Here is a 194,803-nt window from a genome sequence, read left to right as displayed (position 1 = left end):
TCCTGCGTCAGTACTTTCCCAAGGGAACGGACCTGTCGGTCCACTCCCAAGCCCATCTCGACTTCGTCGCCCGACAACTCAACGGGCGACCCCGCATGACCCTCGGCTGGGCGTCGCCCACCGAGAAGATGAACGAACTGCTGATCAACCACGGTGGCGCACCCATCACCTGAAACCAAGGCCCCGCGCAAAACAAGTTCGCCCCATCGAGCTCGTCGCATTGTCGCGGATCAGATGCAATGCCGAAGGCGAGCCGTTCACCGGAGCCGAAGGCGGAGGCCCGAATCCCTTGCCCCGCACTCCCAACCACGGCCTACGCCAAGATCAACCTGATCGAAAGCCCCCAAATACACAGCTTACCGCGCACCACCGACACAATGGCAGCATCGAGCGGCGCCCTGTGGACAAGCAAACCCGTTGTGGACAACCAAACCACACACGACAACCCAGGCAAGATCAACAACCTCAAGCGGCCCCCGATGCGCAGCCTGCGAGAGGGCGCGAGCAAACGGGAGCAGCAGATCGGCAGCTGTGGACAAGTGAAGCCATTGTGGACAATCAGGCGCCGCAGAACCAGGCACTCGCAAGATCATCCGCCACAGGAGCCCCCGATATACAGCCTACCGAGAGAGTCCGACAAAGCCGGAGCAGCAACCAGGGCCTGTGGATAACGGAAGGCGTTGTGGACAAGTGCAGCTACGTCCTCACCCTGAATTGAGCCGCGCAGCCTGCCGCACCAAATAGTCTCGTTCTGCCAAGTTCGAAGCCTTCGCGGCGGCCTCCGCGTACAACCGCGCTGCCAACTCCGCATCACCATCCCGCTCATGCAGATACGCAGCCACCGCTAAGTACCGCGGCACGGATTCCAGTCCTACCAACGCGGCCAGTCCAGCTCGGGCTCCGTCCGCCTCCCCCACCGCTACCGCGCGGTTGAGGCGAACCACTGGACTGTTCGTCAACCGCACGAGTTCGTCGTACCACTCCACGATCTGTACCCAGTCGGTCTCCTCGGCGGCGAGTGCGTCGGCGTGTAGGGCGGCGATCGCTGCCTGGGCTTGGAATTCGCCGAGTTGGTCGCGGGCGAGGGCTGCTTGCAGGATCGCGACTCCCTCGGCGATCAGGTGGGTGTCCCAGAGCTCGCGGTCTTGGGCGGCGAGGGGCACCAGGCTGCCGTCGGGGGTGGTTCGGCTGGGGCGGCGGGCGTGGTGGAGGAGCATCAGGGCTAGTAGCCCGGCTACTTCGGGGTGGTCGATCGCGGCGGCCAGTTGTCGGACCAGGCGGATGGCTTCGGCGGCTAGGTCTATGTCGCCGGAGTAGCCCTCGTTGAAGACGAGGTAGAGGACGCGGAGGACGGTGGCGACGTCGCCGGGTTGGTCGAAGCGGACGGTGGAGACGGTGCGTTTGGCGCGGCTGATGCGTTGCGCCATGGTCGCTTCGGGGACCAGGTAGGCCTGGGCGATCTGGCGGGTGGTCAGGCCGCCGACGGCGCGCAGGGTCAGGGCCACGGCGGAGGAGGGGGTCAGCGAGGGGTGGGCGCACAGGAAGTAGAGCTGCAGGGTGTCGTCCACGGCGGGGGTCGACTCCGGCGCGGGTTCGACGAGGTCCTCGCGGCGGCGGCGGGCGGTGTTGGCGCGGGTGGCGTCGAGGAAGCGGTTCCAGGCCACCGTGATGAGCCAGCCCTTGGGGTCGCGCGGCGGGTCGGCCGCCCAGGCGCGGACGGCCTCCAGCAGGGCGTCCTGCACGGCGTCCTCGGCCGCCGCGAAGTCGGCTCCGCGGCGGACGAGGACACCGATGACGCCCGGTGTGAGGCCGCGCAGCAGCGCCTCGTTCATTCCGTGATGGTGGGCGGGTGCGCCAGGAACGGGCGCAGCTCGAGCCACTCGTGGATCGGCTCGCCACCGGCACCCGGCGCGGCCGACAGCTCACCGGCGAGCTCGACGGCGCGCTCGTAGCTGTCGACGTCGATCACCATCCAGCCCGCGATGAGGTCCTTGGTCTCGGCGAACGGGCCGTCGGTGACCGGCGGGCGGCCCTCGCCGTCGTAGCGGACGAAGGTGCCCTCGGGGGCGAGCGCCTGGCCGTCGACGAACTCGCCGGTCTTCTCGAGCCGGTCGGCGAAGTCGCTCATGTACTGCACGTGCGCGGTGATCTCCTCCTGCGTCCACTGGTCCATGGGCACGTCGTTGGCCGGAGCAGGCGCGCCGCGGTAGTGCTTGAGCAGTAGGTACTTGGCCATCGTGGTTCTCCTCGGCGCTGGTGCGACCCGTTCTGGTCGCGATCACCCCGGGGACGGAGCAGGCCGGGGGTTCTCGACATCGCCACCGAAAAAACTTCCAGAGATGTGAACGGCCGTGGGAAGCCCAGCTCCCCACGGCCGCTCCACCGCTTCAGTACGTGATCGCCAGCGCCGGGTCGGCCAGCAGCGCACCGATCGCCGCCAGGAACTCCGAACCCTGCTGACCGTCGATCAACCGGTGGTCGAAGCTCAGCGCGAGCTGGCACACCTTGCGGATCTTGATCTCCCCGTCGACCACCCACGGCGTGTCCCGGATGGCGCCGAAGGCCAGGATCGCCGACTCGCCGGGGTTGATGATCGGGGTGCCGGTGTCGACGCCGAAGACGCCGACGTTGGTGATCGTGATGGTGCCGTTGACCATGTCCGCGGGCTGGGTCTTGCCCTCGCGGGCGGTGCTGGTCAGCGCCTCCAGGGCCACCGCCAGCTCGCGCAGCGACAGGGTGTCGGCGTCGCGGATCTTGGGCACGATCAGGCCGCGCGGTGTCGCCGCCGCGATGCCCAGGTGCACGTAGTCCTTGAAGACGATCTCCTGCGCCGCCTCGTCCCAGGCGCTGTTGACCTCCGGGGTCCGCTTGATCGCGGTCACCAGGGCCTTGGCGCAGAACACCAGCGGGGTGATCTTGACGCCGCGGAACTCCGGGTGGTCCTTGAGCCTGGCCCGCAGCTCCATCATCGGCGTGACGTCGACGGTCAGGAACTCCGTGACGTGCGGCGCGGTGAAGGCGCTGCTGACCATGGCCTGCGCGGTGACCTTGCGGACGCCCTTGATCGGCACCCGCCGCTCACCGCGCGCGGGGGCCACCCCGTTGCTCGTCGAGGTGGGCTGCGGCGGCGCCACCGCAGCCTGCGCGGCCCGTTCGACGTCGGCGCGGGTGATCACGCCGCTGTCGCCGGAACCGGCGAGGCTGCGCAGGTCGATGCCGAGGTCCTTGGCCAGCTTGCGCACCGGCGGCTTGGCCAGCGGCACGTAGCCGCCGGGCAGGTCCACCAGCGCGGCCGGGGTGTCGGGCACCTTCGGCAGGCTGGGCAGGGCGGGCGGCGGGCTGTCCGGCAGCGGACCCTGGTGGTGCTCGAACGCGGCGGCGACCGTGCTCTGCGCCGCCGCGGCCGCGGGTTCCACCGGGACGGCGGGACCCCGGCGGGCCCGCCGCTTGGCGGTGACCGCCTTGGCGCCGTAGCCGACCAGCGGCTTCATCTCCTCCTCGCCGTCGGCCGCGGCCGGGGCGGGAGCGGCGGCGACCGGGGCTGGCGCGGCAGCGCCACCCGGGTCGACGTCGATGGTCAGGATCGGCGTGCCCACCTCGACGGTCTGGCCGGGCTGCACGTGCAGCTCGGTGACCACACCCGCCCACGGGCAGGGCAGCTCGACGGCGGCCTTCGCGGTCTCGATCTCGACGATGATCTGGTTGACCACCACCGCGTCCCCCGGCTGCACGTGCCAGCTCAGGATCTCGGCCTCGGTCAGGCCCTCGGCGGTGTCGGGCAGCGGGAAGCTCTTGAACTCAGGCACAGGTCACCACGCCAGCGATCGGTCGACGGCGTCGAGCACCCGGTCGAGGTCGGGCAGGAACTCTTCCTCCAGCTTGGCCGGGGGGTACGGGGTGTCGAACCCGGTCACCCGCAGCACCGGCGCCTCCAGCGAGTAGAAGCACTCCTGCTGCACCCGCGCGGCGATCTCCGAGGTCAGCGACGCCTCCGAGGGCGCTTCGCTGACCACGACCAGCCGACCGGTGCGGCGCACCGACTCGAACACCGGCCCCAGGTCCAGCGGGGACAGCGAGCGCAGGTCGATGACCTCCAGCGAGCGCCCCTCCTCCTCGGCCGCGGTCGCCGCGTCCAGCGCGACCTTCACCGACGGGCCGTAGGCGACCACGGTCGCCGTGCTGCCCGCGCGCACCACGCGGGAGGCGAACAGCGGGTCGGGCGTGGCGGTGGTGTCGACCTCGGTCTTCATGAACCCGGAGTGGTAGAACCGCTTGGGCTCGAAGAACAGCACCGGGTCGTCGCACTGGATCGCCTGCTGGATCATCCAGTAGGCGTCGACGGCGTTGGAGCAGGACACGACCTTGAGGCCCGCGGTGTGCGCGAAGTACGACTCGGGGGACTCGGAGTGGTGCTCGACGGCGCCGATGCCACCGCCGAAGGGCACCCGGATCACCAGCGGGACCTTGACCCGGCCCAGCGTGCGCGCGTGCAGCTTCGCCACCTGGGACACGATCTGGTCGAAGCCGGGGAAGATGAACCCGTCGAACTGGATCTCGCAGACCGGGCGGAACCCGCGCACCGCGAGGCCGACGGCCGCGCCGATGATGCCGGACTCCGACAGCGGCGTGTCGAGCACGCGGTGCTCGCCGAAGTCCTTCTGCAGGCCGTCGGTGATCCGGAAGACGCCGCCGAGCTTGCCGACGTCCTCACCCATCACGATGACCTTGGGGTCGGCCTCCATCGCGGCCCGCAGACCCTGGTTGAGCGCCTTGCCCAGGGTCAGCGACTGGGTGGCCGTGGTGGCCCCCGGCTTCTTGTTCAACACGGGTGCGGCCATCAGTGCTCACCTCCGGCGAAGTTGGCCTGGTAGGCCAGGAACTCGTCGCGCTGGGCGTCGACGAACGGGCTGGCCTCGGCGTAGACGTGGTCGAACATCTGGTTCACCGGCGGGTGCGGCATGTTGAAGCAGAACTCGCGCAGGTCCGCGGCCAGCTCGTCGGCGTCGGCCTGGACCGAGTCGAAGAAGTCCTGGTCGGCGTGCTCGTGCCGGACCAGGTGCACCCGGACCCGCTCGATCGGGTCCTTGAGCTTCCAGGCCTCCAACTCGTCGGAGTGCCGGTAGCGGGTGGGGTCGTCGGTCGTGGTGTGCGCGTCCATCCGGTACGTGAACGCCTCGATGAGCACCGGGCCGTTGCCGTGCCTGCACTCGTCGAGCGCCCACCGCGACACCGCGAGGGTGGCGAGCACGTCGTTGCCGTCGACCCGGATGCCGGGGAAGCCGTAGCCGCGGGCGCGGTGGTAGAGCGGCAGCCGCGACTGGCGCTCGGTCGGCTCGGAGATCGCCCACTGGTTGTTCTGGCAGAAGAACACCAGCGGCGCGTCGTACACCGCCGCCCACACGAAGCCCTCGTGCACGTCGCCCTGGCTGGTCGCGCCGTCACCGAAGAACACCATGGTCGCTTCGCTGTCGCCGTCGCCGACCTTGCCCTCGAACCGCTGCCCCATGGCGTAACCGGCGGCGTTGAGCACCTGGTTGCCGATCACGATGGTGTAGGGGTGGAAGCGCTTGGCGTTGGAGTCCCAGCTGCCGTGGTCGGTGCCGCGGAAGATCCCCAGGATCTCCTTGGGGCTGATCCCCCGGCACCAGGCGACGCCGTGCTCGCGGTAGCTGGGGAACACCATGTCGGTGTCGCGCAGCGCGCGGCCGGACCCGATCTGCGCGGCCTCCTGGCCGAGCAGCGGGACCCAGATGCCCAGTTGGCCCTGCCGCTGCAGGGCGTTGGCCTCGCGGTCGGCGCGGCGCACCAGGACCATGTCCCGGTAGAGCGAGCGCAGGTCCTCGGCGGTGACGTCGGCGACGTACCGGTCGAACTCGGGGTTCTCCAGCCGTTCGCCCTCGGGCGTCAGCAGTTGGACCAACTCGGGCCCACCCTCACTGGTCGCACGCAAACCCGCGATCACCTGCTCTGCTGTCGGGGCGGCGGCCGTGGCCGCGGGCCCCTCCCGGGGTTCCGGGTGCGTCCACTGTTCTGGGGACGACATGCGCGTTCTCCTCGATGTCTGTGCCGCGCAGTCGCTCGTGGCGACGGCATGCGGACGCGCCGCCGATTCCACCGCCAATTGGTTGGGGCGTTGGCCACCGTCGGCGCTGACGGCGTTGCTCTCACATCCTGACACGGGAGAGTGTGCAGCAGTGAGCCCACGGGCGCCTTGAATTGTCCACAGGGTGCTGTTGAGCTGCGAAAACGCTTGGACAACCGACGGTAGGGGGTCCCAGTTGCCGGGGTCCGGAGCAGCTCAAGTGGACGCCGTCGGCGCGGGCGCGACCCGCACGTGACCTGCCGGTGAGCTGCGTCACAGAAGGGTGGGCGGCGCGCGGCGCGGTGCGGGAACGGATCCGGCCGCGCGCCGACACCGACCCTGCCCGCCTCGACCTGATGAACCCCTGAGGAGGGACGCGCTGATGGGGTAGGCGGTCGGGGCTGGTGGCAGTATCGGCGATGTGGACAAGACAGCCGTGCAGCAGACAGTCCGGGAGTTGTGGGAGGCAGAGATCCTGCCCAGCCTGTCGGACTTCATCGCCATACCCGCCCTCTCGCCGAACTTCGACGCGAACTGGGCCGCCAACGGGCACCTCGACGGTGCCATCGAGCACCTGCGCGCGTGGATCAGCGCGCGCGACATCCAGGGTGCGCGCGTCGACGTGGTGAAACTGCCTGACCGCACCCCTGTGTTGCTGCTCGACGTGCCCGCCACCGGTGACGACGACAAGGGCACCGTGCTCCTCTATGGGCACCTCGACAAGCAGCCGCCGGTTGGCGGGTGGGGCGAGGGGCTTGGCCCGTGGACGCCGGTTCTGCGCGACGGCAAGCTGTTCGGACGTGGCGCGGCTGATGACGGCTACGCGGGTTACGCGGCCACAGCGGCGATCGAGGCTGTCCGCGCCTCTAAGGGATCCCACGCTCGGTGCGTGGTGCTGCTAGAGACCGGTGAAGAGTCCGGTAGCCCTGACTTGCCCGCGTACCTTGAGCACCTTTCCGACCAGCTTGGCCGAGTGTCGCTGGTCGTGTGCCTTGACTCAGGCGGCAACGACTACGAGCGCTTGTGGCTGACCACGTCGCTACGCGGCCTCGCGTCGGTAGACCTGACGGTGCGGGTGCTGGACGCCGGTCAGCACTCCGGTCTCGCCAGCGGCGTCGTGCCGAGCTCGTTCCGGGTGATCCGCAGGCTGCTCGACCGGGTCGAGGACGCCGAGTCCGGCGAGATCCTGATCAAGGAGATGCACGTCGACATCCCGGACGACCGGGCGGGTGAAGCGGCGCAGGCGGTGGCCGCCGCGCCGGGCACCGTCCGTGCGCTCTTCCCCCTGCACGGTGACACCCGGCCGGTGGACGACGACGAGGTCGAGCTGGTCCTGAACAACGGCTGGCGGCCGACCCTGTCGGTCATCGGTGCCAGCGGCTTCCCCGAGCCGGTCGACGCGGGCAACGTGCTGCGGCCGTTCACCACGCTGACGCTGAGCTTCCGGCTGCCCCCGACCGCGGACTCGCTCGTGGCCCTCGAGGCCGTCCGCGACGCCCTGACCTCGGACGTCCCCTACGGCGCCACGGTCGAGCTGACCAGGACCGAGGCGGCGGACGGCTGGAACGCGCCGCGGTTGGCGCCGTGGCTGCGCGATGCCCTCGACGCCCTGTCCGGCGAGATCTTCGGCAACCCCTGGGGCACGGTCTCCCTCGGCGGTTCGATCCCGTTCATGGGCCTGCTCGCCCACCTCTACCCGGACGCCCAGTTCGTGATCACCGGGGCCCTCGGCGCGGACAGCAACGCCCACGTGCCCGACGAGTGGCTTCACGTGAAACAAGCCGAGCGCGTTACCGAGGCCGTCGCGCACCTGCTCGACGCGCACGCCCGGGCCTAACGCCGGGACAGCTGGTCCGCCTGCCGGGTCGTCTCCGGCAGGCGGTACCTCGGCGCCAGCTTGAGCACGAGGTCGGTGGCCGTGTCGATGTCGATCCGATGGCCGACGGACACGAACACCGGCTTGACGTTGGGCTGAGTGCGCAAGGCACGCCCAACTGTCTCCCCGGCATCAGTTAGGGCTGACCAGTCGCCTCTATGTGGTCCTGGCGCCGTGAACTCGCCTAACGCGTTCTTGCCGACGCCTAGGGATGGAATGCCGGTTAGAACCCCCGCGTGGCAGGCCAAGCCGAACCTTCGTGGGTGCGCTAGACCTTGGCCGTCGCAGACGAGGACTTCTGGGGGCGTGGCTAGCTGCTCGATGGCTCTTAGAAGCAGCGGAAGCTCTCGGAAGGCGAAGAGGCCGGGGATGTAGGGGAAGGTCTCCGGGCCGGTGCAGGTCGCTGAGTCGATGAGCTCGTCGGTGCCCAGGTCGATCGTGCAGGCGGCTGCTACCAGGGCGTTCTCGGTGTAGTGGACATCCAAGCCGGTCGCTGTCTTGGGCTCGAACCCCTCTGGCGCCACGGTTTCGACCGCGTACCGCAACCGCTCCTGCTCGGCGATCGCTTCCGCTTCCGACCACTGCTCTCGCACTACCGCACGCTCCTGTTCATCCGCTCCGCCGTCTTACGCTCCTGCCAACGTCACCCGCAGGATCGCAGCCAGCAGCTCGGAGGGATTCGAGGTCTCGTGTGCAGACCAGGCTGGGAGCAGCGGGAACTGCCCACCGGGCCTAGCAAGACCGAGGACTGCTGAGTTCAGCGCCGACCACAACAGCTCGGTCGTCGCACTGGTAGGTCATCCGTCGCGGTCTCGGCGTTCGTCAGCGAACCCCGGGAACAGCGGTGTGTAAGCCTGACTGAGCTTCCGGAGCCACCTCCGGACGAGGCGGGTGAGCTCCCCCGCAACCCCAGCCGTGACGGCGACCCCTGCGGCCGCCACGATCCACCAGTGGTGCACGCTCGTGGCCAGGGCGGCAGCGCAACTGAGCCCAGCACAAGCCCCGGCTAGTGCCGCGATGGCCAGCCAAGCCCGGTAGGTGAAGCTGCGCGTCCCCGCCGAGTACGGCGTCGGCCAGTCGTCGTGGATGGTGTCCGACAGGTAGGGCCTGATCTCAGGAGCCAGCGAGACGAAGTAGTTGCGCAAGCGAGCCTGGGCCTGCTCCGCACGAGTCTGGACCAAGCGCGTCTTCGCGTCGCGCACCAGAATTGCACAGCTGAACGCTGCGGCCGCGGCCGACAGGAACGAGGTTCCCCAGTAGAAGGCCAGCGGTTTGGCAGTCCACAAGCCCGCGAAGAGAACGCCCTCGGCTGAGGCCAAGACCGCGAGACCGCCTATGAGGAGGGTGAGCGACTGGTCCATGCGGGCGACTGTGACCTGGACCAGCAGTGCGCGCCGGTTGTACTCAGCCAAGGCCACCTGCAGACCGGGGTCCGGCTGGCTGGCTGCGGTGTGCTCCTCCGGCACCGGAGCGTCTCGATCCGCTAGGGCTCGACGAAGAGTCGTCAGCAGCCATCGCTTGCCCATGGTGTGGAGATCGTCTCGTGGTGTGCGAGCGTTGCCGCCCGGCTGTGGCTGGCCGAGCAAATAAAACCAACGGCTCACCGTGCTGGGTATGGATTTCACCCAGGACTGCCTACACGGCCAACCGCGAATACATCGCTGGGCCGATCTCCACTAAGTCCGGTGCTGCTCGTTGCGGACTCGGTTGTCAGGCCGAAAGTCAGCGGCCTGAGCTCTCGTACTACCTGCGCCCCTGACCTGGCGTTTCCCCGCTCCGTCACCTTGCTCGCGCTAACTTCACCTACCCGGGCGATCTTGACTTCCCTCTGTTGGGCGACAAGTTATCCACAGGCAAGATCATCATCGCCCTGCTCGCCGACCCCCTCCGGTAGACTGGGCCTGGGGACGCCCCCCGGGACAGGGTGGGGGCTGGGGTCGTTCGGGGCGGGCGGCTGGCGGTGGGGGTTTTGGCAGGTGGGGGTGGGTTTAGGAGTGGGTCAGCCAGGTGGTGAAGAGTAGGTCGGCGTGGTGTTCGCGGTAGTTGGTGAGTTCGGTGATGGGGGCGTTCTTGGCCCAAGTGCCCGGGTCGATCTGGACGAAACCGTCGGCGGCGGCTTTGGACTTGTCCGGGCCCAGGTAGTACAGGCCCGCGGAGCCCTGGGCGGAGATGCCGACGACCAGGCATTCGTGGCCTAGGTGGTCGGCTCGGGTGGAGACCTCGTCGAGGCGCTCTAGGGCGGCGGCGGGGATGGTGCTGTGCCAGCCGGACGGGGTGTGGGTGAAGCGGGGGTCGGCCGGGTCGGTGGTCGACAGGAGGGTGACCTGGCCCTGGTCGGCGAGGGTCGCGGGGTATTCGCGGCCGTCGAGGGTGGCGATGATTCCGGTGCGGGGGCGCTGGTAGGTCATCGCGAGTCCTTGGGGAAAGAGGTCCAGGTTGACGCTGTCCACAGGGCTACGGGGTGGGGTCCGGTCGCGGTGTGGGCCGTGATGCGGCTGCCAGCGGGGATCAAGCCGGGCTGCCGCCACCACTCAGGTAGGGCCAACGGGCCGCCGCCGGTGATGCCTGTGCCGGTGAAGGGCCAAGGGGCGAACTCGGTGCGGACGGTGTTGGGGTCGACTCCCGCGGCTAGAGCGGCCGCGGTCATCTCGTAGGCGGGTTCGCGGGGGCCGGTAGGGGCCCCGAAGGGCACGACGTACCGGTCGGGGTGTTCGGCGATGAACTCCATGGTGTGCAGCACCGGCATGTCCGGGTGGAACGGGCTGCCCGCGTAGTCCAACCGGAAGGCCTGGTGGAAGTCGCGCGGGGTCCGCAGGTTCGCGCAGTCCTGCAGCCGGGCGACAGTGCCACCGACGAGCCGGTAGTCGAACGGGGGGTGCGCGCCCGCCGCGCCCGGTGACACCTCGTGGCGCAGGTAGCGGTCCACGGCCCACGGGGGCAGGACCTTGACCAGCGGCGTGTCCGGCGCCAGCGCGATGATGGCGTGGACCCGCGCGGTCAAGGCCCGCTCGTGGTCGCTCAAACTCCCGGTCACCCGAACGTCCGCTCCCGCCACCGGGCGAACCCCAGGTCCCGCTGCTCCTCGTGCACGTCGCCGAGCTCGGCGGCGGGCACGTCCCTGCGGTACTCGTACCGGTCGACCTCGGTGAAGCCGTGCTCCGCGGCCCAGCCGCCGTTCGAGTCGGCGTAGGTGACCGCGGCGACGCCGTCCACAACGGACTCGATGGCCACCCGGTGGCCCTGCCACTTGCCGTACGACCTGGCCGAGTACACCCGGTCGCAGTCGGCCGAGGTCAGGTCGGCGACCCAGCCGCCGTAGCGGTCGTGCCAGGAGAACAGGGTCGCGTCCGGGTTGTCGACCTGCTTGGTCTTGAGCACGACCCGGTCGTTGTTCGGCGAGAAGGTGCACGGGTGCGTCACCCCGCGCACCACCGCGAACTCCCCGGAGCGTGGTCCGGTGTACGTCATCAGGGCTTCACCCACCCGAGCACACTGTCATACACAGCCACGACGGTCTTGTTGCCCGCCGCGTCGAACTGGTTGATGGTCGCGCCGTCGGGGATCGGCATCCGGCTGCTCATCTGGAACTCCGGCACACCCATCGTCGGGTGCGCAGTGACCCCGGCTCCGGTGTAAGGCCACTGGTTGATCGACGGGCTGTACCGGTCCGGGTTGACGCCCGCGTTCTCCACCGCGTGGATCATGTCGTCGCGCGCGGCGAGCACCCTCGGGTCGGTCGCGCCAAGGCCACCGGGCACCGACGGGTCCATCGAGGGCGCACCGACTGGCGTCCTATAGAGCGACGCGTCGGACGCGGGGAACTCGATGGTGTGGATGGTGGGCTGGGAGACGTCGTAAGGCGTGCCGACGTAGTCGAGCCGGTTGCCGTTGATCAGGTCGGCGGGCGTGTTGAGCACACCGGCGTCCTGGTGGCGTGCGACGAAGCCCCCCACCTCGGTGTACTTGCCGTTGATGTAGTTGGCGACATCGGCGTCCGGGATCACCTTCTGCATCAGCGTGCCGTTGGTGACCTCGACCTCCTTCATCGCGCGCGCCATCAGGTCCCGCTCGTGCGGCGTCAGCTGCCCGGACCCCGGTACGTCGCCCGCCTTCGGGTCGGCGCCGAGCTTGTCCATCGCCTTCTTGAAGTCGGCCCACTCGGCGTCGGTGAACTTGCCGCGCACGGTGTCAGTCCAGTGCGGCCCAGACGATCCCGGCGTCGTCGGCTTCACCGGCGGGGTCCCACCGCCGCCACCACCGGTAGTGGGGGTGGCCGAGGAGCCACTGGGAACCGTGGACCCGCTAGGCACCGTCGAGCCGCTGGGCACGGTAGAGCTACCGGGAACGGTGGAGCTGCTGGGAACCGTGGATCCGCTGGGCACTGTCGACGAGGACGGCGTGACCGTAGGCGTAACCGACGACGGCGTGGTCGAGGGTGACGATGTCCCGCTGGGTGCCGTAGTAGTAGACGGCGTAGGAGGCGCGCTGCTGGTGCTCGTGGTCGGAGTGGACGATCCACTCGGGGCCGTCGAGGTCGACGGCGCGTTAGGCGTCGCTTGTGTCGGCAGATCCGGTTGCCCGGTCGTCGACGGAGGGTCTACCGGAGCAGGGGTGCTGCGGACCATGTCGGGCGCGTTGGGCGTGTCGGCACCGCGCGGGGTGGTGCGCAGGCCGCGCAGACCCGACTTGATCGCCTCCCAGATCTCGCCCAGCTTCGCCAGGATCGGCCGCAGCTTCTCGACCGACCGGATCAGCTTGGTGATCACGTCGGTGATCCGCCCGACCCACTTGGCGATCAGCGCGCCGACCGACGCGACGATGTGCGGCGTGGCCAGACCCAACGTCAAACCGGCCTCGGCCAGCCACTGCGGCAAGCGCAGCAGCAGCGTGGAGATGCACTCGGCGACCAGGTCGCGCACGATCCCGCGGACCACGCCGACCAGGGCACCGACCACCTCGACGACGGTGCCGATCGTCCCGGCGCCGCTCGCTGCGGCCGTGATGTGCTGGCCTTGCGCCGCCGTGTTCGACCTATAGGTGTCCGCCGCCGGACCGGTCCAGGCGGAGGTGCCGTTCTTGACCTCGGTGCCGAAATCGGTGGCGACCGCGCCGACCGCCTGGGACACGTTCTTCCAGGTCTGGGCGTACGCGGAGATCTGGTCGGCGTCGCCAGCGAGCCAGTTCAGCGCGTCGCGCAACGGCTTGACGTGCTCGATGACCCACGAGATCGCGTACTGGCCGAGGGTGCCGATCGGGTCGAGCGCGAGCGACAGCACCTCCAGGCCGCCGCCGAGCGCGCCGAGGCCGCCCTCGACCCAGGACCCGTTCTGCACGCCGTTGTAGATGTCGGCGGCGGACTCGACCAGCCCGATGCCGGTGTAGCTCTTGGTGGAGTCCTCGCGCGCGGCGACTAAGGGGTTGGTCACCGGGCACCGCCGGAGAAGGGCTGGGTGTTGGCGCGCTCGGTGTTGCCGTAGGACCCGGCGGTCTCGCGGACCCCGCCCGCGGTGGCGTCCATGGTGGTGCTCGCCTCGCGGATCGAGTCGACGGCGGGCTGGCTGACGGCCTGCACGATCGGCACGAAGAACTGGCAGATCACGCCATACGCGTCGCTGCCGAGGTGCACCTGGTTGGCGGCGTCGAGCGCCTGCTCCAACCGGTCGTTGAGGGCGTCGAGGCGACCGGCGTGCGCGCCGAGCTCATCGATGAGTACGCCGTATCCGTCGGGCACCGTGGGACTCCTTCTCAGCGCAGGATGGAGGATCCGCCCCAGTCGTCATCCGGGTCGTCGTCATCACGGCTTGGGCGGTTCGTGCGGGTCGGTGGTGGTCGGAGGGCCTCCTCACCGTCGTCGACCCGCCCCAGGCGCATCTCGTCGACGGTGCTCGCGGTTGGACGTTCCGCGTCGGGCTCCGGTTCCGGGAACCTCTCCCTATAGGACCCGACCACCGCGGCGACCGTCTGCGGGTCGTCCCCGACGGTGCGCTCCATGACTTCGGCGACCTCGCCGGTGATCCGGGATTGGGCCTTACGCATGGTGGTCAGGACCAACGCCGAGATCTCGGCGCCGGGCAACTCACCCGCCCGGTCGCTGATCACCAGGTCGGTCACCGCGCCGGTAGCGTCAACGGTCACCACCACCAGGTCGTCGCGCGAGGACTCGGTGACCGCCACTCTGGCGACCTCCGCCTGCATCGCCTGGTAGCGCTCCGCCCTGGCTGCGACGTCGGCCGACCAGCGGCGCAGCTCTTGTTCGGTCTGGAATCCGTCTCCGCCGAATGCCGGCTGGCTCACGCGTGCTCCCGCTTGCTCGGTCCTGCTGCGCGGCCAGTGTCCACGAAGGTGCCCCGCTTGTCAGTCTTTCGCCACCACTCACCAGGCCGGGTAGCGCTCCCGCCAGCCCGGCTCCGCCAGCGAGTTGGTCGGGCTGAACTCGATCAGCGCGTCGCGGCCCAGCTCCTCGATGACCTCGCGCAGCTCCAGCCCGGCGAGCCACTCGTCGGGCAGCTGCTCGACCCCGTGCACGGCGCCGAGCAGGTTGCCGCAGATGGCGCCGGTCGAGTCGCTGTCGCCGGAGTGGTTGACCGCCAGCAGCAGCCCCTCGGGCAGGGTGTTGGACACCAGCGCCGCGCACACCCCGATGGCCAGCGCCTCCTCGCCGACCCAGCCGCCGCCGAGCTTGGCCAGCGTCTCCGGGGTCGGTCGACCCCGACCGGCCAGGTCGACCGCGTCGTCGAGGGCGGCCACGGTCTCGGCGGACTCCTCCCAGGTCACCAGCTCGGCCCGGACCTCGGTTAGCGCGGTCGGCAGGTCGGTGCCGTCGAGCAGGCGGTGCACCATGAAGGCGAGCGCGCCCGCGGTGAGGTAGCCGCTGGGGTGGCCGTGGGTAAGAGCCCCGGACTGGGCCGCGACGACGAAGGCGTCGAGCGGGTCTTCCGACCACAGCGCGCACGGCGCTGCACGCATGACGGCGCCGCAGCCCTTCGAGTCGTTGATGCGGTGGGACAGAGTGCCCCTGTCAGCTCCCGCAGCGAAGCCCTTGAGCGCTGTAAGGACCGTCGCCCCGGGCGCGCGGCGGTGGTAGAGCCCACGCTCGCGGATGAGCCAACCGTCGGGCTCGGCCTCCATCGCGTAAGAGCCGCCCGCTTGGTGCCAAGGGGTGCCCTGCGTGTGGTACCAGCGCTGGTAGGCGTGCTGGATGACCGAGGCGGGCTGCTGCTCGAAGAACATGAGACGTCGACCGAGGTGACCGCGGATCATCGCCTCTAGCGTGAAGAGGGTCATCTGCGTGTCGTCGGTGATCCGACCACGGCCGCCGTACGCCTCTTCATAGCCGGTCGCGCCAGCCTCGCCGAAGCGGCCGCGGATCTCGTCTATGGAGAGGAACTCGATCGGCGCTCCTAACGCGTCGCCGACCGCGCCAGCCAGCAGGGAGCCGAGCCACCGGTCGGCGGGAATCACGCGCTCGTAGGGCAGATCACCGTCCACGTACGGGAAGAGTAGTGGCAACCGGTGACGAACACCCCTGGCGCCCACAGTTCGTGATCTGTTGCGATGAGGACTCGACGGGAGATCTCACACTGCTGCCCAGGCCCCGGCCGGACGGCCTGATCGCCGTGCATCTTGCGGTTCGAAACACCGGTAGCGGGAAAAACTGCGTCCGGCGTCTCGTCTACGCAACAAATAGGATGCGTACATGTGACAAACCGACGAGTAGTGCACAGTTTCGGCACCGAGTGGCAGTATGCGTCCCACCTCGCACCTGAGATGAATGAGGAGTGACACCGTGGCGCGTCGATCCAAGCTGAAGGTGCTCGCCCTGCTGCCCGCGCTGGTACTCGCGGTCGCGGCCTGCGGCAGCTCCGACGGCGGCTCCACCGGTTCCAGCGGCGGCAACACCGCGGCCAACGGGGTCAAGCTCGTCGAGGCAGGCAAGATCAAGACCTGCACGAACCTGCCGTACCCGCCGTTCCAGTTCAAGCAGGGCGACAAGACGGTCGGCTTCGACGTCGACATGGTCGACCTCGCGGCCAAGAAGCTCGGCGTCACCCAGGAGATCGTCGACATCCAGTTCGACGTCATCAAGAGCGGTGCCGCGCTGAACTCGGGCAAGTGCGACGTCGCCGCCGCCGGTATGACGATCACCGACGAGCGCAAGCAGAACCTCGACTTCACCAACCCGTACTTCGACGAGGTCATCGCGCTGATGGTGCCCAAGGGCTCCGGGATCACCAGCCTCGACCAGCTCAAGGACAAGAAGCTCGGCGTGCAGCGCGGCACCACCAGCCTCGACTACGCCACCGAGAAGGGCTTCACGCCGGTCGAGTTCGAGGACTCCGGCAAGCAGCTGCAGGCCTACCAGGCGGGTCAGGTCGACGCGGTGCTGCAGGACCTGCCCGTGGTCAACGAGTGGCTCAAGAAGCAGGGCCTCGGCGACAAGTACGAGGTCGGCGCGGAGATCGAGACCGGCGCGCAGTACGGCATCGCGGTGAAGAAGGGCGGCAACCCCGAGCTGCTCAAGACCCTCAACGACGCGCTCGACGCCGCCATCAAGGACGGCACCTGGGCCAAGTCGTACGAGCAGTGGATGGGCTCCAAGCCCAAGTCGACCCCATCGGGCAAGTGAGCCACGGCCAAGAGGTGGGCCCGGTGACCCGGGCCCGCCTCAGCCCGCGCAAGCGCCAGCAGGTCAGCCGCGGCGTGCAGTACGCGATCTTCGCCGCCGCGGTGCTCTTCATCGCCCTCTCCGCCGACTGGAAAGCGGTGGTGGAGAACTTCGCCGACCTCGACGTGGCGAAGGAGGCGTTCCCGGAGCTCATCACCATCGCGCTCAAGAACACCGTCATCTACACGCTGTCGGCCTACGTGGTCGGGTTCATCCTCGGCCTCGTCGTCGCGCTGGCCCGGCTGTCGTCGATCGCGGTGTACCGGGGCTTCGCGCTGGCCTACATCGAGGTCTTCCGCGGGCTGCCCGCCCTGGTCGTCTTCCTCATCTTCGGGTTCGGCCTGCCGGTGGCCTTCCCCGGTCTGAAGTTCCCGTTCGACCAGTACGGCACGGTCGCCGTCGCGCTCGGCCTGGTCGCCTCGGCCTACATGGCGGAGACCTTCCGGGCGGGCATCCAGGCGGTGCCGCGCGGGCAGATGGAGGCGGCCCGCTCGCTGGGCATGTCGCACACCAGGGCGATGGTGTCGATCGTCATCCCGCAGGCGCTGCGGATCGTGATCCCGCCGCTGACCAACGAGCTGATCCTGCTGTTCAAGGACTCCTCGCTGGTGTTCGTGCTCGGCGTGACCTCGCTGACCACCGAGCTGTCGAAGTTCGGCGGCGACCTGGCGACCGAGTACGCCGACTCCACCCCGCTGATCCTGGCCGGTGCCGCCTACCTGGTGATCACCCTGCCGCTGGGCTACGTGGTGCGGCGGCTGGAAGCCCAGCAACAGAAGGCCAGGTGAGCCCCCGATGAGCGCTGTCCAGATCGACGGCCTGCACAAGTCGTTCGGCACCCTAGAGGTGCTCAAGGGCATCGACGCGACCGTTGAGTCCGGTGAGGTTGTCTGCGTCATCGGGCCGTCCGGCTCCGGTAAGTCCACCTTGCTGCGTTGCGTCAACCTGCTCGAACAGCCCAACAGCGGCAAGATCGTGGTCAACGGCGTTGAGATCACCGACCGCGATTGCGACATCGACGCTGCCCGCCGCCGGGTGGGCATGGTGTTCCAGCAGTTCAACCTGTTCCAGCACCTAACCGTGCTGGACAACCTCACTATCGCCCAGCGCAAGGTGCTTAAGCGGGACAAGGCCGAGGCGCAGCGGGTAGCCATAGAGAACCTGGAGAAGGTGGGCGTGGCCGACAAGGCCAAGTCCTACCCCGCCCAGCTCTCCGGCGGTCAGCAGCAGCGGGTGGCCATCGCCCGGGCGCTGTCCATGGGGCCCGAGGTCATGCTGTTCGACGAGCCCACCTCCGCGCTCGACCCCGAACTGGTCGGGGAGGTGCTCGGGGTGATGCGCAGGCTCGCCGACGAGGGCATGACGATGCTGGTGGTCACGCACGAGATGCAGTTCGCCCGCGAGGTCGCCGACAAGGTCCTGTTCATGGACGGTGGCGTCGTGGTCGAGCAGGGCCCGCCGTCGCAGGTGATCGCGGCGCCGCAGCAGGAGCGGACCAAGACCTTCCTCGCCCGGGTGTTGGATCCGATCAGCCGCTCGGAGTAATCCCGCGGGAACTAAGCGTCACCGGCGAGCGTTCAACCCTTGGGGAGGGGGTTGCCGTGGCTGGACGCGAGTCCGACGAGGTCGGGGGTGTGCTGGACCCGCACTCCCCCGACCCACCCGCGTGGGCCGTCATGCAGGCCGTAGAGGTCGTGCGCCGGGTCGACCCGGAGAACGGCGGGGTCCTGCGGCGGCGCAGACCCACGACGGTTCCCGTGGTCAGCGTCAGCGACCGCTACCTGGTCGGGCCGCTCGACCTGCGCGCGGTGGAGTTCCCTTACCTGCTCGAGTTCGTCCGCTGCCGGTTCGAGCAACCGCCGGACATGCGCCAAGCCCGGTTGGCCGGGGTCGAGTTCCGCGACTGCTGGCTGCCCGGCTTACAGGGCCGCAACCTGCGCAGCGACAACGACCTGCAGTTCGTCGACGGCACCATCATCGCGGGCACCCTCGACCTGACCGACGGTGAGATCCACGGGACTCTTGTCCTATCCGGCGCCACCCTCGCCCCGACGAAGGGGCCCGCCTTACACGGCGACCGGCTGCACTTAGCGGGTGCGTTGCTGGCACCGAACCTGGTCGCGCGCGGGGAGGTCCGCATCCCCGGCCTGCGCAGCGGCGGCAACCTCAACTTCTCCGGCGCCCACTTGGACAACCCGCGCGGTATCGCCATGAACGGCAACGGCCTGCAGGTCGGCGGCAACCTGCACCTGACGGTCGACCCGCGCACCGGCACCCCGTTCCGCTGCGACGGCCAACTCTTCCTCCCCAGCGTCCGCGTTGACAGCGACTTCTCCCTGCGCGGCGCCAAGCTCACCCCGCGCACCGAGCACTCCCGCCCGGTCCCGCCGGACGACCCGTTCTTCGACCCCAACGCCACCCTCGTCGCCGACCGGTCGCGGGTGGACGGCAACGTGAACCTCGACCGGGACTTCAGCAGCACCGGCACCGTGCGCATCGTCAACGCCCACATCGGCGGGTCCCTGCGGCTCTCGCACGCGCGGGTCGACCTGTCCGGCGGGCAGGAGACCTTCGTCGAGCAGGTCGGGTCCGGACCGCGACAACCGGGGCCGTACCCGGACCGGGCGCTGCACCTGGACGGCACCGAGGTCCGCGGCGGGATCGACGCCAGGGACGCGCGGGTGGCCGGGCAGATCCGGCTGGTGGACGTGAAGGTCCAGGGCAGCGTGCTGTTCGACCGCGCGGTGCTGAGCAACCGGTACGGCGACGCGGTCGAGGGCCGCCGGTTCTCCGTCGGCGGCAACCTCGACGGGCGCTCGCTGCTGGTGTTCGGCTCGGTGCTGCTGCCGGGGGCGAAGGTCGGCGCCAACCTCGACCTGCGCGGCAGCAGGCTGATCGCGCCGGGCAGCTACGCGCGCGACTCCTCGCCGAAGCCCTCGCTGGACCTGCGGGTGTCGCACATCGGCCGCGACCTGATCTGCGCCGACGGCGAGGTGCCGTTCTCCGCGCACGGCGAGATCCGGATGCGGCGCGCGGAGATCCTGCGGGAGACCAACTTCCACGGCTCGGAGCTGGGCAACGGCCGCAACCTGGTCGCCCTCAACGCCTTCGGCATCCAGACCCAGGAACTGCGCCTGGACGTCGCCGCGCCGCCCAAGGGCCGGATCGACCTGCGGCACGCCCGCTGCGCCTTCCTCGCCGACAACGAGAAGTTCTGGCGCGCCCAAGGCCGGATCGAACTCGAGGACTTCCGCTACGACGCCCTGGCCACCCCGGTCGAACTCGACGACGACGAGGAAGTCGAACGCCGCCTCCGCTGGCTGCGCGAGGGCATGCGCGACGTGTACCGCCCGGGTCCCTACGAGCAGTTCGCGCACATGCTGCGCGCGGCGGGCAACGAGGAGCACGCGGCCACCGCTCTAGTGGAGAAGCAACGCCGCCGCTACAACGCCCTCGCCGACGGTGCCCGGTTGGCGGCGCCGGGGATCCGGCTGTGGAGCTGGCTGCAGCGGTGGATGGTCGGGTACGGCTACCGGCCGACGCGGGCGCTGGCGTGGTTGTTCGGGTTCCTAGTCTTGGGGACGCTGTGGTTCTCGGTGATCCCCGAGCCGCCCGAGGCGAACACCGACGACCACCTCAGGTGGAACCCGGTTCTGTACACATTGGACCTCCTGGTGCCCATCGTGGACTTCGGGCACAAGAACAAGTGGACGGTGGACGGGCCGTCCCAGTGGATCTCGGCGGTGTTCATCGCCCTCGGCTGGATCCTCGCCACCACCGTCGCCGCCGGTGTCACCCGAATGCTGCGGAGATCGTCATGAGCTACGACATTTTGCACACTTCAGCGCGTGCCCCGCTGTTCCACCGGTTGTTCGCGGAGGCCTTCGGGTCGCAGTGGGTGCCGGGGGTTGAAGCGACCAGCTCGTGCACGTGGTGGCTGCTCGGCAACCTGGTCAGCTCACTGCGCCTACCGCCGAACGCCACCCTGCTCGACCTGGGCTGCGGCCGCGGCGGTCCCGGCCTGTGGCTTGCCCGTGCCTTGAACTGCCGCCTCACCGGCGTCGATTTCAGTGCTGTCGCCATCGCCGACGCCACCGCCCGCGCCTCTGATTTCGGTGTCGACGCCACCTTCCAGGAGGTCTCCTTCGCCGACCTCCAGCTGCCACCGGAGTCCGCGGACGCCGCGATCAGCATCGACGCGATCTACTTCGCCCCCGACCACGCCGCCGCCTTCGCCGAGGTCCACCGGGTCCTGCGCCCGGGCGCCCCGTTCCTGTTCACCGCCAGGGACACCACCGCCGACTGGCCCACCGTGCTGGCCGACGCCGGTCTGACCCTGGAGTCGACCACCCTCAACCCGGGCAACGGCGAACGCTGGCTCCGCCTCTACGACCTCTGGGAGGCCAACGAAGCCGCCCTCCGCGCCGACTTGGGCGACGAAGCCACCGACGGCCTGCTGGAAGAGTCCGCAGACCGCGCCCGCTTCGACGGCAGCACCTACAACCTCTACCTCACCCGCCGCTAACCCCCGGCGGCCACCGGTGCCCCGCCTCGTGCAACATCGCCAACGCCTTCAGGTCATTGGTCACCAACACCTGCGCCAACCGCCCCGCCGCTGTTACGACATCCGGCCACCCCGCAGCCTCAAGGTAAACCTCATCAGGCGCGAACCGCCCCACCGCGTCCTGCACGGCCATGTACGCGACCCCCAGCCGGCCGCATCAGGTCAACCTCTTCCTCGGTGCGCAGGCTGGCCCCCAGGCCCCCCTCCGGCGCACTCGCGTCGCAGAAGTCGTCGAAGAGCACGTGGACCACCTCATCGAGGTTCTCGAACTCGTCCTGCCGAAGCCAAACATCCCGCTGCCACGGCGGGTTGGCCAGCGAGACGACCGCGGGCACGAGGTGCAAGCGAGCAGTGGGGCTGCTGATCCCGTGATCGATCACGCGCGCCAACCTAGCCACAAGGTCTAGTTGCTCCCAGCCGATTTGTTCGGCCGACAACCGGACCTCGGCTGCGAAGCTGGTTGTCTGTCAGCGAAGTCGGACGCCGATCGGACGACTTGCCCAGGGCAACAGTCCGATCTCACATGTTCCGGTATACCTCGCGTCGATGTGCCACTCGTACGACGGTTACCAGAACCCTGGAGTCCACGACTTGGTAGACCACCCGGTGATCGCCGATCCTGATGCGCATCACGCCTGCTGGTTGACCTGCGAGCGCCCGGCAGCCCGGCGGCCGAGGATCTGTTCCCAGGGCAGTGACCGCCACTGCGATCTTGCGCCCGGTCTGCTTGTCGAGCTTGCGGAGCTCCCGTAGCGCGGAAGCGGTCCATTCGATCTCGTAAGACACGGGTCAGTCGTCACCGAACTCAGCTAGCACGTCGTGGTGGGGAACTCGTGGTTCAGCCGAAGCCAGTGCCTCCCGCGCTGCGGTGAGATCCGCTTCGTCCTCGGCCGCTTCGAGACGCCGGAGGTCATCGATGGAAACGACCGCCGCAACCGGTCGGCCGTGCCTGGTCAGCACCGCGCGCTCATGGGCGTGCTCGACCCTGGAGACGACCTCGCCGAGGTGGTCTCTGGCCATGCTGATCGGCATCTCACTCATACCCCAAATTGTACAAAATGGGGAGGAATTTGCCAAGCTGCTCCGGAGACCAGCCCGCTCACATGGTGGGCCGCGGAACACAGCGGCCATCGCACGCTGTTGGATCCCACCGTGAGCACAGCACAACCCCGTCGTCTGTCCCGTGCGCCCGAGTTGATCGGTCGCGGCTGGCTGAACACCGGTGGCAAGGACCTGCACCTCGGTGACTTCCGCGGCAAGGTCCTCCTCCTCGACTTCTGGACCTTCTGCTGCATCAACTGCCTGCACGTCCTGGACGAGCTCCGCCCCGTGGAGGACGAGTTCAAGGACGTCCTGGTCACCGTTGGCGTCCACTCGCCGAAGTTCGTGCACGAGGCCGATGAGCAGGCCCTCAAGGCCGCCGTCGAGCGGTATGAGGTGCACCACCCGGTGCTCGACGACCCGGAGCTCACCACGTGGCAGGCGTACGCGGTCAAGGCGTGGCCGACGTTGGTGCTGGTGGATCCTGAGGGTTATGTCGTGCACGTCGCTGCTGGGGAGGGGCATGCGGAGGCGTTGAGGCGGGTCATCGCTGAGGTCGTTAAGGAGCATGAGGCTAAGGGGACTCTGCACCGGGGCGATGGGCCTTACGTACCGCCGCCGCCTGCTGCGACTGAGTTGCGGTTCCCCGCGAAGGCCACTGCGACCGGCAACGGGACTGTCTTGGTCGCTGACACCGCGCATCACCGGATCGTCGAACTCAAAGATGACGTGGTGGTTGCCTCTTACGGCACCGGCAGCCGAGGGCGGCAAGACGGGCTAGAGGCCACCTTCTCCGAGCCCTCCGCCGTCGCCGTTCTGCCCGATCACGTGGACGTCGGCTACCACCTGGTGGTCGCCGACACGGTCAACCACCTGCTGCGCGGCATCAACACCGACACCGGCGAGGTCACCACCATCGCGGGCACCGGCCTGCAGTGGCGCAACGGCCCCACCGACGGCCCCGGCACCGAGATCGACCTGACCAGCCCGTGGGACCTCGTCTGGTGGGAACCCGCCGGTGGCCTGGTCATCGCCATGGCGGGCAACCACACCCTCGGCCTGTTCGACCCCCGCACCGGCCACGTCAGCCGCTTCGCGGGCACCACCGTCGAGGGCCTGCACGACGGCCCCGCCGACCAGGCCTTCTTCGCCCAGACCTCCGGCCTCGCCGTCGACGGCGACCGGCTGTGGCTGGTCGACTCCGAGACGTCGGCGCTGCGCTGGATCGACGCCGAGCGGACCGTGCACACCGCGATCGGCAAGGGCCTGTTCGACTTCGGCCACCGCGACGGCCCGGCGGAGCAGGCGCTCCTGCAACACCCGCTCGGCGTGACCGTGCTGGCCGACCACTCGGTCGCCATCGCCGACACCTACAACGGCGCCGTCCGCCGCTACGACCCGGCGACCGGCGAGGTCAGCACCCTCGCCACCGGCCTGGCCGAGCCATCCGGCGCCGTCCTGCTCGACGGCGACCTGGTCGTCGTCGAGTCCGCCGCGCACAAGCTCTCCCGCCCGGTCGCCAAGGCCCACCTGGTCGACGGCGCCGCGCACCAGGTCCGCAGGCCGTCCACCGACATCGCCGCGGGCGTGCTCGAACTCGTCGTCGTCTTCACCCCGCCGCCGGGGCAGAAGCTCGACGAGCGCTACGGCCCGTCGACCCGGCTGGAGATCACCTCCTCGCCACCGGAACTGCTGGCCGAAGGCGCCGGGGTGAGCACGGACCTGACCAGGAAGGTGACCGTCGCGGCCGGTGTGACCGAGGGGGTGCTGCACGTCGTCGCGCAGGCCGCCAGTTGCGACGACGACGGCACCGAGCACGCCGCGTGCCACCTGACCAGGCAGGACTGGGGGGTGCCGATCCGGGTCACCGACACCGGCGCCCCTCGGCTCGCACTGGTCATGGGTGGGCTCGACGAGCAGCACTGACCACGCCGGAAGCCCACCCCGAGCAGGCGGTTACCATTCCTCGGTGCCGGAACTGAAGCTCGAGATCCAGATGCTGCACGACCGGGTCCTCGTGCGGCTGACCCCCGAGGAGGGGGAACGGCGCAGCACCGGCGGCATCGTCATCCCGGCAACCGCGCAGGTCGCCAAGCGGCTCGCCTGGGGGGACGTGCTCGGGGTGGGGACGAGCGCACGCACGGTGAAGGTGGGCGACCGGGTGTTGTTCAACCCCGAGGACCAGTTCGAGGTCGAGGTCCACGGGCAGGCGTACATGGTGATGCGCGAGCGGGACGTGCACGCCATCGCCAGCGAGCGCACCGAACACGGGACCGGGTTGTACCTCTGAGGGGAAAGGTGGACCGTGCCGGAGGACCAGGACTGGCCGGGCGGGGCTAGATGGCCGGAGTCGCACACCGAGCAGACCGATCTGCTTCCCCGGGTGCCCGCGCTGGCGGAGCCCCCGCTGGTGGGCTCGCCGTTGGACGGACCCACCGAGAAGCTCAACGTGCCCCAGGAGGAACCGCCGCCGTCGTCGGGTAAGGCCGGTTGGCGCAAGCCCGCGATCATCGCCGGTGCTGTCTTCGGCGCGCTGGCCGTGCTCTACGGCCTGGACCTGGCGATCAGCAGCGGCGACGTGCCGCGCGGGACGACCGTGGCGGGCGTCGACGTCGGCGGGATGTCGCAGGTCGAGGCCGAGCGGGCGCTGCGGGAGAAGATCGAACCGCGGCTGACCCAGCCGGTGCCGGTCAAGATCGGCGTGGTCGACGAGAAGCTCGACCCGACCAAGTCCGGGCTGACGCTGAACTGGGGCGCCACCCTGGAGCAGGCGGGCGACCAGCCGCTCAACCCGTTCACCCGGCTGTCGTCGCTGTTCGGCGGCACCCGCGAGGTCGGTGTGGTCACCGCGACCAACGAGGCCGCGCTCAACGGCGAGCTCGACCGGCTCAAGGCCGCGGGCACCCGCCCGCCGGTCGAGGGCGGCATCCGCTTCGACGGCGCCACCCCGGTCGGGGTCGAGCCGGTCCCCGGTCAGGAGCTGGACGGGGCGAAGGCGCGCACGGTCATCGTCAGCAACTGGGTCGGCGGCGAGGGCTTGGACCTGCCGGTCACCAGCACCCCGGTGAAGACCACGTCCGAGGGCGTGCGGGCCGCGCTCGACCTGGCGAAGGTCGCCGTGTCCGGGCCGGTGGTGGTCAAGGGCGACGGCAAGGACGCCAAGATCGAGCCCGCCGTCATCGCGACCGCGCTGGTGTTCGAACCGGTCGACGGCGGCGGGCTGAACCCGAAGCTGGACCTGGTCAAGGTCACCGACGCGGTCAAGCCGCAGCTCGCCTCCACCGAGAAGGAGGGCAAGGACGCGCAGGTCGTCTTCGAGGGCGGCGCGCCTGCGGTCACCCCCTCGGTCGACGGCACCGGCGTCAAGTACGACACCGCGTTCGCCACCCTGCTCGACGTGCTGAAGAAGCCGGACGGCCGGGAGATCAAGGTCGAGTACACCAAGACCCCGGCGAAGGTGACCACCGAGCAGGCCAACCAGCTCGGCATCAAGGAGGTCATCGGCGAGTTCACCACCAAGGGCTTCGCCACCGACTCCGGCGTGAACATCCGCACCGTCGCCGCGAAGGTCAACGGCGCCATCGTCAAGCCGGGCGAGACCTTCAGCCTCAACGGCTACACCGGCCCGCGCACCGCGGTCCAGGGGTACGTCGAGGCGGGCGTGATCAAGGACGGCGCCCCCGGCCGCGAGGTCGGCGGTGGCATCTCCCAGTTCGCGACCACGCTGTACAACGCGTCGTACTTCTCGGGCCTCAAGGACGCGGGGCACAAGGAGCACAGCTACTACATCAGCCGCTACCCGGCCGCCCGCGAGGCCACGGTCTTCCAGAACCACGACGGCAGCAGCGTCATCGACCTCAAGTTCACCAACGACGCGCAGACCGGCATCGCCATCCAGACCATCTGGACGCCGTCGTCGATCACGGTGAAGATCTGGGGCACCAAGCGCTACACGGTCGAGTCGGTCACCGGCGGCCGCTCCGCGGAGACCCCGCCGCAGGAGAAGCCCGGCCCGACCACCGGCAAGTGCTCACCGAGCAACGGCGCCCCCGGCTTCACCACCTCCGACACCCGCATCCTGCGCGACGCGGGCACCGGCGCCGAAGTCCGCCGCGACACCCGCACGGTCCGGTACAACCCCCAACCCAAGATCGTCTGCGCCCCGGCCCCGGTGGTCCCACCACCCGCAGGCTGAGCCGGTGCGGGCCCGGTGACCCTGGTGGTCACCGGGCCCTTTCACGTTTGACCCACACGATCAGGTGACACGTCCTCCCAAGACCTAGGAGGGCACATGAGCACCGCAGTGCACACCGCGCACCACAACGACGCGGTCAAGGGCTTAGGCCGAGCAGGCATGGCCTGCTACGGCGTGGTCTACGTGATCGTCGCGTACCTCGCCCTCCAGGTCGCCTTCGGCGGAGGCGGACAAGAGGCGGATCAGACGGGGGCACTGCAAGAGATCGCGAGCACATCCTTCGGCGCGGTCGTCTTGTGGGTACTGGCCGTCGGCCTGCTCGCGTTCGGCGTGTGGCAACTACTGATGGCCGCGTTCAGCTACAAGTGGCACGAGGAAGGCCGCAAGCGCACCTTCAAGCGCATAGGCGCAGCGGTCCGCGGTTTCGTCGGCATCTCCCTCGGCATCGCTGCCATCCGCACCGCCACCGGCAGCGGAACCCAGAGCGGTGACCAGAAGCAGAAGCAGATGACAGCGGAACTGATGGCCCTGCCCGCAGGCCGGGTGATCGTCGGTCTGCTGGCCCTCGTCGTGATCGGCGCAGGCATCGCCAGCATCGTCTCCGGCTTCCGCAAGTCCTTCATGAAGGACCTCGAAACCAGCCAACTCCCCAAATCCCACTGGGTCGAACGCCTCGGCCAGGTCGGCTACATCGCCAAAGGCCTAGGCATAGCAATCGTCGGCGTCCTCCTGGGATTCGCCGCCCTCGACGCCAACGCCTCCGAAGCAGGCGGCCTCGACTCAGCCCTGCGCACCCTCGCCGACCAGCCCTTCGGCACCGTGCTCCTGGTGGTGGTCGCCGCGGGCTTCGCCTCCTTCGGCATCTACGCCATCGCCGCCGCCAAGGCCCACCGCACATAGCGGAATGCTTGTCCAACGTAGAGTTATGTTCTTCGCTGGTTGTTCCGCGACCTATCCCACCATACGGAAGCGACGACGAACAAAGATACTGGATCGAAGGCTGAGTAGTCATCATCGATCCAGTCTTGTACTCGCTTGCGGAGTGTCGAGCCGCCCCAACTGGTAGCCACCTTGAGTATTTGGCCTAGCGAATCGATATCGGCAGCCACCTCGACTATGTCTTCCTCCATGCCATCAAGGAACTCGATAATGGCGGCTACTTCGTTGGTATAAGACATTGTTGAATCGTTAAGAATGGCCACGATAGCCTTCGCTAAATCTGTATCCCCGGCGGCGCTCTGAAGTGTCAAGAAGGCGGAAATGGTGCGAATCTTGGCGAACTCCTCATCCAGATCGGGCGCGCCATCTTCGGGATGCTCTCGGATGTAGCGGTCCACTGCACTCTGCCACGCGGTCTCATCCTTCGGTGTGAGAAAAGCTTCGCGCGAACCGGGAATTAGGTCTTCTACTTCGAATGCGTAGTTCAACGCTGGATGAACCCCCAAGGTTGTCAGGAGTCTCAAGGTCCGAAGTCGTTCCTCGTTGTAGTCGATCCCTTTGTGAATCGGGTCCTCAGGCGCCGGAGGGTGTCCGAACCGCTCTTCGAACAGTCGAACTTGATGCTTCAACTGGGCGGCGATGAGCGGGCCCATGGTCACCGCTTTGTGGTCCGAAAATTCGACGGATCGATATCCGAGTTCGTGCGCGATTTGCGTTATATCGGAGGCGGGTCGCACATCTCGTTGTTGCAACTCGGTGGTGGTTGGTTCAAGGAACGCCGGGATGGCAAAGAGTCGCGCCAAAGTTTCCACGGTTCCGATCTCCGCGGTGGCGCAACTCAGGATGGTGTCCACGATTGGCGCCAGGGGGGACGAGTCCGCTACCCCTCTAGCCCACGCTTCGGCGCTAGCGGCCAAGTCCGTCACCTGGATCTCATTGCTTCCTGCTACGCCCGCGTACAGTGCTAGCAGCAATGAGAGGGAATCTTCCAGAATTGGGAGCTTGGCGCGCTCGAAGAGCAGAAGCGCATCGCGAAGGGTGCTCGCGTAGCTCTGCGGGAACTCCCTGTCGCCTGCGAGATCGGCGATGTACTCCTCGGCCAATTGGGCAGTCTCGGCTGTTGGCTGGGGCAGGAATGGACTCTTCGAGTAATCGCGGGCCAGTCGCATGTTCGCCAGCAGCGAGTTCGGTCGCAGAGCGGCCGGGATCTTTCGCTTGTCGATTCCTGCGTCTTCCAGATAAGCGATTAGGCGAAACATCAGGTCGCCGTCATCTAAAGCGAGTCCGCTCGCTCGGCTGAGTTCAACCGCGACCGATACGAACTTCTCTATGTCGCGCCAATGGGGCGTCCTGCGCATTTCTTGAAGCCACGCCGAACGGATGTGAAGAAACTCGTGGCCACTTCGAAAGTTTTTCCGTGTGATGCCCAGGATGATGAGATCGAGTGCGTTTGTTTCGTGCATCCAGTCTGGTGTTGTCTCCATAACCTGCTGGTAGCCTAGTTCAAGGTAGCCGAGGGCATAGAGTTCTGCGATGCTGTGGCTGGATGCATCCAACCTGCGGGCGAGCCTAGCCAGTGCGGCATCCGCAGCCTCCTGCTCAGTGGGAATGCTTGTTGCCTTGACCCTCCTCGGCTTCTGCGTGGCACGGTTGCGTCTGGCCTGCTTGTTCCTGCGTGCCTTGCTCACCGATGAGTGCCTCCGGTCGCGGTTGCCTGGTCTTCAACGGTAGAACGCCGGATATGGTTGGCGCCAGGTATCTTGAGGTGACTCGATGGAGTGCATCATGGCGCCTGTTGGTCAACCGGACGTCCCGCCTGAGGGGGTGCGGAACGAGATCAAGGGGGATGTTCATGGCAGTTGGGTAGTTCAGATCGGTCAGGCGTCGTTCTTCGCCGGAGAGCGGCTGCGAGGCGTGGACCCTGGTTCTTGGCCGCTGGCGAGTTCGTGGGAGCCGCTCACGTCCGGGGTGCACCGAGCGCGTGAGTTGTCCAGCAGAGACCACGTTCCGCCCTATGTCGAACGGGACGTGGACCTCGACCTGCGTGCGAAGATCGCGGACGCTGGCGAGCGCGGCGGTTGGGTGCTGCTGCTCGGGCACTCTGCGGCAGGGAAGACCCGAGCGGCGTTCGAGGCTATTCGTGCTGCCCTGCCCGAGCACCGCGTCGCCACCCCCACCACCGGCGAGGACTTGCGGCCGATCTTGGCCGCCGTCGTGAGCTCAGATGTTCGGTGCGTGCTGTGGCTCGATGACCTGGACGAGTCCTTCCTCAACCCCGGGGGTCTGGATCCGAATCTGCTCACCGAGTTCGTGCGCGTGCGTGTCGCTGTGGTCGCGACCATGCGCATCCAACGTCTGAAGGTGTTCACCCCCATCGGTCGCGAGACAGGCAGTTCCTCGGCGGCACAGGCTGTTCGAGTCGGCGCGCGCGTGCTCGAAATGGCCGAGGCCGTCGAGATCCGCCGGACCTGGAGCGCCAACGAGCTTCAGCGTGCCGCCGAGTTTCGCGATGAACGAATCGTGGAAGCTGTTGCACACCACGGTCCCTACGGGGTTGCTGAATACCTCGCCGCAGGACCCGCGATATGGTCGGAATGGCGGCGAGCGATTGATGTTGAAGGTCAACCCCGTGGTGCCGCTCTGGTGGCAGCTGCCGTCGACTTGGCGAGATGCGGACTACCAGGACCGTACTCGTACGACCTCATCACCGAACTCCACGAGCACTACCTCGAGGCTCAGGGTGGCCACATCCTTCGCCCTGAGCCACTGCCGGATGCCTGGACCTGGGCAAGTGGCCGCCGCTACGGCGTGACCAGTCCGTTGATCCCAGCTTCCGCCACCCATTGGAAGGTCTTCGACTACCTGGTGGACGGCACCGAACGGCTCTCGCCGACTCCGGTGGTACCGGACCTGGTGTGGACTCGGGCCGTCGAGCACGCCACCGACGACCAGTTGATGAACATCGCCATCAATGCCGCGCAAGCTGGTACGCCGGTTTCCCTCCAGGTCGCGGAGGCCGTGTGGCGACCGATGGTCTCTGACGATCCGGATGGCGGGCTGGCGGCGTACAACCTCGGTGTGCTCTACAACGAAACCGGGCGTCTTGATGAAGCCAGGGAGTTGTACGTCCGAGCTGCTCATGCCGGAGTGCCCCCGGCCGCGCACAACCTCAGCGCGCTGTGCGCTGACGCCGGGGAAGCGAGCGAGGCACGAAAGTGGCTGCGAGAAGCAGCTCGGATGAACCACCCGCCCGCGTTCTTCACCCTGGGTTTCGAGCTCGAAGAGCAGGGTAAGATCGATGAAGCGGAGACCTGGTACCGACGCGGGGCCGAGCTGGGGGAACACCGGGCTGCGACGAACCTGGGCAAGATCTTGTCCAATGCCGGTCGGGTTGACGAGGCGTTGCCCTGGTTCGTCATCGCAAATGAAGCTGGCGATCGCTATGCCGCATTCAACATTGGGATCTTCCATGAAGAGGCCGGACGCCTTGATCGTGCAGAACACTGGTACCACGTGGCCTTGGAACGGGGTACTGCCGAGGCGGCTGTGTGCCTTGGTGATGTCAGGCTCAAGCTGGAAGACGCTGTAGGCGCTGAGAAGTGGTTCAAGCACGCGGCTGAGGCAGGGGTTGCGCGGGCATTCGGGAAGCTGGGCAGACTCCTGACTGCATCAGGCCGTCTCGCTGAAGCTGAAGATTGGTTCCGGTTGGGCGCCGATGGTGGTGACGTCGTGTCCATCAGGGGAATGGGTTTCGTCCTGCATGAGTCAGGGCGCCTCGAAGAGGCAGTGGCTTGGATGGAGCGAGGTGCTGCTCTCGACGACCGCAGTTCTACCGAGGTGCTCGGTCAGTTGTTGTACGACCTGGATCGAATAGATGAGGCCATCCCACATCTGGAGAAGGCGGCAAACGAGGGGGCGGGTAACTCCGCGTTCAACCTCGGGGTCATCCATGCTCGGGCGGGTGACCTCACAGAGGCTGCTCGCTGGTACCGCAGGGCGGCAGATGGTGGTGATTCGGAAGCTGCGATGAACCTTGCCGATGTGCTGTTCAGGGATGGCAAAGTAGCTTCAGCGGTCTGGTGGGTCCGCCGATCCCGCCAACTGGGTCCCGCAGCGCGCCGGTCGATCGATGGCTGAGGGCCCGCCAATGGCGGGCCCTCAGCCATCGATCAGAACGCCGCTTCGTCCACGTCCATCAGGTCCAAGTCGGCAGCCTCGACGATCTTGCGGGAAGCGGACAGCTCTGGCAGTACGTTCTTCGCGAAGAACGATGCCACCGCCACCTTGCCCTCGTAGAACGACTTGTCGCGCCCGGTGACCCCAGCGTCCAGCCGGGCTAGGGCGATCTCAGCCTGTCGCTGCAGGAGCCAACCCACCAGCAGGTCTCCCGTCGCCATTAGAAGCCGTACGGAGTGCTGGCCGACGCGGTAGATGCTTCGGGGTTCCTCCTGCGATGCCGTCAGGTGGCCGACCATGGCGCCGAGGATGCCTTGGACGTCTTCGAGGGCCTGCTTCAGGAGTTCGCGTTCCCGCTTGAGGCGGCCGTTGTCGGACTCGAGGAACTTGCTGATCTCCCCCGCCACGAACGCGAGCGCCTGGCCCTTGTCGCGGATGATCTTGCGGAAGAAGAAGTCCAGGGACTGGATCGCGGTGGTGCCCTCGTACAGCGAGTCGATCTTCGAGTCGCGGATGTACTGCTCGAGCGGGTAGTCCTGCAGGAAGCCGGACCCGCCCAGGGTCTGCAGGGACTGCACCAGCTGCTCGGTCGCCCGCTCCGAACCGACGCCCTTGACGATGGGGAGGAGGAGGTCGTTGACCCGCTCGGCGAGCTTCTGGTCGCCCTCGCCGGTCCACGCCTGGTCCTGGAACGTCGCGTTGTACAGGTACAGCGAGCGCAGGCCCTCGGCGTAGGCCTTCTGCAGCATGAGGCTGCGGCGGACGTCGGGGTGGTGGGTGATGGTGACCCTGGGGGCCGTCTTGTCCAGCATGTTCGGCAGGTCGGCGCCCTGGACGCGCTCCTTGGCGTACTCCAGCGCGTTCAGGTAGCCGGTGGACAGCGTCGCGATGGCCTTGGTGCCGACCATCATCCTGGCGTACTCGATGACCTGGAACATCTGCGCGATGCCGTCGTGCACCTCGCCCAGCAGCCAGCCCTTGGCCGGGGTGCCGTGCTGACCGAAGGTGACCTCGCAGGTCGTCGAGACCTTGAGGCCCATCTTGTGCTCGACGTTGGTCACGTACGCGCCGTTGCGCTCGCCGAGGTCGCCGGTCTCGGTGTCGAAGTGGAACTTGGGGACCAGGAACAGGCTCAGGCCCTTGGTGCCGGGGCCGTGGCCCTCCGGCCGGGCGAGCACCAGGTGCACGATGTTCTCGGTCAGGTCCTGGTCGCCCGAGGTGATGAACCGCTTCACCCCGTCGATGTGCCACGAACCGTCGTCCTGCTGGACCGCCTTGGTCCGGCCCGCGCCGACGTCGGAGCCCGCGTCCGGTTCGGTGAGGACCATGGTGGCCCCCCAGCCGCGGTCGATCATGAGCTTGGCCCAGCGCTTCTGCTCCTCGGTGCCGTTGTTGTGCACGACCATGGCGAAGTTGGGGCCCGCCAGGTAGATGAACAGCGACGGGTTCGCGCCGAGGATCAGCTCGGAGGCCGCCCACTGCACCGTCGGCGGGAGGCCGAAGCCGCCCAGCTCGTTGGTCAGGCCAAGGCGCCACCACTCGCCGTCCCAGAGTTGCTGGTAGGACTTCTTGAACGCCTCGGGCAGGGTCGCGCTGAAGGTCTTCGGGTCGTACACCGGCGGGTTGCGGTCGGAGTCGGCGAAGGACTCGGCGAGCGGGCCGACGGCGAGCTTGTTCAACTCGCTGAGCACGCCGCGCGCGGTCTCCTCGTCCGACTCCGCGAGGACCCCCTTGCCCAGCCGGTCCTGGACGGTGAACACCTCGAAGAGGTTGAACTCGAGGTCGCGGACGTTGCTCTTGTAGTGGCCCATCTCGTCGCTCCGTGTGTCACGCTCGTGAGCAGCGGCTACTCATCGGTAACATGAGTCTATTACTGGTCGGTAGGCGCGGCAAGGCAGGGGGTGCGTGTCACCCGGTTGGTGCCGGAGATCACGTGCCGGTGCGCGGCCTGCGGACCGGAGCGATGAGCACACCCGACTTGAACGCCACGGCCACCGCGTGCGTGCGGTCCCGGGCGCCGAGCTTGCGCAGGATGCTCTTGACGTGGGTGCGCACGGTCTCCACCGACACGAACAGCACCTTCGCGATCGCCTGGTTCTCCAGCCCGTCGGCGATCAGCTGCAGCACCTGGAACTCCCGGCGCGAGAGCGGCTGCTGCCCGTCGGACACCCTGGCCAGCCGGGCGTTCGGCGCGGCGACCGTGCGGGCGAGGCCGGGGTCGAGGTAGCGGCGGGTCTCGTGCACGGTCCGGATCGCCTCGACGACCTGCGGCGGTTCGGCGGAGCGCTGGATGACGCCGTGCACGCCCGCGGTGATGGCGGTGGCGACGTACTGGGTGGTCCGGTGCGCCTCGCGGATCAGCAGCAGCACGGCCAGTTCGGGTTGTGCGGCGCACAGCGTGGTGGACAGGTGGCCGCGCGGGTCGAGGCCGGAGTCGATGAGCACGACGCTGGGGCGGAACTGCTCGGCGAACCGGAGGGCGCCCTGCGGGGTGTCGGTCGCGCCGAGCCAGCGCAACCCGGGTGTGCGGAGGACCAGGGCGGAGAGCCCTTCGCGGAACAACGGCACGCCATCGACGAGCGCGACCGTCGGCCCGACCTCCCCGGGTCTGCCCATGAAGGCGGTCCGGTAGGTGCTGCGCGGCATGCGGGGCTCCTCCAGCTGTTCACCCGTCCGTGTAGGTGCGACGCCACCATCCGTCGCTCGTGACGTGCGGTTTCGACATTTCCGGCCATTTCCGCGACAAGCTCACCCATACGGGTGAGATCGTCGGTGTGATCTGTGTTACATACATCGTCGGATTGTTGCGCGGTGTGTCGCTGTACCGGGGGCGGGATCACCCGAGAGGTCACGAACCGGCCTGAGATCGGTGAATGGGTAGGAACCAGGGGTCACTCCGGATAGGGTCATCTGAGTACTCCGGAGTGACCAGTCGGATGCCGAGCGTGGGCGGCCTGACCCAAACAGGGGGCTACGTGGAAGCGGGCGCGGTGCGCAATGCGGACGAGTGGTTCCGGCTGATGGTCGAGACGGGCTTGGCCCCGGGCCTGCGAGCGCTCGGCCTGTCCGGCACCGGCAGGCACTTCCGCGTCATGGACAGCGCCCACGTCGGCCAGGTCTCCATCCTGCAGTCGACCAAGTCCAGTACCTATTCCACGCGGTTCACCCTGTCGCTGAGCGTCACCGCCACCGACGAGTGGGCGTCCCAACTGCGCATCCGCCCGTACACCCGCGCCGCGGGCCACACCGGTGGCGGCTGGCAGGAGCGCATCGGCAACCTCATGCTGGTCGGCGCCGGGGTGCCGATCGGTGACCTCTGGTGGAAGATCGAGGCGGGCAAGCCGTTCGCGAACCTGTCGGCGGAGGTGCTGACCGCCGTGCGCGAGTTCGGCCTCCCGGCCATCCGCGACCAGATCCGCGCTCGCGTGCACTGATGTGGCAGAGGAGAACCCGGACTACCTCCGGTCCCAGCTGATCACCTACCTCGGCAACAAGCGCGGCCTCTTAGCCCCGATCGACCGAGCCGTCCGGGTGGTCCGAGACCTCTTAGGTCGCCGGTTACGCATCCTCGACGCCTTCGCTGGCTCCGGCGTCGTGTCTCGTGCTCTCAAGCAGCACGCCACGTGCCTGGTGGTCAACGACATCGAGGACTACGCGCGCGTTGCCAGTCAGTGCTACCTGACCAATGCGCACGAGGTAGACCTACCGGCGTTGGCCGAGGCAGTCGCCGATCTGAACCGGCAGGCTGACCTGGCACCGACCGAGGGCTTCATCCGCAAGCTCTACGCCCCCGCCAACGACGACCACATCCAGCCCGGCGAGCGCGTCTTCTACACAACGAACAACGCCTCGCGGCTTGACACCTACGCCAGCCTGATCCGTGAAGCACCGGTCGGCTTACGTCCCCTCTTACTGGGCCCACTCCTGTCGGCGGCCTCTATCCACACCAACACCGCTGGCCTCTTCAAGGGCTTCTACAAGGACCGAACCACCGGCGTCGGCCACTTCGGCGGTAGCGGCAAGGACGCCCTGTCCCGCATCAAAGGCGAGATCAGGCTCAACGTCCCCATCCTCAGCGACTTCACCTGCGCCGTGACCGTCCTCCAGCAAGACGCCAACACCCTCCCGGACGTCCTGGACGATCTGGACCTGGCCTACTTGGACCCGCCGTACAACCAGCACCCCTACGGTTCCAACTACTTCATGCTCAACCTGCTGGTCAACTACACCGAGCCGGACGAGATCAGCCCGATCTCCGGCATCCCCACCAACTGGCGGCGCTCCGCGTACAACATCCGCAAGCGCGCCCCCGCCCTCTTAGCCGACCTGATCGAGCGCATCCCCGCCCGCTTCATCCTGGTCTCGGCCAACAACGAGGGTTTCATCTCCCCACCCGCCATGCACTGCCTGCTCCGTGCCGCAGGCACCGTCACCGAGTTCACCACCCAGTACAACACCTTCCGCGGCAGCCGAAACCTAAGATCCCGAACCCTCCACGTAACCGAACACCTATACCTAGTAGACAAATCCCACCAACTAACCCTCCCCCCACCCTAAACCCGCCCCCATTTGACACATTTCCAAATCAACCACACCGCACAACAAACCCATCGGCCGCACTTCGTGATATCACCTGCATACCTTGTGATGCGACGACCAAAGGTCGAGCGAGCCCATGCTGGCCCCAGCCCGCTCCGGGTGTTCTGCTCTTCCGTCCGCTACGCAAGCTCCGCCGGACTCCGCGCTCCACACCTTCCGCGCCCACCGCACCGTGGGCGACAGCCCTATTGGTTACATACCTTGATGCGATGACCGAAGGTCGAGCGAACCCCGCTGGTTCCGGCGCCGACCGCACCGTGGGGGTCTGGGGGCTCGGCCCCCAGATGTAATGGCGAAACCACAAGGTCCAAGCATTCCTTGGACATGGGTAGCCCTGGTTGAGCGGATGACGGGAATCGAACCCGCGTATTCAGCTTGGGAAGCTGATGTTCTACCATTGAACTACATCCGCAGTGATCCGAAGATCACGCACAGCCTACACGGCCCGGGCGGGCGCGTCACCGCCAGGGGGCGTGGTTAGGGTGTGGGGGTGTTGCTGAGCGATCGTGACCTGCGGGAAGAGTTGGCGGCCGGGCGGCTGGGGGTTGAGCCGTTCGAGCCGCTCATGGTGCAGCCGTCGAGCATTGATGTGCGGTTGGACCGGTACTTCCGGGTGTTCAACAACACGCGGTACACCCACATCGATCCGCGGCAGCAGCAGGACGACCTGACGTCCTTGGTCGAGGCTGAGGACGAGGAGCCGTTCGTGCTGCACCCCGGGGAGTTCGTGTTGGGGTCGACGTTCGAGGCGGTGACGTTGCCGGATGACCTCGCGGGGCGGTTGGAGGGGAAGTCGTCTTTGGGGCGGCTCGGGCTCCTCACGCACTCGACGGCGGGGTTCATTGATCCGGGGTTCACGGGGCACATCACGTTGGAGTTGTCGAACGTGGCGAACCTGCCGATCACGTTGTGGCCGGGGATGAAGATCGGGCAACTCTGCCTGTTCCGCTTGTCTTCAGCGGCTGAGTTCCCCTACGGCTCCAAGGAAGCCGGGTCGCGCTACCAGGGGCAGCGGGGTCCGACGCCGTCTAGGGCCTACCTGAACTTTCACCGGGTCGACACTAAGCGCTGAACTGGCGTCACTACGGCGGCGATCAGCGGTAGGGCTGCCGTCAGCGCTAAGGCCAAGGGCCAGTCGACAGCGGTAACAACCGCGGCGAACACCGGGGCGATCGCGAAGGCCATCAGGTTCTGGCCGGTGTTCTGGATGCCGAGTGCGCGGCCCGCCCAGAACGGGCCCGCCAGTTCGGCCGTCGCGGTGAAGGCCAAGCCGTTGTCGGTGACCGAGATGATCATCACCGCCACCAGGCCCACCACGGCGACCCAGGTCGAGCCGCCGAACGCCCACACCGCCAGCGCGGCGGCCACGGCCAGGGCGATGATCCGCATCGGCCGCATCCGGCTGCCCACCCGGTCCGACCACACCCCGGCGCCGATCCGGCCCGCCGCGCCGAAGAGTTGCACCACGGCCAAGACGGCCCCGGCTGTGACCGGGCTCCACCCGTGCTCGGCCACCAGGTAGGTCAAGGCGAACGTGCTGGAGATGAACTGCGGTGCCACCAGCAACGCGCTAGCGGTGTGCACCCGCCACAACGTGATAGTCCGGTAGGGCGAACGGGTCTCCTCGACACGACGAGCTGTCGCGCGCGGCGGGTCCATCAGCCACAAGGCAACGACAACTGCCAACACCAGGCACAACGCCGCGGGTATGACTAACGCCCAGCGATAGCCCCAAGCTTGAGCCGCGGGCGGTAGCACCAACGCGGCGAACCCGACGCCGATGGGCGTGCAGGTCTGCCGGATCCCCATGGCCAGCCCGCGTTCCGAGGCCTCGAACCAGCCGAGCACCGCCCGCCCGCTCGCCGAGCTGATCGACGCGGAGAAGATCCCGGTGACCACGAGCCACGCGCCGAGACCGACCACACCGGACGCCGCGGCCGCGCCGAGACCGGCCAACCCGGTGCCCGCCATGCCGATCGCCATCACGATCCGCTCGCCGAACCGGTCCGCCGCCGCGCCCCACGCGATCAGGGCAACCAGCACGCCGAGCACCGGCACCACCACGAGCGTGCCGCCCTCGGTCAGCGACAGCCCCAGCGCCGCCCGCAGTTGCGGCAGCAGGAACGGCAGCCCGTAGGCCAGGCTGGTCACCGCCGCCTGGGCGGCGACAGCGATCGCGAGGATCCACCAGCGTCTCATGTAGTTAACGTAGCTAAGCGTTCCTGGATAGCGGAACGGTTATCCCGAACTGCGGGATCGACTACTCGGCGTCCGGCTCCTTGCCGCGGCGCACCGCCGACAGCAGCAACTGCGCCACGTCCACGACCTCGACGTGCTCGCCCGCCAGGCCGTCCGCCTGTCGAGCGGTCACCCCGTCGGTCAACATCACGCGGCAGAACGGGCAGCCGGTCGCGATCTTCGACGGTGCGGTGCCAAGGGCCTCGTCAACGCGGTCGACGTTGATGCGCTTACCGATCCGCTCTTCCATCCACATCCGCGCACCACCGGCGCCGCAGCACATGGACCTATCGGCGTGCCGGGGCATCTCACGCAACCGGGCCCCGGCAGCGCCAACGAGTTCACGCGGCGCTTCGTAGACCTTGTTGTGCCGACCCAGGTAGCAGGGGTCGTGATAGGTGACGTCTTCGGCTACCGGCGCCACCGGCACCAAGCGGCGCTCACGCACCAGCTTGTTCAGCAGTTGCGTGTGGTGCAAGACCTCGTACTTGCCGCCCAGTTGCGGGTACTCGTTGGCGATCGTGTTGAAGCAGTGCGCGCAGGTCACCACGATCTTGCGCTTCCCGGCCTCGCGACCCTCGAACACCGCGTTGATGACCTCGACGTTCTGCTGCGCCAGCATCTGGAACAGGAACTCGTTGCCCGCCCGCCGCGCCGGGTCGCCGGTGCAGGTCTCCTCGGGACCGAGCACCGCGTACTTCACCTCGGCGGTGTGCAGCAGCTCCGCGACCGCCCGGGTGGTCTTCTTCGCCCGGTCCTCGAACGCGCCCGCGCATCCGACCCAGAACAGGTACTCGGTGTCGTCGGTGAGCTCCCCGTCGAACACCGGCACCTCGAAGTCCAGGTCCTCGGTCCAGGCCAGCCGGTCCTTGGCGTTCTGGCCCCACGGGTTGCCCTTGTTCTCCAGGTTCTTGAACATGCCGCCCAGCTCGGACGGGAAGTTCGACTCGATCAGCACCTGGTAGCGGCGCATGTCGACGATGTGGTCGACGTGCTCGATGTCCACCGGGCACTGCTCGACGCACGCGCCGCAGGTGGTGCACGACCACAGGACCTCGGTGTCGATGACCGCGCCATCGTCGCCGACCAGCGCCCGCTGCGACTCGGCGATGGCCAGCACGTCGATGCCCGCGTACGGGTTGTCCCCGGTCAGGCCGACCTCGTCGCCCGCCATGTCCCGGCTGCCGCCCGCCAGCAGGTACGGCGCCTTGGCGTAGGCGTGGTCGCGCAGCTGGGTGATCAGCAGCTTCGGCGACAGCGGCTTACCGGTGTTCCACGCCGGGCACTGCGACTGGCAGCGGCCGCACTCGGTGCACGTGGTGAAGTCCAGCCAGCCCTTCCAGGTGAAGTCCTCGACCTTGCCCGCGCCGAAGACGTCCTTCTCCGGGTCGGCCTCCTCGAAGTCCAGCGGCTTGCCACCGGACATCATCGGCCGCAGCGGGCCGAGCGCGACGCCGCCGTCGTCCTCGCGCTTGAAGTAGATGTTGAAGAACGCGCTGAACCGGTGCCAGGCCACGCCCATGGTCATGTACTTGGCGACCACGTACACCCACACCATGGCGCCCATCAGCTTGATGAACGCCAGCGCCGACACCAGGTCCGGGCTCGCGGGCAGCAGGTCGCCGAGCGGGTTGCTGACGAACGCCGCCCAGGTCGGCAGCTCGTGCGCGCCGAGCGCGGCCTTGCCCGCCCGGACACCGAGGATGCCGATGCCCTCGAAGATGACCACGGCCTCGACGAAGTACGCCTGCCAGAAGTTCGACCCCTGGAACCGCGAGAGCCGGTCGGCGCGGCGCGGGTGGTTGAGCTGCCGGATGAGCACCAGCGCCACCCCGCCGACGACCGTGGCGACGCCGAGCAGCTCCATCAGCAGGTGCCACAGGTTCCAGTGGTCCAGGACCGGCCAGCCCCAGGTCGGGACGAACACCTCGCCGTAGGCCTCGAACAGCGCGGCCGACCCGATCAGGAAGCCCCACATCACCAGCCAGTGCCACGGCCCGACGTGCCGGAACTTGTTCATCCGGGTGTGCGCGGCGAACTCCTTGACCAGCGTCCGCAACCGCGGCACGAACGGCCCGTTGCGGGTCGCGTCCGGCTGGCCGAGCCGGATGGTGGCGACCATCCGCGCCACGGTCCGGACGAACCCGGCCCACGCGACGACGCTCACCGCTACCGCGACCAACCCCAGTGCCAGCTGCACGGCGCCCATGTGGTGGTGCCCTCCCGTCGGTTCGGGGTCGGTGGACCCCGGTGGACCCTACGCGTTCTTACTGGCCGGTAACCAACTTTGAGAAGCCTAAGTCGGTCAAGTGTGGCGCACACCTCGGCACCTTCCTGGACACTTGTTCAGGTAGTTTGCCGGTGTGCACCCGCCCATCCTCCCCGCGATCACCCGCTCCGGCGCGACGTGAGGAGCTACCGCCGGGTCGACGGCCGCAAGACCAGGGGCGACCGGCGCAAGCAGGAGATCGTCGAGGCGACCCTGCGCGTCATCGAGCGCGAGGGCGTCGCGGGGGTGTCGCACCGGTCGGTCGCGCGGGAGGCCGGGGTGCCGCCCGCGTCGATCACCTACCACTTCCCCGCCCTGGACGACCTGCTGGTGGCGACCCTGGTGACCGCGGCGGCGGAGATGGCCGCGCGCACCGGCGACGTGATCGAGTCCAGCCGGATCAAGGGCAGCGGACCGGCTGGCGCGGTCGCGGAGATGCTGGCCGACGCGCTGGGGCCGAGCCGGGGCCGGACCGCGGCGCTGCACGAGCTCTACCTGCTGGCCGCCCGCCGCCCCGCGCTCCGCCCGGCCGCGCGGCTGTGGATAGACGTGCTGACCAGCCTCGGCAGGCAGCCGGACGAGGTCGGCTTCCGCGCCTTCCTCGCCGCCATCGACGGGATGCTCACCCAGGGCCTGATCGACGACGAGCCGCCGACCGCGGCCGAGTTGCTGCCCGTCGTGGAACACCTGCTCGCCCCGTTGCGGTAGCGCCGCCCGGCGGTGATCCGGGACCGGACCGGGGACCGTCCTAGGACCAAAGGCTTACGCGATCCAAGACCCGGGTCCGATGTCCGCGCACACCGGGGACCCTAGTCTCGGGTGAGGGTAATCGGGGGTCGTTGACCTGGGGAAAGGTCCGGTTGACCCACCTGGGGGTAGGGACAACTTCAGGGCCGGGTCGGGGGCGTCCCCGATTCCCGCAAGCGGTCTGCGGTCCTAGCGTCGCTGGTAGCAAGTTCTCCAGGGTTCACGGGGGTTTCGATGGTGAGCGTCACAGGTAGAGCCGCACGGCGGAGAGTGCAGTTGGGGGTGACCGTCGCGGGGGTGGCGGTCGTGCTCTCCGCGTTGGCCGCGTGCTCGATCGCGACCAAGCGGTACTCCGACGACGCCGCCATCGGGGAGACGATCCGGGCGGTCCGGATCGAGACCGACGCCGGGTCGGTGCGGGTGCGGGCCGGTAAAGCCGCCAGCGTGCACCGCACCGTCTCGCACGTCGGTGACAAGCCGGGGGCGACCCACCGGGTCGAGGGGGATGTGTTGATCCTGCGGGAGTGCGACGTGCGCAACTGCTGGGTCGACTACGAGGTGGTGGTACCGGAGGGGGTCACCGTCTCGGGCGACCTGGATTCGGGGTCCGTCGACGTCGAGGGGGCGTCGACGGTCAACCTGCGGGTCAGCTCGGGGGAGGTGAAGGTGCGCAGGGTGTCGGGCGCCGTGAACGTCAAGGCCAGCTCGGGTTCGGTCGACCTCGTCGACGTCAAGGGGAGGGTCGCCGTCGAGGCCGATTCGGGGGACGTGTCGGCCCGCGACGTCGGTGACGCCACCCTGCGCGCCGACTCCGGCTCGGTCGACGCCCAAGGGGTCAACGGGGCGGCGGACCTGGCCGCGCAGTCGGGGAACATCACCGTCCGGTTGGCCAAGGCAGCCGCGGTGAAAGCCGTGGCCAACAGCGGCTCGGTGGACGTCACCGTGCCTAAGGGGGAATACCGGGTGACCGCACATACCGACAGCGGTGAGGTGGACAACGGCATCGGCGACTACCGCGATTCCGGCAACCACCTCGAACTGAGCGCCGACAGCGGCGACGTCACGGTGAGGTTCGGCTGATGGCGGAGTACGTGATGGCCGACGACACGGTGATCCACGAGCGGGCCGACGCGGCGCGCAACCGGCGGCGGATCCTCATCGCCGCGCGGGCGCTGTTCGGCCAGCGCGGGGTCGACAAGGTCACGATGGACCAGATCGCCGCGGCCGCCGGGGTGGGCAAGGGGACCCTCTTCCGGCGCTTCGGCGACAAGTCGGGGCTGGCGGCCGCGTTGCTCGACGACGGGGAGCGCGAGCTGCGCGGGCGGGTGGCCGAGGGGGCTGCGCCGCTGGGTCCGGGGGCGGATCCCGCGGCGCGGCTGGTCGCCTTCTTCGACGCCTATCTGACCTTCCTCACCGACCACCTCGACTTAGTGCACCTAGCGGAGACAGCGCGACCGGGCACTCGGTACCGGATCGCCGCCTATAGGTACTGGCATGCCCACGTCACCAACCTGCTCACCGCAGCGGGGGCGGTGGGCGACCGGGAATCACTCGCCCACGTGCTGCTGGCCGGGGTGGCCGCCGACCTGCAGCGGGCGGTGCGCGCTGAGGTGACCCCGGAGGGGATGCGGGCCTCGGTGCTCCATGTGGTCGACGCGGCGGTGAACACCCAGCTCAGCGTCCCGGCCGCAGCAGAACCCGAGGTCGAGGTTGCGCCGAAGGTAGAGCTACCGCAGCCAGCCCCGGTGCGCGAGCTTCCGGTCGACCTCTCGGTCGGCCAACGAATCGACCTTTGGCGAGCCCAGTAGCGCCTATCGCGTGAGTTCCAGGTCCCAGGCCGCGGTCGGAGTACCGACCGCGGCCTGCTCTCGCGACCCGGATCACCCGGTCCGGTGGCCGCGCTCACACCGGGAACAAGGACCCAAGGTGCTTCGTTGTCGATGCAGGAAGGTTGAGCGGGCAGGACTCAAGTTCCAAACTTCAGTCAGGTAGGCTCAACTTCGCACGACCCAGGCGGGTCGAACACCCACAGGCACAGCACTAAGCAGGAGGAAAACATGGCGCGAGCGGTCGGCATCGACCTGGGGACGACCAACTCCGTCGTCGCCGTCCTCGAGGGCGGTGAACCGACGGTTATCGCCAACTCGGAGGGCTCGCGGACCACCCCGTCCATCGTGGCGTTCGCCAAGAACGGCGAGGTCCTGGTCGGGCAGCCCGCCAAGAACCAGGCCGTCACGAACGTGGACCGGACGGTCCGTTCGGCCAAGCGGCACATCGGCACCGGGTGGAAGACCGAGGCCATCGACGACAAGGCCTACACCTCGCAGGAGATCAGCGCCCGGGTGCTGATGAAGCTCAAGCGCGACGCGGAGGCCTACCTCGGCGAGACGATCACCGACGCGGTCATCACCGTCCCGGCGTACTTCGAGGACGCCCAGCGCCAGGCCACCAAGGAGGCCGGGCAGATCGCGGGCCTCAACGTGCTGCGGATCGTCAACGAGCCGACCGCGGCCGCGCTGGCCTACGGCCTGGACAAGGGCGCCAAGGAGCAGACCATCCTGGTCTTCGACCTCGGCGGCGGCACGTTCGACGTGTCCCTGCTGGAGATCGGCGACGGCGTCGTGGAGGTCCGCGCGACCTCCGGCGACAACCACCTCGGTGGCGACGACTGGGACCAGCGCATCGTCGACTGGCTGGTGGAGAAGTTCCGCGCGTCCTCGGGCATCGACCTGACCAAGGACAAGATGGCCCTGCAGCGCATCCGCGAGGCGGCGGAGAAGGCGAAGATCGAGCTGTCCAGCTCGAACAGCGCCAACATCAACCTGCCCTACATCACCGTGGACAGCGACAAGAACCCGCTGTTCCTGGACGAGACGCTCACCCGCGCCGAGTTCCAGCGGATCACCGCCGACCTGCTCGACCGCACCCGCGCCCCGTTCAACAACGTGGTGAAGGACGCCGGTGTGTCGGTCGGCGAGATCGACCACGTGGTGCTCGTCGGCGGCTCCACCCGGATGCCCGCCGTCGCCGAGCTGGTCAAGGAGCTCACCGGCGGCCGCGAGCCGAACAAGGGCGTGAACCCCGACGAGGTCGTCGCGGTCGGCGCCGCGCTGCAGGCGGGCGTGCTCAAGGGCGAGGTCAAGGACGTCCTGCTGCTCGACGTCACGCCGCTGTCGCTGGGCATCGAGACCAAGGGCGGGGTGTTCACCAAGCTCATCGAGCGCAACACCACCATCCCGACCAAGCGCTCGGAGATCTTCTCCACCGCCGACGACAACCAGACCACCGTGGGCATCCAGGTGTTCCAGGGCGAGCGCGACTTCGCCGCGGACAACAAGAAGCTGGGCACCTTCGACCTGACCGGCCTGCCGCCAGCCCCGCGCGGCGTCCCGCAGGTCGAGGTCACCTTCGACATCGACGCGAACGGCATCGTGCACGTCAACGCGAAGGACCTGGGCACCGGCAAGGAGCAGTCGATGACGATCACCGGCGGCTCCGCGCTGCCCAAGGACGACATCGACCGGATGGTCCGCGACGCCGAGGCGCACGCCGAGGACGACAAGAAGCGCCGCGACGAGGCCGAGGTGCGCAACCAGGCCGAGTCGCTGGTGTACCAGACGGAGAAGTTCGTCAAGGACAACGACGAGAAGATCCCGACCGAGGCCAAGGAGAAGGTCGGCGCCGCGCTCGCCGAGGCGAACGAGGCGCTCAAGGGCACCGACATCGCCGCGATCAAGTCGGCGATGGAGAAGCTGGCCGCCGAGTCGCAGACCATGGGTTCGGCGCTCTACGCCAACACCGGCGCGCAGGCCGACGGCGCCGAGGGTGCCCCGGGTGCCGGTCAGGGCCAGCAGGCCAAGGCCGACGGCGCCGACGACGTGGTGGACGCCGAGATCGTCGACGAGGACAAGAAGTGACCTGGACCGCGAGCACTGGTGAGGTGACCGAGTGAGCGAGCAGCACACCGGCGACCCCGCCGAGGAGCCCCAGGTCGTGGTGCGGGACCGGCGGCGGATCGACCCGGAGACCGGGCAGGTCCGCGCCGAGGGTGAGGTGCCCGCGGGCACCCACGCCCCGTCCACCCCGGAGGCTGGCCCGGACGCGGTCGTCGAGGGGATCGTCGAGCCGGAGGTCGACCCGACCGCCGCGCTGAAGGTGCAGCTCGACGAGCGCACCGCCGACCTGCAGCGGCTGCAGGCCGAGTACGCCAACTACCGCAAGCGGGTCGACCGCGACCGCGAGCAGGTGCTCACCTCGGCGAAGGCCGCGGTGGTCACCGACCTGCTCCCGGTCCTCGACGACGTCGAGCGGGCCGCCGCGCACGGCGACCTGACCGGCGCGTTCAAGGCGGTCGCGGAGAAGCTGACCAACTCGCTGCAGAAGACCGGGCTGGAACCGTTCGGCCACGAGGGCGAGCCGTTCGACCCGTCGGTGCACGAGGCCGTGCAGCACAACACCTCCCCCGAGGTGTCCGGTCCGACCGTGACCGGGGTGCTGCGCCGCGGCTACCGGTTCGGCGACCGGGTCGTGCGAGCCGCGCTGGTCGCGGTCACCGACGCGGAACCCGCTCCGGCCGCCGCGGAAGAGAACTGAGGGAGGAGGGGACGTCCGTGAGCGCCAGGGACTGGATCGACAAGGACTTCTATCGCGAGTTGGGCGTCTCCTCCGACGCCTCGGACGCGGAGGTCAAGAAGGCCTACCGCAAGCTCGCCCGCGAGCTGCACCCCGACGCCAACCCCGGCAACGCCGACGCCGAGGCCAGGTTCAAGGCGGTGTCCGAGGCGTACGGGGTGGTCGGCGACCCGGAGAAGCGCAAGCAGTACGACGAGGCCCGCTCGATGTTCGGCCGGGCGGGCTTCGGCGGCGGGACCGGGTTCGACTTCGGTGACGCGTTCGGCCAGCAGGGCGGCGGTTTCAGCGGCAGCGGCGGCGGGCTCGGCGACCTGTTCGGCAACCTGTTCAACCGGGCCAGGGGCGGCGGTGGCGGTACCACCGCCCGCCCCCGGCGCGGTGCCGACGTGGAGACCGACGTGCGCCTCGACTTCGTCGAGGCGGTGCAGGGCGCCACCGTCCCGCTCCGGCTGTCCAGTCCGTCCACGTGCGACACCTGCCACGGCTCGGGCGCCCGCCCGGGCACCAGCCCGAAGACCTGCCAGAACTGCGGCGGGGTCGGTCTGGTCAGCCGCAGCCAGGGCGCGTTCGCCTTCAGCGAGCCCTGCCGCGACTGCCGCGGCACCGGCCGCATCGTCGACGACCCCTGCCCGGACTGCGGCGGCGAGGGCGTCAACACCAAGACCCGCAAGCTGACCGTCCGCATCCCAGCCGGGGTCGAGGACGACCAGCGGATCCGCCTGGCTGGCCAAGGGGAACCCGGCCGCAACGGCGCATCGGCTGGCGACCTGTACGTCCGCGTGCACGTCACCCCGCACCCGGTCTTCGGCCGCAGCGGCAACGACCTGACCCTCAAGGTCCCGGTCACCTACCCGGAGCTGGCGCTGGGCACCACCCTCACAGTGCCCACTTTGGACGGTTCGGTGTCGCTGCAGGTGGCCCCCGGCACCACCTCCGGCCGCGTCCTGCGCGTGCGCGGCAAGGGCGTCCAGCGCCGCGACGGCCAAACCGGCCACCTGCTGGTCACCCTCCAGGTGGCCGTCCCCACCGAGCTCACCGACGAGGCGAAAGCAGCCCTGGAGGCCTACACCAAGGCCACCGCCGACTTCGACCCCAGGCCGGAACTCACCGCCCTGGTGCAGAAGGCGAGGCAGTCGTGAACCCGTTCCCGCCCGGCACCGACGAGGACACCCCCGTCTTCGTGATCTCCGTGGCCGCGCAGCTGTCCGGTCTGCACGCCCAGACCCTGCGCAGCTACGACCGCCAGGGCCTCGTCTCCCCCGGCCGGACCTCCGGCGGCGGGCGGCGGTATTCGGTGCGCGACATCGCTCTGCTGCGGGAGGTGCAGCGGCTCTCGCAGGAGGCGGGGGTGAACCTGGCGGGGATCAAGCGGATCATCGAACTGGAGCACGAGGTCGACGCGCTGCGGTCGCGGGTGGCCGAGCTGACCGAGGAGTTAGCAGCCGCTTACGCGGCGGCAGAACAGGCAGCCGCGGCGGTGCACCAGTCGTATCGGCGTGATCTGGTGCCGGTGCGGCAGCAGACCGCGTTGGTGGTGTGGCGCCCACAGAAGCGGTGAGCGGGTGGTGTTCAAGGCCGGTCCCTGTTGGGGCCGGCCTTTTTTCGTTGCGCTGCTGGGTTTGCTGCTGCTGGGGTTGCTCGGGTGTGGTGGGACCGGGGTGTCCACAATGGTCTTGGTTGTCCACAGGTTGGTGGTTGCTGCTGGTGGGTTGTGGGAGTGTCTCGGTAGGCTGGGTGTTGGGGGCGGCTCGATCTGTTGATCTTGCGAGTGGGTGCTGTTGTTGTTTGTCCACAACCGCTTCTGCAGTCCACAGGCTCCGTTCGCTGCTGCCGGTTTGTCGGACGCAGTCGGTAGGCTGTATACCGGGGGCTCTTGTGGCGGATGATCTTGCGGGGGCGGTTGTGCGTGATTTGTTTGTCCACAACGGTTCTGGCTGTCCACAGGGCGTCGTTCGCTGCTGCCGTTGTGTCGGTGCGCGTCGGTAGGCTGTGTATTTGGGGGCTTTTGATCAGGTTGATCTTGGCGTGGGCCGTGGTTGGGGGTGCGGGGGAAGGGGTTCGGTGCGTTCGGGTCGGCTCGCCTGCGGCATCGCGACCCGGATCGGACGCCTCGTTGCCTAGCGGCAACATCGGGCCCGATCCGCGACAATGCGAAGAGCTCGATGGGGCGAACTTGTTTTGCGCGGGGCCCCTGCAACACCCGTGGCAGGACCGCAAAGCAGGGGCCGAAAAGCATGGCCCTGCCGCGAGGCGACGCTACGGGTGTTGTCCCCCCACGCAAAACAAGTCCGCCCCATCGAGCATTTGGCACCAGCGACTCCGACTGTCCAGGCGCTGGGAAGGTGGGCTGGGGCGGACCTGACGGCAGCCGAGTTGGCACCGCTGGGTCCGAGTGTCCAGTGGCTGGCGCTGTGGGTTGGGGCGGGCCTGGCGGGGGCTGGGTTGGCACCGCTGGGTCCGAGTGTCCAGTGGCTGGCGCTGTGGGTTGGGGCGGGCCTGGCGGAAGGCCAGTTGGCACCGCTGGGTCTGGGGTCCAGGGGTTGGCCAGGTGGGTTGGGACCGGGTCGAAAAGGGGGCGGGCTTAGTCCAGGGTGAAGGGGTCGTAGGTGATGTGGTCCAGCGGGGTTCCGGCGACGAGCATGCGGGAGACCGTGGAGCGGATCATGGCGGGGGAACCGGCGACGAGGACTTCTCGGTCGGCCCAGGGGCCGTTGCGGGTGACGATGTCGGCGAGGGTGCCGTGTTCGTAGCCGGGGCCCTGTTCGGTTTCGACCACCGGGGTGACGGTGAGCCAGGGGTTCGAGGCGGCGATGTTCTGCAGGTGCGGCAGGTCGTAGAGGTCGTCGCGTTTGCGGCCGCCGTTGAAGAGGTGGACCTTGGGGTTCTGGCCCCACTGCGCCATGTGCTCGATGATCGCGCGCATCGGGGCGACGCCCGTGCCGCCTGCGATCATGAGGATGTCGCGGTCCTTCTTGCGGTTGACGCCGATGCGGCCCATGGGGGGGCCGATGCGCCAGGTGTCGCCGATGTTGGTGTGGGCGACGATGGCCCGGCTGACCCAGCCGTTGTCCACGCTGCGGACGTGGAACTCGATTATGCCGTCGGTGCGGGGGGCGTTGGCCGGGGTCAGGTAGCGCCACAGGCGGGGGCGCTGCGGCACCTCGACGCTGACGTACTGGCCGGGGAGGTAGGGCACGGGGTGGTCGGGTTGGACGCGGACCACCGCGAGGTCCCAGCCGAGGCGTTCGTGGTCGACGACGCGGGCGGGCCAGGAGGCCGGGCCCTCGTCGGCGGCGGCCGCGTCGAGCATGGTCCTGGCCATGATGGTGTAGGCCTCGGCCCAGGCGCGTTCGACCTCGTCGGTCCAGGCCGGACCCGCGTAGCGCTTGACGGCGGCGATCAGCGCCGTGCCGACGGCCTCGTAGTGCGAGCTGATCACGCCGAACTTGCGGTGGTCGCGGCCGAGTTGGTGCAGGAACGGCGCGAGGTCGTCGGGGCGGTCGACCATCTGCACGAAGTGCACCAGCGCGCGCAGCAACCGGGAGCGCTGCACCTGCATGTTGGCCGGGAACATCTCCCTGGCGCTCGGCTCGATGCTGAACAGCATCCCGTAGAAGTACTGCGCGACCTGGTCGGCCTGCGGTTCCACGGCGGCGAAGCTGTCGCGCACCAGCCGGACCATGGTGGACACGGCGGTGGGTGACTCGGTTCGGTGTTGCGAGGCCGGGATGGGGCTCACCACTGCGTTGGCTGTCATGATCGGGGTGTCGACTCCACCTCTCGTGCTCTCACCGTGCACTCGACGGTACTCACGCATTCATCCCCCGACGGTGTCGACAGTAGACCTGATTTGGCTGGTTGACGGCGTTTCTCACACCTTTGTGTCATTCTCGCTGACTCCGCGTACAGGGCTCTCCTCCCAATGGGGTACATCGTCCGCGTGGGCTACGCAACGCGGCGCCGGCGTGCCACCGTGAACGCCCGTGACGACCGACTCCCACCCCACCGACCTGCTCCGGCTCGGGTTCGCCGAGCCGCCGCCCGCGACCCCGCCCGCCCCGGGGCCGCGCGAGCCGCAGCCGCCCAGGCAGCCCGTGCTGGACCGGCTCACCGCCCCGATGGTCGAGCTGATCACCCGGATGGACCGCGTCTTCCTCGCCACCGCCGACGCGGACGGTGAGTGCGACTTCTCGCTGTGCGCCGGGCCGCCCGGGTTCGTGCACGTGCTCGACGACCGCAGGCTGGCGTGCGCCCAGGTCGAGCCGATGCCCGGGTTGGCCAACCTCGCGGTGAACCCCCGGATCAGCGTGCTGCTGGTCGACGGTCGCCGGGGCGTCCACGTCAACGGGCACGCCGCGGTGGTCGGCGACGCCTGGCTGCGCTCGACCCACCCGTGCCTGCCGCCCCGGTTCACCGGCTGCGGCTGGGTCGTCGTCCTGGTCGATGAGACCTACCTGCACGCCAGGGTGCCCGCTTGATGAGACCCTTGTGCCAGGTGCCCCGGTTGCCGGGGATGTCCGGTTAGCGTTCCGCTGGCTGGTTCGACGAAGGGACGCGGGTGGCGGAGGGACGGACTGGCGCTGACGGCAGGGAAACCGCGGCGCAGGACCTGGAACGGGAGCTTTCGAAGCTGTTCGGCCGGGCGCGCAGCCTCTCACTGACCATCGCGGCCCGGGTACACCCCGGCCTGGATAGCGCCTCATACGCGTTGCTCGTCCACCTGAGCGGGATAGCCCCGGTTAGAGCCGCGGACGTGGTGGAGCTAACTGGGCTCGATAAGTCCACCGTGAGCAGGCAGATCGCCCGCCTTGAGGAGCTTGCTCTGATCGAGCGGGTCGCTGATCCTTCCGACGGCCGGGCTCGGTTGGTACAGCTGACTGAGACCGGGGCCGCTCGACTGGCCGAGGTGCGCGCGGATCGCCGTAGGCAGCTGCGGGCGACCCTCACCGATTGGTCGACCGGGGACATCGAAGAGTTCTCGCGTCTGCTGGGCAGGCTCAACAGCGACTTGTGACGGGCGTCTCGTAGCCCGTTGTTAACCCGACTTGACCGACCGCGCGCGGTGACCGGATACGCCCTGGTCACCACCCGCGCGGCGCAACCACGCAAGGGTGACCCCCGCTGTGGGCCGATCTGTCCACCGCCTGTGGATAACCACCTGGGGATTGTGGATAAGTGGATTACTGATGTGGATAGCTCCGCTGCGACATGTGGGTGACGGCTCGACCGGGTACAGCACTGCGCGTTCGGGTAGTCGTACGTCCCGCGTTCACCCCGGGGACGAGTTCTCCGTCACGATGTACTTGAGCGGAACTGACTCAACTTTCCTGACGTTGTGCGTGGTGACAGCGACGGCCGGTCCGTGGTGCAGTGGCTCCGTGGAGTGGTGACGGACTTTGGCCGCAGTGATGACGTGACGCAGTGACGACCCGAGGTGGGAGATGGACGCGTTCAACCCGACGACGAAGACCCAGCAGGCGATCTCGACGGCCGCGCAGGCGGCATCGGCGGCGGGCAACCCCGACATCCGGCCGGTGCACCTGCTCGCCGCCCTGCTCGAGCAGACCGACGGCCTGACGGCTCCGCTGCTGACCGCCGTCGGAGTCGACCCGAACCTGGTCCGCAAGGAGATGGAGCCGCTCACCAGGGGGCTCCCGTCGGCGACCGGTGCCACCGTGTCCTCCCCCGGCCTGTCCCAGCAGGCCCTGCGCGCGATCACGCACGCGCAGAAGCTGGCCACCGAGATGGGCGACGAGTACGTCTCCACCGAGCACCTGCTGGTCGGCCTGGCCGCCGAGGGCGGTGACGTCTCCCAGCTGCTCAGCCGCCACGGTGCCACCCCGGACGCGCTGCGCGAGGCCTTCGCCAAGGTCCGCGGCTCGGCCAGGGTGTCCAGCCCGGACCCGGAGGGCACCTACCAGGCGCTGGAGAAGTACGGCGTCGACCTGACCGCGCGGGCCCGCAAGGGTGAGCTCGACCCGGTGATCGGCCGCGACACCGAGATCCGCCGCGTGGTGCAGGTGCTGTCGCGGCGCACCAAGAACAACCCGGTGCTCATCGGTGAGCCCGGCGTCGGCAAGACCGCCATCGTCGAGGGGCTTGCGCAGCGGATCGTCGCCGGTGACGTGCCGGAGTCGCTGCGCGGCAAGCGGGTCGTCTCGCTCGACCTCGGCTCGATGGTGGCGGGCGCGAAGTTCCGCGGTGAGTTCGAGGAGCGGCTCAAGGCGGTGCTCAAGGAGATCACCGACTCCGCGGGCCAGGTCGTCACCTTCATCGACGAGCTGCACACCATCGTCGGGGCGGGTGCCACCGGCGAGGGCGCGATGGACGCGGGCAACATGATCAAGCCGATGCTGGCCCGCGGCGAGTTGCGGATGGTCGGCGCCACCACGCTCGACGAGTACCGCCAGCACATCGAGAAGGACGCCGCGCTGGAGCGGCGCTTCCAGCAGGTGCTGGTCGGCGAGCCGTCGGTCGAGGACACCATCGGCATCCTGCGCGGCCTCAAGGAGCGCTACGAGGTGCACCACGGCGTGCGGATCACCGACACCGCCCTGGTCGCCGCGGCCACCCTGTCCGACCGCTACATCACCGCCCGGTTCCTGCCGGACAAGGCGATCGACCTGGTCGACGAGGCCGCGTCCCGGCTGCGGATGGAGATCGACTCGCGCCCGGTGGAGATCGACGGGGTCGAGCGGTCGGTGCGCAGGCTGGAGATCGAGGAGATGGCGCTGGCCAAGGAGGACGACCTCGCCTCCAAGGAGCGGCTCTCCGCGCTGCGCGCCGAGCTGGCGGAGAAGCGCGAGGTGCTGTCCGCGCTGACCGCCCGTTGGCAGAACGAGAAGGGCTCTATCGACCGGGTCCGCCAGCTTAAGGAGCAACTGGAGGCGCTGCGCGGCGAGTCCGACCGGGCCGAGCGCGACGGTGACCTCGGTAAGGCTGCCGAGCTGCGGTATGGGCGGATCCCAGCGCTGGAGAAGGAGTTGGAGGCGGCGACCGCTGCCAATGCCGCGGCAGACCAAGCGGTGATGCTTAAAGAGGAAGTCGGTCCGGACGACGTCGCCGAGGTTGTGTCGGCGTGGACGGGTATCCCTGCCGGGCGGCTGCTTGAAGGTGAGACGCAGAAGCTGCTGCGGATGGAGGACGAGCTCGGGTCGCGCGTCATCGGCCAAGCCAAAGCCGTGCGGGTCGTGTCCGACGCGGTGCGACGGGCGCGGGCCGGAGTGTCCGATCCAGACAGGCCTACCGGGTCGTTCTTGTTCCTAGGGCCGACCGGTGTGGGTAAGACCGAGCTGGCGAAGGCGTTGGCGGAGTACCTGTTCGACGACGAGCGGGCCATGGTCCGCATCGACATGAGCGAGTACTCGGAGAAGCACTCGGTGGCCCGCCTCGTCGGTGCCCCGCCGGGGTACGTCGGGTACGACCAGGGCGGCCAGCTGACGGAGTCGGTCCGCAGGCGGCCGTACACGGTCGTGCTGCTCGACGAGGTCGAGAAGGCGCACCCGGACGTGTTCGACGTGCTGCTGCAGGTGCTCGACGACGGCAGGCTCACCGACGGGCAGGGCCGCACGGTCGACTTCCGCAACACGATCCTGGTGCTGACCTCGAACCTGGGCTCGCAGTCGATCACCGACCCGAACCTCGACGACCGCGGCCGCCACGACGCGGTCATGGCCGTGGTCCAGCGGCACTTCAAGCCCGAGTTCCTCAACCGCCTCGACGACGTGGTCGTGTTCCACGCGCTGGCCACCGAGGAACTGACCGCCATCGTCGACATCCAGGTCGGCAAGCTCGCCCGCAGGCTCAACCAGCGCAGGCTGACCCTCGAGGTCTCGCACGCGGCGCGCGACTGGCTGGCCCTCAACGGCTTCGACGCCGTGTACGGCGCCCGCCCCCTGCGCCGCCTGGTCTCCTCGGCCATCGGCGACCAACTGGCCAGGGCCCTGCTCTCCGGCGAGGTCCGCGACGGCGACACCGTCTCCGTCGACGTCAACGACGACAACTCCGGCCTCACCGTCACCAGCGGCACCTGAGATCAACACACGGAACAGCCGTCCCCTCGCGAGGGGACGGCTGTTCCGTTTTCAGAACATCGCGGCGAGTTCGTGCGCCCGCTGCACCGCGAACACGACGCCGGGTCCGAGTGAGCCGCCAGTCCACACCAGACCGATCAGCCGGATCGCGTCCTTGCGGTGGTTGGCGCTGGTCGAGCGCACGACGACACCGACCAGCCGGTAGCTGACCAGGCCCGCGAAAATGTAGCTGGTGAGGAATATGAGCAGCACTTGGTACCTCTTTCTCTCGCGCCTGCCGATGTATTAACCCAACCTCGGCGACCACATTCTTTTCAAGGTTGGGTTCGGCTAGCGGAGGGCAACCCGTGGCATATTCCCGGCTAATCCCGAGACTTGTGTCCGACATGTGTGGGCAAGGTGGAGAACTTGCCCCTGACGTGCCGAAAGTGTCATGGATTTGTCGTGTGGCAGGTACTCGGCAAGTCTGCTAGGGCATGGCAAGTTCGCGGCAACCCGGCTGGCGGACCGGTATCCGGATGGCAAGTTCGCGGCAAGTTCGGCGCTCTACGTACGCCGTATCAAACGCGTCCTTCGCGGATTCGGAAGATCCGCTACAGTGCTCGTGGGCATTCAGCTGGACGTTCTTCGCTTGCGTTGTTTCGAGAAGGGGAACCCGATGGTCTTGCCTGCTGTCGAGTCCTGTCTGCGGCGCAAGCGCGGGGTGCGCCGCGACGACCTGGTCGAGGTCATCGACGTTGATCTCGCGCGGCGCATGCACGTCGACCTCGGTGCTGGGCACCACGTCGTGCTGGCCACCGTCGCGTGGCAGTTGGACCGGCTGATCAGGCGCACCTTCAGCCAGTTGCGCGACCAGGTGCTGCTGTCGGCCGCGTACAACATCGAGCGCGATCCGACGCTGACCCCGCTGACGCACACCAACCGCATCGTGGTGGTCGGCCAGCGGCACCGGTTGGCGGTCAGCACGCTCAACACCAAGCTGTCCGAGCTCACCAGCAAGCGGATGCGCCTCGCGCTCGACCACCCCTTCCCCGTCCCGGATCGCGGGATGCTGCGCGAGCAGGCCGCGCTGGAGGCCGAGTACGCCCGCGACGAGCGGCCGCAGGCACCCCCGGCGCTCGTGGTCGTCCACAGCGCCGACCTGTCCCGGTTGCTCGCCGGTGGTGGCAGGCGGGAGTTCGCGGCGCTCGCCCTGCGCGGGGAGTTGCACTTCGAGGCGACCCGGGGCGACGTCCTGATCACCGTCCCCACCGACCTCGGCGAGTACCTGTGCGCCTTCACCAACGCCGCGAAGTTGCGCGCCTACCGCGAGGCGGTCGGGTCGCCGATCGGCAACCGCGACCTGTCCGCGCCCGGGCACCGGTTGGTCGAGCTGCTGGTCGAGCAGAACATCGGGCTGGCCCTGGACCCGCCGACCGACCCCGGGGCGCGGATCGGGGAAGGCGAGTCCTGGACCGCGGCCGAGCTGGCCGACAGCAGGGAGGTGCGTGGTGCCTGAGGAGTTCGAGGTCGACCTGGACGAGGTCGACCGGCTGGCCGGTTCGACGGCGGCGCTGGCCGACGAGGTGCGCGGCGACGTCGCGTGGAAGTACGGGGTGGACGGTGAGCAGTGGCCCGCGGGCGACCCCATCGGCGCGGCGGTCGTCGTCTACCTCCGCAGCCTCCGCGCGGCCAAGGACCGGCTGTGCGGCGGGTTGGACGACATCTCGGTGACCCTTTCGGACACCGCGGCCGCCTACCGCGCGGCTGACGAACGCGTGTGGCGGGCGGTGCGCGACGTTGACCACTGAGGACGCGGCGCGGGCACCGGGTAACCCGAACTGGGTGCGCAACCTGGTGGAAACCCTGATCGCCCAGCGCGAGCCGCTGGCCGAGGGGGCAGAGCAGGTCGCCAAACTGGTGGCCAACTTCTGGTCCGGTGACACCGCCGAGCGCTTCGGCGGTCGGGTCGGCGACGACGCGGCGGCGTGGCGGGCCGTGCTGGAGATCCACGACGGGGTGGTCAGCCGGGCGGACGGGCACAACTCGTTCGTCCACCAACTGCCGCACCTGTGGAACCCGGCCGACCAGGTGGAACGCCGCAGGTACGGCAACCTGTGGCGCGGTGCCGCGGTCGACGTGCGGGAGGTGTTGCTGCGGGCCGCGGCGGCGCTGGACGCGATCGCGCCGCGGCAGGAGCTCGAGCAGCGCGTGACCCCGGTCGTCGGGGTCGTGGCGTCCTCGATCGAGCTGGTGCCCGAGTGGCCGACCCACGACCCCGACCCGCCGTACCAGCACGGCGCGGCGCGCCCGAGCGTCAACAGCGTCGTGTTCGAGTACCGGCGCAGGCTGGTCGAGCAGGAGCGGCTGTTCGAACAACTGCTGGTCGGGCCCAGGTTGGCCCGGGTGCACTGGCAGCGGTAGCGCGACACCCCCGGGGAAGTTGGCCCGTGATCTTGAAGACGGCGCTGTGGCGACTACGCTGCCCTACGTGGGCGTTCCCGCGTGGGTCTGGTTCTTTGTCGCGGTCGTCGCGGGTGTCGCGGGCGGCCTGTTCCTGCTGCGCGACCGGGCGGTGCTGACCTCCCGGAACCGGGAGCGGCGGCGCTGGGCGGCACTGCGCGGGTGGCAGTTCGCCGAGGTCGACCCGGTGCTGCCCAACCAGTGGTCCGGCGGCGCGATCGCCTACTACGGCGACGGCGTGGCCAGGGACGTCGTGGCGGGGAACACGTTCACCTCGGACGGGCGGCGCAAGGTCTACGTCTTCGACCTGGAGGCCGGTGGCCGCGTCAACGTGGTCATCACCGCTGTGCAGTGCCGCCGGACGCACCCGGTCGTGCTGGAGCTGTGGGTGCCGAGCACGCCGTTCCAGCGCGAGCACATGCCCGAGCTGCTCGGCCCGGTCGGCCAGCGCTACGCCTTCGTCTCCGACATCGCCGCGGCCCGGGCGCTGATCACCCCCGACCTGGTGGACGCGACCGAGGACATCGGTCAGGACATCGCGGTCGCCTGGATCGAGGCGGGCTGGGTGCTCGCCGCGGCCGCGCCCGGGTCGAGCCCGTCGCGGTTGGAGCGGCTGCTGCGCGGCATCGGCGAGATCGCCGACGTCGTCGACCCGTTCGACATCCCGGCCGCGCCCGCCCCGGTCGAGGACCGGCCGGTGGACGCGCCCGAGCCCAGCGGCAAGGCGACCGACCAGTAACGGTTCCGACTCCGGTTACCACTCGGTAGGTTGGCCCCATGCCAACCGCGCTCATCACCGGAGCCACCGCCGGGATCGGGGCAGCCTTCGCTAAGAGGCTGGCCGCCGACGGGTACGACCTGGTGCTGGTGGCCAGGACGACCGAACGGCTCAAGCAGGTGGCCGCCGAGCTCGCCGCGGCGCACGGCGTCGTCGTGCAGACCCTCACCGCGGACCTGTCGACCACCCGGGCGCGCAAGCGGGTCGAGGCCAGGCTCGCCGACGCGCAGCGCCCGGTCGACCTGCTGGTCAACAACGCCGGGTTCGGCACCAGGGGCGCCTTCGCCGAGGCCGACCCCGACTGGCTGCAGAACCAGCTCGACGTCAACGTCACCACCGTCATGCGGCTCACCAGGGCCGCGCTGCCCGGGATGCTCGAGCGCAAGCACGGCGGCGTGATCAACGTGTCCAGCATCGCCGGGTTCTTCCCGACCACCGGCCCCTCCTACGGCGCCACCAAGGCCTATGTCACGGCCCTGTCCGAGGGCTTGGCGGCCAACCTGGCGGGCACCGGCGTGCGGGTCGTCGCGCTGTGCCCCGGTTTCACCCGGACCGAGTTCCACGAGCGCGCGGGCGACGACGTCACGACGACCCTGCCGGACTTCTTATGGCTCGCCGCCGACCGGGTCGTCGCCGACGCGCTGGCGGACCTGCGGCGCAACCAGGACCGGTCGGTTCCGGGCATCCAGTACAAAACGCTGCTGGGTGTGACGAAACTCCTGCCCAGGAGCCTGTTGCGGTTCCTGAGCAAGCGCGCCGCCGCGGGCCGCGACCGGGGTTAGGCTCCGCGCCATGACGAATCCGCAGCCCGGGTGGTACCCCGAGAGCCCAGGGTCCCCCACCGTGCGCTGGTGGGACGGGACCCAGTGGACCAACCACACCCAGCAGGCACCGCAGCGCAGTGACTCCAGCGACTGGGAGATCCCGCTCGGCCAGGGCCCCGCCGACCCCAACAAGATCCGCGAGCAGCAGCGCCGCGCGGGCGTCGGCCAGGTCGGCCAAGGCGGCGGGACGCTGTTCAGCGAGCCGGTGCTGGTGGTCAACCAGAAGGTCAAGCTCATCGAGATGAGCAACGAGTACTCGGTGTTCGACCAGGGCGGCCGCCAGCTCGGCCAGGTCGTGCAGGTCGGCCAGAGCGCGCTGAAGAAGGCGGTCCGCTTCCTGGGCAGCTACGACCAGTTCTTCACGCACAAGCTGGAGGTCCGCGACCTCTCCGGGCAGACCGTGCTGCGGTTGACCCGCCCGGCCAAGTTCGTGAAGTCCCGGATGATCGTCGAGCGCGGCGACGGCGCCCCGGTCGGCGAGATCGTCCAGCAGAACGTCTTCGGCAAGATCCGCTTCGGCTTCGTCGTCAACGGCCAGGAGATCGGCGGCATCCAGGCGGAGAACTGGCGGGCCTGGAACTTCGCCATCCTGGACCACACCGGCGGCGAGGTGGCCCGCATCACCAAGACCTTCGAGGGCATCGCCAAGACCCTGTTCACCAGCGCGGACAACTACGTGCTGCAGATCCACCGGCAGCTGCAGGACCCGCTGCTGAGCATGGTGGTCGCCTCCGCGCTCACCGTCGACACCGCGCTCAAGCAGGACAGCCGCGGGTTCGGCTGATCCGGCCAGGTAGCGCGGTGACCGGCGGGGCAGGCATGAGAGGCTTGCTTCCCGTGCGAACTGCTCCGTCTGTCGACTCCGCTGCCAAGGGCGAACTCGCCCGCCTGGTGACCGAACTAGCCGTGGTGCACGGCAAGGTCACGCTCTCGTCCGGCAAGGAGGCCGACTACTACGTCGACCTCCGCCGGGCGACCCTGCACCACGCCGCCGCACCGCTCATCGGGCGCCTGCTGCGGCAACTGACCGGCGACTGGGACTACGTCGCCGCCGGGGGCCTCACCCTCGGTGCCGACCCGGTCGCGGTGTCGATGATGCACGCGGCCGCCGCCGCGGGTGAGGTGCTCGACGCGTTCGTGGTCCGCAAGGACGCCAAGGCGCACGGCATGCAGCGGCGGATCGAGGGCATCGAGGTCACCGGCCAGCGGGTGCTCGCGGTCGAGGACACCTCCACCACCGGCGGCAGCGTGCTCACCGCGGTCGAGGCCCTGGTCGAGGCGGGCGCCGTGGTGGTCGGCGTGGCGACCGTGGTCGACCGCGACACCGGTGCCCGCGAGGCGATCGAGGCCAAGGGGCTGCCGTACCGCTCGTTGCTCGGCCTTGCCGACCTCGGCCTGGTCGACGGTGACTGACCAGGGTTAATTCCGGTTGACCTCCGCCAACTCCGGGTACCGTGGGAGTTGCTCGCCGAGTTCTCGGTGGTTGGGGAGGTGGCCCGGTGTTCGGTCTGCTCGCCGCCGCGACGGTCGTCGTGCACTTCGCGGCCCTGCTCTACATCGGCTTCGGTGGCTTCCTCGCCTGGAAGTGGCCCAAGTCGATCTTCTTGCACGTGTTCTTCGCGATCTGGGGTCTGCTCGTCAACCTCACCCCGGTCCCGTGCCCGCTGACGGCGTTGGAGAACTACTTCCGCGCCGAACAGGGCCTGGGTCCGCTTCCGGGTGGCTTCAACGAGTACTACGTCTTCGGCACCCTGGTGCCCGACGGGCACGTGGACCTCGTCGCCGTGGTTGCCCTGTTCGTGCTGGTCTTCTCGTATGTGGGTGCGTATCTGCTGTGGCGGAATCGGAAGAGCGTGATGGTGCCGGTGAAGTAGGCCCCACCGAGTGGGTGTTCGGCGAGCCGGTCGGGGTCGGCCCGTGGCCGGGTGACTGGCCGCTCGGCGAGCAGTACGACCCCGACCTGCTCGCCGGGGGCGACCGCCGCAACGTCGTGGACGCCTACCGGTACTGGCGCCGCGACGCCGTGGTCGCCGACCTCGACCGGCGCAGGCACGGCTTCCACGTGGCGATCGAGAACTTCCAGCACGACCACAACATCGGGACCGTGGTCCGCACCGCCAACGCCTTCGCCGCCCGCGCCGTGCACATCGTCGGCCGCAAGCGCTGGAACCGCCGTGGTGCCATGGTCACCGACCGCTACCAGCACGTCCACCACCACCCGGATGTCGCGTCCCTTGTGGACTATGCGGGTGAGCGGGGGCTGGCGCTGGTGGGTGTCGACAACACACCTGGGTCCGTTTCGGTGGAGACGGCGGGGTTGCCGCGGGACTGCGTCTTGCTGTTCGGGCAGGAGGGGCCGGGGTTGACGGAGGAGGCTCGGGCGGCTGCGGGTCTGTTGGTGTCCATTGCTCAGTTTGGGTCGACTCGGTCGATCAATGCGGGGGTAGCGGCGGGGATCGTGATGCATGCGTGGGTTCGGGAGCATGCGGACCTTGGTCAGGCCTGGTAGCTGGCGCGGACCGCGGCCCGCCTTTGTTGTGCCACTGGCGAAGTCGTGGCTCCGGGGGTCGGCCTCGTCGCCTGGCGGCGAGCTCGGCGACCCGAGATCGGTCGGCCTCGTTGCCTAGCGGCAACCTCGGCCACCGGGATCGGACGCCTCGTTGCCTAGCGGCAACATCGGGCCCGATCCGCGACAATGCGGAAAAGCTCGATGGGGTGGACCTGTTTTGTGCGGGGCCCCTACGACACCCGACGCAGAACCGCAAAGCAGGGGCCCAAAAGCAGGCCCTGCCGCGCGGAAACGCTACGGGTGCCGTCCCCCCACACAAAACAGGTCCACCCCATCGAGCACTTGGCACCAGCGAGTCCGACTGTCCATGTGCTGGGTAGGTGGGCTGGGGCGGACCTGACGGCAGTCGGGTTGGCACCGCAGGGTCCGACTGTCCAGGTGCTGGGTTGGCAGGGCTGACGAGGGCGGGCTGGGTTGGCACCGGCTGTTCCGAGTGTCCAGGGGCTGGCTAGGTGGGTTGGGCTGGTCCTGTCGGGGGTTGGGGGCACCGGCGGCTTCCCCGTGTCCAGGGGCTGGCGCTGTGGGGTGGGCCGGACTTGGCGGAGGTTGGGGTGGCACTGTGAGTTTCTGCAGGCAGGTGGCTGGCTAGGTACCTGGGGCGTGTGGCGATCAGGCTTGTTTCTGACGCACCATGGGGTATGGCGGGGCAGTGGGCGGCGAGGGCGGCGATTGCCGAGGAGGCCGTGCGTGGGCGGTTTGTTCGGCGGGTGTTTGCCTTGCCTGGGACTCGGTTGGGTCTGCCGAGGGTGGGTGGGCGGGTGCATCTGCGGTGGAACTACTGGTGGCAGGCCCATTTGCTCGACTGTCTCGTTGACGCGCGGTTGCGGGAGGCTTCTGAGGAGCGGGAGAGGGTTATAGCCGCGTTGGTGCGGGGCATCCGGGTTCGGAACTTTGGGGTGTGGACCAACTCCTACTACGACGACATGGCGTGGCTTGGGTTGGCGTTGCAGCGGGCGGGAGGTGCCGAGGGGGCACTTAGCGCTATCGAGGCTCGGTTGCGTAGCGGTTGGACAGAGGATCTGGGTGGGGGGATCTGGTGGCGGCGTGGGGATACGTTCAAGAACGTCCCGGCGAACGGTCCTGCCGCGATCTTTCTTGCTCGGCGGGGTGATCACGAGTGGGCGCGGGCGGCGCTTGACTGGATGGACCGGACCCTGGTCGACCCCGATACCGGGTTGTTGTGGGATGGCGTCTACCTCGGTGGTGAGGTGGTCAAGACGATCTACACGTATTGCCAGGGGGTGTTCATCGGGGCGGCGACTGAGCTGTCCACATCGGACTTGGTTGCGCGCACGGTCAGGGCTGTGAAGCGGTACGTCGCCACCGCGCATGTCCTGCCTGGGCAAGGTAGCGGCGACGGTGGTTTGTTTGCGGGGATTCTTGCTCGCTACTTGGCCCAGTCCGCGCTTCGTCTTCCCGATGCCGAGGGGGACACGGCTCGGCGGTTGGTTTTCGCGTCTGCGGAAGCGGTTTGGCGGCATCGGGTCATCACGCAGGATGGGCCGTTGTTCGGCGTGGAGTGGGGGTCCGCCAGTGACCCGGGCGTGGACCTGTCCGTCCAGTTGTCGGCCTGGATGACCCTGGAGGCGGCGGCGTTGCTCGCCCGGGTGGACGGATCTGCTCCCGATCGGGTGTGACTCGACACGATCGTGGGTATGTCGGGGCCACTCGAAGCCACTGAGCGAAGGAGTTGATCACGATGTCCGACGAGCTCGGCCTGACCGGTGACCTGGACACCGCGGTGCCCGAGGAGCGGCGCGACCGCGCGGCGCGGGTGGTCGCCGCGATCGCCACCGACGCGGCCGAATGCGCGCTGCTGCTGGACATGCTCGGTCTCAGCCCGGGGGTCGGCCGCAAACGTGAGGTCCGCCGCGCGGCGTGATGTGTAGCCCGCGGTGTTGTCGGGTAGGTCTTAAGCGAACCCCGACAACACACGAGGAGGCTGATCGGCTTTGAGCACGATCGTCGAAACAGTTGACGTCGCCGTCCCCGTGTCTACTGCGTACAACCAGTGGACCCAATTCGAATCGTTCCCCGCTTTCATGGAGGGCGTGGAGCAGATTCGCCAGGTCGACGACCGGCGCACCCACTGGGTGACCAAGATCGGTGGTGTGACCAGGGAGTTCGACGCCACGATCACCGAGCAGATCCCGGATGAGCGGGTCGCCTGGAAATCCACCGACGGGCCGGAGCACGCGGGTGTCATCACCTTCCACCGGCTCAACGAGCGGGAGACCCGGGTCACCGCGCAAATGGACATCGATCCCGAGGGATTCGTCGAGAACGTGGCGGACAAACTCGGCGTGATCGACCGGCGGGTGAAATCGGATATGCGCCGGTTCAAGGACTTCATCGAGGACCAGGGCCGGGAGACCGGTGCGTGGCGCGGCGAGGTGGACGCACCGGGGCAGGTGCCGCCGAAGCCGGGGCCGGGCCCCGCGGGCAGGATCTAGGTAGGGACGGCGTCTAGGCGGGCAGGGCGTCTAGACGGCAGGAGCGCGAGCCCCCGGGTGCACCAGCACCCGGGGGCTTCACTCTGCGCCGGGTGCCTCGTGCTCGGCCGCGGGTGCCCCCGCCGCGGTCGGCGCGTCGACAACTGTCTCTTGTGGACAGCCGCAGGACGCGCGGTGGTTGAGCGTCGGGGCGAGCAGGATCGTCTCCGGGTCCCGGGTCGGGTCCGCCAGCCGGGCCAGCAGCAGCCGGACCGCCGTGCGGCCGATCTCGTCGACCGGGTGCGTCATCGTGGTGATGGCTGGCGTGACCAACTCCGCCCAGTCCACCTCGTCGTGGCCGGTGATGGCCAGGTCCGTGCCGATCACCAGGCCGTGCGCGCGGGCCTCCCGGTAGGCGCCCGCGGTCATCGCGCCGTTGCCGGTGATGACCGCGGTGGGCCGCTCGGGGACGGTGAGCAGCCTGCGCATGGCCAGTACGCCGTCCTCGTGGGTGGCGCCGCCGCCCGCCACCAGGTTCGAGTCCCAGCGCAGGCCCGCCCGGCCGAGGCCGAGGCGGTAGCCCAGCGTGCGCTCCTCGCTGGCGCTCATCCACTCGACGCCGCTGATGAAGCCGATCCTGCGGTGCCCGGCCGTGGCCAGGTGCTGCACCAGCGCCGAGGTCGACTGGATGTTCTCCGGGCCGACCTGGTCCAGTTTGATCTTGTGCGAGACCCGGTCCACCAGCACGGCGGGCACCCCGGTGCGGGCCAACTGCTCCAAAGTGGAGGTATCGCCGGGGGCGGGGGTGAGCAGCATGCCGTCCACCCGGCGGGCCTGCAGCTTGCGCACCGCGGTCCGCTCGCCGTCCTCCGCGTCGAGGGTGTCGCCGAGCAGCACCGTGTACCCGGCCGCTGCCGCCTCCGCCTCGATGGCGTGCAGCAGCTGCGGCAGGTGCGGGTTGGCCAGCAGCGACATCGCCACGCCGATGGACATGGTGCCGCCGGTGACCAGCGAACGCGCGATGGCGTTGCCGGTGTACCCGGTCGACTCGATCGCCGCGGCGACCCGTTCCCTGGTCGCGGCGGCCACCGGTCTCGTCTCGTTGACGACGTGGGACACGGTGCTGATCGAGACTCCCGCCAGCTTGGCGACGTCCTCCATAGTGGCCACTGCGTACCCGCTCCAGCTCGACTGGCAAACGCTTGCGGGAACACTACATACCGGGAGGTGGCGCCCATGCGGTGGGATGCGCTTTTGGCCAGGTCAGCCGCTCTCGCGGTGCCGGGGCAGCGCCGGATCCTGGGTATCGCGGGCGCGCCGGGCGCCGGGAAGTCGACCCTGGCGCGGCGGCTGGTCGACGCGCTCGGGGACCGGGCGGCGCTGGTCGGCATGGACGGTTTCCACCTGGCCCAGGGCGAACTGGAGCGCCTAGGACGGGCCGAGCGCAAAGGTGCCCCGGACACCTTCGACGCGGACGGCTACGTCCACCTCCTGCGCCGCCTGCACGCCAATACCGATCCGGTCGTCTACGCCCCCGAATTTCACAGGGCCATCGAGGAACCGATCGCCAACGCCGTACCGGTGCGGTGTGATGTTCCCCTCGTGATCACCGAGGGGAACTACCTGCTGCTCTGGCCCGCGGTGCGGCCGCTGCTGGCCGAGGCCTGGTACCTCGACCCCGGCGAGGACATCCGCCGGGACCGGCTGCGAGCTCGCCATATGGCCTTCGGCCGCACCCCGGCCGAGGCGGCGGCGCGCACCGGCGGGCCGGACGAGCGCAACGCCCAACTCGTGGCGACCACCGCGCCAACGGCGGACCTCGTCCTCGGGAAGGTCGACTAACCCGTGCCCGGCGTGTCACCCGGCTGGGGCACTATGGCGGACGGCCCGCCCCCGAACGGGTCAAGGAAGGACGGATCGTCGATGCCCGGCGTCCAGCACATCGCCCTGACCGTCACCGACGTGGACCGCAGTGTGCCCTGGTACGAGCGCGTCCTGGGGTTCACCACCGAGAGCAGGACCGACCACGCGGACGGCCCGAGCACGGTCCGCCTGCGCGGCCTCGGCGTCACCCTCACCCTGGTGCAGTACCCCGACGGCAGCCACGCCCCGTTCGACGAGTGCCGCCCCGGCCTGGACCACCTGGTCTTCTCGGTCGCCGACCGGACCTGGCCGGACCGGCTGGCCGAGTACGGGGTCGCGCACACCGACACCCCCGACGGCGTCGCCCTGCGCGACCCGGACGGGATCCGCCTGGTCCTCGCCGTCACCCCGGTGACCGCGTGACCCCGTGACAGCTAGAGCTGCCCCGTCACTCCGTGACCGCTCGACTTACCCTCGTCACTCCGTGACTGCTCGATCTACCCTCGTCACTCCGTGACGGACACGGTGTCGACCGGCCTGCGCATCTCCTGCCGGTAGCGCCAGATCCCCCAGCTCGTCCCACCGATGAAGAACACGATGCTGCCGATCACGGCGGCCGTCTGCAGCCAGGGCACCTCGTCGAGCAGCCCCGAGGCGTAGTACCCGAGCAGCACCAGCGTCGGCACCCAGGCGAGGCCGCCGACCGTGGTGGCCAGCGCGAAGCGGCGCGGGTCCATCTTGGCCGCGCCCGCCACGAGCGGGGCGAGGGTGCGGATCCACGGCAGCCAGCGGGCGATCACGATGGCGAAGAAGCCGCGCCGGTTGAGGAAGTCGCGGGCGCGGTCGAGGTTGTGCTGGGAGAGCACCTTGCCGCCGACCCTGGTCACGATGGCGTGGCCGGTCTTGGCGCCGATGTAGTAGCCGAGCTGGTTGCCCGCGACGGCGACGACCGTGGCGACCAGCGACAGCCACCACGCCTGGTGCTCGTGGCCGTTCTGCGCGAGCACGACGCCCGCGGCGAACAGCAGCGCGTCGCCCGGCAGGAACAGGCCGACGATGAAGGCGCACTCGACGAAGACGAACCCGAGCACGATCGCCCACACCAGCAGCGGGCCTGCCGATTCGAGCACGCCAAGTGCGGTGTCCACCGCCGTAGCCTACGTGCGCTCCCGCCTGCGGCGCAGGCGATCCACGGCGTATTCACCGAGCCTTGGCCACCCGGAAACGCCTGCGCGACCACCCGATCGTGTGGGAACCCGGTGCTCGGTCGCGACGTTGGCCGGGGTGTGGACGAGATCATCTCCGGCACGGGGGTCGGGGTGCTGGTCGGCGACGAGCGGTGGCTCTTCCGCGACCTCGACCTGGCCGTGCCCGCGGGCAGCTGCCTCGCCCTGACCGGCGACAACGGCTCCGGCAAGTCGACCCTGCTGCGCTGCCTGTACGGCTTGCAGGACCCGACGGAGGGCGCCGTCGCGGTCGCGGGTCGCCCGCCGGACGAGAGCGACGCGGACTTCCGCCGCGAGGTGTCGGTCCTGCTCGACGATTCCGCGCTGTTCGACGAGTTCACCCCGACCCAGCACTTCGACCTGCTCGGGGTGGTCGAGCCGGAGCACGGGTTGCCCGACGTGCCCGCCCGCGGGCTCTCGGCTGGGCAGCGCAGGCGCCTGCTGCTGCTCGGCGCGTTCACGAAGCCGCACCGGGTCCTGCTGCTCGACGAGCCGGAGCGCGCGGTCGACGCCACCGGTCGGACCTGGCTGGCCGGGATGATCACCGAGGCCAAGGCCGCGGGCGCCGCGGTCGTGGTGGCCAGCCACTTCCCGCCGCTCGTGACCGCGGTTGCGGACCAGGTCATCCACCTGTGAAGCGGTGGCTCACCTGGCTGAGCGACTCCAGCTTGACCGTGCTCGTGGTCCTGGGTCTGCTGAGCCTGCCGTTCTACAAAGCGGAGGACCTGCGGCAGAAGTTCGTCGGCGCGCACGCGGTGGAGCCGGGCGCGACCATGGCGCTGTTGCTGCTCACCCTGGCCGCAGCGGTTCTCTCGGTGCTCCGCCGCGATCACGTCCGGGCCAACCCGGCGCAGCTCACCTGGGACGATCACGGCGACCGCGACCGGAAGATTCGCGGTGGGTTGTGGGTCGCGTTGCTGGTGCGGTTCGTGGCGGTTGGCTACGTCGCAGTGTCTGCCGGGCTGATTCTTGGCTGGCCGGACCTTCCGCTCGCGGCAGCGCTAACAGCGTCTTCAGCGCTGTTCGCCTTCCGGTGGGCCAACCGTCCCTACGCCTGGTTTGAGCTCGCAGCGCCGCTAGCCCTTGCCTTGAGCGGAGTTCTGTTCGTTGGCCCGGTAGTCCTGTGGGTACTTGCGGCCGCTCTTGCCGTCGCTTCGTTCCCCAGGCGAAGGCGGGTCAAGCGGATCGAACTCGTTCGCGGCTGGAACGCCCGCATCCTCCGGTCCGTGTCTGCTGCTTTCGGCGACGTCCTCGCCCTCTTGCCGCCCGGGCGTCCGGTCCGCCTGCGTCTCACCGACCCGTTCCGCTTCGCGCTCGCTGGGGTCTTAGCCCGACGCTCCGCACTGCCGTTGGCGGTGCTGCTCGCGTTGGCGGTACCGGTGCTGCGCCACGTCTTTCCGGTCGTTAGCCCTGCCTGGTGGGCCGGACTGGGGGCCTACCTCGCCGTGCTCCCGTTCGCCGGTGGGCTTGCCGAGGTGATCCGGACCGCGGGGCTGCGCCGGTGGGTCTCTCCTACCACTAAGACGCTCAAGTTCGCCGCGCTCGTTGTGTTGACGGTGGCCGCCGCACTGTGGACGGCGGCCACCGCCCTACTCGGTCTGCCGTTCGTGCCCTTGGCCGTCCCGCTGGCGGCGTGGGCAGTCGTGCGGACGGTGACCCGGCCTGACGTCGACTACACGGCTGGCGCCTCAGTCGACGTCGGCGGGCTCTACAGCCCCGTCGGGCTGGTCGTCCAGCTCCTGCGCGGGCCCGACCTGCTCCTGCTCGGTGTGCTGGTGCTGAGCTACTTCCACTCGTCGTAGCCCAGGACCACGTCGCGGACACCCGCCTCGCCGCGGCGCAGGTTCACCACGTGCGCGGACGGCGAGTACCCGCTGGCGATCACCGTGTACTCGCCCTCGGCGAGCGCGTCGATCTCATACCTGCCCTCGTGGTCGGTGTTGGTCACCAGGACCACCTCGCCCACCGCGTCGAGCACGGTGATCCGCGCGTCCGCCACGATCGCGCCGTCCGCCGTGCGGGCGACACCCTCCAGCGCCGCCGCGCCGACGAGCTCGACGTCCTGGCGCAGCGGACCGGACTCGGGCACGGCGAGTTGCACGGCCACCGGCTGGTACTCCTCCGCCGCGACCACCAGGGTCAGCTCACCGCCGCGCACGCCGACGAACCGGTAGCCGCCGTCGGAGGAGGTCGTCTGGCTGTGCACCACCTCGCCGAACTGGTCGGTCAGAGTCACCTGGGCCAGGCCGAGCGCGGCGTGCCCGTCGGCCGACAACACGAACCCGTGCACCACGGTCGCCCCCGCCAAGATCACATCTACAGTGGACTGTCCGGATCGGACCTGCACGGTGGTCGCCTTCGGTTGGTGCTCCGGCGCGGAGGCCAGCAGCACGTACGGGCCGGGGCTGGGCGCGTCCAGCAGGTACTCGCCGGTGCCGTCGGACCCGACCCGGCTGACCTGCTTGCCGCCGGAGTCCAGCAGCGTCAACGCCGCCCCCGGCACGACCGCCCCGTCCGAGCGGCGGACCTGGCCGCGCAACCCGGTCAGCTCCCCGCGCAGCGCGGTCGGCTCGACCGGGTGATACCCGTTGTGCCCGTTGGACTCCGCCTTGCCGCCGGGTTCCTCCTCCGGCTCCGGCTCGGTCTGCGCCGGACCCGCCAGGCTCTCCTTGGCCTCGTCGGGCAGCAGCGCTTCGCCGCCCTCCATGATCGCCGCGGGGGACGCTCCGCTGCGCAGCGGGATCTCCTTGATGAACAGCGACACCAGGAACGCCAGCACCATCACGCCCGCGCCGACCAGGAACACCAGTTGGATCGACTCGACGAAGCCCTCTTGGAACGGTCGGGCCAGTCGCGGGTCGATCTGCTGCAGGAACGACGAGTCCTGCAGCACGCCGCCCCCGCCCCCGCCGCGCAGCGCGTCGAACACCGGCGCGTTGACCGGGTTCGACCGGACGTCGGGGTCGCTCAGCGCGGCCTGGAACTGCGGGCTGCTCGCCGCTGCGCGGAAAGCCGAGGCGATGTTGTCGGCGACCGTGCTGAACAGCAGCGACAGGAACACCGCGACACCCAGCGTGCCACCGAGTTGGCGGAAGAACGTGATCGCCGCGGTCGCCACGCCCATGTCGCGCATCTCGACCGCGTTCTGCGCGGCCACCGTGAGCGTCTGCATGCAGAAACCGAGGCCGAGGCCGAACACGACCATGTAGACGATCGGCTGCCACATCTCGGTGTCCACGTCGACGGTGTGGAACAGCAGCAGCCCGGCGACCAGCAGCAGGGACCCGATGATCGGGAATGCCTTGTAGCGCCCGGTCTTCGAGGTCAGCTGCCCGGAGACCACCGAGGCGAACATGATGCCCAGCATCAGCGGCACCATCATCAGACCGGCCTCGGTCGGGGTGAATCCGCGCACGATCTGCAGGTACTGCGGCACCATCGTGATCCCGCCGAACATGCCGATGCCGAGGATGGTGCCCGCGATGATCGTCATGGCGAAGGTGGAGGTGCGGAACAGCCGCAGCGGGATCAGCGCCTCGTCCTTCATCGCCCGTTCCACCAGCAGGAACGCGATCAGGCCGACGAACCCGATGCCGTAGCAGATCAGCGACCGCTGCGAGTCCCAGCCCCACTCCCGACCCTGCTCGGCGACGATCAGCAGCGGCACCACGGTGACCGACAGGAAGACCGCGCCGAAGTAGTCGATGCGGTGGTCGTGGCGTTCGTGCGGGACGTTGAGCACCTTCATCACCACGAACAGCGCGATGATGCCGATCGGGACGTTCACCAGGAACACCCAGCGCCAACCGGTGATGCCCAGGATCTCGCCCTGCCCGGCGAAGAACCCGCCGATGACCGGCCCGAGCACGCTCGAGGTGCCGAACACCGCGAGGAAGAAGCCCTGGTACTTGGCCCGCTCCCGCGGCGGCACGATGTCGGCGATGATCGTCAGCGCCAGCGACATCAGACCGCCCGCGCCCAAGCCCTGGAACGCCCGGTACGCGGCCAGTTCGTACATCGTGGTCGCCAGCGTGCAGGCGAGCGAGCCGATGATGAACAGCGAGATCGCGGTGAGGAAGAACGGCTTGCGGCCGTAGATGTCCGACAGCTTGCCGTAGAGCGGGGTGGAGACGGTCGAGGTGATCAGGTAGGCGGTCGTCGCCCACGCCTGCAGGCTCAGCCCGTTGAGGTCGTCGGCGATCGTCCTGATCGAGGTGCCGACGATCGTCTGGTCGAGCGCGGCGAGGAACATGCCGAGCATCAGCCCCGACATGATCACCAGGATCTGCCGGTGGGTCAGACCCGCCCCCGGTGGTGCTGCCTGCTTCGCGGACGCCTGGTCGGCCGTCACTGCGGTCATGCTCATTCCCCTAGCTGGTCTACATGGGTGTGGGCCGGGCTAATTGGTTGCGTAAGCCAAGCATGTTCCTGGTCGGTGCCGGTGTGCAACTCAGGCGGCCAGCGGGCGGACCAGGGCCTCGCGCAGGAAGTCGCCCGCGTACCGCAACGCCAACCGGCCCTCCGGGACGATCGGGTAGAACGCCGGGAACACGTGCACCTGACCGGGCCACACCTGCAGCTCGCAGTGCGCGCCCGCCGAGGCCATCGCGGCGGCCAACCGCCGCGAGTCGGCTAAGAGGCACTCGGTGTCCCCCACCTGCACCAACGTCGCGGGCCAGCGCCGCTTCGAGCCCCGGAACACGTCCAGCGTCGGGTGGTCGACGCCCAGATCCCCCGCGTAGAGCGCGGCGACCTCGCGGGCCCGGTCCGGCGGGATGTACGGGTCGCGGCACACCGCGTCGCGCTCGTCGAGCCCGGCGCAGGTCAGGTCCAGGAACGGCGAGAACAGCAGGGCGGCACCGGGCATGGCCGTGCGCTCCCTGGTCAGCGCCGCCAGCAGGCCCGCGACCAGGTGACCGCCAGCCGAGTCGCCCGCGATGACGATCCGGTCGGCGGGGTAGCCCTGGTCGAGCAGCCAGTGGAAGGCGGCGAGCGCGTCGTCCGCCGCGGCCGGGTACGGGTGCTCCGGGGCGCGCCGGTAGTCCAGCAGCAGCACCGGCAGGCCGCTGGTCTGCGACAACGCCGCCGCGATGTGCCGGTGGGTGCGCAGCGAGCCGAACACGAACCCGCCGCCGTGCAGGTACAGCACGGCCCCGGCGCGTTCGTCGGCGGCGCGCGCGGTCAACCACAGGCCGGTGACGTCGCCGTAGCCGTGCGGCTCGGACACCGCCCGGACCCGGGTGCCGCGCGGCAGCGGGGTCAGGCCGACGGTGTCGAAGGCCTCGCGGACCACGCGCAGCTGACCGCCGCGCAGCCGCAGCCGGTCGGCCACCGGGCGGGCGCAGGTGCGCAGGTACCGCGCGAGGGCCTTGGCCTGGACGCTCGGCCCCGGGAGTTCGATCTCCCGCACGACGCACCCCCTCCCGATGTCCGCAGTGACACCCGACACATCAACTGTAGGTCAGGGGTATGACGATCGCCTACGGTGACATCCGTGCACGCCTCGGTGACATCCACGGAGTTGCTCGCCCGGCTCAGGTCCTCGGTCGACCCGGACGGGGTGATCACCGACCCCGAGGTCCTGCCGAGCTACGAGCGGGACATGATGCCGCTGGCCCCTTACGGCACCCCGCTCGCGGTAGTGCTGCCGAGGACGACTGAGCAGGTTCAGGCCGTGGTGCGGGCGTGCGCCGAGCACGGGGTGCCGATCGTCGCGCGGGGTGCGGGCAGCGGACTGTCCGGCGCGGCCAACGCCATCGAGGGCTGCGTGGTGCTGGCGACGACCCGGATGAACGCGATCCTGGAGGTCGACCCGGACAACCGGCTCGCCGTCGTCGAACCCGGCGTCATCAACCTCGACCTGCGCGGCGCGGTGGAGAAGCACGGCCTGTTCTACCCACCGGACCCCTCCAGCTACGACTGGTGCACCATCGGCGGCAACGTGGCCACCAACGCGGGTGGCCTGTGCTGCGTGAAGTACGGCGTGACCACGGACTCCGTGCTCGGCCTGCGGGTCGTGCTGGCCGACGGCGAGGTCCTCGACACCGGCCGCCGCACGGTCAAGGGCGTCGCGGGCTACGACCTGACCAAGCTGTTCGTCGGCAGCGAGGGCACCCTCGGCGTCATCACCCGGGCGACCCTGGCGCTGCGCCCGCTCCCGCAGGCCCCCGGCACCCTGGCCGCCGCGTTCGACACGACCGGGGCGGCTGGGGCGGCGGTCAGCCGGGTGGTGCGCGAGGGGATCGTGCCGTCGCTGATGGAGATCATGGACGCGACCGCCATCGCCGCCGTCGAGGCGCACCTCAAGACCGAGGTCGGCGCCGGGCGCGGCAGCGCGGCACTGCTGATCTGCCAGTCCGACTCCGGTGGCGACGCCGCGATCCGGGAGTTGGCCGCCATCGAGCGGATCTGCCTCGACGCGGGCGCCACCCTCGCGCACACCACGTTCGACCTCGCCGAGGGCGCGCTGCTGCTGACCGCCCGCCGCGCGGTGCTCACCGCCCTGGAGACCTATGGCGCGTGGCTCACCGACGACGTGTGCGTGCCGCGCACCAAGATCACCGACCTGATCGCGGGCTGCGAGCGGATCAGCGCCGAGTTCGGCCTGCGCGTCGCCGTCGTCGGGCACGCGGGCGACGGCAACATGCACCCCACGATCGTCTACGACCCGGGTTCGGCCGACGAGTTCGCCCGCGCCCAGCGCGCGTTCAACGACATCCTCGACCTCGGGCTGCGGCTCGGCGGCACGATCACCGGCGAGCACGGCGTCGGCAAGATCAAGCGCGAGTGGCTGGCCCGCGAGATCGGCCCGGTCGGCCTGCGCGCGCACCGCGCCATCAAGGCCGCGCTCGACCCGGCGAACCTGTTCAACCCGGGGTCCATGTTCGAGCTCGGCTGACCCCGCCGGACGGAATCCCGCGCACGGGTGCGCCTCACTACAGTGATCAAGACCCCGTGCCGGGGGTCACGCGATCAGGACCGACCACGGCCCGTACGGAAAGAAGTGACGGTTCAAGACGATGGACCAACTGCAATACGCCACCGCGACCGAGGTGTGCAGGCGACTCTCCGGCAGGCTCACCGACGACGTCGTCAGCGTCGTCCAGTCGCAGATCTTCGCGGGTGAGGAGGAGATGGCGCTCGCCTCGCTGCTGCTGAACCTGCAGTACGAGGGGGTCGGCATCACCGCTGAGGAGGCGGAGCTCATCCGCGCGCTGCTCGACGACCCGCACGACCCAGAACTCGCCGAGGTCGCCGTGGTGGACGCCGCTCCGACACCGGCCTACCGGTTCAGCCCCACCGGACCCGCCGACGCCCCGGACCCCGCTGGCGCCGACCGGGTCATCGCGACCGAGGCGGCCACCGCAGGCGGGCGCCGGGTGCGCCGGGCGTGGCGCGAGCCGCTGCCGGACGCCACGAACCCGGCGACCTGGGTGTACTTGGTCCAGGTCGTGCCGGGGGCGGACGAGTTGCGGACCTACAGCGCGATCAGTTCGCGGCTGTGGGTGACCCGCCAGGAGAAGTGGCCGATCGAGGTGGTGGTGGAGGGCAGGATGCTGCCCGCATACCAAGCCGCCGCGGTCACTGCCGCCCACCAGATCTGGGCGGCCGCCTAAGCCTGCCTACAGGCCCGCTGCGTTCTTCTTCTCGCGGCGGGCCTTGAGCACCTCGTAGATGATCGGCAGCACCGAGATCAGCACGATCAGCAGGATCATCGCTTCGAGGTTCTTGTGGATGAAGTCGATCTGGCCGAGGAAGTAGCCCAGCACCGTCACGCCGGTCGCCCACAGCACGCCGCCGATGGCCGAGTAGGTGAAGAACTTGCGCTGGTCCATCCGGCCGACCCCGGCGACGGCGGTGATGAAGGTGCGCACGATCGGCACGAACCGGGCGAGCACGATGGCCCGCGGGCCGTACTTCTCGAAGAAGCCGTGCGTCTTGGTGACGTGCTCGTGCTTGAACAGCTTGGAGTTCGGCTTGTTGAACAGCGCCGGACCCGCCTTGTAGCCGATGAAGTACCCGACGACGTTGCCGATGAACGCGCAGACCGTGAGCAGCAGGCAGATCACCCACAGCGGCGTGGAGATGTAGCCCTTGGCCACGAACAGCCCGGCGGTGAACAGCAGCGAGTCGCCCGGCAGGAAGAAGCCGAGCAGCAGGCCGCACTCCGCGAAGATGATCAGGCAGAGCACCGGCAGCAGGTAGGGCCCCAGGCTGCTGAGGATGACCTCGGGGTCCAGCCAGTCTGGGAGCAGGGCCTGGTTCACGGGAAGGTCGGCGCGCACCCGGTCAAGGTACAGGGCTGCTCTGTGCGGGGCCTGTGCCGGGTTTGCCTGCTCACGCAGGGTGTTAGCGGAGCAGGGTCAGGAATCCGACGAGTGAACCCGCGGCCAGTCCGAGCAGCAGCGCGAGCGCCAGCACCCACCACACCCGGGGCGGCAGGTCGTGCTCCGCCCGGGCGGTGGTGCCCAGGTCGACCGGTTCGACCGGCTCGGCGACCGGGGTGCGCGCGGCCTGCGCGCGCAAGGCGTCGGTGAGCAGGCGCTCAGGGTCGGCCGCGGTCATGCCGCGACGTTAACCCACCCAGGAGCCCCGGCGCATGACCGAGTTGACGTGCAGGCCCGCGTCCAGCAGCACCAGGTCGGCGTTGAGGCCCTTGGCGAGCTTGCCGGTCGCGTCGGCCAGCCCCAGCAGTGCGGCGGGGCGGGTCGAGGTGGCGGCGACGGCCTCCGGGACCGACAGGCCGCAGCCCTGCACGAGGTTGCGGAACGCGACGTCCATGGTGAGTGTGCTCCCCGCGAGTGAGGTCCCGCCCGCCAGTGTCGGCACGCCGTCCTTGACCACGACCTCCAGGCCACCGATGTCGTAAGACCCGTCGCCGACCCCCGCCGCCGCGATGGCGTCGGTGACCAGCACGGTCCTGCCGAGACCGGCGTGCTTGGCGGCCAGCCGGACGATGGTCGGGCTCAGGTGCACCAGGTCGCAGATCAGCTCGACGGTCACCCGTTCGTCGTCGAGCAACGCCCCGATCGGGCCGGGTTCGCGGTGGTGCAGCGGCCGCATGCCGTTGAACAGGTGGGTGGCCACCGTCGCTCCCGCGTCCACCGCGGGCATGACCTGGGCCTCGGTGGCGTCGGTGTGCCCGATCGCGGCGAGCGAACCGCCGTCGATCAGCTGGCGCACCGCGTTGACGGAGTTCTCCAGCTCGGGGGCGATGGTCACCATCCGGACCGCGCCCTTGCCCGCGTCCAGCAGCCGCTCGACGGCGTCGGCGGCCGGGGCGCGCAGGATGTTCGGGTCGTGCGCCCCGCAGCGGGCCGCGGACAGGAACGGGCCCTCCAGGTGCACACCCGCGAGCAGGCCGTCCTCGACGAGTTCGCGCAGCGCGGCGATCTGGTTGACCAGCTCCTCGACCGGGCGGGAGACCAGGCTGGCCAGCAGCGTCGTGGTGCCGTGCTTGGCGTGCGTGTCGACCGCGACCCTGGCCCTGGCCGGGTCGGTGCTCATGAACGGCTCGCCGCCGCCGCCGTGGCAGTGGATGTCGACGAACCCGGGCACCACCCAGGCGCCGCCCGCATCGACCGTCTCGTCGGCGCGCGGACGCTCACCGCTGCCGAGGGCGGAGATGTAGCCGTCTTCGACCAGCAGCCAGCCGTCGTCCACCACGCCTTCCGCGGTGACGAGCCTGCCTCCTGCGATGAGCCGTCCTGCCATTTGATGGTCCTCCGAGCGTCCGTGCACGCGACAGTGCACAGTGGCAGTGTATTGGTCTATACCGCAATGGTCTAAACCAACTTCGCCCAGTAGGAGTACGCCTACGGCGTGTTCATGATCTTCTGCAGCGCCTCCAACGCCCGGCTGGCGGTGGACTTGACCGTGCCCTTCGAGATACCGGCGGCCTCGGCGATCTCCGCCTCGGTCAGGTTCCCGTAGTAGCGCAGCACCAGCACCTCGCGCTGGCGCGGCGGCAACTGCGAAAGCGCCCGAACGACGCTCTGGTGCTCCGCGGTCAGCATGGCAAGGCTCTCGGCCGACCGCGCGTTGACCGCGTGCGGCGGTGTGTACTCCCGCGCGGTCTTGCGCCGCCGCAGCACGCTTCGCGAACCGTTGACCACGGCGGTCCGCAGGTACCCGACGGCGGCGGCCGAATCGCGCAGGCCACCCCAGTTGCGGTGCAGCCCGGTGAACGCCTCTTGCACCACGTCCTCGGCCGTCGCGGGCTCGTCTACCAGCAACAACGCCAGCCGGATCAACCGCATCCGGTGCGTTCGGTAGAGGTCCTCGAGGGTGAGCGGCGCGTCCGGCTTCGGCGGTGGCGCGCTGTTGGTGTCGATCGCCCGCAGCCGAGTCAGCGTCTGTTCGACCGTCTGCTCGGCGTTGCCTTGCCCCGCCGCCCGCGGGGCACCTGCCTGGATGTCTTCCCCTGCCACGGGCTGACCTTACCGGGCCGAGACCCGCGGGCATACCGTCCGACCTGCGCTTGCGATGATGGGGCCATGACTTGGTTCACCGTGGACACCCGCTACGTCGACGACCTCGACCGGCTCAACGCCGTCCGGCCTGCCCACCGCGACTACCTGCGGCCCATGGTCGAAGCGGGCAACGTCCTCGCGGCGGGCCCGTGGGCCGATGGCACCGGCGGTTTCGTGATCCTGCGCGCCGCCGACCGCGCCGAGTTGGACGAGTTGCTCGCGGTCGACCCTTACACGCTGGAAAACGTCGCAGCCTCCCGCGTCATCCGCGAGTGGAACGTCGTGATGGGTACCCCTGCCGCGCTCGACTAGTAGGCCCCGCCCAGCTTGCGGTGGTCCCACGAGGTCGTGTGGGTGGGCGTGAACTTCAAGCCCACCCGCTTGGCTGCTTGGCCGCGGATGAACTGAGTGGCCGCTACGGCTACCTCGGCGCTCTGGGTGTACCGCTCGGTGATGGCGCTACCGATCCGGACAATCTCGTCGACGTCGGTCACGATTTCCACGTCGCACTCGCTTAGCGCGCCGCGAAGCTCCTCATAGGACTCACCAGCCTCGACAAGCACACTCGCTTGCGGCAGTCGACGCAGGTTGGCGACCTTCTGCGAACTCTCGTAGGTCCACGAGACGAGCCCGTCGCCCTCGGGGACGAACCACATCGGCACCAGGTGCGGGCGGTTGTTGCGCCCCATCGTCGCCACGTTCGCGGTCCGCTGGTCGACCAGGAACTCGCGCACCTCGGCCGGGGTCATCTTGATCTGCTCGCGCTTGGACACGGCGCTACCTTGCCCGCACCGCCGCCGCCCCGCCAGCACCCACCGGTCGCGAGGACACCTCGGCCCCGCGCTCGGCGATGTCGGCCAGCGCCGCCCGGTCGGCCTTGGCGACCAGGTTGCCGCGCAGCCGCCCGCCGATCTCGATGATCGGCGGCAGGAACGCCCGGACGAGCTTGAGCAGCCCGACCCAGCCCGGCACGTGCACGGTCCGGTCGCGGCGCAGCACCCCGGCCTCCAGCGCGTCGAGGGCCACCGCCACCGGGTAGGTCTTGCCGATCGGGCCGGGCATGGCGGCGCGCAGCGGTCCGAAGACCGGGTGCTCGTCGGCGCCGGTGACCAGGTCGGTCGCGATCCAGGTCGGGTGGGCCACGCCGACCTTGACGCCGAGGTGGCGGACCTCGGCGCGCAGGCTGTTGGTGAACGCCTCCACGCCGGCCTTCGCGGCGGCGTAGGCGGCCATCGCCGGGGCGTGCGCGATCGCGGCCATCGAGGACACCACCAGCACGTAGCCCTTGCGCTCGATGACGTGCGGCAGGGTGACCCGGACGGTGCGCCAGACCCCCAGCAGGTCGACCTCGATCGTGCGCTCGAAGGCGGTCGGGTCGATCGAGCGGACGAAGCCCGCCGCCGCGATGCCCGCGTTGGCGATGACGATGTCGATCCCGCCGAAGCGCTCGACGGCGCCGTCGGTCGCGGCCTGCAGCGCGGCCCAGTCGGTGACGTCGGCCTCGAACACCGCGGCGTCCGGTCCGCAGTCGGCGGCGACCTCGGCCAACTCCGCAGGCTCCAGCCCGACCAGGGCGACCTTGGCGCCCCTGGCCGCGAACCGGCGGGCGAGGCCCGCACCGAAACCGCGGGCAGCGCCGGTGATCAGGATGACCTTCCCGGCGACGTCGTGCTCGCGGGCCAGCAGGTTCGTCACGCCCATGAGGTGCCTCCAAGCAACGGTGGTTACCGGACGGTACCCCAACTTACCGCGAGTAAGCTACCGCGAGTAACACATATTTCGGTCCACCCGGTAACCCCCGACCGGGGTCCGTCGATGTGATGGGCGCCAGCCACGCTCCGTGGTTGACCCATGACGTAGATCGGAGACCGGGTGTCCGTGGAGTTGGTTGTGACCGCGCTGCTGGCCGGAGCCGCTGCGAGCACGACGACGACCACAACCGCGGCGGCGGACGCCTACGCCGCGCTGACCGCCCAGACCCGGCGGGTGCTGCGCCGCCGGGCCGAGGACGAGGTGGTCGACGCCGAGGTCGCCGAGGACGTGCACGTGCCGGAACAACGCGCCGACCTCACCGCCACCCTCGCGGCGGCGGGCGCGGGCGATGACCCGGAAGTCCTCGCCCACGCCCGCCACCTGCTCGCCGTGCTGGGGTACCGATCGGCGCTGGAGCCCGCCGACTAGCCCGCTAGTCCGCTGCGCTCGTCAGCTTCGCCACCTCGTCGTCGGACAGCTTGAGGTCGACCGACGGGAGAAGGTCGGCCAACTGCTCCGGGGTGCGCGCGCTCGCGATAGGCGCAACGACGTTCGGCTGCGCGGTCAGCCAAGCCAGCGCGACCGCCGCCGCAGTGGTCGCGTGCGTTGCCGCAACCTCGTCCAAGACAGACAGAACGCGGCGGCCTCGATCATCGAGGTAAGCGGATGCCGCACCCGCACGCGGGCTGTCGACGGTAGAGCTACCGTCGCGGTACTTGCCGGTGAGGAACCCGCGCGCTAGCGACCAGTACGGCAGCACGCTCAAGTTCTCCTTGGCGGCCAAGGCGGCGTACTCGTTCTCGTAGCCCGCGCGCTCGATCAGGCTGTAGTGCGGCTGGATCGCCACGTAGCGCGCCAGTCCCTCGCGGTCGGAGATCGCCAGCGACTCCTCGATCCGCTTAGCGGAGAGGTTCGATGCGGCGATGTGCCGGACCTTGCCCTCGCGCACAAGTGCGTCGAAGGCGGTGAGGGTCTCCTCGATAGGCGTGTTCTCGTCGTCGTAGTGCGCGTAGTACAGGTCGATCCGGTCGGTGCCCAGTCGCTTGAGGGAGCCTTCCGCGGCGGCCTTGACGTTCGCCGCGGAAAGCCCCTTGAACCCCTCGAGCGCCGACAACTTCGTCGCCACCACGAACTCGTCGCGCTTGCCCCGCGCGGCAAGCCACTCGCCGATGATCGTCTCCGACTCGCCGCCGGAGTTGCCCGGCGCCCACTGCGAGTACATGTCCGCGGTGTCGACGAAGTTGCCGCCCGCCGCGGCGAACGCGTCCAAAACAGCGAATGAGGCTGCCTTGTCCGCGGTCCACCCGAACACGTTCGTGCCCAGGTTGAGCGGGTAGACCTCTAGTTCTGTCGTGCCGATTCGCGTCATGCGGCGAACCTACCGCGATCGGGTTCGCCAGTCAGCGAACTAAGCGGTGACCTCGACGCCCTTCCAGAAGGCGACCCGGCCCTTGATCTGCGCCGCCTCCGGCTTCGGCTCGGCGTAGAACCAGACCGCGTCCGGGTTGTCCGCGCCGTTGACGTGCAGCGTGTAGTAGTTCGCGATGCCCTTCCAGCCGCATTCGGTCGTCGTCTCCGACGGGCGGAGGAAGTGCTGGTGCACCGACTCGTAGGGGAAGTAGTGGTTGTCTTCGACGACAACCGTGTCGTCACTCTCGGCGATGACCTCGCCGTTCCAGGTAGCCGTAGCCATGGCACCAGTCTGCCCAACACCGGGGGCGGGCGCTGCTCGTAGGATGCGCCAGAACGGCGCAGGCCACCCCGAGGAGGAGCACGATGCCCATCGCCACACCCGAGGTCTACGCGGAGATGCTGGACCGGGCCAAGGCGAACGAGTTCGCTTACCCCGCCATCAACGTGACCTCGTCGGAGACCTTGAACGCCGCGCTGCGCGGGTTCGCCGAGGCCGAGAGCGACGGGATCATCCAGGTCTCGACCGGCGGCGCGGAGTTCGCCTCCGGCACCAAGGTCAAGGACATGGTCACCGGCGCGGTCTCGCTCGCCGAGTTCGCCCACGTCGTCGCCGCCAAGTACCCGGTGAACGTCGCGCTGCACACCGACCACTGCCCCAAGGACAAGCTCGACGGGTTCGTCCGCCCGCTCATCGCGATCAGCCAGGAGCGCGTCAACGCCGGTGGCAACCCGCTGTTCCAGTCGCACATGTGGGACGGGTCCGCGGTGCCGCTGGAGGAGAACCTGCAGATCGCCGCCGAGCTGCTGGAGAAGGCGGCCGCCGCGCGGATCGTGCTGGAGATCGAGGTCGGCGTGGTGGGCGGCGAGGAGGACGGTGTCGCCAACGAGATCAACGACAAGCTCTACACCTCCGCCGAGGACTACCTCAAGACCGTCGACGCGCTCGGTGTCGGCGAGAAGGGGCGCTACCTGCTGGCGGCCACCTTCGGCAACGTGCACGGGGTCTACAAGCCGGGCAACGTCAAGCTGCGCCCGGAGATCCTCAAGCAGGGCCAGGACGTCGTCGCGCAGAAGCTCGGCCTCGGCGCCGACGCCAAGCCGTTCGACCTGGTCTTCCACGGCGGCTCCGGCTCTCTGCTGGAGGAGATCCACGAGGCGCTGACCTACGGCGTCATCAAGATGAACATCGACACCGACACGCAGTACGCGTTCACCCGCCCGATCGCCGCGCACATGTTCGCCAACTACGACGGCGTGCTCAAGGTCGACGGCGAGGTGGGCAACAAGAAGGTTTACGACCCGCGCAGCTACCTCAAGGCGGCTGAGCAGGCGATGGCCGCGCGCATCACGCAGGCGTGCGAGCACCTGAAGTCCGCGGGCCGGATGATCGCCGGCTAGTCCGGTTCTGACACAGCGAAGGCCCTCTCCTCGTCCTGGGAGAGGGCCTTCTTGCTGTCCTTAAGCGTTGAGTCTCTGCGCGATAGGACGACCTGCCGCCCACAGCGCTGCCACGCCCACGAGCGCGATAGGTGCCGACCACCAAGCGGTCGGGGGTGCGTCCAGCAGTTGCTCTTGCACGAAGAGGGCGCCGTAGCCGAGCGCGGTCACGGCGAGCGCGCCTACGGCGGCTTCGGCGAGATGCGGCAGGTTTGACCGGCGTACAAGGTCAACGGCAAGGCCAACGAAGACCAGGTAGAACGGCACCGTCGACGGCGGGAAGTCACCTGCGACGAGCAGTGGCCAGATCGCCGCGCGATAGAGGACGTAGATGCCTGCGACCGCAGTGGCTGTCCAAGCCTTACCGATCGTCTTCGCGGCCACAGCGAGAACCAGCGCCGCCACACCGATCCCCCACAACGGGTAGACCCAAGAAGGGATCGGTAGCGCGAAATGCTCGATCGCCGTGTAGTCCACCGGCCGACCGATCTGCTGCGCGGCGAACTCCAGCAACTCCCGCTCGGCGTAGCAACTGTTCGCGTCCAGCACGCCGTTGGGCATGCAGGACGTCATCTCCAGCGTCCCGTACTCCTGCTGGCCGTTCGGGAACAGCGTGTTCTCCAGGAAGAACACCCACAGCGACCCCAGCACCAGCGTCCACCCCGGGCCCCGCGGCCCGGCCGCGACCCAGCCGTCGATGAGGCCCGCGATCATCAAGGCGGTCCCCAGGTACAGCAGCGCGTGCGACGGGCTCCACGCGGTCAGGTCCAGCCCGTTCACCCGGTGGTTGATCACGTCGAGCGGCGCGGCGATGAGGAACACCGCGAGGCCGGACTGCACCACCCGCTGCGACCTGCGGGTCGCCGCCATGCCGGTGAAGGTGTGGATCGCGACCAGCACGACCGCGATCCCGGTCCCCAGCGTGTTGATCAGGTGCGGCGGCGCCAAGTCGTCGCGCAGGAACTTGAAGTGCCAGGACTCGTCCCAAGAGGACCCGAGCAGCTTGAACAACAGCGCCAGCAGCCAGGTGCGGTACGCGAAGTGCCACACCCACTCCGGCGTCTCCCGCCCGGCGGCACCCCTGGTCCAGTGCAGCCGGAAGAACGCCTTGAACTGCGCGACCGGTCCGCCGATCTCCACACCCTGTCTCACCGGGCCATGATGACCCCGTACACCCGCAGGCAGGAACCCCGGGTGTCCGATTCGGCGTCAGGTAGTCACCCGATCACGCACCGTCCGGTACGGCAGGATGGCGGGATGCACGGAAACCTCCTCGGCCCCGAGCCGACCCTGCTGCCCGACCGCGCCGAAGCACAGGCCGCGCTGGACGGCGGCGACCCGGTCGAGGTCGCCACCCGCTGGCCGGACTTCAGCGAGGCCTGGGCGGCCCTGGCCGAGCGCTCGCTCGCCGCCGACGAGCCCATCGCCGCCTACGCCTACGCCCGCACCGGCTACCACCGCGGCCTGGACCAACTGCGCCGATCCGGCTGGAAGGGCTTCGGCCCGGTCCCGTGGTCGCACCGCCCCAACCAGGGCTTCCTGCGCGCCCTGGCCGCCCTCGCCAAGGCCGCCAAGGCCATCGACGACACCGAGGAGTACGAGCGCTGCTCCACCTTCCTCGCCGACTCCGACCCAGCCGCCCCCGCTCAACTGGGCCTGGTCTAGACCCGGACAGGGCCGGGGGCGGTCACTGCCCCCGGCCCTACTCCGCTTGTTCAGCAGCGGTCGAGCATGCTCAGCAGTGCGGACTTCTCCGAAGAGTTGACGCTGAGGCTGTAGGTGTACTTCACGCGGGTCCACATCTTCGCGTAAGTGCACCAGTAGCCGGTGGCGGGCGGCTTCCATGCCTCCGGGCTCTTGTCGCCCTTGGACTGGTTGACGTTGTCGGTCACTGCGATCAACTGCGGGTGGCTCAGATCATTGGCAAACTGCTGCCTCTTAGTGGTCGTCCACCCAGAAGCCCCAGACCGCCACGCAGCGGCCAACGGCACAACGTGGTCAATATCCACATCAGACGCCGCAGACCAGGTAGCACCGTCGTAAGGGCTGTACCAACTACCCGACGTCGCCTGGCACGAAGAGTTGGTGCCTACGCCACTGCCATCACGCTTAAGCACAGTCTCTCGCGTGTCACAGGTACCCGAGATAATCACCCAATGCGGAAACTTGTCCCGCGAATACCCCGTCATCGACCCATCCGCCCGCACCGTCAACCCAGCGAGCTCGGAACGAGCCGTGGCCTCGCTGGGAATCCCCGGCGGTGTAGCGCCCGCGGGCATGGCCAGCGCGAACACAGCTATCAGCGCGGCGAGGACTGCCCCCGCGCGAGTCTTGGTCAACATCGTTTCCTCCGGTCGGCAGGGAATGAGGACCGCCCCTCACCGTGGTCCGGGCAGATGGCGCTTGCCACTCCTGTGGGTGACGGGGTGACAACGGACTGTGGAAGAGGGGGTGTTGCGGGCACTTGCCGTTGAACAGGGGGTGCTTGACCTCCTTCTGTGGTCGGTTATCCACAAGGGGGTGGGTTGTGCACAGGCGTCCCTTGTGGCAGCGGGATTGTCTTTGCGCGGCGGTAGGCTGTAAATCGGGGGCTTTTGATTTAGTTGATCATTCGTGGGGGCGGTTGTTGGGGTTGGTTGTCCACAACGTGTTCTGCTGTCCGCAGGTGCTATTTGCAGGTTCCGGTCTGGTGGGCCTCCTCGGTAGGCTGTGCATTCGGGGGCTCAAGGTGCGGATGATCTTGCGGGAGCGTTCGGCGGTGGGTGGTTGTCCACAACGGCTCTGGTTGCCCACAGGCCGCGGTCGCTGCTGCTGTTTTGTCGGGCTTGCTCGGTAGGCTGTGCATTGGGGGCTCTTGCGGCGGATGATCTTGCGGATTCCGTTGTGGGTGCTGGGTTTGTCCACAACGGGCTCATTTGTCCACAGGCTGCTGCTCGGTGCTCCCGGTTTGTCGGTGCTGCGCGGTAAGCTGTGTATTTGGGGGCTTTCGATCAGGTTGATCTTGACGTAGGCCGTTGCTGGGAGTGCGGGGCAAGGGATTCGGGCCTCCGCCTTCGGCTCCGGGAAACGCCTCGTCGCCTGGCGGCAACATCGGGCCCGATCCGCGACAATGCGACGAGCTCGATGGGGCGAACTTGTTTTGCGTGGGGCCCCTACGACACCCGTGGCAGGACCGCAAAGCAGGGGCCGAAAAGACTGGCCCTGTCCGCTACCGACGCTACGGGTGCCGTCCCCCCACGCAAAACAAGTCCGCCCCATCGAGCAGTTGGCACCAGCGACTCCGACTGTCCAGGCGCTGGGTAAGTGGGCTGGGGCGGACCTGACGGCAGTCAAGTTGGCACCGCCGGGTCCGAGTGTCCAGGCGCTGCGTAAGTGGGCTGGGGCGGACCTGACCGGGGTGGGGTGGCACCGGCGGGTCCGAGTGTCCAGTGGCTAGCACTGTGGGATGGGGCGAACCTGACGGCAACCGGGATGGCACCGGCGACTCCGAGGAGCGTGGGGCTGGCCAGGTGGGTTAGGGCGGACCTGACGGAGGCTGGGCTGGCGCCTTTGGCGTTGCTGCCAGGGCGGAAGGCGGGCCTGGTGTGAGGGCGGCGCCGCTGATTCCGGGGACTGCTGGCTGGCGAGGGTGAAGGGGCCAGCATCCCGGCACCCCGACGGGTCTCGGATCACTGGAGTTGGGGCGCGGCGGCCAGGCTGAGGCGAGGGTTCCGGGGAGTTCGGGCGAGGCGGCCATGTAGTCAGTAGCTCGCGAAGGCACGCCGAGGGACAGGCTGGGTGCTCAGAGAGTCAAGGGCGGTGCACGGTGGGTCACACGAGGCCTCGGGCGATGCGGAGGTCTTCGGTGTGGCGGTACCAGGTCCATTTGGCCACGTCCTTCGGCACTCCGTCGCGGGTCAGCAGGGTGCGGACGCAGCCGATTTGGAAGGCTCGGCTGGTCAGGGTGGTCACCTTCTTGCCGAAGAGGCCGGTGGTGACCCGGACGACCAGGCCGGGGCCGCCGTCGGGGTCGGGGGTCACGTCGATGCGCTTGGCGCGGCCGCGTAGGGCGACGGTGTCGTCGCAGTAGGCGACGCCTTGGGGTTGGTCGATTGTGGCTTGTCCTACCAGGACGCCACCGGAGTCGTCGCGGATCAGGGGGAAGGGGTCGATCTCGCCCGCCAGGGCGGTGTTCACCTGGGCGGCCTGATCGCGTGGCAGGCCCCAGAGGGCGGGGATCGCGGAGGCGCGCGGGTCGGTGGGGACGAACCCGATCGGGGTGGTGGCGAGGCGGTCCAGGCGCATTACTCGGAGCACCACGGCGGCCAGGTCGGCGTCGGTGCCCACGACCACCACGCGGGCGCCGTCAGTGGCTTTGAGCAGCGCGTCCAGGTCCGCACGGCCGGGTGTCGCGGGCACCGGCCGCCAGGTGGTGCCGTCACGCTCGGTGAGCGCGGGCGGGCGGCCGGTGTCGGCCGCGTTTCCGCAGGCCAGCACGAGTGCGCTCACTTCTGTCTCCTGGTCTAGTCTCAGTCACCGGCATTCCCCCGAGGCAGCACGGGTACGGGTGTCCACAGGGTTTCTCCACACTGCCAACACCTGGAGTTTCACATGCCGGCAATCGTGCTGATCGGCGCCCAGTGGGGCGACGAGGGCAAGGGCAAGGCGACCGACCTGCTCGGCGACCGCGTTCAGTGGATCGTGCGGTACCAGGGCGGGAACAACGCGGGCCACACCGTGGTGCTGCCCGACGGCCAGAAGTTCGCGCTGCACCTGATCCCCTCGGGCATCCTCAGCCCCGCCGTCACCAACGTCATCGGCAACGGCGTCGTCGTCGACCCCGGTGTGCTGCTCACCGAGCTCTCCGGCCTCGAGGAGCGCGGCGTGGACACCTCCCGCCTGCTGATCTCCGCCGACGCGCACCTGATCATGCCCTACCACGTGGCCATCGATAAGGTCACCGAGCGCTACCTGGGCAAGGCCAAGATCGGCACCACCGGTCGCGGCATCGGCCCGGCCTACCAGGACAAGGTCGCCCGCGTCGGGGTGCGCGTGCAGGACCTGCTGGACGAGAAGATCCTGCGGCAGAAGGTCGAGGCGGCGCTGGACGTCAAGAACCAGATGCTCGTCAAGATCTACAACCGCAAGGCGCTCGACGCCAACCAGGTGGTCGACGAGGTGCTGACCACGGCGGAGCGGTTCGGCCACCGCATCGCCGACACCCGGCTGCTGCTCAACCAGGCCCTCGAGCGCGGCGAGACGGTGCTGCTGGAGGGCTCGCAGGGCACCCTGCTCGACGTCGACCACGGCACCTACCCGTTCGTCACCTCGTCCAACCCGACCTCGGGCGGGGCGTGCGCTGGCTCTGGCATCGGCCCCACCCGGATCACCAGCGTGATCGGCATCCTCAAGGCCTACACCACCCGGGTCGGCTCCGGCCCGTTCCCGACCGAGCTCACCGACGACATGGGCGAGCGGCTGCGCAAGGTCGGCGGCGAGATCGGGGTCACCACCAAGCGCCTGCGCCGCACCGGCTGGTTCGACGCGGTGATCGCCAGGTACGCGGCCAGGGTCAACGGCATCACCGACTACTTCCTCACCAAGCTCGACGTGCTCTCCGGCCTGGACACCGTCCCGGTCTGCGTCGGCTACGAGGTCGACGGCCGCCGGGTCGACGACATGCCGATGACCCAGACCGACGTGCACCACGCCGTCCCGGTCTACGAGGAGCTGCCCGGCTGGTGGGAGGACATCACCCACTGCCGCACCTTCGACGAGCTGCCCGCCAACGCGCGCGCCTACGTCGAGCGCCTGGAGGAGCTTTCCGGCGCCCGCGTCTCCGCCGTCGGTGTCGGCCCCGGCCGCGACCAGACCATCGTCCGGCACGAGCTCGCCTGATCCGCACCGCACCGACCCCCGGATCAACGACGCTCCGGGGGTCTCGCACTAAGTCAGCACCACCTCCTCGACCGCTCCGGGACCGCCGCCCGCGACCCTGTTCCAGGATGTCCGCCGCGCTGCCCGGCAACCAGTCACACCCGCCGCCTGTGGACCGCTCCGCCCGTTGTGGACAACCGCGGGGTGTGGACAAGTGCGCATTTAATTTCAGCCTGAAAGTAATAGTGGCGCCACCGCCACCCCGCCCGCCTGGCAGAACCGGCGGCTTTCCGCACCATTCTGGTGCGCCTTTCCATGATTCGGGACGCGCTGTCCGGACGTTGACTTGACCCCCGGCCTGCTCCAAGACTCATGAGCTATGAACGGCGGCGAATCCCTGGTGCACCGCCTGCACGTCGACCTGCGGCGGCAGGCCAGCGCGATCTGTTCGGCCTGACGAGTTCGCCACCGAGCACTCCAGCGCGCCGCCCCGTGCGCGTCCCCACTCCCACCGGGAGACACCCGTGTCTGTCTCGACCCTGGGCGCCCCCGCGCGTGCGGATTCGGCCCAGCAACCCCCACCCGAACGGAAACCCCGCCGGAAACTGCCCGACCTGCGGCGCTGGATCAGCCCGCTGGCGATCGTGGCGCTGTGGCAGATCGCCTGCGAGACCGGGCTCCTGCCGCCGGACAAGTTGAGCTCGCCGTGGACCGTGCTCCAGGCCGGGATCGAGCTCGCGGGCACCGGTGAGCTCGGTGACGCGTTCGTCGTCTCCACCACCCGCGTCGGCATCGGCTTCGCCATCGGCGCGGCGATCGGCGTGCTCCTCGGGATCGTGGCCGGGCTGTCGCGGTGGGGCAACTACCTGGTGGACCCGCCGGTGCAGATGCTGCGGACGCTGCCGTTCCTCGGCCTGATCCCGCTGTTCATCCTCTGGTTCGGCATCGGCGAGGAACCAAAGATCGCCTTGGTCGCGCTCGGTGTCGCCTTCCCGCTCTACCTCAACGTCTACGCGGGCATCCGCAACGTCGACAGTCACCTGATCGAGGCGACGACCGCGCTCGGTTACACCCGCTCCGAGCGCCTCTTCCACGTCGTGCTGCCTTCCGCGCTGCCCAACACGCTGGTCGGCCTGCGTCAATCGCTCGGCGTCGCCTGGCTGTCGCTGATCGTCGGCGAGCAGGTCAACGCCAGCAGCGGGCTCGGTTACCTGATCAACAACGCCCGGGAGTTCCTGCGCACCGACGTCATCGTCGTCGGTCTGGTCGTCTACGCCGCGCTCGGCCTGGCGACCGACGCGATCGTGCGCCTGGTGGAGAGGAGGGCGCTGCGATGGCGAGCGGCCTGACCGTCGAGGTGCGCGGCCTGACCAAGAAGTTCGGCGACCGCACCGTGTTGCACGAACTGGACCTCGACATCGCGCCCGGCGAGTTCGTGGCGCTGCTGGGCCGCAGCGGTTCTGGCAAGTCGACGCTGCTGAAGGTGTTGGCCGGGCTGGACACCGACGTCAACGGTTCGGCCACTGTGGACGGAAAGGTGTCCGTCGCGTTCCAGCAGCCCCGGTTGCTGCCCTGGCGGCGCGTGTGGCGCAACGTGGTGCTGGGCCTGCACCCGGTCGTCGGTCGGGATGTCGCGATCAAGGCGCTGACCGAGGTCCGGCTGGCCGACCACGCCGACGCCTGGCCGCGCACCCTGTCCGGCGGCGAGGCGCAGCGCGTGTCACTGGCCCGCGCGCTGGTCCGCGAACCGAACCTGCTGCTGCTCGACGAGCCGTTCGGCGCGCTGGACGCGCTGACCCGGCTCGCCATGCACCGCTTGGTGGAAGCCCTGTGGCAGCAGCACGAACCGGCCGTCCTGCTGGTGACCCACGACGTCGACGAGGCGCTGCTGCTCGCCGACCGCGTGCTGGTCCTCGACGAGGGCCGCATCGCCAGCGAGTACGTCCTCGGCCACCCGCGGCCGAGGGAGCTTTCCGACCACATCGATGTCCGCGCGAAGGTGCTGGCTGACCTGGGAGTGACCGAACGTGCGAGTGCGTAACCTGATCCCCTTAGCCGTGGCGGCGTTGGCCCTCACGGCGTGCGGTGGGACCGACACCCCGGCCGCGTCGGCGCCCGTGCCCGAGTCCGTCAGCGCCGCCGACCTCGCCAAGGTGACCTTGAAGGTCGGCGACCAGAAGGGCGGGCAGAAGTCCTACCTCGAGGCAGCGGGCTTGCTCAAGGACCTGCCGTACAAGATCGAGTGGTCCACGTTCACCAGCGGACCGCCCCTGCTGGAGGCCGCGTCCGCGGGTGCGATCGACATCGGCTCGGTCGGCAACACGCCGCCGCTGTTCGCCGCGGCCGCCAACGCCAAGATCGCTGTTGTCTCGGCGCAGAAGGGCGATGTCAGCAGCGACACCCTGCTCGTGCCGGAGAGCTCGCCTTTGCGCAGCATCGAAGAACTGCGCGGTAAGACAATCGGCGTTGCTAAGGGCAGTTCTGCGCACGGCGTGGTGCTTAGCATCCTGAACCGCGCCAAGCTCGCGCCTACGGATGTCACCCTCAGCTTCCTGCAGCCTGCGGACGCCTACGCGGCGTTCACCCAGAACAAGCTCGACGCGTGGGCGGTCTGGGACCCTTACACAACGCAGGCGTTGCGTGAGGCCAAGGCGCGCGTGCTTATCGACGGCACTGGCACGATCGGTGGCGGCAAGCCGGACACCGAAGCGGGACCAGACGCACTCACCAACGGCTACGGGTTCCTCGTCGCAGGCAGGGCTTCCCTCACGGACGCGGGCAAGAACGCGGCGCTGCGGGACTACGTCATCCGCTATGCCAAGGCGCTCAACTACGCCAAGACGCACGCCGACGAGCGCGCCACCGCTTGGGCCAAGGACACCGGTCTTAAGCCCGAGATCGCCCTAGAGGCTTCCCGTCGCGGTCTGGACCGGCCGATCAGGATCGACGACAAGGTCATCGCCGACGAGCAGCAGCTCGCCGATGCCTTTATCGAAGCCAAGATCTTGCCGACCAAGTTCAAGTTCGCCGACTTCGTCGACAACCGGTTCGCGGCCGACGTCGCTGCGGTCGCTGAGTCTGGAGCCCAGAAATGAGCATCACCCTCCATTGGTTCCTCCCCACCTCCGGCGACGGCCGCAACGTGGTGGAGCGGTTCCACGCGAACCGCGCCGAGAACTCCGCGCGTCGTGCCCCCGATATCGACTACCTAGCGCAGGTCGCGCGCGCCGCGGAGCAGTTGGGCTTCACTGGCGTGCTTACCCCTACCGGCACCTTCTGCGAGGACGCCTGGCTGGTTACCGCTGCCCTCATCCGGGAGACCAAGACCCTGAAGTTCCTGGTCGCGTTCCGGCCCGGGGTGATCTCGCCGACGCTGGCAGCGCAGATGGCTTCCACCTACCAACGCGTCTCGCGGGGCAGGCTGCTGCTCAACGTCGTCACCGGCGGCGACGCGGTCGAGCAAGAGCGCTTCGGCGACTTCCACGACCACGACAGCCGCTACGTCCGCACCGACGAGTTCCTCAGCATCGTGCGCGGCGCTTGGTCCGGTGAGCCGTACTCCTTCGACGGCGAGCACCTCAAGGTCGTCGGCGCCACCACCCTGGCCCCGCCGGACCCGGTGCCGGACGTCTACTTCGGCGGGTCGTCCGACGCCGCGCTCCCCGTGGCCGCCCGGCACGCCGACGTGTACCTGACCTGGGGCGAACCGCCGTCCCAGGTCGCCGACAAGATCGCCAGGGTCCGGGCGCTCGCCGAAGCGGAAGGCCGCGCACCCCGGTTCGGCATCCGGCTGCACACGATCTCCCGCGACACCTCCGAGGCCGCGTGGGCCGAGGCGCAGCGGCTGCTCGACGCGCTCGACCCGGCGCAGGTCGCCGAGGCCCAGGCCCAGTTGGGGCGCAGCCAGTCGGTCGGGCAGCAGCGGATGCTGGAGCTGCACAAGGGCGCGCTGGACAAGGGCGTGCGCGGTCTAGAGGTGTACCCGAACCTGTGGGCGGGAGTTGGCCTTGTCCGCGGCGGGGCAGGGACAGCGCTCGTCGGTAGCCACGCCGAGGTCGCCGACCTGATCGAGGAGTACCACAGCATCGGCATCACCGAGTTCGTCCTCTCCGGGTACCCGCATCTGGAGGAGGCGTACTGGTTCGGCGAGGGCGTGCGTCCTGAGCTGGCGCGGCGCGGCCTGCTGGCAGGGCAGGAGCCCGCACCGCCGTCGACACTCAGGATCGCGGCTTCCTAGTGAGTAGGGCCAGCCGTCCGCGGCTGGCCCTACTCACGGTCTAGAGCGGCCTCTTCGAAGTCCAGCTCGCGCTGCACCCGACGCAAGATCTCATCGTCGATCTCACCTCGGTCCCGAGCTGCAACGAACACCTCACGCTCCGCTGCCAACATCCCTCGCCGCAACCGGCGGAACGCGGCTGCCGGGTTCTCTTGCTCCTGCCTGCCCAGCCGTTCCCAGACAGCATTACCTCGGTGTTCAGCGAGGGCGCGCAACTTCCGTGCCATGTGCTCGGGCACGTCGTCGTCGACCAGCTCATCAAGCCGGTCCACTGCCGCTCGAGCCGCCGAGCTCTGCACCTGCGCTTCCGCCAAGACCCGGTCTTGACCGTCCTCGGCGCGCACCTTCAACCACCGGATCACCACCGGCAACGTCGTCCCCTGCACCAGCAACGTCCCGACCGTGACCACGAAGGTCAACAGGAGCACCACGTCACGGCCCGGCATGTCCAACGGGATCGCCGCCGCCGCGGCCAGCGACACCACCCCGCGCATCCCGGCCCACGAGATGACCGTCAACGACCGCCAGCCGGGCTGCGGTTCGCGCCGCCGGATGTGCGGGAACAGCCACCGCGGCACGTGCGCGGCGGGGAACACCCAGACGAACCGGACCACGATCACCGCCACCAGCACCGCTGCCGACGCCAGCAGCAGCGCCGCGTCCAAGTGCACCGCCGAGACGATCGAGCGCACCTGGAGGCCGATCAGGGCGAAAACCAGGGACTCCAGCAGCACGTCGACCGACTTCCAGACGGCCGTCTCCTGCAACCTGGTCGCGTAGCCCGCCGCTGTGGCGTTGTGGCCCAGATAGAGGCCCGCGGCGACCACGGCGAGCACACCGGACGTGTGCAGCTCCTCTGCGAGCAGGTAGGCCCCGAAGGGCACCAACATGCCTAGCGCGCTCTCCAGGACACCGTCGCCAAGGCGGAGCCGGATCTTGTGGATGACCACGCCCAAGACCAAGCCGACCAAGACGCCACCGATGGACGTGACCAGCAAGGTGACGATGCCATCGGTCCACGAGAAGGCTGCCACCCCAGTAGCAGCGGCCACCGCGACCTTGAACGCCGTTAGAGCTGTCGCGTCGTTGCCCAGGCTTTCACCGGTCAACAGGGTCATAGACCGTCGCGGTAGGCCTAGCTTGCGGCCAATGGAGACAGCGGCAACTGCGTCCGGTGGGGCTACCACAGCTCCTAGAACCAGAGCTGATGCCAATGGCAGGTCGGGCAGGACCATGTGAGCCACGACACCGACTACGGCCGTCGACACCAGGACCAAGCCCACCGCCAGCAGCCCGATCGGCCGGATATTGGCCTTGATGTCCAGGTAGGAGCTGTCCAAAGCGGCCGAGTACAACAGCGGCGCCAACACCAGAACCAGCACCAGCTCGGGGTTCAGCTGGAAATCGGGTACCCCTGGGACGAACGACACAGCGAGGCCGACGGCGACCAGCAACAACGGCGCTGGCCAGTCAACTCGCCGCGCCACCGCGGCGACCGCCAGCGACCCGGCGAACAGCAGCAGAAGTTCCACACCCGCCTCCTCGTCCTCGTGCGCAAGGATCGCCCATGCGAGTAGCCGCATGAAAGGAGCGGGTCATGACCTGCCAACACATCGACACCCTGCCCGCGGGGGTCACCGCCGAGGCCGACGTCTGCCAGGACTGCGTCGCCGAGGGCAACCGGCACTGGGTCCACCTGCGGCTCTGCCTCAGCTGCGGCCACGTCGGCTGCTGCGACTCCAGCCCGCTCAAGCACGCCACCGCCCACTACAAGGCGGCCGACCACCCGGTCATCCAGTCACACGAACCGGGTGAGGACTGGCGCTGGTGCTACGTGGACAACCGGATCGTGTGAGAGACGGCGGGCCGCCACCCCCTGCCGGTGGCGGCCCGCCGAGATAAGGAGGGTCAGCGCCGCGGGAACGCCTCCGCGCGCGAGGCCACCGCGACGTCGGTGTTGTCGGTGAACACGCCGTCGACCCCGGCCGCCCAGAACGCCGAGAGCTCACCGAACAGGTCGCCGTACTCAGACGGGACCGCAGAGGAACGGAGGTTCGCGGGGAGGAACACGTTTTCCGCGCGGAAGGTGTAAGGATGCACCTTCAGTCCTGCCTTGTGCGCGTTAGCGACAAGAGCCGTCGGCTGCGCCAAGTTGCCCGCCGCATCCCGGGGGATGACCTGGTCCTTAGCCGGACCAATCCCGTAGGCGTATCGCGCGACGTCACGCAAACCAGCCGGGGTCAGCAGGTCCGCGTAGGTCCGCTTGTCGCCACTAGCCACGAAGTCGTAAGGAGCGCCAGAAGCCGAGGTCAGCTGGATCAGGGGCACCCGCAGCTTGCGGCTGAACTCGACGAGGTTGCCCACCTCGAAAGACTGCACGAAGACCTTCGCGCCACGCCGGTTGAGCCCGTTGCGCTCGAGGGCCTCGACGACCTTCGGGTTCAGGTCCAGCCCGAGCTTGCGGAAGTAGGTGGGGTGCTTGGTCTCGGGGTAGATCCCGATGTCACGCCCCAACTCCCGCGACAAGCGCTTGCTCAGGTCGATGACCTCCTGGAAGGTCGGCACCTGGTAGCGGCCGTTGTAGATCGTGTTCCGCTGCCGCACATCCGGGATCCGCTCGACGGCCCGCAGCGTCCGCAGCTCGGCCAGCGTGAAGTCCTCGGTCCACCACCCGGTCACCGACACGCCATCGAGCACCTTCGTCGCCTTACGCGCCGCGAACTCCGGCCGCTTCGCGACGTCGGTAGTCCCGCCGATCTCGGGCTCGTGCCGCGCGACAAGAACCCCGTCCTTGGTCGAGACGAGGTCGGGCTCGATGTAGTCGGCCCCCATCCGCGCCGCGAGCTCGTAGCTGGCGAGCGTGTGCTCCGGCCGGTAACCCGATGCACCCCGGTGACCGAGAACCAGCGGAACCGCCCGGTTGCCGTGCCGGTCGTCGTCGGGGGTGGCGCTAGCGGTGCTCATGGTCGCAACCCCTAGCAGGGTCAAAGCGGCCACGGCAACGCCGATGGTCCGGGTAGCAGGCATTCTTCCTCCTCGTAGCCCGCGAGCTGACCGGCCAACCCTCGCCGCGCACCACGACGTCCCGGCCACGCCCCAGCGAAACCTCCCCCACGCGCAGATGAACCCCCGGCGCTCCCGTTCCCCCGCAACCGCCGGGCCGCACCTCGACGAACTCCCTGCGCCCCGGCTCGGTCATCCACAACCCCGCTGGCCATCCACAGTCCACTCGCCACCGTCGCCCCACCGACCATCCCCTGGAAGGATCGATTCGGGGGCCTGCTCGGTTGGCCGGGGCGGCGGAGGCGCCCGGTGAGCGGGCCTCTACCCTGGCTGACCGTGCGAGTCCTGGTGATTGGGTCTGGTGCCCGCGAACATGCCCTGGTCCTGGCGTTGTCGAAGGACCCGGAGGTGGTCGCGCTGGCGTGCGCCCCGGGCAACGCCGGTACCGCGTCCCTCGCCGAGACCTACGGCGTCGACGCGGTCAGCGCCGAGTCCGTGGTCGCGCTCGCGTCCGACTGGAAGGCCGACCTCGTGGTCATCGGGCCGGAAGGTCCGCTGGTCGTGGGGGTCGCCGACGCGGTCAGGGCCGCCGGTGTCGCCTGCTTCGGCCCTGGCGCGGACGCCGCCCGCATCGAGGGCTCCAAGGCGTTCGCCAAGGACATCATGACCACCGCCGGGGTGCCGACCGCGCACAGCGAGATCGTCGACAACCCCGCCCGGCTCGACTCCGCCCTCGCCCGCTTCGGCCCCACCTGGGTGGTCAAGGACGACGGCCTCGCCGCGGGCAAGGGCGTCGTGGTCACCACCGACCTGCCCGCCGCCCGCGCCCACGCCATGACCCTGCTCGACGGCGGCCACCCGGTCCTGCTCGAATCGTTCCTCGACGGCCCCGAGGTGTCCCTGTTCTGCGTGGTCGACGCCGCAGGCACCGTCGTCCCGCTGCTGCCCGCGCAGGACTTCAAGCGCGTCGGCAACGGCGACGCGGGCCCCAACACCGGCGGCATGGGCGCCTACGCCCCGCTCCCGTGGGCCCCGGACGGCCTCGTCGCCGACGTCGTCACCCGCATCATCGAGCCGGTCGTCCAGGAGATGGCCCGCCGAGGTAGCCCCTTCTCCGGCCTCCTCTACGCGGGCCTGGCACTGACCTCCAACGGTCCCGAGGTCATCGAGTTCAACTGCCGCTTCGGCGACCCAGAGACCCAGGCCGTCCTGGCCCTCTTGCGCAGCCCACTCTCGCGACTGCTCCTCGCCGCCGCCCAAGGCAACCTCGCCGAGCACCCCCCGCTCGAGTGGGCAGATGGCTCTGCCGTCACCGTCGTCATCGCCGCCGACGGCTACCCCGACCGCCCCCGCACCGGCGACACCATCACCGGCGCCGAAGCCGACGGCATCCTCCACGCGGGCACCCGCCGCCGCGACGACGGCGCCCTCATCTCCGCGGGCGGCCGAGTGCTCGCCGTGGTGGGCACCGGCGAAACCCTCACCGCCGCCCGCGACGAGGCCTACCGCAAGGTCACCGCCGTTCACCTGCCCGGATCCCACCACCGCACCGACATCGCCCTCCGCGCCCTCAACGGCGAGATCGGCGTCCCGGTCACCAACTAGGCCGTTCTCGCGAACTCACGGTGACGACCCCACCCACGTTGGTAGCCTCGATCGGGAGACAACGACCACCGCAGGCCCCCGGGGGTACCCGCCATGACCGACGCCACCCAGTCAGGCGCGATAGCGGCGGTCCTCGCGACCGCCCACATGGCCGCTGAGTCCCTCCACCGGACGACCGCCACCTCAGCAGGCCAGTTCCTCATCAACCACGACAACGTCCTCGCCGCCGCCAAGGTCATCCAAACCCAGATCGACACCCTGCAGCCGCAAATCGACACGGCCATCGCTGACCTGGAGATCGCGGCCCCGGGGAACGACGAGGTCAGCATCCGTGTCGCACACGAGTGGAATGACCGCTTGGTTCACCAAAGCGGCTCCTACAGTGTGCGGGTAGCCGAATACATCACGGGATTGCGGAACCTGGTGAACCAGTTGAAGGACAGCGCGCGGGCGTACGGATACAACGAGGACGAGATCAGCGCGGCCTTGGGGGCAGCGGGTGCGTAAGCGGGTCCTCGCGTTGGTCGCGACGTTCGTGGTCGCGGGTTGCACGGCGACGGAAACCGGCACACCCACCACAACCGTGGACGGGGGGGAAACCACCGCGCCGAACTCCAGCGAGTCGCCCACCAAGACCAGCGTGTCGGTTCCACCACGCCCTAAGACCCTCAAACTGGACTCGATCGATCCCTGTGCTTTGTTGACCGCGGACCAGCGAGCTGGGTTGAAGATTGATTCGTTCCGCCCGCAGACCAACAGCACTGAGCAGTACCGCGGCGCCAAGGAGTGTGCCTTCGAGATCTCGGCGAAGGCGCCTTATTACCGCTACTACGCGACGCTGGTCACGACTGAGGGTGTCGAGGTCTGGTTGTCCGGCGACCGGAATGTCGACGCGAAGCTGATCTCAATCGGGGACTTCGCCGCCGTTCGCTACGACCTCGCTGGTCAGGGCGCGAACGCCGCTCCGTGCACCGTCGCGGTTGACGTCGCGCAAGACCAGCAGTTGCTGATCAGGACGTCCACCAGTGGCAAGGATTTCACCCAGGACGAGGTGTGCCGGATGAGCGAGAAGGCGGCTGATCTGGCGTTGACCACGTTGAAGACGTTGGCGTGAGGGGCTGAGATGGCGGAGAACGGGCTGGCTGACCTGCGGTTCGAGGGGTACGGCTACGACGCGCTCGCGGATCAGGTCGACCGGCTGCGGCAGGGGCCCGGGTCGGAGAGCCTGTTCAAGGCCGTCCGCGCGCTCATGCAGATCGCCGACGGGTTGGCCGACACCGATCGGGCGTTGCGGGCGGAGTTGGCGAAGATCGGCGTGGAGTGGCAGGGCGCGGCGGCTGATGGTGGGGTTGAGGCGACCAAGCAGTCGTCGGTGTACGCCGAGGAGGCGGTGCCGACCGTCGCGCAATCGGCCGGTGGTGTGAGCAAGCAGGGCGACGCGTTCTCCACGACCCGCAACAGTGCGCCCGACGGCCAGCAGTTGCGTGGTGCGAACCAGATGAACATGTGGGACAAGGGGATGGGCCTGGTCGGCCACACCACCCCGCACGCCGCCGAGGTGCAGCGGACCCAGGCCGCGCGCCAGCAGGCCGTCGCCGCGATGAACGACTACGCCCACGGCAGCCAGAACGCGCTCGGCAACTTCCAGAACCTCCCGGTCCCGCCGTCGGTCGGCGTCGGCACCCAGATGCCCGGCAGCAAGGGCACCACCGCGGTCCAGAGCTTCGAAACCGGCCAGGGCACTTTCAACCCCTCCGGCGGCCCAGGTGCCAACCGGACGCAGGTAGGCGCACCTCTCCCCGGTAGCTACACCGGGAGCAATCCCGGACTGGTCCCCACAGGTGGCCCCGCTCCCACGGTTGGTTCGACCCCCGGCAACCCCCCGCAGTTGGGACTAGGCCGTGTCGCAGGCGTCGGCCCTGTCACGCCAGGCTTGGGCGGGCTACCGGCCACACCTAACGCCCTCAGCGGCTTCCGCCCCGGTTTCCCCGGCCAGTTGATGGGCGAGATCGCCACAGCCGCTGGCATCGCCGGTGCAGGTGGCGCCGGTGCCGCAGCTGGCGCGACCCTGGAGAAAGACAGGGTCGTACGCGGAGGCGGCGCTGCTCCTGGGAAGAACACCCCGGGCTCTCAGCGCCCTGTTGGCCCTGTCGCCGGTGTACCGGAGGAAGAGGCACGAGCCGCTCGCAACGCTGAGAAGGTCGGCGGGGGTAAGGGCGGCAAAGCGGCGTCCTCGTTGATGCAGCCTGCCGCAGGTGCGGGCGCCAACGGGGAGGACGACGCTGAGCACGTGCGGAAGTACGGCATCGACTCCGAAGACCTGTTCGGCGACGATCGTCTAGTGATCGCTCCCGTGCTCGGCGAAGACGCCTGACTTGTCCACCAGCATCGTCCTGTCCGCCCTCGAGTTCGACGTGCTCTGGGAGTCCGAGCGGCTTCCGCTGCGGCACGTCGCCATCGACGTCCCCAGCCCCGGTATGACCCACACCGAGCGCGCTGAGCTCGTGCACGCCGCCTTGGCCGACTTGGAGCGGCGTGGCCTGGTCGAGCGTGGCCGCGCGACACCGGAGGTGGCCGACCGGCTCAGCCTGCTCGCGCACGCCCAGGTCAGCGTCGACGCCTGGGTGTGGACCGATCGGGAGATCAAGGCCCTCGCGGTGGTGTCCGGCGATCAGGCGGGCCTAGCGGTGGTTGATAGCGACCAGGTCTGGCTCATCCCCGCGCGTAAGACCGGCTTGGCTGAGGCGGCTGTGTCAGTCGCCGGTGACGCCCCCGCAGGCCCCGGCCGTTCAGTCAGCCTCCCGCAGGCAGTCCTAGCTGACGCAGATAGGCGTGCCGGTGGCGAACCGCAGAACCTGGTGACCCCCCTGCAACGCGCCGGGTTGCCGCTCTACGAAGCCCAGTCGGTAGCGCTCATGTTCTCCGGCATCGGTGTATGTGGGCAGTTCGGTGTTGAGCGTGTCGTCCGCGATCAGCGTCGACAGCGGATCGACAGGGTCATCGCCTTCCACGACACAGCCCAGGGCCGGTACGTGCACGTGGCCAAGACTAACAACGACGGCCAGGTGTGGAGCACGATCGCCCCGGCGGACAACGCCCGGCTCGCCGCCGCGGTGTGGGACCTCCTCGACGAAGCGTGATCGACTGGAACCGGTCCCCCGCCGCGCCCGTCTGAGTCGGGCACCGAACTGGCAAGGGGGAGCTGTGGCAGGGGCTGACTACAACCTGCAGGCCATCGAGCAGTGCCGAGCGGCCATCGCGGGACAAACCGGACCGATCGTCGCGACCGGCGATGTCCTCCCACGTGCGGTGGGTAGCGCGGTCTTCGGCAATCTTCCCAGCTCAGAACCATTAGCCGCTGCTGTTCGGGCCCTTGCGGGCGCCTCAAGCGACGACCTCGACCGGGCAGGTGCGCTGCTGGCGGCGATCGACCGCGCCTTGGACGCGATAGGTACCTCAGTGGCCAACAACGAGCAGGCCGCCACGCGGTCGTTGACCGCGTAAGGGGCGTGCGATGACCGCGAGGGACGCCGCCGCCGGTCTCGGAGGCACCGCTGCCGAACTGGCTGAGAGCGCGAACAAGATCTACTTGGCACAGTCAGGTGCCATCAACGACTTAGCTGCCAAGTTCACTCAAGCCGCCGCCGATAGCTCTGACTCTGTCGGCAAAGTCAACAGCTCGGTGACCCAGTTGGACAGTGCGTGGCAAGGTAGCTCTGCCGACGCATTCGTCGCATACATGGCCAACTTCACCAAAGCGGGCCAATCGCTCAACGAGACTCTTACCGCTGCTGCGTCCGACTTACGCGCAGCCGCGACCGGCGTCCAAGCTGCCCGAGACGCGTTAGAGGGAGTCTTCGGCGAGCTCTATGACAACGCCACCGCGTGGATCAACTCCAACCCGGACGCGACAGAGCAAGAGAAGCGCGGTCATGTGGACAGCCTCGCTAGCGGCTACCGAGGTCGCGTGACCACCCAGATCGACAACGCCGAGCAGGCTCTCTCTACCGCTGCCTCCGCGTTGAAGGGGCGCACGCCAACCCCCAGGTTCTCCAGCATCCCCGAACCAGACGCTCAAGCGTTCGCCCCAGCCGCTAGTAAGCAAGTCGAGTGGGCTACTACAAAGGCTTCTCCAGACAGCTCTAGCCACGGTGGCTCTACCGGGAGCGGTGGCGCTACCGGTGGAGGAGGCATGGGCTCCAGCGGCGGCCCGCCCAGCAGCCCGCCACCCGGCAACGTCCAAGAGTGGATCCGGCAGGCCATAGAGCTGCTGCGTGCCCAGGGCGTCAACGTCACCGAGGCCGATGCCCAGCTCATCTGGGAGATCATCCAGCACGAGTCCGGCGGCAACCCGAACGCGATCAACAACTGGGACTCCAACGCCGCCAAGGGCACCCCGTCCAAGGGGCTGATGCAGACCATCGACCCGACCTTCAACTCGTACGCCCTGCCCGGCCACACGAACATCTGGAACCCGGTCGACAACATCTGCGCGGGCGTGAACTACGCGGTCTCCCGCTACGGCTCGCTGTCCAACGTCCCCGGCATCAAGGCCACCCACAACGGCAACGGCTACGTCGGCTACTGACCGTCACAGCTCGTCGCGATTGGCGCCCGTCACTACGCTGGACCCCATGCACGCCCTGCTCAAGGTCGCCGCCCGGGCCGCCGTCCCACCGTTCCACGTGATGGATGTGGTGTCCGCGGCCAACGCCCGCCAACGCACCCACGGCGACATGCTGTCCCTCGCCGCAGGTCAGCCCTCTAGCGGCGCCCCGCAGGCCGTGAAGATCGCTGCCGCAGAGGCTCTTGGGTCGCAACCCCTGGGCTACACCGAGCAGCTGGGCATCCCCGAACTGCGCGAGGCCATCGCAGGCCACTACGCGACCCGGTACAACCTGGACATCTCGTCCCAAGACGTAGTCATCACCACCGGCTCCTCCGGCGGCTTCCTCTTGGCCTTCCTGTCCGCCTTCGACACAGGCGACCGCGTAGCTCTAGCGCGCCCCGGCTACCCGGCGTACCGAAACATCCTCTCCGCCCTGGGCTGCGACGTCATCGAGCTCCCTTGCGACGAGAGCACCCGCTTCCAACCGACCGTCGACATGCTCGACGAGATCGGCCCCATCGACGGTCTTATCGTCGCTAGCCCCGCAAACCCCACCGGCACCGTCTTGCCCCCGGCAGAGCTAGCAGCCATCGCAGGCTGGTGCGCAGAACGCGGCGTCCAGCTAATCAGCGACGAGATCTACCACGGCATCTCTTACGGCGCCGAGACCGCGTCCGCCTGGCAGTTCTCGCGTGAAGCAGTGGTCATCAACTCGTTCTCCAAGTACTTCGCCATGACAGGCTGGCGCCTCGGCTGGATGCTCGTCCCCCAACGCCTCCACCGAGCGGTCGACTGCCTCACCGGCAACTTCACCATCTGCCCCCCAGCCATGTCCCAACACGCAGCGGTAGCCGCATTCGACCCAGAGGTCTACGCGGAGCTAGATGCCCACGTAGCCCACTACGCCGCCAACCGCACCCTCCTCCTAGACGCCCTAACCTCCACCGGCATAACCCAAGTAGCCCCCGCCGACGGCGCCTTCTACGCCTACGCCGACGTATCGCACCTGACCCATGACTCAATGAGCTTCTGCCAACGCCTCTTGGCCGAAATCGGCGTAGCCCTAGTCCCCGGCATCGACTTCGACCCAGAACACGGAAGCCACTCCATCCGCTTCTCCTTCGCCGGTGCCACCCACGACATCAAAGAAGCCCTGAACCGCCTCGCCACCTGGCTCTAGCCCTCACCTCCGCACGGACCCCTCTCAGACCTGTCGGTGCCATCCCGCCCCCCGTCAGGTCCGCCTCAGCCCACCTTCCCAGCGCCTGGACACTCAGACCCTGCGGTGCCATCTCAGCTTCCGTCAGGTCCGCCCCAGCCCACCTTCCCAGCGCCTGGACAGTCGGAAGATGCGGTGCCATCCCAGCCCGCTCTCGTCAGCCCTGCCAACCCAGCCCGGCGGCCGTCGGAGTCGCTGGTGCCAAATGCTCGATGGGGTGGACCTGTTTTGTGTGGGGGGACGGCACCCGTAGCGTTTCCGCGCGGCAGGGCCTGCTTTTGGGCCCCTGCTTTGCGGTTCTGCGTCGGGTGTCGTAGGGGCCCCGCGCAAAACAGGTCCACCGCATCGAGCACAGCTCGAAAATCGCGGATCGGGCCCGAGGTTGCCGCCAGGCAACGAGGCGTCCGAACCGGGTCGCCGAGGTCGCCGCCAGGCGACGAGGCCGTCCACCGGAGCCGAAGGCGGAGGCCCGAATCCCTTGCCCCGCATCAGAACCCCGGCCTATGCAAGATCATCTACCACAAGACCCCCCGATATACAGCCTACCGAGCGGGCCCGACAAAACGGGACCAGCAAGCGAGGCCTGTGGACCGGCAACGGCGTTGTGGATAACCAACCCTCAGTGGCATCCCAAAAGCCTGCTACGCCAAGATCAAATCGCCTTAAGTGCCCCCAATTCACAGCCTACCGAAGCACCCCAACAACCTGCACCCACCGACCGGGTCGCCTGTGGACAACTCTCAGCGCTAAAGCCGATCCCGCGCCAAGTCTCCAGCGCCAACGCCCGCTGCCAACGTACCGCCCGACGAGCGCAACATCCGGCGACCCAAATGGACAGCCCACGCCGGGTGACCAACAATCCACCCAGGGCGACGCCCATCCGAACCCCGGTCCGTTGGGAACGTCCACCCCCCACCCCGCGTTGACCAGTCACAACCCCCGGAAGGCGGCGGACATGCTCATCAAGATCATTGGCGCGATCATCGTCATCTGGCTGGCATTCACCGTGATCGGCTTCGTGTTCAAGGCCATCGGTGCCCTCCTCATCGTCGCCGCGGTGGCCACGGTCGGGGTGGCGGCTTACGGGGCGATCAAGGGGAAGTCTCACCGCCAGATTCGCTAGCCAGAACTAGCCCGTTCGGGTGAGGATGTCGGGGTGTCTGAGAACCCCGACGAGGGGCGGTTGGCTGGGTGGGAGGCGCGTACCGAGTGGCCGTTGACCGGCCTCGCGGTCGCCTTCCTGGTGGCCTATGCCTGGCAGGTGCTGGGTACCGCCGACTCGCCCGCGGTGCGGTGGTGGCTGGAGGTGTGGCTCTGGGTGGTCTGGGGCGTGTTCGCCGTGGACTACCTGATCCGGCTCGGGCTGGCCAGGCGGAAGTGGCGGTTCGTCTGGCGGCACCTGTTCGACCTGGTGGTCGTGGCCCTGCCGATGGTGCGGCAGTTGCGGGCGTTGCGGCTGGTCACGGTGTTCAAGGTGATCAACCGCCGGGTGGGCGCGAGTCTGCGCGGGCAGGTCGGGATCTACGTCGGCGGCACCACGTTGATGGTCGCGTTCGGTGCCGCGCTCGCCGTGTTGGATGCGGAGCGTAGTGATCCAAACGCGACCATCACCCCCTTCGGGGACGCCTTGTGGTGGACGCTCACCACCATCTCCACCGTCGGCTACGGCGACCGGTACCCCGTGACGACCGAGGGCCGCCTGGTCGCCGGGGCGCTCATGGTCGGCGGGATCGCCCTGCTCGGTGTGGTGACCGGTGTGATCGCGTCCTGGTTCGTGGAGAAGATCGCGGGCGCCGAGGCGTCCATCGAGGCGAGCACCAAGGCCGAGGTCCAGGCGCTGCGCGAGGAGATCGCCCAGCTCAGGGCCGACCTCAGGCCGCGGGCGCAGGACTCCGAGCCGCGCTGATCCGGCGCAGGGCCTCGGTGATGTCGGCCTCCGGCGCGTCCCGGTGGGTCACGAACCGCACGCCGCCGGGCACCGCCGTCGCGAGCACGCCGACCCGGTCCAGCCCGTCCAGCGCCGCCGCCGTGTCCGGCACCGCGGCGATGACGATGTTCGTCTCCGGCTTGCCGACCTCCCAGCCCAGCTCCGCTAGGCCTTCGGCCAACCGGGCCGCGTTCGCGTGGTCGAGGGCCAAGTCGTCGATGCGCTCTAGGGCTACCAGCCCCGCCGCCGCCAAGATGCCGCCCTGGCGGACCCCACCCCCGAGCATCTTGCGGACCCGCCGCGCCTCGGTCACGAACGACCGCGAGCCCGCCACCAGCGACCCCACCGGCGCGCCCAAGCCTTTACTAAGACACACCTGCACCGTGTCCACCCCGACCGTCAACGCCGCAGGCGGCACGCCTAGCGCTACCGACGCATTCCACAACCGCGCCCCGTCGAGGTGCACAAGCAGCCCGGCCTCGCGAGCCGCCGACACCAGGCGTGCGTGTTCGTCAGGCGGGGTTACCGAGCCGCCAGCGAAGTTGTGTGTGTTCTCCAGGCAGAGCAATCGGGTCGTCAACGCGTAGTACGGCGAAGACTGCGATGCGTAAGCGCGCACGTCCTCCGGGTTGATCCGCCCCGGCCCCGCGGTCCACTCGAGCGGTTGCGGCATGCCCCCGGCCAACCACGCCGAACTGCCCAGCTCCGCCTCCAGCACGTGCGCCGCGCGCGGTGCCAGGAACCGGTCGCCGCGGCGCAGGTGGACCACCATCGCGATGACGTTGCCCATGGTCCCGCTGGGCACCCACAGCGCCGCCGCCATCCCCAGCCGAGCGGCGGTCTCCTCTTCCAGTCTGCGCATGGTGGGGTCGTGGTCGAGCACGTCGTCACCGACCTGCGCGGAGGACATGGCCACCCGCATGGTCTCGTCCGGCTGGGTCACGGTGTCCGAGCGGAGGTCGATTCGGCGCGTGTAAGTCACGATCCGATCACACCACAGCGTCGTCCGTTCGGCTGATAGCGGGGGTGGCGTATGTCTCTGCGGTATCGCGTGCAACCGTTAACCGGGGCACGTCCGTCCCCTACCCGAAGACAAGACGAGCGGAGAGCGTCCGCGTGGACCAGCGCGAGGAGCAGGAGTTCGCGGAGTACTTCACAGCACGGCGCGACGCCGTGCGAAGAACCGCGTACTTGCTCTGCGGTGACTGGCACCGGGCGGACGACCTCACCCAGACGGCGTTCGTCGCGTTGCACCGCAGGTGGCACAAGATCCGGGACCGCGGGGCCCTGGACGCCTACGTCCGCCGGTCGGTGCTCCGCGCGATGATCGACGAGACCAGGCGGCCGTGGCGGCGGGAGCGCCACGTCGACGCGGTCCCCGAGGTGGCCACCACCGACGCCGAGGTCGGCGAGTCGGTGGCGACCCGCTCAGCACTGGTGGACGGGCTGGCCAAGGTGCCACCGCGGCAGCGGGCCGTGCTCGTCCTGCGGTTCCTCGAAGGGCTCGACGTCGCCGGGACGGCCCAGGCGCTGAAGTGTTCGGAGGGGACCGTGAAGAGCCAGACCGCGCGGGGCCTCGCGACCCTGCGCGAGGTGCTCGGCGACGCCGTGGACGACCTGCGGTCGACTTCGTGACGGGGAGGTGGGTGTAGGTGGACGAGCGCAAGATCTCCGAGCTGTTCAACGCCGCTGTCGGCGACGTGCCGCCGCCGTCGTTCGAGCGCGGTGACGTCCTGACCCAGTCGGCGAGGTTGACCCGAAAGAGGAACAGCCTGATCGCCGGTTCGGCGCTAGGCTTCGCGGTGCTGGTGGGCGGTATCGCCACCGGTGTCGCCTTGTGGTCTGGACCAACGGGCGAATCCGGTAACGATTCGGCCGCGCTGGCGCCCGCGTCGGTCGCCGCCGGTAACACGAATCGGGTTCCGGGCGAGGTATCGGGTGACGGCCCGAAGCTGCTCGAATCGAGCTCTCCACTGTCGCCGCCCAAGCAGGGGGGCGCGACGGACGGAGAAGCCAGCACTCGTGCTGGCGGCACCCCTGGTGGGTGCGGTGCGGCGGACCGGGAGCTCGCTGCCGCCCTCGCGGGCGAGCTCCCGTCCGCCGTTTCTCGTGGCGAGATCACCTACTCCCCGCTCAGCTGCCCGCAGGGCGCGCGTTCGGCCGCCTTCGAGGTGACCGACGGACCGCGCCGCGGCCTCGTGTCGATCATGGTGACCCCCGGTGGTGTCGCGCAGATGTTGGCGCCGCCCTGGGCCGACCGCCCCGGTTCCGAGGGCGTCGTGGTCAAGGCCGCCTCCGGCGCGACGCTGGTGCTCAGCATCGAGGCCGTGCCCGGCTCGGCCGCCCCGCCGATCGTCGGGGACGACCTGCGCGGCGTCGGCGACAAGCTGGCCTCCAAGTACTGACCGCGACGCGGCGGCAGAATCCCCCCATGACCACCGCCAGCACCCCCAAGGGTGAGCGCCGCAGGCACGCGCTCGTCCAGGCCGCCGTGGAGTTGCTGATCGAGGGCGGCTTCGACGCGGTCCGCCACCGCGCCGTCGCCGAGCGGGCAGGCCTGCCGCTGGCGTCCACGACGTACTACTTCGAGTCGCTCGACGAGTTGATCGCCGCCGCCATCGAGCACCACGGCCGCACCGAACTGGCTAGGGGGCGCGCCGAGCTGGAGGCGCTGACCGAGCCGCCGCGCGGGGGCGACCACCTCGTCGAGCTGATGCTCAACCAGCTCCTCGGTCCGGTCGACAGCAACGACGCCGAGGCCGTGCTGCTGCGCTACGAACGCCTCGTCGCCACCGGTCGCAGGCCCTACCTGCGGCCGCTGATGCTGGACCTCGGCGGCGACCTGCGCGCGTTGCTGCTCGACACCTGCGTCCGCGCCGGGGCCGAGGTCGACGCCGCCCGGCTCGAGCAGTTGATCGCACTGGTCGACGGCGCGGTCGTCAACGCGCTCATCGAGGTCAACCCGGACCCGCGGGCGGCGGCGAGGCGGATGCTGCGCGAGGCCCTCGCGTAAGCTGGGCAGACGTGACCGAAGCGCAGCAGAAGCCCAGCATCCCCAACGTCCTCGCCGGACGCTACGCCTCCCCCGAGCTGGCCGCGCTGTGGTCGCCGGAGGCGAAAGTCCGCTTGGAGCGCGAGCTGTGGCTCGCCGTGCTGGCCGCGCAGGCCCAGCTGGGCGTCGAGGTGCCCGCCGGGGTCGTCGAGGACTACCGGCGCGTGCTCGACACCGTCGACCTCGGCAGCATCGCGGCCCGCGAGCGGGTCACCCGCCACGACGTGAAGGCGCGGATCGAGGAGTTCAACGCGCTGGCCGGGCACGAGCACGTGCACAAGGGCATGACCTCGCGCGACCTCACCGAGAACGTCGAGCAGCTGCAGGTCCGCCGGTCGCTGGAGCTGGTCCGGGTGCGGGTCGTCGCGGTGCTGGCCCGGCTGGCCCGGCTCGCCGCCGAGCACGGCGACCTGGTGGTCACCGGCCGCTCGCACAACGTCGCCGCCCAGGCGACCACGCTCGGCAAGCGCTTCGCCACCGCCGCGGACGAGCTGCTGGTCGCGTTCACCCGCCTCGACGAGCTCATCGCGCGGTACCCGTTGCGCGGCATCAAGGGCCCGGTCGGCACCGCGCAGGACATGCTCGACCTGCTCGGCGGTGATCAGGACAAGCTCGCGCGGCTGGAGCGCAGCGTCGCCGGGCACCTCGGCTTCGACGAGTACCTCACCAGCGTCGGGCAGGTCTACCCGCGCTCGCTGGACTTCGACGTGGTCACCGCCCTCGTGCAGGTCGCCGCGGGTCCGTCGAGCCTGGCCAAGACGATCCGGCTGATGGCGGGCCACGAGCTGGTGACCGAGGGGTTCAAGGCGGGCCAGGTCGGCTCGTCCGCCATGCCGCACAAGATGAACACGCGCTCCTGCGAGCGGGTCAACGGTCTCGCGGTCATCCTGCGCGGGTACGCGTCGATGACCGGCGAGCTCGCGGGCGACCAGTGGAACGAGGGCGACGTGTCCTGCTCGGTGGTGCGCCGGGTCGCGCTGCCGGACGCCTTCTTCGCCATCGACGGTCTACTTGAGACGTTCCTCACCGTGCTCGACGAGTTCGGCGCCTACCCCGCGGTGATCGCCCGCGAGCTGGACCGGTACCTGCCGTTCCTGGCCACCACCAAGGTGCTCATGGCCTCGGTGCAGGCCGGGGTCGGCCGCGAGACCGCGCACGAGGCGATCAAGGAGCACGCGGTCGCGGTCGCGCTCGCCATGCGCGAGCGCGGCGCCGCGGACAACGACCTGCTCGACCGGCTCGCCGCCGACGCGCGGATCCCGCTGGACCGGGCCGCCCTCGACGCGCTGCTGGCCGACCGGCTGCCGTTCACCGGGGTGGCTGGCGCGCAGGTCGCCGAGGTCGCCAAGCGGGTCGAGGCCGTGCTGGGCCGCTTCCCCGCGGCGGCGGGGTACCTGCCCGGCGCCATCCTGTAGCGGGCATCACCTGATAGCGGTCCCGGTATGTGAGAGATTCGCCCACTTTTGGCGGACCACCGGGACACCTGAATACCGTCGGTGACGAACGCGGGCGGGGATCGGACCTCCCCGCCCGCGTGATCCTGTTGTGCGACAAGCACATGAACGACGGAAGACGGATGAGAACCTCATTGCTGCGCGTAGTCGCGCTCGCCGTTGCCGGTATCGCCGCCACGACCGCGCTGACCGCGTGCGGCTCGTCCTCGGACGCCGCCGCCGGTGGCTCCGGTGGCCCCCAGACGCTGCGGGTCGGCACCCTCGGTGACGCCCCGCCCAACGTCTACCAGGAGAACGGCATCTACACCGGCTTCGACAACGAGCTGTTCAAGGCCGTCGCCGACAAGGCCGGGTACAAGGTCGAGTTCGTCGGCACCGACTTCTCCGCGCTGCTCGGCCAGGTCGCCAACAAGACCTACGACGCGGGTTCGTCGGCCATCGCGCAGACCGAGGAGCGGCGCAAGACCGTCGACTTCACCGATCCGTACAACTACGAATACATCTCCATCCTGAGCAAGGACAAGGGCATCACCGACGCCAAGCTGCTCGACGGCAAGCGCGTCGCGGTGATCCAGGCCACCGTCGGCGACAAGTACTTGGGCGCCAACGTCCCCGGCGCGCAGATCGTCCGCTTCCCCAGCTACGACACGGCGATCGCGGGTCTGCGCAACGGCAACGCCGACGCCTGGGTGGTCGACCTGACCATCGCGGAGAAGTACGCCAAGGAAGACCCGTCGCTCGCGGTCACCGCGACCATCGAGGCCAACGACCTGCCGCACGGGTTCGCCGTGCGCAAGGGCAACGACGAACTGCGCGGCAAGCTCAACGACGGCCTGCGCGCGGTCATCGCCGACGGCACCTGGCAGAAGCTGCACGACAAGTTCATCCCGAGCGTGCCGGTGCCGGACAAGTTCAAGCCGAAGTCCTGATGTCCGACCTGCTCGACACGTTCCTCAACTGGGACTACATCGCCGAGGTCCTGCCCGACCTGCTCACGACCGGTCTGGTCAACACGCTGGTCCTGGCGGGGTTCTCGGCGGTGCTCGGGACCGTCCTGGGGCTGGGGTTGGCGCTGCTCGGCCTGTCGCACCGGCGGTGGCTGCGCTGGCCAGCCCGGGTGTACACCGACATCTTCCGCGGCCTGCCCGCGATCGTGACGATCCTGCTGGTCGGGCAGGGTCTCGCGGTCGTGGCCAGGCCGCTGTTCGGCACGAACCCGTACCCGCTGGGCATCCTGGCGCTGAGCCTGATCGCGTCGGCCTACATCGGCGAGATCTTCCGCGCGGGCATCCAGAGTGTCGACAAGGGACAGTCGGAGGCGGCACGGGCGCTGGGCATGACGCACACCGCCACGATGGCGCGCGTCGTTGTGCCGCAGGGGATCCGGCGGGTGCTGCCCGCGCTGGTGAACCAGTTCATCTCGCTGGTCAAGGACTCCAGCCTGGTGTACTTCCTGGGGCTGCTCGCCTCGCAGCGGGAGCTGTTCCGCATCGGGCAGGACCTCGCGGCCAACACGGGCAACCTGTCCCCGCTGGTCGCGGCCGGTCTGGTGTACCTGGCGATCACGGTGCCGCTGACGCACCTGGTGAACTTCGTCGACCGCCGCCTGCGTGACGGTCGGCCGGTACGGGGAGGTGACACCCTTGACGAGCTCGAGCCTGCGCGTGGCTGACCTGCACGTGTCGTTCGGCACCCTGGAGGTGCTGCGCGGGGTGGACCTGCTGGTGCCGAGGGGATCCACGACCTGCGTGATCGGGCCGTCCGGCTCGGGCAAGTCGACCATGCTGCGCGCGATCAACCAGCTGGAGCGCCCCGCGCGCGGCGACGTCCTGCTCGACGACGTGAGCGTGATCGGCGCGAACCCGGACCAGCTGCGCCGTCGGATCGGCATGGTGTTCCAGCACTTCAACCTGTTCGCGCACCGCAGCGTGCTCGACAACCTGGTGCTACCGCTGCGCTCGGTCCTGCGTCTGTCCAAAGAGGAAGCACGCGAGCGGGCGCTGCGGTACCTGGGCGACGTGGGGCTCGCGGAGAAGGCGCCGTACCGGCCGTCGGCGCTGTCCGGCGGGCAGCGGCAACGGGTCGCGATCGCCCGGGCGCTGGCGATGGAGCCCGAGGTGATGCTGTTCGACGAGGCCACCAGCGCGCTGGACCCCGAGTTGGTCAAGGGGGTGCTGGGGCTGATGACGGAGCTGTCGGCCAGCGGGATGACCATGGTCGTGGTGACGCACGAGATGGGGTTCGCCCGGTCGGTCGCCGACCAGGTCGCGTTCATGGACCACGGCCGGGTCGTGGAGGTCGGCGGGCCCGCCGAGGTGTTCGGCGCGCCGACGAGTCCCAGGCTGCGGAGGTTTCTGGACCAGGTGCTCTGATTCGGTAGCGTTGACGGCGTGGCGACTGTGTCTGAGCTGGTGTACTACCCGGTCAAGGGACTGCGCGGGGTGCCGGTGACCTCGGCCGAGGTCACCGAGACCGGCCTGCGCGACGACCGGGCGTTCATGCTGGTCGACGCCGCGGACGGCACGTTCGTCAGCCAGCGCAAGCTCCCCGCCATGGCCGCGGTCGGCGCCGAACTGGTCGACGGCGGCCTGCGGCTGTCCGCGCAGGGGACCGACCTGCTGGTCGAGATCGCGCCGGAGGGCCCGCTGCGCGAGGTCAGCCTGTTCAACAAGTGGTACGGCCCAGCCGTCGACCAGGGCGACCAGGCCGCCAAGTGGTGCAGCGAGGTCCTCAACCGCGACGTCCGCCTGGTCCGCACCCCCACCACCCACGACCGCGACGGCTGGGGCCTGCACCCCGGCAAGGTCGGCTTCGGCGACGCCCACGCCGTCCTCCTGACCTCGGACGCGTCCCTCGCGGACCTCAACACCCGCATCGAGGCCGCGGGCGCCACCCCGGTCCCCATGGACCGCTTCCGCCCCAACATCGTCGTCACCGGCTGGCCGGACCCGCACACCGAGGACCGCGTCACCCGCCTGCGCATCGGCTCGGTCGACCTGGGCTTCTCCACCAGAGCCATCCGCTGCGCCGTCCCCACCGTCGACCAGGTGACAGGCGAGAAGAAGGGCCCCGAACCCACCCGCACCCTGGCCACCTACCGCCGAGACCCAGACCGCCCCGGCGTCAGCTTCGGCGCCAAGTTCGCCGTGCTCACCCCCGGCACCCTTGCCCTCCGCGACGAGGTCCAAGTGGTGGAGGGGTAGACTGTCCACACACCAAGTCCGGGTGGCGGAATGGCAGACGCGCTAGCTTGAGGTGCTAGTGCCCTTAACGGGCGTGGGGGTTCAAGTCCCCCCTCGGACACGCTTACTACCCCTACCTGCGGACCGGATGCTGACGTCGAGCATCCGGTCTTCCGCGTTGTAGAGCAGTTCCAGGTCAAGGGCGGTGTACAGCTCTTGCAGCTTGGCGGGGCTGGCGTCGTTGACTTGGCGGCCGATAGTGTCGAGGTAGTCGATCATGGCGTGCACCTCGGTGGCGCTGGTTGTCCGCGCGCTGGGTAGGGCGTCGAGTTCGGTGCGGGCAGCGTCTCGTTCCGCCTCTGCGCGGTTGAGTGCGTCGACCAGGGCGGTTGGGTTGGCGCCTGCCTCGATCGCTGCTTGGAGCCTGCGTAGGCGCGTCTCGGCGTCTTTGATGCGCTGCCGCAGGGGTTCGGTGCGAGTGTTGGTCGTGGCGTCGGGTTGGGCGCCGGCCAAGGCAGCCACAGTCGCGTCTCGGTTCTTGGGGGTGAGTAGCCCGCCGATCCAGTCGTTGAGGTGCGGAAGAACCGCGTTCTCGGGGAGATAGATGTTCTTGGGATGGGTGGCGAGGATCGGTGAGCCTGGGACTATCGAACGCGCGGCGCAGCGGTAGTAGATGCGGTTCTCCCGTGGAGTTCCTTCCATGCGGCGCTGGCAGTGGCCACAACGGACTCGGCCACGCAGCGCATAAACCCGCTTGGTCGCCTTCGGTCCACGTTCCAGCTTCGCGCGTGACTCCAGCCCGCCGGCGCCCTTGGATCGGCGAAGTAGCTGAACCTCGGTGAAGGTCTCGACCGACACGATTGCCGGTTGGGCCTGCGTGCGGGACCGCACGATCCGGTCCACCGATGCGCGGCGGAACTTGGTGACGTGTCCAGCCGCGACGTCGTCCGGGTCGGCTAGGACTTCCTGCTTCACCCATCGGCCGAACACGGCGTAGCCGGTGTAGCGGGGGTTCTCCAGGATCGCTCGGACGGCGCTGGCCTGCCAGCCGTCGGCGAGCCGGTGCCGGTTCTGTTCCGGCCGGGCCGCGGACGGACAAGGAACGCCGTCGCGACCTGGCCCAGTCCTCCCTGGCCAAACTCGACGCAGGCCAGACCGTCGCTCTATCCAACGCCGCTCAAGGCTGACCTGAGCCCATGCGGGACAGCTCACGGCACCCTGTCCCACGCGAGAAACCGCAGGTCAGCCATCCAGTCGGGCTGTCCCGCCGCCGCAGTCGACCTGTCCCACCCAGGACAACCCCCAGCCACCTCGTACCCGGCGCAACTCCCTACCCAAGGGCCGACCCATGTCACCACGCGGACGCTCCCCAGCCAACTCCCTCATCGTCCGCCACGGCCCGATCTACAACCACTTCGCCCACCGCTGGTGCCTCAAAGCCCAACTCCCCGACGGCACCCCCGCCACCACGATCTTCGACCTAGCCCCCGACCTCCGAACCGCCCTCATCCACCCCGCAGCCATCCCCACCTACAGCATCGCCCTCACCACCCGCGACACCCACCGCATCGCCGACCTCTGCCGCAAGCCCGGCCAGACCGCCACCTTCACCAACCCCGGAGTCACCCTCACCGCCGCCCACGCCCCAGATGGCATCACCATGACCAGCACCGCCCGCCACCAACAACTCACCCTCACCTACCGCCACTCCACCGCCGCAGCCCTAGCCACCCTCAGCCGAACTCCGCGACATGCTCCCCACACACCACAAGGCGGCCTCCTGATGCCCGACAACTGGCAAGCAGTCGGGCATGCCATCACCCAACGCCGAGAAGACCTCCTCCTCAAACAGTGCGACCTAGCCAACCGCTCCGGCGTCTCCCAAGCCATCATCCGAGAACTCGAATACAACACCGTCGAACGACGTCGTAGCCACCGAACCCTCGAAGCCCTCTCCACCGCCCTCGAATGGCCCGCCGGTCACCTCACCGCCATCCGCGCAACCTCCCCCACCTCCACATCACCCACCCCGCCACCCCAGCCCTCTGCCGATCCCAACGCCCCATTCCGCCCCACTGGAACCCAGCAGGCATGACCCGCACCCTCATCGGCGAAGCCATCACCAACCTCGCCAACGCCCTAGACACCCACCTCACCACTTACTCACTCCCCACCCCCACCCGCGTCGAACTCTCCGTCCAAGCCAAACCCAGCGACCACATCACCCTCACCATCGAATCCGACAACTTCAGCGTCACCGCAGCCACGATGCTCCACTGGGCCAACAGGCCCTCAACCACGAGCAGACGACCCTCTGGCTACACAGGCAAGCCGTAGGCGTCTTGCTGTGATCCAGGGCCACGAGGTCGCCCGACCTCTTGGCTGATGCCACCACACCTCGCCCCAGCCCCCCGCTTTGAACTTCATAAGAGCTACCTTGACCAGGGGCGATCACTCCAGGTTATTGGACAACGTGCCTTCTTGAAGTGCCGCACACTTGAAGATGGATGAACCCCTGACCATAGCCCAGCTGGACAGGTCATTCACAGCCTTCAGCATCTGAAAATCTTTGCAGCCCAAAGAGGCGCGTATGGTACCGGCGATTAGGGTGTGCGCCAAGGCTCCTTTTCCCTGATGTCGCACAATGTCGGAGATGGCCGAGATTAAGTCGTGGCTGTTTGTTCTCTTGAAGATGGAGTATCGCTCCTTATCAGATAGCACTTCGTGTAGCAACGTCGCCACTCTACTCTTAGCGTGTTTCCCGCCTGATCGCCTCTCTGCTAGACCTGCAACAAAATCAACCAAGACACCCTTATTGTAACTGTTCAAAGCTCCCGTGAAGTCCAGCTTTCGTGCAGATATGCTGAGTTGTCCAGAAATTGCTAGGTAGCGAAGCGCAGTTACTGGCTCTATGAGTGTCAGTGCAATCTCGTAGATCGACCTCCGATGGGCACTTTCAATGCTTCTTGCGACTCCCGGTTTTGCGTGACTGACCACCGCGCGAGTGGCCAGATAAGGATTCTTCTCCAATACATCTGCAAGCATGTCGTAGTTCTCAGACGAAGCCAAAGCGCCAATCGGTACAGAGTCGACGTAATCTTCGAACGAGTCCGTATCCAAATCAATGACAAAAGCGGCCCAGTCGATTCCATCTTGCATACATCGAGCAGCCGCCGACAGCACCGCCGTCTTACTGCCAGCGGCAATAATATATACCTCAGTGTCGATCAAATGGATATCTAGTAGTTGCAAGTCCTCTTGCCCTTCAACTACGATGGCAGACCTATCGTCTACCTGCCTCTCTAGGATGAGGGTGTTAACTACCTCGGGCCCCGTAAGGTTCATTCCTCGCTGAACCCTTCTTGCTGAAGGTCGACGTCAGAATCGAACCCCAGGGCCGTAGCCCTATGGCGCCAATTGCCAATAATCTGAGGCGAATGAGTGGCGACCAACATTCGAGAACCGGATATCTGCGCCACTTTCATGATGTCATCGAGAAAGCGTCGTTGCCATCCGATATGGAGGGAGATCTCTGGTTCGTCTATCATGACAAGAGCACCCGGCGGGGTGCGAAATAGTAGATCGTAGAACATAATCAACTCGTGCTGCTCACCTGAGGACAGGTCCTCCGGTCGAATTTGGCCTTTAGAGTTCTCAACGTCAATCCGTAGACCTTCGTCGGCGTTTACACTAATCTTCTTCCTCTTGAATCGTTGGTTGATAATCTCCTCTAGCAAGTCCACTTTCCCCAGAATGTCATCGAATGTCCTGAGTTTGGATTCAGTGTCGTCCAGATACGTGCGTAGTACGCGACGTTGCCAATCTTCTAGCTTCTGATCCTGAAGGGGAAGTTCGGGCTCAGACCCGATGAGCGACAACTCCGCCAGTCGCTCGCGCTTCTGATTCTGGGTGGCGTACCTGAACCTAATGCTTGCTTCGTTTTCGTCAGGGATGTTTTCAAGCAAGCGACGCGGAAATGTGCGGTCAAGGTTCTGTGTAGTACGCGAATTGTGCGCGAGGGCAGATTCGAGGCGATTCTGCAGGTCTTCTGCATACCGGGAAACCGCATCATCCTGAGGCGTTCTCCTGTTTCGCACACGAACCATGCGTCCACTACGGCTTTGGAATACAGCCTGAGGAGCCGTGTAGTTCCGAAGTCTTTGCGTTTCAATAAGGTACGAATGTACGGAACCCTGAAATAGCTTGAAACTCTCCGGTGCGTCCTCGGTAGGAAGCTCAGTATCGTACCTCGCTCTCAACTCATCACTTTCAACTATCTCTCCGTCGCTATCATCAATCCATCGATTCCCGCCCAAATAGCGCCATTCGGAACCTCCAACCGTAAAGTGTCCACTTTTAGGGAATGGGGCTTCCAAGTCAGGGGTCCAGTCAATGGGGAACAATGTTCCGGGATGGTGGAGTCTAAAACTCAAGCCCTCTCGACGAGGGAGCTTCTTCGTCGCCACCTTCTCCACTGAGATCTTAGACTGATCGTCGTACTCGATTTCAGCATAGCCAAATGGAAGCGACATCAAGTCCCGCAGGTCAAGCTGACCCAAAGCGCGAACAACCTGAAAGAGCTTGGTCTTACCCACACCATTGGGTCCGTATATAATGTGAAACTCGTCGTCACGGGGAAAATTGACGCTGTGATTAAGCTCGCCGTATAGACCCAGAAGGTTGAACTTCACCGGTACTGGCACCTAGGTTATTCCTTTCTGTTAACTTGCACCAACTCGTGACATCGTACTACCGCACGCAAACTCAGGAAGGCCCTAAGCGGTCCCAGATATGGAGTTACGGTCCTGCATAATTCCGAAGGAACTCTAGAGAACGATTTGCCATGCTCATTTCCTTTGTCCCTAAAGATGCTATTGATAGGCCGGATTCCCTACGGTAGCTACAGCCTTAGAGACGGTGGCTGACATGCCTCGGACCGCTTGAAGGTTCAAGACCCAGGATCGAAAGTAGGGGTTATACGGCTATCGCCCCTCGGACACGCACTATTCACACGGACCGGATGCTCACGTTGAGCGTCCGGTCTTCTGTGTTGTGGGGGGATCCAGGTCAAGGGTGGTGTACAGCTCCTGTGGCTTGGAGGGTTGGCGTCCTTGGTCTGGCGGGCTGTGGCGTCGATCTCGGTGGGGGCGACCTTGTGGCTGGTTGGGAGGTCGGTCAACTCTGTGCGGGTGGGGGCGCGTTTGGCTTCTGCTTGGGGGAGCGTGTCGACCAGGGCTGTCGGGGGGAGTCCACTGATCCAGTCGGTGAGGTGTGGGGGTACGGCGCTTTCGGGGAGATGGGTCTTCGGGTGGGTGGCCAGATCGGACGCGCGGTGGTTGGTTTCTACAGTGTCCAGTTGGCGGTTTCAGAGATCTGAAACTTCTGATGCTGGCCGGGTGTGGCGCCTCGTCGTCTGATTTCGGGTGGGGTTGACCACCGGAAGTCTGGGGAGTTGGTGGTCTTGGTTTCGCGTAGCGCGGTCAGTTGTGCGTCTGTTGGTTCGAGCTCGTATATGTCAGCCACCAGCAACTCGAGTGACTGGGCGTGATCGCTGTAGCGGAGGGGGCGCACTTCTTGACGTACGAAGTTGTGGTGGATGTAGGGGAATTCGCTGCTCGGTAGGATCTTTGTCGCAAGAAGTTCCTCGTAGAACTCGCGCCACGGCGATGTTTCTCGGTCCTTCCCGCTTTCGAACCATCGAACGAAAGCGTACAAGTGGCGGCCGGGCACGCGCAGGCGGATATCTCTTGTGCTCGCCTTGTCGATTGGGATTAGGTCGTCACTTTGTACGCCCCACTCTCGAAACCGGCCGCTCGCGGAGGCGTTTGCCTTGTACACCCCGCCTACCGGCTGGAACTGGTCGATTCGACGGCCGTGAACCAGGAGGAGTTTGCCCTCGTCCTCGATGCGGAAGAGGTACGAGAACGATACGCGAATCGTTGCGTTTCTGTAACGGATAGACGCGTAGAGGAGGCGCAGGTTTGTCAGGTTGTTCCACACTGTGTCCACGAAGGGAACGGCGAACCCGGTGGCGATCCCGCCTATCAGGCCAACCAGGATCGCATCTTTGACGAAGAAGACCGCGATGAGTGCGGCCAGTATGAGAACCAGGTAGAAAACCAGTCTCTGCATGGAAACTCCTCCGCAGATCATCCGCACACGCCAGTCGACTTCGCTGCACGAAGATCATAGTCGCCGACCGGCGACGGGAAGTTGGCACTGGCGCTCGTCTGCGTGGCCGATGGTGACCAAGCGCTGGCCGCTGACATGCTGCCCGCGCGGTCAGCACCGGGCGTGCAGCATGCCCAGTCGGGAGATGAACACTGGCCTGACGCCTCGGTCACGCACTAGTCATACGGTCCGGCTGCTGACGTTGGGCACACGGGGCGGCCGCTTGCCAGTGGAGGGCTGGGGTGGGGTGGTCGCGTCCGGTGTCGATGATCGAGTAGTCGGGTCTGACCCGCTCAAGGTGGATCGCGGTCACCTGCTCGCCCATAGGCCTTCCGCGAGCGATGCGTTAAGAGAGATAAACCGAGGTTCTTATCCTAAGAGGGGTTTTGTGCTCCGTAGCGCCGCCCAACATAGTTGGCCCTATGTGTTGGAGGAGAACCCAAAGCCTCCTAAGATGTTCGCTTAAGAGGGGTGGAGTCCAGTTCGGCAATTTCGGCGCGGATATTGTCTGAAGAGCAAAATGAGCCGATTTTAGGACTAATATCTCCGTGACGGGCGAGGCGCGGAGGAGTAGGTGGCGGAGGACTGGGCGGCGGTCGCGAAGGTCATCACGACGCGGCTGGCGGAGCTTGGGTGGCGGCAGCGGGAGTTGGCGGAGCGGTCGCAGGTGTCGCAGGCGATCATCCGCGAGCTGCAGTACCACTCGGTGGTGCGCCGCCGGAGTGCGCGCACGCTTGAAGCGCTGTCGGTCGCGCTGGACCTGCACCCCGACCACCTGAGTGCGGTGTTGCACGGGCGGGCGCCGCTGCGGTTGGGCGAGGTCGTTGACCCCGATGACCCCTTCCGGTCGCGGCTCGACGTAGTCGAGATGCGGCTCAACGAGATCCTGACCCGGTTGGACGAGATGCACCGGCACCTGTTCGACCTGGCCCGGCGGCGCAACAAGCACTGAGCCGCCCCCGGGTCAACCCCGGTGACGCGCCTGCAACCACCTAGCTGAATTCCGCGCGCCCTGATTCGCTGGCAACCACCTCGACCGCTTCCGACCCCGGTCAGAACTGGATGCCACCGTGGAACTCGCCGCCGAAGAGCCCGAACGCCGCTGTTATCAGCTCTCCCGCTGGACCCGCGCATGAGCCGGGTTGACCCCAGAAGGCTCCTGGAGGACCGGGCGGTCAACCGAGTCACCTCGTTGTTCCAGGAGAGCGGCCACATCGTCCAGAAGATCGATGGCCACAACGACTTCGGTGAAGACCTGTACGTCAGCTTCAACGAGGCGTGCCGCCCCACCGGGTACACCATCGCGGTGCAGGTGAAGGGCGGAGTGTCCTATAGGAGTGCGCGCGGGTACCGGGTGAAGGTCAGGCAGCACAGCGAGTCGTGGCGCACGGCCAATGCCCCGGTCGTCTGCGTGGTTTACGACCCGGGCACCGACCTCCTCTACTGGGCGAACGCGTCCGCGCAGCTCAGGAGCGGGCATCGGCTCAGGTCGATCGAGGTCCGACGGGCGGATGTGCTGGACAGGGGCTCGGTGGACGCCTTCGTCCGGTACATGCGCCGGTACATCGGAGGGCGTGCGGTAGAGCCAGCGGGTCAGCCATGATTCGTCAATCGCTACTCGTTGGCGAGGTCGGGAAGTAGGCGTTCCAGAACGGCTTCTTCGTGGATCGCGACGTTGTGCGTTCGCATAGCTGTTGCCAGGCCAGGACTCCACGGTGTCTCGGGTACTTCCCCAGTGAACGTGATGGCCGGGGCGACTGCCTGGACGGCTTCGAGGTAGTCCGATTCGTTGAACCGCCACGGTTGCACGCCCCGGGCGTAGAGGCGACTTGCGATGCGCAGTCCCGGTGGGTCGAAGTCTCCGTGGTAGGCAACGCCGGTCTCTTCCAGAAGTTTGTCGATGGCGAGGCGCGCAACCGTTGCCGGGTTCCCGGAGGTGCACAGCAGGGTGCCGAGAGCGCCTGCGCGGGCCGCGGCTTGGACGATCTGCGGGTTCTCGCACACGTGGACCCGGTCACCCGAGCTGACCCAGTTGACATCGCGTGCAACGGCCCATTCCTGCAGGGTTATGTGCGTTACCAGCCCCAAGTCCGCGCGTGCGCGCATCATCACGGCCCACGGCGAGTCGCCGGGCGGCCGGAGCGCCCACGCCAGCAGCGTGCCGGACACCGTATCCGGCGACACGCCGACAGAACTCCACAGCTCACGCCGTCGCGCCGCCGTGGACGGGACCGATTCGCCGCTTGCCTCCGCGATCGCCCGCAGCACTAAGGCGCTGGTCAGCTGCCCGTCATCAAGTGCGTGTGCGTCCGCGCAGCACCTGCTGGCCAGCTCGGCGAGCTCGAAGGCCGGATCAGCGGGAACCGCCCGCCGCACAGCACCGGGAAGCGGCGCACCCAGCGGGACGACCTGCGACAGAGCGCGCAGCACGGCCATCGCCTGCCGGATCACCACCGGTGCCAACTCACCTGCGCGGGTGAGCAAACCCGCGCGCCGAACACCCTCCTGCCACTGCGCAACCCATGGAGCCGCTGCGAGTCCGGATTCGATCAGCGAGGATTCCCAGTTCTCCCATAGCCCTTGGCGTGAAGCCATTCGCGCCGCGTTGGCGGCTTTGGTGTCGGCGATGGCGCCCCCGGTGAGTTCGGCGACCACCGGGACAAGCCCACGCGCGGCCGCGGAATTGCGCAGCGCCTTGTCGAGGTCCGCGAGGTTCAGGCGGACGGTTCCCGCCGACAGGGTCCGACGCAGCAGGCCGGACAGGCGCTCGGCCGCCTGGTAGGTCAGCTCAACCTGGAGCACACCCGTCGCCGAGAGCCCGTTTCGCTCAAGTCGCCTGCGCAGCGCCGACCACACCGGGGCCAACTCCACTGCCAACAAGTAGGCACGCATGTCCTCCGGGATGCCCGACACCGGCGATCACCCCGTCGACTTCAGGTAATGCCGGGTGTGTCCGTCCCAATGCACACGGGTCGCGATGGCCGCCGTGCCCTCCGAGCGGCGGATCTCGTAGACATCGACGCTGGGCACTTGGCCGTAGGTGCCCCACAGCGCGTGTCCGGTCATGCAGAAGTCCAGGTCCAACCGCACCAGCAGCCCCATCAACTCGCCGATGGTCCGCTCGTCGACCTTGGCGAAGGCGTCGTCGAGCAGGATGAGCCGCAACGCCAAGTCGGTGTCGGGCAGTCCAGACAGGTACGCATCGGCGGCGGCGAATAGCGCGACGTAAGACACGAACCGGGTTTCGCCCTGGGACAGCTTCGCCTTCCTGCTGATCTTGCGCTCCTGGCCGGGTGCCGGGCCCAGGATGGTCACCTCCACGCGGTGCCACTGCCGGTAATCCGCCGCGGTGCTCAGGTGGGCGCGGTAGCCGCCATCGGCATCTCGGGCGAACTGCTCATCCACCCGCTCTTTGAGCAGCACGATCAGCTCCGCGGTCTCCTCCGGCGAGCGCACGGCGGAGCTGGCCTGCACCAGCTCGCGGATGCGGGCGATACGGCTGTCGGCGTCCTCGGTCAGCACCCAGCGCAACCGCACCCCGATGCCGTGGCTGGTGCGGATGTCGGCCAGGCTGGTGTTCATCGCCTTCACCAGTTGGTCGGCCTGGATGAGCCGTCGGCGCAGCTCCTCACCGACGCCGCCGACCACGAAGTCGGTGAAGACCTGGTGCTCGCGGTCGGTGAGGGCGCTCCCCGCCCGGTCAGCCCGTTCCCGCAGGTTCTCCGCCGCGACCACGACGGGTTGCCTGCCTGTCGCGTCGGTCAGCTCGACCTGCCAGATCCCCGCCACCAAGTCGTAGTTCAGGTCAAAGGTGTTGGTGAGTTCGCTGGCGGCCGTTTGCAGAGCCCGCACCAAGGCGCTCTCGTCGACCTTGGCACCGCTGCGGTCCACCGCTTCTTGGACCTGCCGGGCGAAAGCGATCGCTTCGGTTGCCGTCGCCGATTCGGACGCGGTTGGGGGAATGCGCTTGGCCGCGGCCTGAAATACGCCCGGGACCGCGACCTTGCGCTCAAGCTGGTTGAGCGCGTCCCGCATGGTCGCGGCACCGCGGGACAGGTCCTGCGCGGCCTGTTCGGTGAGTCCTGCCGCCGCTGTTGTCTGGTCACTCAGTCGTCGTTCTTCGAGGTTCAACGCGTTGACCTCGATGCGGACCTTGCCGAGTTCCCTCTTGGCGTCCTGCAAGCGTCGTTGCACGTCGGCGATGTCAGCGCCCACGGCTTCCTGCACCGCGGTGTACCCGGCGTGTTCGCGGTGCCACTCACCCCACGCCTCGTCCGCAATCCGCTCGGCCGCACCCCGCTTGCCCGCCGCGTCGTCGACCTCCCTTGCCAGGCCGTCGTGTGTCCCTATGGCTGCCTGCAATCGGTTGACCTGCCGGACCAGGTCGCGGCATGACCGAATGGCCTCACGGGCCGCCTCGCCGATCTCGGTCAAGCCTTGGCGATCTTGCGGGAGGCCGATCCGAACGCACTGCTCAGCATGGGCGCGCTGGTCGCTGGTCAGCTCAGTGCGCAGCGTGGTCGCCGCTTGCCGCAACCGGCCCGCGGCCCTGCTCGAATCGGCCGCCTCCCGGTCTGCGTTGCCCGCCCGCAACCTGGCCTGGAGCAGGTCGTTCGAGGAGGGAGACGTGCGCACAAGCTGGTTGAGTTCGTTCTCCCGGCGCCCCCACTGCTCCAGTTCGAGTCCGCGGCCGGCATCCCTCGCGTCGAGAGCGGCTAGTAGTTCGACGATCTGAGCGAGCCGTTCCGCCCTGGCCGCGGCCCGGGCAGCCGCCCCGATGTGCCTCGCCCGGTCGACCTGGTGCCTACCGCTCAGCGGACCAGCTCCCCAGCGACCGTCGCCGTCCACCCAGGTTCCCGCTCCGCGCCCGAGGCCGATCCGGGACAGCACCCCGGTGACCAGCGGTTCTGGCAGGGTGCTCGCCTCGTCCCAGCGCAGTGCGGCGCGAATCGATCCCTCGACCGCCGGGGCGGAATCGGTGAGCAGGACCTGGCCCGTCTCGGCGCGCACCGAACCGTCCGGGGTGATCCAGGCGGACAGCAGTCCTGCGGCCATCAACGCCGCTTCGAGGCCTGCCCGTTGCTGCTCCGGCACCGCGTCCGCGAAGTCGACAACCCGCCACAAGGGCAAGGCCCCGGCGGGACCGCCGCCGATCCAGGGTGCCGCGGGCGGTTCTGGGTCGCGCGCGGCGAGCAGGTCGCGGCGCTCGGCGACCACTTGAGCCCGGGTCCGGTCGTCTTCCTGTTGCCGGTGCCGCAGTTCGGCCCGACCAGCGGCGATGGCCTCCCGAGCCGGACTCGCCGCCTCCACGGCTGCGGCGTCCAGCAGCTTGAGGTCGTCGTTGTGCTCATGTGCTCCGGCCAGGGAGTCCGCATCCAACAGCAGCGGACCCACCGGGGTTCGCGACCAGTCGACCTCACCAAGGGCGCTGGTGGAGTGGTCATCAACTGTCCACTTGCGCCACAACGCGGCCAACTCGCGCGCCTGGTCGTCCCGCGATTCCGCTGCTTCCTGTGCGAGTTCCGCCGCGGCTTCCGCTTTGTCAGCGGCGTCCTGTGCCTTGTCTTCGGCGACGCGCGTCGCCCTTTCCTTCTGCTCCAGCTTCTCCGCTGTCGCCAGCCTGCTCCGCGCCTGGGATTCGCGTCGCTCAGCCGCATCGCCCAAGTCGCGGGTGGTTGTGACGACGTCGTCGAGGGAACTGGGTGAAACCTGCAGGATGCTGTGCGCAGGACGCTTCACGAGCTCCGGTGAACTATCGAGATCGAGACGTACCTCTTCCGCTCGAGAGGCCCCGGGTGCAGTCATTGCCGTCACCGCAGTGGGAAGCGCACCCGTCGGCAGGTGCGCCGCCGCCAGGGCATCACGGGCCTGTTCAAGGACGGGCTTGACCGAGTTCCCCTCGTGCACCGCGGTTTCGGCCTGGTTGTCAGCTCGGCGGACGGCTGCGGCTTCTTCGTTGCGACGGTCCTGGGCCGCACCCAACGCCAGGCCGGATGCCCGCCTGAGCGTGTCCACCGTGTTGGCCAAGTTGTGCAGGTCGATGCTGGTCCGGTAGAGGTCGGAGCTTTCGATGCCCCTGATCGTCTCCGCCAGGACCTCCTGCTCCTCCCGTTTCACGGTGATGGTGGAGACAGCAAGGGCATGCTCGCCAGCTAGACGTGCGTGCCATTCCTTTGCCGCAAGGCTCTTCTGTTCCAGATCGACCGTCTGGGCCGCTGCTTTGGCGGCGTGCTCGGCGGAATCGCTGAGGGTCCGCGCGGTGTACCGCCGGTAGATGTCGAGCAGCCCGTTGACCTGCTCCACCGCTTCGAGCAGGCGCCGCTGCTCATCGCGGGAGTCCTTCAACGAGTCGAGCCGTTCGCCCGCCTCGCGCAGAGTCACTTCCGACAGCGGTGGCAAGGCGTCGGAAAGGATCTTCGGCAGGTTGCCCTCATCGATGCGGTTGCCCATGTCCGGCGCGCGCAACGTGTGCAAGAGCTGGAGGAGACCGGCGTACCGCTCGCGCGCGGTCTGGCCGGTGAGACCGAAGACGAGAGCGCCGACGCGTTCGCGGTGCACCTCGGCCCGGTCGGTGATCAAGTCCGGACCGAGCAGCTCGCCGAGCTTCTCCCGCGAGAGCGGCTGCCTGCGGTCGTCCATCAGCCGCAGTTCCTCGCCCACCCGCAGCGGGGTGGTGAAGTACCAGGGCTTCGCCTCGCCGGTGCTCGCGGAGAACCGGATGAGGGCGCCGATGGTCCGGAATTGCCGCTCGGTCCCGTCGTCGGTCTCGACCTCGCGGGTGACCTCGAGCCAGAGGTAGCCCAACCGGTTGGTTTGCCCCTCAGCCCCGTTGCGCATCAGGTCTTCCAGCCGGACCTTGCCGGACCCGGTCGCGTCCATCTTGCGGCGGTCGGCGTCGAGCAGGAAGGGCAGCAGCATCTCCAATGCCCTGCTCTTACCAGAACCGTTGGTGCCACGCAGGATCATCCGGCCGCCGGAGAACACGAACTCGGCGTCGTAGTAGAACCAGACGTTCAGGATGCCCGCTCGGGTGATCCGCCAGCGCTGGCTATGGCGCTTTTGCGTGCCCAAGGCGAGCTCGCCGCTGTCGCCGATCATGACTCCCCCTCGTGATCGGACTGGCCGGTCGAGAACAGTGCGGGTGGTGCGTCGTCGAGCCTGCGTTGAGCCCGGGTCTTCGCGGGCGCGCGGTGTGGTTCTGGCCGGTACCTCGCGGCGGCGGGGTGCAGCACGAAACCGCCCGGCACGACGACCGCCAGGGACACCGCCTGCAAGAGGTCGAGGACGTCCGTGCGCAGGCGGTCCTGATCCGCCACCGCGCCCTTGGCGAACGCGCTGCCGTACTGCTCCACGACCAGGTCGAGAGCTGACTGCGCGGTGTCCCAGGAGACGAAAGCGCCCGGCACGACACGCTCATCGATCGTCGCCGTTGTCGTCGCGGTGGGGCGTAGTTCGTCCGTCAGTGCGTTCACCAGCAGCAGCGCGGCATGGGCGGTGGTGCCCGTCCCGGGGAACCGCACATCGCTGAGGTCGTCGTCGACGTCGTAGGCCAGGGCACCTTCGGCCCGGACCTCCAACACCAGACCGAAGGACTCCTCCAGCACCCTGGTGAGCTCCCTGCGCTCGCGGGACAGGACGTCGCGTTCGGCCTCGGGCAGGTCCTCGCGGCGGACCAGGGGGTTCTCGACGAGCTTGCGCCGCAGATCGCGCCGCGGTCGCTCGGCGGCCAGCGGTTCGACGGGCGTGCCGCTGATCAGCCGGCCGGGGTCGTCGACATCGCGCAGGCTGCGCGTCAACAGGTGCGGGAGCAGTCCGCGGTGGACGTCCAGCAGGGCTTCCTCGTCCTGCCGGTGTTCCCACCCGGCGACTGAACCGTCTACTTCGGACAAGACGCCCCAGGTGACGAGCAGGCTGATCGCGCGCACCAGGTGCCGCTGCTCGGCCGTCGTGTCGTCGATGGCGATCGCCGCGGTGACCGCATCGGCCCTGACCTGTTCCACCAGTTCGCTCATCAGCACCTGCTCCCCGGTGTTCGGCGACAGCAGGCTCGCGCACACCAGCGCGAGGTACGCGTAGGTCCGGGGTGCGAACTCCGTTCCGTTGGTCGCGAGTGCAGGCCGTACGACGGTGTCCTGGCTGAGCGGGGTCTTCAGCAGCCGTGCGAAACCGGACTCGATGACGAGCTGGTAGTTGAGCGTCCGCTTGAACATCGTCTTGAGCTCGGCCGCGTGGCCGCGTATGAGCGCCAAGTCCTCCGGCCGCTCAGCCGCCGTGATGATGGGGTGCATGAGCAGCACCTGCGCTGCCCGCCTGCGGCTCGCCGCCCGGTGTTCGTCGGTGGTCACCCGGCTCCCGCCGATCGTGCGCCCCCGGCACTGGACGGGCGGCGCGCGGTGAGCCGCAAGTCGTGCACGACCACCGACCCGTCTCTGGCGTGCAGCGTCGTGTTCGCGCCCAGCGCGGGTTCCGCCTCGATCAGCAGCTCCAGGTCGGTGTTGGTCTCCGTGGCGGGCTCCGCCATGTCCTGGTGCTTGGCCAGCAGCGAGCTGAGGAGTCCGAGCAGGAGCTCTCGCGCTGCCGGGCTCACCCGAGCCCCGTCGAGTTCCCCTGCCGCGACCAGCTCGGCGGCCGCCTGCTCGCGTTCCCGCGCCTCCTCGCGTGCCTGGGCGAGCAAACGCTCGGCGTCCAAGCCCGGGTCCGGGACGGAGGACGTCCGGCCCCGCGCGCTGCGATCACCCCGGTCCCGCAGGCTGATCGGCACGTCGACCGGGGTGGCGTCCCACCACGAGGTGCTCGCGCCGTCGCGCACCCCGAGCTCCTCCGGCCCGCCGGAGAGGTGCCGGACGGGGTAGGCACCGAACGTCGCCGCGTAGAGCCGATGGGCTGCCCCGGAGTCCGAGCCGTCGAACCAGGAGGCCAGTTTGAGCAGGTCAGCGCGCCTGCTGACGCCGGTGCCCGCTGCCGCGAGCATGCGCTTGGCGTTGGTCAGCAGCTGGCGCAGCGCCTGGTCCGCCGCCGCGCGCAGGGTTTCCGGACCGGACCGGCCGTTGGTGCCCGCGTACCAGTCGTGCAGCTGCTCCCAGTCCGCCCGGTGGCGCCCGGGCAACCGATCCGCGGGCGTCCCGTCCGGCATCGCGGGCACCGGCAGCTCGTCGAGGACCGCCAGCACGCGGTCCAGCACCGGCACCAGCCGAACGCACCGGGCGGCGATGGCCGGAGCGTGCCGGGAGACGTCGGCGGTGATCAGGTCGATGTACTCGAGCAGGAGCTCCTTGAACCGGTGGTACTCCTCGCCCGCGAGGTCGTAGCGGGACAGGATCCCGTTGAGGTAGGCGTAGAAGTCGCGGACGCTCTCGTTGAACAACTGCTGGTTGTTGAAGACCGTCGTCACGTCCGCGGCCAGCGCCTCGGCATCCGGCTCCGCCGCGCCGATCCGCGCCAACACCCGGTCGAGCAGGTGCACGGTGGCGCCGAGCAGTTCCCGCGCCACCTCCTGCGCCCCGTCCCCCGCCGCCAACACCGCCTCGGCATCGCGGTGTACCCGACCGCCGAGCTTCGAGGCCTGGTACCGCCCCCGTGATTTGAGGAACTCCCGAACCGTCGGCACCCGCGCGTCGCGCACCCCGCGCACCAGGTTGCCCCACGTTTCCAACTGCTCACACCGCAGCGTGGCCTCATCCACGGACAGGGTGACGCCCCGTTCACCCAACTGGTGAGAAACCTCGCCCGCGGACAGATCGGTGAGCAGCGGCCCGGTGAACAGGTCCATGATCGCCCGATACTCACCAGACTGCCCCGCGGTGAGGTAGGCGAACAGGCTGGTACGGGCGGCATGCGCCCCACCCTTGCCCTCGCTGGCCACTGCTCACCTCTCCCGTGAACACCTGGAGCCACCGCCCCGTGCCACGACAACACAGGGTCCCCACCCGGTGGCCCGGTTCGCCGTCAGATCACCCAATCGAGTGAATGACTGTACGGCGCAGTGACATCGGCGAGAGGTCCTGTGCCTTCGAGTGGATGAGCCCGGATCGGCCCGCGTGTCTCCCGTGGCAGTCGTTCGGGTGGCTTGATCGCCTTCAACTCTGGGACTGGCGAGGTGGGGCGGGATCGATGCGGTTGAGGTGCACAATCAGGGGTGACGGGCGTGGGTGGGTGGACTGGGTGGGAGTGCTGGATGGCTGGGGGGCGTGGTCGGGCCGAGGCTGCGGTGATCAAGCGGCATGGGAGGCACTACACGCCGGTGGGGTTGGCGGGGTTTTTGGCGGCGGGGGTGGTTCGGCATCTCGGGGGGCGGGGGGTGGTGCGGGTTTTGGACCCGGCTTGTGGGGATGGGGAGTTGCTTTTCGCGATCGCTGAGGCTCTTGCTGGGGTGGGGGTTGTGGCGGAGTTGGTCGGGTACGACCTTGACGGGGAGGCGTTGGGGGTTGCGGAGAAGCGGGCGGCTGAGCGGGGGGTGGTGGGGTGTTGGCGGGAGGGGGACTTCATTTCGGCGGCCGCTGGGTTGGGTTCGGGGGAATTCGATGTGATTGTGACGAATCCGCCTTATGTGCGGACGCAGCAGCTTGGGGCGGTGGCGGCGCGGGGGTTGGCTCGGGATTTCGGGTTGGTGGGGAGGATTGATCTCACGCATCCGTTCGTCAAGATATTCCCGAGGCTGTTGCGGGCGGGTGGCGTGGTGGGGATGGTGTGCTCGAACCGGTTCTTGAGCACGAAGGCGGGGGCCAACGTGCGGGGTTCGCTTGTGGGGGCGTTGAACCCGGTGGAGATCTACGACTTGGGTGACACGAGGTTGTTCAGTGCGGCTGTGCTCCCGGCCGTGGTGATCGCGACTGGGGTTGAGGGCCCTGGGCGGTGCCGGTTTGTCGCTGCTTATCGCGATGAGGGGGCTGTGCGGACCAGCGGGGCGACGCTGTTCGAGGCGTTGCGGGCTGATGGCGACAGCGTGGTCGAGCACGGGGGCAAGCCGGTGTCGGTGCGGGTTGGGGAGTTGGCCGACCGGGCGGATTCGGCTGAGCCGTGGCGGTTGCGGGGCCGGGGCTGGCTTGAGCGGATCGAGGCGGCGACCTGGCGGACCTTCGGGCAGAGCGGCAAGATCCGGGTGGGCATCAAGACCACGGCCGACGCGGTGTTCATCCGGTCTGACTGGGCTGGGGTGGAGCCGGAGTTGCTGCAGCCTCTGCTGACCCACGAGAACATCACGGCGTGGCATGTCGACGTGCCGAGTACGAAGGTGCTCTATCCCTACGACCTCGAGCGCGACAAGAGGACGCCGGTAGACATAGAGGTCTTCCCCGGGGCGGCCAAGTACCTGGAGTCGCACGCCGAGCGGCTTAAGGGACGTAAGTACGTCACCGATGCTGGGCGGCAGTGGTGGGAGATCTGGGTACCGCAGCGGCCGGGGTTGTGGGCGACGCCGAAGATCGTGTTCCCCGACATCAGCGTGCGTGGGCGGTTCGCGTTGGACCGTTCAGGCGCCGTGGTCAACGGGGACTGCTACTGGATCTCGTTGGCGGACATAGAGGATGAGCGGTTGGCCTACCTCATGCTTGGCGTGGCCAACTCAGCCCTAGGTCTCCGCTTCTATGACGAGGTGTGCGGGAACCGGCTATACGCGGGGCGGCGGCGGTGGATCACCCAGTATGTGGAGCGGTTTCCCCTGCCTGACCCGGAGACGGCGGCAGCACAAGAGCTTGTAGACGCCGTGCGGGAGCTAGTGGAGGGGCGTGGTGATCCCACCGCCGTCGATGGGTTGGTAGAGAAGGCGTTCGGACTCTAAGAGGCCCTACTTCTCGCAGGCGATGCCATCGCCGTCGGCGTCCAGCTTGTACGGGTCAGAGCCGATGATTCGGATGGGACCCTTGACGTAAGCGGGACCGTTGCCCGACCCACCCGCACAGTCCACGTCACTCGCGTTGGGGACGCAGGGCGAGTAGTTCGGGTTGCAGTTGGACGCAGGTTTGGCCACGGTCGTTGTTGGCTTGGGGGCCGCCGGTGGCTTGGTCGTCGTGACCGCGGGCTTCTTCACCGCGGTGGTCGGTACAGGGACGGCTACGGGTGCCGGTGCGGGTACCTGGACCACTGTGGTCGTTGTGGTCGGCGTCGGCGTGGTGGTCGTAGTGGTGGTTGTCGTTGTACTAGTGGTTGTCGTCGTTGTGGTTCCAGCGGTGCTGGAGACGGTGGGTGGGGCGGCGGCCGGGGAGCCGCAAGCGGTGATGGTGAGCAACAGGGCTCCGGCGAGCAGTCCCAAGTGGCGGGCCGCCACCTGGGTTCTCCGGGGGACGATCATGGTGGGCTCCCAGCGGCTGTACGACATACGCTCCTGTGCATCGGCTGCGCGGGCGTTGCGTTACCACTGGGGTGACCACAGGGCGTGACCCAAGTTAGCTAGCGGCGGCCGTGCAAGAGGCTGACCAGCTTGGCAACTCGGTCATCGACCTTCTTGGAGCGGGCAAAGGTCGTTAGGACAAGCGGCGCGCGGAAGCGCTGCCGGGTGACTGCCTGCGGACGGGCGAACTCCCTAAGACCCTCGGGCCCATGGATTCGACCAAAGCCCGAGTCGCCAACGCCGCCGAACGGCAGAGACGGGATCCCCGCGAAGCTGATGACTGAGTTGACCGACACCATGCCCGACCGCAGGCGGCGTGCCAGAGCTGTCCCGTTGGAACGTGAGAAGACAGTGCCGCCGAGCCCGTAGCGGGTGTCATTGGCCTTCGCGATGGCCTCGTCCATCGACTCCACCTTGGTGATCGTAAGAGTCGGCCCGAAGGTCTCTTCCCGCACCGCCAAGGAATCCTCCGGCACGTCTACCAAGACAGTCGGCTCGACGAACCTGCCCGAGCCTTCACCACCCACCAGCGCCCGGCCGCCGCGCGCTAGGGCATCGGCGATGTGACCGCGGATGATGTCCACCTGAGCTGGCATCGTGATCGGCCCGATCTGGGAACCCACCTCTACCGCGCGAGCCTTCGCCACTACGGCAGCCACGAACTCGTCATAGACACGTGTGTGCACATAGACCCGCTCAACACCAACACAAGTCTGCCCGGCGTTGGAGATGCCGCCCCATACCGCCGCATCGGCGGCGGCCGCGATGTCGGCGTCCGCGTCCACCAGCAACGCGTCCTTGCCGCCCGCCTCGATCAGCACCGGCGTCAGCGTCTCCGCGCACGTCGCCATGATCTTCTTGCCCGTCCCCGGTGACCCGGTGAACGCGATCTTGTCCACACCGGACCGGCACAGCGCGGCCCCGGTCTCGCCGAACCCGGTCACCAGTTGGAACACCGGCTGCTCCGGCACGACGGACGCGAACGAGTCGACCAGCCACTGCCCCACCCCGGGGGTGTACTCGCTCGGCTTGAACACCACGGCGTTCCCCGCGGCCAACGCGTACGCGATCGATCCCATCGGCGTGAACACCGGGTAGTTCCACGGCCCGACCACGCCGATCACGCCCAGCGGCAGGTACTCCACCGTCGCCGCCTGGTTCGCCATCAGCAGACCCGGCGAGCGGCGTTTGCGGCGCAGCACCCGCGCCGCGTTGCGCGCCGCCCACGCCGTGTGGTCGATCGCCAGGATGATCTCGAGCATCGCGTCGGCGCGCGGCTTGCCCGTCTCCGCCTGAACGACCGCGGCCAGCTCAGCGGAACGCCTGGTCAGCGCGACCTTCCACTGGTTGAGCCGGTCCGCGCGGCCCGCGGGTCCCAGCTCGGCCCACCACCCGGCGGCGGCGCGGGCGCGGGCGACCGCGGCGTCCACCTCGGCGGCCGAATGCACCTGGTGCGTGCCGACGACTTCGTCGGTGGCCGGGTTCAGCGACTCGAACGTCATACCGGCGAAGCTACCCGCCAGTACGGCACCCTGGCGATACCCTGCGGATGTGAAGGTGACACATCTCGGGCACGCGTGCGTGCTGCTGGAGACCGGTTCCGCCCGCCTGCTCATCGACCCGGGCGTCTGGTCGTTCGACTTCGAGGACCTGCGCGACCTCGACGGCGTCCTCATCACCCACCAGCACCTCGACCACATCGACCCCGTGCGGCTGCCCTCTCTTATGGCGGCCAACCAGCACGCCGAACTCATCATCGATCCCGGTACCACTGCCGAGGTCGAGAAGCTCGGTTTGCCTGCCCGGGTCGCCAACGTCGGTGACGTCATCGAGCTCGGCGGCGCTACCGTCACAGCGGTTGGCGGCGTGCACGCGCTTATCCACGCCGACATAGAGGTCCCGCCAAACATCGGTTACGTGGTCGACAACGGCGCCTTCTACCACCCGGGCGACTCCCTCCACGTCCCCGAGCAAGACATCACCGTCCTCGGCTTGCCGCTGGACGCCCCCTGGCTCAGGCTCGGCGAGGCGGTCGACTTCTACCGCGCCGTCAACCCGAAGGTGGCCCTGCCGATCCACGAGCAGACCGCGAGCCAGAAGGGCATCGACATCGCGCACTACCGGTTCCGCTCCCTGGGGCCCGCGGGAGCCCGGTTCGAGGTCCCGCCGGTGGGTACAACGATCGAGTTGAACTAAGCCCCTTTCGTGTATTTTTTGCGGTCAAACGTCCCAAACGCATGACAATCTCCTCCTGTGTGGGTGAAGGGCTCATCCTGCACCCCGACCACCAGCGGCCGGGGGCCTTCACCCGTGGAGGAAAGCCGTGTTCCTGCGTTCCCAGTTCCGCCGGGCGGTCATCGCCGCCGCGGTCGGGGCCTGCGCCGTGGTCGGGTTGACCGCCCCGGCCAGCGCCGCCCCCGCCGCGCCCTCGGCCGCACAGGCCGGTCTGCGCTCGTACCTCGTGATCACCGCCCCCAACGGCACGGCGGGCGCCAAGTCCGCGGTCGCGACCAACGGCGGCAGCGTCTACGCCTCCTACGACGCGATCGGCGTCGTCGTCGCCCACTCGACGGCCACCGACTTCGCCACGAAGATGCGCGCGGTCAGCGGTGTCCAGCAGGTCGGCGCGACCAGGACGAGCGACCTGCCCGCCCAGGTCAGCAACCCGCCCATCCCGGCGTCGCCGACCCAGACCGTCCCGACCGCGGCCGAGACGAACCGAGTCGACATGACCCAGATCAAGGCCGACCAGGCGTGGGCGGTCACCACCGGCTCCCCCTCGGTCACCGTCGGCGTCCTGGACACCGGCGTGGACGACCAGCACTACGACCTCAAGGCGAACTTCGACGCCTCGAAGTCGGGCTCGTGCGCCTACGGCAAGCTCGACACCCGGGTGGGCTCCTGGCGGCCGGAGGGCACGCACGGCACGCACGTGGCGGGCACCATCGCCGCGGCCAAGAACGGCAAGGGCATGGTCGGCGTCGCGCCGAGCGTGAAGATCGCCTCGGTGCGCATCGCGGAGACCCCGAGCGGCCTGTTCTTCGCCGAGAACACCATCTGCGCCTTCGTGTTCTCCGGTGACCAGGGCTTCAAGATCACCAACAACAGCTACTACACCGACCCGTGGCTGTTCAACTGCCCGAACAACGTCGACCAGGCCGCGATCCTGGAGGGCGTGAAGCGCGCCGCCGCCTACGCCGAGGGCAAGGGCGTGCTGAACATCGCCGCCGCGGGCAACGAGAACATCAACCTGGCGAACAAGACCACCGACACCACCAGCCCCAACGACTCGACGCCCGCGAGCAGGCCGGTCACCACCGCCTGCCTCGCCGTGCCGAACGAGCTGCCGAGCGTGCTGGCCGTGTCCTCGATCAACTCGTCGAACGTCAAGTCGTCGTTCTCCAACTTCGGCACCGACAAGATCGCCGTGACCGCCCCCGGTGACAACGTGTACTCCACGTTGCCCGGCGGCACCTACGGCAACTCCTCCGGCACCTCGATGGCCACCCCGCACGTCGCGGGCGTCGCCGCGCTCATGCTCAGCGTCAACCCGTCGCTGACCCCGGCCCAGGTCCGCGCCCGGCTCGCCACCGAGGCCGACGACCTCGCCTGCTCCGACAGCCGCTGCGCGGGCACCACCGCCAAGAACAACTTCTACGGCGAGGGCCGCGTCGACGCCAAGGACGCGGTCGGCGGCGGCACCACCCCGGGTGGCACCTTCGAGAACACCACCGACCTGGCCATCCCGGACGCCGGTGCCGCGGTGACCAGTCCGATCACCGTCACCGGCATTTCCGGGAACGCGCCCGCCACGCTCAAGGTCGACGTCAACGTGGTGCACCCCTACCGCGGTGATGTCGTGATCGACCTCGTGGCCCCGGATGGTTCCACTTACCGTTTGAAGGGTTCCTCGACCAACGACGCCGCAGACAACATCGTGGCCACTTACACCGTGAACGCCTCCACCGAGGTCGCCAACGGCACCTGGAACCTCAAGCTGCAGGACCTCTACCGCTCCGACGTCGGCTACCTGAACTCCTGGAAGCTGACCTTCTAGCGAAAAGAACTACCTGGTAATACCCTGAAGGCCGTCCTGTTTATCCCGGGACGGCCTTCAGTCTTTTAAGGTTTTTCTGGGCCATTTGAACCCATTTTTCGCCAAGGATTCTTCTGGCGGGTGTTTTTGGTCATCATGGCGCGGAAAGGGGATCCCTGCCCCTGAAACGCCCCGGAGGACATCGTGTTCCTGCGTTCCCGCGCCGGGCTGAGGCGGACGGCGCTCGTCGCCGCGCTCAGCGTCGGCCTGCTCACGCCCCTGGCGGGTGTCGCCGCCGCGGGCCCCGGCAAGCCGGGTACCGGCAAGTCCGTGGCCGCCGCGGCCGGTCTGCGCTCCTACCTGGTGCTCACCGCCCCGAACAACACCAGCGGCGCCAAGTCGGCGGTGAGCAGCAACGGCGGCACGGTCTACGCCTCCTACGACGCGATCGGCGTCATCGTGGCGCACTCGACCGCCGCCGACTTCGCCTCGAAGATGCGTTCGGTGTCCGGCGTGCAGCAGGTCGGTGCCTCCCGCACCTCCGACGTGCCCGCCGCGTCCTCGAACCCGGCGATCCCCGCCTCGCCGTCGCAGACCACGCCGACCGCCAACGAGACCAGCCGGGTCGACATGACCCAGATCGGCGCGGACAAGGCGTGGGAGGTCACCACCGGTAGCTCTAACGTCCTCGTGGGCGTTATCGACACCGGTGTCGACGACCAGCACTACGACCTCAAGGCGAACTTCGACGCCTCTAAGTCTGTCTCCTGCGCTTACGGCAAGGTCGACGCCCGCACCGGTGCGTGGCGCCCGGTCGGTGACCACGGCACGCACGTCGCGGGCACCATCGCCGCGGCCAAGAACGGCAAGGGCATGGTCGGCGTCGCGCCGAGCGTGCGGGTCGCCTCGATCCGCGTCGCCGAGCCGACCACGCAGCTGTTCTTCCCGGAGAACGTGGTCTGCGGCTTCATGTACGCGGGCGACAACGGCTTCGCGGTGACCAACAACAGCTACTGGACCGACCCGTGGTGGGCCAACTGCCCCAACAACGTCGACCAGGCCGCGATCATGGAGGCCGTCAAGCGCGCGGCCGACTACGCCACCGGCAAGGGCGTGCTCAACGTCGTCGCCGCGGGCAACGAGAACACCGACCTGGACAACAAGTCCACCGACACGCTGAGCCCGGACGACTCCACGCCGTCCAGCCGCCCGGTGACCGCGTCCTGCAAGATCGTCCCGGGTGAGCTCGAGTCCTCGCTGACCGTCGGCTCGATCACCAGCAGCAACGCCAAGTCCTCGTTCTCCAACTTCGCCAACAAGGTCAACGTGGCCGCCCCCGGCGACAACGTGTACTCGACCATGCCCGGCGGCAACTACGGCCAGATGTCCGGCACCTCGATGGCCACCCCGCACGTCGCCGGCGTCGCCGCGCTGATCAAGAGCGTCACCCCGAGCGCCACCGTCGACCAGATCAAGGCCAAGATCGCCGAGCAGGCCGACGACCTCGCCTGCGGCAGCGACAGCCGCTGCAAGGGCACCACCGCCAAGAACACCTTCTACGGCGAGGGCCGCGTCGACGCGCTCGCCGCGGTGCAGGGCGGCACTCCCCCGCAGCCGAACGGCCCGTGGGAGAACACCGACGACGTGCAGATCGCCGACAACGGTGCCGCGGCCACCTCGACCGTCACCATCGACGGCCGCACCGGCAACGCGCCGGCCGCGACCAAGATCGACGTCAACATCGTGCACACCTACGTCGGTGACCTCGAGCTCAACCTGATCGCCCCGGACGGCACCAGCTACCCGCTGCGCCGCGCCAACCCCGGTGACGGTTCGGCGAACCTGACCACCCAGTTCACCGTCGACCTCTCCAGCGAGGTCGCCAATGGTGGCTGGAAGCTCTCGGTCCGCGACACCGCCACTTACGACACGGGGTACATCAACTCCTGGAAGGTTTCCTTCTAGGACCTGGCGGGCGGTGCTGGGGCGGCTGCCAGCAACAGCACCGCCCGGTCACCGGGTCGCGGCAACAGGATCTCGGCGGCGGAACCCCCGTTGACCGCGATCGCGACCCGGCCAGCCGAGTCGAGCAGCACTACGGCGTCGCCCGAGCGGGCGTCGGCGAACGTGCGCCCGACGACCGCCTCCAACGACCGGTCGCCGACTTGGGCATGGACCACCGTGCCCGGGTCGGCGACCAGGTCTTTGGCGGCCAGTTGGACGTTGCCAAAGCTGTCCGAGCCCAAGACCTCCGTGGTGACCCTGCCTGGCTCGGTGCGGGTAACTGGCTCCGGTAGGCGTATCAGCGAATCTAGGTCGACGGCCGGTCCAAGCGCGTTGGGGTTAACACCGTTGGCGACCTGCGCGGCGGCGGGCGCGAAGATGTCCCGACCGTGGAAAGTGGCTGAGACGGGCTCTAGGTGGAATTCGGTGATCTCGTAGGCCGCGATGGCACCGCCGAGCACCTCGGCCGCGGGCGGGAGCAGGCCGTTGTCCGGCCCAATGAGTACCCCTTCGGGTGACACGATCGCGATCGGCCGCCGGGTGGTCCCCACCCCCGGGTCGACGACGGCGAGGTGCACCGCGCGCGGCAGGTACGGCACGGAGTGGGCCAGCAGGTCCGCGCCGCGGCGGACGTCCTGGCGCGGGATTTCGTGGCTGATGTGCAGCACACGCGCATGTGGCGCCGTGCGGGCGATGACGCCCTCGCAGGCCGCCGTGAAGCCGTCCGCCCGGCCGTAGTCGGTGGCGAAGCAAACCCAGTCGTACCCCACCCCAGCAGTGTCGGGCACGGGTCGTAGGGTGCACAAACGTGCCCACTCTCGAGGACTACCCGAAGATCGCGGCTGGCAAGGTCCGCGAACTGCACGCCATCGACGACGACCACCTGCTGCTGGTCGCCTCGGACCGGATCTCGGCGTACGACTTCGTCCTCGAGTCCCCGATCCCGGACAAGGGCCGCATCCTCACCGCGATGAGCGTGTTCTGGTTCGACCTGGTCGGCGACATCGTGCCGAACCACCTGGTCGCCTGGGACGACCCGCGCATCCCGGCCGAGGTGCGCGGCCGGGCGCTGGTGGTGCGCAGGCTGGAGATGCTGGCCGTGGAGGCCGTCGCCCGCGGCTACCTCGCCGGGTCCGGCACCAAGGACTACAACCGCACCGGCTCGGTCTGCGGGATCGCGCTGCCCGGGGGCCTGGTCGAGGGCTCGAAGCTGCCCGAGCCGATCTACACCCCGGCCACCAAGGCCCCGATCGGTGAGCACGACGAGAACGTCACCTTTGACGAGATCGTCGAGGTCATCGGCGCCAAGAACAGCGAGGTAGTGCGGGAGCTGACCCTCGCCGTGTACGAGCGGGCCGCCTCTTACGCTGCCGAGCGAGGGGTCATCCTCGCCGACACCAAGTTCGAGTTCGGTCTCCTCGACGGCCAGGTAGTCCTAGGCGACGAGGTCCTCACGCCAGACTCCTCGCGGTACTGGCCCCTGGAGACTTACGCCCCCGGCAAGCCGCAGCTCTCTTACGACAAGCAGTTCGTCCGCGACTGGCTCACGTCGCCGGAATCCGGTTGGGACCAGGCGTCGAACACCCCGCCGCCACCCCTGCCGCCCGCGGTCGTCGCCGCGACCCGCAAGCGCTACATCCAGGCATATGAGCAGGTCACCGGCCGGAAGTTCGCCGACTGGATCGGCTGAGGCACCACCGGCGACACCTGGTAGTCATCCGGTGGCGCTGTGCTGGTGGGGTGACGGCTCGACTGCTGGTCTCGCTGTCCGGGATCGACGCCCGGACCCTGCACCACTGCGCCGATCTCGCCGAGCACCTGGGCAGGCGCGGTGTGCCACTGTCCCTGTTGGTAGCCCCCCGACTCGCCGGTGCGGCCGTGGACTGGGCCCGCACCCGGCGCGCCGCGGGCGACGACGTCCTCCTGCACGGCTTCGACCACTCCCGGGAACCCCGTGGTCGCGCTATGTCCATGCGCAGGCCCGAGTTCGCCGCGCTGCCCGCGCACGAGGCGGGCCTGCGGCTGACCGCGGCCATGTCCGCCATGGAACGCGCCGGGCTGCACACCACCGGCTTCGCGCCGCCCCGGTGGCAGGCCTCCCGCGGCACGTTGATCGCTCTGCGGCGCAAGGACTTCACCCTGTGCGCCGACTTTGCGGCCATCCGCGACCTGCGCACGGGTGTCGCTTGGCGATCCCGGGTGCAGACCCTCAGCAGCCACGAACGGGCTGAGACCTGGCGGTGCTTCGCGTTGGTACTAGCCGCCAGTCGCACGACCAGGCGCTTGGGCACCCTTCGCCTGGCCATCGACGCGGCGGACCTATCGCGACCGGCCCACCGCGCCGCCTACCTCGACGCCATCGACATCGCTCTCGACAACGGCGCTACCCCTATGACCTACCGAGCTCGCACAGCCCTGTCTGCTGCCTGATAGCTCTGCCGCCTGCGAGTGGCCAGCACTGTGCCTGCTCCCGTCAGCACGAGCAGAATGCCCAGCCAGAACACCTGGGGTGACCAAGGCCCGGTGTCGGCCAGCGGATCATCGACGTCCGCGGGCGCCGGCACGGGATCAGCGGGGAGCTGGACCGCCTCCTCACCCACCGGTAGTTCGATGTCCACCGGGGTCGTCGACTGCACGTCGACCAGGACCGGCGAAGAGCGCACCCCGCTCACCTGATCGAGGGCATCGCACGAGAACGCGCCGAAGGGGAGTTGGCTCAGGGTGAACGAACCAGCCGTGTCCCCCGTGGTGGACATCGTGACGTCGTCGGCTGTGTGGAGGGTGTGGTCCAGGCCCGCCCAGACGCAGACGACCGCGGGGTCGGGTACTGGTGCGCGGGTCGCGCGGGTGTGGACGGTTCCCCGGATGGTGCCCTGGCCCGTGCCCGCGAAGTTGACCGCCGTGATCGGGGAGCCGCTGACGGCCAGGTTCGCCGACCAGTCTGCGGGGCCGTCCGGGTCGGAGGTGTAGGTGAAACCGCCGTCGGGGAACACCGCGCTGATCGTGTAAGAGGCCATTTCGACGTTCTCGAACGAGTACTGGCCGTCGACTCCCGAGATGGCGTAAACGGTGCTGGATTCTGCGGCGGCCATCCGGGTCGAACCGCCCGCGAGGGCCACGGCAATACCGGGCAGCGGCCATTCATCTGCCTGGAACTGGCCGTCGAGGTTGCGGTCGATCCACACCTTGCCGCTGACGGTCGTGTGCGGCGGTGATGACAACGGGGTCGTTGTGGAGTCGGTCGCGGTCAGGGGGAGCGCTGTGCCTGGCGCGGTAGCGCTTCCCGTGCCGTTGCTGGACCACGACCCTGCCTGGACATCGGACGGGGTGATGTTGTGCGTCCCGGTGCATGGCACTTGCCCACCCGGCAAGACCGAGGTGGTGGTGCAGCTCAGGACAGTGCTGTCTGTGAGCGTTACCCCTACCGCCGACAGCGTCGTGTTGCCGGTGTTCTCCACGGTGTATGTCACCGTGACGACGCCGGTGCCCAGGGAGGCTGTGGCGTCGATGCCCAGTCCGGGCACGCGCGCGAGTAGGACGGTGGACTCGTCGTAGTCGGAGACCGGGCCTCCTGAGCTGCTCGCCGTGACGTCTATGCGCTTCATCAGTTGACCGGCATCGATCTCGCCTTGGCTGACCGTGTGACTGGTGGTGCAGGGCGTGTTGGCACCGACGGCGAGTGTCGTGGCCGCGCAGGTGGCGCCGGTGGGGGTGACGCCGGTGAGGGGGACGTCGCCGGTGTTCGCGACGGTCCAAGTCCACGGCAGGACATCACCCGCGTGCGGTGGGCTTCCCGGGGTCGGCGGGGTCGGCGTGATGCTCAGGGCTGGGTTCGCCGGTGGCGCCGCGACCGTGATGACCACGTTGGCCTCCACCCACAGCCGCGACACGGGATCGGTGAGCCGGTAGGTGAAGACGTCCGGCCCGGTGTAGCCCGGCGGCGGTGTGTACCGGAAACCGCTGCCGTCGTAGTCGATGTCGCCTTCGTCAGCGGATGTGCGGATGCGCAACTCGCAGCCAGGGCATGAACCGGTGGCTGGGGGTTGGACGGTGACGTGTTGGTCGACGGTGGTGTTGACCGGCAGCGGTGGCGGCGTCACCAGGATCCGGACGGTCGAGGCCACTGTCTGCGACCCGTCGTCCGCCGAGTAGCCGAAGGTGGCCAACCCGGCGAAGCCCGTGGGCGGCGTCCAACCGACGGTGTTGCCTTCGTTGACCGGTGTTCCGTGGGTGGCCGTGGTGACAGCGGTGATGGTGCAAGAGGGGCAGAGGTCGTTCGCGAGGACGTCCAGTCCGGTGACGCTTCCGCCCGGTGCGACGGTGATCGCGTCCGGTTGGGCGTTGTTGACCTCAACCGTTAGCGTCGCTGTGGTGGCGAGCGCCGTCGCGGGATCGGTCGCGGTGTACTCAACGGTCGCAGTGCCGACCCACTGGGTGTTGGGCATTACCTCCAACTGTCCGGAGACAACGTTCGCGACGACATCACCGGTAGTCGTGCCGACCGCCAACGTGCACGCCTTACAAGCGTCGTTGGCCAGTACGTCGACGCTTATAGGTACCTCAACCGGTGTGTTCGCTGTGTCGTCACGCGCGGTCGGGGACACGGTCACCGCGACAGTCTCGTTCGCGTGCGCGCCTGTGGCCGGATCCGTTGCGGTGTAGGTGAAGGAATCGAGCCCGCTGAACCCGGGAGCGGCGGTGTACCCGATCTGGCCACCCACATCCATCGTGATCGAGCCGTTCAGCGGGTCGGTCGCCACCGCCACCGTGCAGTCCGCGCAGGAGTCGTTGTCCAGCAACGAGATCAAGCCGAGCTGGCCGGACGCGACGGTGATCGCGTCTGCGGCCAGCACCGGCGGGTCCACGACAGTCACCGCGACGGCACCGCTGAAAGTGTTGCCGATTCCGTCGATCGCGTCGTAGGTGAAGGTCGCTGCCCCCGCGCTGGATGGGGTGAACGTGACTACGTCGTCGTTCTGCTGCACTGAACCCGAGGTGGGCGTGCCTAGCGAGGTGATGGCGCAGTTGGCGCAGAGGTCGTTGCCCAGCGGTTGCAAGTCGACGGTCTTGCCGACGACCGCTATAGCCGTGTCGGCGACCGCGAGCGGGGTGACGGTGACGGTCACGACTGCGGTGGTCGTGGCCGCTCCCAGGGTAAGGGTGTAAGAGAAGGTCGCCCTTCCGGAAAAGCCCGGCACCGGTGTGTACCGGACCGCCTGGCCGATGATGGTCGTGGTTCCGGAACTCGTACTATCGACGGACATCGTGCAGGCAGCACAAGGGTCGTTTCCGCGCACTGCGATGTCGACCGGGGTGTTCGGGGTGGTGCTATCGACGTCGTCGACGGCCCCTCGAACGGTTACGGTCACCGTCGCGTCGCTACTGGCCGATCCTGAAACCGAGCTGGTGACGCGGTAGGTGAAGGTGAACTGGCCGATGGCTGACCCGGGTGTGTAAGAGAAGGTGCCGTCGTTGTTGAAGACCACGGTTCCGGAGGTGGGGTCGGTCAGTTTCGTCAGGGTGCACGTGGCCGGGCAGAAGTCGTTGGTGGAGACAGCCCCATTCGCTGTGGAGCCCAGGAGAACGCTTGCCGAGTCGCCGACGGCCAGCGGTCCGACGGTGGTGTCGACGAGCCCGAGGACTCGTAGGCCGCTGACGGGATCCTCGACCGCGTAGGTGTACGCGTCTATGCCAACGAAGCCGGCTTCTGGTGTGAAGGTGGACGTACCTGTCGTAGCGTCCACGGTGACTGCGCCATGCGTAGGGGGAGAATCCAGCGAGTACGTGCACGCAGCGCAGGATCCGTTGGCTGGGAGCTGTGCTGTGGCGGTAACACCGTAGGTGGTCTGGAGAACGGTGGTGGGCGGTTCGGTAAGCACGGTGACAGGGGTCAAAGTGCTGCCGGTCGTGGTTCCGTAGGTGAAGCTGTCGAGTCCCCATAGACCCGCCGTCGGCGTATACGTGGCGGTTACCGGGCTGCCGCCGGAGTACGTGACAGTTCCCCGACTTCCGTCAGTGTCAGCTTGTGGCTCGCAGCCGCCCGCGCAGCCGAGGTCGTTGTTCTTGACCGGCACTACGACTGGATCTCCGTAAGAGGTCGTTGCGAAGTCCGGTCCCAGGTCGCCGACGTAGATCGTGACGATTCCTTCACTGCTGCTGCCCGCGTTGTCCATGGCGCTGTAGATGAAGGTGACCGGGCCTGTCGTGTTGCTAGCCGGCGTGTAGGTGAAGGTGCCGTCGGCTGCCATAGAGGCGGCTCCGGTCGCAGGTGGGCTCACTAGTGACGTGCTGGCCGTGCAACCGCCGCAAGCGTCGTTAGGCAGTACTGAGCTCGCGAAGAGCGTGGTGTTCTCGCCTGTGCTGTACACATCTTGAGCCAAGACAGGCGTCACAGTTAGCACTACCGTTGCGCTAGCCGAGGTGTAGCCGTCGGTGGCCGTATAGGTGAAGCTGTCCGTGCCTGATGTGCCAGGCGATGGCATGTAGGTGACTGAGCCATCCCCGCCGAGGATCGCATTGCCTCTGTTCGGTGCAGTGAGCGAAGTGACCTTCAGCGGTAGGCCCGACGACGTCGAGTCGTTGCTTAGCACCGCTACGGCGATCCCTGTGCCTGTCGGCGCTGTAGCTGCGTCATCCACCAGGTTGAGCGATCCGAGCACAGTGACCGTGGCACTCGCGGGCGCGGAGTCCGTCACGTCGGCGGAGGTGTCGAGCGTCGCTTGCCCGTACCGTGCCGTTGCTGAGCTGGAATGCGGCCCAGGGGTCGAGCCGAACTGCAGCGAGTAGGTGAGCTCTGTTTCCCCGGCCGCAGGCACCGTGATGGGACCTCGAACGGTCAACACGCCGTTGTTCACGGTGGGGTCAAGTATCGGCCGACCGTCGAGGGCGAGGCTGCCTGACGAGTACAACGCTGCAGCGGGCAGGACATCGGACACCGAATCGACCGTTCGCGCGCTCGCGCTGGAGTTGACCAAGCGCACCGAGTAGTCCGCAGTGCCACCGACGCCGGGCAGCACACCGTCGGCCGGTGAGGTCACCTTCTCCGTGACCGTCACAGCAGCGGTCGTCGACACCGCCGGGAGCGACCCAGCCGAAGACGCCCCCAAGTTCGTGTGCTTCACCAGGGTGCCGTTCGCGATGTACTGGACCGGCCGCACCGGCGTCGACGCGGCGGCCGGTCCGATCGCGCGGTAGGTGTACCGCGCGGTGAACGGCCGGTTCGGCCCGGTCGCCCCGGTGAGCGTCAAACCGTCCACGTAGGTCACCGTAGCGCCTACGCCATCAGGTGAGACCACGAGCTCCGTGCGCTCTAGCCGCCATGCGGAGGCTGGGAAGTTCGGCAGCGCGTTGGGGGTGTACGACAACACACCCGGGTCGTTGGTGGGCCCAGTGCCCAGGGTGCCGGTGTGCCCGTTGACGGTCAGCGTCACCGCGTCGCCCAACTCGACCTGCCCTGCCGCCGTCGAGCTGACGCTATCGACCTTGTTGGCCACCAGCTTGATGGTGTCCACGACATCGGCGTAGGTGAAAGTCCGCTTGCACACCACCACGCCCGTACCCGGCGGACCGGTGTAGATGGTGACCGTGTGGGACTGCGGGACAGTCGTCGTGGTCGATGCGCCCAGCAGCAGGTACCGCACCACCCCGGCCTCCGTCAGGTCGGGCAGCGGAACCGAAGGGGCCTGCCCCGCAACAGGCCCGATTACCCCACCGGTGAACCCACTTACGTCGAGCCAAAGCCCCTTGCGCGCAGTCGACGACCCGACCCGGTAGCCCGCGTACCCCGACAGCAGTTGCGCGCTGGCATCTACATAGAAGTGACTGCTGTGCAGTGCGACCACCGACGGCGTGCCAGGCCCGCCGCACCGAGGCGGGGCTGCCTCGGCTGGGCGTACCAGCCCCGGCGCCACCCCCACCAACACGAGCAGCACGACCAAGAGGCGGGCGAACGCACGCCCGGGCTTCCCGTGGAGCATGCGTTCTCCCTCGGACCGACAACCGGACACCACCCCCGCAGGCCATCGGCTGCCCAGCCCGACCAGCTTGAGCGCTTCTACCTGTTCGGTGTGGTGGTGCCCCGCTGTCGGGTGAAGCCCCGGCTACGCCCTGAGGGCCGCAACGACCTCAGCTTCGTCCTCGAGCGTTAGCCCTGCCTTGCGCTCGCGGTCGATGCCTAGGTTCCGTTCGTGGTCTAGGGCGCCTGCGATCGCGTCGGCTAGAGAGCGCGGAGTGAGGCCTGCGGCCAATGCCGGGCCAGCGTCTCTTGCGCCCATGTACTTGTGCGACTCCGGTAGCCATAGAGGAAGCGAGCGAGGGCCTGCCCAAGGAGCGATCCCCCTCTCGAGGAGCTCCTCTTCGCCTACCCGCACGAACTCGACATTCGCCCCCAGGGTGTCGGCGATCGCGGTGAGCAGCGCGGGCAGCGGCGTCGCGGGCCCGATGCCGTCGAAGATCCCGGTGGTCCCCTGCTCGGCGGCGTCCACGACCCACGCGGCCAGGTCGCGCACGTCGATGTACTGGATCTCGTGGTCCACGTCGGGGATCAGCACCCGGCCGCCGCGCACCAGCCGCTGCGGCCAGTAGCCGAACCGGTCGAACTCATCACCCGGACCGGTGATCAGACCGGCCCGCACGATCAGCGCCTTCGCCCCGACCGCCGCCGTCACCGCGTGCTCGCTGGCGACCTTCACCGAGCCGTACAGGTCGGGGTCCTCCCGCATCGCCTCACGGGTCCCGTGCACGGCCTTCGGCGGCAGCAGCGGATCCCCCACCCCGGTCGACGGCAGCCCCGGATTGGCGTACGCGCTGATCGACGACACGAACGTCCAGTGGCCTACCTGGTCACCGAACGCGTCCAACGCCCGCCGCACCCACTCGTAAGAGATCGTCGCCACGTCCACCACCGCGTCGAACCGCTCCCCCGCCAGCGCGGCCAGGCCGTCCTCCCGATCCCGGTCGACCTTCACCAGCCGCGCCCCCGCGGGCACCTCCCCGGCCGTCCCCCGCGCCGCGCACACCACCTCGTGCCCCCGCCGCACCGCCTCGGCCGCCACCGTGTGCCCGAGGAACCGCGTCCCGCCCAGAACCAGAATCCGCATGCCCCCACCCTCGCCCGCCAACCGCCCCGACGCCAGGCATCTCGCCACCGGCGAACGACCCTCGAACGCCCGTTCGGGTACTCGATGCACCCCGAGCAACAGCCGATCCGGCCCGGGTGACCTCGTATGACCTCGTCCACGAGCACCGGGGAGCCATTGCTTGGGAGCCATTGCTTGGGAGCCATTACTGCGGATCGCCGTTGCCGTGGCTGGGCGCTACCGGGCGGGCGGCGTTGGCGACGCAACGCCTCGCCGCTGTGGAGAAGGGGTATCGACCTGCGAGATGTGCGCTAGACAGCGCGAAGCCCAGCCGCCGACCGTCCGGACGTGGGCTGGGCTCACTTCTCCGACTACGGGCCGGAGCTGCGGTCAATATTAGCCCGCGCGATCCGATCCCCCAAGGCCCGATCGCCCCCGTCACACGATCGTGCGACCAGAGTGAGGGATCGCAGGTCAGTGGGGGCGGTGGGGTGAACTCCCAGGTCAGGTAGGCTTCCGGGGTATTGGCCTCTCGAACTCGAGGAGTAGCCCGCCGTGGCCCGAGTTGTCGTCGATGTCATGCCCAAGCCGGAGATTCTGGACCCGCAGGGTCAGGCGGTGGCCCGTGCGCTGCCCCGGCTCGGGTTCGACGGGGTGTCCGATGTCCGACAGGGGAAGCACTTCGAACTCGAGGTCGACGACTCCGTCGACGACGAGACCCTCGCCAGGATCGCCGAGGGCTTCCTGTCCAACCCGGTCGTCGAGGACTTCGTGGTGAGGCGGGTGCAGGCGTGAGGATCGGCGCGGTCACCTTCCCCGGCACCCTCGACGACAGCGACACCATCCGGGCGATCAAGGCCTCCGGCGCCGAGGCGGTCGCCCTCTGGCACGGTGACGCCGACCTCAAGGGGGTCGACGCGGTCATCCTGCCCGGTGGGTTCTCCTACGGCGACTACCTGCGCGCCGGTGCCATCGCCCGGTTCGCGCCGGTGATGGGCGAGATCATCACCGCCGCCCGCGGCGGCCTGCCGGTGCTGGGCATCTGCAACGGCTTCCAGGTGCTCTGCGAGGCCGGTCTGCTGCCCGGCGCGCTGCTGCGCAACGCTGGCCTGCACTTCGTCTGCCGCGACCAGTGGCTCAAGGTGGAGAACAACGCCACCGCCTGGTCCAGCCGCTACGAGGCCGGTGCCGAGATCATCATCCCGATCAAGAACATGGACGGCCGCTTCGCCGCGCCCAAGTCCGTTGTGGACGAGCTGGAGGGCGAGGGCCGGGTGGTGTTCCGCTACGCCGGGCTCAACCCCAACGGCTCCACCGACGACATCGCCGGCATCAGCGACCCGACCGGCCGCATCGTCGGCCTGATGCCGCACCCCGAGCACGCCATCGACGCGCTCACCGGCCCGTCCGACGACGGCCTCGGCATGTTCCTGTCCGTCCTCGACTCGGTGGTGGCCGCGTGATCGACACCGTTGACAACGCAACGGCGACGCCCGAGCAGGAGCAGCCGTTCCGCGAGCTGGGCCTCAAGGACGACGAGTACGCCCGCATCCGGGAGATCCTCGGCCGCCGCCCCACCGACGCCGAGCTGGCGATGTACTCGGTGATGTGGAGCGAGCACTGCTCGTACAAGTCCTCCAAGGTGCACTGGAAGCACTGGTCGGCCAACACCACGCCGGAGATGAAGGCGAAGATGTTGGCGGGCATCGGCGAGAACGCCGGTGTGGTCGAGATCGGTGACGGCTGGGCGGTCACCTTCAAGCTCGAGTCGCACAACCACCCGTCCTACGTGGAGCCCTACCAGGGCGCGGCGACCGGCGTCGGCGGCATCGTCCGCGACATCATGGCGATGGGCGCCCGCCCGCTCGCGGTGATGGACCCGCTGCGCTTCGGCGCCCCCGACCACCCCGACACCAAGCGCGTGCTGCCCGGGGTCGTCGCGGGCATCGGCGGCTACGGCAACTGCCTCGGCCTGCCCAACATCGGCGGCGAGGTCGTCTTCGACTCCTCCTACCAGGGCAACCCGCTGGTCAACGCCCTGTGCGTCGGCGCGATGCGCACCGAGGACCTGCACCTGGCGCACGCGTCGGGCACCGGCAACAAGGTCATCCTGTTCGGCGCGCGCACCGGCCTCGACGGCATCGGCGGCGTGTCCGTGCTGGCCAGCGAGACGTTCTCCGGTGACGAGGGTGGGACCGGGCGCAAGAAGCTGCCCGCGGTGCAGGTCGGCGACCCGTTCACCGAGAAGGTGCTCATCGAGTGCTGCCTGGAGCTGTTCGCCGAGGGCATCGTCGTCGGCATCCAGGACCTCGGCGGCGCGGGCCTGTCCTGCGCGACCAGTGAGCTGGCCAGCGCGGGCGACGGTGGCATGCACGTCCAGCTGGACCGGGTTCCGTTGCGCGCCACCGGGATGACCCCGGCCGAGATCCTCTCCAGCGAGTCGCAGGAGCGGATGTGCGCGGTCGTCAAGCCGTCCGATGTGGACGCGTTCATGCGGGTCTGCGCCAAGTGGGACGTCATCGCCACCGAGATCGGCGAGGTCACCGAGGGCGACCGGCTGATCATCACCTGGCACGGTGAGACCGTGGTGGACGTCCCGCCGCGCACCGTGGCGCACGAGGGCCCGATGTACGAGCGGCCGATCGAGCGCCCGGACTACCAGGACGCCTTGCAGGCCAACGGTCCTGAGCAGCTAGCCCGTCCGTCCACTCCGGACGAGCTGCGGGCCGAGGTGCTGCGCATGGCCGCCAGCCCGAACCTCGCGTCGCGGCGCTGGGTCACCGAGCAGTACGACCGCTACGTGCGCGGCGGCACCGTCCTCGCGCAGCCGTCGGACTCCGGCATGATCCGCGTCGACGAGGAGACCGGCCGCGGCGTGGCGCTGGCCACCGACTGCAACGGCCGCTTCGTCAAGCTGGACCCGTACACCGGCACCCAGCTGGCGCTGGCCGAGGCGTACCGCAACGTCGCGGTCTCCGGTGCGACGCCGCTCGCGGTCACCAACTGCCTCAACTTCGGCTCCCCCGAGGACCCGGCGGTCATGTGGCAGTTCGAGCAGGCCGTGCGCGGTCTCGCCGAGGGCTGCAAGGAACTCGGCATCCCGGTCACCGGCGGCAACGTCAGCTTCTACAACCAGACCGGCACCACCGCCATCCACCCCACCCCGGTCGTCGGCGTCCTCGGCGTGATCGACGACGTCCGCCGCCGCATCCCGACCGGCATCGGCGCCGAGGCGGGTGAAACCCTGCTCCTGCTGGGCGAAACCCACGACGAGTTCGGTGGTTCCGAGTGGGCGCACGTGGCCCACGACCACCTCGGCGGACTCCCGCCCAAGGTCGACCTGGCCCGCGAGCGGCTCATCGGCGAGATCCTGGTGGCGGGCTCCCGCGACGGCATGGTCTCCGCCGCCCACGACCTGTCCGACGGCGGCCTGGCCCAGACCCTGGTCGAGGCCTGCCTGATCGGCGAGGTCGGCGCCCGCGTCGTCCTCGACCCCGACCAGGACCCGTTCGTCCAGCTGTTCAGCGAGTCCGCGGGCCGCGTCCTGGTGGCCGTGCCCCGCTCGGAGGAGCTCCGCTTCACCGAGATGTGCACCGCCCGGGGCCTGCCCTGGCGCCGCACCGGCGTGGTGGACCCGGAGTCGCAGTCCCTGGAGATCCAGGGGATTGGCGACCTGCCGCTCGCCGAGCTGCGCGAAGCCTGGGAAGGCACCCTGCCCGCCCTGTTCGGCTGACGCTTCGGGCGGTCCCGGTGTTCACCACCGGGACCGCCCACCCAGCTGACACGAGCGACTCCGGGGGCCGGTCACACCGGCGCCGCCCGGCGTCGACCCCCTGCGTTTCCCTACGGGCATAAGTCATCCGTGGTCGACAAGCACAACACCGCGCTTGGCTGCTTAGACTGAAGTTCGCCTATCGCTCCAGCCAGCGTTCGATTTCTTCGGGGCGGCCGGGTTTGGCGAAGAGCCAGCCCTGGGCGTTGTCGCAGCCGAATTCGCGTAGGCGGTCGGCTTGTTCCGGGTCTTCCACGCCTTCGGCGATGACCACGTGGCCGAGGGCGTGGGAGAGGGCGACCAGGGTGGTGACGATCTGCGCGTCGGCCGGGTCGGCTGTTGGGGAGTCCCGCAGGCCCTCCATGAAGGAGCCCGCCAGCTTGATCGCGTGCACCGGCAGGTGCCGCAGGTACGCCAGGTTCGAGTAGCCGGTGCCGAAGTCGTCGATGGCGATGCGGATGCCGAGGTCGGCCAGATCGCGCAGTGTCCTCAGTGGACCGCCCGTGGTGTTCATGATGGCGCTTTCGGTCAACTCCAGCTGGATGGTCGACGGCGGTACGTTGGCGGCTTTGATGATGGTCGCGACGTCGGCGACGAGGGTGGGTTCCTCGGTTTGGCGGGCCGCCAGGTTGACGCTGACCATGGGGGCCCGGTCGCCGTAGGCGTCGTGCCAGCGGCGGGCTTGGCGGGTGGCCTCGCGCAGGACCCATCGTCCCAAGGGGACGATCAGGCCGGTTTCCTCGGCCAGGCCGATGAACTGGTCCGGGCCGAGCCTGCCGAACTCCGGGTGGGCCCAGCGGACCAAGGCCTCCACGCCGATCAGCTGGCCGTCGCTGAGCCGGACGATGGGTTGGTAGTCCACGTAGAACTCTTCGCTCTCCACGGCAGCGGGCATCCGCGCGGACAACGTGAACCGGGCGACCTCGCGGGCGTTGCGGTCGGGGTCGTAGCTGGCCCAGCGGTTCTTGCCGTCGGCCTTGGCCCAGTACAGGGTCACGTCCGCGTCGCGCATGGTTTCCGCCGGGGTGGCGCCGTGCACAGCCCGCTCCACCAGGCCGATGCTGGCCGACACGGCGAGGCGGTGGCCGCCGATGGGGACCGGCTCGGCGAGCGCGGTCAGGACCTGCTCGGCCAGGTCGACCAGTTCGGCCCGGCCGCAGCTGTCCTCCACCAGCACCACGAACTCGTCGCCGCCCATGCGGGCGACCATCCGGCCCGGACCGGTGATCATGGCGTCCAGCCGGGCGGCCACCGCGACCAGCAGGTCGTCGCCGATGTCGTGGCCGAGGCTGTCGTTGATGACCTTGAAGCCGTCCAGGTCCAGGTAGCAGACGCCGACGCGGGTGTCGCCGCCCCTGGTGAAGGCGGCGTTGAGCCGCTCGGTGAACAGGGCCCGGTTGCCCAGGCCGGTCAGCGGGTCGTGGTTGGCCTGGTGGCGCAGCCGCTCCTCGAGCAGGTGCCGGTCGGTGATGTCCTCCAGCATGCCCACCAGGTACTGCGGCGCGCCGAGCTCGTCGCGCACCAGCGACACCGTCACGTCCGTCCACAGCGGCGACCCGTCGCAGCGGCGCAACCGCCGCTCCATCCGGTAGTGGTCGCGCGCCCCGGAGCTGACCTCGTCGAACGGCTGGCGCAGCGCCGCTGGCTCGTCCGGGTAGCGCAGGTCGTCGACGTTCATCCCGCGCAGCTGGTCGACCCGGTAGCCGAGCATCTCGGCCAGCGCGGTGTTGATCTCCAGCAGGGTGCCGTCCGCGTCGCCGATGACGATGCCGACCGCGGCCTGGTTGAACATCGCGCGGAACCGGGTCTCGCTGGCCAGCAGCGCCACCTCCGCGCCGCGCCTGGCCTCCAGCGCGGCCCTGCGGATCGTCTCCTGGTCCCGGAAGATCTTCTCCTGCATCGCGGTGGCGAACCCGGCGGCGAAGGCGCCCTGCACAGCGGGCAACAACTCCACCTTGAGGTCACCGGAACCGGTGACACGCAGGAGGTCGGCGCCGATCAGTTGCAGTGACGCTCTGAGCGTTTCCGGTCCGGCGAGCCGCATCGCCACCAGGCCTGCCCCCAGCCGCTCCACCGGCTCCGGGCTGAACCGGTCCGCCCGTAGGCTCGCCAGCAGCACCTCGGTGTACTCCCGCACCTGCTCGACCAGGCTGCGGCGGTCCATGGCGACGTAGCCCGTCTCGGTGAGCACGGCAGCCCACATGCGCGCGAACGCGTCGGCTCCGCCCACCGCTCTCCCTTCCCCACCCCCGGCTGTGCTCACGCTAGTCAACGCAAAGTCTCACCTGTTCAACGCCAGGTAGCCAGCCCGGATGCGGGGTTGGTGGCGGCAGAAGTCCTGAGTTGACATAGCGCGTTCGGCCGGCTACCCAAAGCGTCCGTACGGTGTGGACTCGGGGGCGGTGATTCACCACCTCGAACGGCGTCACCCCTGATCACCCCCACCTTGGTGAATCCTTCACGCTTAAGCGTGACAAATGGATGGTTATCCGATCACAATCGACGCACGGGCGGCTACCGCACGTACTCGACCGCCTTGCTTGGTCATTGTCTGAGCACTCGGAAAGGGCGATCAACATGTCCATTGTCCTCGGCGCGAGATCTGCCCTCGCGGCCCTGCTGTGCACCGCGGCGACCACCGCCCTCGGCGCACCGGCGAGCGCGACCGCCACGCCGACCGACCACCCGCTCGGCTCCCAGATCCGGCTGCGCGAACCGGTGTCGCGGGTGGCCGGTCCGCCCGCCGTCGCGCTCCCCGCGGTGTCGGGCATCGACGTCGCCAGCTACCAGGGCAACGTCGACTGGAAGTACTGGTGGGGCCAGGGCAAGCGCTTCGCCTACGTCAAGGCCACCGAGGGCACCGGGTACAAGAACCCCTACTTCGCCCAGCAGTACAACGGCTCCTACGACGTCGGCATGGTCCGCGGCGCCTACCACTTCGCGCTGCCCGACCGCTCGACCGGCGCCGCCCAGGCCACCTACTTCGCCACCAACGGCGGCGGCTGGTCGCGCGACGGCAAGACCCTGCCCGGCGTCGTCGACCTGGAGTACAACCCGTACGGCGCGACCTGCTACGGCAAGACCCAGGCCGCCATGGCCGCCTGGATCCGCGACTTCACCACCACCTACCGCGCCCGCGCCGGCCGCGACGCGGTGATCTACACGTCCACGAGCTGGTGGACCCTGTGCGTCGGCATCGCGTCCTTCGCCACCACGAACCCGCTGTGGGTCGCCCGCTACGCCACCGCGGTCGGCACCCTGCCGCACAACTGGCCCTACTGGACGTTCTGGCAGCACAGCTCCTCGCCGATCGACCAGAACTACTTCAACGGCGCCGTCGACCGCCTGCGGGTGCTGGCCACCGGGTAGGTTCCCCGATCGTGGGCCTGGCTTTCCTGATCACCGGACTCGTCGTGTTCGCGGCTGGTGCCGCCATCGGCCTCGGTTCGGTGATCCGCCGGGGCGCGCCCCGGGAGCGCTGGTGGCTGCTCGCGGTCGTCCTCATCTCGGTCGGGCTGCTCGGCGCGGTGTCCGGGTGGCTGCTCACCGAACCCAACGCCAACCGCGGCGAGGCGCTCAAGACCGGCGGCCTCGCCGGTGGTGCCGTCGTGGCCCTCTACGCGCTGTGGCTCAACGACCGCAGGCGCCGGGTCGAGGAGCGCCGCCAGGACATCGAGCGCCAGCGCCACGACCTGGAGAGCGACCGCACCGAGTTCGACCGGGAGCGGGTCGCCGACGAGCGCTTCGCCCGCGCCGTGGAACTGCTGGGCAACGGCGCCGACCAGGTCCGCATCGGCGCCATGCACGTGCTGCACGGCCTGGCCCGCTCGCGCCCGGCCTACACCCAGACCGTCCTCGACGTGTTCTGCTCCTACCTGCGCATCCCGTACGACCGGTCGGCGGTCTCCGAGCTGCAGGTCCGCAAGACCGCGCAACGGCTGATCACCGCCCTGCTGCCGCCCGCCGACCACCCCGGCCCGCACTTCGACCTCGACCTCACCGACGCCGACCTGGAGTACTTCGACCTCTCCAACCGCGCGATCGGCACCCTCACCCTGCGCGGCGCCCGGCTGCACCGGTCGAACGCGCTGTGGGGCTCGCAGGTCCACGGCGACGCCTGGTTCACCCTGGCCGTCAGCCACGGCATGCTGCACGCCCACGACGTGGTCTTCCACCAGCGGGCCTGGTTCAGCGGCACCCGCTTCGAGGGCCCGCTGCGCATCGAGCGCACCGAGTTCCGCGGCCGGACCACCTTCCGCGGCGCCCGGTTCCTCGAGTGGGTCCGGTGAACAGTTGACCAAGTCGCGCGCGGGCGGGAACCGGGGCGACGAGCAGGACGTCTGAACCCCCCGAGAGGTTGGCCCACAGCTGGGGGTGGACATGGCGTTCTACGGCGATCCCGACGAACTCGACCGGCTCGCCGCGCGCATCGAGCAGCGCGCCGACGAGGTCCGCACGCACGGCGCGACCATGGTCCGCCAGGCGGCGGCCATGCGCTGGAAGTCGATCGCCGCCGACCGCTGCCGGGAGGCCGTCGCCGGTGACCGCAAGGCGCTCGACGCGGTCGCCACCAAGCTCGACGAAGCGGCCGCGGTGCTGCGCAGGCACGCCCAGCAGGTGCGCGAGCTGATCGCGGCGATCAAGCGGATCGCCGACGCGGTGGTCAACTGGTTCAACAACGCCATCGACCGGTTCAACCGGGCCGTCGACCGGTTCAAAGAGGTCATGAAGGACATCGCCAACGCCGTCGCCTCCGGGCTGGGGATCAGCGGCTCGCCGCCGAGCCCGCCCCGGCCGCCGTGGGAGGGTTGGCAGTACCAGCCGCACAACCTGCCCGCCGCGGGCGACAAGCAGTGGCTGGACGTCGGCAACTTCATGCAGGCCCGGGGAGTCGCGTAGATGACCAACCCAGCACCGCGCCGGCTGACGCTCACCGCGGCCGAGTACGCGTACCTCGTGGACAAGCTCGGCGCCGACATGCCGCCGGACTGGAAGCCCGCACCCGACATCGCCGCCGTCGGCGACCTCGCCGCGAAGGGCGTCCTGCGCGACGGCGAGATCCACCCGTCGGTCGCCGCGAACGTGCGCGTCATCGCCGCGCCCAAGCTGTTCCTGGAGACCACGGCGACCGTGGGTGCGCGCGGGTCGCGCAGCCTGCACGCCATCGCTGGTGAACTGGGCGCATCGCTGTTCCTGCTGCCGGACGCGGGCGTGGAGATCTCGCTGTTCACCGCGACCGACCTCGGTCGTGAACTGGTCCGCGCGGTGCCGGGCGAGGAAGCCGGGATCGGTGCCGCGCTGGACGCCGTTGACGACGTCGAGCCGCTGAACGGGGTCGTCCCGCTGGCCGCCCTGCACGAGCTGGGTGTGGCCGACCTGCTGCGCGAGGCCGACCCGGACGCGCCGGGTTACGTGCTGGCGGAGCTGAAGCTACCCAAGGACGAGGCGGAGTTCGCGCTGCAGGTCGTGCGCCGCACCGACGGGGTGCTGCGCTGCCTGATCACCGCGCTGGTCGACGGCTCGGTCCGCAGCGCGCAGGTGCACTGGCTGCACAGCGACACCGGCTGGGTCGGCATCCGGCCCGCCGCGCACGGGGCGGCCCGCAAGCTCGTCGAACTGGTCCCGGTCGACCGGGCGGACCTCGGGGTCTGGGTGGCCCCCTACCTGGCGGAGGCGCTGGCATGAGCAACCCCGTGACCAACCTGACCGTCGGCGGCGGCGCGGGCGGCACCGAGGCGTTCTACGAGGACCTCGCCGCGATGGGCGACCTCACCGACGACATCGCGGCCGAGACCCTCGGCATCGCGGTGACCAGCCACAAGTACCTCGCCGACGCGGACCTGCTCGCCTCCGCGGTGCTCAACCCGGTCGGCGCGGCCCAGTTCGAGTTCGCGATGCTCGGCGCGCTGGACGGCCCGAGCGGGCTGACCGCGACCTCGGCGGGCATCGGCCTGCGCGGCATCACCTTCCAGGCCACCAACCAGGCGTACCACCTGGTCGACGACCTCAACGCCAAGGCGCTGGAGGCGGGCCGCTGGCTGGCGGGCGCCGCCGTGGCCACCGCGCCGGGGCTCGCGGTCGGTGCAGGCGCGTTCATCGCCGCAGACATCCTGCTCAACTACGACGGCGACTGGGAGCGCTGGCTCGTCGAGCACCCCGGCATGATCGACGACGTGCTGGGGATGACCCCGGGCGCGCTGTCCGCACTGGGGTTGCCGACCGACCTGGCGACGCTGACCGACCTCGTCGCCGCCGCGTACCCCGACGGCGACCCCCGGCTGACCGACCTCGGCATCGACAACGACCCGATCGCGGTCGACCCGCCGTCGAACCTGGGCGAGCTGTTCAACGGCCTCGACCACCGCAACGGGACCGACGCGAACATCGACATCCGGCGCGTCGTGCAGCCGGACGGCACCGTTGCCTACATCGTGGACATCCCGGGGACGAAGGTGTGGAACCTGCCGGGCGGGGACGGCGGCAGCGCCAACGACATGGGCACCAACGTCGACGCCATCGCGGGCAACCCGACCGTGCTGCAGGAGGGCATCCAGGAGGCGCTGCGCGCGGCCGGGGTGCCGAAGGACGCGCCGCTGATGCTCGTCGGCCACAGCCAGGGCGGGATCGTGGCCGCGCGGTCCGTGGACCCGTTGCTGGCGGACGGGTACAACATCACGCACGTGGTGACCGCGGGGTCGCCGGTCGGTGGGATCGCGGTGGACGAGCGGGTCCAGGTGCTGTCCCTGGAGAACAACGGCGACATCGTGCCGCACCTGGACGCGGCCGAGAACCCGGCCAGCGACAACCGGACGACGGTGAAGTTCGACCACCAGACGGGCACCATGGGTGGGAACCACGCCATCAACGGCAACTACACCGATGCGGCTCGGCAGTTGGACGCCAGCACTGATCCGTCGGTGGTTCGCTTCCGGGACAGCGCAAGTGTGTTCTTCGGTGGTGCTTCGGTGGAGACGCATCAGTACAAGGTGGATCGCCAGCCGTGAGAGTGGTTGCGGTCCTGGGGGTTCTTGGGCTGGTCCTTGCGGGGTGCTCGGAGTCCAAGTCGGTTCCGGTGACGCAGGAGTTCCAGGGGACGGTGACCGAGTTCCTGCGCGGGGTGTCCGCTGACCCCCAGTTCGAGGCGCTGACCTGCGGCAGCGTTTTCGACGGGGACCCGGACAGCAGTGTGGCCATGTGGGCTGACGCCTCGTCCTCGGTGTCGGCGGATGACTTGCTCGAAAAGGGGATCGCGGCGGGTTGGCAGCCTCAACTCCCGGTCGACAAGTGGTCGGTGATCCTTGTGGGCCCGGCCGGTATTCGGCTGGGGTTGCGCGACGGCAAGATCCGGGCGGAGAAAGCCAAGTGCTCGGTTGGTGGGCGGCACCAAGAGCTCGCGATGCCACTGCGTCCTGATCTCACGGACTCGCAGCGGGCTGCTCTGAACACCAGCTTCGGGCGGGCCGCGCGAGCTGCTGAGAAGATTGCTGCTGCGGCGGGGGTGCAGGTGGATTCGGCGGTGTTTCCGGCTTCTGGTGCACTTGATGGGGCTTCTCTGTCTACATGCGACGCCCCTTCTGGGCGGGGCGCTCAGTGGTACGCGTCGACGACGACTGATCTTGGGTCTGAGGCGGATGTGGCTCGGATCAAGCGGGATGCCATTGCTGCGCTCAAGTCTTGGAAGGTTGATCCTCGTCCGGCTCAGGCGGACTACTTCACGGCGACTATGGATGATACGAACCTGACGGTGTCGCTTGCTAAGGGCGCCAATGGGAACGTGGAGCTGGGTATTACTGCGACGACTCCTACGTGTGTGCCGCTCTCTCGGTCTTGATCGCGGGGGTTGCGGCTGTGTGAACCCCTCGGGCGGCCGCCTCGGCTTCGCCATCGGGGCCGGGGGTCGGCTCGCCTTCGGCATCGCGACCCGGGATCGGACGGCCTCGTCGCCTGGCGGCGACCTCGGCGCCCGATCCGCGATTTTCGAGCTTTGCTCGATGCGGTGGACCTGTTTTGCGCGGGGCCCCTACGACACCCGACGCAGAACCGCAAAGCAGGGGCCAAAAGACTGGCCCTGCCGCGCGGAAACGCTACGGGTGCCGTCCCCCCACACAAAACAGGTCCACCCCATCGAGCACCTGGCACCAGCGAGTCCGACTGTCCAGGCGCTGGGATGGCAGGGCAGCCGAGAGAGGGCTGAGATGGCACCGGCCGTTCCGAGTGTCCACGCGCTGGGAAAGTGGGCTGGGGCGGACCTGACGGGGGGGGCGGGTTGGCACCGCAGGGTCCGAGTGTTCAGGGGCTGGCACTGTGGGTTGAGGCGGACCTGACGGCAGCTGGGATGGCACCGGCGGATCCGAGTGTCCAGGTGTTGGGTTGGCAGGGCTGACGAGGGCGGGCTGCGTTGGTACCGGCTGTTCCGAGTGTCCAAGGTTGATCGGGTGGGTTGGGGCGGTCCTGACGGGGCGGGTTGGCACGGCTGGGGTTGGTGCCGGAGGCGCCGAGTGTCGGTTGGGCTAGCGGGGTGGTTGTCCACAACGTGTTCTGTTGTCCACAGGACGTGGTCGCTAACCCGGTTCTGTCGGGATCGGTCAATAGGCTGTATATCGGGGGCTCTTGCGGCAGATGATCTTGCGCGGGGGCGGAGTGGAGCCACCGAGTTTCGGATGGTGCCGGTGGCCTCAAGGGTGGGGCGGGCTGCCGGAGAAACCGTGTTAGGGGGTGGAGTCCAGGGCGCCTGCTACGCGGTCCATCACGGATTGCCAGTGGTCGCGTTGCCGCACGCGTTCGGCGGAGTCGGCTAGCCATTCTTGGTGGAAGCGGAGGAGGGTTTTGTCGGGGGCTTTGGCGGAGACCGTTACCTGGATGGTGGTGAAGTGGTCCCAGCCCGACGGTTTGCAGGTGACGCGGATGCGGTCTCGGTCGCGGTAGCCGCGGACGTCGCCTACGGCGCCGTCGCGGGTTGCGTATAGGGAGCCGCGGGTGGGTTGTAGTACTGCGCCGGGGCCCAGCCACAGTGAGATGCCGGTGGTTCCGCTGATCAAGTCCCACACCTTCGCCAGTGGGTGCGGCAGGGTTCGGGAGACGCCGATCTGCCAGCCTGCGTCCTGGGTGAGGCCCGGGTCGTTCACCGCGATCGGGTCGGAGCGGGTCCAGGAGTCCGCGCGGCGCAGGGGATCGGTCACGGCCCGACTATAAGTCGTGGCGGTGGCATCCCCGAGGTCATCGGCAACTATCCACCAAAGTGGCCGGTTGCCTGCCCGCCAACGGATGCCCGCAACGGATGCCCGCAACGGGTGGAGAATCTTCCGTTGCCCTGCTGGCATGTGCAAATCATGTGCCGTGAACAAACACGAGCCCACAATCCGGGCCAGGGAGTTGGGCGAGAGCATGCGGGTCGCCATGGTTCGGGCGAACCTCAACGGGGTGCGGACCTGTGCGCAGCTCGGCTGGTCCAAGAGCAAGCTGTCGCGGATGTTCCTCGGCACCCGGGGCATCTCGAGCGTCGACCTGGCCGACTTCCTGCAGGTCTGCGGTGTCACCGGCGACGAGCGGGACCGGATGCTGGCCATCTGCGACGAGCTGCGCGCCCCGACCTGGACCCGGGTGCACGGCGACCAACTGCCCCGCCACCTGCACACCCTCATCGACCACGAGGCGCAGGCCGTCGCCATCCGCGGGCTCGACGTGCTGGTGGTCCCGGCGCCGTTGCAGACCGATGACTACGCCAGGGCGCTCGTCGCCGCCGATGTGACCGTGCCAGCGGGGGAGCGGGACGCGCGGGTGGTGGCGAAGTTGACCCGGCGCCAGTTCGTGAAGCGGGACGCGGCACCCAGGTGTGTGTTCCACATCCACGAGAGCGCGCTGCGGCTGCCGGTGTGCGGGCCCGACGTCCTGGTCGACCAGGCGCGCGATCTGGTGCGCACCTGCGACCGGCCCAACGTCACCATCCGCGTCGTGCCCGCCGAGCGGGGGGTGAGCGCGGTGGCGGCCGGGTCGTTCCGGCTGCTGGAGTTCGCCGACTACAAGCCGGTCGTGTGCGTGGAGACCGAGACGTCGTGCCAGTTCGTGGCGGGGGAGGACGAGGTCGACGCCTACCGGACGGTGTTGGCCTCGCTCGCCGACCGGGCGCTCAGCCCTGGTGAATCGCGTGCCTTTCTCGCCGCGCTCGCGCAGGAGCCCGCCTGCTGACGCTCAGGTGCGCGGCGGGGATGACGGCGGTGATCGGGCCCTGCGGGTTGACCACCAGCGGGTGGCCGTGCAGCAGCGCGGCCACCTCGTCCCCGCGCACCTCGCGCCACCCCGGCCACGCGGCTGGCACGTGCGCGGGCGAGGTGCACGCGGGCACCATCACCGTCCCGTCCCGGTTCGGGAACCCGGTCACCGCTCGGTCCCGCGACGACCGCGCGAAGATCAACAATGTCGCGTCCCGCAACTCCGGCAGCAAATCCGCCTGGGGGCGGTATCTGGCGTGGATCAGCTGCAGCACCTTCTCCAACCGGTTCGACGGGACCGGCATCCGCAGCGCCGTCGGTGACGGCCGGTAGTCGCGGTTGGCGCGGAACCGCTCGGTGATCTCCCCCCGGTCGTCGACCGGGTAGGCGCCGACGACCCCCCACGGCGGCACCTCCTCGTGCCTGCCGAACTCGGGGTCGATCACATACAGCCAGCTGTTGGGGTTGGACCGGGCGCTGGCCCGCATCTCAAGGGTGATCTCCGGCTGGTCCATCATCGCCTCCCGGGCGCGGGGTGGGTGCGGCCATCCTAGAGCCGGTGCTCACGTCCGGTAACCGCAGTGGCGCTTACCGCCACCGCGCGAGGAATTCCTCACGAAGTCGACCAATAACGCGGGAACCGTTCCACGCGGCGGCTCATCAGAGATACAGTCGTCGCAAATGCACAGGACCAGGGAGTCAGTACGGTGTTTCTAGCCGATGGCGGTGGGGGTTCCGCACCTGTGGAGCCCGCGTACGCCGGTACCCAGACCCTGCGGGTTGAGCCCTCCGCCATCCCCGGCGCCCTCGCCGCGTTCCGCGAGGCACACGCCAGGGTGTCGGAGAAGGTCACCGCCCTCGACGCGCTGCGGGTCCCCGAGTGGGCCAACGACCCGGTCAGCGGCGAGACGGCGACCGAGTTCACCCAGCGCACCAACGGCGGCGGCGACGACTCCGCCAGCAAGTGCTTGCGCGGCTACCAGGAGCAGTTGCAGCGCGCGATCACCGCGCTCGAACAGGCCGAGCAGGGCTACCTGCGCACCGAGGGCACCAACTCCGCGATGTGGGGCAAGACCCACCCGGCGTGACCCGCCTCCCCTGACCGCACAGCTGTCCGACCGAGGGTGATCCGAACATGGCAATGCACCGGTGGCGCGGGTACGACCACCCCACCCTGCACACGATGATCAACGGTGGGCCCGGCCCGGCCGCGTCGACCCCGCAGACCGAGTACTGGGACGCGCTGCAGGCCGAGCTCGCCGAGATCGACGCCGACCTCAACACCAAGCTCGGCACCCTGCAGGCCAGCTGGGAAGGCGGTGCCGCCGACCAGGCGCACGCCGGGCTGACCCCGCTGCAGGCGTGGGCGACCGACGCGCAGACCGGTGCCTCCGGCATGCGCGCGTCGACCGAGTACCAGGCCGACATCGTCGCCAGGGCGCGCGCGGAGATGCCCGAGCCGGTGGAGGTGACCACCCCGGCGCCCTCCGGTTGGTCGAAGCTCGCCGCGGGTGCGGCGCTGCTGACCGGCAACCCCGGCCCGGCCGCCGTCGTCGTCAACCAGGCGCAGGACCACGAAGCCCAGGAGGCGGCCCAGGACGCCGCTTCCCAGAAGGCCGTGGACGCCATGGACAGCTACCAGTCCAGCAGCAACTTCAACACCAACACGCTCGGCGAGTTCGTACCGCCGCCGGACGTGGTCGTCTCCACCCCGGAACCCTCCGGTGGCACCGGGTACGCCGTCGGCCACTTCGTGTCGAACTTCTCCGGTGCCAACGGCGACTCGGGCACCAGCACCGCCGGTTACGCCCCGAGCAACGTGGGTCACTTCGGCGGTAGCAACCACGTCGCGCCCAACGGCGGCGGCAACGGCGGCTCCTTCACCCACCCCGGCGCGCTTCCCGCGCCCACCACGCCGTCCGGCTACGTGCGGCCGAATGGTTCAACCACGCCGTCCGGCTGGGCGCCGCCGATCGGTGGCGACGGCCCGAAGCTGAACTTCAACCAGTTCACCAACAACCCGAGCACCGGTGTTGGCGGCGGCCAGCTCAACCAGAACGGCGGCACCGGCAACTTCAACGGCACCCTGAACGTGACCGGTGGCGTCAACGGCGCCGAGGGCACCAGGTCCGGCGGTGGGCTCAACGGCAAGGGCGGCGCGGGCTCGTCGATCGGCACCCCCGGTGCGACAGGCGAAAGCGCGCGGCAGGGCGGTCAGCTCGGTCGCGGCGGCATGTCCGGTGCGGGCGGGTTCGGCGCGGGCGACAACGTGATGGGCACCCGCGGCAACGCCGCGGCTGTCGGCAAGGGCGGCCTCGGTGGTCCCGGCGGCGCGAACCGCGCCAACGGCGAGGACGACGAGGAGGAGTTCGAGACCGCGAGCTACCTCGTGGAGACCGACGACGTCTTCGGCGACGAGCGCGCGGTCTCGCAGGCCGTCCTCGGCGCCGACGAATGACCGCGTTCGGCGTCGTGGCTGAGGTGACGAGCACCCCCGTGTCGCTCTCCGCGCTGGAGTTCGACGTGCTGTGGGAGCACCTGGCCCCGGGGAGCATGCCCCTGGTGGTCAAGGTGCCCTCACCGGGCAAGACGTACGAGGAGCGCGCCGAGATCGAGGAGCGCGTCTGGGCCGACCTCGAGCAGCGCGGGCTCGGCCGCAAGGTCGACGTGCACCCCGAGGTCGAGCACCTGGTCCGGCTGCTGGCCCGCCCCGACCGCGAGGTCGACGGCCGCACCTGGGTCGGCGCGGGGGTCCGGCTGCTGGCGTGCGCCACCGGTCGCGACGAGGCCGCGCTCGCGGTGCTCAGCGACGACCGGATCACGCTCAGCCGCACCTCACCGGTCGGCTTGGCGGCCGCCGCGATCGGCGTGCTCCCCGCCTGGCAGGCGGGCCCCGGCACGTCGATCACGTTGCGCACCGACGACTTCGAGGCCGCGGCCAAGAGCGCCGACGGGACGCAGAAGAGCTTCGAGCTCGCCCTGCTGGCCCGTGGCGTGCGCGACGCGGACGCCACCGCGCTGACCGAGATGATCGGCGACGTGCAGGGCACCGGGAACTTCGGTGCGGCGGCCCGCGACCGGCTCGGCAGGCGGGTGCGGGCGGACCGGGTCGTGTCGTTCTTCGACACCGCGGCCGGTCGCTACGTCCAGGTCCGCCGCGCCGCGCCGGACAAGTCGCTGTGGACGACCATCTCGCCCGCGGACACCCGCAAGCTGGTGCACCTGGTCGAGGAGGTCCTCGACGAGGTCGTCCGCGACGTCGAGGACTAGCCGGACCGGTGCCGCGCAAGAGCATCGACCCCGCTGAGCTGCGCGCCGCCGTCGCGGCCACCCTCGAGTGGCTCGACGGCGGCGACCAACCCGCCCGACCCGTGCTCGCCGCGGCGGTCCGGTTGAGCCTGCGCACCTTGGAGCAGGACGCGCCGGGGCACAGCGTCGAGGTGCGGGTGCCGCCGTTCGCGGCCGTGCAGTGCGTGGAAGGCCCCCGGCACACCCGGGGGACGCCGCCGAACGTCGTCGAGATGGATCCGCGGACCTGGCTGGAGCTCGCGGTCGGCCGGACGGGGTGGGACGCCGCGCTGACCGGGGGCCGCGTCGCCGCCTCGGGCGCGCGCGCCGACCTGTCCGGACTGCTGCCGTTGCTGCGGTTCTAGCCAGCGGCGGTCCTAGGTTCTAGCCGGTTCTAGGCGTCGACCAGCGGCTTGGTGCGGCGCATGACCAGCACGAACCCGATGGCCCCGACCACGGCCAACACCCCGTAGGCGACCAGCAGCGCCGGTGGCGTGGTGCCGGTGAGCGCGTCGCCGAGGAAGACCGCCGCGGCGGTGCCCGGCAGGCTGCCGATGAAGGTCCCCAGCAGGAACGGCCTGGTCTCGACGGTGGCGAGCCCGCAGCAGTAGTTCATCGGGGCGAACGGGATCATCGGCACCAGCCGCAGCGAGATGATCGCGCCGAGGCCGCCACCGGAGAGCCGGGCGTTCACCGCGCGCACCACACCGCGCTCCAGGTGCCGCTCCACCCAGCGCCTGCCCAGGCCCCTGGCCAGCCAGAACGCCAACCCGGACGCGATCACCGTCGCCACCATGGCGACCGCGACCCCGGCGGGGCCACCCAGCAGCAGACCCGCGGACAGGTTGAACACGGTGCGCGGGATGGGCGCGACGGTGAACAGCGCGTAACCGACCAGGAAGAGCACCGGGGTCGCCCAACCGAGGCCCGCCGCCCAGGTCCGCACCTGCACCGGGCTCGGGATCGGGATCAGCGAACCGATCACGACGAGCACCACGACGGCGGCCAACAGGATGAGCAGAGCGCGACGACCGGGCACCCCAACACGGTAATGGCAACCCGCGGTGGGTGACGTGCCCCACCTTCCGGTGGTCTTGGGTACGCGGAGCAGCGCTTACACTGGGGTGCAGCCCTCACTCCGTCCACAGGGAGCGCTTGGTGGCCGACCAGTTCACGACTGGCCCTATCCCCTCTTTCGACCAGCCCGAGCCCGAACCCCGCGAGGAATGCGGAGTTTTCGGCGTCTGGGCCCCGGGCGAAGAAGTGGCGAAACTCACCTACTACGGTCTGTACGCGCTCCAACACCGCGGGCAGGAGGCGGCGGGCATCTCGGTCGCCGACGGCCACCAGATCGTGGTGTTCAAGGACCTCGGCCTGGTGAGCCAGGTCTTCGACGAGCAGGTGCTGTCCTCGCTGCGCGGCCACGTCGCCGTCGGCCACTGCCGGTACTCGACCACCGGGTCCACCACCTGGGAGAACGCCCAGCCCACGTTCCGCACCACGGCCACCGGTAGCGGGCTCTCGCTCGGCCACAACGGGAACCTGGTCAACACCGCCGAACTGCGCGACCGCGCCGCTGAACTCGGCGTGAAATCGCGCAACGGCGCGACGACCGACTCCGACATCATGACCGCGCTGCTGGCCGCGAGCGCCGCGGACAAGGGCCTCGAGCAGGCCGCGCTGGAGGTCCTGCCCACCATCCGCGGCGCGTACTGCCTGGTCTTCTCCGACGAGTCGACCCTCTACGCCGCGCGCGACCCGCACGGGGTCCGACCGCTGGTGCTCGGCCGCCTGGAGCGCGGCTGGGTCGTGGCGAGCGAGACCGCCGCGCTGGACATCGTCGGTGCCTCCTTCGTCCGCGAGGTCGAGCCGGGCGAGCTGATCGCCATCGACACCGACGGCCTGCGCTCGTCGCGCTTCGCCAGCCCGGAGCCGAAGGGCTGCCTGTTCGAGTACGTCTACCTCGCCCGACCGGACACCTCGATCTCCGGCCGGTCGGTGCACGCGACCCGGGTCGAGATCGGTCGACGGCTGGCCGTCGAGCACCCGGTCGAGGCCGACCTCGTCGTCCCGGTCCCGGAGTCGGGCACGCCTGCGGCCATCGGCTACGCGCAGGGCAGCGGCATCCCGTTCGGCACGGCCCTGGTGAAGAACGCCTACGTCGGCCGCACCTTCATCCAGCCGTCGCAGACCATCCGCCAGCTCGGCATCCGGCTCAAGCTCAACCCGCTGCGCGACGTCATCCGCGGCAAGCGGCTCATCGTGGTCGACGACTCGGTCGTGCGCGGCAACACCCAGCGCGCCCTGGTCCGGATGCTGCGCGAGGCGGGCGCGCTCGAGGTGCACGTGCGGATCGCGTCCCCGCCGGTGCAGTGGCCCTGCTTCTACGGCATCGACTTCGCCTCCCGCGCCGAGCTGGTCGCCAACGGCCTCGACCTCGACGGGATCCGCCGCTCGATCGGCGCCGACTCGCTGGGCTACGTCTCGCTCGACGCGCTGATCGCCGCCAGCGAGCAGCCCAAGACCCGGCTCTGCGCGGCCTGCTTCACCGGCGAGTACCCGATCGAACTGCCCGACGACGCCCTCATCGGCAAGCACCTGCTGGAGGGCATCGAGAAGGGTGTGGCGGGCTCCGCCGCGCCGCTGCAGCCAGCCGGGTACGGTGCCGAGGACGCCCTCCGGCGTCCGTGAAGTCCTGACCCTCCGACCTGATTCGAGCCATGACTGAGACCAGCTCCCCCGAGTCCAACGCCACCTACGCCGCCGCTGGCGTGAGCATCGAAGCAGGTGACGAGGCGGTCGAGAAGCTCAAGCCGTGGGCGGCCAAGGCCAACCGGCCAGAGGTGCTCGGCGGGATCGGCGGGTTCGCCGGGCTGTTCAAGCTGCGGCTCGACCGCTGGAAGGAACCGGTGCTGGCGTCGTCGACCGACGGCGTCGGCACCAAGATCGCCATCGCCCAGGCGCTGGACATCCACGACACGGTCGGGGTCGACCTGGTGGCGATGGTGGTCGACGACCTGGTGGTGTGCGGGGCGGAGCCGCTGTTCCTGCAGGACTACATCGCGGTCGGCAAGGTGCTGCCGGATCGGATCGCGGCCCTGGTCAAGGGCATCAGCGAGGGCTGCGTCCAAGCGGGCTGCGCCCTGCTCGGCGGCGAAACCGCCGAACACCCCGGCCTCATGTCCGACGGCGCCTACGACCTCTCCGCCACCGGCGTCGGCGTCGTGGAGGCCGACCAGATCCTCGGCCCGGACCGCGTCCGCCCCGGCGACGTGCTCATCGGCATGGCCTCCTCCGGCCTGCACTCCAACGGGTACTCGCTGGCCAGGCACGTACTGCTGCAGATCGGCCGCATCCCGCTCTCGGGCCACGTCGAGGAGTTCGGCCGCACCCTGGGCGAGGAGATGCTGGAGCCGACCCGCATCTACGCCAAGGACTGCCTGGCCCTGGCCGCGGAGACCGAGGTCCGCACCTTCGCCCACATCACCGGCGGCGGCCTGGCGGCCAACCTCGCCAGGGTCATCCCGCACGGCCTGCACGCCCTGCTGGACCGCGGCACCTGGACCCCCCAGCCGGTCTTCTCCCTCATCGCCCAACGCGGCCGGGTCGCCCGCGAGGAGATGGAACGCACCTTCAACATGGGCGTCGGCATGGTCGCGGTGGTAGCCCCCGAGGACGTGGACCGAGCCCTGGCCATCCTCACCGCCCGCCACGTCCCCTCCTGGATCCTCGGCGAAGTCCGCCCCGCCGACGACACCTCCGCCCCCCGCTCCGAACTCCACGGCGACCACCCGCGCTTCTAACCCCGGTTCCTTCCCCAGCCCACCGCGGCTCTCTTCGGCGACCCCACATCCGCCCTAGTCCTCTGCGGCAACCCCGCCAACCCCACTCCGCCCGCCAGCGACGCCCCCCGGGAACCCCACTCCGCTCCAACGCCCCTGCCCGCCCCCGGCGAGCTCACCTCACCCCGGCAACCCCGCCACCCCTCCGGCGAGTCCGCTTACCTCCGGCGACCCCGCCCATCCCCAGGCGGCCCTGCCTCACCTCAGCGACCCCGCCCACCCCGGGCGGCTCCGCCTCACCACCGGCGGCTCCGCCGCCCCTCCGGCGACCCCGCCGGAACCCGCTTCGCGCGCGGTCCCGACTCCAGCCCGGCCCCCACCCTCTCCGGGGGGCGACCCCGGTGCCAGTCTACCGACCCCCACCGACAGTCGATCTTGAAACAGCGCGCCAGAGATCCACATGTGGATAACTTCTGTCGCTGAACCGGGTGAATATCGGGACGGCGTGGTGGCGTTGACCAGGGGATACGTAAACGAGGTGGCCTGCGGCCTTGCGTATGGGCCGAAGTCGTTCACGGATGATCAAATAGGTCTAGAAGCGGCGGTCTCGATCGAAGCGGCGACATATCCGACCGCGCGAACTGGCCCCACACGCACCAAGCACCCCAGGTCCGTCCACAACCGGCGGCCATCCCCCAGCACTCCACGGCGGCCTAAGAGCGGTCCCCGCGCGGGTCGGGGGCGCAGCCCCCACCCTCACCGGGGGGCGGCCCCAGGGCCAGTCTACTAGGCCCCACCGACAGTGGATCTTGGGAAGTGGGGGGCGAAGATCGACATGTGGATAACTTCTGTCACTGGACTGGGTGATGTTTTGGTCGATAGTGGGCGGGAGGGCCGGTCGGGAAGTGGGAGGCAACCTGGTGGGCCGCCGGTCCGTATTACCTGGTGGAGCTAGGGAGGTGTGTCAGTGCCTGACCGGGACGCGGAGTTCGGGGAGTACCTCGAGAGCCGGGCCACTGTCATGCGCCGGACCGCCTTCCTGCTCAGTGGTGGTGACTGGCACCGCGCGGAGGACCTGGTGCAGACGACGCTCGCGAAGATCTACGTGGCTTGGCCCCGGCTCAACCGCGACGGCAGCGTTGACGCGTATTCGCGCAAGGTGATGGTGCGGGCGGCGATCGACGAGTCCCGGCGGGCGTTCCGGCGGCGGGAGAGCGTGGTCGAGCGGTTGCCCGAGGTCGGCGTCGAGGCGAGTGGGGTCGACGACGCGGTGGATGTTCGGCGGGCGTTGGCGCAGCTCCCGGCTGGTCAGCGCGCGGTGGTGGTGCTCAGGTACTGGGAGGACCTGTCGGTCTCGGAGACCGCGCAGGCACTGGGCAAGAGTGAAGGGACGATCAAGAGCCAGGCCGCCAAGGGGTTGGCCTCGTTGCGCAGGCTGCTGGCCGGTGGGCGGGTCCTGGTGGAGGGGCAACTGTGACCGACAACGTGCGTGACCTGCTCGGCAAGGCGTTCGGCGACGAGCCGCCGCTGGGGATCGATCGCGAGGTCATCGTCGCTGACGGCAGGCGACGGCTGCGGCGCCGCAGGGCGACCGCGACCGGCGGGGTCGCCGCTGCCGTCGCGGTGGTGGTGTTCGGGACGGCGGTGTTGACCAACGGTGCTTTGGGGCTCAGTCAGCCGGAGGTGCTCCCCGCTGCGCCGTTGTCTTCGGACACCGCACCCACGACGCCACCTGTGTCGTCGATCGCGCCCAAGGCGCCGCAGACGACGACCACACCGTTGCCCGCCAACACCTATGCCCCCCGGCCAGCCGACCTGTTGCGCACCGCGAGTTTGCCGTGGCCCGCCGAGGTGTCGTTGCGACCCCAGCGGCCCGGGCACCAGTGGTACGAGTTCGACGACAGCGGTGAGGCGAGCATCGTCCTGGAGACCCCGAAGGGGCCTCGGCTGCTCCTGGTCAGGGTTTACTTCACCGCGGCACAAGAGCACATGATCGAGTGCATCAACGCGCAGAACTACAAGCCGTTGCCCGACTGCACGGTTGCGGTGATCAACGGTGCGAAGGTGCGCATCAACAAGGACGTCCCGCCGGATGGCCCCACGGTCGTCATGGTCACCGCCGACCGGCTCGACGGCTCCACCGTCGAGGTGATGGAGACCGCCGGTCTCGACGGGTTGCGGCACCAGGTGATGCCCGACTCGACCCTCGTGCGGATCGCCACCCTCCCCGGGCTCGTCGCGTAGCCTCCCGGCGAAACCCGGTTGCCCGGTCAGGCATCCTGTTGAGCGTGCCTGAGGAATTGGTGGTGTCCCCGACGCTGGTCGTACCGGCGGCCGAACTGCATGAGCGCTTCTCCCGCTCATCCGGCCCCGGCGGCCAGGGCGTCAACACCGCCGACAGCCGGGTGGAGCTGTCGTTCGACGTGCTCCGGTCACCGTCCATTCCGGACCACTTACGCCCGCGGCTGCTCGCCCGCCTGGCCAACCGCCTGGTCGACGGCGTCGTGACCATCGCGGCCAGCGAGTACCGCGCCCAGTTGGCCAACCGCGCCGCCGCCCGCGACCGCCTCGCCGCCCTCCTCCGCCAAGCCGCCGCCCCGCCGCCGCCCTCGCGCCGCGACACCAAGCCCTCCCGCGGCTCCCGCGAACGCCGTCTCACCGACAAGAAGCGCCGAGCCCGCACCAAACAGTCCCGCCAACGCCCCCACGACGACTGATCTCCCAGGTAAACCCCACAATCCCCTTGCGACTCACCACCGCGACTTCACCCGTTCCAGTGACAGAAGTTATCCACATGTCGATCTTCGCCCCCCACTTCCCAAGATCCACTGTCGGTGGGGCCTAGTAGACTGGCCCTGGGGCCGCCCCCCGGTGAGGGTGGGGGCTGCGCCCCCGGACCCGCGCGCGGGGGGAGCTGCGCGGGACCGCTCTTAGGCCGCTGTGGAGTGCTGGGGGATGGCCGCCGGTTGTGAGCGGGCCTGGGGGCGGTTGGCGCGGGCGATGTGTTGGTGCGGGGCCAGTTCGCGCGGTCGGATGTGCCGCCGTTTCGGTCGTTGGCGCGGATTCGGGGCCTGTTTGATCACCTGTTTACGACTTCGGCCCATGCGCAAGGCTGCGGGCCACCTCGTTTACGTATTCCCTGGTCAACGCCACCATGCCGCACCGATATTCACCCGGTTCAGCGACAGAAGTTATCCACATGTGGATCTCTGGCGCGCTGTTTCAAGATCGACTGTCGGTGGGGGTCGGTAGACTGGCACCGGGGTCGCCCCCCGGAGAGGGTGGGGGCCGGGCTGGAGTCGGGACCGCGCGCGTGGGGAGTTGCTGGGGCGGGTTTTGGGGTGTGGCAAGGGTTGTGGGGGTAGGTCTGCCGCGCTGGGGTGGTTGCGGAGGCTGAGGTGTGCGGTCGGTCCGAAGGGGGAGTGCGGGGTGAGGTCATGGATCAGGGGGGAGCGGCGGGTGGCTGAGGTGGGGACAGGCGCTCGGGTTGCGGGGAGGGGTTAGCGCGGGCGGTAGCGGCGTTCGGGGCGGCCGGTGCCGCCGTAGCGGAGGTGGACTTGGGCTTGGCCGGTGGTGACGAAGTGTTCCAGGTAGCGGCGGGCGCTCACGCGGGAGAGTTGGGTGGCGGCGGCGCATTCAGCGGCGGAGATGTCGGGGGTGGCGGACTGGAGGACCGCTGTCACCAGGGTGGCGGTTTGCGGGGTCAGGCCTTTGGGGAGGGCCGACCGGGGGCGGGCGCCGAATACCTCGTCGGCGGCGGCTTGGTCGGCGCTGGTGAGTTCGCCGAGGCGGGTGTGCAGGGCGGCGAAGTGGCGGAGTTGGTCGTGCAGCGCCGTGTAGGAGAACGGTTTGATCAGGTAGTGCAGTGCGCCGCCGCGTTGGGCGGTGCGGAGGGTTTCCACGTCGGTGGCGGCGCTGATGACGATGACGTCCGGGTCGGTGGGGCCGTTGCGGAGTTCGCGCAGGACCTCCAGGCCGCCCATGTCGGGTAGGTAGATGTCGAGCAGCACCAGGTCCGGGCGCAGGCGCGCGGCCGAGGCCAAGGCCTGGGCGCCGTTGTGGGCCACGCCAGCGACCACGAACCCCGGGGTGCGGTCGATGTATCCACTGTGGACCTTCGCGACCATGAAGTCGTCGTCCACCACCAGAACGCTGATCACTCGGGCACCTCCGGCAACCGGGCCGTGAACACCGCGCCGTCGACCTCGACCGAACCGCCGCGGCGCAGGCAAGCCTGGCGGGTCAGGGCCAAGCCCAACCCGCGCTGCCCGCCCTCCTCCGCCGCCTTCGTCGTGAACCCGTGCCGGAACACCTCCGAGGCGATGTCCGGTGTCACACCAGGACCGGAGTCGCGCACCACCACCCGCACCGCACAGTCCTCATGCGACAGTGACACCTCGATCCACCCGCCCCCACCGCGCACCGCGTCGAGCGCGTTGTCCACCAGGTTTCCCAGCACTGTCACCAGATCCGCCGACAACTGCTCGTCCACCCGACCCAGCCCGCTCGACGGCGCGAGGCGCAGCCCCACCGCCTGCTCGGCCGCCAAGCTCGCTTTCGCGACCAGCAGCGCCGCCACCGCCGGGTCCGCCACGTGCGCGCTGACCTCCGACTGCCAGGCCGACCGGGTGTGGCTGACCCGGTCGACGAAGCGGCGGACCTCGTCGTACTCGCCGAGTTCGATCAGGCCCGCGATGGTGTGCAGCCGGTTCGAGAACTCGTGGGCCTGCGCCCGCAACGTGTCCGTGGTGGCGCGGTTGGCGTCCAACTCGTGCCGCAGCGCGACGATCTCGGTGCGGTCGCGCAAGGTCACCACCGAACCGGTCGCGCCGTCGCGCGGGCCGATCGGCATCCGGTTCATGATCAGGACCCGGCCCCGGCGCAGGACGATCTGGTCGGCGCCCGCCGCGCGGCCGGTGAGCACGTCCAGGGCGCGGTCGTTGAACTCGAAGTCGGTGATCGGGTGCCCGACGGCGTCGTCCGGCAGCGACAGCAGGGTCCTGGCGTGGTCGTTGACCAGGGTGAGCCTGCCCTGCGGGTCCAGGCCGACCACGCCCTCCTTGATCCCGTGCAGCATCGCCTCCCGGTGCTCGACCAACCCGGCGATCTCGGTCGGCTCCAGGCCCAGCGTCTGCCGCTTCACCCGCCGCGCGACCAGCAACGACCCGACCACCCCCAGCACCGTCGCGATGCCCAGGATCAGCAGCGCCTCGCCGGGGGAGTGCACCACGCCCGCCACGAACGAGGGCAGGTCGGCGGCCGCGGCGACGATCCCGATCACCCGGCCGTCGTCGCCGATCACCGGGACATGTGCGACCAGGTCGCCGCCGACTTCGCCGACCCACGACCGTCCCGATTGGACGGTGCTCGACCCGACCGGCAGCGCCGCGCCGACCTGCGACGGGTCCGGCGAGGTCAGCACCCGCAGGTCGGGCAACGCGATCAGCACCCCGTCGGCGCCGGACAGGCTGCGCGCGCTCTCGGCGAACGGCGGCAGTTGGTGGTAGCGCAGCGGGTCGGCCAGCGCGGCCCGCACCCCGGGGGTCGCGGCCACGTCCTCGGCGACCGACAGCATCCGCCGCCCCTCCGTCGCCTGGAACGCCGAGCGCGACTGGATCGCCGAGAACACCGCGACGGCGGCGAGCAGGGTCAGCACGACCACCACCTGCCAGCCGAGCAGTTGGCGCGCCAGCGAGCCCCGTCCAGCCATCGCACCAGTGTGCCCCGGCCGGGCCCGCTCAGCCCGTGAACACAACGACCACAACGACCGCTGTGGCCGCAACGCGACAGCGGCCGTAATCCCGGGGCAACATTGCTGTCCTCAACGACTGAGAGGCAGGTCACAGTGCGCGTATCCCCGTTGCTGGCCGCGCTAGCTGCCCTGGCGGCGGTGCTGTTGGTACCGCCCCTGCTCAGCTCAGGTGACTCTGACAGCGCTGGCTTGCGCGGCCTCCGCGTACTTGTGCCGAACTCTCCCGGCGGCGGCTACGACATCACGGCCCGCACCGCAGTTAAAGCTATCGAGGACAGCGGTCTCTCCAGCGGCGTCGAGGTGTTCAACCTGCCTGGCGCCGGTGGCACTGTCGGCCTCGGGCGGCTGGTCAACGAGCGCGGCAACGACAAGCTCCTTATGTCGATGGGCCTAGGTGTCGTCGGCAGCGTCTACACGAACAAGTCGCCGTCATCGCTGGCTAACACCACACCTATCGCCAAGCTCATCGAAGAACCCGACATCGTCGTGGTGTCCAAGGACTCCCCTTACACAGACCTGGCCGGGTTGATCGCCGCGTGGAAGGCCAACCCGGGTGCGGTCCCCGTCGGCGGCGGCTCGTCCCCCGGCGGACCCGACCACCTAGCGCCGATGCTCATGGCTAAAGCGGTCGGCCTCGCGCCTAAAGACGTCAACTACGTCCCCTTCGACGGCGGCGGTGAACTGCTGGCCTCGGTGCTCGGCGGCAAGGTCGCCTTCGGCGTGTCCGGCATCGGCGAGTACCGCGACCAGATCCAGGCCGGTGAGCTGCGTGTCCTCGCGGTCACGAGCGGCAAGCGCATCCCCGGCGTCGACGCCCCGACCCTGCAGGAGTCCGGTGTGGACGTCGACTTCACCAACTGGCGCGGGATCGTCGCCCCGCCAGGTATCACCGACACCGCCCGCGACCGGCTGGTCAAGCTGCTCAGCGACCTGCACGCCTCCGGGGCGTGGCGCGGGGCGCTCGAGCGCAACGGCTGGACCGACGCGTTCCAGACCGGCCCCGAGTTCGGCCGCTTCCTCGCCGCCGAGAACGCCAGGGTCGCCGACGTGCTGAGGGAGTTGGGGCTGGCATGAGCACGCTGACCGACCGGCGCTTCGACCGCCGCTGGCTGCGCGAGCACTCCGAACTGGGCGTCTGCGTGGTGCTCGCCGCGCTCGGCGTCCTGGTGCTCACCGACGCGCTGACCATCCCCACCGACTTCGCCCAGCGCGGCCCGGTCGGCCCCAAAGCCGTCCCGGTGCTGGTCGGCGGTCTGCTCCTGCTGGTCGCCGCCCTGCTGGCCCGCGACGTGCTGCGCGGCGGCAAGGGCGAGGCCGAGGCGGGCGAGGACGTCGACCTGTCCGAACCGGGCGACTGGAAGACGGTGCTGCTGCTGTCCGGGGCGTTCCTGGCCAACGCGGCGCTGATCGGTCTCCTCGGCTTCCCGATCTCGGGCACCGTCCTGTTCTGGGGCGCCGCCTACGCGCTGGGCAGCCGTGAACTGGTGCGCGACCCGCTCATCGCGGCGGGGATGTCGCTGGTCACCTACGTGGTTTTCAACAACCTGCTCGGGGTTCCGCTGCCCGGCGGCCCGCTGGTGGGGGTGCTGTAGATGGACTCGTTCAACCAGCTCATGTCCGGGTTCGGCACCGCGCTGACCCTCACCCACCTGCTGCTCGCCGCGATAGGCGTCTTACTCGGCACCTTCATCGGCGTCCTACCCGGGATCGGTCCGGCGATGGCGGTCGCGTTGCTGCTGCCGGTCACCTACGGCCTGGAGCCCACCGGCGCGTTCATCATGTTCGCGGGCATCTACTACGGCGGCATGTTCGGCGGCTCCACCACCTCGATCCTGCTCAACACCCCGGGTGAGAGCGCGGCGGTGGTCGCGGCCATCGAGGGCAACCCCATGGCCCGCAAGGGACGCGGCTCCCAAGCCCTCGCCGCCGCCGCGATCGGGCACTTCGTCGGCGGGCTCATCGGCACCACCCTGCTCGTCCTGCTCGCCCCCACCGTCGCCGCGCTCGCCGTCGACATCGGCGCGCCGGACTACTTCGCGATCATGGTGCTCGCCTTCACCGCCGTCACCTCGGTGCTCGGCAGCTCCCGGGTGCGCGGCTTCGCGGCCCTGTTGATCGGCCTGGTCATCGGCCTCGTCGGGCTCGACGAGATGACCGGGCAGCAGCGGCTCACCTTCGGCTCCCTGCAACTGGCCGACGGCATCGACGTGGTCATCGTCGCGGTCGGCCTGTTCGCCGTCGGTGAGTCGCTGTGGGTCGCGCTGCACCTGCGCCGCCGCCCCGCCCAGCCGATCCCGGTCGGCCGGGCCTGGCTCGGCCGCGACGACCTGCGCCGCGCCTGGAAGCCCTGGCTGCGCGGGCCGCTGATCGGGTTCCCGTTCGGGGCGCTGCCCGCCGGTGGCGCCGAGATCCCCACCTTCCTGTCGTACGCGGTGGAGAAGCGGCTCTCCCGCAACAAGGCCGAGTTCGGCCACGGCGCGATCGAGGGCGTCGCCGGTCCGGAGGCCACGGCCAGCGCGTCGGCCGCGGGCACCCTGGTGTCGATGCTGACCCTGGGGTTGCCCACGACGGCGGTCGCCGCGGTCATGCTCGCCGCGTTCCAGCAGTACGGGATCCAGCCCGGGCCGCTGCTGTTCCAGCGGGAGCCGACCCTGGTCTGGGGGCTGATCGCCAGCCTGTTCGTCGGGACCGTGCTGCTGCTGGTGCTGAACCTGCCGCTGGCGCCGGTGTGGGTGAAGCTGCTGAAGATCCCCAGGCCGTACCTCTACGCGGGGATCCTGTTCTTCGCCGCGGTCGGCGCTTACGCCGTCAGCGGGCAGGTCGCCGACCTGCTCGTCCTGTTCGTGATCGGGCTGATCGGGCTCGCCATGCGCCGCTACGGGCTACCGGTGCTGCCCGCCGTGCTCGGGGTGATCCTCGGGCCCGCCGCCGAGCAGCAGATGCGGCGGGCGCTGCAGCTGTCCGACGGGTCGCTGATCGGGCTGGTGAACACCCCGTTCTCGATCGTGGTCTACGCGATCGTGGCCGCCGTGCTGCTCTGGCCGGTCGTGGCCGCGGTCCGCAAGCGCGGCGCCGAGCGCGCTGTGACGAAGGTCTGACCTGGGAACAGGGGGCGGGGTTGCGGCGCTGACTAGGGTCGGTACGAATAGTTCGTCGCAATGCGAACTTACTGTCGGAGGAACCCCCGTGAGCTTGCTGTTCGCCCCCTTGACCATCCGATCGGTGACCCTGCGCAACCGGATCGCGGTCAGCCCGATGTGCCAGTACAGCGCGACCGACGGTCTGCCGGACAACTGGCACCTGGTCCACCTCGGCGCCCGCGCCGTCGGCGGTGCGGGCCTGGTCTTCGCCGAGGCCACCGCGGTCGAGCCCGCCGGGCGGATCTCGCCGCAGGACACCGGGATCTGGTCGGCTGCGCACGTCGACGCGTGGCGGCCGATCACCGAGTTCATCAAGTCCCAAGGGGCGGTGCCCGGCGTACAACTCGGACATGCCGGGCGCAAGGCCTCCGTCTACCGGCCATGGGATGACGGCGAGGGTGCGGTCGCCGAGGGCGGCTGGCAGACCGTCGGCCCGACCGACCAGCCGTTCAGCCCGAGCTACCCGGTGCCGCAAGCGCTTGCGCCAGCGGATGTCGAGCGGCTCGTCGCGACCTTCGCCCAGGCGGCCCGCAACGCCGTCGACGCGGGCTTCGAGGTCATCGAGGTCCACGCCGCGCACGGCTACCTGCTACACCAGTTCCTGTCGCCGCTGAGCAACACCCGCACCGACGAGTACGGCGGTGACCTGGCCGGGCGGTCGCGCTTCCCGCTGGCCGTGGTCCGCGCGGTCCGCGAAGCCGTCGGCGACGACCTGCCGGTGTTCGTCCGCGTTTCCGCGACCGACTGGACCGACGGCGGCCTGACCGTGGACGACACCGTGGAACTCGCCCGTGAACTGGCGCGCGCGGGCGCCGACCTGGTCGACGTGTCCAGCGGCGGCAACGTGGCCACCGCGCGGATCGAGACCGGACCCGGCTACCAGGTGCCCTTCGCCGACGCCGTGCGGCGCAAGGCTGAGGTGGCCACCGCCGCGGTCGGCATGATCACCGACCCGCACCAGGCCGAGCAGGTCCTCGCGGACGAGGCTGCCGACCTGGTGCTCCTGGCGCGTGAGCTGCTGCGCGACCCGTACTGGCCGTTGCGCGCGGCAGCCGCACTCGGTGCCGAGATCACCCCGCCAGCCCAGTACGCGCGGGCGTTCTGAGCCGCGCCGAGCGGCCGTCCCGCATTCCGGGACGGCCGCACGGGGCAGGTGAGGGGGTTAGCGGGGTAGGGGTCCAGCACCGGGAGTACTGGACCCCGGATTCACCGCCGGTAGTCGTCGTACTCGTCGTCGGACGAGTCGTCGAAGCGGTCACCGCTGTCGTGACCGTCGTCGGAGTTGCCCGACAGCTCGCGCTGCAGGGCATCGAAGTCCGTGTGGTGTGAGCTGTACTTGAGCTCCCGGGCCACCTTCGTCTGCTTGGCCTTAGCTCGGCCGCGCCCCATGGCTCGACCCCCTCGCACAGTGACGGGGCGGCCGGGGGAACGGCGGCCCCGTAGATGTCGACAGTTGATTCCTGCTAACTACCGTACCGTGCCGAAGGGGTTCGATGCGACGCGGCACGGTGTGGAGAACCTGACATCACCGCGAACACCGCCCGGATCCCCCGCCGTTCACCTTCCTGGACGCCGCGGCGGTGGCGGTCCGTGAAACGATGGGGCCGTGTCCCGTCCGTTCGTCGCCTACCTGCGGGTGTACGAACCGTTGTCCGCGTTCGACGAACCCCGCGCTGACCTGCTGCGGGCCGCGATCGCCCGCGAGCGGCTCGACCGCGACCAGGTGGCGGCGCGGGAACGCGAGGTGTGGCTCAAGTCACAGCTGATCGGGGCCGCCCTACCGGGTGAACTCCGCGACGGCCGCCCCTCCCCGAACTCCCTGCGCGACGTCCTCGTGATCGACCCCGCCGAGGTCCCCACCGGCGAGTCGGCTTGCGGACCGGGCCCGCTCGTGTGCCCCCTCGACCTGCGCGCCCGCTCGGCCGCCGCGATGGTCGGTTTCCTGGCGACCGCGGGCCCTGCCCTGCGCGACGCCGTGCTCACCACCTCCGCCGAACAGGTCCGGCAGAAGGCGACCCGGGTACTGGCGGACCTCCCCAACGGCGCCGTGCACGTGGTGTCGACGACGTGGACTGTCCCCTTGCCGTGGTTCGCACTCGTCGACCCGGCCCAGCGGCACGTGATCCTCGCACCGCGCGCGGACCCCCGGAGGCAGCTCTACTGGCGCTCAAGCCACGGCGACGCACTGCGGCGGGTGGAGCGGGCGCACGACCTCGCGGTGCAGACGTTCGGCGAGAACGGGCCCACGAAGGTCCTCGCCGACACGGCCCGATGGCTGGAGAACTTCGACGCGGGGTCGGCGGTGGAGCTGGACTACGGGGGTCTGGTGCAACTGCTCAGCGACGAGGAGTTGGTGGAGGACACGTCGGCTGAGGACGTGCACGCGATCCTGGACGCGATCGAGGCAGCGGACCCGGGGCCGGTGGGGGAGCGGTTTGAGCGGTTGCGGGAGTTCTGGGCGGGGCTTGCTCGGCGGGAGCAGTTGAATTGATGGTCCTTTGTGGTGGGGGGGCTTGGGGCTGTGATGGTTTGTCCACAACGTCTTTTGCTGTCCACAGCTTGCGTTCGCTGCTGCCGTTGGGTCGGTGTGCGTCGATAGGCTGTATATCGGGGGCTTCTCGATTAGTTGATCTTTAGGTGGGGGCGGGGTGCTTGTGTTGGCTGCCGTGGGTGGTGGGTGTGTGGGCACGGTTGTCCACAATGGCTTTGGTTGGCCACAGGGTGTTGCTTGGTGCTGCCGTTGTGTGGGGCTTCCTCGGTAGGCTGTGTATTTGGGGGCTTTCGGTCAGGTTGATCTTGGCGTAGGCAGTGGTTGGGGTGCGGGGCAAGGGATTCGGCCTCCGCCTTCGGCTCCGGTGGACGCCTCGTCGCCTGGCGGCAACATCGGCGGAGATCCGCGACAATGCGAAGAGCTCGATGGGGCGAACTTGTTTTGCGCGGGGCCCCTACAACACCCGACGCAGAACCGCAAAGCAGGGGCCCAAAAGCAGGCCCTGCCGCGCGGAAACGCTACGGGTGCCGTCCCCCCACGCAAAACAAGTCCGCCCCATCGAGCCGGCCTGGCACCAGCGACTCCGACTGTCCAGGTGCTGGGTAGGTGGGCTGGGGCCGGTCCTGACGGGGGTTGGGTTTGCACCGCTGGGTCCGAGTGTCCAGGGGCTGGCCTGGTGGGTTGGGGCGGACCTGACGGCAGTCGAGTTGGCACCGGCGGCTCCGAGGAGCGCGGGGCTGAGCAGGTGGGCTGAGGCGGGACCTGACGACAGCCGGGCTGGCACTGGCGGCTCCGGGGAGCGCGGGGTTGAGCAGGTGGGGTGGGGCTGACCTGGCGGAGGCTGGGATGGCACCAGCGGCTTCCGGATGTTCAGGTACTGGGATGGCAGGGCCGACTCGGGCGGGCAGGGACGGCACCGGCGGGGGCTGGGTGGCAGCCCCCAGCTTCCGAAGGGACTGCTACCAACCCGACGTCCCCGTCTGGAGTGGTGGTGCTGGGCGGGTGTCGCGGAGAGCGGGAGCGGAACTAGACGAGGGGGTCTAGGAGGCCTTCGGTTAGGCGGGCGGCGCCTACGGGGACTCCGCCGCCTAGGACGTCTCGTTCGGCTTTTTCCTCTAGTTCTGGGGCGTCGTAGCCGAGGGCTCGGAGGACGCCTACCAGGATGGGGGTTCTGGGGCGTGGCGCGCCGTCGTCGATTTTCATGGTTATGGCGGTTCCGTCGGCCAGGACCATGGCGTGGACGCCTTCGGCGCCGCCTTTGACGAGGAGGCCGGGGATGGCTTGCATGAGTTCCGTGTCGTCGCGGTCGGTGCCGCCGACGAGGTGGGGGTGGGCGCGCATGGCGTCGGCCACGCGGCGGCGGCGGGTGCCCGGGGCGGCGGTCACCAGGCGGGTGTAGCCGGTGGCCAGGCCGGTGAGGGTGAGGGCGAAGAGCGGGGCACCGCAGCCGTCGACGCCGATGGTGGTGATCTTCTCGCCGGTCATGTCCTCGACGGCGTCGGCGATGGCGGACTGGGCCGGGTGGTCGGGGTCCAGGTAGCCGCGCACGTCCCACAGCTGCTGGGCGGCGGTGGCGACCATCGCGGCGTGCTTGCCGGAGCAGTTCATCGCCGCGGCGCGCTTGCCGCCGCCGCTGGCGATCACCCGGTTGCGGGCGGCCTGGTTCATCGGCCAGTCCGGCGGGCAGCCCAGGTCGGTTTCGGCCAGCCCGTTCTTGCTCAGGATCCCCAGCACCTGCTCGACGTGCTCGGCCTCACCGCTGTGCGACGCGCAGCCGACCGCGAGGTCGGCGTCGTCGGGCAGGTCGAGGCCCGCGCGCAGGAGTCCGAGCGCCTGTAACGGCTTGTTGCAGGAGCGGGTGAAGACCGGTTCGTTGACCTCGCCTAGGGCGAGCCGGACCCGGCCGGTGGGGTCGAGGACCACCACCGAACCGCGGTGGATCGACTCGACGAAGCCGGACCGCAACACCTCGACCAGGACGGGGTTCAGCGCTGCTCCCCCTTACCGCGTTCCGCGGCGAGCAGGTCGTCGACCGATGCGCTGCCCGCGCGGTAGCGGCCGCCGATCTCCTCGTTGAGCAGGTCCATCACCTTCTGCACCTCGCGCCTGCGCTGGGAGACCGAGGCCTCCTCCTGCTGGTAGGTCAGCAGCGCGAGCGCCAGCCGCTCCTCGGGCAGCGAGCCGACGTCGGACAGGTCCGCGTCGGAGACCAGGGCCTCGACGTGCCTGCGGTGCGCCTCGGCCCGCGACGGCTCCATCGTCTGGTAGCGGCCGGAGCCCATCGCCGGGCCGACCGCGTTGTCGGCGAGGATCACCGCCAGCTGGTCGACGACCGAGGTCGACTCCCCGCTGGCGCGCCTGCGCTGCTCGGCGCGCACGATGTCGATCCGGCCGTGCAGCAGCCTGCGCAGGTAGGACAGGTCCGTCTCCTCCTGCGCCGCGTCGTCGCGGCGGGCGCGGACCTCGGCCAGGTCGAGCCCGGCCAAGCCCTCGACGTAGTCAGGCGCCAACACCCTGTCGATGCGCCTGCGCCCTCCTGGGCGGACTTCGATCACGGGCACATCCTCCGCCACTCGGTGCTCGATCGCCATATCTTGGCGACAACGGCGCTCAGCTCGCCACCCCCAGAAGTACCCTCGACTCTTCTGGACCAATCGGCGGTCGCTGGGCGATCTTCGCCAATCCCGCCGCCCTGGCCACGAGTTGGGCGTTGTCGCGGACCCGTTCGCCCTTGGCGTAGGAGATCGTGTCCTCCATCCCCACCCGGACGTGCCCACCGGCGGACAGGCTCGCGAGCAACACCGGAAGACTCGTTCGGCCTACTCCCGTTGCCGAGAAAGTGGCACCCTCGGGGATCAGCCGCAGCGCCGCGGCCAGCGTCTCGGTGTCGCCCGGCATGCCGCCCGGCACGCCCATCACCAGGTCCAGGTGGACGTGCCCGCCCGAGGGCAGGCCGTGCTGGTCGAGCAGCCGCCGCAACGTCGTCAGCTGGCCCAGGTCGAAGATCTCGTACTCCGGCACGATCCCGCGCTCCTGCATCCCCTTGTGCAGCGCGACGATGAACTCCCAGCGGTTGAGGAACACGTCGTCGCCGAAGTTCACCGTCCCCATGGTGCACGAGGCCGAGTCGGGCAGTGCGTCGAGGACCGCGAGCCGGTCGGCCTCCGGGTCGGTGACCGCGCCGCCGGTGGACAGCTGCACGATCAGCCGGGTGTTCTCCCGGACCGCGGCCACGGTCTCCTTGAGCCTGCCCAGGTCCAGCGACGGCTTGGCGTCGTCGTCGCGGATGTGGATGTGGATCATCGCGGCGCCGACCCGCTCGCAGTCGCGCGCGGTGCGCACCAGCTCCTCGAGGGTGACCGGCAGGTTCGGCACGTCGGCCTTGCTGTGCTCGGCCCCGGTCGGGGCGACCGTGATCAGCGTGCCTGAGCTGCCGGGGCGGGGCGTCGACGGTGACATGGCGCGATACTGGCACAGCCGCCCACCGCCGCTTCACCCTCGCCGCGTCTGGATCGAACCCGCCGCCTCAGCCGCGCAGGCCCTGGGCGGCGATCCGGCCGAGCGCCGGGGTGTCCTCGGGCACCGAGTCCGGGTCGATCGAGGCCTGGGTGCTCTCCGCGCCTGAGCCGACGACCAGGTCGGTTCCGGGCTCGACCGAGCGCTTGACCAGCGCCAACGCGATCGGGCCGAGCTCGTGGTGCTGCGCGACCGAGCCGATCCGGCCGACGGCGCGCTCACCGGCGAACACCTGGGCCCCGGTCTCGGGCAGCACGTCGGTGGCGCCGTCGAGGTGCAGCAGCAGCATCCGGCGCGGCGGCCTGCCGACGTTGTGCACCTTCGCGACCGTCTCCTGGCCCCGGTAGCAGCCCTTGGCGATGTGCGCGGCGACGTGGATCCAGTTCACCTCGTGCGGGATGGTCTTCTCGTCGGTGTCCACACCCATCCGCGGCCGCAGCGCCTCGACCCGCAGCGCGTCGAACGCCAGGCTGCCCATCGGGCGCGCGCCCGCCTCGGTCAGCCGGGTCCACCACGTGCTCAGCTCGGCGCGCGGCACCAGCAGGTCGGCCGCGTCGTGCCCCGGCCACGGCATCCGGCGGACGATCACGTCCTGCGCGGCGGCGACGCCGTAGGGGGCGGCGGGCACCGGTAGGTCCACTTTGGCCAGCAGGTCCGGCGTCTCGGGACCGACCAGGCTCAGCACCGCGCGCTCCGCAGTGGCGTCTCGCGGTTCCACTTTGGACCAGAAGACCATCTGCTGCAGGTAGTCCAGCAGCGCCGTCGTCCCGCCGCGCACCCCGGTCGCCCGCGCGCCCGGTTCGGTGTCCAACCAGACCGTCCCGTCCAGGTGCGCCAGCAGCATGTGCGCGTCGACCCGGCCCTGGCCGTCGAGCACCAGCGCCTCGGTCCCGGCGCCCTCGGCGAGGTCGGTGACGTGCTGGGAGATCACCAGGTGCAGCCAGGACAGCCGCTCCGCGCCGGGTACCGCGATGACCTCCCGGTCGGAGCGGTCGACCACGGCGACCTTGCGCGCCGCGCTGCGCTGCTCGGCGAACGGGTCGCCGAAGTGCCAGGCGACCGCGGTGCGCTCGCCGTCGGGGGCGGGCACGGCGCCGGGGTGGTCGAGGAGCGGGGAGCGGTCGGTCACGGGTTCTCCTGGGAGCAGGTGTGGCACGTTCCGGACAGCGCGAGGTGGCTGGCATCCAGCTCGAACCCGTGGGTGGCCCGCAGTGTTCCGCACAGCTCGTCCATGACCGCCTTCGGCGACTCCACGACCTGGCCGCACCGGTGGCAGACCAGGTGGACGTGCTGGTGCTCGTGCACCGAGTAGGTCGGCGCGCCGTGCCCGAGGTGGGTGTGCCGGACCAGCGCGAGGCCCTCCAGCAGCTCCAGCGTGCGGTAGATGGTCGTGATGTTGACCGTGGGGGTGGTCAGCTGCACGTGGTGGCAGACCTGCTCGGGGGTCGCGTGCTCGAGCACCAGCAGCGCGTCGAGCACGAGTTGGCGCTGCGGTGTCATGCGCATGCCGCGCTCGTGCAGGGTCGCCCGCAGCTGCGCGCGACGGGCCTCGAGCGGGTGGGCGGTCTCCACCCGTTCGATGGTAGGGCCTGCTCGCGCGTAGGGTTCGGCGCATGCGCGTGCTCGCGATGCTCGACGGAACCCTCGCCGACCCGCACACCCCGCACATCCGGGTCGACGACCTGGGCCTGACCAGGGGCGACGGCGTCTTCGAGACGGTGCTGGTGGTCGACGGGAAGCCGCGGGAGCTCGACCCGCACCTGCGGCGGCTGGCCCGCTCCGCCGCCATGCTCGAGCTGCCCCCGCCGGACCTCGACGCCTGGGCCCGGCTCACCTGGACGGTCATCAACGCCTGGGAGGACCCGGGCGAGATGGCGGTGAAGCTCGTCTACACCCGCGGCCCCGAGTACGGCGACGGCGGACCGACCGGCTACGCCGTCGGCCTGGCGATCGGTGGCCGCTCGGTCCGCAACCGCACCACCGGCGTCACCGCGATCACCCTGGAGCGCGGGTTCGACCCGGCGCTCGTCGAGCGGGCACCGTGGCTGCTGCTCGGTGCGAAGACGCTGTCCTACGCGACCAACATGGCCGCCATGCGCCACGCCGAGAAGCTCGGAGTGGACGAAGTCATCTTCACCGGCGCCGACGGCTCCGTCCTCGAAGGACCAACCTCCAACGTCGTAGTGCTCAACGGACGGACACTGCGCACCCCGCCGCCGACGAGCGGAGTGCTGCCGGGAACAACCCAGGGCGCGCTGTTCCGCGCGGCCGAGCGGGCAGGCTGGTCAACCAAGGTCGAGCCAGTCGCCGCCGACGAACTGGCGACCGCAGACGGCCTCTTCGTCGTGTCCAGCGTCCGCAAGGTCACCAGGGTGCACACCCTCAACGGCGCGGCCGTGACCGACGCGACCGAGATCGCCGCCGAACTGGCCGCACTGTACGAGGCGGAGTACTGACACTCCCCTGATCGGCCGACAGCCCGCGACAGATCCCCGCCTCCACTCGGACGGCAACCCCGCCGAACGCCAAATTGGTTCAACCAATTGGTAGATGAACGCCCCCGGTCCGACCTGCTGTGCTGGAGCCAGCCCCCCGACCGGGGTGCGTCCCACCCACAGCGGAGGCGGCACTTTGGAGCTGAGAACCCCGATCGCCATGGCCCACAGGAAGTCGTGGCGCCACCCCAGCTCCCGCCAGGCCCGCCCCAACCCACCCACTCAGCGCCTGGACACTCGGAAGATCCGGTGCCAACCCAGCCCGCCCTCGCCAGCCCTGCCAACCCAGCACCTGGACACTCGGACCTGCCGCTGCCAACCCGCACCCCGTCAGGTCCGCCCCAACTCACCTTCCCAGCGCCTGGACAGTCGGAGTCGCTGGTGCCAACTGCTCGATGGGGCGGACTTGTTTTGCGTGGGGGGACAACACCCGTAGCGTCGTCAGCGGCAGGGCCTGCTTTTGGGCCCCTGCTTTGCGGTTCTGCGTCGGGTGTTGTAGGGGCCCCGCGCAAAACAAGTTCGCCCCATCGAGCCGACCGCATTGCCGCGGATCGGCCCGATGTTGCCGCCAGGCAACGAGGCGTCCGATCCCGGGACGCCGAGCTCGCCGCCAGGCGACGAGGCCGACCACCCTCGCTGAATCCCAACCCTGCCAAGGAGCACCGCATGAACCTGCGCAAAATCCTCACCGCCACCTTCGCGGCAACCCTCGCCACCACAACCCTCACCACCACCGCCGACGCCGCCGAGTACCGGTGGTCGTGCCGGTCCGTCCCCGCGGGCCACACCTACAGCATGGTCCGCGCCGACCAGGGCTGTGAGCCGCTCTACCTCGTCATGCTGCCCGAGCCGGGCATCTGGGCCTGCACGGTCCCGGCTGGTTTCACCTACACCGTGAGCGTGGTCAACTCGAATTGCACCCTCGGCGGGAGCTCCACCCGATACCTGCTCGCCGCAGCCTGAGCTCAGCCGCGCAGCCTGACCCGCGTCCCCGGGCGGGCCTGCGCCAGCACAGCCAGGTGCCGGACCGGCACCACGCCCACCACCGGGTATCCCCCGGTCGTCGGGTGGTCGGCCAGGAAGATCACCGGGCGTCCGCTCGCCGGGACCTGCACCGCGCCGGTGACCACGCCCTCGCTGGTCAACTCCCGGCCCTCCAGTTCGGGCACCCGCCGCAGCGGGTCACCCAGCAGCCGCAGGCCGACCCGGTTGCTCTCCGGGGACACCGACCAGATCGTCGACGCCAACTGTGCTCCTGCGTCCGCGAACCAGTCGTCGCGTGGGCCTAGTAGGACTGGAACCGTGAGGTAGTCCCCTGGGCTCGGTGGGGGTACCGCGTCTTCTCCGGTCGGTAGCCCTACCGGAGTGCCGACAGGAAGCACGTCACCGACAGACAAGGGTGCTGGGCCGATGCCCGACAGCACATCGGTCGACCGGGATCCCAGCTGTGGTTCGACCAAGATCCCGCCGGACACCGCCAAGTAGTTGCGCACACCGGCATACGGCGAGCCCACCTCGACGACTTCACCCGCGCGTAGATGAACCGGAGCGTGCGAGTCGACCCCGCGACCGTTGACGCTTACCGGCACGCTCGGGCCGGTCACCGCGACAGTGCAAGAGGCTCCAGCACGGACGGCGAGCCCGCCGAGCACACACTCGATGCCCGCCGCGTCCTCCTGGTTGCCCACGAGCCGGTTCGCTAGACGCAGCGACGGCGTGTCCAACGCTCCTGAGGGAGGGACGCCCAGGTGCGCGTTGCCGGGGCGCCCTAGGTCCTCGATGAGGGCTAGAGGACCGGTGGCGACCACGGTCAGCGTTCGGGTCACGACACGACCTCGAACCGGACTTGGTCGCCCGGGGAGAGCAGCGCGGCGGGTGAGCTAGTCGCGTCGAACAGCGCGGCAGCGTCATCAGCAAGCCTTGCCACCAAGCGCCACCCGCCAGGCGACGCACGCGGGTAGATGCCGGTGAACTCCCCTGCGACACCAACAGACCCGACCGGTACTCGCGTGCGGGGAGTCTCTAGCCGCGGCTGGCACAACGGCTCGGGTAGGCCGGTCAGGTAGGCGAAGCCAGGGGCGAAACCGCAGAAGGCGACTGTGTAGATCGCGCTCGAGTGCAGCGCCACAGTTTCTTCGACACTTAGGCCTGCCGTCTCGGCGACGAGCTCTAGGTCCAAGCCCTCGTAGACCACAGGCAGCACTACCTCGGTTGAGGCAACCGCGGGGGGCGAGGACAGGTCGGCCCCGTCCAGTACCTCTTGGACCTGCCGCAACCCCACCGATCCGGGCTGGAACGACACCAGAACCGTGCGGGCAGCGGGTACCAGCTCAACGAGCCCAGGTAGCCCTGCCGAGGCCAGAGCGGCTCGTGCCGCGGCGACCTCGCCCAGGGACTCGACCTCGACCAGCACCGCGTCCGGGCCACACCGCCGCAGTCGCATCCAGGGTTAGCCGACGACGCGGCGCAGGTACGCCGAGGTGTGCGGCTGCAGCTCCTGCCCGACCATCGCGCGCTCCTCCACGTAGGCCAGGTCACCGCCGTTGACCAGCCCGTAGAGCCGCTTCGCCTGCTTGACCTCCTTGGCCGAAGAGGTGCGCACCACGATGTCGGTGTCGAGCTCCCACGAGGTCTGCGTGCGCGGCGAGCCGTAGTAGATCTCCGAGATGCCGGTGGCGTGCACCAGCAGGACCTCGATCGTGTCGTCGCCCTGCGGCCGCCAGAAGCCGGTCTCGCGCGCGGCGGGCCGGATGACCTTGCCCTCGTCGTCGAGCAGCCACGCGCGCGCCTCGTAGTAGAGGAACGGGCGACCGTCGTGCGCGAAGGTGATCTGCTGGCCGAACTTGTACGGGCCGTCGATGGTCGGGTAGACCACCTCGCCCTCCCCGCGCCACACGCCGACCAGCGGCAGCAGCGAGAAGCAGGCGTCGTTGATCTCCGGGCCCTCGCGCAGGTTCGCGGTGTCGGCCGGGATCGGCAGGTCGTCGAACTGGGGCACGTTGCGGTGGCGGGTGCCCTCGGCCCGCTTCTCCGCGGCCTGGATCGCCGCGTCGCCGCTGCCGGGCACCGGGCCGGTGGCGTCCGAGGGCATCAGCGCTGGTCGGCGTAGAGGCGGTAGACGACGTACCCGGCGAACCAGGTGGTCAACAGGCCCACGAGGACCAGCAGCGAGGTGAAGAAGATTTCCACAGCTGGAGGATACCGCCCTGGCCCGCCGCGCACGCGTGGCGCTGGTCCCACGACGAGGGCCCCGGGGAGGTCGCTCCCCGGGGCCCTCGACGATCCAGTCCTAACCGACCGAGACGCAGTCCTAGCCGACCGAGACGGCGACCTCGTGCAGCCCCGGCCCGCTCGCGCTGACCGTCGCCTCACCGTTGCCGGTGCGGTGCAGCGCGCGCACGGTCCAGTCGCCGGGGGCGGCGAAGAAGCGGAAGTCGCCCTCCGGCGAGGACACGACCTCGGCGGTGAACTCCCCGCTGGCGTCGAGCAGCCGCACGAACGCGCCGCCGACCGGGGTGCCACCGCTGGTGACCTTGCCGTTGAGCACGACCTCCTTGCCCGCGTCGATGTTCGCGGGCAGTGCCGTTCCCTGCTCCGGTGCTCCACAAGAGCTCATGACAGTCCTTTCCGTCCCGGCCGGGGTGACCGGCGTGGGGTTGTTCAGGCGCCGACCTCGACCGGCACGCCGACCAGCGAGCCGTACTCGGTCCACGACCCGTCGTAGTTCTTCACGTCCGAGTAGCCGAGCAGCTCGCGCAGGGCGAACCAGGTGTGCGAGGAGCGCTCGCCGATGCGGCAGTAGGCGACGGTCGCCTTGCCCTCGTCGAGACCGGCCTCCTTGTACAGCTCGCGCAGCTCGTCGTTGGACTTGAAGGTGCCGTCCTCGTTGGCGGCCTTGCTCCACGGCACGTTGATCGCGGTCGGGATGTGCCCCTTGACCTGCGCCTGCTCCTGCGGCAGGTGCGCGGGGGCGGCCAGCTTGCCGGAGAACTCGTCCGGCGAGCGCACGTCGACCAGGTTCTTGGTGTTGATCGCCGCGACCGCCTCGTCGCGGAACGCGCGCAGCGTGAGGTCCTGCTCCTTGGCCGAGTAGGTCGTCTCCGCGCGGGTCACCGCGTCGGCCTCGAGCGGGCGCCCGTCGAGCTCCCACTTCTTGCGGCCGCCGTCGAGCAGCTTGACCGACTGGTGGCCGTAGAGCTTGAAGTACCAGTAGGCGTAGGCGGCGAACCAGTTGTTGTTGCCGCCGTAGAGGATCACGGTGTCGTCGTTGCCGATGCCGCGGGCGGAGAGCAGCTTCTCGAACCCGGCGCGGTCGACGAAGTCGCGGCGCACCGGGTCCTGCAGGTCCTGCCGCCAGTCGACCTTCACCGCACCCGGGATGTGCCCGGTGTCGTAGGCGCTCGCGTCCTCGTCGACCTCGACGAACACCACCCCGTCGGCGTTGAGGTTCTCCTCGGCCCAGGCGGCCGTAACCAGCACGTCTTCGCGGCTCATCGGGCGGTTCCCACTTTCCTTTGCTTGGTGGACAGGCGGTTGATCAGCAGATAGGCCTCGCAGCCGAGGCAGAACCCGAACGCGGCGTTGAGGAACGCGGCCACCAGCGCGAGCGCGGTCGCCGCGGTGCCGAGCGCGGTGACCTCGAGCGCGTAGCCGAGGACACCGACGACAGCGAAGCCGAACCCGACGGTCTGCGCGAACCGGACCGGGGTGGCGTCCTCGCGCTCGTCGGTCGGGGCGAGCCGCGGCGCGACGAGCGCCCGGTACAGCGCGGCGTACGGGGAGTAGCGGAGCCCGGCGAACCCGCCGAGCGCGAACACGACGGCCTGGGCGGCCAGCAGCGGCCACCAGCCGGTGACGAGCACCGCGACGAGCACGGCACTGGTCACGCCAGCGGCGAAGCGCGGCCCTCTCGGGTCGACCTGGGTGGACACACGGCCTCCTGACCTGCACACGGGTGGGTGTGAGCGGCCAGGGGCGAACGAACGCCGCGGGCGGGCCGCCCGGTCAGGTGCCCCGACACAGGCTGCTGTGCACGCGGCAGAAGTCCACCGCGCGGCGCCTGGTCAGGAAGCTGGACACGGCCGCGAGACTACCTGCCGCCCGCGCAGGCGTGAGAGGCCCCGTCCACAGGGTGAGACGCCGGATCTCGGCATTGCGCTCGGCGAAAGCGCAGGTGGGGCGTGTCTCAGCCGGGCAGGTGGGGGCGCAGCGAGGTGAGCAGGTCTTCACGTTTCGGGATTCCGCCGACGCGCAGCAGCTCGGTGCCCGCCGCGTCGACCGCGATGGTCGTGGGGGTCCGCAGCACCGACAGCCGCTTCGCGAGCTCCGGCTGGTCGGTCAGGTCGACGTCCGCGTGCGCGAGACCGGTGGTGCTGCCCGCGAGGTCCACCAGCACGGCCCGGGCCTGCTTGCAGTTGCCGCAGAACTCGGTCGACAGCTGCACGAGCGTCACCGCGGCGCCCGGGTCGAGCACCGCGCGCACCTCCTCGGGCACCGCGCCTGCCGAGGACACCCTGGTGCGGCCGCCGAGCGACCGCACCAGCAAGCCGATGCACATGGCCACGGCCACGGTGCCCAGCGCCACGTAGAGACCGGTCATCAGCGGCCCAGCACCAGGTTCTCGGCCTTGCCCTTGACCGACAGCACGCCGCGCTCGACGGTGACCGCGGTGGGCGTCACCTTGAACGGCAGGCTGCCCGGGTCCAGGCGGCGGGCGAACAGCGAGAGCACCTTCGACTGGATCTGCTGCGGCAGCTTCACGTCGGACCCGCCGTTGCGCAGCTCCAGCCGCTTGGGCGTGATCTCGACGCCGCCGTCGACCAGCGACACGATGGAGAACACGCACAGCTCGGTGTCCTGCCCGGCGATGCCGACCGTCCCGCACAGCTTCACGCCCGCGGTGGTGCCCTCCTGGTCGGCGACCTCCTTGGCGTCCTCCTCGGTCTCCTCGCCCTCGGCGGGCGCGGTGTTGACCGCCTTCTCGCTGACCGGGTCGATGGTGAGGTTGGTGATGGAGGACACGACCTCGTTGGAGTTCTCCTGGATGGCCCGGTTCACGTCCGAGGCCTTGATCCGCACCTGGCCCTCGACCTCGCGGATCGGCACCTGGGTCAGCGACCCGGAGACCAGGTCCGAGAGCGGGGCCTGGACCCCGCGCAGGTCGGCGTGCACGTCGACGTCGCGCAGGGTGTCCTTCACCGGGACGCCCTTGGCGTCGATGGTCACCAGGTCGTACTCCCCGGAGGCCGCCTGGAGCAGGAAGGAGAACCCGCCCACCTTCACCGACGGGTGGTCGCGCAGGTCGAACTGCTGCTGCGCGCGCTTGGACACCTCGTGCTCGAACACCGCCGCCGCGCCGAAGTCGGCCGCGACCAGCAGCACGAGCAGCACCAGCACCGAGATGACGAGCCTGCGCACCGCCTTCGACCGGCGGCGGGGAGCCGTCGACGGCCCGCCCGAGTTCGCGCCCGCGTTCGTCATCGTCGCCATCCCGTCACCTGTCTGTCGCCTGTCCTGGCTCTGCGTCACATCTTGTCCCTGCGTCACGGCACGTCCCCCGGGTACCTACCCGCTCGAGCGCGGTTCGGCACACCCACATGATCCCGCAGTCCGCCTGGCCCCGACCGGACACCACTACCCGGTCCACCCACAGGGACGTGCCACCGCGCGCGGGCGTTGCCTCGGCGGCGCCGAATGGTGGGATGTCCACGGGGGCAACACGCCATTCACAAATCGAATTCGAGCGGGCCGGGAAATCCGGTCCGGTCGGGTGATGCGCAGGTGGACGCGGGATTTACGCCGCCGTAACACGGTGGCGTTGAGCTGGGCGTCATCCTGGGTGGGCACCGGTTCGCGTGTGACGCCGACGTCACGGGCACGACATTCGCGCGAGCCCCGGGCTATTGTCCTGACCAGCCGAAAACGCCACCCCAGACCGGGGCCGCACCCCAACGCCGCGGCGCGGATTCACGCAAGAGAGGCGGACTCGTGATGAGCCTCGACCTGCTGCTGCTGACCGCCGACCCCGAGCCCGCGACCGTGGTGCCGTCGCTGATGCTCCTGCCGCACACCGTGCGCACCCAAGCGCCCGAGGTGACCGCGCTGCTCGAGGCGGGTTCCCGCGACGCCGTGATCGTGGACGCGCGCACCGACCTCGCCGCCGCCAAGAGCCTGTGCAGGCTGCTGACCAGCGGCGGCGACAGCTGCCCGGTGCTGGCCGTGGTCACCGAGGGCGGCCTCGTCGCCATCACCAGCGACTGGCGGATCGACGAGATCCTGCTGCCCACCGCGGGGCCCGCCGAGGTCGACACCCGGCTCCGGCTGCTCACCACCCGCGGGCCCGCCGGTGCCGCAGTCGACGGTGCGCTGCGCCTCGGCGAGCTGGTCATCGACGAGGCCACCTACATGGCCCGGTTGCGCGGCCGCCCGCTCGACCTCACCTACAAGGAGTTCGAGCTGCTCAAGTACCTCGCGCAGCACGCGGGCCGGGTGTTCACCCGCGCGCAGCTGCTGCAGGAGGTCTGGGGATACGACTTCTTCGGCGGCACCCGCACCGTCGACGTCCACGTCCGGCGGCTGCGCGCCAAGCTCGGCGTCGAGCACGAGCAGCTCATCGGCACCGTGCGCAACGTCGGCTACAAGTTCGTCCAGCCGCCCAAGGCCGGCGCCCGGCGCGAGCCGTCCCAGGAAGCGGACCGCGCTCGACGCGTGGACGCCTGACGGGCCACCCGCCTGGGTAGGTTCGGTGGTGTGACCGACCTGACCTGGCGCCCGGACAGCCCCGAGGCCGTTGCCGAGATCCGCCCACTGCTGCGCGCGGTCGCGGCGGTGGACGGCCGCCCCGAGGTGGCCGCGACCGGACCGCTGCCGCGCGAGTTCCGCGGCGGGGAGCACCTGCTGGCCACCGACGGCGTCGAGCTGGTCGGCTACGCGCACCTGGACACCGACGGCGACTCCTTCGGCCGCCAGGTCGCCGAGGTGCTCGTCCGGCCGGATGCCCGCGGCCGGGGGGTCGGCTCGGCGCTGGTCGACGCCGTCCTGGCCCGCGCCGCCGACGGGGTCCGGCTTTGGGCGCACGGTGACCACGCGGCGGCCGCCAAGATCGCCGAGAAGCGCGGGCTGTCACGGGTTCGCGAGCTGCTGACGATGCACCTGGACCTGGCCGCGGTCGAGCTGGCCGAGCCGCTCTGGCGCGAGGGCGTCCGGGTGCGGGCTTTCGAGCCGGGGCGCGACGAGGCCGCGGTCGTCGAGGTGAACAAGCGCGCCTTCGACTGGCACCCCGAGCAGGGCTCGATGAGCGTCGCCGACGTCGAGGCGACCGAGGCCGAGCCGTGGTTCGACCCGGCCGGGTTCTTCCTGGCAGTCGACGCGCAGGACCGCGTGCTGGGGTTCCACTGGACCAAGGTGCACCCGGGGGCGGGTGGCCCCGGGACCGGTGAGGTGTACGTCGTCGGCGTCGACCCGGCCGCCCAGGGCGGTGGCCTCGGGAAGGCGCTGACGCTCGTGGGGCTGCGGCACCTGCGGGCCGCCGGACTGCCCGAGATCATCTTGTACGTCGAGTCCGACAACACCCCGGCGGTTGCTGTTTATAGCCGATTGGGGTTCACCCGTTCGGCCGCCGACGTTCAATATGCACGTGCAGAAGCGCGGAGCGTCTAACCGGTTACGCAGCGCATACGTACAGGTCACGGTAAAGCCACGACCAGGCGACGCACATCTCGCAACGGTTACAAAAACGAGCCTGTTCACCGTGCGTTCACCCCGCCAAGGGCATTCGTCCACTAGTGCTGCCTAGCGTCGCGGCGAGGCGGCGGACGTAGGGTCACGTCGCGACCTGAGAACTCTCCTGCCTGGAGGAATTAACCGTGATCAGCAAGCGGCCGGCTACCGTGCTCGGCTTCATCGCGGCTGGGGCGCTCGCCCTGACCGCGTGCGGCAGCGACAACAACACCGCCACCCCCGGCGCGAACAACACCGCCGCTCCCGCGCCGACCGCCACGACACCGGTCGAGTGCGGTGGCAAGAAGAGCCTCGTCGCTGAGGGTTCCAGCGCGCAGAAGGGCGCGATCGAGGCCTTCGTCGCCGCCTACGGCGCCAAGTGCTCCGGCCAGCAGTTGGCCTACACCCCCTCGGGTTCGGGCGCGGGCGTCAAGCAGTTCAACGCGGGCATCGTCGACATCGGCGGCTCGGACTCGCCGCTGAACAAGGACAAGGGCGAGGTCGAGGCCGCCGCCAAGCGCTGCCAGGGCAACCCGGCGTGGAACCTGCCGCTGGTCTTCGGCCCGGTCGGCATCGCCTACAAGCTCGACGGCGTCACCAGCCTGACCGTGACCCCCGAGCTCACCGCCAAGATCTTCAGCGGTGCGGTCACCAAGTGGAACGACCCGGCGGTCGCCGCGGTCAACTCCGGCGCCACCCTGCCGGACAAGGCCATCACCGTCATCTACCGCGGTGACGAGTCGGGCACCACCGACAACTTCCAGAAGTACCTGAAGGCCGCGGGCAAGGGCGCGTGGACCAAGGACGCTGGCAAGAAGTTCAACGGCGGCGTCGGCCAGGGTGCCCAGGGCTCCGCTGGTGTCGCGGACGCGATCGGCGCCGGTGACGGCACCATCGGCTACATCGAGTGGTCCTACGTCCAGGACAAGAAGCTGTCCGCCGCCAAGCTCGACAGCGGCTCGGGCGCGGTCGAGCTCGGCGCCGAGGGCGCTGCCGCGGCGATCAAGTCCGCCAAGGTGAAGGGCGAGGGCAACGACCTGGTCCTCGACCTGGACTCGCTCTACGCCAGCAACACCGCGGGTGCCTACCCGCTGGTGCTCGCGACCTACGAGATCGTCTGCTCCAAGGGCTACGACGCCGACACGACCAAGGCCGTCAAGGCGTTCCTGAACGTGGCCGCCACCGACGGCCAGGGTGCGCTGGCCGAGGCGGGCTACGTGCCGCTGCCCAACGAGTTCCAGGCCAAGCTGCTCGGCGCCATCAAGGCCATCGCGTAAGTCCACCTGGCACACTGCGAGCCGAGAACGACGACGACATGAGCGATTCCGACACGGTCGGACGCCCCGGGGCCCCTGGTTTAGCCAGGGGCCCCCGGGGCGGCGCGGCGCCCGACACCGCACCGGAGGCACCGATTTCCACTCCGCAGGGTTCTGGCGGGTCCCCCGTCCAACCCCCCAAGGTGATCACCCGTCCGGGTGACAAGATCTTCAAGGCGTTGACCGTCGGTTCCGGCGTCTTCGTCGTCGCCATGATCGCGCTCATCGGGATCTTCCTGCTCATCCAGGCGATCCCCTCGCTCGCGGACAACCAGGCCAACTTCCTCTTCGGCCGCGACTGGGACGCCGACCCGCAGGGCGGGCTCGCCTTCGGCGTGCTCGACCTGCTGCTGGTCACCGTGTTCAGCGCGGTGTTCGCGCTGATCATCGCGATGCCCATCTCGCTGGGCATCGCGCTGTTCCTCACCCAGTACGCCCCGCGCCGGTTGGCCAGGCCGTTCGCCTACCTGGTCGACCTGCTCGCCGCGGTCCCCTCGATCATCTACGGCCTGTGGGGCGCCTACGTGCTGGCGCCCGCGCTCTCGCCGATCAGCACCTGGCTCAACGAGCACCTCGGGTTCATCCCGCTGTTCGCCACCGGCACCTCCAACCTGGCGATCGGTCAGACCATCTTCACCGCGGGCATCGTGCTCGCGGTGATGCTGCTGCCGATCATCACCGCGATCAGCCGCGAGGTGTTCGACCGCACCCCGCCGATGCAGATCGAGGGCGCGCTCGCGCTCGGCGCCACCAAGTGGGAGGTCGTGCGGACCACCGTGCTGCCCTTCGGCCGCGCGGGCTACATCAGCGCCTCGATGCTCGGCCTCGGCCGCGCGCTCGGCGAGACCATCGCGGTGCTGATCATCCTCAGCTCCACCACATCGCACTTCGGCTTCAGCCTCTTCGACGGCGGCGACACCATCGCCTCCAAGATCGCCCGCGCCGCGCAGGAGTTCAACGACCCGCGCGGTGCCGGTGCCTACATCGCGGCCGGTCTGGTGCTGTTCGTGCTCACCTTCGTGGTCAACGCGTTCGCCCGGTCCATCATCTCCGGCCACAAGGAGTACGAATGAGCACCGCGACCGACCTGAACCGGCCCGCGGCGCCTCCCGCGTTCCAGGAGATCAACGCGTCCCGCCGGTTCAAGAACCGGCTCGCCACGATCCTGGTCGCCGGGACCTTCGTGCTCGCCCTCGCGCCGCTGGTGTGGTTGCTGATCACCGTCATCGCCAAGGGCTTCCAGTACGTGCTCAACGCCGACTGGT

187 protein-coding genes, 2 tRNA genes and 1 pseudogene (1 of these 190 only partly in view) are annotated in these 194,803 nt (G+C 69.1%); 114 read left to right on the top strand and 76 right to left on the bottom strand.

Going from position 1 to position 194,803, the window contains the following annotated elements; all coding sequences use genetic code 11:
- Positions 1-704 precede the first annotated feature (704 nt).
- The 5 genes from LV75_RS28665 to pdhA form a co-directional block, all read right to left on the bottom strand.
- Positions 705-1,832, bottom strand: a complete 1,128-nt coding sequence (locus LV75_RS28665; protein WP_253890414.1) for an RNA polymerase sigma factor — start codon at positions 1,830-1,832, stop codon at positions 705-707.
- Positions 1,829-2,236: a YciI family protein gene (locus LV75_RS28660; protein WP_253890412.1), complete on the bottom strand. Its 408-nt coding sequence runs from the start codon at positions 2,234-2,236 to the stop codon at positions 1,829-1,831. Before LV75_RS28660 ends, LV75_RS28665 begins: the two co-directional genes overlap by 4 nt.
- A 151-nt stretch (positions 2,237-2,387) precedes the next feature.
- Entirely contained in the window at positions 2,388-3,806 is a 1,419-nt protein-coding gene (locus tag LV75_RS28655; protein WP_253890410.1) for a dihydrolipoamide acetyltransferase family protein, read from the bottom strand.
- Between the two features lie 3 nt (positions 3,807-3,809).
- Positions 3,810-4,838, bottom strand: coding sequence for an alpha-ketoacid dehydrogenase subunit beta (locus LV75_RS28650; protein WP_253890407.1), 1,029 nt, complete (start codon positions 4,836-4,838; stop codon positions 3,810-3,812).
- Positions 4,838-6,043: a pyruvate dehydrogenase (acetyl-transferring) E1 component subunit alpha gene (gene pdhA, locus LV75_RS28645; protein ID WP_253890405.1), complete on the bottom strand. Its 1,206-nt coding sequence runs from the start codon at positions 6,041-6,043 to the stop codon at positions 4,838-4,840. The genes LV75_RS28650 and pdhA overlap by 1 nt, the downstream gene beginning before the upstream one ends.
- 451 nt (positions 6,044-6,494) lie before the next feature.
- On the opposite strand from pdhA, the gene LV75_RS28640 reads away from it, so the two are divergent.
- The gene (locus tag LV75_RS28640) at positions 6,495-7,919 is read left to right on the top strand and encodes a M20/M25/M40 family metallo-hydrolase (protein ID WP_253890442.1); all 1,425 of its coding nucleotides are present in this window, start codon (positions 6,495-6,497) and stop codon (positions 7,917-7,919) included.
- Here the strand turns inward: LV75_RS28640 and LV75_RS28635 are convergent.
- The 9 genes from LV75_RS28635 to LV75_RS28595 form a co-directional block, all read right to left on the bottom strand.
- Positions 7,916-8,551 (bottom strand): endonuclease V, encoded by a 636-nt coding sequence (locus LV75_RS28635; protein ID WP_253890404.1) that lies wholly within the window; start codon positions 8,549-8,551, stop codon positions 7,916-7,918. The genes LV75_RS28640 and LV75_RS28635 overlap by 4 nt on opposite strands.
- Before the next feature lie 204 nt (positions 8,552-8,755).
- Positions 8,756-9,484, bottom strand: coding sequence for a hypothetical protein (locus tag LV75_RS28630; protein WP_253890402.1), 729 nt, complete (start codon positions 9,482-9,484; stop codon positions 8,756-8,758).
- A 462-nt stretch (positions 9,485-9,946) separates the two neighbouring features.
- A complete protein-coding gene (locus LV75_RS28625) occupies positions 9,947-10,366 on the bottom strand; it encodes a hypothetical protein (protein ID WP_253890401.1) in 420 nt (139 codons plus the stop codon).
- Positions 10,363-10,992: a hypothetical protein gene (locus LV75_RS28620; RefSeq protein ID WP_253890400.1), complete on the bottom strand. Its 630-nt coding sequence runs from the start codon at positions 10,990-10,992 to the stop codon at positions 10,363-10,365. Before LV75_RS28620 ends, LV75_RS28625 begins: the two co-directional genes overlap by 4 nt.
- A complete protein-coding gene (locus tag LV75_RS28615; protein WP_253890398.1) occupies positions 10,989-11,441 on the bottom strand; it encodes a hypothetical protein in 453 nt (150 codons plus the stop codon). The genes LV75_RS28620 and LV75_RS28615 overlap by 4 nt, the downstream gene beginning before the upstream one ends.
- A complete protein-coding gene (locus LV75_RS28610) occupies positions 11,426-13,384 on the bottom strand; it encodes a WXG100 family type VII secretion target (RefSeq protein ID WP_253890396.1) in 1,959 nt (652 codons plus the stop codon). Before LV75_RS28610 ends, LV75_RS28615 begins: the two co-directional genes overlap by 16 nt.
- On the bottom strand, positions 13,381-13,689 hold the full coding sequence (locus LV75_RS28605; protein ID WP_253890394.1) for a type VII secretion target: 309 nt from the start codon (positions 13,687-13,689) through the stop codon (positions 13,381-13,383). Before LV75_RS28605 ends, LV75_RS28610 begins: the two co-directional genes overlap by 4 nt.
- A 14-nt stretch (positions 13,690-13,703) precedes the next feature.
- Entirely contained in the window at positions 13,704-14,252 is a 549-nt protein-coding gene (locus LV75_RS28600) for a YbaB/EbfC family nucleoid-associated protein (RefSeq protein WP_253890392.1), read from the bottom strand.
- A 78-nt stretch (positions 14,253-14,330) separates the two neighbouring features.
- Positions 14,331-15,446, bottom strand: coding sequence for an ADP-ribosylglycohydrolase family protein (locus LV75_RS28595; RefSeq protein ID WP_253890391.1), 1,116 nt, complete (start codon positions 15,444-15,446; stop codon positions 14,331-14,333).
- Between the two features lie 298 nt (positions 15,447-15,744).
- Here LV75_RS28595 and LV75_RS28590 point away from each other — a divergent pair, with 298 nt between their 5' ends.
- Genes LV75_RS28590 through LV75_RS28570 form a run of 5 tightly spaced genes read left to right on the top strand, consistent with a single transcriptional unit; the run spans position 15,745 to position 21,148 of the window.
- Entirely contained in the window at positions 15,745-16,584 is an 840-nt protein-coding gene (locus tag LV75_RS28590) for an ABC transporter substrate-binding protein (protein WP_253890390.1), read from the top strand.
- A gap of 23 nt (positions 16,585-16,607) precedes the next feature.
- Complete coding sequence (locus tag LV75_RS28585; protein WP_253890388.1) at positions 16,608-17,411, top strand: amino acid ABC transporter permease; 804 nt, start codon at positions 16,608-16,610, stop codon at positions 17,409-17,411.
- 7 nt (positions 17,412-17,418) lie between these two features.
- The gene (locus LV75_RS28580) at positions 17,419-18,168 is read left to right on the top strand and encodes an amino acid ABC transporter ATP-binding protein (protein WP_253890386.1); all 750 of its coding nucleotides are present in this window, start codon (positions 17,419-17,421) and stop codon (positions 18,166-18,168) included.
- Positions 18,169-18,224: 56 nt separating this feature from the next.
- Positions 18,225-20,444, top strand: a complete 2,220-nt coding sequence (locus LV75_RS28575; RefSeq protein WP_253890384.1) for a translocation/assembly module TamB domain-containing protein — start codon at positions 18,225-18,227, stop codon at positions 20,442-20,444.
- Positions 20,441-21,148 carry a class I SAM-dependent methyltransferase gene (locus LV75_RS28570; protein ID WP_253890383.1) on the top strand — a complete coding sequence of 236 codons (708 nt, stop codon included), beginning with the start codon at positions 20,441-20,443 and terminating at the stop codon, positions 21,146-21,148. The genes LV75_RS28575 and LV75_RS28570 overlap by 4 nt, the downstream gene beginning before the upstream one ends.
- A gap of 134 nt (positions 21,149-21,282) precedes the next feature.
- Here LV75_RS28570 and LV75_RS28565 read toward each other — a convergent pair whose 3' ends face one another.
- From LV75_RS28565 to LV75_RS28555, 3 genes are all read right to left on the bottom strand, one after another.
- Complete coding sequence (locus tag LV75_RS28565; RefSeq protein ID WP_253890382.1) at positions 21,283-21,567, bottom strand: SCO4402 family protein; 285 nt, start codon at positions 21,565-21,567, stop codon at positions 21,283-21,285.
- Positions 21,568-21,706: 139 nt separating this feature from the next.
- Positions 21,707-21,973 (bottom strand): type II toxin-antitoxin system RelE family toxin, encoded by a 267-nt coding sequence (locus tag LV75_RS28560; protein WP_253890380.1) that lies wholly within the window; start codon positions 21,971-21,973, stop codon positions 21,707-21,709.
- Positions 21,974-21,976: 3 nt separating this feature from the next.
- Positions 21,977-22,228: a type II toxin-antitoxin system Phd/YefM family antitoxin gene (locus LV75_RS28555; RefSeq protein ID WP_253890378.1), complete on the bottom strand. Its 252-nt coding sequence runs from the start codon at positions 22,226-22,228 to the stop codon at positions 21,977-21,979.
- Between the two features lie 111 nt (positions 22,229-22,339).
- Between LV75_RS28555 and LV75_RS28550 the strand changes: the two genes are divergently transcribed.
- The 4 genes from LV75_RS28550 (at position 22,340) to LV75_RS28535 (ending at position 27,323) form a co-directional block, all read left to right on the top strand.
- Positions 22,340-24,154 carry an NHL domain-containing thioredoxin family protein gene (locus LV75_RS28550; RefSeq protein WP_253890376.1) on the top strand — a complete coding sequence of 605 codons (1,815 nt, stop codon included), beginning with the start codon at positions 22,340-22,342 and terminating at the stop codon, positions 24,152-24,154.
- Positions 24,155-24,224: 70 nt separating this feature from the next.
- Positions 24,225-24,518 carry a GroES family chaperonin gene (locus tag LV75_RS28545; protein ID WP_204456103.1) on the top strand — a complete coding sequence of 98 codons (294 nt, stop codon included), beginning with the start codon at positions 24,225-24,227 and terminating at the stop codon, positions 24,516-24,518.
- A 15-nt stretch (positions 24,519-24,533) separates the two neighbouring features.
- Complete coding sequence (locus LV75_RS28540) at positions 24,534-26,423, top strand: VanW family protein (protein ID WP_253890374.1); 1,890 nt, start codon at positions 24,534-24,536, stop codon at positions 26,421-26,423.
- 96 nt (positions 26,424-26,519) lie between these two features.
- The gene (locus LV75_RS28535; RefSeq protein ID WP_253890372.1) at positions 26,520-27,323 is read left to right on the top strand and encodes a DUF1206 domain-containing protein; all 804 of its coding nucleotides are present in this window, start codon (positions 26,520-26,522) and stop codon (positions 27,321-27,323) included.
- Positions 27,324-27,346: 23 nt separating this feature from the next.
- Here LV75_RS28535 and LV75_RS28530 read toward each other — a convergent pair whose 3' ends face one another.
- A complete protein-coding gene (locus LV75_RS28530; RefSeq protein ID WP_253890371.1) occupies positions 27,347-29,050 on the bottom strand; it encodes a hypothetical protein in 1,704 nt (567 codons plus the stop codon).
- A gap of 85 nt (positions 29,051-29,135) precedes the next feature.
- Here LV75_RS28530 and LV75_RS28525 point away from each other — a divergent pair, with 85 nt between their 5' ends.
- Positions 29,136-31,499 (top strand): SEL1-like repeat protein, encoded by a 2,364-nt coding sequence (locus tag LV75_RS28525; RefSeq protein ID WP_253890369.1) that lies wholly within the window; start codon positions 29,136-29,138, stop codon positions 31,497-31,499.
- Between the two features lie 32 nt (positions 31,500-31,531).
- Here the strand turns inward: LV75_RS28525 and LV75_RS28520 are convergent, their stop codons facing one another.
- Both LV75_RS28520 and LV75_RS28515 read right to left on the bottom strand, forming a co-directional pair.
- Positions 31,532-33,349 carry an acyl-CoA dehydrogenase gene (locus tag LV75_RS28520; protein ID WP_253890367.1) on the bottom strand — a complete coding sequence of 606 codons (1,818 nt, stop codon included), beginning with the start codon at positions 33,347-33,349 and terminating at the stop codon, positions 31,532-31,534.
- A gap of 118 nt (positions 33,350-33,467) precedes the next feature.
- On the bottom strand, positions 33,468-34,184 hold the full coding sequence (locus tag LV75_RS28515; RefSeq protein WP_253890365.1) for a response regulator transcription factor: 717 nt from the start codon (positions 34,182-34,184) through the stop codon (positions 33,468-33,470).
- Between the two features lie 290 nt (positions 34,185-34,474).
- Here LV75_RS28515 and LV75_RS28510 point away from each other — a divergent pair, with 290 nt between their 5' ends.
- Together LV75_RS28510 and LV75_RS28505 are read left to right on the top strand one after the other, a co-directional pair.
- Positions 34,475-34,972 (top strand): DUF4304 domain-containing protein, encoded by a 498-nt coding sequence (locus tag LV75_RS28510; protein WP_253890363.1) that lies wholly within the window; start codon positions 34,475-34,477, stop codon positions 34,970-34,972.
- A 1-nt stretch (position 34,973) separates the two neighbouring features.
- The gene (locus tag LV75_RS28505) at positions 34,974-36,095 is read left to right on the top strand and encodes a DNA adenine methylase (RefSeq protein WP_253890361.1); all 1,122 of its coding nucleotides are present in this window, start codon (positions 34,974-34,976) and stop codon (positions 36,093-36,095) included.
- 383 nt (positions 36,096-36,478) lie between these two features.
- Here LV75_RS28505 and LV75_RS28500 read toward each other — a convergent pair.
- A tRNA-Gly gene (locus LV75_RS28500) sits at positions 36,479-36,549 on the bottom strand.
- Positions 36,550-36,627: 78 nt separating this feature from the next.
- Between LV75_RS28500 and dcd the strand changes: the two genes are divergently transcribed.
- Positions 36,628-37,209 (top strand): dCTP deaminase, encoded by a 582-nt coding sequence (gene dcd, locus LV75_RS28495; RefSeq protein ID WP_253890359.1) that lies wholly within the window; start codon positions 36,628-36,630, stop codon positions 37,207-37,209.
- On the opposite strand, the gene LV75_RS28490 is transcribed toward dcd, so the two are convergent.
- Positions 37,185-38,336, bottom strand: coding sequence for an MFS transporter (locus tag LV75_RS28490; RefSeq protein WP_253890358.1), 1,152 nt, complete (start codon positions 38,334-38,336; stop codon positions 37,185-37,187). The two genes, dcd and LV75_RS28490, sit on opposite strands and share 25 nt — an antisense overlap.
- Before the next feature lie 61 nt (positions 38,337-38,397).
- A complete protein-coding gene (locus LV75_RS28485) occupies positions 38,398-40,584 on the bottom strand; it encodes a (Fe-S)-binding protein (protein WP_253890357.1) in 2,187 nt (728 codons plus the stop codon).
- A 198-nt stretch (positions 40,585-40,782) separates the two neighbouring features.
- On the opposite strand from LV75_RS28485, the gene LV75_RS28480 reads away from it, so the two are divergent.
- The 7 genes from LV75_RS28480 (at position 40,783) to LV75_RS28450 (ending at position 47,581) form a co-directional block, all read left to right on the top strand.
- On the top strand, positions 40,783-41,352 hold the full coding sequence (locus LV75_RS28480) for a TetR/AcrR family transcriptional regulator (protein WP_253890355.1): 570 nt from the start codon (positions 40,783-40,785) through the stop codon (positions 41,350-41,352).
- Between the two features lie 321 nt (positions 41,353-41,673).
- Positions 41,674-42,471: a DUF4097 family beta strand repeat-containing protein gene (locus LV75_RS28475; RefSeq protein ID WP_253890354.1), complete on the top strand. Its 798-nt coding sequence runs from the start codon at positions 41,674-41,676 to the stop codon at positions 42,469-42,471.
- Positions 42,471-43,199 carry a TetR/AcrR family transcriptional regulator gene (locus LV75_RS28470; RefSeq protein WP_253890352.1) on the top strand — a complete coding sequence of 243 codons (729 nt, stop codon included), beginning with the start codon at positions 42,471-42,473 and terminating at the stop codon, positions 43,197-43,199. The genes LV75_RS28475 and LV75_RS28470 overlap by 1 nt, the downstream gene beginning before the upstream one ends.
- A gap of 249 nt (positions 43,200-43,448) precedes the next feature.
- Positions 43,449-45,308 (top strand): molecular chaperone DnaK, encoded by a 1,860-nt coding sequence (dnaK, locus tag LV75_RS28465; RefSeq protein ID WP_253890350.1) that lies wholly within the window; start codon positions 43,449-43,451, stop codon positions 45,306-45,308.
- A gap of 31 nt (positions 45,309-45,339) precedes the next feature.
- Positions 45,340-45,984, top strand: coding sequence for a nucleotide exchange factor GrpE (gene grpE, locus LV75_RS28460; protein WP_253890348.1), 645 nt, complete (start codon positions 45,340-45,342; stop codon positions 45,982-45,984).
- 17 nt (positions 45,985-46,001) lie between these two features.
- Positions 46,002-47,162: a molecular chaperone DnaJ gene (gene dnaJ / locus LV75_RS28455; protein WP_253890346.1), complete on the top strand. Its 1,161-nt coding sequence runs from the start codon at positions 46,002-46,004 to the stop codon at positions 47,160-47,162.
- Positions 47,159-47,581, top strand: a complete 423-nt coding sequence (locus tag LV75_RS28450) for a heat shock protein transcriptional repressor HspR (protein ID WP_253890344.1) — start codon at positions 47,159-47,161, stop codon at positions 47,579-47,581. Before dnaJ ends, LV75_RS28450 begins: the two co-directional genes overlap by 4 nt.
- A gap of 1,023 nt (positions 47,582-48,604) precedes the next feature.
- Here LV75_RS28450 and LV75_RS28445 read toward each other — a convergent pair.
- Positions 48,605-49,780: an FAD-binding oxidoreductase gene (locus tag LV75_RS28445; protein ID WP_253890342.1), complete on the bottom strand. Its 1,176-nt coding sequence runs from the start codon at positions 49,778-49,780 to the stop codon at positions 48,605-48,607.
- 226 nt (positions 49,781-50,006) lie between these two features.
- Between LV75_RS28445 and LV75_RS28440 the strand changes: the two genes are divergently transcribed.
- From LV75_RS28440 to clpB, 3 genes are all read left to right on the top strand, one after another.
- A complete protein-coding gene (locus LV75_RS28440) occupies positions 50,007-50,501 on the top strand; it encodes a pyridoxamine 5'-phosphate oxidase family protein (RefSeq protein ID WP_253890341.1) in 495 nt (164 codons plus the stop codon).
- 80 nt (positions 50,502-50,581) lie between these two features.
- On the top strand, positions 50,582-51,037 hold the full coding sequence (locus LV75_RS28435) for a MarR family winged helix-turn-helix transcriptional regulator (protein ID WP_253890339.1): 456 nt from the start codon (positions 50,582-50,584) through the stop codon (positions 51,035-51,037).
- Positions 51,038-51,464: 427 nt separating this feature from the next.
- Positions 51,465-54,056 (top strand): ATP-dependent chaperone ClpB, encoded by a 2,592-nt coding sequence (gene clpB, locus LV75_RS28430; protein WP_253890336.1) that lies wholly within the window; start codon positions 51,465-51,467, stop codon positions 54,054-54,056.
- Positions 54,057-54,107: 51 nt separating this feature from the next.
- Here the strand turns inward: clpB and LV75_RS28425 are convergent, their stop codons facing one another.
- Positions 54,108-54,308, bottom strand: coding sequence for a hypothetical protein (locus LV75_RS28425; protein ID WP_253890335.1), 201 nt, complete (start codon positions 54,306-54,308; stop codon positions 54,108-54,110).
- Between the two features lie 406 nt (positions 54,309-54,714).
- Between LV75_RS28425 and LV75_RS28420 the strand changes: the two genes are divergently transcribed.
- The 12 genes from LV75_RS28420 to LV75_RS28365 all read left to right on the top strand — a co-directional run bounded on the left by LV75_RS28420 (position 54,715) and on the right by LV75_RS28365 (position 63,122).
- Entirely contained in the window at positions 54,715-55,554 is an 840-nt protein-coding gene (locus LV75_RS28420) for a hypothetical protein (RefSeq protein WP_253890334.1), read from the top strand.
- Positions 55,547-55,846, top strand: coding sequence for a WXG100 family type VII secretion target (locus LV75_RS28415; protein ID WP_253890333.1), 300 nt, complete (start codon positions 55,547-55,549; stop codon positions 55,844-55,846). The genes LV75_RS28420 and LV75_RS28415 overlap by 8 nt, the downstream gene beginning before the upstream one ends.
- The gene (locus LV75_RS28410) at positions 55,836-56,459 is read left to right on the top strand and encodes a hypothetical protein (RefSeq protein ID WP_253890331.1); all 624 of its coding nucleotides are present in this window, start codon (positions 55,836-55,838) and stop codon (positions 56,457-56,459) included. The genes LV75_RS28415 and LV75_RS28410 overlap by 11 nt, the downstream gene beginning before the upstream one ends.
- 67 nt (positions 56,460-56,526) lie before the next feature.
- Entirely contained in the window at positions 56,527-57,237 is a 711-nt protein-coding gene (locus tag LV75_RS28405; protein ID WP_253890329.1) for a TtfA family protein, read from the top strand.
- A gap of 38 nt (positions 57,238-57,275) precedes the next feature.
- Positions 57,276-58,058 carry an SDR family NAD(P)-dependent oxidoreductase gene (locus LV75_RS28400; RefSeq protein ID WP_253890328.1) on the top strand — a complete coding sequence of 261 codons (783 nt, stop codon included), beginning with the start codon at positions 57,276-57,278 and terminating at the stop codon, positions 58,056-58,058.
- 10 nt (positions 58,059-58,068) lie between these two features.
- Positions 58,069-58,884 (top strand): LURP-one-related family protein, encoded by an 816-nt coding sequence (locus LV75_RS28395; protein WP_253890326.1) that lies wholly within the window; start codon positions 58,069-58,071, stop codon positions 58,882-58,884.
- A 53-nt stretch (positions 58,885-58,937) separates the two neighbouring features.
- Positions 58,938-59,513, top strand: a complete 576-nt coding sequence (gene pyrE, locus LV75_RS28390; RefSeq protein WP_253890324.1) for an orotate phosphoribosyltransferase — start codon at positions 58,938-58,940, stop codon at positions 59,511-59,513.
- An 86-nt stretch (positions 59,514-59,599) separates the two neighbouring features.
- On the top strand, positions 59,600-59,974 hold the full coding sequence (locus LV75_RS28385) for a DUF2784 domain-containing protein (RefSeq protein ID WP_253890322.1): 375 nt from the start codon (positions 59,600-59,602) through the stop codon (positions 59,972-59,974).
- Positions 59,935-60,609 (top strand): TrmH family RNA methyltransferase, encoded by a 675-nt coding sequence (locus tag LV75_RS28380; RefSeq protein WP_253890321.1) that lies wholly within the window; start codon positions 59,935-59,937, stop codon positions 60,607-60,609. Before LV75_RS28385 ends, LV75_RS28380 begins: the two co-directional genes overlap by 40 nt.
- A gap of 698 nt (positions 60,610-61,307) precedes the next feature.
- Positions 61,308-62,306: a glycoside hydrolase family 76 protein gene (locus tag LV75_RS28375; protein WP_253890319.1), complete on the top strand. Its 999-nt coding sequence runs from the start codon at positions 61,308-61,310 to the stop codon at positions 62,304-62,306.
- 62 nt (positions 62,307-62,368) lie between these two features.
- Positions 62,369-62,551 (top strand): hypothetical protein, encoded by a 183-nt coding sequence (locus tag LV75_RS28370; protein WP_253890317.1) that lies wholly within the window; start codon positions 62,369-62,371, stop codon positions 62,549-62,551.
- Positions 62,552-62,621: 70 nt separating this feature from the next.
- Positions 62,622-63,122 carry an SRPBCC family protein gene (locus LV75_RS28365; protein ID WP_253890315.1) on the top strand — a complete coding sequence of 167 codons (501 nt, stop codon included), beginning with the start codon at positions 62,622-62,624 and terminating at the stop codon, positions 63,120-63,122.
- 78 nt (positions 63,123-63,200) lie between these two features.
- Here LV75_RS28365 and LV75_RS28360 read toward each other — a convergent pair whose 3' ends face one another.
- Positions 63,201-64,262 carry a LacI family DNA-binding transcriptional regulator gene (locus tag LV75_RS28360; RefSeq protein WP_253890440.1) on the bottom strand — a complete coding sequence of 354 codons (1,062 nt, stop codon included), beginning with the start codon at positions 64,260-64,262 and terminating at the stop codon, positions 63,201-63,203.
- A gap of 66 nt (positions 64,263-64,328) precedes the next feature.
- Between LV75_RS28360 and LV75_RS28355 the strand changes: the two genes are divergently transcribed.
- Positions 64,329-64,943, top strand: a complete 615-nt coding sequence (locus LV75_RS28355) for a nucleoside/nucleotide kinase family protein (RefSeq protein ID WP_308211058.1) — start codon at positions 64,329-64,331, stop codon at positions 64,941-64,943.
- A gap of 81 nt (positions 64,944-65,024) precedes the next feature.
- Positions 65,025-65,387 carry a VOC family protein gene (locus tag LV75_RS28350; RefSeq protein ID WP_253890311.1) on the top strand — a complete coding sequence of 121 codons (363 nt, stop codon included), beginning with the start codon at positions 65,025-65,027 and terminating at the stop codon, positions 65,385-65,387.
- 83 nt (positions 65,388-65,470) lie between these two features.
- On the opposite strand, the gene LV75_RS28345 is transcribed toward LV75_RS28350, so the two are convergent.
- Complete coding sequence (locus LV75_RS28345; RefSeq protein WP_253890309.1) at positions 65,471-66,112, bottom strand: DedA family protein; 642 nt, start codon at positions 66,110-66,112, stop codon at positions 65,471-65,473.
- 111 nt (positions 66,113-66,223) lie between these two features.
- Between LV75_RS28345 and LV75_RS28340 the strand changes: the two genes are divergently transcribed.
- Together LV75_RS28340 and LV75_RS28335 are read left to right on the top strand one after the other, a co-directional pair.
- The gene (locus tag LV75_RS28340) at positions 66,224-66,826 is read left to right on the top strand and encodes an ABC transporter ATP-binding protein (protein WP_253890307.1); all 603 of its coding nucleotides are present in this window, start codon (positions 66,224-66,226) and stop codon (positions 66,824-66,826) included.
- On the top strand, positions 66,823-67,992 hold the full coding sequence (locus LV75_RS28335) for a hypothetical protein (RefSeq protein WP_253890305.1): 1,170 nt from the start codon (positions 66,823-66,825) through the stop codon (positions 67,990-67,992). The genes LV75_RS28340 and LV75_RS28335 overlap by 4 nt, the downstream gene beginning before the upstream one ends.
- Here LV75_RS28335 and LV75_RS28330 read toward each other — a convergent pair.
- Together LV75_RS28330 and LV75_RS28325 are read right to left on the bottom strand one after the other, a co-directional pair.
- Positions 67,974-70,550: an MFS transporter gene (locus tag LV75_RS28330; protein ID WP_253890303.1), complete on the bottom strand. Its 2,577-nt coding sequence runs from the start codon at positions 70,548-70,550 to the stop codon at positions 67,974-67,976. The two genes, LV75_RS28335 and LV75_RS28330, sit on opposite strands and share 19 nt — an antisense overlap.
- A 90-nt stretch (positions 70,551-70,640) precedes the next feature.
- The gene (locus LV75_RS28325) at positions 70,641-71,600 is read right to left on the bottom strand and encodes an alpha/beta hydrolase (RefSeq protein WP_253890301.1); all 960 of its coding nucleotides are present in this window, start codon (positions 71,598-71,600) and stop codon (positions 70,641-70,643) included.
- A gap of 96 nt (positions 71,601-71,696) precedes the next feature.
- On the opposite strand from LV75_RS28325, the gene LV75_RS28320 reads away from it, so the two are divergent.
- Together LV75_RS28320 and LV75_RS28315 are read left to right on the top strand one after the other, a co-directional pair.
- Entirely contained in the window at positions 71,697-73,088 is a 1,392-nt protein-coding gene (locus tag LV75_RS28320) for an FAD-binding oxidoreductase (RefSeq protein WP_253890438.1), read from the top strand.
- A 121-nt stretch (positions 73,089-73,209) separates the two neighbouring features.
- The gene (locus LV75_RS28315; protein WP_253890299.1) at positions 73,210-73,806 is read left to right on the top strand and encodes a hypothetical protein; all 597 of its coding nucleotides are present in this window, start codon (positions 73,210-73,212) and stop codon (positions 73,804-73,806) included.
- A 6-nt stretch (positions 73,807-73,812) separates the two neighbouring features.
- Here LV75_RS28315 and LV75_RS28310 read toward each other — a convergent pair whose 3' ends face one another.
- The 4 genes from LV75_RS28310 to LV75_RS28295 form a co-directional block, all read right to left on the bottom strand.
- Entirely contained in the window at positions 73,813-74,475 is a 663-nt protein-coding gene (locus tag LV75_RS28310) for a DedA family protein (protein WP_253890297.1), read from the bottom strand.
- 64 nt (positions 74,476-74,539) lie between these two features.
- Positions 74,540-74,755: a hypothetical protein gene (locus LV75_RS28305; protein WP_253890295.1), complete on the bottom strand. Its 216-nt coding sequence runs from the start codon at positions 74,753-74,755 to the stop codon at positions 74,540-74,542.
- Positions 74,756-74,764: 9 nt separating this feature from the next.
- Complete coding sequence (gene nagA / locus LV75_RS28300) at positions 74,765-75,904, bottom strand: N-acetylglucosamine-6-phosphate deacetylase (RefSeq protein WP_253890293.1); 1,140 nt, start codon at positions 75,902-75,904, stop codon at positions 74,765-74,767.
- A 101-nt stretch (positions 75,905-76,005) separates the two neighbouring features.
- A complete protein-coding gene (locus LV75_RS28295; protein ID WP_253890291.1) occupies positions 76,006-76,620 on the bottom strand; it encodes a SigE family RNA polymerase sigma factor in 615 nt (204 codons plus the stop codon).
- Between the two features lie 66 nt (positions 76,621-76,686).
- Between LV75_RS28295 and LV75_RS28290 the strand changes: the two genes are divergently transcribed.
- Positions 76,687-76,974 (top strand): YciI family protein, encoded by a 288-nt coding sequence (locus tag LV75_RS28290; protein ID WP_253890289.1) that lies wholly within the window; start codon positions 76,687-76,689, stop codon positions 76,972-76,974.
- On the opposite strand, the gene LV75_RS28285 is transcribed toward LV75_RS28290, so the two are convergent.
- Both LV75_RS28285 and LV75_RS28280 read right to left on the bottom strand, forming a co-directional pair.
- Complete coding sequence (locus LV75_RS28285) at positions 76,971-77,435, bottom strand: pyridoxamine 5'-phosphate oxidase family protein (protein ID WP_253890287.1); 465 nt, start codon at positions 77,433-77,435, stop codon at positions 76,971-76,973. The genes LV75_RS28290 and LV75_RS28285 overlap by 4 nt on opposite strands.
- 4 nt (positions 77,436-77,439) lie before the next feature.
- Positions 77,440-78,363 carry a short-chain dehydrogenase/reductase gene (locus tag LV75_RS28280; protein ID WP_253890285.1) on the bottom strand — a complete coding sequence of 308 codons (924 nt, stop codon included), beginning with the start codon at positions 78,361-78,363 and terminating at the stop codon, positions 77,440-77,442.
- Between the two features lie 171 nt (positions 78,364-78,534).
- On the opposite strand from LV75_RS28280, the gene LV75_RS28275 reads away from it, so the two are divergent.
- Positions 78,535-78,843 carry a hypothetical protein gene (locus tag LV75_RS28275; RefSeq protein ID WP_253890283.1) on the top strand — a complete coding sequence of 103 codons (309 nt, stop codon included), beginning with the start codon at positions 78,535-78,537 and terminating at the stop codon, positions 78,841-78,843.
- Between the two features lie 4 nt (positions 78,844-78,847).
- On the opposite strand, the gene LV75_RS28270 is transcribed toward LV75_RS28275, so the two are convergent.
- Both LV75_RS28270 and LV75_RS28265 read right to left on the bottom strand, forming a co-directional pair.
- Positions 78,848-79,783: an aldo/keto reductase gene (locus LV75_RS28270; RefSeq protein ID WP_253890281.1), complete on the bottom strand. Its 936-nt coding sequence runs from the start codon at positions 79,781-79,783 to the stop codon at positions 78,848-78,850.
- 39 nt (positions 79,784-79,822) lie between these two features.
- On the bottom strand, positions 79,823-80,107 hold the full coding sequence (locus LV75_RS28265) for a DUF427 domain-containing protein (protein WP_253890279.1): 285 nt from the start codon (positions 80,105-80,107) through the stop codon (positions 79,823-79,825).
- An 83-nt stretch (positions 80,108-80,190) separates the two neighbouring features.
- Here LV75_RS28265 and fbaA point away from each other — a divergent pair, with 83 nt between their 5' ends.
- Positions 80,191-81,225, top strand: coding sequence for a class II fructose-bisphosphate aldolase (gene fbaA / locus LV75_RS28260; RefSeq protein WP_253890278.1), 1,035 nt, complete (start codon positions 80,191-80,193; stop codon positions 81,223-81,225).
- A gap of 60 nt (positions 81,226-81,285) precedes the next feature.
- Here fbaA and LV75_RS28255 read toward each other — a convergent pair whose 3' ends face one another.
- Positions 81,286-82,416 carry a hypothetical protein gene (locus LV75_RS28255; protein ID WP_253890277.1) on the bottom strand — a complete coding sequence of 377 codons (1,131 nt, stop codon included), beginning with the start codon at positions 82,414-82,416 and terminating at the stop codon, positions 81,286-81,288.
- A gap of 105 nt (positions 82,417-82,521) precedes the next feature.
- Here LV75_RS28255 and LV75_RS28250 point away from each other — a divergent pair, with 105 nt between their 5' ends.
- Positions 82,522-82,929, top strand: a complete 408-nt coding sequence (locus LV75_RS28250) for a DUF3151 domain-containing protein (protein WP_253890276.1) — start codon at positions 82,522-82,524, stop codon at positions 82,927-82,929.
- A 50-nt stretch (positions 82,930-82,979) separates the two neighbouring features.
- Here the strand turns inward: LV75_RS28250 and LV75_RS28245 are convergent, their stop codons facing one another.
- Both LV75_RS28245 and LV75_RS28240 read right to left on the bottom strand, forming a co-directional pair.
- Positions 82,980-83,606 carry an HNH endonuclease family protein gene (locus tag LV75_RS28245; protein WP_372504247.1) on the bottom strand — a complete coding sequence of 209 codons (627 nt, stop codon included), beginning with the start codon at positions 83,604-83,606 and terminating at the stop codon, positions 82,980-82,982.
- Positions 83,607-85,074: 1,468 nt separating this feature from the next.
- Positions 85,075-85,752 carry a hypothetical protein gene (locus tag LV75_RS28240; RefSeq protein ID WP_253890274.1) on the bottom strand — a complete coding sequence of 226 codons (678 nt, stop codon included), beginning with the start codon at positions 85,750-85,752 and terminating at the stop codon, positions 85,075-85,077.
- Positions 85,753-85,854: 102 nt separating this feature from the next.
- Here LV75_RS28240 and LV75_RS28235 point away from each other — a divergent pair, with 102 nt between their 5' ends.
- The 6 genes from LV75_RS28235 (at position 85,855) to LV75_RS28215 (ending at position 91,357) form a co-directional block, all read left to right on the top strand.
- Entirely contained in the window at positions 85,855-87,141 is a 1,287-nt protein-coding gene (locus tag LV75_RS28235; RefSeq protein ID WP_253890272.1) for an adenylosuccinate synthase, read from the top strand.
- A gap of 358 nt (positions 87,142-87,499) precedes the next feature.
- Positions 87,500-87,577 carry a putative leader peptide gene (locus LV75_RS35960; protein WP_372504250.1) on the top strand — a complete coding sequence of 26 codons (78 nt, stop codon included), beginning with the start codon at positions 87,500-87,502 and terminating at the stop codon, positions 87,575-87,577.
- Between the two features lie 67 nt (positions 87,578-87,644).
- On the top strand, positions 87,645-88,469 hold the full coding sequence (locus LV75_RS28230) for an ABC transporter permease (protein ID WP_253890270.1): 825 nt from the start codon (positions 87,645-87,647) through the stop codon (positions 88,467-88,469).
- Entirely contained in the window at positions 88,454-89,161 is a 708-nt protein-coding gene (locus tag LV75_RS28225; RefSeq protein WP_253890268.1) for an ABC transporter ATP-binding protein, read from the top strand. Before LV75_RS28230 ends, LV75_RS28225 begins: the two co-directional genes overlap by 16 nt.
- Complete coding sequence (locus LV75_RS28220) at positions 89,148-90,215, top strand: ABC transporter substrate-binding protein (protein WP_253890266.1); 1,068 nt, start codon at positions 89,148-89,150, stop codon at positions 90,213-90,215. Before LV75_RS28225 ends, LV75_RS28220 begins: the two co-directional genes overlap by 14 nt.
- Positions 90,212-91,357, top strand: a complete 1,146-nt coding sequence (locus LV75_RS28215; RefSeq protein ID WP_253890264.1) for an LLM class flavin-dependent oxidoreductase — start codon at positions 90,212-90,214, stop codon at positions 91,355-91,357. Before LV75_RS28220 ends, LV75_RS28215 begins: the two co-directional genes overlap by 4 nt.
- Positions 91,358-91,386: 29 nt before the next feature.
- On the opposite strand, the gene LV75_RS28210 is transcribed toward LV75_RS28215, so the two are convergent.
- Complete coding sequence (locus LV75_RS28210; protein WP_253890262.1) at positions 91,387-92,979, bottom strand: Na+/H+ antiporter; 1,593 nt, start codon at positions 92,977-92,979, stop codon at positions 91,387-91,389.
- A gap of 14 nt (positions 92,980-92,993) precedes the next feature.
- On the opposite strand from LV75_RS28210, the gene LV75_RS28205 reads away from it, so the two are divergent.
- On the top strand, positions 92,994-93,251 hold the full coding sequence (locus LV75_RS28205; RefSeq protein WP_253890260.1) for a UBP-type zinc finger domain-containing protein: 258 nt from the start codon (positions 92,994-92,996) through the stop codon (positions 93,249-93,251).
- Between the two features lie 53 nt (positions 93,252-93,304).
- On the opposite strand, the gene LV75_RS28200 is transcribed toward LV75_RS28205, so the two are convergent.
- Complete coding sequence (locus tag LV75_RS28200) at positions 93,305-94,360, bottom strand: glycerophosphodiester phosphodiesterase (RefSeq protein WP_253890258.1); 1,056 nt, start codon at positions 94,358-94,360, stop codon at positions 93,305-93,307.
- A gap of 375 nt (positions 94,361-94,735) precedes the next feature.
- Here LV75_RS28200 and purD point away from each other — a divergent pair, with 375 nt between their 5' ends.
- From purD to LV75_RS28150, 10 genes are all read left to right on the top strand, one after another.
- Entirely contained in the window at positions 94,736-96,004 is a 1,269-nt protein-coding gene (gene purD / locus LV75_RS28195) for a phosphoribosylamine--glycine ligase (RefSeq protein ID WP_253890256.1), read from the top strand.
- A 93-nt stretch (positions 96,005-96,097) separates the two neighbouring features.
- On the top strand, positions 96,098-96,511 hold the full coding sequence (locus LV75_RS28190; protein ID WP_253890254.1) for a PE domain-containing protein: 414 nt from the start codon (positions 96,098-96,100) through the stop codon (positions 96,509-96,511).
- Complete coding sequence (locus LV75_RS28185) at positions 96,504-97,118, top strand: DUF3558 domain-containing protein (RefSeq protein ID WP_308211057.1); 615 nt, start codon at positions 96,504-96,506, stop codon at positions 97,116-97,118. The genes LV75_RS28190 and LV75_RS28185 overlap by 8 nt, the downstream gene beginning before the upstream one ends.
- Before the next feature lie 9 nt (positions 97,119-97,127).
- Entirely contained in the window at positions 97,128-98,378 is a 1,251-nt protein-coding gene (locus tag LV75_RS28180) for a PPE domain-containing protein (RefSeq protein WP_253890252.1), read from the top strand.
- A gap of 1 nt (position 98,379) precedes the next feature.
- On the top strand, positions 98,380-99,144 hold the full coding sequence (locus tag LV75_RS28175; RefSeq protein ID WP_253890250.1) for an ESX secretion-associated protein EspG: 765 nt from the start codon (positions 98,380-98,382) through the stop codon (positions 99,142-99,144).
- 64 nt (positions 99,145-99,208) lie between these two features.
- Complete coding sequence (locus LV75_RS28170; RefSeq protein WP_253890248.1) at positions 99,209-99,508, top strand: hypothetical protein; 300 nt, start codon at positions 99,209-99,211, stop codon at positions 99,506-99,508.
- 10 nt (positions 99,509-99,518) lie between these two features.
- Entirely contained in the window at positions 99,519-100,592 is a 1,074-nt protein-coding gene (locus LV75_RS28165) for a WXG100 family type VII secretion target (RefSeq protein ID WP_253890246.1), read from the top strand.
- Between the two features lie 46 nt (positions 100,593-100,638).
- A complete protein-coding gene (locus LV75_RS28160; RefSeq protein ID WP_253890244.1) occupies positions 100,639-101,793 on the top strand; it encodes a pyridoxal phosphate-dependent aminotransferase in 1,155 nt (384 codons plus the stop codon).
- A 994-nt stretch (positions 101,794-102,787) separates the two neighbouring features.
- Positions 102,788-102,955: a hypothetical protein gene (locus tag LV75_RS28155; RefSeq protein ID WP_253890242.1), complete on the top strand. Its 168-nt coding sequence runs from the start codon at positions 102,788-102,790 to the stop codon at positions 102,953-102,955.
- A gap of 33 nt (positions 102,956-102,988) precedes the next feature.
- Positions 102,989-103,738: a potassium channel family protein gene (locus LV75_RS28150; RefSeq protein ID WP_253890240.1), complete on the top strand. Its 750-nt coding sequence runs from the start codon at positions 102,989-102,991 to the stop codon at positions 103,736-103,738.
- Here the strand turns inward: LV75_RS28150 and LV75_RS28145 are convergent.
- Entirely contained in the window at positions 103,704-104,741 is a 1,038-nt protein-coding gene (locus LV75_RS28145; protein WP_253890238.1) for a threonine aldolase family protein, read from the bottom strand. The two genes, LV75_RS28150 and LV75_RS28145, sit on opposite strands and share 35 nt — an antisense overlap.
- Before the next feature lie 134 nt (positions 104,742-104,875).
- Between LV75_RS28145 and LV75_RS28140 the strand changes: the two genes are divergently transcribed.
- The 9 genes from LV75_RS28140 to LV75_RS28100 all read left to right on the top strand — a co-directional run bounded on the left by LV75_RS28140 (position 104,876) and on the right by LV75_RS28100 (position 111,568).
- Positions 104,876-105,394, top strand: a complete 519-nt coding sequence (locus LV75_RS28140) for a SigE family RNA polymerase sigma factor (RefSeq protein ID WP_253890236.1) — start codon at positions 104,876-104,878, stop codon at positions 105,392-105,394.
- 17 nt (positions 105,395-105,411) lie between these two features.
- Positions 105,412-106,164 (top strand): hypothetical protein, encoded by a 753-nt coding sequence (locus tag LV75_RS28135; RefSeq protein ID WP_253890235.1) that lies wholly within the window; start codon positions 105,412-105,414, stop codon positions 106,162-106,164.
- A 26-nt stretch (positions 106,165-106,190) separates the two neighbouring features.
- The gene (locus LV75_RS28130) at positions 106,191-106,772 is read left to right on the top strand and encodes a TetR/AcrR family transcriptional regulator (protein ID WP_253890234.1); all 582 of its coding nucleotides are present in this window, start codon (positions 106,191-106,193) and stop codon (positions 106,770-106,772) included.
- Positions 106,773-106,783: 11 nt separating this feature from the next.
- On the top strand, positions 106,784-108,226 hold the full coding sequence (gene purB, locus LV75_RS28125; RefSeq protein WP_253890233.1) for an adenylosuccinate lyase: 1,443 nt from the start codon (positions 106,784-106,786) through the stop codon (positions 108,224-108,226).
- Positions 108,227-108,387: 161 nt separating this feature from the next.
- Positions 108,388-109,194 carry an ABC transporter substrate-binding protein gene (locus LV75_RS28120; RefSeq protein WP_253890232.1) on the top strand — a complete coding sequence of 269 codons (807 nt, stop codon included), beginning with the start codon at positions 108,388-108,390 and terminating at the stop codon, positions 109,192-109,194.
- Complete coding sequence (locus LV75_RS28115) at positions 109,194-109,937, top strand: amino acid ABC transporter permease (protein ID WP_253890230.1); 744 nt, start codon at positions 109,194-109,196, stop codon at positions 109,935-109,937. The genes LV75_RS28120 and LV75_RS28115 overlap by 1 nt, the downstream gene beginning before the upstream one ends.
- Positions 109,909-110,637, top strand: a complete 729-nt coding sequence (locus LV75_RS28110; RefSeq protein ID WP_301319925.1) for an amino acid ABC transporter ATP-binding protein — start codon at positions 109,909-109,911, stop codon at positions 110,635-110,637. The genes LV75_RS28115 and LV75_RS28110 overlap by 29 nt, the downstream gene beginning before the upstream one ends.
- A gap of 18 nt (positions 110,638-110,655) precedes the next feature.
- Positions 110,656-111,468, top strand: coding sequence for an MOSC domain-containing protein (locus tag LV75_RS35675; protein WP_253890228.1), 813 nt, complete (start codon positions 110,656-110,658; stop codon positions 111,466-111,468).
- A 16-nt stretch (positions 111,469-111,484) separates the two neighbouring features.
- Positions 111,485-111,568, top strand: a tRNA-Leu gene (locus tag LV75_RS28100).
- Here the strand turns inward: LV75_RS28100 and LV75_RS28095 are convergent.
- Positions 111,550-112,659 carry a recombinase family protein gene (locus LV75_RS28095; RefSeq protein ID WP_253890226.1) on the bottom strand — a complete coding sequence of 370 codons (1,110 nt, stop codon included), beginning with the start codon at positions 112,657-112,659 and terminating at the stop codon, positions 111,550-111,552. The two genes, LV75_RS28100 and LV75_RS28095, sit on opposite strands and share 19 nt — an antisense overlap.
- Before the next feature lie 136 nt (positions 112,660-112,795).
- Here LV75_RS28095 and LV75_RS28090 point away from each other — a divergent pair, with 136 nt between their 5' ends.
- Complete coding sequence (locus LV75_RS28090) at positions 112,796-113,542, top strand: helix-turn-helix domain-containing protein (protein ID WP_253890225.1); 747 nt, start codon at positions 112,796-112,798, stop codon at positions 113,540-113,542.
- A complete protein-coding gene (locus tag LV75_RS28085) occupies positions 113,539-113,784 on the top strand; it encodes a hypothetical protein (protein ID WP_253890223.1) in 246 nt (81 codons plus the stop codon). Before LV75_RS28090 ends, LV75_RS28085 begins: the two co-directional genes overlap by 4 nt.
- Before the next feature lie 114 nt (positions 113,785-113,898).
- Here LV75_RS28085 and LV75_RS28080 read toward each other — a convergent pair whose 3' ends face one another.
- The 3 genes from LV75_RS28080 to LV75_RS28070 form a co-directional block, all read right to left on the bottom strand.
- Entirely contained in the window at positions 113,899-114,792 is an 894-nt protein-coding gene (locus LV75_RS28080; protein WP_253890221.1) for a hypothetical protein, read from the bottom strand.
- Positions 114,789-116,138 carry an AAA family ATPase gene (locus LV75_RS35670; RefSeq protein WP_253890219.1) on the bottom strand — a complete coding sequence of 450 codons (1,350 nt, stop codon included), beginning with the start codon at positions 116,136-116,138 and terminating at the stop codon, positions 114,789-114,791. The genes LV75_RS28080 and LV75_RS35670 overlap by 4 nt, the downstream gene beginning before the upstream one ends.
- Positions 116,139-116,790: 652 nt before the next feature.
- Entirely contained in the window at positions 116,791-117,579 is a 789-nt protein-coding gene (locus tag LV75_RS28070; protein WP_253890217.1) for an SMODS-associated NUDIX domain-containing protein, read from the bottom strand.
- 613 nt (positions 117,580-118,192) lie between these two features.
- On the opposite strand from LV75_RS28070, the gene LV75_RS28065 reads away from it, so the two are divergent.
- Positions 118,193-118,570 carry a helix-turn-helix domain-containing protein gene (locus LV75_RS28065; protein ID WP_253890215.1) on the top strand — a complete coding sequence of 126 codons (378 nt, stop codon included), beginning with the start codon at positions 118,193-118,195 and terminating at the stop codon, positions 118,568-118,570.
- A gap of 180 nt (positions 118,571-118,750) precedes the next feature.
- Complete coding sequence (locus tag LV75_RS28060) at positions 118,751-119,221, top strand: DUF4365 domain-containing protein (protein ID WP_253890213.1); 471 nt, start codon at positions 118,751-118,753, stop codon at positions 119,219-119,221.
- An 11-nt stretch (positions 119,222-119,232) separates the two neighbouring features.
- On the opposite strand, the gene LV75_RS28055 is transcribed toward LV75_RS28060, so the two are convergent.
- The 4 genes from LV75_RS28055 to LV75_RS28040 are packed head-to-tail and all read right to left on the bottom strand — an operon-like array spanning position 119,233 to position 127,480.
- Positions 119,233-120,531 (bottom strand): TIGR02679 domain-containing protein, encoded by a 1,299-nt coding sequence (locus tag LV75_RS28055; protein WP_253890211.1) that lies wholly within the window; start codon positions 120,529-120,531, stop codon positions 119,233-119,235.
- Positions 120,532-120,537: 6 nt separating this feature from the next.
- Positions 120,538-124,716 (bottom strand): TIGR02680 family protein, encoded by a 4,179-nt coding sequence (locus tag LV75_RS28050; RefSeq protein WP_253890209.1) that lies wholly within the window; start codon positions 124,714-124,716, stop codon positions 120,538-120,540.
- Entirely contained in the window at positions 124,713-125,963 is a 1,251-nt protein-coding gene (locus LV75_RS28045; RefSeq protein WP_253890207.1) for a TIGR02678 family protein, read from the bottom strand. The genes LV75_RS28050 and LV75_RS28045 overlap by 4 nt, the downstream gene beginning before the upstream one ends.
- The gene (locus tag LV75_RS28040; protein ID WP_253890205.1) at positions 125,960-127,480 is read right to left on the bottom strand and encodes a TIGR02677 family protein; all 1,521 of its coding nucleotides are present in this window, start codon (positions 127,478-127,480) and stop codon (positions 125,960-125,962) included. The genes LV75_RS28045 and LV75_RS28040 overlap by 4 nt, the downstream gene beginning before the upstream one ends.
- Positions 127,481-127,792: 312 nt before the next feature.
- Between LV75_RS28040 and LV75_RS35955 the strand changes: the two are divergent.
- A pseudogene (locus LV75_RS35955) lies at positions 127,793-128,401 on the top strand (Eco57I restriction-modification methylase domain-containing protein); the annotation flags it as partial.
- 105 nt (positions 128,402-128,506) lie between these two features.
- Positions 128,507-129,394 carry a TaqI-like C-terminal specificity domain-containing protein gene (locus LV75_RS28035; protein WP_253890203.1) on the top strand — a complete coding sequence of 296 codons (888 nt, stop codon included), beginning with the start codon at positions 128,507-128,509 and terminating at the stop codon, positions 129,392-129,394.
- 6 nt (positions 129,395-129,400) lie between these two features.
- Here the strand turns inward: LV75_RS28035 and LV75_RS28030 are convergent, their stop codons facing one another.
- The gene (locus LV75_RS28030) at positions 129,401-129,904 is read right to left on the bottom strand and encodes a hypothetical protein (protein ID WP_253890201.1); all 504 of its coding nucleotides are present in this window, start codon (positions 129,902-129,904) and stop codon (positions 129,401-129,403) included.
- A 98-nt stretch (positions 129,905-130,002) separates the two neighbouring features.
- Complete coding sequence (locus LV75_RS28025) at positions 130,003-131,445, bottom strand: aldehyde dehydrogenase family protein (RefSeq protein ID WP_253890199.1); 1,443 nt, start codon at positions 131,443-131,445, stop codon at positions 130,003-130,005.
- Between the two features lie 49 nt (positions 131,446-131,494).
- Between LV75_RS28025 and LV75_RS28020 the strand changes: the two genes are divergently transcribed.
- The 3 genes from LV75_RS28020 to LV75_RS28010 all read left to right on the top strand — a co-directional run bounded on the left by LV75_RS28020 (position 131,495) and on the right by LV75_RS28010 (position 135,944).
- Positions 131,495-132,139: an MBL fold metallo-hydrolase gene (locus LV75_RS28020; RefSeq protein ID WP_253890197.1), complete on the top strand. Its 645-nt coding sequence runs from the start codon at positions 131,495-131,497 to the stop codon at positions 132,137-132,139.
- Positions 132,140-132,266: 127 nt separating this feature from the next.
- Positions 132,267-134,000 (top strand): S8 family peptidase, encoded by a 1,734-nt coding sequence (locus tag LV75_RS28015; RefSeq protein ID WP_253890195.1) that lies wholly within the window; start codon positions 132,267-132,269, stop codon positions 133,998-134,000.
- Between the two features lie 183 nt (positions 134,001-134,183).
- The gene (locus tag LV75_RS28010; protein WP_253890193.1) at positions 134,184-135,944 is read left to right on the top strand and encodes a S8 family serine peptidase; all 1,761 of its coding nucleotides are present in this window, start codon (positions 134,184-134,186) and stop codon (positions 135,942-135,944) included.
- Here the strand turns inward: LV75_RS28010 and LV75_RS28005 are convergent.
- Positions 135,941-136,771: an SAM hydrolase/SAM-dependent halogenase family protein gene (locus LV75_RS28005; protein WP_253890191.1), complete on the bottom strand. Its 831-nt coding sequence runs from the start codon at positions 136,769-136,771 to the stop codon at positions 135,941-135,943. The two genes, LV75_RS28010 and LV75_RS28005, sit on opposite strands and share 4 nt — an antisense overlap.
- Before the next feature lie 20 nt (positions 136,772-136,791).
- Between LV75_RS28005 and LV75_RS28000 the strand changes: the two genes are divergently transcribed.
- Both LV75_RS28000 and LV75_RS27995 read left to right on the top strand, forming a co-directional pair.
- Positions 136,792-137,673, top strand: a complete 882-nt coding sequence (locus LV75_RS28000) for a phosphoribosylaminoimidazolesuccinocarboxamide synthase (protein WP_253890189.1) — start codon at positions 136,792-136,794, stop codon at positions 137,671-137,673.
- Positions 137,674-137,723: 50 nt separating this feature from the next.
- A complete protein-coding gene (locus LV75_RS27995) occupies positions 137,724-138,413 on the top strand; it encodes a DUF2334 domain-containing protein (RefSeq protein ID WP_253890187.1) in 690 nt (229 codons plus the stop codon).
- Here LV75_RS27995 and LV75_RS27990 read toward each other — a convergent pair.
- Both LV75_RS27990 and LV75_RS27985 read right to left on the bottom strand, forming a co-directional pair.
- On the bottom strand, positions 138,380-143,959 hold the full coding sequence (locus LV75_RS27990) for an Ig-like domain-containing protein (RefSeq protein ID WP_253890185.1): 5,580 nt from the start codon (positions 143,957-143,959) through the stop codon (positions 138,380-138,382). The two genes, LV75_RS27995 and LV75_RS27990, sit on opposite strands and share 34 nt — an antisense overlap.
- A 123-nt stretch (positions 143,960-144,082) precedes the next feature.
- Positions 144,083-145,081, bottom strand: a complete 999-nt coding sequence (locus LV75_RS27985) for an NAD-dependent epimerase/dehydratase family protein (protein WP_253890182.1) — start codon at positions 145,079-145,081, stop codon at positions 144,083-144,085.
- A gap of 534 nt (positions 145,082-145,615) precedes the next feature.
- Here LV75_RS27985 and purS point away from each other — a divergent pair.
- The 3 genes from purS to purL are packed head-to-tail and all read left to right on the top strand — an operon-like array spanning position 145,616 to position 148,793.
- On the top strand, positions 145,616-145,855 hold the full coding sequence (gene purS / locus LV75_RS27980) for a phosphoribosylformylglycinamidine synthase subunit PurS (protein ID WP_092781753.1): 240 nt from the start codon (positions 145,616-145,618) through the stop codon (positions 145,853-145,855).
- The gene (gene purQ, locus LV75_RS27975) at positions 145,852-146,523 is read left to right on the top strand and encodes a phosphoribosylformylglycinamidine synthase subunit PurQ (RefSeq protein WP_253890180.1); all 672 of its coding nucleotides are present in this window, start codon (positions 145,852-145,854) and stop codon (positions 146,521-146,523) included. Before purS ends, purQ begins: the two co-directional genes overlap by 4 nt.
- The gene (purL, locus tag LV75_RS27970) at positions 146,520-148,793 is read left to right on the top strand and encodes a phosphoribosylformylglycinamidine synthase subunit PurL (protein WP_253890178.1); all 2,274 of its coding nucleotides are present in this window, start codon (positions 146,520-146,522) and stop codon (positions 148,791-148,793) included. Before purQ ends, purL begins: the two co-directional genes overlap by 4 nt.
- Before the next feature lie 178 nt (positions 148,794-148,971).
- Here purL and LV75_RS27965 read toward each other — a convergent pair whose 3' ends face one another.
- Positions 148,972-151,062, bottom strand: a complete 2,091-nt coding sequence (locus LV75_RS27965) for a putative bifunctional diguanylate cyclase/phosphodiesterase (protein WP_253890176.1) — start codon at positions 151,060-151,062, stop codon at positions 148,972-148,974.
- Positions 151,063-151,409: 347 nt separating this feature from the next.
- On the opposite strand from LV75_RS27965, the gene LV75_RS27960 reads away from it, so the two are divergent.
- From LV75_RS27960 to LV75_RS27935, 6 genes are all read left to right on the top strand, one after another.
- Positions 151,410-152,201 (top strand): lysozyme, encoded by a 792-nt coding sequence (locus LV75_RS27960; RefSeq protein WP_253890174.1) that lies wholly within the window; start codon positions 151,410-151,412, stop codon positions 152,199-152,201.
- 11 nt (positions 152,202-152,212) lie between these two features.
- On the top strand, positions 152,213-153,121 hold the full coding sequence (locus tag LV75_RS27955) for a pentapeptide repeat-containing protein (protein ID WP_308211056.1): 909 nt from the start codon (positions 152,213-152,215) through the stop codon (positions 153,119-153,121).
- A 91-nt stretch (positions 153,122-153,212) separates the two neighbouring features.
- The gene (locus tag LV75_RS27950) at positions 153,213-153,731 is read left to right on the top strand and encodes a WXG100 family type VII secretion target (protein WP_253890172.1); all 519 of its coding nucleotides are present in this window, start codon (positions 153,213-153,215) and stop codon (positions 153,729-153,731) included.
- The gene (locus LV75_RS27945) at positions 153,732-154,517 is read left to right on the top strand and encodes an ESX secretion-associated protein EspG (RefSeq protein WP_253890170.1); all 786 of its coding nucleotides are present in this window, start codon (positions 153,732-153,734) and stop codon (positions 154,515-154,517) included.
- On the top strand, positions 154,514-155,836 hold the full coding sequence (locus LV75_RS27940) for an alpha/beta hydrolase family protein (protein WP_253890168.1): 1,323 nt from the start codon (positions 154,514-154,516) through the stop codon (positions 155,834-155,836). Before LV75_RS27945 ends, LV75_RS27940 begins: the two co-directional genes overlap by 4 nt.
- Before the next feature lie 92 nt (positions 155,837-155,928).
- Positions 155,929-156,663 carry a hypothetical protein gene (locus LV75_RS27935; protein WP_253890166.1) on the top strand — a complete coding sequence of 245 codons (735 nt, stop codon included), beginning with the start codon at positions 155,929-155,931 and terminating at the stop codon, positions 156,661-156,663.
- Between the two features lie 877 nt (positions 156,664-157,540).
- Here LV75_RS27935 and LV75_RS27930 read toward each other — a convergent pair.
- Positions 157,541-158,011, bottom strand: coding sequence for an SRPBCC family protein (locus LV75_RS27930; RefSeq protein WP_308211055.1), 471 nt, complete (start codon positions 158,009-158,011; stop codon positions 157,541-157,543).
- Positions 158,012-158,168: 157 nt separating this feature from the next.
- On the opposite strand from LV75_RS27930, the gene LV75_RS27925 reads away from it, so the two are divergent.
- On the top strand, positions 158,169-159,017 hold the full coding sequence (locus LV75_RS27925; RefSeq protein WP_253890165.1) for a helix-turn-helix domain-containing protein: 849 nt from the start codon (positions 158,169-158,171) through the stop codon (positions 159,015-159,017).
- Here LV75_RS27925 and LV75_RS27920 read toward each other — a convergent pair.
- The gene (locus tag LV75_RS27920) at positions 158,959-159,555 is read right to left on the bottom strand and encodes a type VII secretion system-associated protein (protein WP_253890164.1); all 597 of its coding nucleotides are present in this window, start codon (positions 159,553-159,555) and stop codon (positions 158,959-158,961) included. The two genes, LV75_RS27925 and LV75_RS27920, sit on opposite strands and share 59 nt — an antisense overlap.
- A gap of 192 nt (positions 159,556-159,747) precedes the next feature.
- Between LV75_RS27920 and LV75_RS27915 the strand changes: the two genes are divergently transcribed.
- From LV75_RS27915 to LV75_RS27900, 4 genes are read left to right on the top strand one after another with little or no spacing between them, the layout of a single operon-like run.
- Entirely contained in the window at positions 159,748-160,128 is a 381-nt protein-coding gene (locus tag LV75_RS27915) for a hypothetical protein (protein WP_253890163.1), read from the top strand.
- A 47-nt stretch (positions 160,129-160,175) separates the two neighbouring features.
- Positions 160,176-161,498: a PPE domain-containing protein gene (locus LV75_RS35165; protein WP_301319922.1), complete on the top strand. Its 1,323-nt coding sequence runs from the start codon at positions 160,176-160,178 to the stop codon at positions 161,496-161,498.
- Positions 161,495-162,310 carry an ESX secretion-associated protein EspG gene (locus tag LV75_RS27905; protein WP_253890162.1) on the top strand — a complete coding sequence of 272 codons (816 nt, stop codon included), beginning with the start codon at positions 161,495-161,497 and terminating at the stop codon, positions 162,308-162,310. The genes LV75_RS35165 and LV75_RS27905 overlap by 4 nt, the downstream gene beginning before the upstream one ends.
- A gap of 8 nt (positions 162,311-162,318) precedes the next feature.
- Positions 162,319-162,693 carry a sterol carrier family protein gene (locus LV75_RS27900; RefSeq protein WP_253890160.1) on the top strand — a complete coding sequence of 125 codons (375 nt, stop codon included), beginning with the start codon at positions 162,319-162,321 and terminating at the stop codon, positions 162,691-162,693.
- A gap of 29 nt (positions 162,694-162,722) precedes the next feature.
- Here LV75_RS27900 and LV75_RS27895 read toward each other — a convergent pair whose 3' ends face one another.
- Entirely contained in the window at positions 162,723-163,367 is a 645-nt protein-coding gene (locus tag LV75_RS27895) for a TVP38/TMEM64 family protein (protein WP_253890158.1), read from the bottom strand.
- 119 nt (positions 163,368-163,486) lie between these two features.
- Between LV75_RS27895 and purF the strand changes: the two genes are divergently transcribed.
- The 5 genes from purF (at position 163,487) to arfB (ending at position 168,827) form a co-directional block, all read left to right on the top strand.
- A complete protein-coding gene (gene purF / locus LV75_RS27890; RefSeq protein ID WP_253890156.1) occupies positions 163,487-165,019 on the top strand; it encodes an amidophosphoribosyltransferase in 1,533 nt (510 codons plus the stop codon).
- A gap of 29 nt (positions 165,020-165,048) precedes the next feature.
- Complete coding sequence (gene purM / locus LV75_RS27885) at positions 165,049-166,131, top strand: phosphoribosylformylglycinamidine cyclo-ligase (protein ID WP_253890154.1); 1,083 nt, start codon at positions 165,049-165,051, stop codon at positions 166,129-166,131.
- Positions 166,132-167,077: 946 nt separating this feature from the next.
- Positions 167,078-167,587, top strand: coding sequence for a SigE family RNA polymerase sigma factor (locus LV75_RS27880; protein ID WP_253890153.1), 510 nt, complete (start codon positions 167,078-167,080; stop codon positions 167,585-167,587).
- A complete protein-coding gene (locus tag LV75_RS27875) occupies positions 167,584-168,354 on the top strand; it encodes a hypothetical protein (protein WP_253890151.1) in 771 nt (256 codons plus the stop codon). The genes LV75_RS27880 and LV75_RS27875 overlap by 4 nt, the downstream gene beginning before the upstream one ends.
- A 44-nt stretch (positions 168,355-168,398) precedes the next feature.
- Entirely contained in the window at positions 168,399-168,827 is a 429-nt protein-coding gene (arfB, locus tag LV75_RS27870) for an alternative ribosome rescue aminoacyl-tRNA hydrolase ArfB (RefSeq protein ID WP_372504246.1), read from the top strand.
- A gap of 783 nt (positions 168,828-169,610) precedes the next feature.
- Here the strand turns inward: arfB and LV75_RS27865 are convergent.
- Both LV75_RS27865 and LV75_RS27860 read right to left on the bottom strand, forming a co-directional pair.
- Positions 169,611-170,270, bottom strand: a complete 660-nt coding sequence (locus LV75_RS27865) for a response regulator (protein WP_253890147.1) — start codon at positions 170,268-170,270, stop codon at positions 169,611-169,613.
- The gene (locus LV75_RS27860) at positions 170,267-171,820 is read right to left on the bottom strand and encodes a sensor histidine kinase (RefSeq protein WP_253890145.1); all 1,554 of its coding nucleotides are present in this window, start codon (positions 171,818-171,820) and stop codon (positions 170,267-170,269) included. The genes LV75_RS27865 and LV75_RS27860 overlap by 4 nt, the downstream gene beginning before the upstream one ends.
- Before the next feature lie 135 nt (positions 171,821-171,955).
- Between LV75_RS27860 and LV75_RS27855 the strand changes: the two genes are divergently transcribed.
- The 4 genes from LV75_RS27855 (at position 171,956) to LV75_RS27840 (ending at position 176,107) form a co-directional block, all read left to right on the top strand.
- Positions 171,956-172,936, top strand: a complete 981-nt coding sequence (locus LV75_RS27855) for a Bug family tripartite tricarboxylate transporter substrate binding protein (protein WP_253890143.1) — start codon at positions 171,956-171,958, stop codon at positions 172,934-172,936.
- Positions 172,933-173,454: a tripartite tricarboxylate transporter TctB family protein gene (locus LV75_RS27850; protein ID WP_253890141.1), complete on the top strand. Its 522-nt coding sequence runs from the start codon at positions 172,933-172,935 to the stop codon at positions 173,452-173,454. The genes LV75_RS27855 and LV75_RS27850 overlap by 4 nt, the downstream gene beginning before the upstream one ends.
- A complete protein-coding gene (locus LV75_RS27845) occupies positions 173,455-174,960 on the top strand; it encodes a tripartite tricarboxylate transporter permease (protein ID WP_253890139.1) in 1,506 nt (501 codons plus the stop codon).
- Positions 174,961-175,048: 88 nt separating this feature from the next.
- Positions 175,049-176,107, top strand: a complete 1,059-nt coding sequence (locus LV75_RS27840) for an NADH:flavin oxidoreductase/NADH oxidase (RefSeq protein ID WP_253890137.1) — start codon at positions 175,049-175,051, stop codon at positions 176,105-176,107.
- A gap of 101 nt (positions 176,108-176,208) precedes the next feature.
- On the opposite strand, the gene LV75_RS27835 is transcribed toward LV75_RS27840, so the two are convergent.
- On the bottom strand, positions 176,209-176,391 hold the full coding sequence (locus LV75_RS27835) for a DUF3073 domain-containing protein (RefSeq protein ID WP_204449364.1): 183 nt from the start codon (positions 176,389-176,391) through the stop codon (positions 176,209-176,211).
- Positions 176,392-176,608: 217 nt separating this feature from the next.
- Here LV75_RS27835 and LV75_RS27830 point away from each other — a divergent pair, with 217 nt between their 5' ends.
- Complete coding sequence (locus tag LV75_RS27830) at positions 176,609-177,493, top strand: DUF8083 family protein (RefSeq protein ID WP_253890136.1); 885 nt, start codon at positions 176,609-176,611, stop codon at positions 177,491-177,493.
- 1,026 nt (positions 177,494-178,519) lie between these two features.
- Here the strand turns inward: LV75_RS27830 and LV75_RS27825 are convergent.
- From LV75_RS27825 to LV75_RS27805, 5 genes are all read right to left on the bottom strand, one after another.
- On the bottom strand, positions 178,520-179,461 hold the full coding sequence (locus tag LV75_RS27825; protein ID WP_253890134.1) for an asparaginase: 942 nt from the start codon (positions 179,459-179,461) through the stop codon (positions 178,520-178,522).
- A gap of 17 nt (positions 179,462-179,478) precedes the next feature.
- Positions 179,479-180,048, bottom strand: a complete 570-nt coding sequence (locus LV75_RS27820) for an RsiG family protein (RefSeq protein ID WP_253890132.1) — start codon at positions 180,046-180,048, stop codon at positions 179,479-179,481.
- Between the two features lie 55 nt (positions 180,049-180,103).
- Complete coding sequence (locus tag LV75_RS27815; RefSeq protein WP_253890130.1) at positions 180,104-180,952, bottom strand: beta-keto acid cleavage family enzyme; 849 nt, start codon at positions 180,950-180,952, stop codon at positions 180,104-180,106.
- A 67-nt stretch (positions 180,953-181,019) separates the two neighbouring features.
- Positions 181,020-182,138 carry a CAF17-like 4Fe-4S cluster assembly/insertion protein YgfZ gene (ygfZ, locus tag LV75_RS27810; RefSeq protein WP_253890128.1) on the bottom strand — a complete coding sequence of 373 codons (1,119 nt, stop codon included), beginning with the start codon at positions 182,136-182,138 and terminating at the stop codon, positions 181,020-181,022.
- A complete protein-coding gene (locus LV75_RS27805; protein WP_253890126.1) occupies positions 182,135-182,581 on the bottom strand; it encodes a Fur family transcriptional regulator in 447 nt (148 codons plus the stop codon). Before LV75_RS27805 ends, ygfZ begins: the two co-directional genes overlap by 4 nt.
- Before the next feature lie 41 nt (positions 182,582-182,622).
- On the opposite strand from LV75_RS27805, the gene LV75_RS27800 reads away from it, so the two are divergent.
- Both LV75_RS27800 and LV75_RS27795 read left to right on the top strand, forming a co-directional pair.
- A complete protein-coding gene (locus LV75_RS27800) occupies positions 182,623-183,465 on the top strand; it encodes an aminodeoxychorismate lyase (protein WP_253890125.1) in 843 nt (280 codons plus the stop codon).
- Between the two features lie 705 nt (positions 183,466-184,170).
- The gene (locus LV75_RS27795; protein WP_253890124.1) at positions 184,171-184,467 is read left to right on the top strand and encodes a hypothetical protein; all 297 of its coding nucleotides are present in this window, start codon (positions 184,171-184,173) and stop codon (positions 184,465-184,467) included.
- Positions 184,468-184,469: 2 nt separating this feature from the next.
- On the opposite strand, the gene LV75_RS27790 is transcribed toward LV75_RS27795, so the two are convergent.
- From LV75_RS27790 to LV75_RS27755, 8 genes are all read right to left on the bottom strand, one after another.
- Entirely contained in the window at positions 184,470-185,330 is an 861-nt protein-coding gene (locus LV75_RS27790; RefSeq protein ID WP_253890123.1) for a 5-oxoprolinase subunit C family protein, read from the bottom strand.
- Complete coding sequence (locus LV75_RS27785) at positions 185,327-185,947, bottom strand: 5-oxoprolinase subunit B family protein (protein ID WP_253890122.1); 621 nt, start codon at positions 185,945-185,947, stop codon at positions 185,327-185,329. Before LV75_RS27785 ends, LV75_RS27790 begins: the two co-directional genes overlap by 4 nt.
- 6 nt (positions 185,948-185,953) lie before the next feature.
- Positions 185,954-186,595: a heme-binding beta-barrel domain-containing protein gene (locus LV75_RS27780; protein ID WP_301319919.1), complete on the bottom strand. Its 642-nt coding sequence runs from the start codon at positions 186,593-186,595 to the stop codon at positions 185,954-185,956.
- A 219-nt stretch (positions 186,596-186,814) separates the two neighbouring features.
- The gene (locus LV75_RS27775) at positions 186,815-187,120 is read right to left on the bottom strand and encodes a DUF1416 domain-containing protein (protein ID WP_253890121.1); all 306 of its coding nucleotides are present in this window, start codon (positions 187,118-187,120) and stop codon (positions 186,815-186,817) included.
- Between the two features lie 44 nt (positions 187,121-187,164).
- On the bottom strand, positions 187,165-187,998 hold the full coding sequence (locus LV75_RS27770) for a sulfurtransferase (RefSeq protein ID WP_253890120.1): 834 nt from the start codon (positions 187,996-187,998) through the stop codon (positions 187,165-187,167).
- Entirely contained in the window at positions 187,995-188,435 is a 441-nt protein-coding gene (locus LV75_RS27765) for a DUF4395 domain-containing protein (protein ID WP_253890118.1), read from the bottom strand. The genes LV75_RS27770 and LV75_RS27765 overlap by 4 nt, the downstream gene beginning before the upstream one ends.
- Positions 188,436-188,689: 254 nt before the next feature.
- Positions 188,690-189,103, bottom strand: coding sequence for a thioredoxin family protein (locus LV75_RS27760; RefSeq protein ID WP_253890117.1), 414 nt, complete (start codon positions 189,101-189,103; stop codon positions 188,690-188,692).
- A complete protein-coding gene (locus LV75_RS27755) occupies positions 189,103-189,993 on the bottom strand; it encodes an LmeA family phospholipid-binding protein (RefSeq protein WP_253890115.1) in 891 nt (296 codons plus the stop codon). The genes LV75_RS27760 and LV75_RS27755 overlap by 1 nt, the downstream gene beginning before the upstream one ends.
- Before the next feature lie 501 nt (positions 189,994-190,494).
- Here LV75_RS27755 and LV75_RS27750 point away from each other — a divergent pair.
- From LV75_RS27750 to pstA, 5 genes are all read left to right on the top strand, one after another.
- Positions 190,495-191,223, top strand: coding sequence for a winged helix-turn-helix transcriptional regulator (locus LV75_RS27750; RefSeq protein ID WP_253890113.1), 729 nt, complete (start codon positions 190,495-190,497; stop codon positions 191,221-191,223).
- A gap of 30 nt (positions 191,224-191,253) precedes the next feature.
- Positions 191,254-192,162 carry a mycothiol synthase gene (gene mshD / locus LV75_RS27745; protein ID WP_253890111.1) on the top strand — a complete coding sequence of 303 codons (909 nt, stop codon included), beginning with the start codon at positions 191,254-191,256 and terminating at the stop codon, positions 192,160-192,162.
- Positions 192,163-192,368: 206 nt separating this feature from the next.
- Complete coding sequence (gene pstS / locus LV75_RS27740) at positions 192,369-193,499, top strand: phosphate ABC transporter substrate-binding protein PstS (protein ID WP_253890109.1); 1,131 nt, start codon at positions 192,369-192,371, stop codon at positions 193,497-193,499.
- 182 nt (positions 193,500-193,681) lie between these two features.
- Complete coding sequence (pstC, locus tag LV75_RS27735) at positions 193,682-194,611, top strand: phosphate ABC transporter permease subunit PstC (RefSeq protein WP_253890107.1); 930 nt, start codon at positions 193,682-193,684, stop codon at positions 194,609-194,611.
- Positions 194,608-194,803, top strand: partial view of a phosphate ABC transporter permease PstA gene (gene pstA / locus LV75_RS27730; RefSeq protein WP_253890105.1) — the beginning only. The gene runs 716 nt beyond the window's last position; only the first 196 of its 912 coding nucleotides appear in the window; the start codon lies at positions 194,608-194,610; its stop codon lies beyond the right edge, outside the window. The genes pstC and pstA overlap by 4 nt, the downstream gene beginning before the upstream one ends.

The sequence above is a fragment of the Actinokineospora diospyrosa genome (assembly GCF_024171925.1).
Classification (GTDB): Bacteria; Actinomycetota; Actinomycetes; order Mycobacteriales; family Pseudonocardiaceae; genus Actinokineospora; species Actinokineospora diospyrosa.
This window is presented reverse-complemented; position numbering and strand designations above follow the sequence as displayed.

What these genes read in the sequence shown, in the direction of transcription:
- LV75_RS27990 (WP_253890185.1), bottom strand. Translation starts at nt 143,959, where the DNA reads ATGCTCCACGGGAAGCCCGGGCGTGCGTTCGCCCGCCTCTTGGTCGTG.
- LV75_RS28400 (WP_253890328.1), top strand. Translation starts at nt 57,276, where the DNA reads ATGCCAACCGCGCTCATCACCGGAGCCACCGCCGGGATCGGGGCAGCC.
- LV75_RS27860 (WP_253890145.1), bottom strand. Translation starts at nt 171,820, where the DNA reads ATGGCTGGACGGGGCTCGCTGGCGCGCCAACTGCTCGGCTGGCAGGTG.
- LV75_RS27920 (WP_253890164.1), bottom strand. Translation starts at nt 159,555, where the DNA reads ATGGACCAGCCGGAGATCACCCTTGAGATGCGGGCCAGCGCCCGGTCC.
- pdhA (WP_253890405.1), bottom strand. Translation starts at nt 6,043, where the DNA reads ATGTCGTCCCCAGAACAGTGGACGCACCCGGAACCCCGGGAGGGGCCC.
- LV75_RS28510 (WP_253890363.1), top strand. Translation starts at nt 34,475, where the DNA reads ATGCCGAGCGTGGGCGGCCTGACCCAAACAGGGGGCTACGTGGAAGCG.
- LV75_RS28580 (WP_253890386.1), top strand. Translation starts at nt 17,419, where the DNA reads ATGAGCGCTGTCCAGATCGACGGCCTGCACAAGTCGTTCGGCACCCTA.
- LV75_RS28350 (WP_253890311.1), top strand. Translation starts at nt 65,025, where the DNA reads ATGCCCGGCGTCCAGCACATCGCCCTGACCGTCACCGACGTGGACCGC.
- LV75_RS27850 (WP_253890141.1), top strand. Translation starts at nt 172,933, where the DNA reads ATGAGCACGCTGACCGACCGGCGCTTCGACCGCCGCTGGCTGCGCGAG.
- LV75_RS28165 (WP_253890246.1), top strand. Translation starts at nt 99,519, where the DNA reads ATGACCGCGAGGGACGCCGCCGCCGGTCTCGGAGGCACCGCTGCCGAA.
- LV75_RS27835 (WP_204449364.1), bottom strand. Translation starts at nt 176,391, where the DNA reads ATGGGGCGCGGCCGAGCTAAGGCCAAGCAGACGAAGGTGGCCCGGGAG.
- LV75_RS35165 (WP_301319922.1), top strand. Translation starts at nt 160,176, where the DNA reads ATGGCAATGCACCGGTGGCGCGGGTACGACCACCCCACCCTGCACACG.
- LV75_RS28490 (WP_253890358.1), bottom strand. Translation starts at nt 38,336, where the DNA reads ATGAGACGCTGGTGGATCCTCGCGATCGCTGTCGCCGCCCAGGCGGCG.
- LV75_RS27750 (WP_253890113.1), top strand. Translation starts at nt 190,495, where the DNA reads ATGAGCCTCGACCTGCTGCTGCTGACCGCCGACCCCGAGCCCGCGACC.
- LV75_RS27845 (WP_253890139.1), top strand. Translation starts at nt 173,455, where the DNA reads ATGGACTCGTTCAACCAGCTCATGTCCGGGTTCGGCACCGCGCTGACC.
- LV75_RS27905 (WP_253890162.1), top strand. Translation starts at nt 161,495, where the DNA reads ATGACCGCGTTCGGCGTCGTGGCTGAGGTGACGAGCACCCCCGTGTCG.
- LV75_RS28265 (WP_253890279.1), bottom strand. Translation starts at nt 80,107, where the DNA reads ATGGCTACGGCTACCTGGAACGGCGAGGTCATCGCCGAGAGTGACGAC.
- purM (WP_253890154.1), top strand. Translation starts at nt 165,049, where the DNA reads ATGACTGAGACCAGCTCCCCCGAGTCCAACGCCACCTACGCCGCCGCT.
- LV75_RS28180 (WP_253890252.1), top strand. Translation starts at nt 97,128, where the DNA reads ATGGCGGAGAACGGGCTGGCTGACCTGCGGTTCGAGGGGTACGGCTAC.
- LV75_RS28250 (WP_253890276.1), top strand. Translation starts at nt 82,522, where the DNA reads ATGCACGGAAACCTCCTCGGCCCCGAGCCGACCCTGCTGCCCGACCGC.
- LV75_RS28130 (WP_253890234.1), top strand. Translation starts at nt 106,191, where the DNA reads ATGACCACCGCCAGCACCCCCAAGGGTGAGCGCCGCAGGCACGCGCTC.
- LV75_RS27940 (WP_253890168.1), top strand. Translation starts at nt 154,514, where the DNA reads ATGAGCAACCCCGTGACCAACCTGACCGTCGGCGGCGGCGCGGGCGGC.
- LV75_RS28515 (WP_253890365.1), bottom strand. Translation starts at nt 34,184, where the DNA reads ATGCCGCGCAGCACCTACCGGACCGCCTTCATGGGCAGACCCGGGGAG.
- LV75_RS28535 (WP_253890372.1), top strand. Translation starts at nt 26,520, where the DNA reads ATGAGCACCGCAGTGCACACCGCGCACCACAACGACGCGGTCAAGGGC.
- LV75_RS28245 (WP_372504247.1), bottom strand. Translation starts at nt 83,606, where the DNA reads ATGTTGACCAAGACTCGCGCGGGGGCAGTCCTCGCCGCGCTGATAGCT.
- LV75_RS28445 (WP_253890342.1), bottom strand. Translation starts at nt 49,780, where the DNA reads ATGACAGCCAACGCAGTGGTGAGCCCCATCCCGGCCTCGCAACACCGA.
- LV75_RS28545 (WP_204456103.1), top strand. Translation starts at nt 24,225, where the DNA reads ATGCTGCACGACCGGGTCCTCGTGCGGCTGACCCCCGAGGAGGGGGAA.
- LV75_RS28305 (WP_253890295.1), bottom strand. Translation starts at nt 74,755, where the DNA reads ATGACCGCGGCCGACCCTGAGCGCCTGCTCACCGACGCCTTGCGCGCG.
- LV75_RS28555 (WP_253890378.1), bottom strand. Translation starts at nt 22,228, where the DNA reads ATGAGTGAGATGCCGATCAGCATGGCCAGAGACCACCTCGGCGAGGTC.
- LV75_RS28210 (WP_253890262.1), bottom strand. Translation starts at nt 92,979, where the DNA reads ATGCGGCTACTCGCATGGGCGATCCTTGCGCACGAGGACGAGGAGGCG.
- LV75_RS28375 (WP_253890319.1), top strand. Translation starts at nt 61,308, where the DNA reads ATGGCGGGGCAGTGGGCGGCGAGGGCGGCGATTGCCGAGGAGGCCGTG.
- LV75_RS28485 (WP_253890357.1), bottom strand. Translation starts at nt 40,584, where the DNA reads ATGGGCGCCGTGCAGCTGGCACTGGGGTTGGTCGCGGTAGCGGTGAGC.
- LV75_RS28050 (WP_253890209.1), bottom strand. Translation starts at nt 124,716, where the DNA reads ATGATCGGCGACAGCGGCGAGCTCGCCTTGGGCACGCAAAAGCGCCAT.
- LV75_RS28290 (WP_253890289.1), top strand. Translation starts at nt 76,687, where the DNA reads ATGACTTGGTTCACCGTGGACACCCGCTACGTCGACGACCTCGACCGG.
- LV75_RS28625 (WP_253890401.1), bottom strand. Translation starts at nt 10,366, where the DNA reads ATGACCTACCAGCGCCCCCGCACCGGAATCATCGCCACCCTCGACGGC.
- LV75_RS27795 (WP_253890124.1), top strand. Translation starts at nt 184,171, where the DNA reads ATGAACCTGCGCAAAATCCTCACCGCCACCTTCGCGGCAACCCTCGCC.
- LV75_RS27815 (WP_253890130.1), bottom strand. Translation starts at nt 180,952, where the DNA reads ATGTCACCGTCGACGCCCCGCCCCGGCAGCTCAGGCACGCTGATCACG.
- LV75_RS28525 (WP_253890369.1), top strand. Translation starts at nt 29,136, where the DNA reads ATGGAGTGCATCATGGCGCCTGTTGGTCAACCGGACGTCCCGCCTGAG.
- LV75_RS28215 (WP_253890264.1), top strand. Translation starts at nt 90,212, where the DNA reads ATGAGCATCACCCTCCATTGGTTCCTCCCCACCTCCGGCGACGGCCGC.
- LV75_RS28080 (WP_253890221.1), bottom strand. Translation starts at nt 114,792, where the DNA reads ATGAACCTTACGGGGCCCGAGGTAGTTAACACCCTCATCCTAGAGAGG.
- LV75_RS27950 (WP_253890172.1), top strand. Translation starts at nt 153,213, where the DNA reads ATGGCGTTCTACGGCGATCCCGACGAACTCGACCGGCTCGCCGCGCGC.
- LV75_RS28200 (WP_253890258.1), bottom strand. Translation starts at nt 94,360, where the DNA reads ATGAGCACCGCTAGCGCCACCCCCGACGACGACCGGCACGGCAACCGG.
- clpB (WP_253890336.1), top strand. Translation starts at nt 51,465, where the DNA reads ATGGACGCGTTCAACCCGACGACGAAGACCCAGCAGGCGATCTCGACG.
- fbaA (WP_253890278.1), top strand. Translation starts at nt 80,191, where the DNA reads ATGCCCATCGCCACACCCGAGGTCTACGCGGAGATGCTGGACCGGGCC.
- LV75_RS28235 (WP_253890272.1), top strand. Translation starts at nt 85,855, where the DNA reads ATGCCGGCAATCGTGCTGATCGGCGCCCAGTGGGGCGACGAGGGCAAG.
- LV75_RS28060 (WP_253890213.1), top strand. Translation starts at nt 118,751, where the DNA reads ATGAGCCGGGTTGACCCCAGAAGGCTCCTGGAGGACCGGGCGGTCAAC.
- LV75_RS28570 (WP_253890383.1), top strand. Translation starts at nt 20,441, where the DNA reads ATGAGCTACGACATTTTGCACACTTCAGCGCGTGCCCCGCTGTTCCAC.
- LV75_RS27770 (WP_253890120.1), bottom strand. Translation starts at nt 187,998, where the DNA reads ATGAGCCGCGAAGACGTGCTGGTTACGGCCGCCTGGGCCGAGGAGAAC.
- LV75_RS28155 (WP_253890242.1), top strand. Translation starts at nt 102,788, where the DNA reads ATGCTCATCAAGATCATTGGCGCGATCATCGTCATCTGGCTGGCATTC.
- LV75_RS28280 (WP_253890285.1), bottom strand. Translation starts at nt 78,363, where the DNA reads ATGGGCGTGACGAACCTGCTGGCCCGCGAGCACGACGTCGCCGGGAAG.
- LV75_RS28190 (WP_253890254.1), top strand. Translation starts at nt 96,098, where the DNA reads ATGACCGACGCCACCCAGTCAGGCGCGATAGCGGCGGTCCTCGCGACC.
- LV75_RS28120 (WP_253890232.1), top strand. Translation starts at nt 108,388, where the DNA reads ATGAGAACCTCATTGCTGCGCGTAGTCGCGCTCGCCGTTGCCGGTATC.
- LV75_RS27755 (WP_253890115.1), bottom strand. Translation starts at nt 189,993, where the DNA reads ATGGCGACGATGACGAACGCGGGCGCGAACTCGGGCGGGCCGTCGACG.
- LV75_RS28205 (WP_253890260.1), top strand. Translation starts at nt 92,994, where the DNA reads ATGACCTGCCAACACATCGACACCCTGCCCGCGGGGGTCACCGCCGAG.
- LV75_RS28360 (WP_253890440.1), bottom strand. Translation starts at nt 64,262, where the DNA reads ATGGAGGACGTCGCCAAGCTGGCGGGAGTCTCGATCAGCACCGTGTCC.
- LV75_RS28160 (WP_253890244.1), top strand. Translation starts at nt 100,639, where the DNA reads ATGCACGCCCTGCTCAAGGTCGCCGCCCGGGCCGCCGTCCCACCGTTC.
- LV75_RS27775 (WP_253890121.1), bottom strand. Translation starts at nt 187,120, where the DNA reads ATGAGCTCTTGTGGAGCACCGGAGCAGGGAACGGCACTGCCCGCGAAC.
- LV75_RS27985 (WP_253890182.1), bottom strand. Translation starts at nt 145,081, where the DNA reads ATGCGGATTCTGGTTCTGGGCGGGACGCGGTTCCTCGGGCACACGGTG.
- LV75_RS28660 (WP_253890412.1), bottom strand. Translation starts at nt 2,236, where the DNA reads ATGGCCAAGTACCTACTGCTCAAGCACTACCGCGGCGCGCCTGCTCCG.
- LV75_RS28650 (WP_253890407.1), bottom strand. Translation starts at nt 4,838, where the DNA reads ATGGCCGCACCCGTGTTGAACAAGAAGCCGGGGGCCACCACGGCCACC.
- LV75_RS28270 (WP_253890281.1), bottom strand. Translation starts at nt 79,783, where the DNA reads ATGACGCGAATCGGCACGACAGAACTAGAGGTCTACCCGCTCAACCTG.
- LV75_RS35960 (WP_372504250.1), top strand. Translation starts at nt 87,500, where the DNA reads ATGAACGGCGGCGAATCCCTGGTGCACCGCCTGCACGTCGACCTGCGG.
- LV75_RS28225 (WP_253890268.1), top strand. Translation starts at nt 88,454, where the DNA reads ATGGCGAGCGGCCTGACCGTCGAGGTGCGCGGCCTGACCAAGAAGTTC.
- nagA (WP_253890293.1), bottom strand. Translation starts at nt 75,904, where the DNA reads ATGGCAGGACGGCTCATCGCAGGAGGCAGGCTCGTCACCGCGGAAGGC.
- LV75_RS28420 (WP_253890334.1), top strand. Translation starts at nt 54,715, where the DNA reads ATGGTCTTGCCTGCTGTCGAGTCCTGTCTGCGGCGCAAGCGCGGGGTG.
- LV75_RS28470 (WP_253890352.1), top strand. Translation starts at nt 42,471, where the DNA reads ATGGCGGAGTACGTGATGGCCGACGACACGGTGATCCACGAGCGGGCC.
- LV75_RS28030 (WP_253890201.1), bottom strand. Translation starts at nt 129,904, where the DNA reads ATGATCGTCCCCCGGAGAACCCAGGTGGCGGCCCGCCACTTGGGACTG.
- LV75_RS28070 (WP_253890217.1), bottom strand. Translation starts at nt 117,579, where the DNA reads ATGCAGAGACTGGTTTTCTACCTGGTTCTCATACTGGCCGCACTCATC.
- dnaK (WP_253890350.1), top strand. Translation starts at nt 43,449, where the DNA reads ATGGCGCGAGCGGTCGGCATCGACCTGGGGACGACCAACTCCGTCGTC.
- LV75_RS28665 (WP_253890414.1), bottom strand. Translation starts at nt 1,832, where the DNA reads ATGAACGAGGCGCTGCTGCGCGGCCTCACACCGGGCGTCATCGGTGTC.
- LV75_RS28315 (WP_253890299.1), top strand. Translation starts at nt 73,210, where the DNA reads ATGGACCAACTGCAATACGCCACCGCGACCGAGGTGTGCAGGCGACTC.
- LV75_RS28025 (WP_253890199.1), bottom strand. Translation starts at nt 131,445, where the DNA reads ATGACGTTCGAGTCGCTGAACCCGGCCACCGACGAAGTCGTCGGCACG.
- LV75_RS27960 (WP_253890174.1), top strand. Translation starts at nt 151,410, where the DNA reads ATGTCCATTGTCCTCGGCGCGAGATCTGCCCTCGCGGCCCTGCTGTGC.
- LV75_RS27760 (WP_253890117.1), bottom strand. Translation starts at nt 189,103, where the DNA reads ATGACCGGTCTCTACGTGGCGCTGGGCACCGTGGCCGTGGCCATGTGC.
- LV75_RS27785 (WP_253890122.1), bottom strand. Translation starts at nt 185,947, where the DNA reads ATGCGACTGCGGCGGTGTGGCCCGGACGCGGTGCTGGTCGAGGTCGAG.
- LV75_RS27780 (WP_301319919.1), bottom strand. Translation starts at nt 186,595, where the DNA reads ATGCCCTCGGACGCCACCGGCCCGGTGCCCGGCAGCGGCGACGCGGCG.
- LV75_RS28330 (WP_253890303.1), bottom strand. Translation starts at nt 70,550, where the DNA reads ATGACCGCAGTGACGGCCGACCAGGCGTCCGCGAAGCAGGCAGCACCA.
- LV75_RS28090 (WP_253890225.1), top strand. Translation starts at nt 112,796, where the DNA reads ATGTCACCACGCGGACGCTCCCCAGCCAACTCCCTCATCGTCCGCCAC.
- LV75_RS27945 (WP_253890170.1), top strand. Translation starts at nt 153,732, where the DNA reads ATGACCAACCCAGCACCGCGCCGGCTGACGCTCACCGCGGCCGAGTAC.
- LV75_RS28630 (WP_253890402.1), bottom strand. Translation starts at nt 9,484, where the DNA reads ATGGGCAAGCGATGGCTGCTGACGACTCTTCGTCGAGCCCTAGCGGAT.
- LV75_RS27800 (WP_253890125.1), top strand. Translation starts at nt 182,623, where the DNA reads ATGCGCGTGCTCGCGATGCTCGACGGAACCCTCGCCGACCCGCACACC.
- LV75_RS28395 (WP_253890326.1), top strand. Translation starts at nt 58,069, where the DNA reads ATGACGAATCCGCAGCCCGGGTGGTACCCCGAGAGCCCAGGGTCCCCC.
- LV75_RS28370 (WP_253890317.1), top strand. Translation starts at nt 62,369, where the DNA reads ATGTCCGACGAGCTCGGCCTGACCGGTGACCTGGACACCGCGGTGCCC.
- LV75_RS28115 (WP_253890230.1), top strand. Translation starts at nt 109,194, where the DNA reads ATGTCCGACCTGCTCGACACGTTCCTCAACTGGGACTACATCGCCGAG.
- LV75_RS28520 (WP_253890367.1), bottom strand. Translation starts at nt 33,349, where the DNA reads ATGGGCCACTACAAGAGCAACGTCCGCGACCTCGAGTTCAACCTCTTC.
- LV75_RS28085 (WP_253890223.1), top strand. Translation starts at nt 113,539, where the DNA reads ATGACCCGCACCCTCATCGGCGAAGCCATCACCAACCTCGCCAACGCC.